Source organism: Salinimonas marina (assembly GCF_015644725.1).
In the GTDB taxonomy this organism is placed as follows: domain Bacteria; phylum Pseudomonadota; class Gammaproteobacteria; order Enterobacterales; family Alteromonadaceae; genus Alteromonas.
Genome location: NZ_CP064795.1, coordinates 893872 through 1124557, shown reverse-complemented (window position 1 = coordinate 1124557; position 230686 = coordinate 893872). Strand labels below are relative to the sequence as shown.

Genomic DNA, 230686 nt, shown 5'->3' with positions numbered 1-230686 from the left:
CAGCATCAAAGGCTAAGCCAGATTGCTGCATCGAGGTCGCCATTTTGTTTTGGTTTAAGCTGCTGGAAACCGCACTCACCCCTAAGATGGTCAGGGACAATAGCACCAGCAATGCCAGTACTAGTACGATGCCTCTTTGCTGCTTCATTTGGCGCTCCTTACAAAATTTTTCATATTTCTTAAGGTCAAAGTCTGGCTGAAAACCTGATAATAACGATTGGCTTCTGTACTTACCGGACTTTCATTTAATACTGCAATCTGACTTACGGGAATCCCGCTGACCTGACCAGTATCACTACGCAACAGTACTCCTACACGCAGTGATACCACCTGTTGAGTATTGGTTCTTGCCAACGCCAGCTCGCTGGCGGTAACAAAGCGAATAACCTGGCCTTGGGAGATATCACGTTCATTGGTAATGCCGTACAGCACCTGAAAGCTTTGTACATTGTCCATCAAATCCTGCGCCGCGCCGTTTACCACACCAGTAGCAACCCCCGCAGCACGCGGCCATCATAGCCGGTACAGGTTAGGCGGCCATTGGTGACCTGATACACATTTACTACATGAAATTCTATGCCATTAGTATGGCCATGGGTGGCCCCTGTACAATCTGCGTCAGCCAGCATGTTAACGACTAGCTGATCATTGCCACCGCTGCCGGTTTGCAGGCTTCCCAAACCGGGCTTGGCCACATAATCGCCAGGCAAACCGATGGGACGATTCTGAATAAATGCTGACTCCACCAGAAGATCGACACTGGGGTCTATGCGTGAGCCAATTTGGTCGTAGCGTCCGGTTTCGTGTAATTCACGGGTAAGTCGGGTCATAATAAAGCGTCCCGCTTCCTGTACCTGACCAACGGCTTGATTCAGCCCGTTAGTAACCCGGCTGCTGACCATTACCTGGATAACTCCGCCAGTAATCACTAATCCCAATACCAGCGATATCATCAATTCAATCAGGGAAAAGCCCCCACTGCGTTTCATAAGGTAATATCCTTAAACACACATTCGTTGCTGTCGCCGTCGGTGGGATTACACCGTGCCATCAAATTGTAGTTACGATTGGCCGACACCGTGACCGGCCAGGACAGAGTGATTTGAATGCGAGAACCAGCGCTGCACACATCGGCGTCAACGATATTATTGTCCTGGCAGCCTACGTTGATGCGTGTTTGTGGGTTGGTTTGAACCGCGGCGCAGGATAATGCCCAGCCCTCGTAACGGGCCATTTGCGATTCAGTACACTCGGTACCTTCACAATTCGGGACACTGGAAGGCTTGCTTAAACAATGACAAAGGTAAGGATCGTTACCGGCGCAGGAAAGGCCGGTAAAATTGTAAGAGGCGTTGCTGAAATAATCGTTGTGGGCTACCATCCCATCACCCGCTGTGGCGGGTCTGGCGGCTGAACGCAGGCTTTCTGCCACTTGCTCTGCAACCAGCTCTGACTGTGTTCGGCTGATGGCGTCGCGGTTTTGGAAAGAGCCTACAAATTGTAACGAGGCGACGCCCAGCAGTCCGACTGCCAGAACAAACAGGGTGACCAGAATCTCGATCATCCCCACACCTTGTTGATAATGTTGCGCCAGCTTGCGCATAGGTTGCATCTGCCTAAATGACTATTAACAACCTTATGCTATATCAACCTGACTGAATATTGCGTATTGGTAATTACGATAGCGTATCGAAACTGATTCGCGTGATGCTACCCGACCTGCTTGATGCGTAATTCTTTAGGTACCGCAAACTCAACATTTTCTTCTCTACCCTGGCGCTCTGAGGCTTTTTCAGCACCCCAGGAGATAAGCCGGTCAATAACGCCCTTGACCAAAACTTCTGGTGCTGAGGCGCCCGCGGTCACCCCTACATGCTCAATGCCCTCCAGCCAGCTTCTTTGGATGCAGTTAGCATCGGCAATCAGGTACGCCTGGGCGCCTACCTTTTCCGCCAGCTCCCGTAACCGATTAGAGTTAGAGCTGTTTTGCGCACCCACGACCAGCAGCACTTCACAGTCGCTGGCAAGCTCGCGCACCGCATCCTGACGATTTTGGGTTGCGTAGCAGATATCATCTTTGCGAGGGCCTTCGATAGCCGGGAAACGTGCGCGCAGCGCATCAATCACATCCGCGGTATCATCGACCGACAAGGTAGTCTGACTGCAATAATACAAGGCATTAGGATCTTTTACCGACAACCGCGCCACATCCGCACTGGACTCCACCAGATAAATGCCGCCTTCCGGGTTGCTGTACTGCCCCATCGTGCCTTCGACTTCGGGATGCCCCGCATGGCCAATCAGAATACATTCTGTCCCCGTCTTGCTGGCACGGGTCACTTCCATATGCACCTTGGTGACCAGCGGACAGGTGGCATCAAATACTTTCAGACCACGCCGCTGCGCTTCGTTTCGAACTTTTTTAGAGACCCCGTGGGCCGAGAAAATAACTATGCTGTTGTCTGGCACTTCGCTGAGTTCATCGACAAAGACCGCGCCGCTTTCACGCAGACCATCAACCACAAATTTATTGTGCACCACTTCATGGCGCACATAAATTGGTGGCTTAAACATCTCAAGTGCGCGCTCCACAATCGTAATGGCACGGTCAACACCGGCACAAAAGCCCCGTGGGTTTGCTAAATGAATTTGCATGCAAAGCTCCTTTAAGCCGACGGCTCACTGACCTCTAAAATTTCAACATCGAAGATAACCGTCTGGCCTGCCAGAGGATGGTTAAAATCTACTGTCACCGAGTCACCCGCAACACTACGAATAATACCGGGAATTTCCTGCCCATTTGGCTGACCAAACCCCATAATCATCCCTTCACTAATGTCCATATCACTGGAAAACCGGTTGCGGTCCATATAATGAATATTCTCAGGTTTTGAGTGGCCAAACGCATCCTCAGGCGCCAGAGTGAACGATTTTTTGTCACCCTGCTGCAGGCCCAACAGGCAGGCTTCAAAATTTTCGGTCAGGCTACCATCGCCCATCACCAGTTTTGCCGGCTTTTTATTAACACGGGTACTGTCGGCGGCCGAACCATCTTCCAGTTTTAAATCGAAATGCATCAGCACTTCGCTGTGTGACCCAATTACAGCATCAGACATATCGCCCCCTTCAGTTACTGCTTTTGCGATGAGGTTGTATTGTCGCCGGCCGATTTATTGGCGGTCAGCATATCAATAATAAGTAAAATGGCGCCTAAAAAGATGGCGCTGTCAGCCAGATTAAATGCCGGCCAGTGCCACTGACCCACATAAAAATCTAGAAAGTCGATGACATAGCCATGGACCAAACGATCATAAACATTGCCAAGCGCGCCGCCCAGCACCAGGGTGTAGGCAACTGGCAATAAGATTTGGTCACGTGGGGTATTTTTCAACCACCATAGTATCAGGGTACTCACCACGGCAGCAATGCCGGTAAAAAACCAGCGTTGCCAACCATCGGCATCATGCAAAAAGCTAAATGCCGCACCGTAATTGTGCACATAGGTGAGATTAAAAAACGAGGTCACCTGCACCGACTGATACAAGTCCATCGACCCGAGTACCGTGTACTTAGTCCACTGGTCCAGTACAAACACCACCACACTGAGCCATAAAAAGCGCAGACCACTGGCTTTTATTGAGTTAAGCATACCGGCGTGTCTCTCCGTCGCCCTCAACATTGGTGACACAGCGCTGACACAATTCCGGATGCGCTTCATTCAGACCCACATCTTCGCGCACATGCCAGCAGCGCACACACTTTTCGCCCGCACTCTTGTGTACTTCTATGCGCAGGCCGTCCAGTGCCGTAGCTGCGGCACTTTCAGGTGCCTGGTCCAATGGGTGCAGATGCACTTTTGAAGTGATCAGCACAAATCGTAATTCGTCATCCAGCTGACGCAACAGAGTTACTAGCTCATCACTGGCATACAACTGAATCTCTGCTTCCAATGAGCCGCCCAGTGTGCCTTCTTTACGAGCCTGCTCCATAGCCTGGTTAACCGCATCCTTCACCTGCATAATTTGCTGCCAGAACTGTGTACCAAACTCACCTTCACCGGTGAAAGGCGCCAGGCCTTCGTACCAGCTTTGGGTGAACACAAACTCTTCGCGCTCACCTGGCAGCGCTTCCCATAACTCCTGAGCGGTAAAGCTGGTAATGGGGGCCATCCAGCGCACCAGCGCTTCAACAATATGGTACAACGCTGTTTGACATGAGCGCCGCGCGTTGCTGTCCGCTTTGGCGGTATACTGGCGGTCTTTGATAATATCCAGATAAAAACTGCCCAGCTCAATCGAGCAGAAGTGCATCAGCTTTTGACTGACCACCAGTAAGTCATACTGCTCGTAGGCTTCGGCCAACTCCTGCTGTAAGGTGTTGGTGCGACTCACAATCCAGCGATCCAATGCCACCATATCTGCAGGCGCCACCGCATCTTCGGCCGGGTCGAAGCCATTTAGGTTGGCCAGCAGAAAACGTGCCGTATTACGCAGACGACGATAGGAATCTGCCGCGCGCTTCAAAATCTCATCAGAGACCGCAATTTCACCACGATAATCGGTAGAGGCTACCCACAGACGCAGAATATCCGCGCCCAGTTTGCCAGTCACTTCCTGCGGCGCTACCACATTGCCCACCGATTTCGACATCTTGCGGCCATGGGCATCCACGGTAAAGCCATGGGTAAGCACCTGCTTATAAGGCGCATGGTTGTGCATGGCGGTAGAGGTCATCAGGGATGACATAAACCAGCCTCGGTGCTGATCCGAGCCTTCCAGGTACAAATCGGCGCCGGCAGGGATATCGTCACGACGATCCACCACAAAATAATGGGTGACCCCCGAGTCAAACCAGACATCCAGGGTATCGGTAACCTTATCGTACTGGTCTGCATCTTCACCGAGTAACTGCGCATCGTTCAGATCCCACCAGGCTTCGATGCCTTTGAATTCGACTTTTTCAGCAACCTGTTCAATCAGCTGACTACTTTGAGGATGAATCTCACCGGTAGTCTTGTGGACATACAGTGGAATGGGAACGCCCCAGGTGCGTTGGCGCGAGATACACCAATCCGGACGGCCTTCTACCATTTTTTGAATCCGGTTTTCACCCCACTCCGGAATCCACTGAGTTTGTTTGATCTGCTCTAATGAGGCGTCCCGCAAGCCTTGCTTGTCCATACTGATGAACCACTGCGGCGTTGCCCGGAAGATGATTGGGGTTTTATGGCGCCAGCAATGCGGATAGCTGTGCTCGTATTTCACATCCAACACCAGATTGCCATTCGCTTTCACGGTTTCAATAATGGCGTCATTGGCTTTAAACACAAACTGGTTAGCAAATAATGGCGTGTTTTCTAAAAATACCCCATTGCTGCCCACCGGGTTGTACACATCAATGCCATACTCTTTGCCCACATTAAAGTCATCGACACCATGCGCCGGGGCGGTATGTACACAGCCGGTACCCGAGTCTGTTGTTACATGCTGACCCAGAATCAATGGGGTTTGCTGGTTTTCAATAAACGGGTGCGCCACGGTGGCATGTTCCAGGGCTTCACCTAGACAGCTGGCTTTTTCCGCATAGGCCTCAATGTCATAGCGCTGCATGCAGCTTTCAATAAGATCATGCGCCAACACCAGCCATTCGCCGGTTTCGGTAACTTCAACCAGCGAGTAGGTCAGCTCAGGGTGCAGCGTAATAGCGCGGTTGGCCGGCAGGGTCCAGGGCGTAGTGGTCCAGATAACCACCCCGGCATTATGCTGTTCAAGATCCGCTTGTGTGACACCAAATGCCTGCGCTATGGGGCCGGTATCGGTGATCGGAAATTTGACATCAATCGCCGGCGAAACTTTGTCTTTATATTCAACTTCGGCCTCTGCCAGTGCCGAACCGCAGTCGGTACACCAGTGGACCGGCTTAAAGCCTTTCTCGAGGTGACCCGAGTCGACAATTTTGCCAAGCGCGCGAATGATGTCGGCTTCTGAAGTAAAGTCCATGGTTTTGTAGGGATTGTCCCATTCACCAAAAATACCCAGCCGGATAAAGTCGGCCTTTTGACCATCAATTTGCTTATCCGCGTATTCGCGGCACTTTTGACGAAACTCAGCGGCGGACACTTTCTTACCGGGTTTTCCGACCTTTTTTTCCACCATTAGCTCGATGGGCAACCCATGGCAATCCCATCCAGGTACATAAGGCGCGTCAAAATCAGCCAGCGTTTTGGATTTAACAATAATATCTTTGAGGATTTTGTTTACAGCATGGCCAATGTGAATATTGCCGTTTGCGTACGGAGGTCCATCATGCAAAACAAACGGTTTTTTGCCTGATTTAGCCTCACGAATTTTTTTATAAATGCCTTTTTCCTGCCAGGTTTTCAGCATTTTGGGTTCACGCTGCGCCAGATTTCCGCGCATTGGAAACGGCGTTTCCGGAAGATTTAGTGTGGCCTTGTAATCACTCATAAAATTGTTTTTTCCATCCACCTGAAGTGTACGTGAAAGCTACGTACCCGAAGTTGTACCGCCGCGAGGCAGCTTACGAATCAGTTGTTTTAAAAAAATGTCGTGCATGCTCAGCATCGACCTGAATTTGTTGTTTGAGTGCATCAAACGACTCAAACTTATGTTCATCACGGAGTTTTTTTCGTGGCACCACCACGATAGGCTGACCATACAGATCGCCGCTAAAGTCAAATAAATGCACTTCCAGTTGCGTGCGCTGCCCATCTAAGGTGGGCCGGCGGCCGACATTCGCGACCCCATTGAACGTGCGCTGGTCCAGGGTAACCGTCACCGCAAAGACCCCTTTGATGGGCGTACGAAATCGCTTTAGCAACACATTGGCGGTGGGAAAACCGATAGTCCGGCCCTTCTTTTCACCATGCACCACCCGGCCCTGAACATCGAATGGCCGACCCAACATCGATTCTGCTTTGGCAAAGTCGCCGGTTTCCAGGGCGGTACGCACGGCGGTGGAGCTAATACGATTATCATCCAGCCGGTAACTTTGGGTGCTTACCACCTCAAACCCATAGTGCTGCCCGGCCTGCTTCAACATTTCAAAGTCGCCCTGGCGGTTCTGTCCAAATCTGAAGTCATCGCCCACCACTAAAAAACGAACACCCAGTTTATTGACCAGTAATTCCTCAATAAAGGTGTCCGGGCTTTGGCTGGCAAAATCGTGGTTAAAGCGTACGCATAACAACCGGTCAATTCCGGCTTCGTTCAGCAACCGGTATTTTTCAGACAGGGTGCTGAGTCGCGCCGGTGCTTTATCGGGCGTGAACACTTCTTCGGGCTGAGGTTCAAACACCATTACGGTAGCCGGTAACGCCAGCTCCCGGGCCTTATTGAGAACATTGGCCAATACGGCCTTATGCCCTTTATGAACCCCGTCAAACTTCCCGATTGTTAATACACAGCCCTGGTGCCGGGGACGCAGGTTATGCAAACCTCTGATCAATTCCACAACTTGCCTGTACCTTTTCCTGCCGCAACAAATACAAAAGCCGCGATTATAAACGACCCACCACGTAATACCAATCGTTGTTCTGCCGCTTTAGCCACCTGATGCTTTAAAATGTGACGGTTTGGTGCCGGTAAGTAATAAAACCGCGACAAATGTCGCCACTGCTGCGGCAATGGTTTTGGTTACATGCAGAATCTGTTCGGACAGGCTCAGCAAGTAAAATGCATCATATAAATCAAACTGCAGAATAACCCAAGCCATAGCGATGCACGCCAGCACCACTTTAGTCAAAAATATTACGGTAAATCGCGAAAGGCTAAACACCCCATCACGATGCAGCTGCTGATACAACAGAATCGCGTTTAAGGCCGCTGATAGACTGGTGGCGATGGCCAGCCCGATATACCCGTATGGAATCGCGAAAATCAGGTTGAACACCATATTGGCTACCATACAGTAGATGCCGAACTTTACCGGGGTTTTGGTGTCCTGGCGCGAATAAAACCCCGGCGCCAGTACTTTGACCAGCATAAAAAACCACAATCCGAATGAATAGGCAGTCAACGAGTAGGAGGCCATTCTGGCGGTTTCGGCGGTGAATTCACCGCGCTGGAAAATAACCGTCAAGATAGGCTCGGCCATAAATGCCAGCCCGACTGCGGCGGGCAACCCTAATACGGACACCATGCGTACCGACCAGTCCATATTGTCAGCAAAGGCTAAGGGATCTTTGCCGACATGATTACGCGATAATGTCGGTAATATTACCGTGGCGATGGCAATACCAAACAGCCCCAGCGGAAACTCCAGCAGGCGGTCTGAATAATACAGCCAGCTGATAGAGCCGGTCACCAGAAAACTGGCAATCAGGGTGTCGAATAACAGATTGAGCTGACCTACCGACACGCCGAACAAGGCGGGAATCATCAGCGTGCGAACTTTGACTACATGAGGATCATGCCAGCCCCATTTAGGTTTTACTAACAAACCGGCCCGGTATAAAAACGGTAGTTGAAACAGCAACTGCACAATACCACCGATAAAAACGCCCCAGGCCAGCCCGTAAGCTGGCTGCTGCATATCAGGCGCCAGCCAGACCGCACAGCTGATAATACACACATTAAGCAGTACCGGCGTAAAGGCCGCCACGGCAAACTTGTTTAGGGTATTTAAAATCGCCCCTGACAGACCGGTTAAAGAGATAAAGGCTAAATAGGGAAAGGTGATTTTAAGCATGGTAGAGGCCAGCGTGAACTTGTCACCGCCGGGCTCATCATTTAGGTATTCAACAAACCAGCCCATACCAAATAATGCGGCTAACACCGGTGATGCCACGACCCCAATAATGGCCACCACAAAGACAATGGCCCCCAGGGTACCCGAGATTCTGGCCACAAAGGCTTTAAGTTTGGCTTCGTCTTCTTCGTGGTGAACTTCGGTAAGCACCGGAATAAAAGCCTGAGCAAATGCACCTTCTGAAAACAGCCGGCGTAAAAAATTGGGAATTTTATTGGCAAAAAAGAATACATCGGCGCCGGCGCCATCGCCCATCAGCCGGGCCACCACTACATCGCGAGCCAAACCCAGAATACGCGACAGCAATGTCATAACACTGACAATAAGCCCTGATCTGATTAATTTTCCTGACACATTGCCTCTTAGATTTTATGTAGTGGCCTTAATGGGACCGACACTATAGCCGAATGGCTATAGTGAGAAAATAACCCGGAGGCTGAATTCCCGCTAAATTTAAGAGAAAAACCTCAATTTCAGCATAAAACCGCTTACATAAGGGTGAATTCTAAATTAGGGCCTGCTATAATCCGCGCCCTAGCTGGGTCGGACCTGGATCACGCCGCGTTTATTGTTATTAAAATAGTTTGACAAATAATCGATTGGTAGGCACAATCCGCACCCTCGTTTTTGACATGAATTTATTTGGGAGTTACACCTTGGCTAACATTAAGTCTGCTAAGAAACGTGCAATTCAAGCCGAAAAGCGTCGTCAGCATAATGCCAGCCGCCGCTCCATGACTCGTACAAGCATCAAGAAAGTTGTAGCCGCTATCGCTAATGGCGATAAAGAAGGTGCTAAATCAGCACTGGCCGCAGCAACTCCTGTTCTTGACAGAATGGCTACCAAAGGTTTGATTCACAAGAATAAAGCTGCTCGTCATAAGAGCCGCCTTGCTGCGCAAATCAAAGCGCTTTAAGGTCCTCTTGGATCGCAGTTAAAAAAGCGCCTTCTGGCGCTTTTTTTGTCTCTGTTTTTTGCTCTTTTTAGTATCGGCTAACGACCTGCCACGCCCCTGAGCGGCCTCCCCCTTGTGATATAACCTCTACCCTTATCTTCGTCCTTCAAGAGACAGCGTCCTTCAAGGGACAGTCACACCTATATCAGCAGGGCTTTAAGTAATGCAGAAGCATGTCGCCCTCTATAGGCAGACAGGGAGACGACAGATCGGACGGTAACAGACCTTTGAGATCACCCCTAACATGCTCTTTTCAAAGCTCTTAAAGATTACCAGACGAGTCTGGTAAGACCGTGGAGAACTATCAAAAACGGCTGTACCCAAATGGTAACAGCCGCGCTATTAGGAGATATAAGAATATTTATTAGAAATGACGTAGCAAGCGCCACCACACGCGTGACACCGCCAGCTATTTAAGGCTGCAGCGCCGCCTTTAAGGTGTATGAACTGGGCGGGGGAATGCCTTACAGGGTGTTAAGTACATCAACAATTTCCCGGGTATCCTCTACCACGCGGATGACCTTGTCATTAAGACGCAGCGCTACCATGCCCTGAGTCACATCGCGATACACCACCTGGCCCTGTTGAAATAACTCATAGTCCAGCACCGTCCCTTTATTCAGGCTGGCCGCCCAGTTCGCGGGACGCTCACTTTCGGTAACCTCAATCTCATCAATATCCTGAGGGTTGTAATAGCCACGGTCGGCAGCAAATGCAGCCGGAATCAAACAACACAAAAGCGCAATTGAAGAAGCAAACTTACGAAAATACATGAAAACACCGTCTTAACTACTACTAATGAGTTAGTAAGAGCAATTCTCATTCCCTTTATCTATACTAAAGTCTAACTTTTTGTATACCTCTGTTTTATAAAGCTTTAAAGGCTTAAGCCTGACCGAGGTAGCATATATATCCAAAATTAGTGGGTTAATTTTTAACAAATACGGGTTACATGTGAGAAAAATGTACCCATTTGCCTACACGCTTATTTATCGAAAAGCGCGCTGGGCTGGACGAACCCCAAAAAATTTCGCATCATTTGTATATGGTCCCTATATAAAAATCGAACCGTGCTGAAAATAATTGTTCTTATTCCACTTTTTCTTAGCGCTTTGTGGGTTGCTTACCTAAAGCTGAACCATTATTCCGTGGCGCAAGGCAAACAAGGGTTTATGTATATTCTGGTCATTTCCCTGGTCATTGCTGCGTTTTATACTTTCATGATGTTTGTGACCCACTGACAACCTAACCAGTGATATCTCGTATCCCTGATAGCCAGCCACAAAAAACCCGGCATTCGCCGGGTTTTTTTAGCTTTTTATTTATCGTTTTATTGTTGCAAAATTTCTACTTCGGCTTCATCACGTAAAGCTTTTACATAGCTTTGGAACAATGCCTGACCATACGCCGAGCCCAGGCGCTGGCGTAAGGAACTGGCCAGTTCAGCATCCGGTGCTTCAGGTTGCTTCACCCCGGTTAGTTCGACCACACCCACATCACCGGTAGCCAGTTTTGTAGCTTCAATCTGTGAGCCTTCTTGTTCAGACAAGGTAAACAGAGTTTCAACCAGCGCACGGGGTAATTCACCCGGGCCTCGATTAACCTCCGTCGCTTCCTGCCAGCTAAGGTCATACTCGGCTAACATTGACTGAACATCTTCACCTGCCTGATATTGTTCAACCAGTTTCTCAGCCCACTGCATGGCGGCCTGCTGTGCTTTCTGACCTTGTAGTTGCTGGGCAATACTATCAGATACATCTTCCAACGGCCGGGTACGCTGAGGTTCATGTTCTTTGACCCGCATTACCATTACCGTTTTCTCGTCCAGTTCAATCACTTCACTGTTCATACGATCTTCAACCAGTTCAGGGCTGAACGCACGGCTCAGTGCATTAGGATTACTCACCGGTTCGGGGGCCTGCTGTTCGGTAAACATTCCGGTTTCTTCAATTGGCTGGTTAGCCACCCCTGCCACATCTTCCAGTGACTCTGGCACTTCGAAGGCCACCTCGTCCATGCGACTACGGATTTGGTAAAAGCGCTCGGTTGCCCGATCGGTTTGCAAGCGCTCACGAATGTCTGCTTCAACCTCGGCCAGCGGCGTCACCTGCTCTGCTTTAATATCGGTCAATTTGATAAGATGAAAGCCAAACTCGGTTTCCACAACCTCAGAGATCTCGCCTTGTTCAAGGTCGAAGGCCACTTCATCAAACGCCGGGTCCATCATATCGCGACTGATAAACTCCAGGTCGCCCCCATTTTCTGCTGAAAAGGTATCATCTGAACGTTCTTCAGCTAACCGGGCAAACTCAGCACCGTCTGATAGCTGGGATTTGATTTTCTCAGCCCGGGTCCGCGCGGCCTCTTTATCATCACCAAATTCAATCAGAATATGCGAAACCCGACGTTCTTCCTCTTCGCGGTAACTATTCTTATTTTCTTCATAATACTGTTCGATGTCTGCGTCGGTGACATCCACTTCGGATGCCAAATCATCGACACTTAATGTGACATACGCAATATTCAGTTTTTCCTGAGTATCGAACCTGGTGATATTCGATTCATAGAAATTTTGAATATCCTGCTCACTCACCTCCACGGTCTCAGCAAACTGAGCAGCAGGTACCACCAAATATCGTCCATCACGGGTTTGGGCCTGTAATTGCCATGCCCGGTCCACTTCACCCGGTAAGGCAAAGGAAGCCGCACCCAGCGCCTGAGCTAACTGTGTGCGGGTCATTTCAGTGCGTAGATAATCTCTGAAACCCGAAGGCTGAAAACCACTTTGACGCAATATGGCCAGATAGCGTTCGTTATCAAATTCGCCGGCAGTCTGGAACTCCTGCATGTCGCGAATGGTGTCACGAATCTGCGTATCCCCTACCCGCAAACCTAATTCCTCAGCCTGTTGCTGAATAAGTTTGTCGTTGATAAGCCGCTGCAACACATTGCGGCGAAAATCTTTAAGATAATTTTCGTTGGCAAACATGCTGGCTGCACTTTCACCATACTCGGACTCCATACGCGCACGCTGGTTCTGATAGGCGCGCTCCAGGGTGCCCTGATCAATCTCTTCGCCATTAACAGTGGCCACCGCAGTGGCGCCTGAAGAGTTCAGGTAACTGCCAACGCCGGCGAAGACGAAACTCAGCACGACAAGGCCGATTACGATCATGGCCCACGGGCCCTGAGAACCTTCTCTGATTCTTTCTAACATGATTGTTCTTTCAACTCCGTTGCTTACTTCAACTTGCCGGCATCTGACACTGCTTACTGCAGACAACAGGTTATCTGGGCGGTGCGCTGGCAAAAAATCAGGCAAGATTATAACGCGATTGTCCAGGCAAACGCGACGCTTTTATGGTCGCCCTGCCACATCAATACACAATGATTCTGGGGGCAGGCACAGGCAGCTGGTCCGGGTAAACTGAAACTCACACAGAAATTAAAGAAAACCGGAAAGGGACTGTGTTGCCAGGTCATGGTCCTGTTTTTCTGGACCCAATAAAAAAGGCGATGGGGTTACCATCGCCTTTTTATAAATTTTTTATTCTTAGTTGCACGCGTCTTTTAAAGCTTTACCTGCTTTGAAAGAAGGTACTTTAGCCGCTGCAATCTGAATAGTCTCACCAGTTTGAGGATTACGGCCGCTGCGAGCAGAGCGCTCACGAACTGCGAAAGTACCAAAGCCTACTAGGGCTACCTGGTCACCTTCTTTAAGCGCTGCGGTTACAGCATCAGTGAATGCGTCTAGAGCTCGGCCTGCAGCCGCTTTAGAGATGTCCGCACCAGCTGCCATTTGGTCGATGAGTTGAGACTTGTTCACAATTATGATCCCCTTCGTTTGTTATTATACTGTTTGTCCGAAACAATTATCGAATTATCGCCGGACTTTATAACAAGCTTGATTAGTAACATCAAGTACTCTGTTACAATAAGTTAACTTTTAATGATTCGCTGCAATCCCTTTAAAGACAAGGCTTCAAGCGATGACACAGTAAAGGTAACACAACTTCTGCGACTTGAAAGCCCTATTTTAAAAAAAGTGGGCAAATCTGCGCTTTAGTGGCTATTTTTTATACTTTTGTCCATAAAAAAAGGCTGCGGCCCACGCATGGCAGGCGTTGCAGCCTTACTTCACTGTTTATTTTGCATCCACGACTTCGAATGATTCAACCGGTTCCTGCAAGGCAATATCCAGGACATCATCAATCCACTTAACCGGGTGAATAGTGAGCGCTTCTTTAACATTATCCGGAATTTCTTCCAAATCCCGCTCGTTCTCTTTCGGAATAACCACGGTTTTGATACCACCACGGTGTGCCGCCAGCAGTTTTTCTTTCAATCCGCCGATGGCCAGTACTTCTCCACGCAAGGTGATTTCACCTGTCATCGCCACATCGCATTTCACGGGGTTACCGGTTAACGATGAAACCAGGGCAGTACACATCGCAATACCGGCACTAGGGCCATCTTTAGGCGTAGCGCCTTCGGGTACATGCACATGAATATCGCGCTTTTCATAAAAGTCACTGTTGATACGCAGTTTGTCTGCACGACTACGCACCACTGTCATCGCCGCTTTGATAGACTCCTGCATCACATCACCTAACGAACCGGTGGTGGTCATCTTGCCTTTGCCCGGCACGGTGCTGGTTTCTATTGTCAAAAGATCGCCGCCGACCTGGGTCCAGGCTAAACCGGTTACCTGGCCAATCTGGTTATCGTTATCGGCCTTACCGTAATCAAACCGCTGCACCCCCAGATAATCTTTCAGATTGTCCTGGGTAACCACAACTTTGTCTTTGCTCTTAGACAACAGCACATCTTTAACGGCTTTACGACATACTTTCGAGATTTCGCGTTCCAGGTTACGCACACCGGCTTCGCGGGTGTAATAGCGAATAATACCTATGATCGCGGAGTCGGTGATTTCCAGCTCATTCTTTTTAAGTCCATTACGTTCCATCTGCTTAGACAGCAAATGGCGCATAGCAATATTCAGCTTTTCATCTTCGGTATAACCGGATAACCGAATCACTTCCATCCGGTCCAGTAAAGGTCCCGGAATATTCATGCTGTTTGAGGTGGCCACAAACATCACATCGGATAAGTCATAATCAACTTCCAGGTAGTGATCACTAAAGCTGTTGTTCTGTTCCGGATCCAACACTTCCAGTAATGCTGAGGCCGGATCACCGCGCATATCCGCCGACATCTTGTCGATTTCATCCAGCAGGAACAACGGGTTCTTTACCCCTACCTTGGTCATGTTTTGAATCAGCTTGCCAGGCAGTGAACCAATGTAGGTACGACGATGCCCCCGAATTTCCGCTTCATCACGCACGCCGCCCAGGGCCATGCGTACGTACTTACGACCCGTGGCTTTAGCGACAGACTGTCCTAACGAGGTTTTACCGACACCCGGAGGGCCTACCAGACAAAGAATCGGGCCTTTTAGTTTTTTCACCCGCTGCTGTACCGCCAGATATTCAACGATGCGTTCTTTGACTTTTTCCAGGCCGTAATGATCGGCATCCAGCACAGTTTCTGCCTTCGCCAAATCTTTTTTGACCGGGCTGCGTTTTTGCCATGGCACCGCCGTTAACCAGTCGATGTAACTACGCACCACCGTCGCTTCTGCTGACATCGGCGACATCATCTTCAGTTTCTGCAGTTCTGCCCGGGCTTTTTCTTCCGCTTCCTTGGGCATCTTGGATTCGGTGATTTTATTGCTCAGCGCTTCAAATTCGTCAGGCGCATCATCCATCTCGCCTAATTCTTTTTGAATGGCCTTCATCTGTTCATTCAGATAATACTCGCGCTGGCTTTTTTCCATTTGCTTTTTAACCCGGGTCCGAATTTTCTTTTCGACCTGGAGCAAATCTATCTCACCTTCCATCAGCGCCATCAGGTATTCCAGACGTTCATTCACGCCTTTCATCTCTAGCACTTTTTGTTTTTCGGTGAGTTTGAGCGGCATATGAGCCGCCATGGTGTCAGCCAAACGCGCGGCATCATCAATGCCATTGAGTGAGGTCAAAACCTCTGGCGGAATTTTTTTGTTAAGCTTTACATAGCCTTCGAACTGCGAGACCGCGGAGCGAATCAACACTTCCTGCTCGTTTTCGGCTATGGCTTCATCGGTAATTTTATCGGTGGTAGCGCAGTAGAAAGGCTCTGACTGGGTGTATTCCGAAATCTCACCACGGACATTACCTTCTACCAGCACCTTGACGGTGCCGTCCGGCAGCTTTAACAGCTGAAGAATTGTGGCAATGGTGCCAACACTGTAAATGTCATCCGTTTCTGGTTCATCGACACTGGCATCTTTCTGGGCAACCAAAAAGATTTGCTTGTCATTTTCCATTGCTGCTTCCAGGCAGCGAATCGATTTTTCACGGCCGACGAACAAGGGTATGACCATATGTGGATAAACAACCACATCCCGAAGGGCTAATACGGGGATCTCTATGCGATTTTCACGCTCTTCTGTCATACTTGCACTCTATTGATTACTGATTTCGATTTATATGGGGATAATCAGGCAAAGTTCAAATAGTTACTTTTTGCTAAGGCTTAATTTTACTTCACCTTATTCACCTGTCGGCCCCGCGAAATATAACGTTGTTTACCATCAGTCATTTACAAAAATAAGGCAACAGATAATTTGCCTAAGAGCAATTTGGCTAAATTTTTATAGCGGCTTCCGTATTTTTCTTACCGACACAAAAAAGACCTCAATTTGAGGCCTTTTTTAAGTCACATCAAAGATTATTCCGATGCTGCTTTTTTATCTTCATTGGCGTAAATCAAAATAGGACTGGATTCGCCGCGAATGACGGTTTCGTCGATGACCACTTTTTTGACATCATCCAGCGAGGGTAAGTCGTACATGGTATCCAACAAGATGCCTTCCACGATAGAACGTAATCCGCGGGCACCGGTCTTACGATGCATGGCCTTTTTCGCAATGGCCTGAAGCGCATCATCCCGGAATTCAAGCTCTACATCTTCAATGGCAAATAATGCCCCGTATTGCTTGGTAATGGCATTTTTTGGTTCACGCAGGATTTGGATCAGGGCATCTTCATTCAGCTCTTCCAGACTGGTTACCACGGGTAACCGGCCGATGAACTCTGGAATCAGACCATATTTAACCAAATCTTCTGGTTCAACCTTTTTAAACAGCTCACTGGACTTGTGCAGGCTATCCTTGGTTTTAACTTTTGCGCCAAAACCAATACCACTACCAGTCTGCGCACGCTGCTCAATAACTTTATCAAGCCCTGAGAATGCGCCCCCACAGATAAACAGAATCTTTGAGGTATCAACCTGCAAAAACTCCTGTTGTGGATGCTTGCGGCCACCCTGAGGCGGAACCGAGGCCACGGTGCCTTCAATCAGCTTCAGCAATGCCTGCTGTACACCCTCACCCGACACATCACGAGTGATGGAAGGATTATCAGACTTACGGGAAATCTTATCAATCTCATCAATGTAGACAATGCCACGCTGGGCTTTTTCCACATCGTAATCGCATTTTTGCAGCAATTTCTGGATGATATTTTCAACGTCTTCGCCGACATACCCTGCTTCGGTCAAGGTGGTGGCATCGGCCATCGTGAAGGGTACATCCAACAACCGCGCTAACGTCTCAGCCAGCAAGGTTTTACCACTACCGGTGGGGCCAATCAGCAGAATATTGCTTTTGCCCAGCTCTACACCTTCGTGCACATCGCCGTGACGAAGTCGCTTATAATGATTGTAAACCGCTACCGACAGCACCTTTTTGGCATGACCCTGACCAATAACATAGTCATCCAGATGAAGATGAATCTCATGTGGCTTGGGCAGTGCGTCCTGCTTTTGCTTGGGTGCGATTTCTTTAATTTCTTCGCGAATAATGTCGTTGCATAACTCGACACATTCATCACAGATAAAAACGGACGGACCAGCAATTAACTTTCTCACTTCATGCTGGCTTTTGCCACAGAAGGAGCAATACAGTAACTTGTTGTCGCCGTCTGAGTTCTGTTTATCACTCATTACGTAATGCCTCTGCCTTAGCCGGACCCAAATTCAATACAGGATGTCCGGTCTGTCTTTATAACTATACTACTTCGTTGCAGCCGCGTCAGATCGATTTGTCAGGACCTGGTCAATTAGACCGTACTCTTTGGCTTCGGTTGCACTTAAAAAGTTATCACGATCAGTATCGTGTGCGACTTTTTCGTAATCCTGGCCAGTATGTTGTGACAATAACCGATTCAGCTTCTCTTTAACGGACAGAATTTCTTTGGCATGGATTTCAAAATCTGATGCCTGCCCCTGGAAACCACCTAGTGGCTGGTGAATCATCACCCGTGAGTTGGGCAAACAATAACGCTTACCTTTGGTGCCACCTGACAACAGGAAGGCCCCCATGCTGGCCGCCTGGCCTACACATACCGTGCTCACATCAGGCTTAATAAAGTTCATGGTATCGTAAATAGCCATACCTGCTGTTACTGAACCGCCTGGCGAATTGATATATAGGTAGATGTCTTTTTCCGGGTTTTCAGCTTCCAGAAACAGCATCTGTGCCACAATCAGGTTCGCCATATGATCTTCAACCTGACCAACCAGAAAAATGACGTTTTCTTTTAGTAAACGTGAGTAAATGTCGTAGGAACGTTCACCCTTGGCTGTCTGTTCGACAACCATAGGCACCAATGCATTTTGCGGTTCTAATGGGTTAATCATATCTACCTTGATTTGTTAGCGTTAAAAACAAAAATGCTCGGAAGGCTCCGAGCATTTAAGCAGTTGCTGACTGGCTAAGTCAAACAAGCAATCAAAAATTATGCTTGTTTGTTCATAACCTCATCAAAAGCTTTGGTCACTTCCTGAGTCTTGGCTTTGTCCAATACCCATTCGATGGCCTGCTCTTCTAATGCAACATTTTTCATTTGTTGCATCAGTTCTTCATTGTTTTTGTAATATTCGATCACTTCTTGCGGATCTTCATAAGCCGACGCTGAAGTTTCGATTAATGCATCAACCTTGCTTTCATCAGCCTGTAGTTCATTTTGCTTGATGATTTCACCCAGCAACAGACCAATTGATACGCGACGCTTGGCATTGTCGGTAAACAGTTCAGCAGGCAGTTCTGGCATATTCTGGCCGCCACCTTGTTGGCTGAAACGTTGTTTTGCCTGTTCACGCAGTGCTTCGATTTCCTGATCTACCAGTGCCTGCGGCACATCCAGTTCATTCTTCTCAAGCAGCTTAGCAATAACATCTTCTTTTACTTTTGCTTTGAGTGTTTGATCCAGCTCGCGTTGCATATTTTTGCGCACTTCGTCTTTCAATGCGTCGATGCCGCCTTCTTCAATGCCAAACAGTTTAGCAAATTCTTCGTTTACTTCCGGTAATTCCTGACCTTCCACTTTTTTCACGTGAACGTCAAATACCGCGTCTTTACCTTTTAAGGCTTCAGCGTGGTAGTCCTCCGGGAAAGTTACTTCAACAGTAACATCCTGACCGGCTTTAGCGCCAATCAGCGGAGTTTCAAAACCTGGAATCATGCGGCCTTTGCCAAGCTCAAGGGTGAAATCTTCGGCTTTACCACCGTCAAACTCTTCACCATCAATCTTGCCGACAAAATCCATTACAACACGATCTTCTTCGGCCGCTTCACGCTCAACTTCTACCCAGCTGGCATGTTGCTTTTGAAGTGTCTCCATCATGTTATCGAGGTCTTCGTCCTTGATTTCAACCTTAGGTTGTTCAATTTCGATTTCTTCAACGCCCTGAACTTCGACTTCTGGGTATACTTCAAACGAAGCAACAAACTCCAGATCCTGACCTTGCTGGTCTTTGGTAAGTTCAAATTTTGGCATACCAGCAGGTGTAATCTCTTCCTGCATTACTGCCTGATAGAAGTTTTGCTGCATGACATCGCCAGCCACTTCCTGACGAACCGCCGCACCATAGCGCTTCTGAATTACGCTCACTGGTACCTTACCTGGGCGGAAGCCATTGATACGCTGAGTTTTAGCTAATTGCTGAAGACGTGACTTTACAGCAGAATCGATAGAATCGGCTGGCACGGTGATCGTAAGACGGCGTTCTAAACCCTGGGTCGTCTCGACTGAAACTTGCATTATGTTACCTCAACTTGACGTCTGGTGACGTGTTGTTTTCATGCCCCCGTCCTGCACACCGTAGCAATTTTTGCTGCTGGATTTACAGGTCGTTGACTAACGATTAATTTAAACCGCTGATTAAACACATTGGTTAAAAAAAGACGCGGTAGTATACAGTCACAGTATTTAAGAGTCGAGAGGCAAACAAGAACAAATGCGCATTATTGCAGACTTTGTCAACAACATTGCAACATCGGGAAAAGAAAAAAGAAAATTTTAAGATAGGATTTTTGCAAAGATGGTCGGTGAGACAGGATTTGAACCTGCGACCCCTTGGACCCAAACCAAGTGCGCTACCAAACTGCGCCACTCACCGAACGATGCATATAGAAATATACTAGATATGGTGCGGAAGGAGAGACTTGAACTCTCACGCCGTGAAGCACTGGAACCTAAATCCAGCGTGTCTACCAATTCCACCACTCCCGCAAAAAAGTGGGGTGGACGATGGGACTTGAACCCACGACAACCGGAATCACAATCCGGGGCTCTACCAACTGAGCTACGCCCACCACTGATGATGCTTTTTTTGCTATCGAAAGCGGCTTGGCAAGTGTACATCAATTTCAACACTATGTCAGTGAAAAAATTAACTTTTTCTTGCTTTACTACCCGACCCGCAATAGATGGCGCGCCCGGCAGGATTCGAACCTGCGACCCACGGCTTAGAAGGCCGTTGCTCTATCCAGCTGAGCTACGGGCGCCTGGCGAATCTTCGCTAGCAAAAGTGGTCGGTGAGACAGGATTTGAACCTGCGACCCCTTGGACCCAAACCAAGTGCGCTACCAAACTGCGCCACTCACCGAACCTGTGTAACAACGTGTTTTGCTTCCTCGTCGTTACGGGAGCGCATATTACTGACTTGCCCCTACCTCGTCAAACACTTTTCCAAAGAAAAACACTGACCGTTCACAAAGCAGCCAACTGTGCATCATTTTTGCACACCCCGTCGATTTTTTGGTCGTTTCAGGGCATCAATACCGTACCTGGCCGGGTTACGGCCAATGAAAAAACACTTAGCAATGCTGCTTATTCCATATTACGGCCCTGTACAGTTATTAAAAGGTGGTTTAATGAATCTCTGGCAGGGTTGTAGGGTTTTGTGGAACAATACCAGCGCCGTTTTTTTCATCTATAAAGAGTTTCGTTATTTATGACCGCGCATCTAATTGATGGCAAATTGATTGCCAAACAAGTTCGTCAGCATGTGGCTTCGTATGTTGAGTCACTGAAATCTTCGGGCAAACGCGCACCGGGGCTTGCGGTAGTATTGGTGGGCAGCGACTCAGCATCGCAGGTGTATGTTGCGAATAAAAGAAAGGCCTGTGATGAGGTCGGCTTTGTTTCCCGCTCGTATGACCTGCCTGCGGATACTGATCAAAGCACGCTGCTGGCGTTAGTCGATGAGCTTAATGAAGACCGTGAAATAGACGGCATCCTGGTGCAATTGCCGTTACCGGCCGGTTTACATGCCGAAGAAGTGTTAGAGCGAATTGACCCGCACAAAGACGTCGATGGTTTTCACCCTTACAACATCGGACGACTGGCCCAGCGCATCCCTGCCCTGCGCCCGTGCACGCCAAAGGGCATCATGACCATGATTGAGTCGACCAAGCGACCGGTCAAAGGGTTAAATGCCGTTATTGTCGGCGCATCTAATATTGTTGGCCGCCCGATGGGCCTGGAGCTGCTGCTGGCAGGTTGTACGGTCACCACCTGCCACAAATTCACCAAAGATTTAAAAGCTCATGTGGGACGCGCCGATTTATTAGTCGTGGCGGTGGGTAAATCAAACTTTATCCCGGGCGACTGGATCAAACCTAATGCCATTGTTATCGATGTGGGCATTAACCGCATGGCAGATGGCTCGCTGGTCGGCGATGTGGAGTTTGACAAAGCTAAAGAGCATGCTGGCTGGATCACCCCGGTGCCAGGTGGTGTCGGCCCGTTAACGGTGGCCAGCCTGATAGAAAATACCCTGGAAGCCTACGTGAAATTTCACTCATGAAATCCTTACAACGTAACACCGAAGAGTATATTCAGGCGACCCGTCAATGGATTGATCAGGTGGTGATAGGCCATAACTTTTGCCCCTTCGCACGCTTTGTACGTTCGCCGGAAACCATCCATTATGCCGTCAATGCTGCTTATCAGGCAGAAGATATCATGCTGGCCCTGCATGCGGAGTGTCAGCGTCTGGATAATACGCCAGACATCGCTACTACCCTGCTGATTTTGCCGGGCCTGAAGCAATTTGATCGTTACCTGGATGTGCTGGAACTGGCGCAGGTGATGTTAGAACAATGGCACTATGAAGGGGTGTATCAGCTCGCCAGTTTTCATCCCCACTATCAGTTTGAAGGCGAAGCAGCCGATGCGCCTTCAAACTATACCAACCGGTCACCCTACCCGGTACTGCATCTGTTACGAGAAACAGACATTACCCGGGTAATGGCAGACTATGAAGATCCGCACAGCATCTTTGAAAACAATATGGCGGAAACAGAAAAGCAGGGGTGTGCTCACTTCGAGCAGCTTTTGCAACAGTGTAAAAAGCCCCGATAACCCTGCTACGTATTATCCGTCAGATCATCCAGGGCCAGGGTAAAGGCACGGCCCTGGTAACCTGACACCTCAAATACCCAGCCGGATAACCAGTGACCCGCATCTGGATAGTCAAACCAGACACGATACTGATTCAATTCCGCGGTAGTGGCCAGATGCGCGGTTACAGTGCGCTCATTGGCCAGGGTAAAGGTCACCTGCCCTACGGGGTCCTGCTGTTGCCATTGGGCCGGAAAATAGGCCCGTACATCCAAATACCTGAACTCGGTTAAGTCTTTCACCGCCTGCTCTATCACGCCCGGATACGCCAGCCGCTCTGGCGCTACTTCAATAGGCCGGTTATCCACCTGCACCACTTCCCATTCGGCGGTCTGTTCTGAACGCATCAGCAACAGCGAGGTATTATTGCCCTTGGTAAATCGAATTCCCTGCAGCTCCTCTGCAGTAAACGGCAATACCTGCCGGGCCAGCCAGTCTGAGCCTGCATGCGGCAGCCGGACCCGATTATCGATTAATAAACTGGCTTGCTTACCGGGTAAGCGCACAAAGGTACCGCGCTGGCTTTTTGCCATATTACCCACCAGCACCTGCCATTCTTTATCCTTACTACTTAAGGTAAGCAAGGTGGAGTCAGCATCATCCTGACCTAAATTTGCCACTCCCAGCAGGTGATAGTTTTCGGCTTTACTGGTTTTATGTTCTATTACTTTTGCATTGAGTATTCTGCTGACCATGGTGGACAGACGTGACTGATTAACCGGAAAGCTTTGTTCCTCATCCAGATGCGTCGCCAGCCATTCCTGGTCCTGACGGTTGGCGCGAAACACCAGCCCCTCAGCGGTTTCTACTTCAATGGTGTCGAGCTGGTCAAGCCCGGTGACAAAGTTGTCGACCAACGGCTCAGGCTCCATGGTTTGGGTATACACACTGGTATCGGTGACATACCAGGCCACTGCGCCGGCGGCTGCTACCAGCACACTTAACAGTACAACTCTTACATTCATAACCTAACCCTTTGTGTAGGCTTTGCCAGGCCGCAAACGCAATGCTCTGGCCAGCAGGAAAAGAAGAAAAATCAATACCAGCGGCGCCAGGGCAATATTGATAAATTTGACCCAGTTACCCAGTCGGTCGATGTCCCGGTCAAGTTCATAGCGCACTTCACGAAGCTGCTTGCGCACCGTGACCCGCTTTTCAATAAATTGATCAATGGTGCGCTGTTGTTCGTCGGTTAATACCACTGCCGCACCCTGGCCCTGCTGGCTGTTTAACTGAGCGAGTTTGGCCTCAGTGCGAGCCAGCTCATCCTGCAGTTTCTGTTCATGCTCGGTAAACCGGGTCTGAGCATCATCCTGCAACGCCTCTACCCGAACAAATGGCCGGCTGCTCTGACCTCTGCTACGAATACTGATAAGGGCATTGCCCCCGGCCAGGTTTTCGGTAGCATTGCTGATAAAATCACCATTATTGGCAAAAGGGGTATACACCACATCGCCAAAGAATGGACTTTGCTGGACCCAGAAGCGATCAGCTAACATGTCAGCATCGGCCACCACCAACACATTCAGATGATCTGTCGTGGCTTTAAAATCACTGGCGCTGGTACCAGGGGGCGGCTGCGAAAAGGCTGAAATCGTAGTGCCTGTCACATGCCCGGCCAGGGTATAGGTTTGAGGGCTTCCCGTTAATCCGCGCTTTAATGCGCCACTGCCGGCCTGGGCAATGTACTCGCTGGTTTCGTACAGATACCCCTGGGCAGAAGACTGTAATAACGGGGTGATATCCAGGGTTGAGGAAGGCAGCAACGATAACGTACCTGCTGACGCCATATTTACCGACTCCAGATTCGCGGTAATAACGTCTTCGGCATTCATCTGCTCGCGTCCCAAACCAACAAACCCCGGATGACTGACGACCTGTCCCTGACCAGGTCGTATTTCCAGCCCCAGCACCCCATCGAGCAGCACTTTGTCACTGGCAACATCTATGCCCCAGGCCTGTAATAAGCTGGTGTCCGAACTGTTTGGCTCGCTACTGCCCATCATCGCCAGCATGTCTGACTCGTAATGTGGATCGGCAAACGCAATCACCCTACCCCGGTTCATGGCAAATTGGTCAACCGCGTATTTAAGGGTTTCGCTCATTTGTTTTGGGTGCGCCAGCATTACCACATCGGTGTTGTCAGGCAGGCTGTCTGCGGACGCCGGAACCCGCCTAACATCAAACAGCTGGGTTAATTGTTCGTAAAACACCATCGAGCGCTCGTAGCGCGCCGACATTGGGTTCTGACCACCGGCTACCGGCAAATCGGTTACCAGAGCCACTACCGGCTTTTGCGCATCACTTAGCTGGTGCAGCAGCTTAGTAAGCTCGTATTCTAAAAAGGGTTCTTTTTGTGGGTCGAAAAAATGCACCGTATGCTGATCATCCAGCATATTGGTCGCCGCCAGGCCAAAATACACCGTATCCTTTGCACCGGAAAGCGTGGCGCCGGTTAAACCAAACTGAGTCGCCGCGTCTTCTTCTTCAGAAAATGGCTCGGGGTCGATAATATTCAGTCGGATTTTACCCTCTGCGGCTTTTTCGTATTCCCGCAACAGGCTTTCTACCCGACTGGCGTAATTGCGCAGCTGCGTCATGCCTTTGGTGGCATCTTCTGAAAAAAAGAAGTGCAGGATTACCGGTTCATCAATATTGTCGATGACCTGATGGCTACCCTCAGACAGGGTGTAAACTTTGGATTCGGTAAGATCCAGTCTGACACTATCAAGTAACTGGTTATTAATAATAACCAGTGCCACAAATAACAATGCCATTAATAGCAGGGTGTACAGGGCCGTAATCCTACGCATCATTCAGGCCGCCTTTTCTTGTTCGATGATGATTTGACAGGCATACAGCCACAAACCAATTGCCAGGGAAAAATAAACCACATCATTGAGGGCAATGACCCCTTTTGCCATTGCTTCAAAACGCTGTAAAAAGCTAAACGAGGCAACGGTATCCACCACCCCGTTGCCGGCCCACTGGGTAAAGGCATCCAGGACTAAATCTGAGCCGGAAGCCACGAACAAAAAACACACCATGATTGCCAGGACAAAGGCGATTACCTGATTTTTGGTCAACGCTGACATACACAAACTAATGGCCAGGAAGGCGCCGGACATCAGCCAGCTCCCCACATACGCAGCCAGTATAATACCGTTATCGGGCTGGCCCAGATAATTCACTGTCAGCCACACCGGAAAGGTAAGCAGCAGCGCCAGCAGCAACACCAGCCAGGCGGCAAAGAATTTGCCCAGTACCGCCTGTGTCACCGTAACCGGGAGGGTCATCAACAATTCGATAGTACCCGAGCGGCGTTCCTCAGCCCACCCGCGCATGGCAATGGCGGGGACGAGAAACAGATACAGCCACGGATGAAAGTTAAAAAATGGCTGCAGGTCTGCCTGCCCGCGTTCATACAAATCGCCCATAAAAAACGTAAAAATACCGCTTAACATCAAAAAAATGGCGATAAACACATACGCGATGGGGGTCGCAAAAAATGCCGCAAACTCCCGACGGGCAATAAGAAAAACTGCATTCATCGGGTACTCTCCTGTGAGGTGATTTGTACAAAAACATCGTCAAGGCGGCCGTCATCAACATGCAGACGGTCAATCGGCAGGCGAAAATGCTGAACATGTTCGGTAATAGGACCCAGAATATGTTTGCCCGGTTCGGGAAACAGCGTCACTTCGCCGGTTTGTTTGTCCACCTGCATATCGGCGACGCCGTCGATTTCTAATAACCCCGTGATGTCAGCTGCATAACTGAGTTTGAGCGTGACCGCCTGGTGATATTTCGACTGTTGCTGCAGCTGCATCGGGGTGCCGTCAAAACGCATCGCCCCGTCAGCAATAATCATTACCCGATTACAGACCGCACTTACCTCTTCCAGAATATGCGTAGAAATGATCACCAGCTTATCTTTCGACAGGTTTTTGATAAGCTTGCGCACATGCTGCTTCTGGTTAGGATCAAGACCATCAGTGGGCTCATCCAGAATCAGAATTTGGGGATTATGCACCATTGCCTGTGCCAGCCCCACCCGGCGTTTGAAACCTTTTGATAAGGTATCAATGGTTTTATCCAGAACCTCCTGAAGCTCTACCTGCTCAATGACTTCTTTAAGCCGGGCGTGTTTCTCCTGTTTACTTAATCCTCTGATATCTGATACAAAATTAAGAAATTGAAAGGTGGTCATGTCAGCATAGGCAGGTGCGCCTTCAGGCAAATAGCCGATATCGCGCTGTAACTGACTGGCATTTTTACTCATGCGGCGTCCATTCACCCGCACGTGGCCCGTAGTTGGCGTAAGAAAACCGGTCAGCATTTTCATGGTGGTCGACTTACCGGCACCGTTTGGCCCTAAAAAGCCAACAATATCCCCCGCTTTCACTTCGAACGACAAATCGTTCACCGCGGTAAAATCACCGAACGATTTACTGAGATTTTTTACTGATATCATCAAATTTCCTGCTACGAACGCATCGCGACTGTCTTTTCCATCAGGCCTTCGTACCTGCCGGCTAATTCTGTTGAAGCGACCTCTTTAATAAGGATTTTACCTCAAATATCAATACACGTATGGATATAGCACAGAAGTTTTATTACTTCTACGCCGCCTTATGGGCACCGTGCCTCGGCCCGCCCTGTCACCGCGCGGCTTGCACAATGCAGAGACTGTTCCGGGATACCTGGCTGGCTCATTCTTTTTTAGCAGCCGCCTGGCAAAACAGTCTGACAATCTGCAGATAATCATTACAATGCATTTTATTGTCTGTCGCCAAAGGGCATTGCCTATGCCATCTCAATCGTATGCCGTGTCACCGGTAGGGCACATTATCAGCCCATTTAAACAAAAATTTGCCATCCCACGCCAGCCAAATCTGGCCGAAGCGGAAGGCGAGATTCATTTAAACGAGGACTTTAAGGACCTTAGCGCATTTAAAGGTATCGAAGGTTTTAGTCATCTGTGGCTGTTATTTGTGTTTCATCAAACCCAGCCACGGGGATGGAAGCCCCTGGTTAAGGCACCAAGGCTTGGGGGCAACGCCACCCTGGGGGTATTTGCCAGCCGCAGCACGCATCGACCTAACAGTATCGGTTTATCGGTGGTCAAAAATGAAGGGGTGGAGTTTCGCAACAAGCGTCCGGTGCTCAAAGTCAGTGGCGTGGATTTGCTATGCGATACCCCCATTATCGACATAAAACCTTACCTGCCCTACGCCGATAGCATCAGTGAAGCCACCGACCCGCTGGCGCAGTACGCCGACATCCCCACCCGTTCAGTGGTCTTTGCCCGTCAGGTTACCGAACAGCTGAGTGCGCCGGACTCCCCGTTTTCGTCTAAACTACCAGCACTAATAGAAAGCGTCCTGCAGCAGGATCCACGACCGGCCTACCGGCAGCAAAATGAGAATGACTCGAAAATCTACAAAGTCAGGCTATACAACGCTGATGTCAGCTGGCAAGTGAGTGCTGGCGCGGTAATTGTCAGTGAACTGGTAAGGTGTGATGAATAACAACTGACATTTTTCTTTTTTGCCTTTTTCTATACTGCTAAACTAGCGCCGATTTTTATTTTCCCAAAGGATGAGACGCGAATAATGCGCACAAGCCAATATCTACTTTCCACCCAAAAAGAGACACCAGCAGATGCAGAAGTGATCAGTCATCAGCTTATGCTACGGGCTGGCATGATTCGAAAGCTGGCCTCCGGACTGTATACCTGGCTTCCTTCGGGACTTCGCGTGTTAAACAAAGTGGCTAATATTGTCCGTGAAGAGATGAATCGTGCCGGCGGTGTGGAAGTCCTGATGCCAGTGGTGCAACCAGCCGATTTGTGGGAAGAGTCTGGACGCTGGGAAGAATATGGCCCGGAATTATTGCGGGTGAAAGATCGCCATCAGCGCGACTTTGTATTGGGTCCGACGCATGAAGAAGTGATCACCGCGCTGGTACGAAATGAAATCAATAGTTATAAGCAGCTGCCTTTGAATCTGTACCAGATTCAGACCAAATTCCGGGATGAAGTACGTCCGCGCTTTGGAATTATGCGCGGCCGGGAATTTACCATGAAAGATGCCTATAGCTTTCATCTGGATGACACCTGTTTAGACGCGACTTACCAGAAAATGTATCAGGCCTATAGCAATATTTTTGAACGTATGGGCTTGAGCTACCGGGCGGTTATTGCTGACTCTGGCTCGATTGGCGGCAGTGTCTCCCACGAGTTTCATGTGCTGGCTGAATCTGGTGAAGATGCCATCGCGTTTTCTAATACCAGCGATTACGCTGCCAATGTGGAAATGGCGCCCGCTCAAAAACCGGGCGTTGTACAGCAACCTTCTGGTGCCGCGGTCGAAGTCGTTGAAAAACCTGAAAATCAGGCCCTGGAAGACTTTTATAGCAAGGTCAGCAGCAGCGCCAGCCAGACGTTACAGGTGGTGGTGGTTAAAGCGGCCGACGCCCAGGACAATACCGCTGGAGCAGAACAGTGGGTAGCACTGGTGCTGCGCGCTGATCATACTTTGAATGCCGTCAAGGCAGAAAAGCTACCCGGCATCGCCACCCCTCTGGTGCTGGCCAGTGAAGAAAAAGCCACCAGCTTGCTAGGCTGCAGTCCCCTATTTGCTGATGCCACCAAATTGGATATTGAAACGGTTGTGGATCACAGCGCCGCGGTGCTGGCTGACTTTATCTGCGGCGCTGGCGCTGCCAACAAAATGCAACTTAACGCTAACTGGTCACAAACACCTGACTCGGCAGACATTCGCAATGTCATGGCCGGCGATACCGCCCCGGACGAACAGGGTCAGATTGAAATAAAACGTGGCATTGAAGTAGGTCATATTTTCCAGCTGGGCGACAAATATTCAAAAGCGATGAATTGTGGGGTGCTAAGCGAAACCGGCAAACACCAGACCCTCACCATGGGCTGTTACGGCATTGGCGTGTCACGCATCGTGGCGGCGGCGATTGAGCAGAATCATGATAAGTTTGGCATTATCTGGCCAGACGCCATTGCCCCATTCAAGGTAGCGCTTATTCCGATGAATATGCACAAATCTCAGCGTATTAAAGAAACCGCCGAAGCCTTGTATGAGAAGCTGACCGAGCTGGGTGTTGAAGTGCTGTTTGACGATCGTAAAGAGCGTCCAGGTGTAATGTTTAATGATATGGAATTAATTGGCATACCTCACAGCATTGTTATTGGTGAAAGAAACCTAGACAATCAGCAGGTTGAATATAAACATCGCCGAACCGGGGAAAAACAACTGCTCGACATTGACGCCATCAGCGACTTTGTCAGCGCGTTGTAGTTTGCCTGAGTGGATAGTCGGTTGAGCCTGCAGGAGGAACCATGCAGCTAACGTTTTACGGTGTACGAGGCTCTATCCCTACCCCAGGGAAAGATTTTGTCCGCTATGGAGGTAATACCGCCTGTGTGCATGTGGCCACAGACGATGGAACGGATGTTATTTTTGATGCCGGCACCGGCATTCGTCAGCTGGGCGGGGTCCTGATCAAAAAAACCACACCCATCCACTTGTTGCTGACGCACAATCACTGGGATCACATCCAGGGCTTTCCGTTTTTTGCCCCCATCTATCAAAAAGATCGGCAAATCAACATTACTCCGGGGCAGACTACCCTGCCTGAGCATGATCAGATTCTGCGTCAGATGCAAGGCTCGGTGTTTCCGGTCCCCTCCAGTGCGCTGTTGTCTAAAATTGAGATTACGCCACTACCTGAAGAGACCGAACAATGGAATATCGGTGCGGCCGCGCTGTCGCGGTTACCGATGAACCATCCGGGCAAAGGCAGCGCCTATGCCATTGTGGCCGACGGCATCAAAGTGGTGTACATGACCGACAATGAGCTGTATCCACCTTACCGTAAAGAAACCGACTTTTTGTCCTTTGTGGACTTTGCCCGCGACGCCGACCTTATCATCCATGATGCGCAGTATATGTTGTCTGACATGCCTGCCAAGTCGGGTTGGGGCCATTCGGTAGCCGAAGAAGCGGTAAAGCTGGCGATGGCCTGCAATGCCAAACGACTGGCATTGTACAGTCATGATCCTGAGCGTACCGATGATGACATCGATGCGGTCGTGGCGCACTGTCACCGGTTTATTGATGCCGCTGAATCGCCGCTGGAAATGATGGCCGCTGCAGAAGGTTTATCCGTCAATTTCGCCTGATAAGGGAGTCACTTGGTGAAACGGTTACTGGTTACATTGCTGGCGCTGGGGTTATGCCCCGGCGCTCCTGTTTTTGCGCAGGAAACGACGCCGCCCCAAAATCAACAGACTAATCAGGAAGCCGACAAAATTAAGCAGGCGCCGAGTATTCTGAGCTCACGCTTCGAGGCTGATCGCAAGGCACTGGATAACCTGTTTGTGATCTCTCAGCACCACCCCAACTTCATTTTGCCCATCTCCTATGTCACCAATCCTAACTCCGTGGGTAACGAAGAGCTCACTCCGAACAATGTGGATAACAAAGAAGCCAAATTTCAGCTGAGTGTGAAGTTGCCGGTGTATCTGCAACATGACACGACCGATGGTCTGTATGTTGGTTTTACCCTGACTTCATTCTGGCAACTATACAACTCTGAGGTGTCCAAGCCATTTCGAGAAACCAACTACGAGCCTGAAATTTTTTATATGAAAGAGGCTGACATCACCCTGTTGGGATACGACTTCAGTGCCTTGCAGGTGGGCTTTAATCATATGTCTAATGGCCAGTCCGGGTTACGCTCACGTAGTTGGAACCGGCTTTTTGCCAGTGTGCTGTTTTCCGATTATGACAACCTTTACTATCTAAAAACCTGGTACCGTATTCCTGAAGATGACAAACGTTCGCCCGCTGATCCCACCGGTGACGACAATCCCAATCTTCAGGATTATTATGGTCGGGTCGAATTGGGTTATGGCACCCGTGTGGGTAATTTTAAATTACTGGCGCGACTACGTAATAACCTCAGTTTTGGCACCAATCGGGGTAGCCTCGAATTAAATCTCAGCTACCCGATGTCGGATCGCTATGAAATACTGCTGCAGTATTTCAACGGCTTTGGTGATTCACTCATAGACTATGACCGCTCTCAGGAACGTATCGGGCTGGGCGTGCAGCTGATGTTTTTATAATCTGAAGCGATGTAGGTCTGCCAGCTTAACCTGGCGAATAAGCGGCTTCGGTGACCCCGGCGGCCCTAAACAATTGCAGATGCACCTTTACCAACGCCTCTATATCACGCTGGTAACCACCACCAATCACACACGCTACCGGTAACTTATGCTTTTTGCACCAGTTCAGTACCATGGTGTCACGCTCAAACACCCCGTCGGTAGTAATGTCCAGCAAGCCTAAATCATCATCGGTATGAATATCCACCCCGGCGTCATAAATCACCGCGTCCGGACTAAAACAGCGTTCAATCAAATGCAGGGTGGTGTCCAGCGTATCCAGATATTCAGCATCGTGGCAGTGTTTAGGCAAGCCCATATCCAGATTTGAATGTTGTTTACGATGGGGAAAATTCTTTTCACCATGCAGTGAAACCGTGAACACAGACGCATCATTTTCTGCCAGGTGGGCGGTACCATCGCCCTGATGCACATCACAGTCAATGATGAGTATATTGTCTATTCCCGGCTGAGTTTGCATTGACCTGGCCGCCAGGTACAAGTCATTAAATAAGCAGTAGCCTGAACCAAAGCTGGCAAACGCATGATGATAGCCGCCGGTCAGGTTTAACGCCAGACCGTGCTCTAGTGCATTATGCGCGGTTAAACATGTGCCGCCCACTGCGGTGAGGGAGCGTTTAATCAGTTGCTCCGACCATTTAAAGCCAATGCGGCGCATGGCTTTGGCATCCAGCAGCCCCTGGGTGAGAGCATGAATGTAGTCATGATCATAATATTCGGTTAGGGCATCAGTGGTCACCGGTATCGGTGATTGAAAAGCACTGGCGGGCACCCCTTCCCGGCACAACGCATCGAAAATCCCCTGATATTTTTGTATCGGAAACCGATGACGGGGAGGCAGGGACAACTGACTGTAGATAGGGTCAAAGGTCAATGGAATCATGAATTATAAATACACCCTGCAGCGAAAGGATCCAAGTCGTCAACCTGACAGAAAGCGATTAGCGGGTCAAGGAGCCCACGACGTTCTCTACATTCGCCGCCATGGCTTTCATCGCCGTCGAGATATCATCCCGTTGCGACAGCTGTTCATAATGCGCAGCCGAGCTTACCACCTGCCCGATAACCTCTTCGACCTCTTTTAAAACCTGCTCCTGTTCGTCTGCGGTGGTATGTAAAGACTGTACTACTGCTGCGGTTTGTTCAATATTTGCTACCACCTGACTAAGGGTGGATAGCGCCGTACTAGCTTCCTGCGCATTACTGTCGGACAGGGCTTTGCCCTGTGTCATCGCCACTACCGCTGAGCGGGCTTCGGCCTCAAACGACGATAAAATATCGTTGATTTCACGGGTTGATTGCTGGGTTTTGGCTGCCAGCGCCCGGACCTCGTCAGCCACTACCGCAAAGCCACGCCCATGCTCGCCCGCCCGAGCGGCTTCAATTGCTGCATTCAGGGCCAGCAAATTGGTTTGGTCGGCAATTTCGTTGATTACATTGACTACTTTCAGAATATTCACACTGCGACTTTGCAACTCATTCACCGTACCGGCGGTGGCATTAACAGTTTGCGCCAGCTGATGAAATCCAGCATTGGCTTTTTCAAAGGTGGCATAGCAACTGGCCACCTGGGTCTGGGAGCTTCCCGTGGCCCGGGCCACCTGCTCAGTAATATGAGTAAGATTATGCACCATGGTGGTCAGCCTAGCAGTGCTATGCTCTAACGACTGACTGGCTTGTTGCTGTTGGGTGGCCCCGCCCTGAATTGACTGACTAACCTGCGCCAGTGAGTCGATGGCGGTAGTCATTTTGTGCTCGGCACTTTGTAACATACCTACCGAGTTAATCAGTTTGCTTTGCAGCGCCCGGGTGGCCTGCGCCAATACGCCCAGTTCATGCGCGCTGGTGTAGCTCAGCTCATCCCGGTAGTCGCTTTTAGACAGGGCATCCAGACAATGTGCTATTTGCCTGACGGGTTGTATCACGCCGGTACGCAAGCGCATCACTACATACAAAAGACCGCCGGCTGACAGTAGCAGCGCCGCGCCCAGTATCAGCCACAAGGTAGTGTGGGTGGTACTACGTAGCTGAGCAAATGCCTGGTGGGAGGTCTGGGCAATATTATCTGCCGCTGAGGCCAGCAACCGGGCTGGCTCGCGGTCGATGCCACGCACCCTTTCATCAGCCACCGCAGGTTCAAAACCCGAATCAATAAATGCCTGATAGCCGTCACGATATTTTTTCGCCATCAGTGCATGGGCGCGGGTAAATTTATCGATATCCCCCGGGTCGCTTCGCTTAAGTACGTGTTTTGCGCTAGCGTACCGATGAGGTCGCCTATCTGTGCTTCGCTTTGTAAAAAACGCTGCCAGTATTTGACGCGGGCGTCCTCGTCTGTTCCCCGTAGCAAGACATTTTTCCACTCCTGAACCTGTGTTTTAAAGGTCGATAACACCACATTGACTTCTCGCTCAGCCTGCAGCTGGTTGCTCTCCAGACGCTCATAATGACTCAGCAAAGAAAATGACTGATACAGGGAGGCTGCATTAAGTGTCACCAGGATTATCAGGGTAATTAAAACGGGCGTCATTACCAGACGGTTGATGCTGGTGTACTTCATAATAGCGGATCCTAAGGTGAACTTTGCGGACGCCATTACACGCAGTCTTTGTTACAGTTTTATGACAAAGCCCACCCCTCGGGTATGCCAGGATAATGCTTCGTTTTCCCGGCGATACCTTTTTCCCGTGGGTCGGTGAATCTTCAGCAGCGGCAGTGGTCAGTCGCTGTCGTAATTTTCTGCGTCGGCATCAAAGCCTTCAAGCACCAGCTTACCGCACGCTTGGTTAGACTCGAGTATCTGGTGAGCCCGGAGAAGATTGTCGGCGGTAATTGTGCCCAGATGCTCACCCAGGGTCGTCCGCAGCGTGTTATTGTCAATCAGCCGGCTGATCTGATTAAGAATATTGTGCTGCTCCTGTAAATCGGGGGTGTTGAACAACGAGCGGGTGTACATAAACTCCCAGTGCAGCGAAATACTTTTACGCTTTAACGCCAATATATCCAACTGCTGCGGATCATCAATCAGACCAAATTTCCCCTGGGCTTTAAGGACATTCACACACGCGTCAAAATGGGTATCGGTGTGGGTCAGACTGGCAATATAATCGACGGTCTCAATACCTGCTTTTTTCAGTTCCTGGTCAAGTGGCTGGCTATGGTCAATAACATGATCAGCTCCCAGATCACGCACCCACTTCTGGCTTTGCGCTCTGGAGGCGGTGGCGATTACAGTAAGTCCGGTAAGCTGTTTAGCTAACTGAATCATAATCGACCCAACGCCGCCCGCGCCGCCCACAATCAGTAGACTTTGTTGCTTTCCGGTTTCATCGGTAGGAACCTGCAAACGCGAAAACAGCAACTCCCAGGCGGTCAGTGAGGTCAGGGGTAAGGCTGCAGCTTCACTAACACTGACAGACTTCGGGGCATGACCCACAATGCGTTCGTCCACCAGCTGATATTGGGCATTACTGCCCTGACGGGAAATATCCCCGCATAAAAGACTTTATCGCCGGGCGTAAACAAGGTGCAGTTACGCCCTACGGCTTCTACCGTACCTACCGCATCCCAGCCCAACACCTTGAACTCATCGGCAGCAGGCGCAACGTTGCGGCGTATTTTTGTATCTACCGGATTCACCGAAATGGCTTCAACGGCAATCAGTAAATCGTGTCCGGCCGGCACCGGCTTGGCCGTATTAAACGCGCTTAATGCGTCTGCATGAGGCGTATCGCTGGTTTGTTTGTATCCAAAAGCAAGCATGAGATCTTTCCTTTAGTTAAAGTTGGTAACGAGTAAATTAAGCCTACCATGGGGTGACGCATAAGGGTAAAGCTATGCTTTTCAAAAACATAGTTTGGGGTAATTCTCCAGGTTCTGAATTGGGGTTAAGCCGTGGGTGCGCAGCAGACATCTACCGCTATCGCGGTAGCTTAAGGTTTGACTTGTGCTTCATGCTATCCCGATATTAACTTACAGACAAATAACTTGCTTTGCATGCGCAGGTAGGCAGACTGGTCTACCTACCCATTGAGACCCACCCAGGATTATTATGACGCTACGGTCTGGCCAGAAACCTGAAAGTGCGCGGGCTCGCTTGCTGGCTGCAGCTGCAATACTGTTTTACAAAAATGGCATCACCGCTACCGGCATCGATTCCATTATAAAGCAGGCAGGCGTTGCGAAAAAAGTCTCTACAATAATTTTACCTCGAAGGCCGATTTAGTTACGGCCTACCTGGAAGCCCGCCATGCTGAATGGCTCTGTCTTTATGAAGCGCAGCTTGGCAAAGCTTCCACCTCGCAGGAACGTGTGATGGCGGTCTTTCTGGCCTACGAGGATCACGCCGAACAAAGCTACAACCGCGGTTTTCGAGGTTGCGGTTTGCTCAATGCCGCAGCTGAATTACCAGCCGAAGCAACAGCTAGAAATGTGGTAAAAGGCCACAAGGAGCAGGTGCAGGCATTGCTGGCCCTGCATCTGGGGCAACTGCTGGAGGACGCCCCCTCTGAAGTGCCTCACCTGGCTTATCATTTCGCTTTTCTGCTGGAAGGTGCAATGGCACGAGCCGGCCTTGAGGGGCGAAGCGATTGCCTTCACCAGGCCCGCAACATCGCTGCAGCCATGTTGGAGGCATTATGAAGCGAGCACTTGATGAAAGTCTGTTGGGATTTATCGCCGTGTTTATTGCCGCGGTGTTGTGGGGAACCACCGGAACGGCCGCTACTTTTGCCCCGGAGGTTAGCGCTGTAGCGATAGGCGCAGTAGCGATGGGGTTTGGCGGCCTGCTGCAGGCCCTGCTTGCTGGCAGACAAATTCGGCAAAATGCGGCTCATTTAAAAGCCCAGTGGAAATACCTGATCACGGGGCGGTAGCCGTAGCTATTTACCCACTAGTGTTTTATGCCTCGATGCGGCTGGCGGGGGTTACGATAGGCACTGTGGTCTCTATAGGTTCAGCGCCTTTGTTATCTGCCCTGATTGAATACTTCCTGGACGGGCTGCGGCTTACCCGTCGCTGGATGCTTGGCGCTGGCCTTGGCTTAGCAGGAATAATAATGCTTTCGATAGCTGACGCAGGTAACGATGGCACCACCGGCGCTGCCGCCAGTGTGCTACCGGGCGTAATGCTCGGGTTGTTGGCCGGCCTGACCTATGCGCTGTACTCATGGACAGCCCGCCGTCTTATGCAGCGGAATATAGCGCCCCGGGCAGCGATGGGCGCAACTTTCGGGCTGGGTGGCATAATATTAATACCGGTGCTTCTGGCCACCGGGGCCCCGCTATTGGCCACATGGGTTAATGCATCAGTAGGACTGTACATGGCTTTGGTTCCCATGTTTCTGGGTTATGTGTGTTATGGGCATGGACTGGCGCGAATTCCTGCCAGCACCGCTACTACGATCACATTATCAGAACCTGTGGTGGCGGCCTGCCTGGCAGTCGTCATTGTCGGAGAACACCTTTCGGCGGCAGGCTGGATGGGCATCGCGCTAATCCTCACCTGTTTAATTTGTATCAGCCTTCCGGTTAAAGCATTTAATCAAAAATCTTAATAAACACTATCCAATGATAGCTGAAAAAACGGATAGACCTTGGCAACTTTATAGCCGGCTTTACCCCCCCAATCTGGCCCACCTATTCTAATTCTTTAGCATAGAACCCCGCTCATGGCATGTCGGAAAATATTTACTGCGTGCTGCGCTCTCAGGGTTCTCGTCGAACCGTCTTCGGTGTCCCCGAATTTCGCCTGCGTCGACACAGCAAACACAAAAAAGTCCGCCATAAGGCGGACTTTTTTAAAGTTTACGATTCGCTAGCACAGCGGTTGTGTTGTGCGAGTGTTATTCCCACTCAATGGTGGCCGGTGGCTTACCTGAGATATCGTATACCACCCGCGAAATCCCATCGATTTCATTGATGATTCGGTTTGAAACCCGACCTAAGAAATCGTAGGGCAAATGCGCCCAGTGCGCGGTCATAAAATCGATGGTTTCGACGGCCCGCAGCGACACCACCCAATCATACTTACGGGCATCACCCATAACGCCGACTGAACGTACCGGTAAGAATACCGTAAATGCCTGGCTGACCTTGTTATACAAATCAGCAGCCCACAATTCTTCGATAAATATGGCGTCGGCTTTACGCAGCAAGTCGCAGTATTCTTTTTTGATTTCGCCCAGTACCCGGACACCCAGGCCCGGTCCGGGGAACGGATGACGATACAACATGTCATAAGGCAGACCCAGTTCAAGACCTATCTTACGTACTTCGTCTTTAAACAATTCACGCAAAGGCTCCACCAGGCCCATTTTCATGTCTTCGGGCAGCCCACCGACATTATGGTGTGACTTGATCACATGGGCTTTACCCGTGGCCGAACCGGCAGACTCAATCACATCCGGATAAATGGTGCCCTGTGCCAGCCACTTGGCATTCGTCAGTTTGGCTGCCTGTTCATCAAACACCCGTACAAACTCGTTGCCAATGATTTTACGCTTGGCTTCTGGCTCGGCTTCCCCTTCCAAAGCTTTTAAAAACCGGTCTTCGGCGTCCACCTTGATAATGTTCAGACCAAAATGATCACCGAACATATCCATTACCTGCTGGCCTTCGTTTAATCGCAGTAAGCCATTATCCACAAACACACAGGTTAGCTGGGTACCAATGGCTCGATGCACCAGCATGGCCACTACCGAGGAGTCCACCCCGCCGGATAAGCCCAGAACCACATGGTCATCGCCCACTTTTTCTTTGATACGAGCAATCGCATCATCGATGATAGCTGCCGGCGTCCACAGTTTTTCACACTTACAGATATCCATAATAAAGTGGGTTAACACTCGCATACCCTGACGCGTGTGTGTGACCTCAGGGTGAAACTGTACCCCGAAGAACTGCTTTTCTAGGTTGTGCATAGCAGCGTGGGGGCATGATGGCGTTTTTGCTGTGGTCACAAATCCTTCAGGAATGCTTTCGACCTTGTCACCATGACTCATCCATACATCCATCAGCGCATTACCGTTTTCGCTGATATGATCTTCAATTTTATCCAGCAGCGGACAGGGCTCACTGACTTCCACCTGAGCATAACCAAACTCGCGCTTATTGGAGCCAAATACACTACCGCCCAGCTGTTCGGCCATGGTCTGCATCCCGTAGCACACCCCTAACACCGGGACCCCGGCCTCGAATACATATTGAGGAGCACGTGGCGAGTTCAGCTTGGTGACCGATTCCGGGCCACCAGATAAAATGATTCCCTGCGGATTAAACTCACGAATCTGGGCTTCGGTGACATCCCAGGCCCAAAGTTCGCAGTACACCCCGATTTCCCTTACCCGACGTGCAATTAGCTGGCTGTACTGTGAACCGAAATCCAGTATCAGAATGCGTTGCTCATGAATATTAGTGGTCATTGTTGTTACCCGTATTTAAAACCAAACAGGCTGGTCGAAACCAGCCTGATGTAAAGCGATGAAGTGGCTTAGCCCATACGATAGTTGGGCGCTTCTTTAGTGATACTGACATCATGCACGTGGGACTCGCCCATGCCGGCCGAGGTCACTTTGACGAATTTTGCTTCGTTGCGCAAAATATCAATAGTGGCACAGCCGGTCAGACCCATGGCAGAACGCAAACCGCCCATCTGCTGATGGATGATATTGGCAATGGGCCCTTTGTACGCCACCCGTCCCTCGATACCTTCTGGTACCAGCTTTTCGGCACTGTTCGGATCCTGGAAATAGCGATCGGATGAGCCATGGCTTTGATCCATCGCCCCTAATGAACCCATGCCCCGGTACGATTTGAAATAACGTCCCTGGTATAATTCCACTTCACCGGGTGCTTCCTCGGTCCCGGCCAGCATGCTGCCTACCATTACACAACTGGCGCCGGCGGCCAGGGCTTTGGCGATGTCACCAGAAAAACGAATACCACCATCGGCAATAATCGGTACTCCTGAACCCTCAATGGCGTCCACCGCGTCGGATACCGCACTGATTTGTGGCACACCACAACCTGTCACAATACGGGTAGTACAAATAGAGCCTGGACCAATACCGACTTTTACCGCATCTACGCCAGCCTCAACCAGCGCTTTGGCCCCGGCCGCTGTCGCCACATTACCGGCAATAATTTCCAGGTCTGGATAAGCCTGGCGTACCTTCGCCACGCGATCGATAACGCCTTGAGAGTGACCATGGGAGGTATCGATAAGCAATACATCAACGCCCGCGTCGACCAGCAACTGGATACGTTCGTCAGTACCCGGACCAACTCCTACCGCAGCACCTACCCGCAGACGGCCCAGCGAGTCTTTACAGGCATTTGGTTTGCTTTCCGCTTTCTGGAAATCTTTTACGGTAATCAGGCCGGTAAGTTTGAAGTTGTCATCTACAACGAGAATTTTTTCGATACGGTTAGCGTGCATCAGTTCCAGTACCTGCTCAGAACTCGCACCTTCTTTCACCGTAACCAGCTTGTCTTTGCCGGTCATGACCTTGTGCACGGGGAGCTCAAGGCGGTTTTCAAAACGCATGTCACGGCCGGTCACAATACCAATCAGGTTATTGTCATCATCGGTTACCGGAAAACCGGAATAGCCGAGCTTTTTGCTCAGAGCCAGCACGTCGCCAAGCGCAGTGTCTTTTGACACGGTAACCGGATCTGAAACCACGCCACTTTCGTACTTTTTCACTTCGCGTACGTGACGGGCCTGTTCTTCAGGCTGCATGTTCTTGTGAATAAACCCTAATCCGCCTTCCTGGGCCAGGGCTATAGCCAGACGCGCTTCGGTCACGGTATCCATGGCCGCAGAGACCATCGGGATATTCAGCGTAATATTGCGCGTAAGCTTGGTCTGCAGGTTTGCAGTATGAGGGAGGACTGATGAGTGGCCGGGAACCAGCAACACATCATCAAAAGTCAGGGCTTCCTGGACGATTCGAAGCATGCAACAACACCTTTTTAGTCGGGGGTTAATTGCGGCGCAATTGTAGTGTTTTTTAAGTTTCAGGTAAACTGTATTTGAATTTTATCAATAAGAAATTTTTTTAATGCTTTTTAATAGTCCCTCTACCAGTCGCCAAATTTTGTCTGTGACCAAGCTAAACCGCCTGGCTCGCACGATTTTGGAAGGCGAAATAGGCCTTATCTGGCTGTCGGCCGAAATTTCGAATTTTGTGTGTGCGGCCTCCGGGCACTGGTACTTTACCCTGAAAGACAATAAAGCCCAGGTAAGGGCGGCCATGTTCAAAAACACCAACCGTGGAGTGCGCCAACGTCCGAAAGAAGGGGATAAGGTGCTGGTGCGGGCGTCAGTGGGTCTGTACGAGCCCCGGGGAGATTATCAGCTGATTGTTGAGCATCTGGAGCCGGATGGTGAAGGCCAGCTTAAGCAGGCCTTTGAGGCATTAAAGACACAGCTTCATCAGGCCGGGTTATTTGCGCCGGAAAAGAAGCAGCCCCTGCCCCAGACAATCCGTCGCATAGGTATTATTACCTCGATTTCGGGGCCGCCTTACATGACGCGCTCACCGTGTTACAGCGGCGCAGTCCTACTACTGAGGTGGTGGTATACCCCACTCTGGTGCAGGGTGAAACCGCCCATATCCAGCTGATAAGCGCGATAGAACGGGCCAATCAACGCGCCGAAGTTGATGTGATCTTGCTTACCCGGGGCGGCGGCTCGCTGGAAGATTTATGGTGTTTTAACCATGAAGCACTGGCTTATGCCATCGCCGAGAGTCAGTTGCCGGTAATCAGCGCCGTGGGGCATGAGGTGGATGTGACCATTGCCGATTTTGTGGCCGACCTGCGCGCCCCGACCCCGTCGGCCGGTGCCGAGTTGCTGAGTCAGGACCAACAGGCGATGCAACAACAGGTGGCACAGGTCACCCGGGCGTTACATAAAGCCTGGGCGCAGCATGCTAAGCAAAGCCAGCACCATCTGTTGTTACTTAACCAGCGCTTAAAAGCCTGTCATCCAGCGAATCAGTTAAAAACCCAGTCACAGCAGGTAGACCGTTTGCAACTGGCGTTAACCCAGGGGTTGAATACCCGCCTTGTCCAGTTGCAGCGCCGGCACGATCAACTATCAAATCGCCTGTTCCAGCAAAACCCCGCAATGCAACTGACCCGGTTAAAAGCCCGCCACGGCGCCTTGGAATACCGTTTAAACGAGGCGGTAAAAAAACAGCTACACCACAGTAAGCAACGGCTTGGTAATTCAGTACAGCTATTGCAGTCGGTGAGCCCGTTAGCCACCCTGGCGCGCGGCTACAGCATTAGTTTTACCGGCACTGATGCAGTGACCTCTGTGGAACAGGTCAGTGAGGGTCAGTCTATTGAAACCCGGGTAGCAGATGGCACGATTGTGAGTACGGTGACTGGCAAGCGTTCGGTGTGAGTAGTTATGCAGGCGTCTGACCGGGGTCGGGCGCCCCTCTGGTTGCCATCGCCCACGCGACAAAGAGGCTAAGGTTTTCTGACACCTTTGCAGGGATGAATTCGCAATATCTATCGTTGTTTTAGAGAAAATCCCTAGGAGCAACAAAGCTTTTCCCACCCCTTCGCCGGACTGCCGGCAGCAGCTTAAGGGGAAGAATTCTTTCTTCCCCTTAAGGATCCCCTATCGACCCCTGTCGTGAAAAGCATTACCCAGCAGCCTCAGATGGTCACCACCGACCGACACGGCGCATCCCTGCACCGAGCCGGCCTGACTCGGAATCCATTCCTCGTCTGGCAACCATTTTTCTGAGTCTCCGGGGTAATTTCACTCCAAAGGGTTATTCTCTTTCTTTGTAGTAAAGCTCTTCACAAATACCAAAATAACCTAGTACTAGCTTTAGCCCATCGAAGCGTATTGATGCGTAGCACAGTCAAGCGACCCGAGAGCCAAGGCAGGACGCCGCAGGCAAGGGGAACCGGGACAGGCAAGAGAACAGAATGTCCCGTTTTTCCTGGTTCGGGTTGCCTGTGTGAAGCAACAATTGCTCACGCTTCGCCAGGGCAAACGAGCCAGAACCCGGGAAAGCTCAGAGGAGCGCCGGGTGCCCCTCTGGTTGCCGTCGCCCACGCGACAAGAAGGTGAGATTGCAGCCAATCTACTCAGGGATAATGACAAACATCAAAGATTCTTTGCTAATGTAATAATTGCCCTACATGCATTACAAAACCTATAGGTTGCTATGAGATTATCCCTGCGGGCACACTAGTTTACCCCACCATCCGCCGGGCTGCCGGCAGCAGCTTAAGGGGAAGAGTTCTTTCTTCGTTGCCGACACCTGGTTTCTGGCTCAAGACAACCTAGTGTGTGTTGTAGCCTATTAGGGCGGCGGGTGTCCCTCTGGTTGCCATCGCCAACGCGACAAGAAGGTGGATACTTTCTGAAGTACTTGCAGGGATGAACTCGAAAAATCTTCAGTTTTATGAAGATGTCCCTGCTGCCAAAGCAAAGCACAATCAAAAAAGGGGCTCTCGCCCCTTAATCAACTTACTTACTTTTCTTGTGAAACGACATCATGCGTTTACGCTTGCGCTCCTGAGCCATCGTCAGCTTGTTCTTTTTACCCTCAAACGGGTTGGCCCCTTCCCGGAATTCTATGCGAATCGGGGTGCCCATGATTTTCAGTGACTTTCTGAAGTAATTCATCAGGAATCGTTTGTACGCGCCGGACAAACGGTCAACCTGATTACCATGTATCACAATAACCGGCGGGTTATAGCCGCCGGCATGAGCGTATTTCATTTTCACCCGACGACCCTGCACCAGGGGCGGCTGGTGCTCGTCCTGTGCCATTTCCATAATCTGGGTCAAAATAGAGGTATTGATACGGCGGGTGGCACTGTCGTAGGCTTCCACTACCGAGTCAAACAAATTGCCTACCCCGGAACCATGCAATGCAGAGATAAAGTGCAACCGGGCAAAATCGATAAAGCCCAGACGACGGTCAATCTCACGTTTAATTTCATCTTTAACATCAGTATCCAGCCCATCCCATTTGTTTACTGCCAGCACCAGTGAACGGCCTGAGTTCAGTACAAACCCCAGCAAGCTCAGATCCTGGTCCGAAAGACCTTCACGGGCATCAATGACCAGCAGCACCACATTGGACTCTTCAATGGCTTGCAAGGTTTTAACAATAGAAAACTTTTCTACCGCTTCGGTGATTTTGCGGCGCTTTCGCACACCCGCGGTATCAATCAGAATGTATTCACGATCATCACGCTCAAGTGGAATGTACACACTGTCGCGAGTGGTCCCCGGCATGTCATACACAATCACCCGATCTTCACCCAGAATACGGTTGGTTAAGGTCGACTTACCGACATTAGGCTTACCTACAATGGCCAGTTTGATCGGCAGATTTTTGAGCCGTTCAAGTTGCTCATCCGAGGTTAATTCTTCGTGCTCGGGCTTGGGCACCACTTCCATTTCCGGAAATTCATCGGCCAGCGGATTCAGCCCTTTATCCAACAGTTGTGAGACACCGCGGCCATGGGCGGCGGCAATCTGATACACATTGCCCAGACCCAGCGCATAAAAATCCGCGCTTTCACTGTCGCCATCAATACCATCAACCTTATTGGCCACCACATAGACTTTCTTACCAACTTTACGCAGATGTTCGGCGATTCCCTGATCAGCAGGCATCAGACCGGCCCGGGCATCCACCAAAAACAGCACCACATCTGCTTCATCAATGGCCAGCAACGACTGCTGGGCCATATGGGCATCAATGCCGGCCTCGTCACCGGTAATCCCGCCGGTATCTACCACAATAAATTGCTTGCGATCAAAGGTGGCCTGTCCGTATTTGCGGTCACGGGTGAGCCCCGGAAAATCCGCTACAAGCGCGTCCCGGGTATTGGTTAGTCGATTAAATAACGTGGATTTTCCGACATTTGGCCGGCCCACCAGTGCAACTACAGGCAACATTAATGTATTCCTACATGAGATATAAACAAAAACGAACAAGCCGCGTTAGCACGCGGCTTGTTCTATATAGCTATATTGTACCGCTAAACGCAAAGTTCGTCAGCCGTCCGGCATAGCTTTGTACACTTGTCGCGAACGACTAGGGAGTGGTCAGCGCCGCCACATTGCCATCACGGGTGATAGCAACAATTTTGTCCTCAACCACAATTGGCGCCACATACACTGATTCGTCTTCATCATCGCCCCCTAAATTGTAGCGAGCCACAACTTTACCGGTTTCCTGATTAAGCCAGTGCAGATAGCCCCACTTGTCACCCACCACGACATTATCACCGACGGGCATCGCTTCCGTTAGGTTACGCTGTTTAAGTGAGCTCTGCGACCATAGCTCCACCCCGTTGCGACGATCCAGCCCATAAACCACTGACTTATTATCGACCACAAACAACGTATTGCCGTTCATGGTCACGTCGCGATATGAACCATACTCACGCTTCCAGATAACCCGGCCACTACGCAATTCAATGGCTGCCAGCGTGCCATTATAAGAAATGGCATAAATAATACCGCCATACATCAATGGGGTGACATCTACATCCACAATCCGCTCAAGTTCGGTGGCACCAGAAGGTTTGGTGATCGCGGTTTCCCAGGCGACCAGGCCAGAATCGATAATATTAACCTGTACCTTGCCGGTGGGGTGCCCACTATGGTACCGCCATTTGCCGCGATGGGCGCGGAAATACCACGTAGTGTCAGCGGCGGTACATCGCTTTCATTCAGCCACAGCTGTTCACCGGTTTCGGTATCAATACCAAACAAGGTTCCGGCGCCGGTGTTTACCACCAGCACATCACCAGAGACCACCGGCGCAGACAAAATTTCACCTTCCACAGAGTGTGACCAACGGGTTTCACCGGTGGCGGTATCCATGGCAATGATAGCGCCATTTTCGGTGCCTACATAAAGGGTTTTAGCCTCGGTAGCCAGGCCGCCGATACGCGCCGATTCACCCGAACGCCATAATCGACTCACGGCGTCCAGCATGCCCTCGTCAGCAAAAATCGCCAGATTTCGTTCCCACAACCTTTCGCCACTTGATGGGTCCAGTGCTGCCACTTCGCCATGGCGGCTGGCAACAAATACTTTGTCATCGCCATAAACCGGACGCAGGCGCGAAAAATAATCTTCAATGCCATCACCGATTTCGGTATCCCATACCACCTGCGCTTCAAACTGAGCATCAATAGGTTTCAGGGTGCGTATTTCAATTTCTTCTTCATCGGCGAACCAATTGGAAACGGTTGTACAACCAGTCAATGACACACTCATTGCCAGTGCCAATCCCATTGCGCGCGAAATTCGGCCTTTCTGGCCACACGTTACTCGTGACAAACTAACTACCTCTTGAGTGTTGTTATGAACCGGTGGCGACCGCCAGGTTATCGAGCTTCATTTTAACCAGTTGATTACTGGCATCATCTTTTAGCGCTTTGGTATAAGCCATACGAGCATCATCCAGCTTGCCCTGCGCGGCCAGTACATCACCCTTGACTTCAGCAATCAGACTGCCGAAGGCGTTGTTGCTCAACCCTTCCAGTGTCGCCAGTGCTTTGTCATTGTCGCTTTGCTCAAGCTGAATACGAGCCAGCTGAATACCGGCCAGGGTCTTCAGGTTGTTGTCATCGGTGCTGCTCATTACCTCTTGTAAGGTACTTGCGGCTTGTTCCAGTTCGTTATTTTCTACCAGTTTGCTGACTTTCATAAAGCGCGCAATGCTGGCATAGCCTGAATCACCGTGATTACTGATAAATTGTTCAACATTGCTCAGACCACCGTCCGACTGTAATGTTTCAACGGCCTGCTGATATTCTACCGATGCCTGCGCTTTTGCCTCAAGTTGCGAGTCGCTGTAATAGCGCCAGCCCCATAAGCCGCCCAAACCTAATACTGCGCCTAAAATGATCGCCGTACCGTTGTCTTTCCAGAATCGCTTAATTGCTTCTACTTGTTGTTCTTCTGTAGCGAACTGTTCCATCACTAACCTCTGTGGTTGTTCATCAAAGCGTCTGCTCCCAGCCGCTTAAAGGGTTTAATCAATAAAAGGTGCTACTGCTGTCTCTAACGAGGCCAACGCCACTGTGCTTTGTTCCTGACCATCTCGCAGAGGCTTTATCGTTACCTGTTGGTTCTGAGCCTCGTCACTGCCTAACAACAACGCCACCCGGGCACCGGTTTTATCGGCGCGCTTCAGTTGCTTTTTCAGATTACCGCCGCCACAGTGCATCATTACCCGCGCTCCGGCTACCGTATCGCGCACCTGCTCGGCTACGGTCACGGCGTAGCTAGCGGCATCCTCGCCCAGGGCGGTTACAAAGATATCTGCACTGCTGGTTCCCTGCTCTTCGGCATTCAGGGTAGTCAGCAACAGTACCAGTCTTTCCATTCCCATGGCAAAACCTACCGCCGGCGTCGATTTTCCGCCCAGTTGCTCTACCAGACCATCGTACCGGCCGCCTGCGCAAACCGTACCTTGTGAGCCTAAGCTGTCGGTAACCCACTCAAATACCGTACGGTTATAATAATCCAGTCCGCGCACCAACCGCGGATTAATCTCATATTCGATTCCCGCCTGGCTTAAACGTTCACACAGCTGAGAAAAATGTTGCTCAGATTCGCTGTCCAGATGATCGATAAGCGACGGAGCACCTTCTAGTGCTGCCTGAACCTCTGGATTTTTGCTGTCTAATACGCGCAGCGGATTGGTTTCCATGCGCCGGCGCGAGTCTTCATCGAGCTGATCTGCACGGGCGGTCAGAAATTCAATCAGTGCCTCGCGGTAAGCCTGGCGGGCTTCATTAGACCCCAATGAATTTATTTGCAGCTTCACATGATCGGCAATACCAAACGCCTTCCATAACCGTGCGCTTAGCAAAATGACTTCTAAGTCAATATCCGGCCCGTCCAGGCCGTAGGCTTCCACCCCAAACTGGTGAAACTGACGATAGCGGCCTTTTTGCGGACGTTCATGGCGAAACATCGGTCCCATATACCATAAGCGCTGGTGCTGATTGTACAAGAGGCCATGTTCGTTACCCGCCCGCACACAGCTGGCCGTACCTTCTGGTCGCAAGGTCAGACTGTCGCCGTTGCGATCTTCAAAGGTGTACATTTCTTTTTCGACAATATCGGTGACTTCACCAATAGAGCGTTTGAATAAATCGGTGCTCTCAACCACAGGAGTACGAATTTCCTGATAACCATAACTGGCTACCACTGATCGTAAGGTTGACTCTACCTGCTGCCAGATACCGGATACTTCCGGCAGGCAGTCGTTCATTCCGCGTATAGCCTGTATTGTTTTAGCCACCTGAATTTCTCATACTGCTGATAAATAAAAACCCCGCATTATAGGGGCTTTATGGGGAAACAACAACGCCTGCCATGGGCAAGCGTGGGTTGTCAGTCTTTTACATTAACCGCAATTTTGCGGCTTTCATCTAACTGGCTGGCTTTTGCCCGGATGCGCTTTTCAAGCTGATCGACCAGTTCATCATTTTTCAGGCGTACTTTCTGACGTTTGCCATCTTCATAGTAGCCGCTCATATTGCGCGCACCGGTAAGCCCCAGATCAGACACCTCGGCTTCACCCGGACCGTTCACCACACAGCCAATAATCGACACATCCATGGGTGTAAGAATATCTTCGACCCGCTGTTCCAACGCATTCACGGTGCCAATCACATCAAATTCCTGTCGTGAACAGCTTGGACAGGCAATAAAGTTAATCCCCCGGGAACGGATGCGCAGTGATTTTAAGATATCAAAACCCACCTTAATCTCTTCTACCGGATCGGCCGCCAGCGATACCCGCAACGTATCGCCGATGCCTTCGGCCAGCAGCATCCCCAGGCCTACCGAGCTTTTCACTGCTCCGGCCCGCAGGCCACCGGCTTCGGTGATCCCAAGATGCAATGGCTGGTCGATGCGTCGTGCCAGTTCACGATACGCGCCTACCGCTAAAAATACATCGGAGGCTTTTACACTTACCTTGAACTGGTCAAAGTTCAGCTTATCCAGAATATCGACATGACGCATGGCTGATTCCACCAGGGCGTCAGGGGTCGGCTCGCCGTATTTCTCCTGCAGATCTTTTTCCAAAGAGCCGCCATTGACGCCGATACGAATAGGAATATTGTTGTCTTTGGCACAGTCCACCACCGAGCGTATACGATCCATATTGCCGATGTTACCGGGATTAATGCGCAGACAATCCACGCCGTATTCTGCTACTTTCAGGGCGATACGGTAATCAAAGTGAATATCCGCCACCAGCGGCACTGTTACCTGCCGACGAATTTCTTTAAAGGCTTCTGCAGCATCCATCGTGGGTACCGAAACCCGCACAATTTCACCGCCTACACCCACGATCCGGTTTATCTGCGCCACTGTTGCGGCCACATCGGTGGTCTGAGTGTTGGTCATCGACTGCACAGCAATTGGCGCACCATCACCAATAGGCACATTGCCTACATTGATGCGAATTGATTTTCTGCGTTTAATCGGACTTTCAGCAAACATGTTTAATCCTGCAAAGGTAATGAAAAGCGCGCGGTTCGGCCATTCTGAAAACCAGAAATATCGACCTTTTCACCGGCATAGACAATGGCTACATCATCTGGCGCGCCTAAAGTAACACTGATAGGAGGCTGACCGGTAATCTCCATCACCCGGCCGGCCCGTTTAATTCCGGTGGCAAGCACTTCGCCACTGGCATCAACAATATTTACCCAGCACTCATCATCAAACGTGAACTGCATAGATTCCGGGGCGCCCGGCGATGAAGCTTCAGAGGCTGGTTCCCTGGCCGCCGCCAATGATGCATCGGTGTCGGCTTGCTCTGCCGGGGCCGACGTTTCTACCGGCTTTTGCGCTTCATCATTGGTTGGCGCAGACATTAAGCTGCTGGTTTCAGCAGACTCTGCCAATGTTTTTTTTTCAGCCGTGGGCCTGGTGTCCGTGGCGGGTTGGCGGTGGCGCTCGCTGACGCCCTTAGATTCGCGCTCGCGGGCAGTCACTGAAGTGGCGGGCGCGCTTACTGAAGCGTTTTGTTGAGTGGTGTTATCGTCCTGCTGATACCACCAGACCACCACCGCGGCAATCAGCAGCAGTAATATGACCCAGGTCACCATCATCCAGCGGTCATCATGAGCCTGTTTCGCAACCCGCTGAGAAAAACTTTGCAATGCGGCGGGCGGCTTGGTGGCAGTATGCAGACGATTGAATTCTTCAATCACTTTTTCATGGTCAATGCCCAGAAATTTTGCATAGTTGCGTACATAGCCTTTGGTAAAGGTGACAGACATCGACTCATCAATTTTGTCTGACTCGATATGTTCAATGGTATGCGCTTTTAAAAACAGTTTAGCAGCGACATCCTGCTGCGACAGCCCCTGTTGAAGACGGGCCTCGCGTAACATTTTGCCGGGGGTCTGCTGGTTTTGCGTCGGGGCCTGGCCGACGTTTTCTTCGGTTGTTTCTTCTGGATTCATTCAACTACCTGGTTTGTTTGTTGCTCAGGGGGGACCAGCCATAATCTGGAGCCTACTTCCAGCACATCCGTTTGTGCCAGATTATTCCAAGAACGTAGGGAAGACATTCTAATATTGTATTTAACCGAAATACGGTACAGGTTCTCATGGAATTGAACAATATGAACCTGCTCTTTTTCAGCGACCGGCAACGAATTCAGGTCCGAGGCGAGCGCCCTGGCTGACGCCGAAAGCGTGGCTTCTGAGTTACCCGGACGCGGGGCGCCCTGACTATTTTTTATGTTTGTATGGTTATTTCTTGCATTTGTTACTGTGGAAAGCTGTTTTTCAAGTTCAGTGTAGCGTTGGTATTGAATGCTCTCAGGATACAATGAGCGCAGCATCTCGCCGTAGCTTCGCACCGATTCGATATCGTCCTGCGCATCCGCCACCTGCACCGCCAGCCACAACGACTGCGCCGTTACGCGAGCCATTTTCTGATAGCGCCGCAGACTGTCCTTGGCCTCTTCGTAACGGCCGGTTTCAAGGTATTCCTGCGTCAGCAGCATCAGGGTTTTGCCCCGGGAGGGCTGATGATTTAACGCCGTTTTGAAATATTCAATGGCCTGTGGGTGCAGGCCCTGGTCCCGGGCGCAAAGCCCCATATTTTCATAAGTCTGGGCGGTATTCGCGTAGCGCTTGTTATTGACCGCTTTAAGAAAGAGTTCCTGGGCTTTGTCAAACTGGCGCTGCTGGCACAAAAACGCGCCATAGCTATTGGCAATATCCGCATTACGGGGGGCCAGGTCCAGCGCATTCTCATAGTACTCCACCGCCCGTGGCACCTCTTCCACAGTTTGATAGTAGTACGCCATGGCATAGTGCACGTCGGCAAGCCGCGGCGCAAACTCAAGCGCTCGGTCCAGATTTTTTTTGGCCTGAGTATAGTCGCCGTTTTTCAGATAAGTTAAGCCAAGCGACATGCGGGTGCGGGCTGCTTCAGACTGATCAAAATTATCGCTGAGCATTCCCGGCTGAGACTGACTTACACATCCTGTTAAAACAAAAACGCAAGCAATTAGGCTTTTGCGCATGGGGCGACTACCTCCTTATGAATTTCGTACCAGTTAGATTACTGCGCCATTTTTACCGAAATCTGCTCACCCTTCATCTGTTTTTTCAACATTCTTTTGGTGCGATCGACCACATCCCCCACTAACTGGCCGCAAGCCGCGTCAATATCATCGCCGCGTGTTTTACGCACCATCACGGTATAGCCATGTTCCATTAATACCTTAGAAAACCGGTCGATTCGCGAATTTGACGAACATGTATACGGGGAGCCCGGATAGGGATTAAATGGGATCAGGTTAATCTTGCAGGGGGTATCCTTCAAAACTTTTGCCAGTTCGTGAGCCTGATCGGTGCTGTCGTTAATATGCGAAAGCATGACATATTCAATGGTGACTTTGCCCTGGTTGGCTTTCGACTTATCCAGGTAACGTCTGACCCCTGCCAGAAATGCTTCGATATTGTATTTTTTATTGATAGGTACAATTTCGTTACGTAATTCATCATTAGGCGCATGTAATGAAATCGCCAGCGCCACATCAATGGTGTCACCTAATTTGTCCAGTGCAGGCACCACGCCCGAGGTACTTAACGTGACCCGACGCTTCGACAAACCAAAACCAAAGTCGTCCATCATCAGATCCATCGCCGGAATCACATGTTTCAGATTAAGCAAAGGTTCGCCCATACCCATCATGACCACATTGGTAACCGGACGCTTGCCGGTATCATTAGACAGCCCTAAAAAGGTGGCGACCCGCCATACCTGACCGATGATTTCACTGACCGACAGATTACGGTTAAAACCTTGCTGGGCAGTAGAACAAAAAGTACATTCCAGAGCACAACCCACCTGCGACGAAACGCACAGTGTGGCGCGATCGGTTTCCGGGATCCAGACACTTTCAACTTCCTGCCCACCTTCTAAGGTTAAGGCAAATTTAATAGTACCGTCACTGGCTTCCTGAAAATAAGCAATTTCCGGGGCTTTAATTTCGCAATGCTCTTCCAGTTTCTGCCGCAGGTTCTTGTTCAGATTCGACATTTCGGCAAAGTCACTGACACCCTGGTGGTATATCCATTTCATCACCTGATCGGCCCGAAATGGTTTTTCGCCAATCTCCTTGAAGAACGCACGCAGGCCTTCGCGATTGAGATTTAACAAATTTGTTTTTGCCATAAGATGACTGACCTTACCTTAAACTATATAAATCAAGAGGTTGCCTAAGTAACAGCAACATATACCGATACGCGCGGGAGAGCCCGCTCGCATCGTACAAAAATTAGGCGCGAATTTTACCATAGCCGCGATGCCGGTAAAAGCACAGGCCTGCGATGAGACAAAGATTCGGCACTAACAAAAAAGGAGAGCCTTAGCTCTCCTTTTATCTGACCCGCCTCGTGCTTAACGAGTGCGTGGGCAGATTTCTTCTTCTGAAAAGAAGTATGCGATTTCGCGTGCTGCAGATTCTGGTGCATCAGAACCGTGAACCGCGTTTTCATCGATAGAAGCCGCATAGTCAGCACGCAGAGTGCCGGCAGCCGCGTCAGCTGGGTTAGTTGCACCCATGATTTCACGGTTTTTAACTACGGCGTTTTCGCCTTCAAGAACCTGAACCATTACCGGACCAGACGTCATGAAATCTACCAGGGCGCCAAAGAAAGGACGCTCTTTATGCTCAGCATAAAAGCCTTCAGCCTGTTCTTTGCTCAGGTGTACCATTTTAGAGGCAACAATGCGCAAACCCGCAGATTCAAAACGGTTGTAAATTGCACCGATAACATTTTTTGCTACTGCATCAGGCTTAATAATCGAAAAAGTACGCTCTAGAGCCATTTTTCTTGTCTCCGAAAAAGTCTATTAATATTTTGGCCGCAAATTATAGGCAATTCTTGGCAACATGACCAGAGCCGATGTTCATTGCTCTGGAGTTAATTCTATATTTGTTTCAGCCAGCCCCGGCATTTCGCCATTAACGAGTGGCTGATTTTGCCAGCGCCTGTATCTGCCCGACAATTGCCCGTAAGCCATTGCCCCGGGTCGGACTGATATGACGCTCAAGATCCAGCTCGGCAAAATAACCGTCAATATCAAACGCCAGAATCTGCGCCGGGGTTTTGTCGTTGTAGGCTGCCAACACCAAAGCCAACAAGCCCTGGACAATCACTGCATCGCTGTCCACGTCAAACTGAATGCGCCCTTCGTGGATGCGCGACGCCATCCATACCGAGCTTTGACAGCCTTTCACCAGCCGATCACTGGTTTTTTGTTCCTCGCTGAGCCCCGGAATCGCTTTGCCTAAATCAATAATGTATTGATAGCGCTGTTCCCAGTCATCGAAAAACGCGATGTCGTCAATAATTTCCTGACTATCTGGCAATTGCATAGTGTTGCTTATCCCAAGTAGTAATTAAAAAAACAAACCAGCTTCAAGCTGAGCTTCTTCACTCATCATTTCACGGGACCAGGGCGGATCAAACACCAGTTCAACCTCCACGTCATTCACATGCGGTACCATGCCAACCCGGTATTCCACATCACCGACTAATACCGGGCCCATACCGCAGCCTGGCGCGGTAAGTGTCATCTGCACACTCACCTTGTGGTTATCCTGGTCAATATCGACTTTATAGATAAGGCCCAGCGACACCAGATTAATTGGGATTTCCGGGTCGTAAATGGTTTCCATCGCATCCCAGACCTGCTGTTCGCTGATGGTGCCGTCTGCGGGTGCTTCAAAATTCAGTACCTGCGGTTTGCGGCCAATAGCATCGGCATCGGTACCATCAATCCGGTACATGTTGCCCTGCCAGGTAATGGTGTAATTGCCACCCAGCTCTTGAGTAATACTGACAAACTCGCCTTCGCGAATAACGGTTTTGTCACCAGCTGGTACCAGCCGGGCGGTGCAGTCACGTTCTGTGACTACCATTTTCTGTGCTGCCATGTTTACTTTCTTAGCCTATGTTAAAGCTTTCGCCACAACCACATTCATCTACTACGTTCGGGTTGTAGTACTTAATCACGCCATTAACTCCTTCCATGACATAATCAATTTCGGTACCACGCAGCAAGCTTACAGCATTACTGGCGATAGCAACTTTAACATTATCGCCGGCATCCAGGGTTTCATCGTCCGCTTCGGGACTATCGGCAAAATCCAGTACATAGGCATAACCGGTACAACCACTGACCCGGGTAGATAGTCGAATCCAGTTTTTGTCGGCCTTGGCCAGCTTAGCTGAAAAATGTTTTTTTGCCGCATCGGTTAGCGACACGACAGTGTTACTTGGTACAAAGGTTTCAACACTCATATCGTCTCCTGTTAAGCCAGCATTTTTCTGGCTTTACGCAGCGCCGAGAACAACGCATCCACTTCATCCATTGTATTGTAAATGGAAAACGATGCCCGGGCCGTGCCGGGAATTCCCAGCTTTTTCATTAGTGGTTGAGCGCAGTTATCGCCGGTACGAATGGCAATGCCCTGACGATCCAGGATAAAGCCGACATCGGCCGGGTGCGCACCGTCGAGCATAAAGCTCATTACGCCAATTTTGTTTTTCGCCGTACCAATAATTTGCAGGCCGTCAAACTCTTCTGCCTGTGCATGGGCACTGGCCAGTAAGGCTTTCTCGTGGGTCTGAATCGCCTTTTGGTCCAGGGCCATAAACCAGTCGAGCGCGGCGGCCAGGCCAATGGCACCGGCAATATCTGGCGTACCGGCTTCCAGACGATTTGGCAGCTCGCCCCATGTGGCATCCTGATAGGTAACTTCCTGAATCATTTCACCACCCACCAGCCACACCGGCCAGTCTGCCAGAACCGAGCGCCTGCCCCACAAAACCCCGATACCGGTAGGCCCATACAGTTTATGACCGGAAAATGCATAAAAGTCGCAGCCAATGGCTTGTACGTCGACATCACCATGAGCAATGCCCTGGGCCCCATCTATTAACACCCAGGCCCCTGCTGCTTTCGCTTTCGCGGTCAGAGTCTGAATCGGGTTTACCGTACCCAGTGCATTCGACACATGGGGCATGGCCACCAGCCGGGTTGCCGGGTTCAACATGCTTTCAAAGGCTGTTTCGTCCAGTTCGCCACGCTCATTGATAGGCACAACCTTAAGCGTGGCGCCCGAATGTTTACAGGCCTGTTGCCATGTAACCAAATTAGCGTGGTGCTCCATTTCGGTCACCATCACTTCATCACCCGCTTGCAGCAGCTGCGCCAGACCGTTGGCCACCAAATTAATCGCTTCGGTGGTGCCGCGCGTCCAGATGACCTCTTCCCGGGCACCCGCATTAATAAACCGGGCCACCGTATCGCGAGCAGACTCGTAACGGCGGGTTGCCTCATCCGATAACTGATGCGCACCGCGATGCACATTCGCATTACACGTTGTGTAATAATCGATAATGGCATCCAATACCGCTTGCGGCTTTTGGGTTGTCGCCGCGTTATCCAGGTAGATCAGCGGCTTACCGTCAATCTCACGAGACAAAATAGGAAATTGTTGACGTAGCGCAGCGACATTCAGGCTCATTTTACCTCCATCCGGGCAAAACGCTCACTCAGCTTAGGCAGCAGCCACTCACGAATAGCTTCATCAGGGACCTGATTTACCAGTTCCTGGATAAAACCAAAGTTAAGGATAACCAGCGCCTTGCTACGGGAAATGCCCCGACTGAGCAGATAATACAGCGCTTCTTCATCAATCTCTGCCACGGTAGCACCATGTGCACATTTAACATCGTCAGCATAAATCTCAAGCTCGGGCTTGGTGTTTATCAGTCCCCGGCGAGATAGCAATAAATTACGGTTGTTCAGCTCGGCCAGAGTTTTTTGCGCATCACGATGAATATGAATTCGACCATTGAAAACCGCGCGGGCATTATCACCAATAATACCCCGTGCATTTTCTTCGGTCGTGCCATTAGGCAGGGTATGTTCAATATTTGAATGCAAATCGAACAGCTCGCCCTGGGCCAGCAAATAAACAGCATTCATCTTAGCGTCAGCATGCTCTCCGCGGTGGATAATATCCACATCCAGTCGCGAGAGCTCACTGCCATAGCCCACCACCGTACTATTTAAGGTAGAGTGATTGCCTAAGGCAAAGTGGCTGCCGCCAATTTGTTTGGCCTGTCCGGCCATAAACGCAAAGCGATAATGTTCCAGGTGGGCATTATCCCCAATGGCATACTCGACAAAGGCCGTGGACATACTGGGCGTATCACCTTCAGCCTGTTCTAGAATACGGGCACTGGCGTTTTCACCAAGGTTTACCGCTACGCGGGTATGGGCATCCACATCCTGGGTGATCACATTGGTAATGCGAATCATTTTGTCCAGTTTCACGCCAGCTGGCACATCAATAAACACGCCCTGCGCGCTGGCAATATCATTGACCAGTCCAAAAACATGGTGGGTAGGCTTCACCTGACCAAATACGCTGGCGGCGCGCTGTTGCTGGGCTTCATCCAGCCGATCGAAGGTAGCGATAACAACGCTTTCGGGTAAATCCAGCTTGCTACAATCGGTGGCCAGCTGCCCATCCACAAATATCAGGTCAAACGCTTCCAACCCGGCAATTTGTGCCACACTATGAGTGGTGTTGGTTTCAACCGGTACTGTATCCGCTGGCTTAACTTCACGTTTGGCTACCGAGGTTAGCGGCGTAAACCGCCAGCTCTCGGCGCGCCTGCCAGGCCAGCCTTGTTGCTTTAAGGTCTCACGCGACTGTTGGCGCACGGTGGCCAGAAAATCTGATGGGGCAGTCGCGTGCTCAATGACCTGATTTAGCCATTGACTCATACTTCTGACTCCTCGTATTTTTTACCTAAAAATGCGTAGCCGCTTTTCTCTACTTCTTTAGCCAGCGAGGCATCGCCACTTTTCACAATTTTGCCGTCAGCCAGAATATGTACGAAATCGGGCTCGATGTAGTCAAGCAGGCGCTGATAGTGCGTCACCACGATAAAGCTGCGTTTGCCATCGCGTTGGCTGTTAACCCCATTGGCCACTACCTGCAACGCATCGACATCCAAACCAGAGTCAGATTCGTCAAGAATCACCAACGAAGGCTCCAGCAAAATCATCTGCATAATTTCATTACGCTTTTTCTCACCGCCGGAAAAGCCTTCGTTAACACCTCGTTTTAAAAATGCTAACGGCAATTGCACCTGCTTGCAGGCTTCTTTCGCGGTTTTCAAAAATTCAGCTGCACTTAATGCCTCTTTGCCCTGTTTTTCGCGAATCGCATTAACTGACTCTTTCATAAATTCCATGTTGCTGACGCCAGGAATTTCGACCGGATACTGAAATGCCAGAAACAGGCCAGCCTGGGCGCGTTCTTCTACTTCCATATCCAGCAAATCTTCATTTTTGAAAGTCGCTGTACCTTCATTCACTTCGTAGCCATCACGGCCTGACAATACATAGCCCAGCGTGGATTTGCCGGCACCGTTCGGGCCCATGATTGCGTGTACTTCGCCTGGGTTTACTTCCAGGTCCAGACCTTTGATGATGGTCTTGTCTTCGACGCTTGCATGTAAATTCTGAATCTTAAGCATTATTACCCCACTGAACCTTCAAGACTAATTTCGAGCAGTTTGCCGGCTTCCACCGCAAACTCCATCGGTAATTCTTTAAATACTTCCTTACAGAAACCGTTCACAATCATCGAAACGGCTTTCTCAGGATCCAAACCACGCTGCTGACACAGGAACAGCTGGTCGTCACTTACCTTAGAGGTAGTGGCTTCATGCTCCACAATCGCAGTAGGATTGCGGCTTTCGATATACGGGAATGTGTGCGCTCCACAGGTATCACCAATCAGCAGCGAGTCACACTCGGTAAAGTTACGCGCACCTTCTGCCTTAGGGCCCATTGATACCAGACCACGATAAGCATTATTGCTTTTACCAGCCGAGATCCCTTTGGAGATAATGGTCGAACGGGTATTTTTACCAATGTGTATCATTTTAGTACCGGTGTCGGCTTGCTGACGACCACGGGTTAATGCGACCGAATAGAATTCACCCACACTGTTGTCGCCCTTCAGGATACAGCTTGGGTATTTCCAGGTTACCGCCGAGCCGGTTTCCACCTGAGTCCAGGAAATTTTGGCATTAGTGTGACAAATGCCACGCTTGGTCACAAAATTGTAAATGCCACCCTTGCCATTCTCATCTCCGGGATACCAGTTTTGTACTGTGGAATACTTGATTTGCGCATCATCCATGGCCACCAGCTCTACCACTGCGGCGTGCAGCTGATTTTCGTCACGTTGCGGTGCAGTACAGCCTTCCAGGTAGCTTACATAGCTGCCTTCTTCAGCCACAATTAAGGTACGCTCGAACTGACCGGTATTTTCCTGGTTGATACGAAAATAGGTCGACAACTCCATCGGGCAACGAACGCCTTTTGGAATATAAACAAACGAACCGTCGGTAAATACCGCGCAGTTGAGAGCGGCGTAGAAATTGTCGCTACGGGGCACCACTGAACCAATATATTTTTTTACCAGTTCCGGGTACTTCTGAATAGCCTCTGAGATAGGACAAAAAATAACCCCAGCTTCTTCCAGCTTTTCCCGGAAGGTCGTCACCACCGAAACCGAATCAAAAACCGCATCCACGGCGACACCGGCCAGCATTTCCTGTTCGTGCAGGGGAATGCCCAGCTTTTCGTAGGTTCGCAGTAACTCAGGATCTACTTCATCCAGTGACTGGGGTTTATCCTTCATGCTTTTGGGGGCCGAATAATACGAAATCGACTGAAAATCAATTTTTGGATAATGGACATGGGCCCATTCCGGCTCGTCCATCTCCAGCCAGGCATGGTAGGCTTTTAAACGCCAGTCCAGCATCCATTCAGGCTCATTTTTCATAGCCGAGATACGGCGGATAACCGACTCGTCCAGACCATTTTCAAATGTTTCAGACTCGATGTCAGAGTAGAAACCGGCATCGTACTTACGTTCCAGCGCCTGATCTATCTGTTCGCTCTGTTCACTCATATTGAAGTCTCACTTGTTTGCCTGCTATAGCGGAGCATTGAATAAAAGGGCCATGACGGTCTTGCCCTACATCACTTTTTCGTGGTGTGTGAAAAGCTGCTCAACGCTTTTAAACTGTGCTGTATTGTATAATACCTGAGTAAAACACTCAAGTATTATGCGGGTGCCGGTGTGGTGTGCCGACGCTTTATATAAATTGCCATGATCCGCCTCGCCGGAGCGCGGCGGATCATGCCCGAATATCAGGTTTTATTCAACGCGAATAAGTCTACAGGTGGATTACTGGCCGTTTGTCTCAAGCATACGGGTAACCACATCGGTAACTTTTTCTACCGCGTGATCAATGTCATCGCTTGAGGTATAGCGACCTACAGAAAAACGCAACCCACTATGAGCGGTTTCGGCATCGCAGCCAATGGCGCGCAGCACATAAGATGGCTCCATGCTGGCAGATGTACAGGCTGAACCCGATGACACCGCAATGCTATTTAATGCCATAATAAGGCTCTCGCCATCCACGCCGGTGAAGCTAACATTCAAGTTTCCCGAAACACGCTGCGTGGGATGGCCATTAAGCTTGCTGTTAGGAAGCGCGCTCAGTCCCTGCCAGAGTCTGTCACGTAGCGCACCGATACGCTCTATTTCTTCATCCAGGTGGGCACTGGCCAGTTGGCAGGCAGCGCCCAGTCCGACGATTTGATGAGTCGCCAGGGTCCCGGAGCGCATTCCACGTTCGTGACCGCCACCATGTATCTGCTGGGCCACCCGAACCTTCGGACGCCGGCGTACAAACAAAGCGCCGCTACCTTTAGGCCCGTAGAACTTGTGAGCTGATAACGAATACAGGTCAACCGGTAAGGTACTTAGATCCACGGGTAACTTGCCGACGCTTTGTGCGCCGTCGACATGAAAGGCAATCTGGCGCTCCTGGCACAATTTACCGATAGCAGCGATATCCTGAATTACACCAATTTCATTGTTTACGTGCATTACCGACACCAAAATGGTGTCATCACGCAACGCCTCTTCAAGCTCTGTCAGGCTGATCAAACCTTGATCATCAACCGGTAGGTAGGTAACTTCATAGCCCTGGGTTTGCAAATAAGCACAGGTATCGAGCACGGCTTTATGTTCCGTAACCACGGTAACAATATGCCGGCCTTTATCCTGGTATTGCTCGGCCACACCTTTAATCGCCAGGTTATTGGCTTCGGTGGCACCAGAGGTAAACACCACTTCACGGGGATCACAATTCAGCAAATCTGCCACCTGACTACGGGCCACATCCACGGCCTCTTCTGCCATCCAGCCGTAACGATAGGTCCGCGACGCAGGATTACCAAAATTGCCGTCCATAGTCAGACATTGCATCATTTGTTCGGCGACCACCGGGTCCACCGGGGTGGTGGCCGCATAGTCCAGATAGACCGGTGGCTGTGCTTGATTACTCACAGTTGTATACTCACCTGAATATCCTGAGATTTCCCCAGAATGTTTTTATCCTGCCGGTCAGCAACTTCCAATACATCCCGCTGGGCCATTAATTCGCCCAGGGTAATGCCATTCAAAAAAACACTGATCCGGTCGCTTAAGTCCTGCCACAGACTATGGGTCAGGCAGCGTTCGCCGCCCTGACAATCTGATTGGCCCTGACAGCGGGTGGCATCTACCGACTCATCCACTGCACGAATAACCTCACCAATGGCAATATCTACGGGCTCGCGACTGAGAAGATACCCTCCGCCAGGCCCGCGTACACTGCTGACCAGTTGCTCTTTACGAAGACGTGAAAAAAGCTGTTCCAGATAAGACAGCGATATTTCCTGCCGTTCAGAGATGTCGGCCAAAGGAACCGGGCCGCGGGTAGAATGAAGCGCCACATCAAGCATGGCGGTCACGGCGTACCGGCCTTTAGATGTTAATTTCATAGAACTCCCCTGCCGTTTTTGATAGCAGAATTGTTCCATACCTGACTAAATTGGTCAACTATTTAACCTGGCGACAAAACCGTGTTCCTATTGGCTTCAATCACACCTGCATACACTGTCAGGACCGCTTAACCGGTTGTTTAATGTTAAAGTTGTCTGGAAGGGAGCTTTATTCTATCTTCAACTATATTCCGTTTATATGATCGGACCATAACGATTGCACTGATAGCATCAACCGTGCAGCGCACCCGCTGGCGTGGTGACTGACAAAGGCAAGAATGCCGGTAGAGAAACTGTTACTATTAGCTACGATTTCTTCGCTGAATGTCTCGGGCTTTCCTCAAAACCCAGCCGGTTTGCGCGAAATGCTACCTTACTCTCAGGTGATGTTTTTCAGACATTACCTAAACATCATCATTTTTATGTGAAAATTATTTATGAAAATTCTAGTCAGAAATTTAGATCGTACCACCACCGAAGCAGAACTTACCAATTTGTTCAGTGCCTATGGCGTGGTGCAGTCCTGTAACCTGGTGATGGACCAGAAGACGGGACAGTCGAAAGGGTTTGCTTTTGTTGAGATGCCGAAGCCAGGTGATGCCAAAGCGGCGATTAAAAATCTGAATAACCAAGGTGTGGGTGAAACAAAAATTCGGGTCAAAAAAGCCGACGACAAAAAAGCTGATGCTGAAAACGCCAGCGACGCCCCCTCCAGCGGTAAAGATTAAAGCATCACCTATCCTCGAAGAATAGGCCGGGTTCTGCACAGCAGGTAGGCGAATAGTATCGTCTGTAGCTGACCCTATCTGGTGCTTGGTGCCTGTTAGAAGTGTATAATTTGTTATCTACAGCCAGGGGGATTGTCTGCTGCCCTCGCTCTCGGCGCGTGGTACCCACTGGTATTAGTCTATTGTCTAGTTGGTAGCAGTTTGGATTGCGGCTAAGATTAATTTAACTTGATCTATGAGATATCCGATGATAGCGCCCGAATTTCCGAAAGACGAAGCGGAACGTTTGAACACGCTCCATGCCTTAAAAATTCTTGATACCGAGCCCGAAGAACGTTTCGACCGAATCACCCGTATGGCCAAACGTATGTTTGGGGTGCCTGTTTCCCTGGTAAGCCTGGTGGACATTGAACGCCAATGGTTTAAGTCGGCGCAGGGCCTGGATGTCACCGAAACCCCCCGGGATATTTCTTTTTGCGGCCATGCTATTTTAAGCGACGATGTGTTTTGTGTGCCTAACGCGCTGGAAGATATTCGTTTTCATGACAATCCACTGGTAACCCAGGGGCCTGAAATTCGCTTCTATGCTGCCAGTCCTCTCAAAGCCGCTAATGGTCACAATATCGGCACTTTGTGTTTAATTGATACCAAACCCCATGAGCTCGAAGACGAAGATATTCAGTTACTGAAAGATCTGGCGGTGATGGTAGAACAGGAAATTGCTGCGATGCAGCTGGCGACCCTGGATGAGCTTACCCTGATTTCTAATCGACGGGGTTTTAATGTGCTCGCAAATTATGCCCTGCACCACTGCCAGCGTTTGCAGATGGATGTAACAGTGTTGATGTTTGACCTGAATCACTTTAAGCCAATTAACGATCAGTTCGGGCACGCTGAAGGCGACCGCGCCCTGGTGACTTTTGCTAATTTACTAAAGCGGGTTTTTCGTGAGTCAGATGTATTTGCGCGTCTGGGGGGCGATGAATTTGTGGTGTTGCTCACCGGTACTGATTCGGCAGGAACCCGCACGGTGATGGCCCGCTTTGCCCAAGAGGTGGAGGAATTTAATCGAACCACTTCGCGCGGCTACGATATTGAATACAGCGTGGGGCTGGCGCACCGTCAAAACAATGAACCCATTGATGCGATGCTCGCCCGTGCCGATGCTGCGATGTATGCAAATAAGAAAGCAACTCGCTCCCCCACTCGCCGCTTCGCTATTTAATTCCTGACCGAGTGACTGCGCGTAGCGCTTTACCTGGAACGCGCAGTCACTCAGTCCTCTATCCGACGCCAATTTCGCCTGCTGAAGCCCTGGCCTTGGTGCGGGCAATCTTCCAACACCACAAAGATGCTCGGTGGCTACTACTTTGTCAAACCGTTCTAACAGCTGTGGGGCTGGCTTTTATCGCCTGGCTTTTATGCCTGGTTTTTGTGACATGGCTGTTACGCTCCGGCCGATGCTACTGTCGCTACCCCCCGAGTTGGCCTGTTTTAAATTTTAGGGTCGAACGACGCATGCTCGTCTTCGTGTTCTTTGACCACAGGATCTATACCGGTTTCTGCAAAATCTTCTTTGCTTAGTGAATGCAGATTGTCCGTACAGACATCGCCGCCCATCGAGCGAATCACTCCGCACATCTCTTCCACTTTATGGTCCATCTGATGCATATGTTCCAGCATGATGCCCATCGCATTAGCCACCGGATCGGGGTTATCTGGCGATATGGCATACGCATCAAACCCATATTTTTGTGCAATACAATTGCGCTTGTCGGTTTTTTGCTCGGCTTCCTGCCGGGTGCCCTGACTCAATACAATGCGCCCGGGAATACCCACCACCGTAGAGCCGGCCGGCGCGCTTTTTACCACCACCGAATTTGAGCCGACTTTGGCGCCTTCGCCGATGGTAATCGGACCCAATACTTTTGCCCCTGCGCCCACCACCACGTTGTTTTCAAGCGTAGGGTGGCGTTTGCCAGCCTGCCATGAAGTTCCGCCTAATGTCACCCCATGGTATAGCGTAACATCATCGCCAATCTCAGCGGTCTCACCAATGACGACCCCCATGCCATGGTCGATAAAAAAGCGTCTTCCCAGTTTTGCGCCGGGATGGATTTCGATGCCTGTCAGCCAGCGACTGAAAGTGGACAAGCTGCGTGCCAGCCACTTAAAGTTCGCGCGCCACAGCCGATGCGCCACACGGTGTATCCAGATAGCATGTAAGCCCGGATAGTTGGTCAATACCTCAAAGGTATTGCGGGCGGCAGGATCCCGATGAAATACGCCACGAATATCGTCTTTTATTCTTGAAAACATGGGGATTAGTCTTTTTTAACTGCCTTATCAATGGAAGAAAGTATACCACGCAAGATATTCAACTCCTGTGACTCAGGACGGGCACGATTAAATAAGCGGCGTAATTTGGTCATTACCAGCCCAGGGTGATTCTTCACCACAAAACCTGTGCCCATTAAACTGCTTTCTAAATGCTGGTAGAAGCGCTCCAGGTCATCGTTAAGCGGGTAGTCATTCGGCTCTTCCGGGATCGTTTCCTGCGCTAACCAGGCCATACGCACTTCATAGCATAAGGTTTGAACTGCCATCGCCAAATTAAGAGAACTGTATTCAGGATTCGCCGGAATGCACACATGATAATGGCACTGTTGCAACTCTTCATTGGTCAGACCGTTATTTTCGCGGCCAAACACCAGTGCCACCGGGTACTTGGGAACTTCGGCAATCATTTTTTCACCACATTGGCGTGGGTCGAGCATAGGCCAGGAGTGGGTCCGCGACCGGGCCGAAGTGCCTACCACCAAACCGCAGCCGGCAACGGCTTCTTCTAAGGTGGTCACGGTGGTCGCATTACCAAGCACATCGCCAGCGCCCGCTGCCATCGCACTTGATTTACCATCTGGTGCCTGCACCGGGTCAACCAGATAAAGATTACTCAATCCCATTGTTTTCATGGCCCGGGCGGCTGAGCCGATGTTGCCTGTGTGAGACGTATTGACAAGGACAACCCTGATATTTTCCAGCATGGTTTTGTTTTTGTTTGAATGGTTTGTAGTAAATTCTAACATAAGTCTGCTTTGGCGGGCTATTGCGGCACGCTGCCAATTTTTAACTGCCTCAAGCGGCATCATACATTGCATATTAGGCGAACAGTCGGTACACTTCGCGCGTTTTTTATCGGCCATGCCGTAACCGGCGTGTCCGAACTTCGATCTTTTACAATTGGTGGTGACTATGCATCCTATGCTGAATATTGCGGTCCGCGCTGCGCGTGTGGCCGGTACGATTATTGTCCGTGGTTTTGAAAATCGTGATGACTTGCAACTGCAGGAAAAGGGCAGTAACGATTATGTGACACATATCGACAAGGAAGCAGAAAAAGCAATTATTTATAAAATTCGTCAGTCTTTTCCTAATCATTGTTTCCTGGGTGAGGAAAGTGGCGAAACCAATGGCGAAGATTCTGATTTTCAGTGGATTATTGACCCGTTAGATGGCACCACCAATTTTATCAAAGGCATTCCTCACTTTGCCGTTTCTATTGCGCTGCTATATAAAGGCCGTCTTGATCAGGCGGTCATCTTCGATCCTATCCGTGGCGAAATTTTTACTGCCAGCCGGGGTAAAGGTGCGCAGCTAAATGGCTATCGTATTCGTGTAACCAAACCGCGGGATCTTACCGACACTGTGCTGGCCACCGGTTTACCGTTCAGAAACAAACAGCAGTATGGCGAATTCGCTTTAAGCCTGAATAAGATTTTCCATGAATGTGGTGATGTACGTCGTGCCGGCAGTGCGGCATTGGATTTGGCGTATGTTGCCGCCGGTCGCCACGATGGCTACTGGGAGCGTGGTATCAAATGCTGGGATATTGCGGCCGGCGAGTTGATGGTACGTGAGTCAGGTGGACTGGTAACGGATTTTGCCGGTAATAACGATCCTTTATACAAAGGCGAAGTGGTTGCCGGAAGCCCGAAAGTAGTACAGGGCCTGGTAAAACACTTAAAATAAATACAATCTAAATATCACGACAATGCCTTAACAACACCACCTCTTCACCACTTACGTGGTTACAGGCTTAATCGTTAGCCCGGTGCCGGTTTACCCGCATCGGGCTTTTTTGTATACCCGGTTATTCGCTATCTTGTTCCGGTAAGCCGGCGTGCAGGTAAGCGCGCTGGTAGTCCATGGTGATCACAAAGTGTTTCAACACTTCATATCCAATTAACCCCTCGACCTTTTTGCCTCTGATGCGGGTGCCTGTGGTTTTGTATTGATTGTTTAAGTCGATATTACTGCCTTCAGCATTAAAAGACACCAGCATATTTTCGAGTGTATAGGGTCCAAAAACCACCTCATCTATTCTGGTAGATTCGAGTTTAACCGTTTTACTAATATCACTGGCCTGGTGCACCTGATTGTCTGAATTTGCTAAACCCAAACCTTCTGCAAGGCTTCGCTCAATCATGATGCCGCCAGCATTACCGGTGTCCAGCACTAACCATGTCCTTTGCCCGTTCAAGGTAACTTCAACCAAAGGCATGCCAGAACCGCGCTGCTCTACCATAGGTATATTTTTTATCTTATGTAAATTTACCACGTCACGGCTGATAAGCCGCAATTTCCGGCCAGGATAATCTATTTGCATAACGTTGCCCTGAAACAACGGAGCGCCCAGTAACAGTCCTATAGAGCTATGACCTAAAGCGGCTTCTACTACATTGTTTATTCCTGTAGTTGTACCAAACATTCCCACCGGGATATTGGATAATTTTTTATGCCTTTTTTCCCGAACGGACCATTGATATAGGTGGTCCCAACTCCGGTATAATTTAATTCGTGTTTATCAATAAATTTTTTATTAATAGCATTCATTTGGGCGCCACTGTCTAAAATGGCATAGGTGGGATGACCACTGACGGTCACGGGGAGGGAAATATGGCCGTCTTGTAATTTAAATTCCAGCCAGGGTGTGACCGTCGCCTGCGCCGACCAAGCGCTGAGAATCAATAATACACAACAAAGTAAACGAGATAGCATAACCAGTCCTTAGTTAAATTCCTGATTCAAGGCTACCAAAAATTGCACAAATAAAAAGCCGCCCTTAGATGGACGGCTTTTTAATTTTTGTAAAATATCGAAGACAACGCCTAAGGATGAGGATCCATATCGGCGCCCTCTTTTTCCACCTGCGGTGGCATCAAATCTTCTTTGCTGATCCCCAGCGCAAGGGCTACTGAACTGGCAATATAAATCGATGAATAAGTACCGATAATCACACCGAACAGCAAGGCGGTGGCAAACCCGTGGATCAAGGCTCCGCCTTTGTAGAACAAGGCGACCAGTACAATAATGGTGGTTAATGAGGTTACCAGGGTCCGGTTCAGGGTTTGCGTCAATGAGATATTGACAATCTCAATCGGCTCACCTTTACGGATTTTTCTGAAGTTTTCCCGGATCCGGTCGCACACCACGATGGTATCGTTAAGAGAGTAACCAATAACTGCCAATACCGCCGCCAACACCGTTAGATCGAATTCAATTTGTAAGATTGAAAACAACCCTAAGGTCAGCAATACATCGTGGGCCAGCGCCGCCACCGAGCCTAATGCAAAGCGCCATTCAAACCGCATGGCGACATACAGCAAGATACAGATCAGCGCCACCAGCATCGCCAGTCCACCCTGCTCGGTCAGCTCTTCACCAACATTCGGGCCAACAAACTCGATACGACGCATTTCTACCGCAGTATCACCGGTCCGCAGAGCCTGCACCACCTGGTTGCCCACCTCGACTGATTTAACCCCGTCGCGCGGAGCAATACGAATCAGCACCGCTTCACTGGAGCCAAAGTTTTGCACGACTGCATCGCCAAAGTCGGCCGCATTTAGTTGCTTTCGGATGTTCGACAAATTAGCGGGTTCTTCGTACCCCACTTCAATCAAGGTGCCGCCGGTAAAATCTAGTCCCCAGTTCAGGCCATTAATGGCTAACGAACCAATGGTACCTGCCAGTAACACAAACGAGAAAATCGTAGTGACCATGCGCAGACGCATGAAATTGACGGTCTCGGATAAATTGATAATACGCATTCGCTTTCTCCTTAAATCGCCAATTTCTTCACTTTACGTCCGCCCCACACCGCATTAACAACAATGCGCGTTAGCAAAATGGCCGTAAACATAGAAGTCGCAATACCAATCATCAGCGTGATCGAAAAGCCTTTAATTGGGCCGGTGCCCACCGCAAATAGAATCAGGCCGGCAATAAAGGTGGTAATGTTGGCATCCAAAATGGTTGAAAAGGCGCTGTCATAACCATGATGTATGGCTTGTTGGATACTGCGCCCCTCCCTCAGCTCTTCACGGATCCGTTCAAAGATAAGCACGTTGGCATCTACCGCCATACCTACCGTCAAAACAATACCCGCCATACCCGGCAGGGTCAGAGTAGCCCCCGGAATCATCGACATAATACCGACAATCATCACCAGGTTAGACACCAGCGCAATATTAGCCACGATGCCAAAGGCTTTGTAGTAAATCAGCATGAAGGCTAAAACCGCCAGCAAACCATACACAATGGCCTGCATACCCAGCTCGATATTTTCCTGCCCCAGGCTTGGCCCAACGGTGCGCTCTTCCACTATTTGAATGGGCGCAATCAATGCGCCTGCACGTAACAGTAGCGCTAAATCACGAGCTTCTTTGGGCGAGTCCAAACCGGTAATTCGAAAGCTGCTGCCCAGTTGCGCCTGAATGGTCGCGACCGAAATCACTTCTTCATGTTTTTCGAAAATCAGCTTACCTTTGTCAGTTTTTTCACCGGTAGCTTTATATTCAATAAAAACCGTGGCCATGGGCTTACCAATATTGCCACGGGTGCCCCGCGACATCTTGTTACCACCTTCGGAGTCCAGTGAGATATTCACCTGCGGGATGCCGTATTCATCCACGCTGTTATTAGCGTCGATAATATGGTTACCCGTCAGCATCACCTGCTTTTCAAGCAGCTGCGGTTGCCCGTTTTTGTCTTCGATTAACTGTGACCCTGGTGGTACCCGACCACTAATGGCATCACGCACATCGTTGTCCTGGTCCAGCAGACGAAATTCCAGCGTGGCCGTGGCATTCAGAATTTCTTTGGCGCGGGCAGTGTCCTGCACTCCTGGCAGCTGTACGACAATCCGATCAGCCCCTTGCTTTTGAATAAGCGGCTCGGCCACACCCAGCTGATTTACCCGGTTGCGCAAAATCGTAATATTCTGTTTTACCGCGTAATCACGAATCTCTTTGAGCTTATCTTCTGAAAATGTAGCACGCAGTACCATGTCGCCGGCTTCGGTGAACTGAAGATCGCGATTACGGTTACGCAGGAAAAATTGCGCCTGTTCCAGGGTTTCTTCACTACGAAATTTGATATCGACATGTTCGTCGCGTTTGGTCACGGTGCGATAACGAATTTTTTCTTCACGCAGCGCGGTACGAAAATCACTTTCCGCATCTTCCAGCGACTTAGCAATGGCTTCGCTCATATCCACTTCCATCAGAAAGTGCACACCACCACGTAAATCCAGACCCAGCTTCATGGGTGTGGCGCCCAGGCTTTCCAGCCATTCCGGCGTATCAGCAGCCAGGTTCATTGCTACGATATAATCATCGCCCAGCGCACGTTCCAGCATTTCCCGGGCTTTTAGCTGATCTTCAGAGCCAGTAAGACGCACCAGAATCTGCTCATTTTCAAATTCTATGCGTTTGGGATCAATGTTGTTTGAGGCCAGGGTTTGCTCGACCTGAGAAATCATTTGTTCGGTGACAACCGCATCACGACCAGCGGATATTTGTACGGCGTTGTCTTCACCGTAAAGATTAGGAAGGGCGTATAATGCACACAGTCCGACAAACAGGACCGCAAGAATCACCTTCCAGACAGAGTTCTTGTTTAACACAGACAAATTCCTTTTTGCCGGGCGCCGGAGACAGCGTGTCCGGCTCCGGCGTAGAACTTATTAGATTGCTTTCATTGTGCCTTTTGGCAGAACGGCGGTAACAGAAGACTTTTGCACCACAATAGTGTTGGTGTCATTCAGGGCAATTTCGATGAAGTCTTTATCTTCGACAACTTTCTCAATACGGCCCACCAGGCCGCCCTGTGTCAGTACTTCGTCATTTTTACTCAGCGACGATACCAGCGCTTTGTGCTCTTTTACACGCTTAGCCTGTGGACGATACAGCAAAAAGTAAAAAATCAGACCAAACACGCCCAGCATGATTAGCATTTCGAAGCCGCCACCTTCCTGGCCACCGGCTGACTGTGCGTAAGCGTTTGAAATGAATAAGCTCATAATATTCCTCTATCTTTCGTTGTTGTTATAGTGCCGGTACCGGCATATTTTTTTGTGCGTAAAATTCGCTGACGAATTCTTCTAATGAGCCTGCATCAATGGCATCCCGTAAACCTTGCATAACCCGTTGGTAATAGCGCAGATTATGAATGGTATTAAGACGCGCACCCAGTATCTCATTACACTTATCTAAGTGATGTAGATAAGACCGAGAATAGTTTTCACAAGTGTAACAGTCACAATTTTCATCCAGCGCCGAGGTATCGTTGCGATGTTTCGCATTACGGATTTTCACTACCCCTTCGGTGACAAACAGGTGACCATTACGGGCATTTCGTGTGGGCATCACACAATCGAACATATCCACCCCACGGCGCACCGCTTCCACAATATCTTCAGGCTTACCCACGCCCATCAGATAACGCGGTTTGTTATCCGGAATCTGGTGAGCGGTGTGTTCAATAATGCGAATCATATCTTCTTTAGGCTCGCCGACCGACAAACCACCAATGGCATAGCCATCAAAACCAATCTCTTCCAGACCGGCCAGCGATACATCACGTAAATCTTCGTACATACCGCCTTGAATAATACCGAACAACGCCGCCGGGTTATCGCCGTGGGCGGTTTTGCTGCGCTCGGCCCAGCGTAAAGACATCTCCATCGACAACCGGGCTTCCTGCTCGGTAGCCGGGAACGGCGTGCATTCATCGAAAATCATGACAATGTCAGAGCCCAAATCGCGCTGTACTTCCATCGACTTTTCGGGGGTAAGCAGAATCTTTTCGCCATTGATGGGCGAACGGAAGGTCACCCCTTCTTCAGTAATTTTGCGCAGGTCACCCAGACTGAACACCTGAAAACCACCAGAGTCGGTCAGAATAGGCTTGTCCCAATGCATAAAGTCATGCAGGTCGCCATGCTGTTTAATAATGCCGGTGCCAGGGCGCAGCATCAAATGAAATGTATTGCCCAGACAAATGTGCGCGCCACTGTCTTTAAGCTCTTCGGGGGTCATTCCTTTTACGGTGCCGTAGGTACCTACCGGCATAAAGGCCGGGGTCTCTACTTCACCACGGTCAAACTTCAGACGCCCGCGTCTGGCTTTACCTTCTGTTTTTAACAACTCAAATTGCATGAATCTGTGGTCCCGTTTGCAGGCGCAAAGGCGCCGGGGTCTAAAATAATTGGCCGCGATTATAGCAGTTCTGTGCTACAGATCATGTCCCGATATACTCAATCGCTATATTTTTGCCTGTGAAAGGCGGTATCAGGCCCGTTCAATGAACATACTGTCACCGTAACTGAAAAACCGGTACTCGGCCGCAATAGCCTGCTGATAGGCATTCATCACGTTGTCACGCCCGGCAAATGCACTGATGAGCATCATCAGGGTGGACTCGGGCAGGTGAAAGTTGGTGAACATGGCATCGATGACTTCAAATTCAAAACCCGGGTAGATAAAGATTTCGGTGTCAGCAAAAAATGGTGCAATCAACTCGGCCTCGCCCGCCGCTTTGGCGGCCGACTCAATTGAACGTACCGAGGTAGTACCCACGGCAATAACCCGCTTACCCGCGGCTTTCGTGCGTTTAATGGCCTCCACCACGGTTTCATCAACTTCGGCGTATTCGGCGTGCATCTTATGTTCAAGAATATTATCGACCCGCACGGGCTGGAAGGTACCGGCGCCCACATGCAGGGTTACAAAGCCTAGCTCAATACCCTTGTCGCGCAGGGTTTGCAGTAATTCATCATCAAAATGCAGGCCGGCAGTGGGCGCGGCCACGGCGCCGGGTTTCTGGTTATAAACGGTTTGGTAACGTTCTTTATCACTGTTTTCATCGGGCCGGTCGATATACGGCGGCAATGGCATGTGGCCGTGCGCTTCTAATAAATTCAGTACACTGTCGTCATTATTAAAGCGAAGGTGAAACAACGCCTCCTGCCGGCCCAGCACCGTGACCTGAATATGCTCTTCCAGAGTCAGCTGCGCACCGGGTTTTGGCGCTTTGCTGGCGCGCACATGAGCCAGCACCGTGTCATCGGGCAAAATACGCTCAACCAGCACCTCAACCTGACCGCCGGTAGCCTTGTTGCCTTTCAGGCGGGCGGGGATGACCCGGGTATTATTGAAAATTAATAAATCGCCCGGCTCTACCAGCTCCAGCATGTCCGCAAACATACGGTGCGTAACCTGACCGGTTTTACCTTCAAGATGCATCAGCCGACTGGCGCTGCGCTGCTCTGTGGGATACTTGGCTATCAGTTTTTCGGGTAAAGAAAAATTAAAATCACTTAGTTTCATTTACGGTACCAGCACCTAACCTGTTGATGGAAAAAGAACTCCTGCAGCGGCAGGTATAACCCTTAATACGTTTATATTTTGTTCAATACGGCGAATAAATATACTTCTCTACTTAATCAGTTAAGATAATTGGTAAATAGAGATGACGTTCTCCGACCGAATTCTATTTTCGGAGCCCGGCATGCTGACCGGGCTCTTTTTTGCCCCGCGTTTGCCGACCTGGCCAGGCTATCATTTTCACTGAACTAACCTGTGTCATCACCGCTATTGTATTCGGCCGCCTAGTTTACCCGTCTTGGTCTTCAAGATCAGCGAGGATTTCCTGTAAATCTGACATAGTCAGCGCACGCACATTTAACACCATAAGTATTTGCAACAGCAAATCTGCCCCATTATACCCTTGTTCACTTTATTGCGCAGGTTGTCGGCACTTTGTGCTATGCCTATCTGGGCCAGGCGCTCGCTAAGCTGCTGGTATTTCATACCACGTACGCTCATTTGCGCTTTTAGCAGGCGTTGTACTAATAAACGCCAGTTTTTCTGTGTAGTCACATAATCACCATTTGTGAGTTATCGTTTACAAAAACACACTTATTTACACATTAGAACATTATTTATTATTGACCATTCAGCTATAGTCTGTCTACACTGAGCGTGTGAATGTTGGCGGTCAACACAATTGTGGGTAAAGTGGCTGTCACGCATTTCGCATCAACATTAAAGGAGAAACCCTATGAGCTGGGATCTGGCACAGCTTGAAGCTTTGTTAAAAGAACACGACGATTATGTAGTGACCAAAGAGGAAGGCTGTTTACTGATAGCCAATCAGGATGGCATCGATGCATGGCTGGCCATTTCGGGCGAGCAAATTCTGGTAGAAAGTTTGTTGTTTTCGGCCAGTCAGGTCAATGACAAAGCAGCACTGGATCATGAAATCCTTTCCACCCATATGGTTTTCCCGCTCACTACCGTGGGCATCTCCACCATCAACGGTGAAGAATACTACACCGCCTTTGGGGCCCTGAGTGCCCAGTCAAAGGCTGAAAGTGTGGTGATAGAAGTTGAGACACTGTTTCAAAATGTCGCATCCTTTTTAGATGCCTACGAAACGCATCTTCACTAACGATTACAGTTACAGGAGCAGCATATGTCTGTTTGGAAAAAACTTATTACCGCAGTAAAAGGCGGTGCCACCGAAGCGGCGCAAAATGTTGCCGATAGTCAGGCGATTCGTATTCTGGAACAGGAAATCCGCGAAGCCAAAGAAGAGTTGCGTAAGTCCGATCATGCCCGCACGCAAATTCTGGCCAAGCGCAAATTGTCTCAGCAAAAAATAGACAGTTTTGATGCCTCAATTGCCGAATACGAAGCTCATGCCCGTAAAGCGGTCGACAACGACCGTCAGCTGGCCCTGGATTGTGCCCAGAAAGTATCTGAGTTGAAAGAAGAGCGCGCTCAGGAACAGTCCTATCTTGATCAGTTTCAACAATCTGAAAAGCAGCTTGCTGGCAATATTCAACAGGCAAAAGCTAACCTGCGTCGCCTGGAGCAACAGGTCGACATGGTGAAAGCCACTGAAAGCGTTCAAAAAGCCCAGGTGGCGGTGTCTTCACGGCACATGGGTGCAAATAGCAAAATGAAAACGGCGACGGAGTCATTATCGCGCATTCAGGACAAGCAAAAGCTACGCAATGCTGAGCTTGAAGCAGCCGAAGAGCTGGCCGGTGAAGAGTCCTCTTCAGACCTGGAAAAGCGTCTGGCTAGTGCCGGTATCAAAGGTGGCACCACCTCTGCTGATGACGAGCTTAGCCGTATTCTGGGTAAGTAATTTGTGAGCAATACTACTAAGGGCGCCTGTTAGCGCCCTTTTTTTGTAAGTCTTTACAATAATTTAGTCTGATGGGGATGACATTATTGTGGGCTTAGGTAAAGTAAGCTTAACCGTTTTCACCCCGGAGCCGGTTTAGCCTGGCTGAAAGGAAAGCCCTCCATGTGTACAGAGACAAACGTGTTTTGAAAAATCAGGATACTACCCGGCCAGTAAGCTCCTGGATCTACATTCGTAAGCTTATGGTGAAATATTTCAGCGAGTCGCGTTGGTACACCATTTTGGTGATGACGCTGATTTACGGGCTTACCAGCTATGCGTTGTTGCTGGCAGCCGGCGAAACCGAGCTGACCGGACAGATTGAATTTGTGTATTGGCTGGCGGTCACCGCGTCAACCGTAGGCTATGGTGATTTGTCGCCGGTCACCAGTGCTGGCAAGGTGATTGTAGCCTTGTATGTGATCCCGGCGGGGTTAAGTATCTTTGCCATGGTTATTGGCCGGATCGCGGCCTGGGTGAGCGACCAATGGCAGAAAGGACTGACAGGAATGAAGAACTTGCAGGTACAAAAACATATTCTGGTCATCGGCTGGAATGAACAAAAAACCTTATTACTGCTCGATTTGTTATTGAAAGAACGTAAAGATCTGACGGACAAACCCGATATTGTCCTGTGTGTTAAAGCCGATATCACCAACCCCTGCCCGGCCAGATTGAGTTTGTGCATGTTGAGTCGTTTAACAAAGATGCTGATATGGATCGGGCGTGCGTGGCTGATGCCGGGGTTATTCTTATCGACAACCCACAGGACGATGTGACCCTGACGACGGCCCTGTACTGTACCAAGCGTAATCCGGATGCCCATCAGGTGGCCTATTTTACCGATGACTCACTGGTGAGTTTGTTGCAAACCCACTGCCCCAACGTAGAATGTACCCCGAGCGTGGCGGTAGAAATGCTGGCGAAGTCGGTTTTTGATCCTGGTTCAAGTATGTTGCACCACGATTTACTGAGTGTGGATGCCGGTCAGGCCCAATTTTCGGTTGCGTTGCCACCCGATTGTGGGGCGTTGACCGTGGGCCAGCTGTTTATTGGGCTAAAGCAGCATCACGATGCGATTTTAATTGGTTACGCGCCAGGCGGGGTGTATCAGAATATGGTCGTTAATCCCGACTTTGATGAACAGCTATCGCCCAACGATACGCTGTTTTATATTGCCAGTTCGCGAATCTACAATATTGACTGGGCCCGGCTGGCACAGTAAATTTTTTCACAGGAGCAACCCATGTTCAGTAAATGGTTTGGTAAAGACAAAACCCCGGACGCCCCTAAAGCGCCGGAAATTATGGGGCTTTATCTGGGAGGGTCGTTTGAACTGGCTGACCTTAAGCTTAAATTGCTCGAGCCTGAACTTACCATCCAAAACTGTGCCCGCTCGCAATTGATTCAGGCCGTAGGCCAGGCCAATCTGGACTCAGGTGGGACCATGTTACGGTTTTATACCGATGACGAGGCTTTTTTGCAGGTGGTCACCGATGGCGGACTGACCGAAAATCATATCACCGACGTAAAACTCTGGCATTTTTATGAAACCCAGACCATCGGCGATGACAAACAATGGCAGCATTGTCTGGATAACCTGATCTCCCAGCCCACTTATACATTAAATGGTCATACCTTTACCCGGGTATGGGATGCTGTGGGCGACACTTCGCCCCCGGTGGCCGTGAGTGAGACCACCTATGAGGAAGATGGCGATACCAGCACCACTGATCAGTTTATGATGCTGTATGAACGCGAACTGGATAACGACCGCTACGAATCTTTATTGGTGGTGGGGGAAGAAAAAATAATAGGGCAGAACAAAGATCGGTGTCTGGTGATCAGTACCGGTTTTGATGTACAGCCCACCGACTTAACAATCAACGGCTAGAGGAATATTGAATGGACACGATTATGGCATCACTGGCAGGGCTGGATAACTTTGCCCTGTATTTCGTGCTTTCGGTGGTATTTTTATTTGTTTTTAAATTTGTGTACGCCCTGGTTACGCCCCACGATGAATGGAAACTGGTAAAAGAAGATAAAAATGTGGCCGCCGCCATCGGTTTTGGCGGGGCTATTGTAGGTTTTGCGCTGGCGCTGTCGGGCGCCGCGGCAAACTCGCTGGGCGTAGTTGATTTTGCTATCTGGGGTATTGTTGCCATTGTCGCCCAGTCCTTAGCTTTTGCCCTGCTTCGGTTCACCTTTATGCCGCGCATTGCCGAGCGTATCGACAATAATGAAGTTTCTGCAGGCACCATGCTGGCCGCCATGTCGATTGCCGTAGGTCTGCTTAATGCGGCCTGCATGACCTACTAAGCAGGAAGGCAAGTATGACCTCATTAAAACGCACCAAACGAATTGACCTGTCGCAAATGCGCAAAGGCTTTGCGGTAAAACCGCTGGCGCTGGGCGTAGCCAGTGTCTTTTTAAGCGCCTGCGCCGACGATCGTCAACCGGCCAAAGTGTACACCTCGGTAGATGACTGTAATCAGGACTATCCTGACGCCCGTCAACAGTGTCAGGCCGCTTATCAGCAGGCCGTTGAAGAAGCGGCGCGCACCAGCCCGAAGTTTTCTACTGAAAATGACTGCGAGTACGAATTTGGCCCGAACCAGTGCCGTCAGGTTGCTAATGATTCGGGTTCATTTTTTATGCCCTTTATGGCTGGCTACATGGTAAGCCAGTTGCTGTCCCCCGTAGTTATTACTCACAACCATTGTTCACTTCGTACTCGCCCTATTCGTCGTTTCGTTCACGCTGGGTGACGGCGGACGGCCATGTGTTTGACGGCGATATCCGTAAGCGCAATTATCGTGTGAGCCCCAAACGCTTTAAACCCAAACCTACAGTAACCCGCACGATGAGCCGGGGAGGTTTTGGTAGTTCGGTCAGGGCAAAATCAAGTTGGGGCAGTAAATCCCGTTCCAGTGGCTGGGGTGGCTGATTGCTGCGGCACACGGTAGCCGAGCGGCCTGACTGGAAACAGCAGGCTGCTCAGTACGGCTTTCATTTTCACACGATGTACAACGAACCCTACTGGGACGAGTCGTTGTATTATCAGTTTTCTCTGGCGCAAATCGAAAACGATTTGGAAACCCCAACCGCCGAGCTGCATCAAATGTGTTTGGCGGTGGTTGATGAAGTCGTTAACAGCGAACAGCTGTTAACCCGCTTTCAGATTCCCCAGGACTGCTGGGACATGGTTCAGCAGTCCTGGCAACACCGTGATCCCTCGTTGTATTCGCGGCTTGATTTGGTTTATGACGGAAACGGTCCCGCCAAACTGCTGGAAAACAACGCCGACACCCCCACCTCTTTATATGAAACCGGATTCTGGCAATGGTTGTGGTTAGAACAACAGGTTGAGCGCGGGGTGCTCTTTCGCGGTGCTGATCAATTTAATTCGCTGCAGGAAAAACTGATTCATCGATTTGCCGATATCGCACGCTGGTACAACATAGGCCAAATGCACTTTGCCTGTTGTCAGGACACCGAGGAAGATCGGGGCACCGTGCAATATCTGCAGGATTGCGCCACCGCCGCGGGCCTGACCACCGACTTTGTGTTTATTGAAGATATAGGCCTGGCGGATACCCAGGTTTTCACCGACCTGAATAACGCACCTATAACCGACTGCTTTAAGCTCTATCCCTGGGAGTTTATGCTGCGTGAAGAATTTGCCGGGGCCTTGCCCCAGGCCGATGTTAACTGGCTTGAACCCATGTGGAAGTCGGTACTGTCAAACAAAGCGCTGCTGCCACAGCTTTGGAAAATGTTTCCGAATCACCCGAACCTGCTGCCCGCCTTTTTTGCCGATGATCGCCGTGCTTCGCTGCCAGGCAAATGGGTAAAAAAACCACTGTACTCCCGCGAGGGTGCGAACATCTCGTTACTGGAAGATAACCATGAACGCCCGCTGTCGGCGGGGCCATACGGTGAAGAAGGATTTATTTTACAGGCGTTTCATCCGCTTCCGTGTTTTTCCCGTAATTATACGCTTATAGGTAGCTGGCTGGTGGACAATCTGCCCGCCGGCATTTCTGTCAGAGAGGATTCCTCTTTGATTACACAAGATCTTTCGCGTTTTGTACCGCATATCATTTTATGACTCAATTGCCCAAACTTAAACAACAAGCCCGGTTTCTGGTTATCATCGGAGTGCTGCTGGTCGTGGTCGAAATTATCAATTTACTGACCATGCGTAGCTTAGGCTCACTGGGTATTATGCCGCGCTTTGTTCCCGGCTGGTGGCACATCTTTACTGCGCCCTTTGTACATGGCTCGCCCACGCACCTGATTACTAATCTGGTGCCGCTAATGCTGTTTATGTGGCTCACCCTACAATGGGGCAAGCGTACCTTCGGCTGGGTTACCCTTACGGTGTTTTTGCTATCGGGTTTGTGTGTCTGGCTATTCGGCCGTTCTGCTTTTCACGTGGGAGCCAGTGGCATTGTATACGGGTACTTTGGGTTTTTATTGCTGGCAGGATTTATGACCCGGCGCATCCCCTACATTATTATCTCAGTACTGGTTGCCATTCTGTACGGTGGCCTGTTAATTGGTATTTTGCCGGGCAAAGATTTTGTCTCTTATGAGTATCACTTGTTTGGTTTCATTTCAGGCTTACTGGCCGCCTGGAAATGGGGCGCCAACCAGACGAGCTAAGTTCTCTCACCCGCCGCTCACTGGTCTTCGTACTTAGCAAGTATACTTAGTTATGTGGCACGGGATGTGCGTAATAAAATGCACTGTTATAATAAGTCTATGGGCTGTCGCTGGCAGCGCATTGTTTTTTTCTAAAAATGCTTTTAATACAAGTTAAGTGAAGTAGTCATGGCCTCGGCAGAGCAAACAAAACAAAAACAGAATCAGGGCTTTTTTGGCAATTTAGCCTTTAATATCATCATTCCAGTGGTAGTAATGAGTTATGGCAGTGCGCCGGAATACCTCGGGCCGGCCTGGAGTATCGTTGCCGCCCTGGCATTTCCTATTGGCTATGGTCTTTGGGATCTAAAACAGTCCGGAAAAATAAATGGTTTTTCGGTATTAGGTATTGTGAGCGTGTTGCTTACCGGTGGTATCAGCCTTTTAAAGCTGCCAGCTGAATACATTGCGATCAAAGAAGCCGCGATACCCGCGTTAATCGGGCTGGCGGTGCTGGCTACGCAATACACCAAAAAGCCATTGGTTCGCATGCTGATTCTCAATGATAATATTATCAACTGGCCGGCATTAAATAACGCCCTGGACAAGAAAAATAAACAGTCTGAATTTCGCCGTAAGGTGGCAAACAGTTCCTACATTGTGGCGACGTCGTTTTTTGTCTCTTCCGCGCTTAACTATATTCTGGCCAAAATGATTTTGGTCAGTGAGCCCGGCACCACCGCCTATACCGAGGAGCTGGGCCGCATGACCGCACTTAGTTATCCAGTCATTGTTATCCCCAGCACCATTTTGCTGATCACCGCGTTGTGGTATTTGTTCAGCCAGATTTCTAAGATTACCGGCGAAGATCTTGATACCTTTTTGAACAACTAACTTCATCGCAACGATAACAAAAAGGCCGGTCTTTGACCGGCCTTTTTTGTGAGTATGCGCTAGTAGCTGGTGTTCAGCTTATAAGCAGCGCCAATCCTCTTTGAAGTCGCAGGGACGTTCAGCATTTTCATCTTCAGGCTGAGTTACCGGCGCTGGCGGTGCTCCTTTAGCTGCGGCGGTGCCATCTACAAACTGCTTAAGTTTTTTTGCAATATCAGTATTATCCAGCTGCCCGGCAAAAGCCTGGCTACCCGCGCCAAAGGCAAAAACTTCAACATCAACGCCGGTGTGACCAGTGGAGGTCCAGCCAGTGTTTGTTTTCATATCCAAAAACTGTTTGAGTCCGGCTTCACGTGCTTTGACGTCTTTGTTCGCGATGACTTTTTCTAAAAATTTATTATCATTTTCATCAAAGGCAAAGCCCAGTTGCTGACTGATATAGGCCAGCGGTTGGTCCACATCCACCAGGTTAAGGGCAATGCGTTCTGCCGACGATTTCATCGAGCGCAGGTATTCGGGAGACCACACATAATCGCCATTCGCACCAATACTAAAACCACCCGTACTGTGATCTGCGGTTAATACCACCAGGGTATCGGGGTGCTCGCTTACATACTGCTTCAACAACTCCATAGTGGCGGCCAGGTCGTGCATCTCTGCCATCGCCGAGCCAATATCATTGGAGTGCCCCGCCCAGTCAACCTGGCTGGCTTCCACCAGCAAGAAATAGCCGTGCTCATTTTCAAGATGCTTAATGGCATGTTCGGTCAGATAAGCCAGTCGTGTTGCCCTGACATCATCCAGTGCAGGAGGTAACCCTTTAGGCGCAAATAATCCTAGAACATTGGAGCCAGTGGGTAAAGTGGCCAGTTTATTGTAGGTATCAACATACTCATAGTCAGCATCAATAAACTCAGCAACCAAATCACGGTCTTCGCGCTCAAAATACTGAACTCCGCCACCTAACATCACATCAGCAACAAGTTTACCGTCCAGTCTTTCATCAAAATAGCTGTTGGCAATCTCATTATAATTATGCCGACTCTCATTATGGGCTACATAAGAAGCTGGGGTGGCGTGGTTAATTTGCGAGGTAACCGCTAAGCCGGTGCGCAGGCCCCGAATTTTAGCCCGATGCATCACCGACTCGACTGGCAGTTTGTTTACATCTACCCCGATAGCGCCATTGTAAGATTTTACTCCCGTAGCCAGGGCCGTGGCTGCGGCCGCCGAGTCGGTCACAAAACCCGATACCGACGCGGGATAGGTAGAAGCATTACCAACCAGAATATTGTCGAACACTACCCGTTCTACCTGCGGCGTAGCCGGGTCATCAGCGAAATTACGATACGCTGTAGTATAAGCGGGGCCCATACCATCAGCCACCACCATAATAATATTTTTAGGGGCCTGGGGCGCGGTGAGCTTTGCATCGTTGCTTGTTTGATTAGAGCCTGATTGGGCACAACCTTGCAAAGCCGCTATCCCAACCATTGAAATAAAGGTGAGTTTTCGTAACATGAAGACATCCGTGAATAATAATCGACATTAGTGTAATGCACCCGGACCGTCAGCACCAACCAAATTAGATAAGCAGTTATAAAACAACGGCTAAATAATTGGCCCCCCGAAGGCGTTAGGTTTTGCGCTCTGAAAGGGCGAAAAAACGCCGGAGTCGTTCAACACGCCGCAAGATCAGCCATTCTGTTACTAACAAGCTTAGTATCGAAAAAAGCACCATGGGCAACAACAATGTCAGGCCAGTCACCAGCGCTACTATCCTCTTGTCATAAAAACGGGATTTTGGTGCGCCCAGCTGGCGGCCCGGTTTGCGTTTATACCACATCACAAACCCTGAAATACTCAGTAACATCAGGCCCAGCGCCGCAAGCAATCCCAGTAACTGATTGGCTAATCCGGATAGCTGGCCTTCGTGGGCCGCGATACCGGTCAGAATCACTTTATCCAGCGCAGGGTTGTCGGCAAATTCGCTGCGTTTGAGGACCGCGGCATTGGCGTCCACCCACACCGAGGCGCGTGCCGGTAAATTCGGGTCCATCGAACTGATTCGCCAGGCCCCGGGTTGCAAGGTTGACGGGCTCAATGCCACCGGTGGCGATAACGCCGCATCTACTGCTACCCGATAAATTGCCGGGCTCAGGTTCAGCTCGGGCTCTGACTTTGTGTTTTTTGCAGGCGCGGTCTTAGTATCGGGGGCGGTGGACCAATCCTGCTCCACCTGCATTTGGGCAAAATAACTTCGCGCCGCCTGAAACCCACTGCCCCATACGGTTGTCCACGGCAGGCCGGATACCAGTAAAAATAACGCCAGTATTGAAATCCACATGCCCGTGACCCGGTGAATATCCAGCCAGAACCGGCGTCCACCGGCCCCAGCCGGGGGTACCATACACCCGCGGCGCCCTGTCCCGACCGCGGCCACCATAAATACAGACCAGTCACAATCAGAATAATGCTCCAACTGGCGGCCAGCTCAATGACCAGTGACCCCTTATCTGCTAAATGCAGCTGACCATGCAGGGTTTTCATCCATTCGGCCAGCGTCTGACTCACCTGCCGGGTGCCAACGATATTGCCGGAATAAGGATTCACATACACATACCAGGCGTGTTGACTGGCTTGTACAGTAATTCGAACCGCTTCGGTGTTGTATTGCGGTAGCCGGTAGCGCACCAGGCGGCTGTCTGGCCAGACCGCCAAGGCACGGTTAATTTGCTGGTTGGCAGAAAGACGGGGCCCGGCTGGCACCGAGTCTGAATGAAACGAACTTTCGGCCAGGCCCTCAAGCTGTGGCTTGAACAAATAAACGGCCCCGGAAACAGCCAGAATTAATACCAATGGGATACAGAAAAGTCCGGCGTAAAAGTGTCAGCGCCATACAGTGGCATAGTAACCACGGGCAGAAATAGACATAAAAAGGCTCTGTGAAAATAGAAACGAAAAAATGTCACTGATGACAACCAGCCAGGCAGATTATTTTACCGGTACGCATGCAGCAGTGCGAGCATTATCCGTCAACGGCGCGTCGTTCGCAGCGCTTACAGCCCTTCCGGGTTTTCCCGCTGTACCTAAAGGCTCGTGTAAGCTCTCTGTATAAGGTCTATTACAAGGGCTCTGACTTCCTATACAAGAATATTTACCTCGGCAGAGGGCATGAGCATGGCGCAGGAATAACAGATATAGACTCAGCCTAAATAGCACCTCCATTCACGAAATATATGAAGAGTATGCGATTTATATATTTTTTTTATCCCAATTCTGGCGCTACAGTTAAATGGACCTTACGAACTAAGCTGTCGGGTAACCCCTCCAGCGACTATATAACAAGACATAGGGAGCACAACATGTCTCAGTTTCAGCAAGATATTGATGCAATCGCTACGCTAAAATCCACCCATAAAGGCACGTGGGAAGGCATTAACCCTGATTTTGCAGCACGCATGAAAGCTCAGAATCGTTTCAAAACCGGACTTGATATTGCTCGCTACACCGCCGCCATCATGCGTAAAGATATGGCGGAATATGACGCTGACCCGGCTCAGTACACCCAGTCATTAGGCTGCTGGCATGGTTTTGTAGGACAACAGAAAATGCTGGCGGTTAAAAAGCATCAGGGTACCACCAGCAAGAGCTATCTGTATCTTTCAGGTTGGATGGTAGCGGCCTTGCGCTCTGAGTTCGGCCCCCTGCCCGACCAGTCCATGCACGAAAAAACATCGGTCGCGAGTCTGATTGAAGAACTGTATACCTTTTTACGTCAGGCCGATGCCCAGGAGCTGGGCAAGTTGTTCAAACAGCTTGATGAGGCCCGGGCCCAAGGGCAGGACACCACGGCGATTGAGCAGCAAATTGACAACTTTGAAACTCACGTGGTTCCGATTATTGCCGATATCGATGCCGGATTTGGCAACGAAGAAGCCACCTATTTGCTGGCCAAAAAAATGATCGAAGCCGGGGCCTGTTGTATTCAGATAGAGAACCAGGTGTCTGATGCCAAACAATGTGGCCACCAGGACGGTAAAGTTACAGTGCCCCACGAAGACTTTCTGGCAAAAATCAACGCCGTGCGTTATGCCTTTTTAGAGCTGGGTGTAGATGATGGGGTGATTGTCGCACGTACCGATTCACTGGGTGCAGGGCTGACCCAAAAGATCCCCGTATCGACTCAGCCTGGCGATCTGGCCGCAAAATACAATGCGTTTTTAGATACGCAGGAAGTTACCAGCATCGACGAGTTAGAAGAAGGTGACCTGACCCTTAAGCAAAACAATAAGCTGGTTAAGCCGGTGCGTCTGCCTAATGGCCTGTTTCGCTTTAAAGCCGATACCGGGGTGGACCGGGTGGTGCTTGACTGTATTACCTCACTGCAGCATGGCGCCGATTTGCTATGGATAGAAACTGAAAAACCCCATGTCGGGCAAATAGCCGAAATGGTGAATGCCATTCGTGAAGTGGTTCCCGATGCAAAGCTGGTCTACAACAACTCACCATCGTTTAACTGGACGCTGAACTTCCGCCAGCAGGTATTTGATGCATGGCAGCAGCAAGGCCAGGATGTCAGTCACTACGACCGGGCAAAATTAATGTCAGCGCAATACGACGAAACCGAGCTGGCATTGGAAGCGGACCAGAGAATTCAGAGCTTCCAGCAGGATGCAGCTCGTGAAGCCGGAATCTTTCACCATTTGATTACGCTGCCGACTTATCACACCACGGCGTTGTCCACAGACAATCTGGCCAAAGGCTATTTTGGTGAAGAGGGTATGCTGGCTTACGTAAAAGGTGTTCAGCGCAAAGAAATCCGTGAAGGTCTGGCCTGTGTTAAACATCAGGCGATGGCCGGCTCAGATTTAGGTGACACCCACAAAGAGTATTTCTCAGGCGAGGCGGCACTCAAAGCATCAGGTGATGACAACACCATGAACCAGTTTGATGTCTGATTGACTCTTGTGATACCTCCACATTACGCCAACTCATAACAAGGCCCCGTTAAGGGGCTTTGTTATTGGGTAGGTCAGCCCAGCGCCTGCGCCAGATTGCGAAGTAATTTTTCCATATGTTACAAGCACAAACACTTCTGACACAGACTCGTATTGTATTTATACTGCTGTTATCCCATCACCCCGAACAAGATGTTGTTACTATGAATATAGCCAAAGTCGATTTAAATTTGCTGGTGTATCTGGATGTATTGCTACGCGAAGGAAGCGTAACCCGGGCAGCCAATCAGCTGAGCATTACTCAGCCAGCAATGAGCAACGGTTTGAAACGACTTCGCGATTTATTTAAAGATCCGTTGCTGGTGCGCACCAGTGATGGCATGACTCCCACCAAACGGGCGTTAGAGCTGCAGCCGGTGATTCGTGATGTACTTAGCCGGCTGGAAAGCTCAATTCAGCCAGAGACGGATTTTGACCCCGCCTCCAGTCGCCGTACCTTTCGAATTATGACCAGTGATTATGCAGAAAGCACACTGCTGTTAGGCTTGTTAAGCGAACTGGCGGTACAGGCGCCCAATATCACCCTGGATCTTATCACCCCCAGTGATGTGACCTTTCACGATGTTGAACAGGGCAAGGTGGACATGGCCATCAATCGGTTTGAAGAGTTGCCGCTGTCTTTTCATCAAAAGGTCATCTGGTACGACACCTTTAGCTGTGTGCTGAGCGCGGATCATCCTTTAGCCACCAACTGGGACTTAGCCGGCTATCTGGAGTCGCGCCATATCTGGGTGAGTAAAACCGGTTTTGGCGTGGGCGTCGGTATTGACCCCAATGAGGTGCAAAAGCTTGGCTGGGTAGATGCCGAACTCACCAAGTTAGGAAAGCAGCGGGATATCCGGGTATTTACCCGGCATTACCATGCAGCTCTGCAGATGGCTAAAACCCAAAATCTTATCGCGACGTTACCCACCAAAGCCGCGCGTTTGTTCAATGAGGATCCTCAGGTGGTCCTGAAAGCCCCCCTTTTGACATTCCGCCGATTGCGTTGAAGATGGCCTGGAGCGCATTGCTACATCATGATGCAGGACATATCTGGTTGCGCAGGCTAATCAGTGAAGTAGCAGAACAAATGAACCAGCAAGACCCATTCACAGGATAAATGACAAACATAGCAGCCATAAATTAATAAAACATTAAATTAGGCTCTACACTGAAACAAATAGGCTGATTTTATCGCCTTGGAAAACAAAGATGTGGAGAGAGTTATGCAAAACTATATTGCCCAGGGACGTCTTAATATTGCCTCGGTGCTACATGATTTTATTAATAAGCAGGTGCTGCCAGGCACCCATCTTGATGCTGAACAGTTCTGGTCTGCGTTTGAAGCCATGCTGGTTAAACTGACTCCGCAGAATCAATCGTTGCTCCACACCCGAGAAGAATTACAGCAGCGTCTTGATACCTGGTATCGGCAGGAAGGCGCAAGTTCGGCAGATCCTGCCCGCCATCAGGCATTCTTAGAAGATATCGGCTATCTGGTTCCCGCCCCGATGACGTCAGCATAACGACGGACAAAGTCGATGAAGAAATTGCCAGAAAAGCGGGCCCGCAACTGGTGGTGCCTATTAATAATGCCCGTTACGCCTTAAATGCCGTGAATGCCCGCTGGGGTAGTCTGTATGACGCCTGCTACGGCACCGATGTCATTGACACGGACGGCGACCTGGCACCTGGCAAGAACTATAACCCTCAGCGCGGCCAGGCGGTGATTGGAAAAACCAAACGCTGGCTGAACGATACCCTGCCTTTAGTCTCAGGCTCTCACGCTGATGTTTGTGCTTACACCGTGAATGCCGGGCAGTTACAGGTTGAGCTTCGTGAAAATCGCACCACCACATTGCAGGCGCCTGCGGCTTTTAAAGGGTATCAGGGGTCAGCTGACGCGCCCACAGCAGTGCTACTCGAACATCATGGGCTACATGTTGAGCTGCAGATTGACCGTGAAGCGCCTATAGGCAAAGCTGATCGGGCCGGCCTTAACGACATCCTGGTTGAATCAGCGCTGACCACAATCATGGATTGTGAAGACTCGGTGGCCGCGGTGGATGCACAGGACAAAACCCTGGTGTATCAAAACTGGCTGGGACTAATGCGCGGTGATTTACGTGTGGAGGTTAAAAAACAGGGTAAGACCCATATCCGCCGCATGAATCCCGACCGTGAGTATAAGAGCGCCGCCACAGATTCGGCAATAACCATCCCAGGCCGCAGCCTGATGTTTATCAGAAATGTGGGTCACCTGATGCAAAACGATGCCATGTTGCTGGACAACAAACCGGTTTATGAAGGTTTAATGGATGCAATGATCACCGCCACCATCGCCCTGCATGACATCTACAGCACCCGACCCCAACGTAATTCCCGCCATGGCAGTGTGTATATTGTCAAACCCAAAATGCACGGGCCTGACGAGGTCGCGTTCACGAATACCCTATTTAGTGAGGTGGAGCGTGCCATCGGCTTACCGGCTGATACTTTAAAAATGGGCATTATGGATGAAGAACGACGCACCAGCCTGAACCTGAAAGCCTGTATTGCTGAGGCTTCCAGCCGTGTTGTATTTATTAATACTGGTTTTTTAGATCGTACCGGGGATGAAATTCATACCTCCATGTACGCTGGGCCTTTTGCGCCTAAAGGGGAACTAAAAAATCGCCCCTGGATCGCCGCTTATGAAAAAGCCAATGTTGCTACCGGGCTTGCGTGCGGGCTTTCCGGAAAAGCCCAGATAGGTAAAGGCATGTGGCCAGTACCCGATAATATGCAGGCGATGATGCAAACCAAAATTGCCCATCTGCAGGCAGGCGCCAATACCGCGTGGGTCCCCTCACCAACAGCGGCGACGCTACATGCTTTGCATTATCATCAGGTGGACGTGCTGGCATTACACCCTGCCCTACGCCAACATCATCAGAATTATTTACCTGATATGCTCACCCTGCCTTTATTAAAGCCTGGAGAAACGCTTTCTGAGCCGGAAGTGCAGCGGGAGCTGGACAATAATGTGCAGGGTATTCTGGGTTATGTGGTGCGGTGGGTGCATCAGGGCATTGGCTGCTCGAAAGTACCGGATATTGATAATACCGGGCTGATGGAAGATCGCGCGACACTGCGTATCTCTTCTCAGCATATTGCTAACTGGCTGGTACACAAGGTGGTGAGCCCGCAACAGGTTGAGCAAAGCTTACAACGCATGGCCGAACTTGTGGATGAACAGAATAAAGATGACCCGCAGTACATTCCTATGACCACCGACGATGGGGTTACCTTAGGATACGACACTGCCCGGGATCTCATATTTGAAGGCACAACCCAGCCCAGCGGGTACACCGAACCGTTACTTCATGCCCGGCGCCGGCAAATGAAGCAGGAGCTGCAACAACACCCCCGGTAAACCAGCAATAGCTGCTGATTAACACAAGGCTGATGATTTTTACTCAGCCTTTTTTAGGTGTTTGTCTGAAAACCTATTAAATGCTCACAAATAACATCTCGATACTCATTTGGACCCTGGCTGGCTGTAAACAGCATCTTTTATTATAGTATCAACACCCTGCGTACCACATCACTTCGACACTGGTATGAATATGAATACGTATAATAGCCTATAGTGTAATGAAGTCTGCTTGGAATTTGAGCATACTGGGTCCAGACTTAAATACGTACCTGCTGGGTACGGCAAAAGTCTGAGAGGTGCCATGCAAGGAATGCATGGGTGTGGTAGAAATCAACTTCAGTAGCTGTGGTTATGACTAATAAAAAAACAATGATGAGTAACCTTACCCGGCGGGTAAGCAAATCTAAGCTGGGTAAGCTATTTAAAGGTTATCAGCAACTGCGAGAAGCACACTATATTTCGTCACACTTCAGTACTTATTTAACTCCCGAACTGGCCAGCTCACATGAACTACGTGATGAAGTTTTCAGAATTCGTCACAAAGTATATTGTGAGGAGCTCAAATTTGAGCCAATAGCTGCTGATGGTCTCGAAATTGATGAGTTTGATCAGTTTTCCCGTCACTGCTTAATTCGCCATCTGAATAGCAACGAATTAGCCGGCACCGTCAGAATTGTTCGCCCGTTGCAGGACCACGAGCAACTCCCAATAGAAAAGTATTGTCTTAATTCTATTACCCGGCAGGATCTGAACCCGCGCAATTTTGACCGCAAGGAAATCTGCGAAATTTCACGCTTAGCCGTCCCCGCCCAGTTTCGGCGCCGACAAATGGATAGGTTTGCAGGTGCGGCCACCGGTGTGATTAACCAGCAAGCGTATTCCGAAACCGAGTTACGCTGCTTTCCATTTATCGCCATAGGCTTATATTTTGCTGCCGCGGCGACGGCCATTGAGGCCAATATATCGCATGCTTTTGTGATGATGGAACCCAGGCTGGCGCGCAGTATGAGCTTTGTAGGCATTAAGTTTGAGCAAATAGGCCCGGTGGTGGATTATCATGGCAAGCGCGCGCCATATTATATCAATCGCGAATTGCTAATCAGCAGTATGAAGCCGGGCTTTGCCGTTATGCTGGATGCCATAAGAGACAACATTCGCGACCAGCTGCCCGCCACCGAAGCATTCTATGAGCGGGAATTGAAGCATCTGTGTGAGCCTTTAAAGCAGGTGGCGCCTTAGCGCCACATTACCGCTACCCTATATATTTCCCCACAGCAATCCTGTCAAAAACTGACAAAACAGAACGATGCTGCTTTTAACCTGTTCGAATGCAGCCTACCTCCCGAGATGCCTACCCGGGTTTACCACCCGCCTTGTTAAAACCGCTTTATGTGCGCTGAGAAAACCCTCGCGGGTTGCCTACAAAGGCTATCCTGCCGATAGCAGTAATGAGCGCTTGATGGTTAACAAGCCAGTGGGGCCCACAGGTGCAGAAAATGCCTCCTGATGTAGGAGTCTCCAAAAAGATGTCGACACTAACAGCCTGGTATCACGTTCGGTGATGGGACCCGCTTCTTTTAAAGCTTTTTAATTCACTGCAATTTACTGTGAGCTGGACCCGGAAGTAGCCACCCCAAGGTTGGCATTCTCACAAAACAAGGGCGCATAAAAAAACGCACCGAAGTGCGCTTTTAAATATCAGTAATGCCTATTTAGCTTTACACCTTGTAATAATCTTTATACCAGGCCACAAAGTTACTGATACCGGTTTCAATAGTGGTGGTCGGACGATAGCCGGTATCGTTGACCAGCGCTTCTACATCTGCGTAGGTATCCGGCACATCGCCAGGCTGCAATGGCAGTAATTCTTTTTCGGCCTTTTTGCCCAGCGCGTTTTCCAATGTTTCGATGTAGGTCATCAGATGCACCGGCGTTTGCGCGCCAATGTTGTACACTTTCCACGGCACCTTGCTAGAGCCTGGGTTCGGGTTTTCACCGGTCCAGTTGGGGTCAATTGCCGCAGTGGTATCCAGGGTGCGGATAATACCTTCCACAATGTCGTCGATATAGGTGAAATCCCGACGATGGTTGCCATGGTTGAACACCTTGATAGGCTCGTCTTCCAATATCGCTTTGGTGAACAGGAACAACGCCATATCAGGCCGTCCCACGGACCATACACAGTAAAAAAGCGTAAACCGGTAGTAGGCAGGTTATACAGATTGCTGTAAGTGTGAGCCATAAGCTCATTCGCTTTCTTGCTGGCGGCATACAGGGACATCGGATGATCGACATTGTCTTCCACCGCAAACGGCATGCTTTCGTTAGCGCCATACACCGAACTTGATGATGCATACACCAGGTGTTTAACCTTATTATGACGACATCCTTCCAGAATGTTCATAAAGCCAACGATGTTGGAGTCAATATAAGCATGGGGGTTTTCGATAGAATAACGAACCCCTGCCTGCGCCGCGAGGTGAACCACCTTGTCGAACTTTTCTTCGGCAAACAGGGTTTCCATACCATCCCGATCTTCCACGGCCATTTTAACAAAGCGGAATTTGTCGGCGCTGGGCAACGCTTTAATACGCTCCAGACGCGCTTCTTTCAGTGTCGGGTCGTAATAGTCATTCAGGTTGTCCAGGCCTACCACTTCATCGCCACGCTCAAGCAAATACATTGAGACATGCGAGCCGATAAAACCTGCCGCTCCGGTAACAAGCACTTTCATTTTACAAATTCCTTATAAGCGTATATCTACGCTTGATTTATCAAACATGTATTTCAGATCGAAGATCACGCTGTTGTCTTTGCACAGGGCGCGTAAATCTTCTTTCGACAGCGATTTGAACTGCTGGTGACCCACGGCGGCGATCACCGCATCGTATTTACCTTGAACAGGAGCATCAACCAGTTCCAGACCATACTCGCTGCGTACTTCCTCTGGGCTTGCCCATGGGTCGTAAATGTCCAGATTCACATTGTACTCATTAAGCTCCGAGGCAATATCCACCACTTTAGTATTGCGTATGTCCGGACAATTTTCCTTAAATGTGATCCCTAACAGCAAAATATTGCCACCATTCACCATAATTTGCTTTTTAAGCATGGTTTTTACTAAGCGGGAGACCACATACTCACCCATTTTATCGTTGATGCGGCGCCCAGCCAGAATAACGTCTGGGTGGTGGCCTAACTCTTCGGCTTTATGGGTAAGATAATACGGGTCGACACCAATACAGTGTCCGCCCACCAGCCCGGGTCGAAATGGCAGGAAGTTCCACTTGCTGCCCGCCGCTTCTAATACTTCTTCAGTATCAATGCCGGCTTTTTCAAAAATCATGGCTAATTCATTGATCAGTGCAATGTTCAAATCCCGTTGGGTATTTTCAATAACCTTGGCCGCTTCGGCCACTTTGATGGACGAGGCTTTATGTGTACCCGCCTTGATAATTTCCTGATACAGCGCGTCCACTTTATCGGCAATCTCAGGGGTGCTGCCTGAGGTTACTTTAACAATCGACTCCAACCGGTGGGTTTTGTCCCCGGGGTTAATGCGCTCAGGGCTATAGCCGGCATAAAAATCCTGGTTGTAGGTCAGGCCTGACATCTTCTCGATAAGCGGAATACAATATTCTTCAGTAGCGCCTGGGTATACCGTAGACTCATATATCACCACACTGTTAGCGCTTATGACCTCGCCAATCATCTCGCTGGCTTTATGCAGCGGCGTCATATCCGGCTGTTTATTGCGATCAATGGGGTGGGCACGGTTACAATAATAACGTCACAGTCGGACAATGCATGTTTGTCGGCAGTGAAAGACAGTTGGCTGGCCAGCTGCAATTCCTGCGAGGAAACTTCCAGGGTGTGATCAGAGCCATTTTGAAGCTCTTCTACCCGGCGGGTGTTAATATCAAAACCCACCGTGGGTCGGTATTTTCCAAAAGCCACAGCAAGGGGTAAGCCCACATAGCCTAAGCCTATGACTCCAATCTTTTTAAATTCTACTGACATACAAATACTACGCTCATTTTTTAATGATGTTTGCATACTTTATTATGCAAGGAAACGATATTATCAAGCTAAAGAGTATAGGATTTACCCTAAAGGAATATTATGTTTTTTGGCTAACGCATAAACGTGTTCAACCGGTATAGCATAAGTAATGCCACTTGGGTTGCTAATAGCCGACTCCTTGGTTTGCTTAACAAAGACTTTGTTGATAACGGCAAAAACTTCGCCGGTTTCTGCCAGATACACCGGACTACCACTGTTACCCGGGTAAGCAACAATATCCAGCTGATATACCATGAAGCGATTACGCAATCCTTGCAAGAATCGTTCAGAAATTTGCTGACTATTTTTTGCTGCAGTGATGCTGGGGGTAAACGCCGCAATAATACCCTGATGGGTAGCTGCATATAATCCCAGTATCCCGCCCATGGGATACCCGGTTGTCGCCACCGTTTTGCCATCATCTATTTGCGTGGTCGCGGCCAATGTCACCGCCGGTAATTTTTCAGCAATCTTCAGAATGGCCAAGTCATGCTCAGGATCTTCGTAAACCTCGAGGACTTCTATAATTTTGCCACGGCGCCCCTGTCCATAAAAAATCGCCCGGCGATATTTCAAATCCTTAGGCACTTTGGCATTCGCGACATGGTCGTTAGTGACCACATACTGCCCGTCACCAATCACAAAACCGGTGCCGGTTAGCTGGTGACTGACGGTGGCCAGTGGCGCAACCCGCCCTACCCCTACAATGGCGGGTTTTATTTTTTTAACCTGTTCCGGCAAATCAGCCGCGAAAACAGGCGGCCTCATCAGTAACAGGCTGACCGCCAGTACTGATAGCACTTTAAAAAACATCGCCAACACTCCTTGTTTATTTTGCTCATCCCGACATATTTAAAGATGCGCAAGATTAAGTTGCTATCTGGTACTATAGTATGCATGAATGACAGCTAATTACATACCTAACCGTGAAAACGAAACTCGCTAAAAGGGGGTATCCCCTTTATAATATCGCAAACGGTTTTAAACAAAGAGATTCAGACGTGTTTGATTACGATGTAGCATTCTCACGCAATATTGGCTGGGTCACAGAGCAGGAACAGGCAGAGTTACGCAGCAAGCGAGTGGCCATTGCCGGATGTGGTGGCGTAGGCAGCTTACATGCCCTGACCCTGGCGCGCCTTGGTATTGGAAAAGTGAATTTATCCGATTTTGATGAGTACGATGTGCACAACTTTAATCGGCAGGCCGGTGCGTTTTTATCCACAGTAGGCAAAAACAAAATGGAAGTAATGTCGTCGATGCTGCACGACATTAACCCGGAAATGGCTTTACGGGAATTTGGCGACGGCGTACACCACGACAATGTGGACGAGTTTCTGGAAGACGTCGACTTATACGTCGACAGTCTTGATTTTTTTGCCTTAAAAGCAAGAAAGCTGGTGTTTCAAAAATGCTATGACAAGGGCATTCCGGTAGTCACTGCTGCCCCGCTGGGCATGGGTAGCGCCCTGTTATGCTTTATGCCGGGTCAGATGACTTTTGAAGAGTATTTTCGGTTTGAAGACAAACAAACAGAAGAAGAACAGCTGATTCAGTTTTTAATCGGCTTGTCGCCCGCTATGTTACAGCGTAATTATCTGGTGGATGAAACCGCGGTGAGCTTTAAAGATCAACGTGGCCCTTCGACACCGATGGCGGTAAATCTGTGTGCCGGCATGGCCCAGACTTACGCGCTTAAAATATTGCTTAACCGGGGCAAGGTAGAGTGTGCTCCTCATGGTCTGCATTTTGATGCGTACCGCAACAAGCTAACCCGTACTCACTGCCCCAAAGGCAATCGGGGATTGGTACAGCGCTTAAAATTCAAAATGGCAAAGCGTATTGTCAGCGACGACTAACAAAAAAGTGTCAGGTTAATTTACAAACTAATTCTTATTTTGCACAAGGAAACAACAAAAAGAGCGAAAAACAACCACTTGTAAAGGTGGCGCGATTTATGCTGAGCTTTTGTCCGCAATTATGCACACTTTCTTCAAGTTCTTTGAACAAGGAAACAGCACGATGAAACTGACTGCTCTGGTAAAACCTTTTGCCCTTTCCACCGCTCTGGTTGCTTCTTTTGCATGCCATGCCGGATTTATGGATTTTAACATTGACGAAACACGCTTCGACGGTGGACAGGTAGTCACTGCCGATAAGTTAAATGGTGGCTATACAGAAACTCTGATGTTTGATGGTGAAGGTAATTTTTCGGCCCAGGCGGCGGTGACCTTTGCGCAGCTATTTGGAAGCGACGGTACACAAAATTCGTCACAAATTGGCTCGGTCATCGGCTCTGAGTATAAGCTATATGCATTATTTTCTGCCACAGGTACAGTGTCAGTGCCAGGGGAACAAGGCTCAAACTCCTCACTCACCGGTGCTGAGGGTTCATTTTCATTATTCCTCGATCAAGACAACAATTTCGGCGTAAACATCGCTGATGATGATCCCATCAACTTTACCACTGTAGGTACCGCAGGCGATCTTTTGCTAGGAACAAGCAACATGCTGATGGAAAACTACGGTCTGCAATATGAGTGGGGGGGTGTTTTCGACTTCACCTGGGGTGATTTTACTCTGACCGCCGATGGACAAAGCTTTTTTGTTGCGCCGAATCCTTTTTACAATTTTGTTATTGCCGATGGCGATTTTGATACGTTTGCGGTAACCGGTTCACAACGTGTCACTGGTGATGTTAGCGCGGTATTTGTTCCTGAGCCGTCAACGCTGGCTGTTCTGGCTTTAGGGCTACTAGGACTGGGCGCTACCAGCCGTCGTAAATCCTGATTTAAGCCAAAAATACGCTTTTATAAAAAACGGCCCTCGGGCCGTTTTTTTTTGCATTAGTTTACACCGCCTGCCGTCAGCAACATCCTGCCCAACAAGTAACACTAAAGTGCTATAGAGCAATAAACAAACTAATTAGTGTCAGAGTGCTTTACACCTTCGTGCACCCCTCATAAAATATTCGTTATAAAACAGAGCCTTAAAAAATGGCACTCTTTGTGCTTAAGACGTAACTCAATTTAGAAGTACTTCAAATGGACTGTGGAGATAACTATGAAACTAACAACAATAATAAAATCATTGACGCTAGCTGCTGGAATCACAACGTCATGGGCAAGCCACGCCGACTTTCTGGATTTTCAGCTTGATGAAACCCCTTACGGTGGTGAAGTAATTACTGCCGATAAGCTAAATGGTGGTTACACTGAAATCATTAACTTTGATAGCGCAGGTAATTTTACGACCACAGCGTTTGCTTCTATGAACCAATTATTTGGTAACAATGGCACGGCTAACGGTTCTCAGATTGGTTCTGTGCTTGGGGCAAACTACAGCCTTTATGCCACATTCAGTGCAAACGGAACCGTGAGGTCTCTGGGCAATAGCGATGCTGGCTTATCATTATCAGCTAAATCGGGTTCTTTTTCTTTGTATCTTGATGAAAATCAGGATACCCACGCTAACGATGTTGCAACACTAGATCTGGCGAATACCTCCGACGACAAATTGTTAGGTTCAAGCGACAACCTGGCTCAGAATTTTGCGCTACATTTTGGCTTTATTGGGTTGTTCGATTTTATGTTCCGTGACTTTGAGCTGGTTGAAGATGGTGATACCTATTTTGTATCACCAACGCCTTTTTACATGAATATTCGTGTGGATGGTTCAATTGGGGAGTTTGAGCCTGCACTAGGTCCTGTAAAGGTAACTGGCTCTGTCAGCGCAGTTTTTGAGGTCCCAGAGCCTTCAACTATTGCGATACTTTCTTTAGGCCTGTTAGGGCTTGGCGCTACCAGTCGCCGTAAATCTTAATTTTACGCCAGCCATATAAATGAAAAAAGGCGACCTTTGGGTCGTCTTTTTTGTCTGTATACAACGCAGTCTCTGCGACTATTCTATTTAATACAACCCACCTTTGTGCCCGCTGACTCTATCCTTCGATAGCCTGCGTTGTCAGGTCTGTGAAATCCCCCGTGGCGGTATTTGTCAGTTCTCGACCCTATCCATTCTGCCTTTTTTAAACCTGGCCTATGTGCTTTTCACGACCCATTTAGACTGTTAATACCACGGGGCAGGAAGTACTCACTATCATTTAACGCTATTAAATACAGGATTTTACTTATTTAAATAACTTTGACCCTGAATCTGTCGACAAACTTTACACGGCATTTAGATCACATCTCAATTTTACCAGATATCAGTGACTTACATTTTGGCACGCTTGCTGCAATGTCTTAGGTCAGAGGCTTACTGAAGCTTCACTCTTAATTGGAATATGGAGTACGGAATATGAAACTTAAAACATTAGTAAAATCTTTAGCACTTACCGCGGGTATCGCAGCTTCTTTTTCTAGCCACGCTGATTTTCTGGATTTTCAGATTGATGAAACTCCTTATGGTGGTGAAGTAATTACTGCTGATAAACTGAATGGCGGTTACACTGAAATCATTAACTTTGACGATGCCGGTAACTTCACTGCTACTGCATTTGCGTCAATGAACCAGCTTTTTGGTAACGACGGCACAGCCAACAGCTCACAGATTGGTTCTGTTATCGGTGCTAACTACAACCTGTATGCCACATTCTCTGCTACCGGTACCGTAATGACGCCGGGCGCAATGGGTTCTAACTCATCATTGTCAGCAGAGTCTGGTTCGTTCTCTTTGTTCCTTGATGCCAATCAGGACACCACGGCGAACGACGTAGCCACATTAGACCTGGCTAACACCTCAGACGACATGCTGTTAGGTTCAAGTGACAACCTTGCACAAAATGTCGGTCTGTTGTATGGCTTCGGTGGGGTGTTTGATTTCATGTTCCGTGACTTCGAACTGACAGAAGATGGCGATACCTACTTTGTATCACCTACGCCTTTCTACATGAGTGTTCGTGTAGACGGTGATTTTGACACCATTCCTCTGGAAGGTGAGCAAACAGTAACGGGTGATGTCAGTGCGGTATTTGATGTACCAGAGCCATCAACCATTGCGGTACTGTCTTTAGGCCTGTTAGGTCTTGGCGCTACCAGCCGTCGTAAATCTTAACTTTACGCCCGCTATAAATAAAAAAGGCGACCTTCGGGTCGTCTTTTTTTATTACCTTTTGTATCACCTTGCCCCCCACTTTATCTCCGCTATCAGCAACACTATTTTATAAACAGAAAGCACTGAATTTCTTGCTATGCAATACCAACCGCTTTAAAAGCCTGGTCCGCAAAAACAAAGTGTGTTTGAAGTATTGGCCTTTCTTCAGCAAAAGTAACCTTGAAACTGTCATGTTTCTTTACACTTGTTATGGCCTCAATATTGCGTCGAGCTATATCAGCTCAAAATTCAACAGGTTAAATTTTGGCATATAAAGTGCTAATAACTTGAGCGGCTTATGGAAGCCCCTTACCTTAATTGGAAAAATACCCTTTATGAAAATTAAATCGTTAGTAAAATCTTTAGCGCTTACTGCTGGTCTTGCTGCTTCTTTTGCTAGCCACGCTGACTTTTTAGATTTTTCAGTTGACGAAACCCCGTACGGTGGTGAAGTCGTGACTGCGGATAAACTAAATGGCGGCTATACCGAAATTCTTACTTTTGATGATGCAGGTAATTTCACTGCTTCAGCATTTGCCTCGATGAACCAATTGTTTGGCAACGATGGTACCGCCAACGGCTCTCAGATTGGTTCTTTGCTTGGCGCTCAGTATAATCTGTACGCAACATTCACGGCGACAGGGACGGTAATGACCCCTGGTGTCATGGGCTCAAACGCTTCGTTGTCTGCTGATAGTGGTTCTTTCTCACTCTATCTTGATCAGAACCGCGATACCGTGGCTACTGATGTCGCGTCGTTGACCTTAGCAAATACTGCAGATGATAGAATGCTGGGTTTCAGCACCTCTTTGGCTGAAAATGTAGGCTTGTTGTACGGTTTTGGTGGTGTGTTTGATTTCATTTTTAATGACTTCACACTAACCGCTGACGGCGATACTTATTTTGTATCTCCAACGCCTTTTTATATGACCGTTAATATCGATGGTGATTTCGACACCATCCCTCTGGCTGGCCAGCAACAGGTAACCGGTGACCTTAGCGCCGTATTTGTTGCCGATGTACCAGAGCCCTCAACTATCGCAGTACTGGCGTTAGGTCTTCTTGGCCTTGGCGCGACCAGCCGTCGTAAAGCATAATTTTACACGCGCACAATTGAAAAAGGCGACCATCGGGTCGCCTTTTTTTGCAGAGACAAAAGACGAGCAAATACGACCGTCCAGATAGATTTTTGTTCAAACCTTCCTAAGTAGATAGTGCTTAAACCAGCCTGGCCAGCTACAGATTTACACTCGCCTACTGTTGTTTCCCCGCAGCTCCCTTTTACCCAACATCACCCAGCATCGTTCTTACGCTTTAACGTAATCCTTGTTCAATTCTTTTTGCAAGGTTATTGCACGCCAAAGATGTCAGCCCCCACGACTTATCCACTCATCTCCACGCATTAAAGTGTATAAATACAGGGTTTTACATAACCAAATAACTTTGACCCTGAATCTGTCGACAAATTTAACACGGCATTTAGATCAGATCTTAATTTAACCGTATATCAATGATTTATATGTTGGCACGCTTGCTGCAATATCTTAGGTCAGAGGCTTACTGAAGCTTCACTCTTAATTGGAATATGGAGTACGGAATATGAAACTTAAAACATTAGTAAAATCTTTAGCACTGACCGCGGGTATCGCAGCATCTTTTTCTAGCCACGCTGATTTTCTGGATTTTCAGATTGATGAAACTCCTTATGGTGGTGAAGTGATCACTGCTGATAAACTGAATGGCGGTTACACTGAAATCATTAACTTTGACGATGCCGGTAACTTCACTGCTACTGCATTTGCGTCAATGAACCAACTTTTTGGTAACGACGGCACAGCCAACAGCTCACAGATTGGTTCTGTTATCGGTGCTAACTACAACCTGTATGCCACATTCTCTGCTACCGGTACCGTAATGACTCCGGGCGCAATGGGTTCTAACTCATCATTGTCAGCAGAGTCTGGTTCGTTCTCTTTGTTCCTTGATGCCAATCAGGACACCACGGCGAACGACGTAGCCACATTAGATTTGGCTAACACCTCAGATGACATGCTGTTAGGTTCAAGTGACAACCTGGCACAAAATGTCGGTCTGTTGTATGGCTTCGGTGGGGTGTTTGATTTCATGTTCCGTGACTTCGAACTGACTGCACAGGGCGATACCTACTTTGTATCTCCTACGCCTTTCTACATGAGTGTTCGTGTAGACGGTGATTTTGACACCATTCCTCTGGAAGGCCAGCAACAAGTAACGGGTGATGTCAGTGCGGTATTTGATGTACCAGAGCCATCAACTATTGCGGTACTGTCTTTAGGCCTGTTAGGTCTTGGCGCTACCAGCCGTCGTAAATCTTAATTTTACGCCCGCTATAAATAAAAAAGGCGACCTTCGGGTCGTCTTTTTTGTATATCACAAATTAGTTTCTTAAACAGAATTAGCAAGCGAAAAACGATTCTTTTCCGCTTAGCAGTAACAAAGTCACCATCGTACGACCGCTAAATACTTAATAATATTAAGAAGCGATGTTCCTTTCTATTTCGCTACAAGTAATCCCCATATCCGGAAAGCCAAAAATTTGCAGGGCCGGTTTACTGACAATCAGAGTACCTTCCTGTGGTTTATAACAACGCGTACACCCACTACTAAAGTGTCAACAAAATTTACACACCACCTAAACCTTACGTTGATTTTTAACAAATTCAAGAAGTTGCAATATGGCTCGCCAATTGCAATGTCATGCCAGAGGCTTACTGAAGCTTCATACTTATTCGAAATTGGGGTACGGAACTTGAAACTTAAAACATTAGTAAAATCTTTAGCATTAACTGCTGGTATCGCAGCATCTTTTTCTAGCCAAGCCGACTTTCTGGACTTCCAGATCGATGAAACCCCATACGGTGGCGAAGTGATCACTGCTGATAAACTAAACGGCGGTTATTTCGAATTGTTAAGTTTTGATGGCGCTGGTAACTTTACCGCCACTGCGTTCGCGTCTATGAATCAGCTTTTTGGTAACGACGGCTCTGCTAATAGCTCTCAGATTGGTTCTGTAATCGGTGCAAACTACAACCTTTATGCCACATTCTCAGCAACTGGATCTGTGATGACGCCTGGAGAGCAAGGTGCTAATTCGTCGTTGTCGGCAGACTCGGGTTCATTCTCTTTGTATCTGGACGAAAACCAGGATACCACTGCTGATGTTGGTGCGCCGTCAGTTTTGTCCAATACTTCAGATGATAAACTGTTGGGTTCAAGTGATAACCTGGCGCAAAACGTAGGCTTGTTGTATGGCTTCGGTGGTGTGTTTGACTTTTTGTTCCGTGACTTTGAACTGACAGCAGACGGCGATACTTATTTTGTTTCTCCAACGCCTTTCTACATGAACGTTCGTGTAGACGGCGATTTTGATAATATTCCACTGCAAGGTGATCAGCTGGTTACTGGTGACGTAAGTGCAGTATTTGAGGTACCAGAGCCTTCAACCATAGCGGTTTTGGCTTTAGGCCTATTAGGTCTTGGTGCCAGCAGCCGTCGTAAAGCATAATTTTACGTCAGCAAATGAATATTAAGGCGACCTTCGGGTCGCCTTTTTTGTACAAGCTACAAATAAAGCTTTTAACCTGCAGTTGTTGTCAAAGCGCTCAACAACAAGAGGTCCCATAGGGTGAGCTATTCACATCGGCTGGTGATGTTGCCCCTGTCTTGGTTATGCATGGCGCTATAAACAAGCATTATCTTTATTAACCAGACTCACTTTTTAATCCAGGCTCACGTTGCACTCTCCTGTATCTGTTGTTATTACCCTCGGGCAGCAAACCTTTCGCCAAATATCATCTAACGCGGTTTCTTATTCAGCATCAATTCAATTTTTGCGGTTTGTCGAAGCCTGCGGATGTTCCAGGACGCTAATAATTGACTTTAGCCTTTAGTCTATTTTTCTAATAAAAAAACGGGGTCAGACGTCTGCTTTTTTTACACAAATACCTGGTTGATTTTTAAACAGACTATAAATCATTCACTTACAGGTTGGCACTTCTAATGCAATAGTATTAGTGAGCACATATCTAATGCTCCCCACACTGGAATACGGAGATGGTCATGAAATTTAATACGCTTATAAAATCTTTAGCTCTATCCGCAGGCATTGCAGCTGCATTTGCCAGTCACGCCAGTTTTATGGACTTTGAGGTTGATGAAACGCCTTATGATGGTGATGTTGTTACCGCCGATAAATTGAACGGTGGCTACGTTGAATATATCGAATTTGATGATGAAGGCAACTTTACCGTTGCTGCATTTGCCTCAATGAACCAGCTATTTGGTAATGATGGTACCGCCAACAGCTCTCAAATTGGTTCGGTTATTGGTGCTAACTATAATCTTTATGCAACCTTCACCGCTAGCGGTACCGTAACGAGTCCGGGTGTAATGGGATCAATTGCTTCACTGTCAGCCGACTCAGGCTCTTTTACCCTTTATCTTGATGATGACCAGGATACGACCTACACAGACCTGGCTTCTTTGACCTTAAGTGGTACAGGTGATGATATAGAACTGGGCGGCAGTAGCTCAATTGCTCAGAATATTGGTCTGCTGTATCCATTTGGCGGGGTGTTCGACTTTATGTTCAATGAATTCGAATTAACCGAGGATGGCGAAGAGTACTTTGTGTCACCTACTCCATTTTATATGATGGTAACCGTAGATGGTGATTTTGATGAGCTTGATTTAGAAGGCAATCAGATATTGACCGGTGATGTAAGTGCAGTATTTGTTCCAGAGCCAGCCACATTAGCAGTACTTTCGCTCGGCTTACTAGGGTTAGGCGCTACCAAACGCCGTAAATCTTAATCGGCTCTGCTTTTGGTAAACTATAGCAACATAGGTGACAGGGAAGTCACCTTGCTTTTGTCATAAACAAAACAGACAAAACTAAGAAGATACATCCATACAGCATTTATCCAGGCCATCCAATCTATAACACGAGATAAAAATATAGCCTGAAACTTTTCTTACCTACTCCTCAGACGCTTGATAACGCCGTACTGACGCTGTGTTACAGAGCTTGCCAATGGGCTCCTTCCTCTCAAAGTGTCAAATTTCTTTACACTCGTGAATTTCTCAAAAATAAAGCGGTTAAAATTTAACCACTTAAATAATGGCACCGCTAATGCAACATCTTTAATACGGCTTCTTGGAAGTCGACTTAAATAGATATATGGAGATGGCGATGAAAATCACTTCTATAGTAAAAACTCTAGCTTTAACGGCGGGTCTTGCTGCTTCTTTTGCCAGCCATGCTGATTTCCTGGATTTCCAGGTCGATGAAACCCCTTACGGTGGTGAAGTTATCACCGCTGATAAACTGAACGGCGGTTATACTGAAATCATCAACTTTGATGGCGAAGGTGGCTTCACTGTTTCCGCATTTGCTTCTATGAATCAACTATTTGGCAATGACGGTTCGGCCAATAGCTCCCAGATTGGTTCCGTCATCGGGGCCAATTATAACCTATACGCGACCTTTACCGCTGCAGGTACCGTAATGACTCCTGGAGAGCAGGGTTCCGACTCTTCGCTATCGGCAAACTCTGGTTCTTTCACCCTATGGCTCGATGCGAATCAGGATACCACCCCAAATGATGTGGCCACGCTGGATCTAGCCAATACCGGGGATGACCTGGAACTAGGCTCAAGCACTTCTATCGGTTCCAATGTAGGCCTACTGTTTGGCTTTGGTGGGGTATTTGACTTTATTTTCAAAGACTTTGAATTAACCGGCGATGGCGATACCTATTTTGTTTCGCCCACCCCATTTTACATGTACGTAAATGTTGATGGAGACTTTGATACTATCCCACTGGAAGGTGAGCAAACTATCACCGGTGATGTGAGTGCGGTATTCATTCCTGAGCCTTCTACCATTGCAATTTTGTCTTTGGGTTTGTTAGGGCTCGGTGCCACCAGTCGTCGTAAATCATAAAGATCAGTTAGAATCAGCAATTTTAAAAGCGGCCCTCTGGGTCGCTTTTCTATTCTAAGTGCCTGACAATCAGGTACCCTCCCGACATTCTACCCATTCTAACTCAGGAAAATTCTTTCCTCTGGCAGCTTCAAGCTCGGTTAAAGCCGACTCAAATGGTATTTTTTACAATACCTTTTATGATTCTGCATACCAAACAGTACGAATTGCTCAGAAAAAAGTGCCACAACATCCGCCACTCAGCCCATTTAGTCAGAAGCAAACTAAAACCAGCAAATGCCGGCGGGGACAAAAAGCGGCCAGATACACCTTTTAGGTCATTTATTAAACAAATTAGTGTCAGAGTAATTTACACATTCGGGGACAGTTTTTTTTGAGTTTCGTGAAAATCGGAATGATTCAACCACCTATAAAGTTGGTATTGCAAGTGCATAGTGACGAGCAGAGTTTACGTCAAACTCTTCCAATTGGAATATGGAGAAAGTATGAAAATTAAAACATTGGTAAAATCTATCGCGCTAACGGTTGGCCTTTCGGCTTCTTTTGCCAGCCACGCTGACTTCCTTGACTTCGAGATCGATGAAACTCCATATGGCGGTGAAATCGTTCAGGCAGACAAACTGAATGGCGGTTACACTGAAATCATCAACTTTGATGATAACGATGGCTTCACAGTTTCAGCGTTTGCTTCTATGAATCAGTTATTCGGTAGCGACGGTACTGCGAACAGCTCTCAAATCGGTTCGGTAATCGGCTCTAACTACAACTTGTATGCAACTTTCACTGCTGCCGGCGATGTAACTATCCCAGGACCAGGTGGTGCACAGGCTTCTTTGTCTGCCGAAACAGGTTCATTCATGCTGTATCTTGACAAAAATCAAGACACCATCGCGAATGATGTGGGTACGTTAGATTTGGCAAACACTTCAGATGATATGCTGTTAGGTGCTAGCGAAACTATTGCACAGAATGTTGGTCTGCTATACGGCTTCGGCGGTGTGTTTGACTTTATGTTCCGTGACTTTGAACTGACTGAAGATGGCGATACTTATTTTGTATCTCCTACTCCGTTCTACATGAATGTTCGTGTAGATGGTGATTTCGATAACATTCCTCTTGAAGGTGAGCAACAAGTAACTGGCGATGTAAGCGCAGTATTTGATGTTCCAGAACCTTCAACTATTGCGGTATTGTCTCTGGGTCTGTTGGGCCTTGGCGCAAGCAGCCGTCGTAAGTCGTAATAATACGCAGCTTATAGTTTTAAAAAAAGCGACCTCCGGGTCGCTTTTTTTATGTCTGTGTCTCATCCTAAATAGCGTTGACACTTTTCAAACTTATTGTGGAGAGTGTAATGAAAATAGATACAAAGAGATCTCAACGCGATTATTCCCTCGCTTTTAAATTAGCCGTTGTCGACCAGATGGAAAAGGAGAATTCACTATAAGCAGGCGCAGGAACACTATGGGGTCCAAGGCCGTTCTACGGTTTTAGTTTAGCTTCGTAAGCATGGTCGGTTAGATTGAAAAAATCGGTCTCCCCTGTTACTTAATTGAGGCTATACGATGGATAATCCCAAACCAGAACTCACTCCTGAACAGCGAATCACAGTATTAAAAAAAGAATTGGCAGAGAGCAAAATGGAGGCTGATTCCTTCGAAGCTGTGATTAATGTACTCGAAAGTGACTAGGCGTCAGCGTGGTAAAAAAGCGATAAAGGGAATGTTTGTCGCGCGAGCCTGTCGCTTCCTGAGCGTCTCTCGTCAAGCCTACTATCAACATAGTGCTCGTGTATCAAGCCCGAAGCGCATGAATATATTGTTGTCAGGTTCGTCGGCCAGGAGCGGATGCTGCAGCTACGTATCAGCGTACGAAAACTTCACTATTTGCTAGCGTGCGGCCAGATTGATATTGGTGGAGACCATCTCTTTAATTTACTATTTTTAAAAACGAGCACTTGCTTAGCAGGTCGAGTGATTTAGAGGATGCAAGAAAGATAGTTACGGTGTCAGTGGCAAGCTTTAATGAAAGGCGGCCCCATCTGGCCCTCAAATACCAAACGCCCGATGAAACACATCGGGCGTTTTAAGCGAAATATGAGCTAACTTATCCCAAGACCAGTCGCCGAACGTAACGCTGTAGTCTGCTTCAACTCGGTTTAAGCAAGAAACCTGTGTACATCAAATTGCACCAAGTTTACGTTTGTAGTGGGCGCTTTTAGGAATTACGCCATTAAACAGCAAACGCGCAAAGCTGAAGTTATTCACGATATATGTATGAATAACATACGGTAGAAATAGGCTTACACTAACTAACACAGCATACTCGGTATATATATACAGGTTAATATTCATATACATAAGCCAGCTATAAAGCAATACTATTATAGGCTGATGTAGCAAATAGATGGTATAGCTGGCGTCAGACATCGATTTAATGGCTTTATTGCTTTTATTCATAAAGACCATAAAAATACCCAACACTATATATATTAAGAAAGGCTTACTGAACTCATCAAACAGTGAAGTGATATTATACTCAACCCCGGAAAGCGCCAGTTCACGTTTTACCAACTTGATGGCAAGTACAGCTAAAACTGCTATACCAATGCCTTTCTTCGAAAATAAAGAAAGAAAAATTTCTTTGTTTCGATACATAATCATACCCATAAAAAAGTATGGGGCATGTAAAGCCAGTTTGGCTACAGTAATGAAAAGTAATTGTTTAGGGTAAAAATCCGATACTGGCGATGCCAGAAGCAATGAGACTATAGGGGTAACAAGAAAAAAACTAACTATGATTAGTTTCTTTTCAATATTGTTCGGTATCGAGAATGCTTTAAGAAAAGCATAGAATACAACGAAATAGACCGAAAGATTACCTAAAAACCACAAATGTCCTAGCCAGTGTCCTGTTAAGAAATAGCTGACAACATTCCAGTCTATGTTTATGTTTTCACTGAAATAGTTCATCAAAACATTAAGAGTCAGCCCAAAAGCGATCAAGGGAATCACGACTCGTTGAAGTCTTTCTCCAAGAAATCCTCTTTGCATCTTGTCGAATAAGAGCACAAAGAAAAAACCTGATACCAGGAAAAAAGCTTCCATTCTGAATTCATGTATTGTCGTGGCAATGAACTTTAACAGGCCAGAATTTTCTGAAGATGCTACCCGCCAAGCTCTGTTTTCACTATAGATTAGCGCAGCGTGATAAAAGGCGCCTAGAGCCATTAGAAAAGCTCTCGCTGTATCCAGGCCGTGTATTCTAGTGGGTGTAGAAGCTTGCAAAAACTTCGCTCCTTAATGAAAAAAGACAATATACAATAGGTGCGCCCAACGAAGCACGTTAATTAACTAATTGAACGACTTCACTCTGCAGGACAAAGCCATAGACCTTCAATGGCAATACCTTCCATACCGTTTTCATCGCAACTAATGGTAAGCTACGAAGCTTTTATACTGATCAATACTTCAAAGTGAGCGTATAGCCTTTGACTTTACCTTCAGATTGCTTACTGTGAACATACCAACTAGTTTGAACTGCAAAATTATGAAACGAATATTTACCAAGAAATTGCTTATTGCTGCCCTGCCTCTGGCCATTATGACAGGCTGTGCCGAACAGTCTATTGAAGAACAGTTGTCGCAGGCGCGCACTTCTATTGAAAACAATGAATATCAGCAAGCGTTAATTGAGCTCAAACAGACCATTCAGGCGTCGCCTGACAATGCAGAAGCCCGGTTGTTGTTAGCTCAGGCTTATTACAAGATGGGGAGCATGGAAAATGCTGTGAGCTCCTTTGATAAGGCGATGGAGGCGGGGGCGGAACCTGTAAAATTTGCTGACAGTTATATCAGCGCCACCTATGCCTACGCCAATAATGACGCCACGTTGCAAACCATTGAGCAACTGGAAAGTCGTGAAGGTTTTCAGCCTTCCGCTTTTGTGCAGATTATTGAAGCATTGGTATTGGGTCGCCAGGCCGACAAACAAGAAGCTCAGACAATTATCGATGGGCTGGAAAAGTCTCAGTTGAGTGAGCGGGATGCAAACTTGCTAAGCCTGGTCGATCAATTTGTCGTAAACCCGGATACCGCCGACGAAGCCGCCTTGGCTGAGGTTGAAAATAAGCAGTCTACCGACTGGGTGACCCGCACGTTAATTGCAGAAATTCAGTATGGTATGGGAGCAACGGAATCTGCTCTGACGAATTTTCAACAGCTGCTGGAAGATAAGCCTGCTTTTTTGCGGCTGAACTTCAATATCGCTGAATCTCTTATTCGACTGAAACGCTTCGATGAAGCCACCCAGTATATCAATGAGATTTTGGGGCGTTTTCCGAATCAGGCCATGGCTAATCAACTGGCCGCCATTGTCGCCTTAGCTAAAGAAGACTTTGAAAAAGCCTCAAACCATATCGAGAAAGCGCAAAACGCCGGTATGCAAAGCCCCCTTACCTCGTATATAGCCGGCATGGCGCACTTCAAATTACAAAACTACGAGCAGGCGATTGCGAATCTGGAACACATTGTCACCCGGGTTCCCGCCAATCACCCGGCCAAGCAACTGTACATAGCGGCCAAGCTGGAAACCGGTGCCAGCAGCGATGCGCTGGAAATTTTCAATCGCAGCCCTGAAATGGTAAACGACAATGCCGAGCTGTCGGTGATTACCAGCATGAGCCTGATTCGTGACGGTTTTTCCAAAGGCGCCAACCAAATATTGTCGCAGTTGGATGGCAATAATATCAAAACCGAACAACAGCGCCAGGAAGTCGGCTTATTTAAGCTGATTTCAGGTGACCAGTCGGGTCTGGAGATGGTTCGTGAATCTTCCAACCGCATTTTGACCCAGGAAGCAGAAGGCAACACCAAACAGGCCAAGCTGATCTTGCTGACCCTTAAAGCCAACGAAGAAGGTGAAGAAGCGGCCAGGGCTCAATTACAGCAATGGCAGTCTGAAGAGCCTGACAATGTTGCTAATTATTTGATTGCTGCCGAGTTTGAAAAATACCAGGGCAATTATGACGCCCTTGACGAGATCTATCAAAAGGTCAGACAGCTCGATAAAGACAATATTGCTGCGTTAAACCATGAAGCAGTGCGCACCATGGAACAGCAACAGTTTGACCAGGCCTATACCCTGTTTGCTGATGTACTTCAAAAGGCGCCCAACGATGAACAGGCATTAAAAGGCGCATTTCTGGCAGCACAGAATAGTGAAGATCCCCAAGGTAAAACCGACGACCTGGTACAACAGGTAACCACTGCTGAAGACGTCCAGCAATACACTAAAATGTATACATATGTACTTACCGGGGATTTTGAAGAAGCCATTGAGATTGGTAAAAATGCAAACTTTCCGCCTCAAACCAAGCCAAAGGCTGAGTTTTTACTGGCGCGCTCATTTTTACAAACCCAGCAATATGAAAAAGCGGAATATCGGTTAAATAAACTGATTGAAAGTGAAATGTCGACCCCGGCAGTCCATTACATGCTGGCGCGGACCCAGACAATGCAAGGCGCTAACGATACGGCGCTTCGCACCCTACAGCCGCTTTTAAATAATGACACTCCGGTAAGCGACCGTGCCATATTACTGGCCGCCGATATTTACCTGACTAAAAAGCAGCCTGGTCAAGCGCAAACGCTACTGGATAAGTTAAGCGACCAGCAGGCACAAACGCCCGCCGCCCAGTTAATAAAAGGCAAGGTCGCGCTGGCGAATAACGACACCGGTAATGCCACTGCAAGTTTACGTAGTGCTTATGAAGCTTCACCCAATAGTCGCACTGTACAGGCCCTCTATCAGGGGCTTAAAAAGCAAGGTCAGCAGCAGCAAGGGTTTGACCTGCTGGAAGAGTATTTAGCTGAAAACTCTGATTCCGGAAGCACCCGTGAAATGTATGCAAGCGAACTGGCTCGGGCAGATAAACAAGCTGAATCTATCAAGCAATATCGTATGGTGGTAGAGGCAAACCCTAAAAACTGGCAAGCGATGAATAACCTCTCCTGGTTATTAAATCAACAAGGCCAGCAAGACGATGCGTACACCTGGATTAAGAAGGCGCTGGAGCTTAAGCCCAATCAGAAAGCGCTATTGAATACTAAGAAAGAGATAGAAGCGAAGATGTAGCTTTACTAAGCCGTGACCAGATTTTTGGTTACGGCCCCCTAAATTTTATTGCAAATTTTCTAATACCACTTAATCAAAGTATGAGAAATGATAAAAAGGAAATCGGGATCCCCGCGGATACCTTAAGAAATATCGCCATAACTTTCGTTCTTTTTGATAATATTCTTTAAATCGATCTCGACTTGCCCCCAAAACTATAAAATCGAATTTATTGATTGATATAGACAAAAAAATGTCTAAAACCTACATTTTCTTCAAGTTTTATTCACTCGAACGCCTTTTTTTGATATAACTTAATTTCAATCGTCAAAAAGGGATATTCGATGATTCCTACTATGCTATTATCCAACTGGTATTCTGGCGCTACACTTTTCGCCTTTTTTTTAGATTCTCATCCAGAGATTATATGTAACGGCGAAACTTTTCCACTACGTGATAAAGACAAACGGCGTAATATTTGCTCTTGCGGAGCATATATTGACACTTGTGACTTCTACAAAAACACTATATATATAAAAGAAGATGAAACGTTTCCTAGAAATTGGGACTATAACAATGCGGTGGTGAAACCTAGACTACATAATAATATATTAGTAAATCGTTATCTTTCCTCTCCATTGCTGGAATCATTTCTACGTCGTAAAATTATTACTCACACAAACATCAAAAATAGATTAAATAGTTACATAAATTATCAATTTAATTTCATGGAAAATGCCTTAAACTACAGTGACGCTAACGTATATGTTGATGGAACAAAATCAATAAGAAGGACTCAAATCTTCGCTAACCATTTCAGAAATGAAAAATTAAATTTAATCCACCTAGTAAGAGATGGAAGAGCTTTTTGCAATTCCTATAAGAAAAACAGAAAACTGACCGAAAAAGATCTAAATTTTGCAGCGCAGGAATGGAATGATTACATTCAACTTGTAGACAATCTCGCCAATAAATTTAGTAATGTTAATACCCTAACCATACGGTATGAGGATTTGTGCAACAATAAACACCGTGTCGGTTTAGAAATTTCAAAATTCTTAAAACTATCTTCCTCAAAAAAATTCGAGGAAGACAACTCAACTTCTCATATACTAGGAAATCGTATGAGAAAAGACTTTAACTTTGATATTGTTGAAGATCTCTCGTGGAAACAGGAACTCTCTGAAAATACAATATCCGCCATTAGTAAAGTTATGAAAAAAAATCTGCATAGATTTAATTATTTATAAAGCAAAAAGATTCCTTACTTTATAAATCTATCGATATTGCATCTTGAATTCAGATAATAAGTGCACCACTCATGGTTAAACGGTGAGAAGAGATGAACAGCCTGTTGGGGGCACTCTGTAATCGCCAGTAAAGAAGAGTATTACCATTAGTTACAAGCAGTTGCTCGAAGCCAACTTACGCGAGGGTTTCAACTATCGGGCGGTTGGAAAGAGGCTGAAGGTTAGTCACAGCGACATTAGCCGAGAAGTCCAGCGTAATAGAATAAATGACAATCACTATCTGCCTAAAGCCTCTCACGCTTAGACAGCTAAACGACGATGTCGGGCAGCAAAAAATTGTGTATCAGTGCTGACTAGCGCGTTCGTTAAATTCGGGTTGAGCCAAGGGAGTTCTGAGGAAAATGCTGGTGTAGTTAAACCCATAAGGCATTGCGTCAACCAAGAATGGATTTATGGCTATATACAGGGCGATAAGTTGTGTGGTGGCAAGGTGCATAAACAGTTGCGACATAGTCGTCGAAAATACCGCAAAGGCAGCTGTGCGAAGCGCATCATTTTTCCGATCCGAGTTGGAATTTAACGCAGCCCAGCCATTATTAATGAGAAAAAGCGGTTTGGTGGCGGGGAAGCCGATAGCATATTAGGCAAGAACGGTACGGCTGCCATCGTTAGTCTAGATGAGCGCAAAATAAACTTTTAAACTTTATCTGACACGAAAAATGCCTGCTAAAAATGCCGAAGATGTTGTGCAGGCGATGGTTGGGATGTTATGGCGCCACCGCGGTCATGCCCGCACAATAAAGGCGGATAACTGAAACCATTTCTGTGGCCACGACGTGGTTGCGAAAAAGCTGAAAGCGGATGTGTATTGCGCTAAACCATATTCCGCTTGGGCGCGAGGGTTAAACGAAACTTCACGGGCTGCTGAGGCAGTGCATCCGAAAAGTATAGACTTACGAACGGTGCCCGCCAAGCAGATTGCTGAGGCTGAGCATGTCCTGAATTCAAGCCCTTGGAAAAGCCTCGGGTTTAAATAGCCAGAGACATGGGTAAATTTAGTGAATGGTGCACTTCCAGGTTGAATCCGCACCTAACTATTTTCGTGTATAAATCTAAAACAACTTTTGTTAGCCTGTGTACTATTCCCTCTCATTCACTTAGGTACGCTCTGGTCGATATTAAAGCTACAGGCCCTAGCAAATAAAGAAAAATCCTTATAACGTACCGACTAACAAACTCAGAGATAAGTAAGTATGTCGCAATCTCACCGACTTCCAGGCCTGGACCTAGTTCGAGTACTTGCCGTTTATTTCATAATTCTTAGCCATTCTGGGTTAGAGCTATTTAGAGGCGTTGGGGTCCCTTTTTTGTTAGCTTTGTCAGGGTTTTTGATCACACAAACTTTGATACGCGAATATAAAGGCACCAATAATTTAGACTTAAAGCGCTTCTGGCGGAGTCGTTTCCTCAGAATCGCTCCAGCTTACTATGCCTTTATAGCATTAGCGTACACTTTAGACGTTATTATCCTTGGTGAACGCTGGGAAAGTAACCTTCTAATATTTACACTTTTTCACTCGGTAAATTACTATAACGCGTTATTTGGTCATGGCTCTGGAATGGTTGCACACCTCTGGACGTTGTCAACCATGGAACAGTTCTACCTGGTCTATCCAGTTTTTATATACCTTGCATTCAAAATTCGAAAACCGATACCTATCATTCTGCTAATTATTGCACTCTGTATGTTCTGGAGATTTCTGATTTTCTCAGAATTAATAAATATAGAACACAAGACTTCCTGGCTCTACAATGCTTTGGACACAAGACTAGACTCATTATTGATAGGCTCCTTGGCCGCCTTTTATATACAAAAACTTCCTTACAATAAGCTCACCGCCCCCGTATACATTTGGCCGCTACTTCTAGTGGTATCAGTATATGCGTCAAATAGCATGCAGGACATTCCTGAATTACGCTATACTATAGGTTATAGCCTTGAAGGCATACTGGCTGTTGTCTCCATGCTCTCAATAATGAAAATCTCAGAATATAGAATATTCAATTTTGTAAACGGCCACCTTATAACTAGTTTGGCAAAAATATCTTACCCGATGTATTTATACCACCCTATCGGGCTTGGAGTGGGATTTAAATTTTTTGATAATTATTTATTTAGTTTAACAGCCGGGTCTATTACTACGTTAATCTTGGCGTTTTTGTCTTATAAGGTTATTGAAAAACCTTTCATGATTTATAGAGCTCGAATAACCATGAGAGAAAAAATTTAAAAACTTGTATTTTTAAGCTACTGGAAAGTTTATGGAAGATAAGAAGGAATTTCAACCCGTATTCATCGTCGGCTCTGCAAGGTCAGGTACCACTATGATTGGTAAATTATTATTTACTAATCAGGATTTCTATGACTACCGAGCTGAAACACTAATTATGACTGTTTGCCGTAAGAAGTATGGAGATATATTCAACTCAAAAAAAAATAAAGACTTATTTTTAAAAGACTGGTTTGAGTCTCGGCAATTTAAAAGATCAAATCTAAATGAAAAGGAATTTAAGAAACTGCTTGATAGAGTAAAAAGCTATGCTAATTTACTTATCGAATACCTACGGGAAATGGCTTATAAAGCTGATAAAAAGTTTATTGTAGATAGCACTCCCGCTAACGTAAAACATATACATTCAATACTAAGTGAGCATCCAAACGCAAAGTTTATATGGATGATAAGGGATGGAAGAGATGTCACGATTTCTCAGGAAAAACTTGGCTGGGTAAACCCACCTCCACCTTTCAATTCAAAAGCAGACAAGATGCACTATGCTTTGTTGAGTTGGAAGCTAACGAATAAAACTAGTATAAAAAACAAAAAGAACGTATTCATTTTACGCTATGAGGACTTTCTACAAAAACCGAATATATACGTTGAGCGAATCTCTGATTTTTTAGATACCCGAAAAGAATATTTTGACATTGAAAAAGCATTAGACCCAAAGCAATCCAACAGTGCTTTTGGGCGGATAGGTAAAGAATCTAATACAACTCCAATTGAGCGCTGGAGAGAATTGGAGGAAGACTTTCTTGAAAACTTTACTTTTGGCTGTGGTAACTTTATATCCAGACTAAACTATCCTAAAAACAGACAGAAATACAACCTTAAGAACTTTATCAGATATATTGTATTTCGTTGCCACATAACTCTAAAAAATAACGTAACAAAAATATATTTCTTTTCTAAAAGAACCTCCGAAGAACTTGAGAAGTGAAATTAGGATAAGCTGAAAAAGATAAAAACAATCATTTTCAGCTTAAAACATTAGAAAACTTACCTCTGATAGCCTACTTGTCCTTTAGATTCCCTCGCAAATCCTGTCAAATCACCATTCTTATCCACAATATAGTCAGACTGCGTTCCGGTCATATTGTTTTGATAAGTTTTCATGAGCCTGGTATCCCAATGACGGGGATTATTATTTACGACAACATTACCATCGACAAAATATTTATTTTTCCCTTCGAATCGAACCCAAGCGGATCCATTAATAAAGGTATTTCTATAGATGTATGAGTTGTAGTGCTTTCCGTCCCAAGATTTTTGACCTGAGAATCTTAACGCGGTACCACGCTTATTACCTTCTTTTATGACAATTCTATTCCAGGCAATTTCATGGTCATGGGGGATTTCAGGGGATTCTCTTCCATAACCTACACAGATGCCGCCGCTGCCTATATTGTCATAAGCATGATTGTCTCTGATAGTTACAAAGCTGGTTGTCCCCTTGGCCCAGAACCCGCAGGCATTATCACTATTTGATGCATAATTACCTTCGATTAAAACATAGCTAGAGTAGTAGATATCTACATATGAACCATTTCCACGTCCATTCATAAAGCCATCATGCTTATTGTCTTTATACAAAATGTTTTTCTTATGATGACTTCGGTCTGAAATAAAGACACCGGCAGGGTTGTCGTTGCCTTTCTTGCCCATTCCATGATTGGAAAAGCTGTTATTCCACCAAGTAGCTCGGGTTACATTACCCACTGCCCAGAAGAAGTGAGCATTATTCACATCCTGTCTGGAATCTTTCCAATGAAGATCGGCTATAAACAAATCTGTCATCCGGTCATTCTCAGTTAAGACCTTAGCTTTAGAGGCATCTATAACAGCTTTTTCTCCAGGGAACCCAATTAAGCTTGGTGTCTTGGTATCAGCATTGAGTCTGACATTGAATTTCGTATCTTCACCGCCAATTAATTGATAATTTCCATCGCGAAAGACCACAATCCTGTTGTGATAATCTGCGTTATCTCTATCACCTTTGTACCAATCAGCGATATCTTCTAAAGGTTGGTTGATGCTTCCGACCTTTGGCCCGTCGTAACCATCCTGGATAAATAAGAACTTGTCGTTATCTACCCTCACTGACCAGGTGATATCGGTATTGTTGCCTACTTTGTCTTTCACCCTGACGCGAAATGTCACCTCAGAAGGCGATGCTGTTCCCGGATCCCATGAGACAATACCATAGTTATCTTCCGTTTCAGTTTGCCCAATAACTGCACCCTCTGGCCCTTCAATCAACTTATAGGTAAACGGCCAGGCCCCTCCCTGCACACCAATAGGGATACGGTATGTCATATCCGTATGCGCCCAACGGTGCCTCGCGACTTCCCGGGTTTCGCAATCTGGACGAGGATATACCACATGCATTGGCATCTTTGCTTCGTAGGTCCATCCATTTTTACTGCTTTCAGCCGCAAAGGAGGGATGAAAAATCAGTATGGCCAGGACTGTGGCTATTATTCTGTTAATGTATTGCATAACTGCACCTTACGAATATGCATAAATTCGGCTATATATGAGTTTAAAGTGTGGCGAACACATTTTGTTTTGCATTGACCTGAGTTGCATTATAGTCCGATTTAAATTGTTTGATATGCGCATCAATATCGGTACGCAAGGCTGTGTCGATCGCCATATTCAGATCGGTACTATTGTTTTTAGTATAGAATGCTGCGTCACCAAACAGGTCTTTATTGACCTTAGTATCGGAAAGAATAACTTTTTTGTTGGCTGATATTGCTTCATAAGCGCCACATACCAGGCAGTCATCGCGTGTAGTCAGGTCTAAAACGACCTTTGCATCAACAACTAAACCTGCATATTCATCTTCAGCAACGAACCCCGGCAACTTGATGTTCTCAGGTAAAGAAGCAAGTTCAGTGTCACTGAAATATTTTTTGTAGTTTCCGGAAAACACAAAATTTAGATCGTCTCGCTGTTTCGCGACTTGTATATACTCGCGAATAGGCTCATCTTCTGACCATGAACATATAACAAAAACAAAGTTATTCAGTCCAAGAGACTTTGGTTTAGCAAGGCTGGGTAAAGGATCGGTGAATACCACAGCATTTACATTATGATTTTCAAGGTAACACTTTAGCTGCTCATTGGTGACGATAACTGCATCAGCTCGTTTCAGAAGAAAAAGGTTTACTTTATTTAGCGCTACGCTACGTCCCTCTTTGGGTCGAACCCCAGCATTATGGGCATCAATAATGAGCTTGAAACCAAAAAATAATTTAAGAAACACTGCCACAGCAACTAAAATTAAGGAGGGATTTTGTGCAAAAACGACATCGTAATGCCCATTACGTAAAACTTTAAAGGTGCGTTTGATACATTCCACATATCGTGAGAAACCTTTTTTAGTCGTACTCAACTCGATATAATCGGCCTCAAGTAGTGCCGCCATAGAGCGATTTCTTGGTTGCCGTTCCCAGGTGATCCAGGCTTTCTTAGAATCTACTGCTTGTGAGTTCATATGAGTGGTTATGCTTTCCTGTTGAGATTTTCCTGAATGGCAAATTTAAGTGCCGTTTGGAGTGCTATTGAAATCCAAAGAAAGGGATAATAGCCGATGGTTACAAATTGCCCTGCTATGACAAACCCTATAACGCCAATCTTGAGCCCTTGCCATGCGGCTAAATAGTAGGGTTCGATTTCTCTGGTAGAACCTAATTTCACCGGAAGTCGTCGGGTTAACGCCATTACGATAATAAGCATATAGGTACCCAACCCGAGAAATCCCGCATCAGTTCCTACCTGAATAAAAATGTTGTGCGGCAGCTGCGCATACTCATAGAGGACATCTTCAGGGTAGTGGTCCTGAAAATAGGGCCTGAAGTTGAAATAGCCGACCCCCAAGACCGGGTGATCTTTCATCATTTCCCAACCATTTTCCCAGTATAACGTACGCTGAATAGAGGATTTATCTTCCCCTATTTCGGTAAACCTGAGCTTTTGTTCAGCAGGTAGAACCTGCCACCCTAACCAGGCTAATACCGCTATTGATACAAAGACTTTTGGCTTAAAGACCTGTCGCCAAAACATCACCAGTAACTGGGCTACCAACGCGATCTGTGCACCTCGGCTACTGCTGCCTAAAATGGTTAGTATAGGACAGATTACGGCAGCGATAAGAATGTACTTTTCCCAAACACGGACATCTTTTTTATAACTTCGATAAAAGTAATAACTTATAGGAAACAGAATCAGCATCAGCACTGCCAACTCGCCTGAATTTTCAAAGTATCCGGACGGCCCCTTTAACCCCCAACTAGTAAAGCCAAAGCCTCGAAAAGCAAAGTTTCTGGCGGTTCCAAAGGCAATTTTCAAACTACAGACAAAAAAGACAAGGAAAAATATATAAAACCTTTCCTTAGTGGTAATAATTGAAGCAATTAGAAAAAATATTATTACCCACTGAATGAATATAACATAGTACTCCATACCCCATTTCGGTTCGTATGCGCCTGCAATAGACAGGTGAATGACCAGGGTAAACAGTAAAAGTAAAAAATGCATTCCCGAGAATTTCATTCTGGCCTTTTTATCAGCAAAAAGACCTAGAAAGCTCAGGCCAAGAAAAACCTGCGCCCAGGGCAGAATATCAATAATAGGGAATATTTCTTGAGGCCGGGCATACTCAATAAATAGATACGCACAAATACTTTTAAACGCCAAAGACTCGGATATAAAATACGTCCATAGATTTTTGACTTTAAAAAAGACAAAGTCGGTGTCCTTAAGCTCCGCTGCCTGGGTTTTCATATTCTTCTACTTCTTTATTGTATTTATTAAAGACAATGTTGCTTCTTCGATTTGCTGCATGCATCTGTCGAAGAATATTTGATTGGTGTTAAAGGGGTCGTGCAGATACACCGTGGGATTGTCTGCAAACCGGCCAATCAGTATCTTGTCCTGTGCCGGGTATAATCTGTTCAACTCATCTAAGTGGGCTGGCTCCATGACAATCAACAAATCATCAGGCTGAGGCTGATAATCGGCCATACGGGCTGAACGATGGCGCTCAAGGTTGTAACCATGGCGCTGGGCATAATCGAGCGTTTTTGCAAATGCCGGATCCCCCCCCGACAATGCAGTCCGAATGAGATAGCGGGAAAGCCTGCTTTCATACTTACGGCTTCTCCAAAGGGGCTGCGGCATATGTTGCCGCTGCAAATAAATATAAGCCGTTTTATATGGCTTACTTTCTTATGATCAGCCGCGCGATAAGCCCCCAAAAGTCGTTTGGTGTTGAATTTTATATACCGCGCCAGACCGCGTTTTGAGCCGTAGGTATCAGCTATAAATTTATTGTAGTTCAAACGCTGGGCTCCATATCTGCTTCATATCCAGGGTATTGGCGGTCTGCCGATTTGTATAGCTTGGCGTAAGCTGCAACCATCGCGTGTTGGGAAAATGCCCGACTAACCCGGTCAATCGCGTCAGTGTTCACAAAGCCGGGTTTATTGTTCATTACGTTATTTTCAATCGCTTCGGCAAGAGCGGTGGCGTCTATGTCCACCAGCGTGGCCTGGTTCCGATTTTCAATAATTTCTTCCGGGCCGCCACAACGGGTGGCGATAACCGGCAGCCCGCTGGCCATAGCTTCTATGGTACTGATAGAAAATCCTTCGGCATCCGAGGATAAAATAAATCCGTCCAGATTTTGTAAATATTCGGCAGTATCGTCAATAAAGCCAATAAAATGAATGTTATTAACACCGGCGGTCTGCATTTGCTCATCCAGCTTTGCTTTTAACGAGGCCTTGGGATCGCCGGCGATGACTACTGCAAAATTTAAGCCTTTTTTGTTAGCTTTTGCTACGGCGTCAACCAGTAGATCGTACCGTTTTGATTTGCGGATATTGCCTAACGCCCCCAATAAATACGTATCAGCAGGCAAAGCCAACTTTTGTTTCAGGCGAGTGCTTCGATTTGGTGTGTACAGCGCAACATCAATGCCATTGTAAATAACCTGTGTACGTTCAGGTACCAGCAACTGGTGTTCCTGAATTTTTTCCTGCAATGAACGGCTAACTGCCACGAATCGGGCTATTCCATTTCGCATAAACCACAGTTTGAGCTTTTTAAAGCGTTCATTAGGCGACACATCAACCATGCCGTGATAGGTTGCTATTACCGGGGTTCGGGTAATTAATCCAACAATACTGGCATACACATTTGAGCCTAAAAGGTGTGATTGTATCAACCCGATGTTATGCTTTTTTATTAGCTGACAAAGCTGCCGGATAAAACCAACATTAAAACTGCCTTTTGAGTCTATTATGATCGGTTCGATACCGCGTTTACGTAAAGTGTTGGCAACATAGCCTTCACCTCGTATCACTGCAATAGAGTCGGTATGTGGACTGCGAATTTTATCGGCTAATGTAATAAACACATCTTCCGCCCCACCCGGGCCGGTTGTGTCGATTAGATGTAATATTTTATAAGTCATAATGGAGTGTAAGGCGTTAGCCGACAAACTTCCTAATGTTTTACTACTAAGACAAGGATAACAAGCAATATCCTTGCTGCATACTGGACAATGTTGTAACGCCATGGAAAAAACAGCCGTTCTTATTTTTGATGCCGCTCAGCGCAGTGCGCTGGCTGCCACCCGTGCCCTGGGTAAGCGCAAAGATATTATTGTTTACACAACTGATAGCACCGAAAGCGCCCTGGCGGGGTGTTCCAGATACACCACCAAATATCTGCAGGGGCCGGATCCGAGTGCTGATACGGCTGAATTCTTAAAGTGGGTTAACTCTACCGTAAGAAAGTATGAGATAGACTTTTTGTTGCCGGTGACAGAGGTCACCAGCCGCACTCTGGTAGAGCATCGCGATAGCTTACCGCCCTGCAAGTTGCCATTCAGCGATTTCAAAACCCTGTTGGATCTGAGCAACAAAACCGCGCTTACCCAACTGGCCCAGCGTTTAAATGTGCCTGTGCCCTTTTCACAGTATTGCGAATCACCGGCAGATATAGACTGGCAGCAGGTCACGTTTCCCTGTGTACTAAAACCTGCGCTGTCGAAAGTGCTGGTGAATAATCAGTGGCTGGAAACCCAGGTTCATATTGTTGATACTCAGCAGCAAATGGAGGAGCTGCTTAACCACAAAGAGTACCTGCTTCATTATCCGTTTATGGTGCAGCAATATATTGATGGTCAGGGCGCGGGGATTTTTTGCTATTACCAAAATGGTGAAGCCAAAGCCTTCTTTGCCCACAAACGCTTACGTGAAAAACCCCCTTCTGGTGGCGTCAGTGTGCTGAGCGAAAGCGCCCCGGTGAATCCGCTGATGAAACAGCACGCCAAAGCATTACTGGACAATGTCAACTGGCATGGCGCCGCAATGGTAGAGTTTAAGGTAGCCAGCGATGGCACACCTTATCTGATGGAAATTAACACCCGCTTATGGGGCTCTTTGCAATTATCGATTGATGCGGGGGTTAATTTCCCTGCCCTGTTGTTTGACGGCGAATATCAGCAGGTAACACCGCTTGCCGGCTTTACCGAAGGGGTGCAGTTGCGCTGGCTACTGGGCGATCTGGATAATCTGTATCTGCAGCTTAAAGATTCGAAATCATCCTGGGGCCAAAAACTGGCCGCCATAGGGCAGTTTTTAAAACCTAATTTCAGCAACCGCAAGCATGAGGTTAACCGGCTCGATGATATGGGGCCGTTCTGGTTCGAACTGAAGCATTATCGGTAGGAACACGTTGTGATCAAACAATTAATTAAAAACATCATTGCGGCTACCGCGGGCACCCTGGGTTGGTCGCTGGTAAAGCGTGGCGACAAAAAGCTGATTGTACTGATGTACCATCGCGTGCTGCCGGTCACCGATGCCCGCTACCAGCGTGAAGAGCCCGGCATGGTGGTTTCCGAAACCACCTTTGCCATGCATATGCAAACCCTGAAAGACGAAAATTTACCCGTGATGACAGTGTCAGACTGGCTGGCCCAACCTGAAAGCGCAAAAGCACCACTGACTATAGCCATTACCTTTGATGATGGCTGGCTGGATAACTATGAATATGCATTTCCGGTGCTAAAGCAATTCGGCTTTCCCAGTACCTTATATGTGGTGACCGATTTTTTAGGCCAGCCCGCCCCCTTCTGGCCAAATAAAGTATTAACCCTGCTGCTCAGCCCGGAGGCGACTATTACCCCCGAATGGCAGGCGTTGTTAAAGCTCACAGGTGAAGATATTAAGGTACCGATGAGTCGCGATGCGGCTGCTGAGGTTATCGATAAACTCAAACAGCATTCCGATCACGAGATCTACCAGGCCTTAAAGCCGATACCGGCAGCCACCAATGTGCCGGTAGAAATGATTTCTTTAGAACAATTGTTAGATGCCAAGCATAACATGCAGGTGGAAGTGGGCTGCCATACCCGCCGGCATTACCGCTTAAAAGAAAGCTTGTCTGGTGCCCAGTTAGTTGAAGAAGTGGTGGAAGCCAAAGACATTCTTGAACAAAAAACAGGTACAAAGGTAACCACCTTTTGTTTCCCCAATGGTGACTTTTCAAAAGAGGCGCATCAGCTGGTAAGCCAGCATTACGATGCTGCAGTGACCACCATGCGTGGTATCAACACACTAAAAAATCTTTCGCCTCACTCCTTGCTACGTATTGGAGTGCATAATGATATCAGTGACACGCCTTTGAAGTTCAAAGCAAAACTCAGCAATTTCGGGCGTAGTTAGTTGCTGGGTTATCTCTGCTACAGTTTTGCTTGTGAAGGCACTAATAACCGTGTCTTTATAAACTTTTTAGAGACAACTGATGCTTTCCACTTTTTTTGATCAAGATGCGATTCGTCTATCCCCACCCCAATCAGAATGTTTCGTCTATCGTTGGGCACGGTTTGATTGATAACATGACCTGCATCAAAAATAGAAACCGATAACAGACAAGATGTGTCAGTTGAATCTACCCGAGGGGCATTTGAATAACGCATACCTTCAGGATTAGCCACCCAATAGGACAGAGAGACTATTTTTTGTGATCTAAATCATTGTTTTACTAAGTACAACTTCCAGTCTACAACGAATGTATTACCTGCTATTTTGCGCAGATAAATATAATTACCCGGGCTGCATTTCTCCGTCTGACTACGTTAGCGGAGGCCGGGTCCACGGCAGCTTCACTTACCTGGGCTGCGATTGAATGCAAGCATTCGTGGCGACGCTACAAGGTGCAAAATCAGGCGCTATTAGTTGTAAAACATCAATGGAAGATATTTGAAGTAATACCCTTTATTCATGCGTCTTGCAGATAAATGAGCGCTTACCTGTAATACTTATCTATTTCAAAAGACTCCTTTTTGTCACACGCTCGTCTCAAGTACGAAAGTTAATACCGCTTCGGTATAATTGATTAAAGAGAACAATAGATGTTGCCCGTTAACCATATTCGACAGCTACTTAATCGAACGCAAAAAATTAAGTTTCTTATTCTTCAGGTTTGTTTTATTTTTTCCGCTGCGCTGCAAATGGGAAGTATTGGCTTTCTGGCACCTTACATTACTCTCCTTTCTGACCCTAACTACTTAGAAACCAATAAGTATTTTAGTATGGCTTACGACTTTACCGGGGCCGACAGTTACCTGCAGTTTTTACTGATTTATTCCATTTGTGTCTGCGCAATCATATTCATATCCAACGCGGTGGCATCAGCCGTCCTGTGGTTATCAATCAAGTTTACCATCGATATTGGTAGCGGCTTGCAACGTAAGCTTTATTCCGCATATATGAAAAATCAGTATATTTTCTTTTTAGAAAAGAATTCCAGTTACCTCATCACCACGATTTCTAATCAGGTTCCCCGCATGGTGTATATGGTGTTTCAGCCGTTTATGCAGGCTGTTTCACAAGTGATGCTCACGCTATTTATCGTCATTGGTCTGATTGTGGTGGATCCTTTACTGGCACTGATTGCTGCGCTAATTGTCACCTCGGTTTATGTGATTATTTATTTCGCCATTAGGCGACGTGCGGTTGAATCGGGTAAGGCAGTGTCTGAAGTTGCCCGTAATAAGCTTAAAATGCTCAAAGAATCAATCCGAGGTATTCGGGAAATAAAGCTGCTGGGCGCAGAACCCTGGTATGAACGCGAAGTTGATAAAAACACCCGTCGGGGCCTGGCGGCGCAGGCTTTTATTCGGCTTTCGGGTGAACTGCCCCGCTACATTGTCGAAACCGTAGTATTTAGCGCCATAATTGTTTTGGGTGTTTATCTGATTACATCCGGGACCCCGCAACAGCAGATTGTAACCACCCTGAGCTTCTATGCCATGGCCGGATACAAACTGCTCCCTGCAGCTCAAACAATTTATAAGGCCATTACATCCATTAAAGGGAATGCCAGCGTGGTAGATGAGGTGTGGACCTCTTTTAACACTGCTTCAGAGCGTGCCCGACATATTACGCAAAAACAGGATACCTCTGTAACGTTTAATAATTTCCAGCGCATGCATTTGCAGTCAGTAAACTATCGTTATCCCAATAGCGATAATGACGTAATCTCTGGCCTCAATATGACCCTGGAAGTAAACACGCTAATTGCTTTTGTCGGCGGGTCAGGTGCCGGAAAGACCACCGTGGCGAATCTGGTTGCCGGGCTCATTACTCCTACTACAGGCACAATAGAGATTGATGGTACCCCACTGACTCACAGTCGGTTGCGAGCCTGGCAAAATAAGATTGGGTACGTGCCTCAGTCGGTTTTTATTGTAGATGATACTGTTACCAGCAATATCTGTTTTGGCATACCCAAAAATGAAATTGATCAGGAACGCGTAGTGGCAGTGGCAAAGAAAGCCAATCTGCATGAGTTCATACAAACCCTTGCTGATGGCTATGAGACTAATGTGGGCGAAGATGGAGAAATTCTCAGCGGAGGCCAACGCCAGCGTTTGGCTATTGCCCGAGCGCTGTATAAACAACCTTCCATACTCATTCTTGATGAAGCCACCAGTGCCCTGGACAATATCACCGAACGTAAGATTTTATCAGAGATCAATAACCTAACAGATGAAATGTTAGTAATTATGATTGCCCATCGACTTAGTACGGTCGAAAAATGTGACAGAATCTATCTGTTCGCAAATGGCCAGATTGAGCATCAGGGTAATTATCAGCAGTTGCTTGTAGAGTCCGATTACTTCAAAGAGCTGGTAGATGGTTCACAAGAGACCGTTTAATTAATAGGTAGCTGACAAAAGCGTAAGAGTCACTTGTTTACCCCGGATCATTGATACTTCGTATGGGCCTATCAGCGACCGGCGGTAGATAAAAAAAACTTAAGAAAAGACATTATTACACACATGAGTGATACAGCTAACAAATCATCAGAGCAACATCAGAATTCAAAAGTCTGTTTTGTCTTATTTTCACGTGCTATTGATAAGAATGCCAAAAATTTAGCCCGTCAGTTTGATGGTAATGGCGATTTTTGTGTACTCACCTATGATGATACGGGTGAAGCCAACGATGAAATAGATGATGGCATCAGACATGTAGTCTACAACAGACGCTCTTTAAACACCGTTTTTACAGGTTGTGCGCCTAAATTTGCAATGGAAAACTGGGCGATTATGCCTGGCAATCTTGATCTTGCGCACCTGCTGTTTGTTAACCAGAACCAGGACTATGATTATTTCTGGTTTTGTGAAGATGACGTACGCTACACGGGTGACATGTCATCGCTTATCAGGAAATTCGAACATCATAACGATGCGTTACTGGCGACCAATTATCGAGGCTATGGTCCTGAGTGGTGGCCACAAAACAGTTATGTTTCACCGGTAGAAGCTAGCATGTCCGATAAATCAGTTTTTTTACCTTTCTTCAGAATATCAAAAAAGGCAGCACATATACTTATTAAGGCTTACGCTAACGGGTGGAGCGGTCATCATGAAATCAGTTGGCCGTCAGTATTACGCTATAACAAGTTGGCAATAACTGACCTAAACAGCATTACGAAGTGTTATACCAGCTCGCCAGAGGTCATGGGCATGGGTCCGGGCACGTTTATCTATATGCCACCTAAACTGTTTGCCGGTTTCGAAAAAAACATGCTTTATCATCCTGTAAAACCTTTTCAGGAATACAAAAAGCGTAAGTGGTTCAGAATGAAAAAAAATATCAAAAAGGCAATTGGAAGAAACTGATGCCTTCTTGAAATACTTGGTAGTCCCTAAATCTTGTAGGGCAGTAGATACCATTTTGTACATGTAGGAACCACTGAAACCATACACCCGATAAGATTATAGATATTTTTGCGTATGGGATAAACCTACTAATTCGATTTACGTATAGTATATTGGCATTATACTGAAAAAGCTTTATGCCCTGTCTAAATCACGCTGTAAGGATAAATCTTAATTACTGTATTTCCCGGTACAATAGTTCAAGTATTGAAGCCTATAGCCATAATGCTTTGCCATAGGATGGCGAGGTCTGCTGGAGTTATTTTGTCTGTCAAAAACAAGATATTGTTGATTAACCCTTACTATGGAAAGTGGCCTGTCTGGCTTCCTGCCTTTTTACTATCGTGTAAAGCCAACCCTGATATAACATGGCTTATCCCTACAGATTGTGATATTCCTCGTGAAGCACCTGATAATGTTATTTTTGTAAAAAGCACTTTGCAGGCATTGAGTAAGACGGCCAGCGATGTCACAGGTCTGAACATAGATATGCAACGTCCTTACAAGCTAAATGACATCCGGCCATTATTTGGTAAAATTTTCGGCGAAGAACTTAAAGACTATGACTTTTGGGGACACTGCGACATCGACGTAATTTTCGGCGATATTCGTAGCTTTATCACCGACGACATATTAAACAATCATGATGTAATTTCTGCCCGTAAAGGTGCTATCTCAGGTCACTTTACGCTGTATAGAAACGTTGAGAAAATCAACAAGCTATACCTGTCTCATCCCATATACCAAAAAGCCTTTTTAAGTCCCACCAGCTTCTATTTTGATGAAGTCGGGATGACAGAAGTGATAAAAAAAGACCAGGCAGACGGGGCAGGCCTTCGTGTTTACTGGCCTGACTATTTGCTGAATTTTAAAGAAACTCGTAAGAAGAAACCATCTTATGTTCCAAAAGTCTTGAATCATTGGCGTTGGCATGATGGCAAATTATTTGAGGAAGGCGATAAAGGCGGGGAGATTATGTATTTGCACTTTATGACCTGGAAAAAAACATTACAGCACTGTTTTGTTGATTATAAAAAGAATCCCAGGCAGTTTTATATATCTTACACCCATATTAGTGAGAGGAAGACGCCCTTGCCTGCCGATTTTGCAAAAATCCCTGTTTCAAGAATTGTTCCTTCGATGTTCAGGTGAATGGTTATGGTGATGTTTAATACACTTGGTTTAGCTTCTTACCGCTTGTGTGGTTCTGACTGCTACTGCCTTTCAAATTATACGAACGCTTTGGGTAAAAACCGCAAATTCCACTTGGCAGCACCAAGTGGCAAAACGGACTCAGCCATTCTACTTGTTCCATAGCCTCAAACCGAGAAGACTTCGCCCAATGATAGACCCTGAAGGCATCCCCCGTACAACCCCAATAGAGAAATGGCGCCATCGCCGCTTTGTCGGTCAGCAACATCGACGCGATAAAGCTAATCAGCGCAAGCTTGGACTGGATACATTTTCTGACGACTGGTCGCAGTTGCGGTCAGACTCTACCACTGGATGGCCGCCACGGAGACTCTGGATATTATGGCTACAGAGCGAGTCGCAGGCTCCCCCACTTGTCACCCGATGCATCAATAGTTGGCGTGACCTGAATCCAGGCTGGCAGGTGGAGGTGCTGGATGAACGCAGCCTGTCTAGATGGATTGAGTTACCGAAGTTTCCTCCTGGGACCAGTCTTAATCATATGGCCAACATCATACGGTTACGTCTACTGGTCCGCTACGGCGGCATTTGGACCGATGCCACAACGCTTTGCCTGCGTCCCCTTGATGACTGGATTGGTTGTGCATATGCCAGCGGCATGTTCGCTTTCGCTCGTCCTCAACCTGTGCGATCACTGGCAAACTGGTTCATCGCCTCCGCGCCTGAGGCCACGCTAACGAAGGCGTGGCAACGCTGGAGCGAAAGTTATGTGCTATCGGGTAAACGGCCTCAGTCCTATTTTTGGTCACACCACACCTTCGACTGGCTGCTTCAACGCAGTCCTTATTTGCACGGTTTGTGGAGTCAGACCCCACAGGTTTCAGCCCGCGGCCCCCATGTATTCCAACGATTGCTAGATGGCCATCTCGATGGTGCTGAGCTCCCAGATATGGCGGAGTTGGCGCAGGTGCCATTGGCCAAGCTTAATCATAAAAAAGGCTATACTGTGGAAGCCGTCGATGGATTGTTGAATAAGTACGGGCTTATTCCCAATGGCTAAATGCAAGATTTGTCTACTTTGGGCGAAAGCGTCAAGCTGTGTTTTAAATAGCTCACAAAATCAAAGCTTTTTGAATACTCGGATCATTTGGCAAGGTAATTAGTGAATTCGGCGATAAAGTAACCTCCCCTGCTCTTGTAAAAACAGCACAAAGACGTTGCAGCTAACTGCGACGTCTATTTTGCATCGTTCGGGAAATCTTAGATGTTTGCCCAGATGCTCCTAATCCGAACTTTTTCTTTTTGGATTATCATCAGTCACGTTTTCTTAGCAAGTAGATCTGTCGGCCGCCATCATCCAAGGAAGTAACCACTATACTTTTGCCGTCAGGGCCGGGGCACGGATGCAGGTCGCACCGGAACTCGCCTTGTTTTGGTTTGTGGTTATGAAATGTCGCAATTTTCACACTATCGGCATCCGCTTCGTTATAGGTAAACAGATCGATGGTTTCTCTATACGGTGTATCAAAAATGAACTGTTCGGGATTGTCAGGAAAGTGGCGCATATGAACATTATGATTAATCAGATCAGGCGCAATTTGCTTTAATCGTTTTCCACCTTCTTGTGCATCTTCGTAAAGATACAGTCCGCCTTTTTTCCAAAAATATAACCTTTTTTCATCCAGCCAAATCACATGTGATGTGGCATGTTCCAGTAACCTCAGGTCACTTCCGTCAGTACCGCATGTCAGGCTGCAACCCATACTATCATTCCAGTTTCTCGACAAGTCTTTTGAGCGAAACCGAAGTTTTATGGTAAACCGTTTGCCATCCGGACTGATTTTTACGTGATTGAACCAGAAGACATAGCGCCTTATAAAATTACTGAGGCGGAGTCGTAACGGCAGGCGCTTGAGAAGAAAATTCGCCGCGTCGTGTAGCGACAACAAAAGCTTTTCCTGACCTGTATTTGCATCAATTTTCCAGACGCCATCTTGCTTAGGTTTTAACGAATCCATCTGGTGACCTGTTCCGCCGGCGTAACCATAACCGGGGCGCACATAGTTAAGTCTGGACATATTTAAAGACAGAAAAAATTTACCGTCGGGCGCTACGGCGTATACCGGATGGGGGAAGGTTTTTGTTTCACCACTGTCCACAGAATAGTGTCTTGAAACAAATTTATCATTTTCCCGGTCGTTCCAAATCAGGATTCTGGTTTGTGGAAGCCATTGACTCATGGCCCCTTGCTGCCAACTCCATGCTGTGCTCTCACCCACTTTGATCCAGGATCTATCTCCCTGTAGATCCATATATCCTATATCAATCTTGTCTTCAGGAGCTGGGCTTCGCTCTTGAAACGAAACGCGGTGCCCGGCAAGTAGCCGGCTTTGCGAATCAAAGACCGGTATATCATAATAGGCATGGGAATGATAATTTCCTGTATCACTACCCCGGGTTAATTGAATTCTTTCCCAGCTGTTATTTTTATCGTCCATTGTCATTATCATGCCTGTTTGTTTAGCGCGTTATTGATTGTTAGATAAACAAGACTCATTGCTCATCAATAGTCCTTGTTTTCCTTTGATAGCATTTTCTAAAAGCCAATGGCAACGTCACTTCAGGTTGAACGCCTGTTTACTTAGTGACACAGTCATACACTGCTTTTCTACTCCCCATAGCCCTCTTAATGTGCACTTGAGCCAGTAAGCAGCCCCAATGTCTGCAGCATGTCTCTATGATTCGACGAAGAGGATTCATTCTCACACCTTATTGCTTGCTCACGATTTTTTTTAGTTTATTGGAAATACGAATCCTGAGAAGACGTTGTGAAAAGGCATTAAGTTGGTATTTCCAGGGTAGCCGTTCAAAAAAACCAGGCGTTCTTACAGGCATTTTTTCCACCAGAATCCGGCCTGGTCCATCAATGTGATTGAGCAAAGCTTCCCCGTACATTTTCCCCCTTTCACTGACGCCGGGTGTAGATAGTCTTTTTTTCAGGCTGGCAGTGAGTCTGTCGGTCCATTTGAAATGGTGAACGCGCAGCGGGACGGCAAAACGCACCTGAGCTCTGCCAATACCTGGTAATTTTCCCAGATGCCTTCCAAAAAGATAGTTAACCGGCGTCTCGCCGGCTAAGGCGCTATGCCCCCCTAATGAAGGAAGCACACTGCCTTTACACGCCATCACATTTACCGTGCCCGCCGCCCAATTGCCTTGTTCGTATTGTCTGATGGTACACATTACATCAGCCTGGATAGGATACTGCTCCCAAATTGGGGTATCTGGCGCTACCGGCGTAAGTTTTCCATCATGGGCAAGACGATCAACAAAAACACCCTGAATACAGTTAAGCTTTTTTTTGTCGCAATAGACCAGAAATTCCTTTAAATCGACCGGAAACTCATGAAACTCGTCCACGTCTGCGCTAATGATCCAGTCATCTGCTTTTGCTACTTTTTTTTGAATTTCGCGCCGTTTGTCCCACATCGATTTGCTGGTATAGGGCGCAATCCACCTCTCCTGCGGTCTGATACCATAATCACTCAGCAGTGCAACTGCCTTGTCCATTTCAGCGGTATTATCTTCAGATGCGTGAAGCACAGCATGTATATTTCCGGCTGAAATTCCCAGCCCCTGGTAATACTGTAAAAAATGCGGAAGAAGGGCTAAATCGTGTTCAACACCCACACATGTTATCAGTTTGATTTCAGTCATTTGATGTCCATATCGTTTAGATAACAATTAAGAAATTCATGGTTTTGGGCGATATCCCTGACCTCATCCACCTGGGTTTGTGACCACTCTACGCGTTGCCGGCTTTTGTGCAGGCTCTTAGTGATTTTTGCCGAGCAATTTCGAAGATAGTCGGCCGACGGTTCAATATTCAGAAAATCACAAAGTCTGCTCAACCCTTTGTCGGGATCTGCACAAAAATCTTCATAAATAACATGTAGCACTTCTTCGTCTGCCAACTGGTGTTGCATGTTCGAAATGGTATTACAAAGAAGACGGTAATCGGCAATCATATCGTCCCGGACACTGGCAGCGATGGTTCCGGATTCCTGCTTATTTTTTAGTTCAGCGGCAAAGGTATCGCCAGACTTATGTTGGATGCGAACTTCATCATAGGTTCGGTTTTTACGAAGCGATAATGTGGCAATGTTATCCAGCGGATTGCGCGTCACCAGTATCCACCGGATTTTATCGTCTGTGGTCTGGCGTAATTTTGTTATTAATTGGGGATCTTTATCAAACCACCGAACCGCCCAGTCGCCCTTTTTATCCCCTATCACAGTCAGGCAATCCGAGTCGCCATGCAGCTGATTTTTCACCTCATAAGAAAAGCCATTCCAAAAACGTCCGTGCCGGGTAAATGCGTTAGAATTATTCTCAATGAGCCCATAAATAATGTTTTTGGATAGCCCTTTGTGAATCAGCCCCATGGCATCTAATTCATGAGACACGATTGCATTGGGATGAGCATCGAGCAGCGAGCCGATAAGTGAGTGCCCTGAACGGGGAAAACTTAAAAATTGAACAAAACTATTTACCCGCTTGAAGGCCTTCGGCCTGAGGATCGAGTGAGACTTTCCCTTAATGGCTAGCTTCCATATGGGCACCTGAATATGTTTTCGTGACTGCTCTTTTTGAAATAAGGGAACACTGTGCGTTTTAGAAAACCAGCTCTTAAACTGACTCATAAATCAGTAGCTTTATTAAACAGCGGTGTTTCTTCTAACCAGGATTTTACTTCAAGTTTCTTTGTCTTCATAAAATTACCCGTTGAATACATTTTGATAGCCGCATCAACCCAAACAGCTACCATTAGTCGTTTATTTATACGATTACCATTGAGGGTAGCATGCATTTGCGCCAAAGAAGGGTGATTATTTACATGCTCACTTACACTCACCAGTCTTCATTTCTGATCGGCCTCTACTCTACTCGCACCAGGCGGTTTAGGTTCAGTCTTTCACAGGCAAAATCGGAATTACCACTTTTATTGAATGAGCCCATCTGAAAAAATACCGCAGAAAAGGTTTGAAAAACTATTTGATTCTTCCGGATCTTACTTTAGCTTACTTGTCATATGACTTTCTATCATGAAAAACATTTTTAAATGCCTGAACAAGGAACTTAACCTAAATACTAAGGCTATTAATGGATTTCTCAGGAGGATACCCGATACCTTTACAGTAAAACTACCCCAGGGGGTCTACCCATATTTTACGGAAACATCCATAAAAAGAAATACTGTGTCTAAAAAGAATGTTTATGACCAAACGAAGAAAGTATTTATTCGAGTTTAAACGCGAAGCCGTATTACTGACCCAGTAACCGGGTGTGAGTTGTCGCCAGATAGCATTGGATATTGAAGTTCATCCAAACAATTTAAATAGCTGGAAGCGTGATGCCGAACAAGCCAGACGCGAGACGTTTCAAGGCCAGGGTACCCCTCGCGATTAAGAGTTTGCCACGCTCAAGCGCGAACTTGCCAAGGTAAGAAAGGAGCGCTATTTTTTGCGAGAAGCGGCAACGTTCTTCGCCAAAGAATTACCGCAAGGTATCAGGCCATATCGCGTTGTAGAATAAGCTTTGCTGTTCGCAGTATGTGTCGATGCTTGTTCGTCAACCCCGCGCGGTTATCATGCGTGGAAGAAGCGTAAGCCTAGTGTGCGCGACATCATCAATACACAAGCACTCGAGCGAATGCGTAAAATTCACGCAGACAGCGGCGGTATCATCGGCGCACCAAGAAGATATGAAGATCTGCACAGTGAAGGTATTAAAGCCAGCTTGAATTGTATTGCTCGATTAATGCTAGAAAATCGGCTTTATGGCGGGCCGCGCAGAAAACACTGAGGCGCAAAACGAAAGACAATGCGTCCTGTTGGGCTCGCCAACCATTTTGAACGCGACTTTATGGCACTGCAGCCGGAGACCAAGTGGGTCGCTGCCATAATCGAGATCATGGGACGCAATGTACCGGCGGCGTTTATCAGAAACTACTCAAACGCAAAAAATTTAACAAGTAGCATGAGTGCTGTAGGCCACTGTGCAGACAATATCACCTGTTAAGGCTTCCTCGATAGACCAAAACGTGAACGCATTAACGATCAATAATACCGAACACAGGATGTAGCAAGGACTGACGTAGTCTGGCAATTTAGACAGCAATTTTACGTCTATACTAATCCGTCCGTGAAAACGGGGTGGAACCCATCACATTAACTAAGAAGCTAAGAGAATGGGCACAAGGCTGATATTTATAGCTGCGCTGTTTAAAAACTGTTTGAATGACCTATTAATCTGCAAACAGATTTTATGATTTTTTACGAGCTTTACTTTCCTACCCAACCAGAATAATGAAGAACTTTAATTGTCATCGGCTAATAAGCTATTACTTTCAACCAGTTGCTCCGCTACTGATTGATTGTAATTTTGAATGGCCAGCCTGTAATACTGGTTCATTTTCTGGCCAATTTTATCTGCACAGTAGTAAGTTTCAACCCATTTTCTAGCTTTCGCCTGAATAAGGGGCCACTCTGACTTTCTAGAGAAAAGGTGAGTTACCATTTCAGCGATCGCATAAGCATTTTTGTCAGGCACGACGAACCCAGACGTTCCATTATCCAAACATTCTGGAATACCACCTGTATTCGTGCCAATTACCAAAACACCACTAGCCTGAGCTTCCTGAATTACTACTCCCTGTGTTTCTTCTGCTTTTCCATTGCCTTTAATACTGGGCAATATAAAAATGTGTGACTGTACGTAGCGTTGACGCAATTCTTCGCCTTTAAGAATTCCATGAAATACTACATTTTTTTCTAGTCCCAATTCCTTCACTTGTTTTTCTAGCCTAGCGCCTTCAGGACCTCTTCCAACGATATGATACTGCACATTTACACCATATTTTGAGAGCAAGCACAGCGCATTAATAACATACTTATGGCCTTTTTCCTCAGACAGACGACCAACAGTAAGAAGCTGAAGTGGCTCAGTTGAGGTTGGAGGCGAAACGGGCTGATAGTGCCATTGCGTTAGATCTACTCCCTGGGGCACCACCTGGACTTTGTCTTCAGGACCGCCTAAAGATATGTAATGCTGCTTAGCAAATTCTGTATTTACAAACACAAGATCGACTGTGTTTGCAAATTGTTGCCTTCCCTTAATTGTCAGTTGAGTCACATCCGCGGGAGGTAACCCATGAAACGTAACAACATGGGGCACTCCTAATGCTCTAATCAAATTATTTAGTTTGTCAGCGGCTTTTTCGGCATGTGAATGAACCAAATCCGGTTTGACGCAGAATGCAGGAGAGGACATCAGCTCAAATAACAGCTTTTTAGGTCTACAAAAACGTCCAGAAACAATATAATATTTTGTAAGAGTTGCCACACTACGTAGACTACTCAGCCTAAACACGTTCTTGGAAAAAAAATTCAACAGCGATGGCCGGTCGTTACCTACGCAACAATATTTTTGCTCCAGGCCACTTAAGTTGACGAGAGTTTTCGGAAGCTCCTCTTCTCGAAATGAAATTATTCGATTGTCTCCACCCTGCTTTTCTATTTGTACAAGTTGATTAACTAACCAGGGCTGCACTAAATTTGGAAAAGCTTCTGTTACGGTGAGCACATTGAGCGCTGTCTCGCCTCTCTTCTCTTTGAACGGAGAAAAATAGTAACTGTCCATGTAATATTCATCCATTGAGCCATACCTGAAGTACGATAGTAGCTTGTGAAGCACAGATCGTCACCTTTTAATTACCTGATAGTTGGTGAACTCTCTTTCTTATTTCTATGTAAACCACAGAGCGAAGCTGATACAGCTTCAACTTTTACTGTTTTATTGCAATTTCTGTTAACATTCCGTTTTAATGTGAAGTGATGTTAAGCCACATCTGCCCTAGCCAACTTTTTCTCAATTAGGCCATTTATACTAACTTCCGGAAATGTCTGACTATGTACTTCGCCACAAATCTCCTCAAAACTATCTTCAAGGTAGTGTTTATCAATTCGATTGATAATATGAAATTTTTCTTTTGCTTTGAACTGATGAGCTTTTTCTAGTTGTAACGTGCCAGGCTGAATCCCCAAAAAGGAAGCGAGCAACGAAGCCTGTTTGCTTATCTGATTTGTTTGCAATATTAACAGCTGAGACGGGGCGATAGTATTTAATACTCCGGCGTTTCGATTAGCCCAATAGGTAAGGTAAGCTTTTAAAGGGTACAACCCGAGCTCTTCTAAAAATCTGTCATGGCGGCTATAGCTAAGCCCCATATCGTAATAATTAGCTCTTCCGATACTGAAGATTGAATCTTCGGGTAGACGCTTACGGGCTAGCTGATGATTGAACCATGAGTCAACCCATGACACACAGTCACGGACCGTCAGAATGTATTGGGCTTTGGGAAATGCTTCATACAAGGGTTCAATAATTTCTCCGCAATAATGGGAAGACTCCATCTCAAGCCAATGGTGATAGTCCCGTTTTTTGAGAATGTCGATGGCGTCCTGAGTACTGACCTGGCCATTTTTGAGCTGGCTTATAAAACTAATCATAAACTTTTCGTCCGGCTCATGCCGGCTTCGATAGGCACTGCACAAAGTATCTACCGAATGCGTACCCGATTTGGGCGTACCGATGCAAAACGCCTGGAATTGACGCTTTTGAAATAGCTTACGGGGTAAAATTTTATACTGACTCTTGTTAAAACGAGCTACGGCGTCAGAATAAGCGGTACTCATTTCCTGATTCTGCATTTGCACTCCGATTTTGTCAGTCTTCTCCAGACTAATTGTTAGTGTAACGGCCTGTCCGGCAGCAAATTAAATTGGCTACTTGCTGGATATGACTTCAATTATTTCAGTGGTTGAAACCGAAGGTGTACGTTCAAGATAAACTACTTCACAGACTTCTTTAAGATGATCAAATTTACCCTTCCAGTCGTCGCCCATGACTAACACATCAGCTTCGTAATACCTTAAATAATCAGCTTTTTTCTCTAGTGACTCTTCCGCAAAGCACAAATTTACATAGCGCAGGCTACTGATAATTTTTACCCGATCTTCATAGCTATAAAGAGGTTTACGACCTTTCTTGTTCAGGTTCAGCTCGTCGGTCGAGACCCCTACCAGTAAAATGTCGCCCAGCGCTGCGGCACGTTGCAAAAGATTGGCATGGCCCACGTGAAATAAATCAAATGTGCCAAAAGTTACAATTCGTTTCACTCGTTGCACTCCCTGATATTAAGTATATTTTTTATCGCTTTTTCCATTACCAGCCCCGCCCTGCCGTTGTTGTATAGATAGTTCTGGATGAAGCAGTTTGGTTGGGGGTAATTCTTTGCCGCTGTTAACTGAGTATCTAAAGGTTCATCCCAATTTACGGTAGGCACTTCAGGCAACATTTGCTCAAGAATCTGCCCGGCATCACTGAATTCATAAATTTCCCGATTGCCATCAAACAGTACTATTTTACCCAATGCCATAGATTCAAACAGCACAGAGCTTATGTCACTTACTACGTATTCTGCTGCTTTGCACAAATCAAAAGTATTGAATGCTCCACCAGGTCGGTTCACGGGCAGGCTGGTTTTTACAAATAAATTATATTGAGAGTAGCGTTTAGGATTCAGTAAATTCGGGTGTGGGCTAACCACAATATTCATCTTTTCACTGAGCAATTCAAGCTTTTTAAGGATGGTGGGAATATCTGAAATAACCTTCGAAGTACCACTCCAACTAGGCGCGTATACCAGCAGGGGTAAATCTGTGGGTAAACCAAAACTTGTCAAAAGCGGCTGAATAGCAGGCGGCGTCGGATTATCCAGAATAGGCAGACCGATTTTATAACATTGTAAACCGGCCTGTTTGTGTACCTGATAAAATGCAGAACAAGGACAAAAACTGTAGGTAAAATCCCTAATCGGCTCCCGACCCTGATAATTAACCTTTGGACCTATGCCGTGCCCAAAAAAAGCTTTCGGAGCTGCTATCCAGTAAGGCACTACACTAAAATCGGTGGAAACCACCAAATCATAAGCGGTAACAAAAGCCATTTCATGTTGCTTGGTAAAATGTCGGTGCCCCGATACGTCCGAAAAAGGCCCAAGGGTGTGCACTTCAAACATGGTATTCTGTTTGAGCTGATTTATGACTGGCTCAAGGTGAGGTACATGAAACTCTACCGGCGCCACAAAAAGTATTCTCTTTTTACTATTGAGAACTTTTCGAGCACACGAAAAGAGATGATTTACTTGTTTTTTTTTGCCCATCTTTGAGATGTCACCTTTCCCTTAAAAGATACTAACTATGAAGTAATTTATCTTTAATTGCTGAAAGTCGGTTCGCACTTGGTTCAATTTTAAAAGGGTACTTACAGAAAGACTTGAGCAAATACTTAGCCGCCAACCATTTTTCTTTGCCCCACAATCGATTAAACATAACAAAATACGTAAAAGCGATAGCTTTGCGACGCAGATTTGAGTCTTCAATTTCATTGTCTACTGCTAACCGATTACATACCACTACGGTTTCGTCCACATTAACCCTGGCGTTGTTGTGAATCCGAATAACCGCAGTAATGTCAGGAACATAAACTACGCTATAGCGTTTTAATAGCTTTAGCCACAGCTGCTTGTCTTCAGCCCGTTGCAAATCCTCCCGAAAGCCGCCTACCTCATCAAACGCCGCTTTCAGAATTAAATTATTGGAACCTGAGCCCGGCATTTTTATGCGGCAAATAAAGTCTTCGTAACCCGCCGACGCCGGTGGGAAAGAAGGTCGCAGCGTAGGTTTGCCATCGCTGGTCATATACCTGCACGCTCCTCCTGCTAACGCCGCGCCTTCAGCACTATGTTGCTCCAGCAGCGCGACTTGTTTTTCAAGTTTATCCGGAAGCCATAAATCATCAGAATCAAGGAATGCGAGATATTTTCCCTGTGCTAATGCTGCGCCTCTATTGCGAGCTGAACCAGGGCTGGTAGTCACTTCATTGCGAGCAAATAAAAAAGAATTGTTTGGAAAACGTTTATTAATATTTCCCCGTATGTCTTCGGTAGAGCCATCATCAACCACGATCAACTCTATGTCGGTGTATGTTTGCGCAAGCACGCTTTCTATGGCGTCACACAGCCATTCACTTCGATTGTGGGTAGGGATTATTGTAGATACAAGACACATATTGCCACCTTTTCAAAAGCTGCCAATTGCCAGAAACTTTGAGTATAGGTGTCCTTACCTGCTTTGGTACACTGTCAGGCTAATTGCAGAGATATTGAAAGGATTAAGCATTTTTCTTGCCACATGTGAATGTGAGTTATTCAGGCTTTACCGGTGATAAATTTAAACACCCTCAAACCATGGCGAGTCAGCCCGAACAGCACTACAGCAAGCGCCGCTACAAAAAAGACGGTGGCGATTACGTTGTAGCCGTTGCGTATCCAGAACGACAGAGACGGCTCAACAAAGTGTCTGGTGAGTATGATACTGGCGACAGTGACACCCACTACCAGTAAAAATGTTTTGACCGGAATTCCCTGATCATACAGTTTTTGTCCAAAAATATAGAGCGCCGCCAATTCAAGCAGCTGACAGGTGAGAATGGCAAATACCGCCCCTGCAATTGCCACTGTGAGGTAAACCACCACATTAAGATGGTAAGCAAAAATGCCCGGGCAAACTTGAATTTGGGAAAGTAGCCGGTTTTTGATGTCTTCAAAAACGGGAAATTAAAAAAGAGGCCAAGCTGGGAGCCCATTACGGTAAAGCACAGAATCGGTATTACACTGGCTGCCGCCAGATAAGACGGGTCGGCCATAAGCTCGATAACACTGCCGGAAAAAATGCTGATTCCATACACCCCAACACACATAATGCATAAAATCAGAATAAAGGCACTACCAAAAGTTTCTTGGGGATTATCCGAATGTTTGGCGACCTTGAACCTTTCAGTTTGCCACCACTGATTAAACGGCCGCCATAGAAGCAGCGCAATTAACGTGGCGAATTTTTGGCCAAAATGAAATAAACCGACTTCTTCTAAACTAGCAAAATGCTTCAGCATAAAGTTAGTCATAAAGCTGATATAGACCGCTGCAATCCCACTTAGCCACATAGGCCAGGTATACATAATCAGCGCCTTAACCTGCGCCCGGTCGAAATGCCACCCACAGATACCATAAGTATATGCGCCAGAAATAACTGCCATAATCATGGAGGCGACCACGTTACCGTAAATAACACCGGCTACGCCTAATTCCTGCACAATTAAAAAGTACAGATTCAGACCAACCTGCAAGGTCAGCTTCATGATAGACATTACAAAGAAAAAGAAAGGCTTATCGCGCAGACGCAAAAACACCAGGGTATATTCTTCAATTGAGCTGGTGAGCAAGGTGATGCCGTAGGCGGCTAACGCAAGCGTAAGATCAGAGCGTTCAAAAAAGTGCGTTGCCAGAGGCCCTGACGATAATGCAAAAGCCACTGCCCCTAGAATACTTGCCCCGGCGGTTGCCAGCAATGCCGAACTGACCAGCCGGTGACGCTCTTCACCGGTGTCTTTGTCATAGAAAAATTTTGGCAAGGCCATGCCAAACCGCGCACCTAAAAATAATTCGTAAATGCCCAGAATAACAGCCAAAAAGCCCACAATGCCGTACTCTGCCGGCGACAAATACTGAGTGTAGACCGGGAGCATAATGAACGCGGTTAGCTGGCGTAAAATAGTACCGGTGGAATACCAGGCCACAGGATTCTTATTAAGCCTGCTAAGGTTCATACAACTGCCTATGTGTAAATTGAAGTGTTAGAAAAAGAAGCCTGTGAATACAGGCCTCGCTGAGACGTTATAGTATACGCAGAATAACCCGGTCGAACACCCAGGTAACTTTAGGGCACTTTTTAAGTATCTTGTATAACAAAGGCGTGTTCATTACATAGTTATCAACTTTGATGCGGGTTAAACGGTTGCCCTTAAGCCCGGCATAATGAATAAAATACTGTGAGAAGCGTTTTTCAAAACACCCAAAAACACGGGTAAAGTTAAAACCTCTATCAACAAATGTTGTGGGAATATCGTGTTTATTGACTCGGTAGTTAAAAATACTTTGATCGTTTCTGCCGTCCATCCCTTTTGCCTGCGCGGCCCGCCACTTGTCTATTAAACCATCGTCAGTGTTAAGAACGTGCTGATACTTAGACGTGTAAAGCATTACCCCGGCATTGAAATAGTCTTTTTTCCAGTCAACTTCGCCCAGTACTTTTTGCAAATTCTTTTTTTCGCGCTCTGCGACGGGATAATACTTATCTACACTTACCATGCCCATATTATCGCCTTCGCAAGCATCAAAAAAATCGGCCGCGTCTGGAGTCACCAGAATATCTGCATCAATAAACAATACCTTGTCATATTTATCAAAAAATTTTCGAATCTGATTTTTTTCATATGGTTCAAGATACTTATCTGAAATCTCGGTTTTACCAAGCTGTTTAAAGTCGGCGCCAACCTTCTTCGCATAAGCTTCCATAGTCGGCACTGTATACTTAGCTAAAGAACCAATCTCTTCGCCAATCACAATGGTAACCACAAGACGCTTTTCGTTATCCATAATCTAAATCCTAAAACAATCTTCAATTTTAATTAGCGTGATCACGCTGAGCTTTTTTATACTTTATAAATTTTTATACACATCATAGACCCGGGCTCCCACGACTTTCAGATCGTAATGACTCTGGGTCCAGTTTCTCCCTGCCTGTTGCCAGGCTTGCCATTTCTCTGGTGCATTGACGATATCTATTATTTTGTGCACCAGCGCGTTAGGTTCTCTATCGGGCACAATAAAGCCATTTTCGCCATCTACAATAGATTCAGGAATACCGCCGGAGTCTGCGCCAATCACCAGCCTGCCGCTGGCCTGAGCTTCCTGAACCACCACCCCCTGGGTTTCTTCCCAAAGCTGGCCATCCCCTTTTAAGCTGGGCAACACAAAAATGTGCGATTGCGCATACTGTTGTTTTAACGCCTGCCCGGTTAGCACTCCATGAAAAATTACCTTGTTGGTAAGCCCCAGTGCTTTGGTCTGCTGTTGCAAATTGCTCAACTCCGGGCCCCGGCCCACAATATGGTAACAGGCATTCACACCCTTCTCGGTCAACAGTTTGAGGGCCTCTATCACATATTTATGGCCCTTTTCTTCTACAATGCGCCCTACTGTCAGAATATGCAGCGGCTCGCCTTTCACTGGCGGTGGCAGGGGCGCAAAGTCCCACTGAGACAGGTCAATACCCTGCGGAATTATGACAAAATTACTATTTTTTGCGCCTAACGCTTCATATTGACGTTTGGCAAATTGCGTATTAACCAGGATTGCTCGGGCAGCCTGTGAATAACGCAGTCTGGCTTCGGTGCTGATGGAAGGTACGCCCACCGGGGTCTGGCCATGAAAGGTATGCACCAGCGGGGCACCGTTTGCTTCAATAAGGCTCAAAAACCGAGAGCCTGCAATTTCGCTGTGGCTATGAATAACATCTGGCTTTAAGGTAAAGCTGTATGCATTGAGACCATGCCTGACTTTTTTCTTTATGGAATCAGGCCAGCTACTTTGACTTAATAGCTTACAGGTGTTTTTCAGTATTTGCGGTTCACGCAATTGTTTGACTGCGTTTACCAGCTGCTCCTTGCGCTCGCTGCCCATATGCCAGTAATAATTGGCAAAATCGAAGTCAGCCAATGCCTCATCAAAGGTGTAGTCTTCGGTTTCAACGGAAATAATCCGGTTCTGCCCGCCGTTTTGTTCAATCTGGTAAAGGTGATTGATCATCCAGGGCTGAACTTTGCTGGGATACATGGCTGCCAGCGTTAATACTTTAAGTTGCTGATGGTCACCGTTTTTATCAAATGCTTTAAAACTGGGGCCGGGCATTAAATTAGCGTCCTACTACTGACGTAAAAGCATGGGCCAGCGCATTATGCGTGGCGTGTAATGTGTATTGCTGCTCAACGGTTTGCTTGGCGGCAGCACCCTGGCGTTGCTGGCTTGCCGGGTTGTCCAGATAACCGGCAATAGCATCGGCGGCCAGCTTAACATTTCCCTGCGGGTAAATGGTGCCGGTTTTGTTATTCGCGGTTGCTTCACACACTGATTTGTTATCTGGTACCACCACCGGCAAACCGGCATACATATACTCTAAGATAGACAAGGAATAGCCCACCTCACCCTGCGCTGGCTGAAATCCTAAATAGCAATACCCCAGCAGCTGACTGGCATTATCCACCCGACCAGGAAAGCGGCAATATGACTCAATGCCTAACGATGCTGCCTGTTCGCGGAAAGCCTCTAAATCAGGGCCGTCACCACATAATAAATAAATAATATCGGTTTGCTTATGAGTGTGTACAAGCTCTGCCACCACCTGAAGGGCAAAATCTATCCCCTTGTACCGGTTTGCTCTGGCAGCAGTAACTATGACTCTGGCCCCCGTATTACCCACCAGCTGTTGCCAGCGATTTTCCGGGGTCGCGGTAGGATTAAAAGGCAAGATGCCATTTTGCACCGTATAACAGCGAGAAGCGTCAAAGCAGGCGGTATCGGTTAGCCGCCGGGTGACAAAGCCAGTAGCGCCAAAGGCGGCATCAGCTCGCATCAGGGGCAGATTAGCCTTCACCTTTTTCAAAAGCTTTTTGATACCTGAGGCCTTGGTTCGAAGACCCGGGGTGTGATCATGCACAATAATTTTTTCTACTCCGGCCGTGCGGTAAAGGGCATAGTCCGGTGCTGACACACCATAATCCGACAAGTACAGTACTTTGATATTGTGCTTTTTAATCAAAGCCATATTGCGCCTGATATCGCCAACAGACGAGGCTCTAAAGCTATGCTGAAAATAGTGAATATCACTATTTTCAATGGCTTCGGGAACCGCATTGATTTCAGGATAGGCCAGTAATGTGGTGTACTTATCAGCGTACAATTCGCTGATTTTTACCCAGTAACTTTCCATCAGCCACCAGGCATAGCCCACATCCGATTTCCAGTTAGCCACGCACAAAATTGCCGGCTTAGCAGAATTATGCATCAACAAACGCCTGATTCTTAATCTGTTTTCTTTTATAGCCGTCGAAAGTGTAGCCAAAATTGTTGATATCGCGGGCATACAACAAGGCCACTTTATGCCGGGCCTCCTGAGTGTAAACGTCCTGATAACCTTGACGTTTTGAAGCGTTGGTATGCTGTAAGGATTCGGTACAGCCTATACGGCTGGCAATATAATCAAAGTCTTCGCCGATGGTTTCAAAGTAAGCCAGATAATCAATCATTGCCCGGTTTTTACTGTCACAAATAAAGTCAGACTGGGGCCAAAAGTGAATATAGGAATGCAGACGATCTGGGGTAAGCCAGTTAATTACAAAGTCGTTAAAATCATTGATGCCCGCAAGGTTTTCTTCAGCCCACTGCTTATCTTTGTTATCCCAGCCGCCGCCTTTTAAAAACGAAAAAGCAGAATACAGACGATCCCACGGGTTTCTGACATACGCGAATTTAAAATACTCGTTAAAGTCTTTGCGGCCAAAAATTACGCGGTATTCCCAGGCACGATAATGATACGGCAAAGCCCCGAATAAAGTCAGGGCAACAGAGGTACCTGCAGTTTTTGTGATATGCACAAAAATGGTTTTCTTTTGCTGGTAAGGAGCCAAAGAAAAGTCGCCTTTTGAAGACGGATTTACCGTCTGACGTAACTCAGCAATTGCATCTTTGTTTCGCTGTTTGTAAAGCCAGAAACGCCACTCAGCGGGAACCACTTTATAGTAAATACTTCTAATCACAGGCTACATCAAAATTTAGTAAATTAGGGTTATGGTACAACAGAGTTTTTGTATATGCTATGCGGCAAATGCTTTCGAAATCTCTGTTATGTTTGTCTCTGAAAATCTTGTTTTTACTGAATTACACAAAACGGCGGGTAGCCATTTATTGAAGCTGCTTTCTACCTATATCGGCGGAGAGCAAATTGGTAAACACAACAAAATCCCGAAGTATCTTCGTAAAAACTTCGTATTAGGATCAATTCGTAATCCATGGGACTGGTATGTGAGCCTGTGGGGTTATGGCTGCGACAATAAAGGTAGCGTCTACCTCCAATCTACCCGGCAGACCAGCTTTCGCTATTGCTGGCGCCAGCTGCACCGGGAGATGGGGTCTGCGCATGTGCAACCAGGCTATTTGCTTAAACAAATGCGCCACGATGCCAAAAAGAATGTTGGTGACTGGCAGTCAGTGTATACCGATGCCAACGATGTAGAAGGCTTCAGACGTTGGGTCCAGCTGATGTTTGATGCTGACCGGGCCCTGGATATTGGCGAAGGGTATGGCTTTAGTCCTTTTAGTCAGTCTGCCGGTGTGTTGAGTTACCGCTTTTTCAAACTTTTTACGGGGCTGGATGAAAAACTGTACGACGAAGCTCTTAATACTAATCCGGAAGCATTAAAAGAGATCTGGAATACGCAAGGATTCGTAGATGCATTCGTTCGCCAGGAGCGCCTTGAAGAGGACTTTCTGGCAGCATTGAAAAAAGCCGGCATTTCAGTTTCAGAGTCTGATCGCGAAGCCATAATGGCGGGCAAAAACAAAAAAACCAATACATCTTCGCGTAAAGATGTTTCTCACTATTATGATGAGCAAACCGCTAATATTATAGGTACCAGAGAACAGTTTATCGTGGACCGGTTTGGTTATGACATTAATGCAGTATTGAGGTAAACATGGCTGGAACCAGATTTAAAGCCGTCGCGCGTGAAGCGCTGGGCAATATTTTTCGCGAAGTGAAAATTGCCGCTAAGCCTATCCCTAAGCCAAAAAAGTGGGTCTTTATTGTTGGATGTTATAACTCCGGCACCACACTGCTCTCTGAGCTTATGGGCCGCCATCCGGATATGTCTGCCCTGCCCACCGAAGGGCATTTTATTACCGACCAGTTTCAAAAAGACTATGATCTGGGCATTCCCAGAATGTGGGTCGACCGTGAAGACATTTTCCGCCTTAATGAAAATGACGAAGGCCCGGATGTGGTGCGGATTAAAAAAGAATGGGGTATGCGCCTGGACCTCAGTAAGCCGGTGCTGGTAGAAAAATCCCCGCCCAATGCGGCCCGTACCCGCTGGCTTCAGAAACATTTTGAAAACGCGCACTTTATTGGCATTGTCCGAAATGGCTATGCGGTAGCCGAAGGCATTTCCCGCAAAGGGGATCCGAAATCGATCAAAGATGGCTGGCCGATGGATAAATCGGCCTGGCAGTGGGCCCGTAGCAACGAAGTTATGCTTGATGATGCAAAACATCTTAACAATTTTCATTTGCTGCGTTACGAAGACCTGGCCAGCTCGCCCCAGCAGGAGCTGGATAACATCGCCAGCTTTTTAGGCCTACCCGCCTTTCCGGATGTTGCGTCGCAAAACTTCGCGATTCACGAGCGCAATGACAGCGTAAAAGATATGAATGCCAGTAGCATTAAAAAGCTATCGGCTGAAGATATCGAAACCTTCAATCGTAAAGCCGCCTTTATGCTGGAACGCTTAGGCTACGACAAACTGTAGTTGATAAACCCAGGCACTGCCTGAATGGCAGGGTTCACGGGTAAAACTTCTGATAAGCGTGGTTAGTGCGCTGTATCACCCCTGATACAGCGCTAAAATACTCTGGGCATTATGCGCCGCTTCATATTCAGCAGGTAAGCTCACATTAGCCGGGGAAGCCAGCATGGTTGCCACTTTGCTGGCATAAGCTGAGGCAGTGTGTTGCTCTACCAGCCCGTCACATTCTGCCGCTTTTAGCAAAGGCACAAGGCCACCGGTGGCATGCGCCACCATCGGCGTGCCAAGCGCCAGGCTTTCCAGCGCGGTCATCGGTAAGCCTTCGTGATCGGAAGGCATAAGCAGTACATCCATGTGCTGTATCCAGCCGCGAATGACATCGGTGTGCCCATGAAAGGTGATATGCTGTTCAAGCTGCCCTGCCCTGACCCACTGCACATAGTCATCTTTTAAACGGCCATCGCCAAAAATATGAAAATGAAGCGATTGCGGGTCGGTTTGCAGTAGCGCTTTGGCCGCTTCTAAAAACAAATCCACTCGTTTTACCGGCTCTATGCGCCCCACAAAACCGATATGTTTTACCCTGTTATTCGGTGCCGGTACTTGCTGTGAAGTAGCATCCTGTTGCACAGAGTCGGCGCTGATTCCATTAGCAATGGTATGTATATGCGAGGGTGCAAATATACCAGTCAGCTTTTGGGTTAACTCGTCCGCCACACTGATCACACCGTGCTGCAGATATCGTCCGCAATACCGGTCCAGACCTATCTGAACCCGTTGTTTTGCACTGGGCGCAAACTCAGGTGCCCCATGTACGGTGCGAAAGCATTTGGCCCGAATAGTCAGCCGATTTGCTACCGACCCAGAATATTTTCTTTTTGCCGGTGAGTATGTACCACCTCAGGCTGGGTACGGCGTAGCTCCAGCCTGATTTTTTGCAGCAATTTGCCAAAACTGAAGCGGGTTTCATCCAGCACCGTCACGGTAACGCCCGCCTGCATGAGTTGCTCTGCCAGGCGCCCCGGATTAAGAATAATCGCACTCACCGCGTGGCCCTGCTTCACCAGTTCGGCACACAGGGTCCACACCTGAACTTCAGCCCCGGCCCATTTATCACCCGAGGCAATATGCATAATCTTCATTATTGCACCTCAACCGTGACCAGCGCCTCCAGCTGAGGCTGTAACGTTTGCATAAGACTGGTATTATCCGGACATTGGCGCTGACAGTTAACCTGCAGCGCCACCACGCTGACCACCGGCGTATCAAGAATATGCGTTAATTGCGCCAGTTTGGTCTGCATGTCGGTCAGGGTTACACTATTGCCTACCTTATAAAGCCAGAATACCCGTTGAGTCGCCGCTGGTGTGGCGGCATTTAAACTTTTCTCACCCACTTTAATGGTGGTTCTCTGGCTTAATTGATTCGCCGGTTTATTGGCATAGTAAATCAGCTCTTTGCCTTGTTTTTGGGTGCGGTAGGCCGCCACCAGCACATTCAGTCGGTAACCCTCGACCCGGCCGCTATATACCGCAGAGGCATCGTTACCTTCGTAATTGGCGCCAACACGACTTAATGGCAGGCTGGTTTTGTTCAGCATTTGCAATGACTCGGGCAGCGTAATTTGCACCGTATTGGCGCTAACCTGACTATTGAGCATCTGCCAACTTGCCGGCACCGCCCAAAATGCCGCCAGGGTGGTACCAATAGCAGCAATCATCTTTGGTGAAAGCGGAAGTGAGGGCTCACGTCCGGTGCTTTCAAATTCACCATCTTTGGCTTCCAGACGTTTGGCATAAAAGAAGAAAAATACTGCCAGTACCGCAAAGATCACCCAGCCAAAGAAGCCATGATCATACACCAATTCGCTTTGCATTTTGCTTTCATAGCCAATCATGATCAGCGCAAAAACCCGGATCCAGTTGCCAACCAATGACAGCAGCAAAATGACCACGACGGCTCGTATCTGCAGCGACAAACGTTGCAGATTAAGATAAGCATAAAAAATACCCAGACACATGCCGGCCAGCAAATAGTTCAGGCCGGCACACCCGTGAGCAATACGCATAATGCCGTAGGGCATATGAATATTGTAGGTTTCAATATACGCGGTGATACCGACCGCCTGAATCAGCCGGGTATTTACCCAGGTGGTCAGGTTTTGTAGCGGCACCACCAGAATATCCATAATAGGTAAGGCTAAATACAGTGATAATACCGGCACCAGGGTTTTCAGGCTGTTCTTAAAGCCCACCATGGATGCCAGCAGACACCACAAGACCCCGGGCAGCACCAGCGTTTGAATCAGCATTACCTGAACCGCTTCTGCTGCCAGCCACACCAGACCCGCGCCCAGCGCTAATGGTGCATATAAAAATGAAGGGGAAAACTGTTGCCAGCGAAAGTCGGTCACCAGAACATAAATTGCAAAACCCAGCAGGATATAACCGTGGGAGTAGGTTTCGTTATTCTTGGTCCATAATTCATGCAGGGTGTGGTAGGTATCGGGGATAATAAGCCCGGTGATTACCAGTGCGGCGACGATAACAGCCAGCACTTTCCAGCTGACTGACGATACTAAACCTGATTTGTCCATATTGTGCTTTGGATTCCTGTTACTTCAGTGGCGCTATCATCAATTCACCGGCAGGGCACTGTTCTCATGCGCAGGCATGATAAGTGCAGGCGAATAATCATAAAAAATTATCACGATTTTGATGAGCCTTATCTTACTCTTTACGTATATTAGTGCAACTCAAGCATCCCGGGTAGCATAGGCAATAGTGTCGCCTGTACCGATAGGGATGTTTGTACTTCGGCAGAAATTCTCTGTAAAGTAACAACAACATGGGCAGTCACTAAACAATGGATATGACGTTTTTATTCTGGTTACTCGTACTACTTTCCGTATTTAGTTATTTTATTTATCCTTTTACCCTGCTTTTGCTGAACAAGTTCAAAGCACGCAATCATTCTCCTGCGCCGGACGCTGAGCCTCAGTCTGAGTCTCATGAGTACCCTGAGATTACGCTGATAGTGACTGCTTACAATGAAGAAAAGCGGATTAAAGATAAAATCGAAAACTCGCTGGAGCTTGAATACCCCGAAGGCAAACTTAGCCTGGTGATAGCCTCCGATAGTTCCACCGATGAGACCGATGCGATTGTGCAGTCTTATGCTGATCGTAATGTACGCCTGGTGCGTGCTCAGGAACGTTTAGGTAAAGAAAACGCCCAACTGGCGGCCATCAATACCGTTGAGCATGGCATTATTGTGTTTTCCGATGTCGCCACCCGTATCGAGCCTGACGGCATCATGAAACTGGCAAGATATTTTGATGATCCGGACGTGGGCGCTATTTCCAGTGAAGATCGCTTTGTCAGCAAAGAGGGCAGTGTGGCCGGTGAAGGGGCGTACGTAAAATATGAAATGTGGCTTCGCAACCAGGAATCTAAACTGGCGGGGCTGGTAGGCCTGAGCGGGTCCTTTTTTGCAGCCCGGGTTGAGGTGTGCGAGCAATGGGACATTCACACGCCCAGTGACTTCAACACCGCCTTAAATTGTGTCCAGGCCGGCTATAAAGCGGTTACCGCCCCTGATGTGCTGGGCTTTTATACCGACCTTGCCGACCCCAGCAAAGAATATGCTCGTAAAATTCGCACGGTTATCCGGGGTATGACGGCGCTGGAACGCCACACCGAGGTGCTAAACCCAGGCAAATTCGGGTTATTCGCCTATCAGGTGTTTGCCCATAAGTTGATGCGCTGGACGGTGCCATGGACGCTGGCGGCTCTGTTTATTGTGACGCCCTTTTGTATGATGGAAGAAGGCGGGTTTTATGTACTGGCCTATTTAGCCCAGTTGGCTTTTTATGGCATTGCCATTGCCGCCCACTGGTCTGAATCATTGCGAAATAAATCCTGGGCCAAGATTATTTACTTCTTCACTCAGGTGAATATTGCGCTGCTGGATGCGGGCATACAGTTTCTGTCGGGCAAACGGATGACGGTCTGGCAGCCTTCCGCACGATGAGCTGGCAGCAACTTCCGCCGGTAGGCACCAAGGCACTTTCCTGGTCGGCCGACTATGCCGTTAGCCCACTGAGCTTTGTAGGCTTTGACTATACCTTAGTCAACTCAGGCACTGCTGCGCTGGGCGCGATATTACGCTGGGCCACCCAGCAGCGTTCTACCGACGAGCCTTACCGGGTGGTCATCCCCGGTTATGCCTGTCCCGATCTGGTGGCCGCCTGTGTGTACGCGGGTGCCACGCCGGTCATTGTTGATATACAGCAGGACTGCTACAACTTTGATGCTGGTCAACTCGCCGAGCTAGGCGACAGTATTGATGCGGTGATTTGCCCGGCCTTGTTTGGTATCAGCATGCCGGTTAAACAGCTACGCAATACGCTGGGTGAGCAGGTATTAATCATTGAAGACAATGCCCAGTGGTTTCCTGAATGCAGTATTGATCGCAAGCGCTTTACGCTCGAAAACTATGAGTTGCCGGAAGACACTCTGTCTGCGGATTTTTTTATTACCTCCTTCGGTCGTGGCAAACCAGTCAATTTGCTAGGCGGCGGTATGCTGGCCTGGAATCACCAACGCATCAGTGATTTCAAGCTACACCTTAATGCGACTCAGGAAAGTAGCAGCCGGCTCAAGCTTAAGGCTCAGGCCTTCAACTGGTTATGTCATCCGATTTTTTATGGCGCGCTAACCCGGGCGCCGGGTCTGAATCTGGGCGCAACTGAATATCATCCGCTGACCACCGTTGAGGCGCTTTCACAGCCACGCCAGCAAAGAATGCCGTCGGCAGTGATGGCTTACTTACGAGGCCATTGCCGGGTTCAGCAGCAATTGTTACAGGCAATGCCGGTACTGTGGCCACAGCAAGCTCAGGAAAAACGTCTGCTCAGATTTCCGCTAATTACTCAGTCACGGGAAAGCCGTGATGCACTGTTAGCAAAACTGAATGGAGCAGGCCTTGGTGCTTCTGCCATGTATGTCCGGCCCCTAGCCAGTATTGATGGTATCGACGAGTTAGCCAATACCCCGTTTAGCACCCCGGTTTGTCAACAGCTGGCCGACGGGCTGCTCACCCTTCCTTTGCATAAGGGGGTTAAACCCAAACATGTGCACCAGATGATTCATATCATCGATGAGCACCGCCAATGGCTGTCTGACAAGCCTGCGGCCTGATTTATGAGTAGTTTAGAAATCATGGAACCAGAAACGGTAAAAGCTGAATTAAAAAAGTTAAAAGCCAGCAAGGGTAAGATTGCCCGGCAATTCAAAAGTGTAGAAAATGGCAGCTCAGAACATGCCGCACTTATCGAACAAATGCAGCAAATCAGTGCCGAGGTAAAAGCGCTGGAGGCTGAACAAAAAAAACTGCTTAAAGCGCAAAACGACGACACCTCCGACAAGCCATCGCGCAAGCTGCCGGGGCAATTTGCCGCCATCGCCGACGCTTTTGATAAAGACTTCACCATTAGTCGGGTGCCTGATTCTGCTGACCTGTCAGATTGGTGGAAGTTTGTTGAGCAGCATCCAGCTGCCTCGGCCTATCATAGTCGCGCCGTGTGGGAGTTTATATGTGCCCAACCCCACGTAAGCGCCGAAATGCTTATCGCTAAAGATAATTCAGGCCGCGTTATCGGTGGCATGCCGCTGATTTTTATGACCACGCCGTTGTTAGGCAGCTTCGCGGTTTCAATGCCGTTTTTTAACTATGGCGGTCCGGTCACCCGCTTTAAAAATGTTTTTGAGGCGTTGCTGGCAATAGCGAAACAAGAAGGCGAACAGGGGCAGCTGAAGTATGTAGAGGTGCGCACTTTACAGCAGACAGACTACCCGGCCTCCACCAAGAAAGTATCGATGCTTCGCGCCCTGCCTGATACCGCCGAAGCATTCGAAGACGAGATTGGCGCAAAAGTACGGGCACAGGTTAAAAAAGCCGACCCCTACCGCCCTCGTTTTAGAATAGGTGGCAGGGAGCTGCTGGACGACTTTTATACGGTGTTCGCCCGCAATATGCGCGACCTGGGCACCCCGGTTAACAGCCGGGCGTTCTTTGAATTGCTGATGGACAAGCTGCCGGAGCATACTTACATCGCCATGGCTTATGTTGATAATCAACCGGTGGCCACCGGCTTTTTGTTAAGACACCGCAATATGATGGAAATACCCTGGGCCTCGACGGTAAGAGAAGCCAACAAGATGAACATGAACATGTGGTTGTACGACAACATGCTTAAGTTTGCTATTTCAAAAGGCATGCACTGGTTTGACTTTGGCCGCTCCACGCAGGATGCCGGCACGTACCGTTTCAAAAAACAATGGGGCGCCGAACCGTATCAGCACTATTGGTATCAGTTCAGTCAGGATCCCGCTGGTGAGTCGTTAAACCCGGATAACCCAAAGTTCAAGCTCGCTATTGGAGTGTGGCAGCGTTTACCGGTATGGGTCACCCGCAAAATCGGGCCATTTGTTTCTAGCCAACTGCCCTGATGCAGATTCAGTTACAGTTAGCGACCGGCTTGTCGCAAATGCAGGCGTTAAAACCACACTGGCAGGCACTGGAAAACAATACCGGGGCCTCGGTGTTTATCCGCTTTGAGTGGTGTTGGCAGCAAGCGCAGCACCAAAAACCGGATAATATCTTTGTGCTAAGTGCATGGCATGAAGGCCAGTGTGTGGCTATTTTGCCACTAACTACCACGCACCTGTCCCATCGGGTAAACACCCGTGTGGTGACTCACCTGTGCCAGCGCTTCACCGATTATCAGCATCTTCTAGGTGAAGACCACCCTCAGGCAGCCGAAATCTTTGCTCACATGGTGCAGTATCTGGCCACGGCTAACAGCCCTGTTAAACGCTTTTCCTGGTATCTGCCCTACCCGTCGCCCCCCTTAAACAGTTACTTCATGAAACAGGCGCGGTCGCCTGTCAGGGTTGGCAACAGACTTTTTATCGCGAGTCAGGCGCGCCGGTAAAAGCCAAGGTGGCGCGTGAAGCCCGGCGACGGAAACGAAAGCTGGAACAAACCGGCGACATAGAGATACAAACAGATGCCGCCTTTGACGAAACACTGATAAGCTGGATCCTCGACAAAAGTGCCCAGCGTCATGGCGCCAACAGCCTTACCAGTGAGAAGCAACGAAGCTCAGTCCTTGCACTGTTCAATCAGTATCGTTCGTCTTTGCACCTGGCGTTTATCAAAAAAGACGGCGCCTACCTGGCCGCGCATTTAGGTTTCAAATACCAGCAGACCTTATATTACTATGTCCCGGTAACTACCGATGAACAGCGCTCGCTGTCGCCAGGGATAATCCTGTTACACGAAATTATTCAGCAACTTCCCACTATGCAGCTTGATACCATCGATTTTTTACGCGGAGAAGAAAGCTATAAGCAGGACTGGGGAAATACTCATCTCACAAACTCTGCAATGCTGCTTAAAGGTCAGTTTGGTTCAAATTTAAAGGACCGCTTATTTACTGAGTTGTGGCTGAAGCGAAACTCCGGGTAAACGGTGATTTAGACTGCCTTGCGGCTGTCTTGTGGCTGCCTCCCCGACATCCTAGATTGCGTTTAAAATATCTCGGCTGCCAAAGTAGACTTGCCTCATTTCGACGGTTGGCCCTCTGGTTGCTGTCGCCAACGCGACAAGAAGGTTTATATTTGCAGGGATAGCTTTGAATTATCTTCGGTGTTTTTGGAAGAATCCCTACCGGCTACATAGCCTTCCTACCATTCGCCGGGCTGCCGGCAGCAGCTTAAGGGGAAGAATTCTTTCTTCCCCTTAAGAATCCCCTATCGACCCCTGTCGTGAAAAACACTATCCCTACGACTCAGATGGCTGCCACCGACCGCGACGGCGCATCCCTGCACCGACCCGGCCTGACTCGGAATCCATTCCTCGTCTGGCAACCATTGTTTCTGAGTCTCCGGGCTAACCTCACTCCAAAGGGTAAATGTTCTTTCTTCGTATCTAGCAATAGTCGCTGGCCCAAATAATTTTGAAATACCAAAATCGACACGAGAAAATTCACATCGAATGAGAAGCTTCTTCTCCAATCAAACATCCTTATGCTTTTCAGCGTTCATAGAAGGTAAGCCTGCCTTAGAACAGTGCTTATCCTTCAAATGCATCTATGATGTATGCAAAACAACCTTGCGCTTTTCACCGCCCATCGAAGCGTATTGGTGTGCAGCACAGATGAGCCTGCCAGAAGCCAGGGCAGGAAGCCGCAGGCAAGGGGGTGCGGGACAGGATGTCACGTCGCCCCTGGTCTGGCAGGTCTGGGCGCAGCAACAATGGCTTACCCTTTGCAAGGGCAGCCGAGCCAGCATCCAGGGGAGCCCAGAGGGGCGCCGGGTGGCCCTCTGGTTGCTGTCGCCAACGCGACAAGAAGGTTTATATTTGCAGGGATAGCTTTGAATTATCTTCGGTGTTTTTGGAAGAATCCCTACCGGCTACATAGCCTTCCTACCATTCGCCGGGCTGCCGGCAGCAGCTTAAGGGGAAGAATTCTTTTTTCCTCTTAAGAATCCCCTATCGACCCCTGTCGTGAAAAACACTATCCCTACGACTCAGATGGCTGCCACCGACCGCGACGGCGCATCCCTGCACCGACCCGGCCTGACTCGGAATCCATTCCTCGTCTGGCAACCATTGTTTCTGAGACACCGGGCTAATTTCACTCCAAAGGGTTATTTTCTTTCTTTGTTGTCGAGACCGGGGTCTGGCTTCAGACATCCTGGTTTGTGTTTTAGCCCATCGAAGCGTATTGATGCGTAGCTTAGAACAAAATGCCAAGAGCCAAGGCAGGAGGCCAAAGCCAAGGGGAACAGGACAGGATGTCACGTCGCCCCTGGTCTGGCAGGTCTGTGCGCAGCAACAATGGCTTACCCTTCGCAAGGGCAGCCGAGCCAGAATTCGGAGCAGCCCAGAGGGGCGCCGGCTGCCCCTCTGGTTGCTGTCGCCAACGCGACAGGAAGGTTTGTATTTCCTGGAATATTGGCAGGGATAAATTCATAAAAACAAGCGAGACTATTGAATTTCTCCCTGTCGGCAGCAACTCCAGAAGGCGGAAGCCGGAAAAACCCAATCAAAAAAACTACCCTACCTGCAGCCACAAAAAAGGGAGCTCATGCTCCCTTTGAATCTGTTGGATTACACCGCCGAGGCCATATATTGTCCGCTGGCTACAGTCGGCCAGTCGCCCAGGACCGGGTGTTCCTTACCCAGGTAGGCTTGTTCCATACTGGTCCAGTTATAGCTGGCGCATAGTTTGGAAAGTTTTTTCATGGCAGATTTCTGGTTAACATGATGGCGAAAGCGCGATTTCATGTTGCTGTCAATACGCGGCTGTTCTGGGTCAAATTCCCAGGGATGCGTATAAAAGTTGCCTATGCGACCTTGCTGGCCCTTATTAAACAGATAATTAAACATCCAGAATGGCAGTAACCGGAAATAGCCACCACCGCCTGCAGGGAAAACCTTGTTCCCCATTACCGCAGTGGTAACCGGAATCTCTAACAAACCGTTAGACAACCGATACGCATCGCGAGGCGCATTAGGCACTCCATAGAGGTCGTGGTTAATAGGGTAGCTACTGGAGCTATATTTATAGCCTGCTTTGGCGATTAAGTCGTGGGCCCAATCGTTATCTGCGCTAATCGAAAAACACGGTGCCCGATAGCCTTTAACCTCAGTGCCGATGATATCTTCAATCAGTTTTTTGGCCTTGGTGATGTCTTCATAGAACACATCGGCATTTTGCTTGGACAAATGCTGATGCATAAAACCATGACTGGCAACTTCGTGACCTTCACGCACCAACTTTCTCAATAGCTCAGGATGCGCCTCAGCTATCCAGCCCAACGTAAAAAAAGTGGCTTTTACATTATTATCGGCAAAGGTCGAAAGTAACTTATCCATCTGAATTTGCAGACGGGACTCATAACTGGACCACTCATTTACCGAAATATCCTGGGCGAAGGCTTCGACCTGAAAGTATTCTTCCACATCGACAGTCATCGCATTTACATCTGTCATACAAACTTCAAACCTGTTTAAGCACACCGGGGGTGCGCACATTACACCTGATATTTATAGTGTCGATTTCAAAAATGAGATCTACTTCTATGTATTTTGCACCAAATCATAGCGCTTTTCGGCTAACTTTTACCTGCGAAGGAAAAGTGGGCTTACTGTGACTATTATGGTAGCTTATTTGGTAGTAATAAACGATGCGTGTGCTGATATAAATAAGTCTGGATGTCCTTTCTTATTAACCGAAAAGCAAACACTACTCAGCTGCATGGATGCAATCAACAGCCTGAAAATATTAGCAAAATGGTATGTTCAAGCTAATCTGAATAGGCACTGCGTCCAATTTATGAATTAGATTAAAGTAAAGTGCAGCTTTTTTTGTAGTTTTACGTATAGAGTTTGCGCCAGTCGTTTTAGGCGGTGTTGTCATTGAGGACAACAGGATGTTAATTAAGAAGTTGGAAGATTAACTTGATACACTCGCTTTATCTTAATCATGGACTGAACTGGATGCTGAATAAAGCATTGAGTCAGCATGTCTGTATTTTTACATTGCACCGCCCCGCAGGCCCTCATGGCCTGAACGGGGTTGATCTGGAAATGTTGGAAGCGCTGCTACAACTGCTTACCCGCCATGGGTGTCAGTTTATTAGTATTGATGAGCTGCTGACGTCTGGAAACTCTCTTAACCCGGCCAAAAACTATATCTGTTTTACCGTGGATGACGGCTACGAAGACCAGACTGAATTGCTCATCCCGCTACTGCTTAAATATCACGCTAAACCGACATTGTTTGTTATCACGGATCTGATTGAAGGTGAGAGCCTGCCCTGGGATGCGCAGATTACCACCACGGTCCTTTCAACCCGCCACAACTCCCTGGATGCGGCTCAGCTTGGCGTACCTGGGGAAAAGTGGTTATCACTTACCGATCGTCGCTATATTCGTCGCTACCTGTCGCTGCATGCAAAACGTCTGGAAAAGAACGCTCGCCAGACCTTTGTAGCGGCGCTGAAGGAAACCCTGTGCGCAGACACCCCGATTAATAGTCAGCATTTCACCCCCACCAACTGGGAGCGATTGCGAGAGCTGGAGCAACAGGGATTAACCGTAGGCTCGCATACCTGTTCGCACAGCCCGTTGGCAACGCTGACCCGTGAAGATATAGGTGAAGAACTGGAACGCAGTAAACGTATTTTGCATGCGCAACTGTCCCGGCCTTCCCGGGTATTCTGTTATCCGGTAGGAATGAACGAAGACTTTGACTTACGCGGTATCGAGGCCGTGAAAGACGCCGGATTCATCGGCGCACTTACCTCTGAACCGGGTTATTTTATTAGTGAAACCGCTGCTAAAAAGCCTTTCACCATACCCCGCCTGAGTTTGCCGGCCAGCCTGAATACGGCGGTTCGCTATACGTCCTGGCTGGAAAAGCTGCGAAGCCATCAATAACCGCCGGTTTTGCCACAGCAGCCCGACAATGAGATTCATCAAGCTGCTAAACTGCTTTGAATCAACCACAAAAAAGCCAGCAAATTGCTGGCTTTTTAATAGTTAAATCACAATACCCGGACCAGTCTAATACTGATAAACCACCCCTAACGTGATGCGCTGGTCAGTATAATTACTGCCAAACACACCGGTCTGGATATCGCCGGTGCTATCAATATACGAATAACCAATATTCAGATTAAAGTAACGCGAAAACTGGCGGTTCAGCCCCATCGAAAATCGAGTGTTTTCGCCATCGCCGGAACGGCCGTCTTCGGTAGTACGATCAATATTGGCAAAGCTTAATGATGTATTAAAGTTGGTAAATGCCCCTACCCGGTAATCTGCGTTCAACCCTACTGTTTTAGTGGTTCTTACCCGATCCTGCGCCAGATAATCATCATCACTGTATTGGGCAAACACCCCTACACGAAGTTTGCGAGATTGATAGGAAACTTGAAACTTACCATTTTTGCGCAAGATAACATCGTCTTCCAAAGCGTTGTTGTCTTCACCTAACTGAACCAGCTGCTCGCCGGCCTGAAGATCGTAGCCGGAGCCTGAAGGCTGAAAGCACAGGGCCGATAAAAAGCTGCCCGGGCAAACAAAGACCGCGGCATTAGACTCGCTGGACAACAACTGCGAAAAATTGCTGACGTCTTCGTTGTAAACCAGTGAGGTGCGGATCCGCTTAGCAGCATGCTCGAAGCGCACGGTGGCGGCATCGCCGTAAAAGCGTTTGCCATAACGAGCGAACAAACTGGTACGGGAAGTAAACGCCCAATCGACTTCAACACCCGGATAAACATCGCCATCATTGTCTTCGTTCGAAGAACTGGCTTTATTGGCCGTTATGGCCACATACCGAGAGCCGCTTTGCCGATAGGCAATACCCGCGCCCACACTGTCAAATTCACGCTCTTGCGCAAATTCATCATTTACTGAGCCAAAACTATGTGACTCGCTTTGCCCTGAAACCCGAAACGCCCAGTCGCCATAAACCTGCTTGTCGACAAAGCCATTCACATTATAACTTTCAAAGTCACGCTGAGCTGACGAGGTACGATCGGTATCACTGTAGTCGCCGGTAACATCCCAGGCAAATGTTCGTGCAGCATCGCCGTTAAACAAGTGACCATTTACCGAAATAGTGTCATTGTTCAGACGGCTATTGTTGGCGCCGGCAAATTCATTTTCTTCAGTACGAACTTTTGAATAGGCCACGGTACCAGTGCCAGCAATCCAGGCCCCCCGACTCAAATCAGTACTGGCACTAACGGTATTAGATTCAGTACGGGTTAAGTCGTTGGAGTTAACCAAAAAGTCTGACAGTAAGAAGTTGTTGGTATTGGCATTTCTGTAGGTTGAACTGCCCCTGGCCTGTAAGGTCAGCAAGCGCTCTATCGCTCGAAACTCAGCGTCGTAACGATATTCCAGATAACTGTCTTTATCGGAGCCGGCCTGAGCTTCCCGATCAAGGTAGGTGCCGGTGCCTGTTACTGAGACTGTGGCCTTACGGCTGTTGTACAGCGCCCGTAACGACGGCTCAATTTGCAGCGTGGTCAAATCCCGATCACCTCGGGTATCGGAATCAAGCTGCTGAAAAATAGCCTGTGAGGTTACTTTCGGCTGTAAGGTCAGATCGCCCGCGTGAGCACCTGCAGTGCTCAGCGACAGCGTTGTAAAAGCAGCTAACTTTGAAATAGCAAACTTATGCTTCATTAGCCTTTTCTTCGTCTTCTGCATAGTAATATCCATAGTAGCCCGGGTCGTTAGCGTCCTTATTCACTACTTTGTTTACCACAAACCCGATAGCCATGTTCGGGTTAAGACGCTCTGTGCTTAAGCGGATATCAGAAAGCTTGGAGCGGCCTTCTTCAACCACCACCACAGCCTGACCAGCAAAGTTTGCCAACACCGCGCTCTCGGTGATACCAATTAGCGGAGGTGTATCTATAATCACTATCCGGTCAGGATAACGGTTAGCGAACTCGTCCACAGTTTCGTGCATCTTCTGGCTAGCCAGCAATTCTGTACTCAGGTGGTGGGTACGCCCGGCCGGAATAATCTTTAATTTATCAATGTTCGTGGGATACAACACCTCGGCGATATCATCGACTTCGCCGGTCAGGTATTCCATGATACCGCGACGTCTTTCCAGCCCCAGGGTATTAAGAACATTGGGTTTAAGTACATCGGCATCGACCAGCAACACCGTCTTGTCCTGTTCGGCCGCAATACTGAGCGCCAGGTTTGTCGCCGTAAAAGTTTTACCTTCTGAAGCACGACCACTGGTTACCATGATGATATTGCTATTTTTAAGCGTAGAAGCCAAAGGACCAAAGGCATTAGCCAATAGCTTACGCTTAATTTCCCGATATTCTTCGTTAATACCGCGACGTTGCCCAGTAACCGAAACATGGCCATTGGCTTCAAGCCGTTCGATATTAATATCAAACGGGGTAACCTGGGTTTCCGGTCCCCGCGCAGGAGCCGTTCTTCGGCGTTTCGTCGTGGCGGCACCAGGCGTAGGTTGCTTCTCATTTTTGGCGTTTTCTGCAGCGGCCGCTTCGCGGCGACGCTGCAGTGCTTTTTCAATGGTATTACTCATTACAACATACTCTGGAAATTAACATTTAATAATTCGGCGGTCATCAGTGCTCCGTAAATCACCACTATCGCCAGTGAACTTAAGGTAAAGGCGACAATTCTGCCTTTGTTCACTTTGGAAATACGTTCGACCTCCAGGTGCGTAACGGTTCCCCAAATTGGATAGTCGGCCAGTTCTTTGAGTTGCCGCGCTCTGACCAGTATCGGTGCTACCTGGTTAAGCAGGAATGCAATACCAATACCGACACCAAAACCTACTAACAGAACCAGTGTATACAGCATCAGACGCTGAGGACCAGCCGGGCTGACTGGAACCATAGGCGGCTCGATAATGCGGAACTGAAATTCCTCAGCCGAGATTTCTGCCCGACGGGAAAGGTCGGAAGACTCACGTCTGGACAACAATTCTTCGTAGCGCTTTTTGGTAATGCCGTAATCGCGGTTCAGTGAAGCTTGTTCAGCTTCAATCTGAGGCACCAGGTCAATTTTCGATTCAACATCAGCAATTTTCTTTTGCAGATCTTCTTCTTTAACCTGTAACGAAGCGATGTTGCTTTGCAGACGGCTGACATCAAGTGACAACTGGCTGTTGTACTCACCAACAGGTTGACCGGAGTCATCACCCTGCTCATTGAAAAACTGCTCAATTTCTTCCTGGCGAGCTTCTTCAAGGTTAGCCAGCAGAGCTTTTGTTTCTACAACATCAGGATGCTGATCGGTGTAGCGCAAAGTCAGGGTGTCGAGTTGATCCTCAAGCGACTTAATACGGTCGTCGTAACGCGTCTGCAACGAGCTTTCGCCTTCGTTTCTGACCCCAAAACTGTCGGACATTTTGCCACTGGAGATCTGCGCCTTCATGGCGTCGATCTGCTGCTGAGTCTGACGAATCTCTAAGCGGGTAGCTTCCAGGTCATTTTTCATCGCCTGCAAAGAACCATAATAGGTTCCAGACAATGGCAAAATTTCGCTGTACTTGCGCTTAAAAGCAGCCAGACGCTGTTCCGCTTCGGCCAGACGATTTTCATAATCAGCGATTTGCTCATCCAGAAATCGGCCGGCGGTATCGGTGTCGCGTCGGTTGTTGCCTAACGACCCCTCCACAAACAATTCCAGTGTTTCCTGTACCACCCGTTGCGCTGCATTGGGCTCTTCATTGGTATAGGCAATGTCATAGATATTGTCTTCGCCAGTATAGATCAGCTCAATATCATCACTTAACTGCGAGATGAGTTCATTGAACTCAGCATCGCTGGTGGTGGTGATATCAAGATCGCTCTCCCTGGCGATGGTTTCCAGATTTGACCGGCTCAACAACGTTCTGGCCATCATCTTGATCTCTTGTTTGGGATCAGACTGAATAGCAATGTCTTTGAGCACAGGTTGCAATGGAGAACCAGTATCTACGTACACCTTCGCCGAAGATTCATACTGGTTAGGCAATGTTGCTACATAGAAGAATCCGATAGGACAGATTATCCATGAACAAATAATTATGATGCGCTTTTTTATCCATATTCCTTTGAGAAAATCAAAGAACTGCGCAATCGATGGCTGTAAATCCTGCATTTATTTTGTTCCGCTACTACTAGAACCAAGCCTCTGGGATGATAATAATATCACCTGGAAGGATATCGACATTTTCTGATATATCGCCGTCGCGAATAAGGTCGTCAATATTGATGTTATGAGTATGCTGTTCGCCATTTTTAACCCGAACCAACTTCGCGCTATTGCCATCAGCAAATTCTGTCAGTCCGCCTACTGCGATCATCAGATCCAGCAACGTCATGTTTTGCTTATAGCTAATCGCCTGCGGGTTCGCAGCTTCACCAATGACCCGGACCTGTTCGGCCAGTGGTCCCTGGAAGTTGTTAACGCTTACCGTAACCCGCGGGTTGTTAATAAACGTAGACAGCTTTTCTTCAATTTCACGAGCCAGAGTTGATGGGGTACGCCCAGCAACTTCGATATCCTCGACTAAAGAAGTGGTTACTTTGCCATCAGGTCGCACAGTATACTGACCTGAGATTTCGGGGTTACGCCAAACAAAAATATTGAGGGCATCACCAGGACCAATCAGGTACTGGTAATTATCAACATTTGAAGTTTGTGATGCGCGAGTCTTCGCCTGTGGCAAGTCGGAAGTACTGCTGCACCCGTATAATAAGGTTACTGCCGCCCCAAGAACAACAGGAATAATGCTTTTAGAGTTAGACATAAGAGATCTTCCCAAACTCGTTATGGTGAAATTTTTTTTAATAAGATAATTTACCCTACGGTAAATAACACTATAATGCCAACATCATTTGTAGTCTATTACAATAATTAGCTTTATGATGTACTTCGACGTTGCAGTATCAGGGGGCCATAAGTGGCTTTAAATAAGCACAATCAAAGTAAGCGTTCCAACATATTAGTTGTTACTGAAGCATTACTTATAGCGTATATGGGTTACATTACTCATTTCATTTTGGTTCAGTTGGAACTAACAAAATCAGCACATATCGAAAAATTAGCAGTTAATGTAGGTTTATTAACCGTTGCTATTTTATTGTGCTCTTTGTCAGTCGGCCTATACGAAGCCAAACTCAGAGAAACCTTTCGCGGTATCATCCGCCGTATTTTTGTCAGTGTTGGCTTAAGTTATTTTCTGGTTGAAATTATCAGTCGCGCCTTTTTTGATAATTTAGCTATGCACCCCTATTTTTTGCCGGCCGCCGTAGCCAGCATTATTATTACTTTAGTGGTGTTTCGTTATTTTACCAATCGTTTGGGTCTTTTAGGTCTGGGCAAAGTGCGGATTGTCGTGTTAGGTGCTGGTGAACGGGCCTCGATCATCGAAAAACGTATGCGCCGGGATGTGGACCGTATCGCGTTTGACCTGGTCGGCTTTATTCCTATTCCCGGTGATAACCGCGAAGAAGGTATCAAGCACGAAGAAATCATCCATGTGAAAGTAGATGAGAACTTCCAGCAGTTTATTGCTGACAATGACATCGAAGAGATTGTTATTGCCTGTGATCAACGCCGCGGGACGCTGCCTATCGAAGTCCTGTTTGAAAGCCGTCTGCGGGGCATTGAAGTGACTGATCTGCTCGACTTTATGGAACGGGAAACCGGACAGATCGTAGTGAATCTGATGTACCCAAGCTGGGTCATTTATTCAAATGGCTTTCATAGCCAGAACTACCTTCGTGATGCGCTGGACTATACGATTAATGCCGTACTGGCCGCGTTTATCTTCCTGTTTACCTGGCCGTTTATGTTACTTACCGCCTCCATTATCTGGCTTGATGATGGTCGTCGTACAGGCACCTCGGTATTCTATAAGCAGGAACGCGTAGGCCTTAATGGCAAGCTATTCAAGATCATCAAGTTTCGCAGTATGCGCCCTGATGCCGAAAAAGATGGCGCGAAGTGGGCCAGCAAAGATGATGACCGGGTAACGCGGATTGGTCATTTCATTCGTAAATACCGCATTGATGAGCTTCCGCAGCTGTTTAATGTATTCAAAGGTGAGATGTCGTTTATAGGCCCTCGTCCTGAACGTCCGGAGTTTGTAGAAAAGCTGGTACGTGAAGTGCCCTATTACAATCAGCGCCATAATGTGAAACCCGGTCTGGCAGGCTGGGCGCAGCTTAACTACCCCTACGGGGCAAGCGTTGAAGACTCTATGGAAAAGCTCAAATTTGATTTGTATTACGTTAAGCACCAAAGCATGTTACTCGACACTCTTATTCTGATTCGTACTGTCGAAATCGTGTTGTTTGGTAAAGGCCGGTAACCACCGGCTAAGCGTAATAAAACGCTGTGGCTAAAACCAGACTAAACACTGAAGGCTTCCTTAACCGGAAGCCTTTTTTTTGGTGCTTATTTTTATTGCTTATTTTTTAGCCGATCAAATGACTATCTTAAATACCGGTTTAGTACCATTTTATGAATTTTTGTCATCTGAAAGTCAGCTGAGGGTCATCTGGCCGCTATCTGTTCGATAGCTTGGGGCAGTCCCTTAGTACGTGTATTAACGGCTTAAACAGAGATTTATCGGTAATTGCGCGGGCGTATGCTCCTAAACCCGCTAATAATTAAAGACTAGCCAAATAGATTTATCTATACATAATCTACGACTTTGTAATTATTACAAGGTGGATATGAAAATACTGCTCGTGCATCTTCGGTTCAAAATATAAAAGCATCAGTACGGCAGTGTGCTCTTTCAACAGTTTGCGGTAAATTTGTTCAACACGTGACCTCTATCTGGCTCATACTCATGTATTACCATGGAATTGGGCTAACCCAAAAAAATGGCACACGGGTTGCTTTATCTATGGTAAGTAGAAGCCAAACAGGATGTTTGCGCTTTTATTCAATGTGTATGTGTGGAATTGTGTTTGGAATGGGATACACCTGTTTGGAGACGAAGAGGTGTATTTCTTTCAAAAAAAAGCGAGCCAAAAGGCTCGCCGATGTGTGGAATATGGTATTGTTATTATTATAAGCGCTCATCCGATGAGCTTCTTTAGCGTTTTCATTATGCCATCAATCAAAACAAAATATCCAGTATAAATACGCATTTACAACTATTGTTTAATATTGACCTATTTTTTAACAAAAAGGTCCCGTATTACCTACCTGCTTAATTCGAATATCCTGTTTGTCTTTGTCCCTATTTATACCTTTGTATACTTTTCATTGCTAAATACTAAGGCTATAAATTAAAAAACCAGCCTGAATAGTGAATTACATAAACAAGCTGGCTTTTAAAAAACAAAACGCTTTAACTAATCATCTTCTTTTAGACGAACATAAGTTCGATATTTTTTCTTCAATAGTTTATCGATGTATTGTGTAAGTTTGATTTTATGACTAATGGCATCATCCAGCGCATCTACTAACTCGCTTAGCATGGCTTTATAGTATTCGGCATCCTGAATTTCGTTGCCATTTGGCGTCATTAATTTTTTCTTGGGACGATGTTCAGCATTGGCCCCCACCGCTGGCTCATACTCTTCATCGTCTTCAGCGCCCTGCTCTACCCCGTTTTGTTCGGGTAGGAACATCTCTTCGCTGACTTCACTAATGACCGTGTCTACCGAATTTTCATCCAGCGTTTCCAGTTCTTCTAAATATCCGTATAACAAAATACGGTCCATTAGCGTATTGATTTTGCGTGGTACACCCCGGGTAAAGTGGTGAATGCGGGCGAATGCTTCTTCTGAAAACAGCGCAGAGCCTCTCCAGCCAGCGTGATGCAAGCGAAATTCAATATACTCCCGGGTTTCTTCCAGGGTCAGCGGTGCCAGGTGACAGGACGCCACAATACGCTGGCGGAACTGTTCCATATTGGGCGCCCGCAGAATCGGCTGCAGCTCTTCCTGGCCCAGCAAAAAGCTTTGTAAAAGCGGTTTACCGAACTCCTGAAAGTTAGACAGCATACGCAGCTCTTCAATAGTCTCCAATGGCAGGTTTTGCGCTTCGTCAACCAGTAATAAAGCCCGCCGCCCGGTGGCGCTGAGATCATACAGATAAACTTCCAGCACTTTTAATATGTCGGCCTTAGTTTTTCCTGCCACCTCAAGTCCGAACTTCGAGGCCACCATCTTTACCAGCTCATCAGGGCTGAGTTTAGGCGTCACAATGTGCGCCACCATAATGTCATCTTCTATATCAGCTACCAGGCTGTTGGCAATGGTGGTTTTACCGGTCCCGATATCGCCGGTGATGACAATAAATCCTTCGGCCTGCGACAGCCCGTACTGTAAGTAGGACATCGCGCGTTTGTGCCAGCGACTGGCGAAGAAAAAATCTGGATCTGGCGTTAGCTGGAATGGTTTAGAATCCAGCCCATAATAACTTTCATACATGAAATTACCGCTTCAACATCTGACAAACTGCCTAAAAGATACACTAGCTTAGCCTAAACCCTCGTGCTGCGCTATGTACTTAGTACAGTGATATTTTAACTCGTTTATGATGACGACGACTGCGAACCCTTGTTGACAATTTGTTCAATGATTGCAGTGGTCGACACCCCCTGTTCAAAATGCAGCACCTTTACCTGACCGCCGTTAGCAATAACTTCCTGGCCACCCGCAATATCCTGGATTTCATAATCTCCGCCCTTGACCAGAATATCAGGCAGCAATTTTGCAATAAGCCGCTGCGGGGTGTCTTCGGTGAAAGGAACAACCCAGTCCACCGCACCCAATCCCGCCAGCACCGCCATGCGCCGCTGCACATTATTCACCGGCCGACCCGGACCTTTTAACCGGCTTACTGAGGCATCATCATTAACCGCGACAATCAGCCTGTCGCCCAATTCAGCAGCAGCCTGAAGATACGACACATGCCCGGCGTGCAGAATGTCAAAGCAGCCATTGGTCATGACCACGGTTTCATTGCGGGCCTTTGCCTGGCTCAGTGCCAGCGCCAGCTTATCTTCGCTTAGCACACCAGAGTCTTTGTGGCCGTGTTGTTCAGACAATGCCATGGCCAGTTCGGTGGCCGTTACCGTCGAGGTGCCCAGCTTACCCACCACGATACTGGCCGCAATATTCGCCAGTACACAGGCATCTTCTAAGGAACAGCCGGCCCCATACGCAAGAGCCAGGGTGGATACCACGGTATCGCCCGCGCCGGTAACATCAAATACCTCTTTGGCTTTGGCCGGCAAATGGAAGCTCCCCTGGGAGCTTTGATAAAGCGTCATCCCCTCTTCTGAGCGGGTTAAGAGCAATGCTTCTAAACTCAGCTCATGTTTTAATGCCTGAGCCTGGCGGGTGAGCTCCTCTTCATTTTTTGCACTGCCGGCCACGGCCGTAAATTCTGCCATATTAGGCGTAATCAGTGATGCGCCACGATACTTCGCAAAATCCGTGCCTTTTGGATCAACTATGACAACTTTTTGATGGGCCCGGGCCAAAGCGATAAATTGTTGCGGCTGACTCAGACAGCCTTTGGCGTAGTCAGACAGGATCACGACATCAGTATGCTGTAGTTTTGCTTCAAAACGTGCCAGCATTTGTGACTTATCGGCTTCAGCAAAAGATTGTTCAAAATCCAGCCGCAACAATTGTTGATTACGACTCATAACCCGTAGCTTGGTAATGGTATCTTTACCAGCAATAGCACTAAACTGGCAGTCCACATCAAATGAGCTTAACCGTTGCTCTAGCAAGGTGGCGTTTTCGTCTTCGCCCACCAGCCCCAGTAAGCTTACCTGTGCGCCAAGCATGGCCGCATTGATCGCGACATTAGCGGCGCCGCCGGGTCGGTCTTCACTGCTGTTTACATTGACTACCGGCACCGGTGCTTCTGGCGAGATGCGTTGTGTACTGCCGCCCCAATAGCGGTCAAGCATCAGGTCGCCCACAATCAATACCCGGGTTTTGCTGAAATCTGGTAATATCATGGCGTTTCTTTTTTGATGTAGATAAGTAAAGTTGCCCGTGAGTATATCAGCCTCAGCGCAAAATGAGGACAATCCAGAACCGGTCTGGTTTGTATATATAATTGAGAACCGGCTGGGTCAGCTGTATACCGGGGTGAGTGTGGATCCGGCCCGGCGCATGCGCCAGCATCTGGGTGAGCTTGCAGGAGGGGCCAGGGCGCTTAAGGGTAAAGCGCCCCTTAGGTTTAAATTGATGCTTGAGCTGCCCGATAAGCAAAGTGCGATGCAACTGGAATATGGCATCAAGCAGCTCACAAAAGCGCAGAAACTACGTTTAATTGCAGGCGACCCTGCGACCCTACCATCCCATTTGCGAGCCCACCTGAAAACCTAGGATAAAAATTCAAAAATGCCGTTTACAATCAAGGCTATCCCTACCGCCAGACACAGTTCCAGACACGCCACTCCAACATTATGTTGCTTGTCCACTTCCTGGCGATAATCCAGTCCCCACAAAATCACTTTTTTACTCAGGTTGACCAAAATATACAGTGCAAGAGACAGCACCACACTCACAATCAACCAGCCGGTGACATTGCTGACATAGCCATCGGGGTGATAATTGAGCAGATGCCGGGCCGAGGCTACAATCAGCGCGGTCCCCAGCAAGTTACCCGCGTGTTCTACCGCCAGCGCCAGCTGACCTTTTTGCAAGGCCCCCTGAAAAGAGTCGTTTTGGTTATCGTGGGCATAGCGCACTTCATAGATACGGGTCATGAATAGCAGAATAATCAACACCACGGTAAAACCGGTGGTGATCGCAATCATCGCATTCACATCACTGCCATCTACCCACAGCACCATACTGCGCAAAATAATGGCACTGGCAATAAGGCTGGCCGCATCCACCAGCGCGATACTCACGCTGCGCTCGCCGATAAGCGCCCGGGTATCTACCCGGTTTAAGACAAGCTTATCGTGGGCAAAACGGCCGAACTGAACCAGTACAATCCCGGCCAGGCCAAAGGTGATCATGCCGGTGGCGGCCGATTCAAAGCCTTCACCCACATGACGACCAACTACCGACGCGAGCACAATACACAAGGACAACATTCCGCCGGCGATACTGATACCAAACGCAAAATTATCTTTTACCCCCAGTTCATCCGCCACTGAGCTTTTTCTAAACGCTCCGGCCAGCCACTTCATTACCACCAACAGTGCTAACGCCAGCAGCAGATCGATGGTCAGGTAAACCCATAAATCCCGCGGCAGCGGCACCAGTTTGACCAAAGTTTCCATGAATTCTCCCTAATTGCGTCTGGTATTGTTATAACAGGCTGGAGCCTGTCAGGTGATTATGCCAGACTCGCCATTTACCTTACTCTTCTTATCGGTGACAACCGACCACAAAAAGGTGTGTATTATGCCTACGCAAATACAGATGAACAGGATTATCGACGAACAGGGGGCTGCACACTGGCAGCGCTTTTGTGAGCAGCACGATACATCCCGGCTGGCTGAGCATGAATCAGCGATTATCAGTATATTCGGGCGCAGCGAGTTTATTGCTCGTCAGTGCCAGGCCCATCCAGAGTGGTTGCACGAACTTATCGATGAGCCCACTGCCGCTGTTGATCATGCCACTCAACTGGCTGAGCTACTGGAAGATATCACTAGCGAAGCGGCGATGCACAAAGCGATAAGACAATATCGCAACCGCCACATGCTGCACCTGGCGTGGCTCGATCTGCACAATGAACAATCTATCGAAACCTCACTGCGCGCCACCTCAGAGCTGGCCGATGCGCTTATCTATTACACCTACTTATGGATATACAACCAGCTTACTGCGCGTTATGGCACGCCGCAGGGACCCTATGGGCCCCAACCCATGCTAATGCTGGCCATGGGTAAACTGGGCGGGATGGAGCTGAACTTTTCATCCGACATCGATCTAATTTTTTGTTATCCCTACAAAGGCGAGACGCAGGGGGCGAAAAAATCTCTTGAGCATCAGCAATTTTTTAACAAGGTCGCACAAAAACTGATTGCGGCGCTGGATAAGGTTACCGTCGACGGTCAGGTGTTCCGGGTCGACATGCGTTTGCGTCCATTTGGCGATAGTGGTCCGCTGGTCAGTCACTTTTCAGCCTTCGAAGATTATTATCAGGAGCAGGGACGCAGCTGGGAGCGTTTTGCCATGATAAAAGCGCGGCCCGTTAATCCTCGGGGCGACTATAATGATGAGCTTTTGCAGATCCTGCGCCCTTTTACCTTTCGCCGTTATCTTGATTTCACCACCATTGATGCCTTACGTCACATGAAAGGCCTGATAAATCGTGAAATACGCCGCCGGGGCTTGCGTAACAATATCAAGCTGGGGCCAGGCGGGATCCGGGAAGTGGAGTTCTTTGCCCAAAGTTTTCAGCTTATCCACGGTGGCCGCGAGCCGCTACTGCGCCAGCGTGGGCTTAAAGACACTCTGGATGCACTGAGCGAGCTTCATATTGTCGAGGCTGACACCATATCGATGATCTACCAAAACTACCTGTTTTTGCGCAAACTTGAACATACCCTGCAACAACTTAACGATGAACAGACCCAGACCCTGCCCGACGATGAGCACGGACGCGCGGTGCTGGCGGCGGTCATGGACTATGCAGACTATGACACGCTGGGAACCGCCCTGAATGCCAAAATGGCGGATATCCATGCCCAGTTTAATGATCTGGTAGAAGAACATCATCAGGCTCATGATGAAACCGACACCCTGTTTTCGATATGTAAGGATGCCTGGCAGGTAGACCTGGGCCTTGAAGAGTTTGTTGCCCTGTTTGATGACTACCTTGAAGGCGACGAGTGTGAGCAAGTCTACCGCCGGCTGGAAGATTTTCGGGCGAATCTGCGTAACTTCAGGCTGGGTGAGCGTGGTGGCAGCACCCTTGATGAGTTAATGCCGGAGCTATTGCACACCCTGGTAGAGGCGCATCCTGATCGCATTGAACAGGTTATGCGCCGCGTCCTTAGCGTGATCAAGGCCATTACCGGGCGCACCACCTACCTGAATTTGCTTCTGGAAAACCTCAGCGTGCTTAAACAGTTGGTAAAACTGTGCGAGCGCAGCGAATGGATTGCGGTACAGATAAAGCGGTTTCCCCTGCTGCTGGATGAACTGCTCACGCCCTTGTATCTGGAGCAACAAAATACCGGCGCCGCCGACAGTCTGCGCGAATATCAGGACGAGTTACGGCAACTGTTGTTGCGGGTAGAGCCTGAAGATGTCGAACTAACAATGGATATTTGCCGTCAGTTCAAGCTTAGTCAGCAGCTGCGAATTGCCGCGTCTGATATTAATGGTTCGCTGCCCATTAACAAGGTCAGTGACAAATTGACCATGCTTGCCGAAGCAATATTGAATTCCGTTATTCGCTATGCCTGGCAGCAGGTTTCACTTCGTTATGGGCAACCAGCGCATCTGAATGATAATAATCTGGGCTTTGCGGTGATTGGCTATGGCAAGCTGGGCGGGTTCGAGCTTGGTTACGGCTCAGATCTGGACCTGGTATTTTTGCATAATGCCCCGAAGGACTCACAAACCAATGGCAAACGCAGTGTCAGTGCCCAGCAGTTTTATATAAAACTGGCTCAGCGGATAATGCATTTTTTAAATACCACCACCCTGTTTGGTCAGTTGTACGAAACGGATTTACGCCTGCGCCCTTCGGGATCGGCCGGCCTGTTGTGTTGTCATATTGACGGCTTTGAAACTTATCAGCGTGACGAAGCCTGGACCTGGGAGCATCAGGCACTGGTGCGCGCCCGGGGCGTAGCCGGCGATGCCAGCCTGTTGTCTCAGTTTGATGTGGTGCGCAGACAGATTCTGACCCGCCAGCGTGCGCTGCCCTCGTTGATAAGCGACGTTACCTCCATGCGTGAAAAAATGCGCACGCACCTGGAACATCAACGCGAAGAGGGCGTTGATTTAAAACAGTGTGCCGGGGCATTACCGATATTGAGTTTGTCACCCAATATCTGGTGCTAGGCTACAGCCACCGGTTTGAAACCCTGATTCGACATACTGACAATCTAAGTATTCTGGATACTGCCAAAAACCACGATGTCATCGACCAGCAAGTGTGTATACAGCTGCAAGAAGCTTATCTGAAGCTGCGCGATCATTATCATCAGCTTACCCTGGCAGATGATAAGTATGCCCAAAGCTCAGATACTCTGGATGAGCTCAGACACTGGGTTCGCAATGCCTGGCATCAGATTTTAGCGGTTTAATTTGCCTTAGCGCACTGTTCTAACAAAAATTCAGTGGCCCTGGCAGTGACGACCAGCGAGCGCTGGTCGGCACATACATAGGCGTGTACATCACCGGAAAAGTTGCTGTCCACCGCACTGGCGATTTGAGTTAACGAGCCCACCAGGGTGTCATCCACCTGGAAGTGATGTTTGATGACAAAGTCCTGTTCCAAATCCCAGACTACCTGCATACCTTCTTTTTCCGCGTAGTCCGAGATGACTTCGCGCAAGGTATTGCCGGCCTTAAAGCTACGAAACTTATGCTCGCCCACCCAGGCGTCGGTGACCGGTCGGTGTTTACTGGCCCGGCTTTTCAGTTGCTCATCCAGCCCGTCTTCGTTTCTTTCTACGTCGACCACAAACTCTGAGGAGGCGCTGTTGCCGGCACTTGAAGACTGGCGAAACTCCCGGTAAAAATCACTCAGCCCTTTGGACACTGATTTTTCAGCCGCATCGTCGGGTTTGTCTGAACCGCCCTCCAGATAAATTAACCCCGCCGCCACCATAATTAACACTAGCGCCAGCCCGATTTGCTTGGCCCAGAATGATGTTCCTGAATAACCCTTAGATGCCATTTGTCTTTATTTTTGGTCCGTTAAAACTATTAGCATAGTACAGTCAAACCCAGAATTCAGGCAATTAACAAAACGACTAATCGTATAACGAGGCATCCGTATCATTCGGACGCGTCTTGAAACGCTTATGCATCCATAAATAGCTTTCGGGTTGTTCTGCCACAACAGTTGCCACCTGTTGGTTAAGGTGGGTCAATGCGGCATGGGTCTCCATTTCAGCCAGCTCGGGCATGGGCGGATAGATTTTCACTTTGTAGCCTTTGGAGGTGTATTGGGAGGTGAAAATCATGGGTATGCAGTCGGCACGACGGGCAAACATCAAGGTTGCCGTGGAGGTGGCGGTTTCTTTCACCCCACCAAAAGGCACAAACACACTCTGACTTTTGCCATAGTCCTGATCCGGCAGGTACAGGCACAATTCCTGGTTATCCAGTGCGCTGATCAATGCCTTCGCATTGCGCTTATGAATCATATATTTATTGGAGCGTGCCCGGCCATGGTATTGCAAATAATCCACCAGGGGGTTGTTGTGCTTGCGGTAAAAAGCAATCGCTGGATGGGTGTACCCTAGCCCTCGACAAGCAAACTCCAGATTCATATTGTGCAGCGCCAGCCCAAACACGCCTTTGCCCTGGGCGATGGCCGCTTCCACATGCTCGTAGCCTTCGAGTTCAAAACACCGTCTGATACGCCAGCCTGGCCACCACCATCCCATCGCGGTCTCAAACAGAGCCATGCCGGCACGCCGCAAATTTTCACGGGCCAGCGCCTCTACTGACTGCGGGTCAAGTTCAGGATAGGTTAAGGCGATATTACGTTTTGCCACTTTCACCCGTTTAGGCACAATAAGCCCAACCACACGGCCGGTACCGGCGCCAATTCGGCGAATCAGTGGTAATGGCAGCCAGGTAATGGCATACAACACCACAACCCCAACCCAGGTTAGCCAGTATTTTGGTCCTAAAAAAGACCATTTAAATGAAGGAGGTGTAATAGCAGACAAAAGATAGATCCGATAACTGTTTAGGCGCTATTGTAACGGCAGTTGCGGCGGATACCAATTGCTGGCACGGCAGAAATCACATTTTGGTGGCCCTGGGGGCTTTGACGGCATAGATCAAAAAACCCCGCGGTGCGGGGCTTAGGTAAAACTTAGTATTCTTTATCTATCTGTTTAAGTTTTTTCTCAAAACTTTCTACATCATCTTTAGACTCATAGTCGTAATGGTATTGATTATGAAAGCCGTACTGCAGTTTCACCTTCGGGTCTTCTACATACAATGTGTAGCCATCCATATCGGTAAACGCAGTGATCCCGTTTAACAGGTAACGGTCATCTTTTTTTTCCCCAAACTGGCGAATTTTATCAAATACCTGTAACAAAAATTTGTTGTCCAACTCGTTTCTCATAAATATCCGCATCCCTTGTCTGCTTTATCTATTAGTACCTTATTTGAGGCCGGTTGGTTTACTTATCAATGGGTCAGGTGTCCGCTTCAATTGAAGTTGTAACGAAAGCCCAGTGTGGCGGTATTCACCGACAAATCATGTTCTCCGCGAATATGTTCGTATTCAAAACGCAGCATGGTGTTTAGTCCCAGATAGTAATCAAAACCAAATCCCACCAGCCCGGCGAACACGCCTTCATCGTAACGGCACTGCCCGAATGAGACCTGACCATAATCACAGCCACTGACCTCCCCGGCCACCGTATAACCGCCGCTGACATCCGCGCGCATTACACCCAGCTTGTAGTACAGTTCACCTTCTCGACCACTGGCTTTACCCAATAATGCCAGATAGAGCGCATCGGCTTTGGCCCCGGCGTCGTCGTCAATATCATCAAACAACCGCTTGAAACCGCCCTCCACATACCACTGCGGTGCAAACTGGTGCCCCAGCCCTACATAATAAGCGGCGCCGCTGGCATCACTTTCAATAAATTCTGCATCATTGTAGCCGGCGCCAATCACGCCATACATCTTCTCCGTTGCCTGTGCACCCGGGCACAGGCAGGCGGCCGCAAGCACGCCTGTCCATAGCTGTTTCATGTAAATTGTATCGCTTTAAGGTTTAGAAAAAATATTCCAGGGTTACCTGAAGATGATCATCGCGACGTAAGTGGTTTAGCGTACCGGGTACATCAGATGAAAAGAAATAGGCGTCAAGCTTCCAGCGCCAGTTGTCGGTCATACGGCTTGAGGCTTCCACAAAGCCACTGTAGGTACCTGAATTATCCAAATCCTGGATATAGCCTGCTAATAGCTCGGTGCCATCAATATCATTGAAGGTCCAGCGCGCGCCAACCATTAGATCGTTCTGGCCGATGGCAAAAAAGTTATTTTCACGCTCATCGTACTGATATTCCATCAGCAAACCAAGATCGTAGTTGGTACCAAAAACCCCCACGGTGGTTCGTTCAAATCCGGTCACCGCGGCGGCAAAGTCCTCTGACTGACCAGTGCGGTAGATACCTTCAAATTTAAGTAGCCAGGCACCCTGCACTTTGAGCAGATCTACCCCCACCTGCTGAATCTGGGCATAGTAAGGAAAAATATGCGCATTCTGCTGGTCTTCGATACTGGCACGAAGTTCAGGTTCGCGGGTGGTCCCATCAAAATAAGACAAGCCGACTTCCCACTCCCCTAAGCTGTTCTGGTAGCGTAAGGCATAATCAAGGTGTTGCTGCTCAGCACCCGACTCGTACACCGCCCGGTCATTGTCGATGGGTAGCCCGGGGCGCAAGCGACCATCCAGACCATTGAAGGTTCGTTCACGAAAATAAGGCAGTACAAAGGCAGAAACGGTGCCCCAGTCGCCATAGGTGGTGAAATTTACCATGGGCTGGCCCAGTTTCTCTTCACCATCAAACTGATCTACCGTATCGGTCTGGTTGATAATATCGACCAGATGTAAGGATTCAGTCTGGCCCCAGAAAACCTTGCCAACGCCTACACGAGTTTCCCATTCGTCGGCCACATGCAGCCATTGAAATTCACGCATATCCACATGGGTCCGTTCACTGTCACGCTGATCAATACGCGCAAACGGCTTGACCAGTAAGCTGTCCTGCCCATCATTCCACTGGGTATAAAACTCCGGTTCAATGGCAACCGACGTCTGGCTTCGGGGCTGGCCCGGATACAGCGCATCCTGCAAAAAGTAGCGCCCTTCCACTGAGGCACTACCACCAATCTCTATTTCTGCCTGGGCAGAAAAAGCAGCCGATGCCATTACCGCTGCTGTCATAATGTGGGATTTGCTCATGAGGTTATCGTGCTCTGCGTAAACTGTTTTTATCAAAATCAGACTCATCCAGTCCTTGTCCAAATTCTAAAGAATTGGTGCTCAGCTCAGTGGATTTGCCGGTTTGCAGATTGTACATGTAGCTGCGATAGGGGCGCCAGAACTCTTTTCCATTAACCTTATGGGCCTGATAATCTTCAAACTCCAGCGTTTTTACGGCTGCGCCTTTACGGTCAAAGAACTCAACTTTGCGAACCCGGTAATGTTCCTGGTCAATCCAAACAATCTGTTTTGAATAGCCGGAGAACTCATCCTGCGGGGTTTGTTCAATAACAAACACTTTTTCGCCGTTGTATTTATCTTCACGCAAAAACTCATAGGTGAACTTTTCTACTTCAAAGGAAGTCATGTCCTCGAAAGCAAACTCACTGCTCATAAAAGGCCCCGACTTATTGCGTGATGCAATCCGTTTGACCCGCTTGATGGCAGGCAAATAAATCCACTGTTCATCAGGTTCCATGGCATGGGAAAAACTTAAAAAAGCAGTGCCGGCCACATCCCGGGGTGAGTCGAACACGGTCAGTGCTTTATCACCATCGGTCTGCATCTCCAGGCTACTGACCCGCATTTCGCGCGTAGCTTCCTGCCCCTGCGCATTACGCAGAATCATGGTCATGTTAGCCACGCTGTTGTCCCAGCCGGTATCTCTTGCTTTGCGTTCCTTGGCAATTTCAAGGCCTTTGGTCGCCGCGTCATCAGACGCCTGCTCTGTATCATCAGCCGCCTGTACCGCGGCACTGCAAACCATTACGGCCCATAGCCATAGCAGACTAAGTTTTTTCACGTAATTCATCTTCGTTACCTCTGGAGTTACGTTTGTCTTTGTCCAGCCACATCAAAAATGCCGGTAAAAACAGCATATCGACAATTAATGCAGCTACGATAATAATGACGGTCAACGCCCCCATATCAGAGTTAAGTCTGAAATCGGAGAGCATCAGTATACCAAAACCAGCGGCTAAAACGGCGGTGGTGGTCACCAGCGCCTGTCCCACCGTGGTAAAGGTATAGATAATAGCATCATTCACATTCTTGCCCATTTTCCGGGCAAGCTGGTATTTCGATAAAAAGTGTACCGTATCGTCAACAATTATGCCCATGGTCATACTTAATACAACCGAAAGGGCCATATTGATCTGGCCTGACAGCATGCCCCAAACACCAAAACCGATGCCCGCCGGAATCAGGTTTGTCAGTAAGCTCACCAGTCCCAGACGCCAGGAGCGCAGGGCAATAATGATAAGCCCGGAAATCAGGATCAGAGCCAAAATGGTGCCCCACACCATACTTTGCATATTTCTGGCGCCGATATGGGCAAACATCAGGGGCGGACTTGCTGCTTCCAGTCGCAAGTTTGGTGCCAAATCGGCAAACCAGCTACGAGCACGTTGTTCAAACTCGGTAAATTCATTACTGCCCAGATTATCCAGTACCGCGACGATCCGCACCGCCGACTTATTGATATCAATCTGATTGTTTAAATCAAGGCCATAAGGCAGTGACATTTCGTACAATAACAAATATTGCGAGGCGGTTTCTTTATCTTCCGGCAACCTGTAATACGCCGGATCGTCATTATTCATATTCATGTTCAGCCGCTTCATGGTATCGGCGAAGCTGGTAACATGATGCACTTCAGGCTGTTCATTCAGCCACTTGGTCAATGCCGCGACTTTTTGCAGGACCTGGGGATCATTGACACCGTATTCTTCGTCGGTATAAATCACAAAGTCGATATTTGACATGCCGCCCATGGTTTCTTCCTGCACATCCACCGCCTGACGGAAGGTACTGGCCTGACCAAAATACTTCACCGCAATATCGTTGAGCTCATTGTTGGCAGAAAAGGCCAGCGATACCACGACCACCAGTAATGATACCGGCAGGATACGTTTGTGCCGGGCGCAAACCCAGTCTCCGGCACGCTCAAAACGTCCGGTAGCGGCTTTTTTAGCTGTGGGTACCCGCAGGGGCGCCAGATTCAAAATCGCCGGCAGGATGGTGAGCGAAAACAAACACGCCAGCATCACGCCCACTGCCGTCATATTACCCAGGTCGGCTAAGATTGGCACTGCGGAAAAGTTTAGCATTAAAAAGCCGATAGCCGTGGTTACACTGGTAATCACAATCGGCTTGGTATTCACTTTCAGGCTTTCAATTAAAGCCTCATGCTTAGCCATCCCCTGACGGGCAAACTGCCTGAAACTTACGATGATGTGGATACAATCGGCTACCGCCAGGGTCATAACCATGGTAGGTACATTGACGGTTGCGGTACTTAAGAACAGACCCGCCCAGCCGGCCAGCCCCATCGTGACGGCAATGCATGAGCCGACAATAACCAATGTTGCCAGCGCCGACACAATCGACCGGGTTAACAGGGCAATCATCAGGGTAATCACCACAAACATGGCCGGAATTAATGTTTGTGCATCATCCTGAGCGGCCACCGCAAACGCATCATTCATGATCACCATGCCGGTGAGGTAGATGTCATGCTGCGGATATTGTTGTTCGTATTTTTGTTCCAGACTACGGGCGTAGTCTGCAATTTCTATAACCTCTTTGGTCTGATCCCCATCCGGTAGCTGAATAGTGGCATTTATAATCGCCACTTCGCCCTGGCGTGACACCAGACGGCCGTCGACTTCGGGGTACTTTGCACCACTTCGCGCACCCATTGGATGTGCTGCGAAGAATATTGCCCTTCATTTATAAGGTCCGTGACCACCAGATCATCGTCCTGAGCGTAGGTATGCTGATAGTTCGCTACCGACTCAATGCGGGTCGACAAGGGCAACTGCCACGCATCTTCGGTAAGTCCGCGAATAAGCTTAAAGGTATCCTGCTGATAGACGGTCTGATTTTTAGGCACCACTAAAAATGAAACATTCTCACTTTTATTGAAAATGTTCTGCATGTCCTCAAATGCTTTTCGCTGAGGATTGTCAGGCTCAAAGAACACCTTGTAATCGCCCCGGAAATAAAGTTGCGAGGCTCCGGTGGCCGTTACCGCACAAAACGCTACAAACAATAACAGCGCAAATTTTGGTGAATGCAGACACCACTTCATCCAGCCAGGAAGCTTTTGCATTGAATATCCATACCTTTTGTTTGATTCAAAACCTTGCTTAGTGTATCGACAATTACCCCTGCTATGTAAGCCATCCGGCGGTTTTTCTTCTTATTCCTCCGTATTATTCATAGATAATGGCCAGCAATTGCTGATACCGACCACCCAACTGCAGGTTAAATTTGTTTTAGACAATTAACAAATTACTAACTGTAGATTTGATCTTTGTGGTGATTGATGTACTATTACTTTCAGCAACTGGTCAGATGAGCGGATGAGTAAAAGATGAGTATCAGAAAAAGCCTTAAGAAAGTTCTACCCCCAATTTCAGTCACCGAACAAGAAGCGCTGGACGCCGGTGATATCTGGATTGAATCGTCCATTTATCAGGGTCAGCCAGATATGGCAGCGCTGCGTGCAGTTCCAAAAGCACAACTAAGTGCCGATGAGCAGGCCTTTATGGACGGCCCGGTGCAGCAATTGCTGGAGATGATTGACGACTTTGAGCTTGCAAATGGCAATCATATACCGCAAGACGTACTCGACTTTCTGGGTAAAAACCGGTTCTTCTCGATGATTATTCCTAAAAAATTCGGCGGTCTGGAATTCAGTCCTTATGCCAACTCAACGGTGGTTGCCACAATTGCAGCCAAGAGCGGCGCCATTGCTGTAACCGTGATGGTGCCTAATTCATTAGGCCCGGGTGAACTGCTGATGCACTATGGTACGACCGCGCAGCAAGATTACTGGCTGCCGCGTCTGGCCGTGGGCACAGATATCCCCTGTTTTGCGCTGACCAGTCCGGAAGCCGGTTCCGATGCCGGCGGCATCCCGGATGCCGCAATTGTGACCAGGGGTGAATTTAATGGCGAAGAAGTCATTGGTTTATCGGTTAGCTGGGACAAACGTTACATTACCCTGGCCCCTATCGCGACGGTGCTAGGTTTAGCATTTAAGGTATATGATCCTGAAGGCTTGCTAGGCGGCAAAACTGAGCTGGGTATTACCTGTGCGCTGTTACCGAAAGATCATCCTGGTGTGGAACTGGGCAATCGCCATGACCCAATGGGACAACGTTTTTATAACGGTACAACCCGTGGTCAGGATGTATTCATTCCTATGGACTTTATCATTGGCGGCCAGAAAAATATCGGACGTGGCTGGCAGATGCTGGTGAGCTGTCTGGGCGCTGGCCGGGGTATCTCCTTGCCGGCCATGGGCGTGGCCACTGCGCAATCTTCTTTCAAAGGCGCCAGCGAGTACAGCTTTGTGCGTGAGCAGTTCGGTTTACCTATTGGTCGCTTTGAAGGCATTCAGGAAAAACTGGCAGATATTGCCGGTAAAACCTTTTTGCTGGAGTCGATGCGGGTATTGACCACCGAAGGGCTGAATATGGGTATCAAACCTTCGGTAGTAACGGCCATTGCCAAGTACCACATGACCGAGCTGGGTCGCGATGTCTTGAACTCAGCGATGGATATTCAGGCCGGTAAAGCCATTCAGCGCGGTCCTCAAAACACGCTGGCGGGTGCCTATGGTGCAATGCCCATTGCGATCACCGTAGAAGGCGCGAATATCCTGACCCGCAACCTGATGATTTTTGGTCAGGGCGCAATGCGGTGTCATCCTCACCTGAAAGAGATGGTCGATCTTATTCATAGTGATGATAGCAGCGCTGATAGTGAATTTAATGCGGTCTTGCGTAAAACGGTCAAGTTTAGCGTGAAAAATGGTGTGCGTAGTGTTTCTAAAAGCTACCTGCCCTTTACCCGTGGTGCCGAGTCGGCCCTGCCGGAAGTCCGTCCGTATGAAAAGCGTTTAAATGCCTTGTCGGCAAAACTGGCACCATTGGCAGATTTATCGCTGGCCGTACTGGGCGGCGACCTGAAAAAAGCTGAGTTGCTGTCTGCCCGTCTGGGTGATGTGATGAGTTACCTGTATGCCGGCATGGCAGCGATTCGCTTTTACGAACAACGCATTGAAGATCGTCAGCAGGCGCGCCCCTATTTTGACTATGCAATTCAATGGGCATTGATGCAGGCTGAACAGGCCATTGTTGATTTTATTAATAACTTCCCGAACACCCCGACACGCGGCCTGATGCGGGTAATGACGAATACTTATAGCAACAGTGTGAGCAGTATCTCTGATAAACTGGTGACCGCGCTGGCGCAGGCGTCCATGCAGGACAACAGTGTGAAGGCACAGCTAACTCATCTGGTACGGCCGGTTAAAGGTGACGGCAATGATATCAATGAGCAAGCGTTTAAAGCCAAACATGCGGTGTCGCATCTGTTAGGTAAAGTGCAAAAAGCCTTACGCAAAGAACCAGTGGTGCCATTTATCTCATTTGAAAATGCACTGAATAAGTTGCAGGAAAAAGGCGTGATAAATGCCAAAGAAGCCGACTTGTTGCACGACTACAATGAAAAACGTAAGCTGGCAGTACGGGTGGATGAATTCACCTTCGATCTTGAGCTGCTAAGCCCTGAAGAAACCATGCCAGGTGCTCGGTTTCAGGGGGAAACCCCCACCGGGGATAAAAACGCCGCTTAGGCTACGTTTTTCCAATATATTGAAAGCGGCTCTTTAGCCGCTTTTTTGTTGTCTGTCTCTGTCCTTGCCGTTTCCTCGCAAATCCCCTGTTCAGCTTGTTTTTCCAGCAATTTCTACTATTACTTAAGTCACCCTGTGGGCATGTTAATTATACTGTGCTGCAGTCTCGAACCAGGTCGGCGAGTGTTCTGGTTGTAGATATGATAGCCACACCCGGTATTAAAGGTTCTTATATTGGAATGCTGTTGTAACCCCATTCAAGGCCTGCTTTTCTAGAAAAGGTTTAAGCATGACTTTGTTGTCTAAGATTTTGCCTGTTCACTCCGCTCCACCTACCATAAGCCGCGATGCAGTAAATATGCTGTATCAGAATGTCTATCGTGGCGCGGTCATGACGGTTATTGCGTTTTCATGTCTGGTATTTGGGTTTGGTAGTGAACCTGCTATGTCAGCCAAACCTGTGCTGTGGGCGTTGATGGTGGTGGTATCTGTGATGCGCATGGTCGATGGCTTACGCTGGCGATTTTGTCATCCCGAAAAACGCAGTGTCAGCATCGGGTTTATGCGTTTTGCTGCCGGCAACCTGATGACCAGTATGCTGTGGTGCGCCTATGCAGTCTTAAGCTACCAGCATATGGGGCTGCTTGAATTGGCATCAACCATCGTGGTGCTGTCGGCCATGGCCGGAGGGGCTGCGACTGTGCTGGCCCCCAGTAAAGCGTTGTCTTTTTCTTACTCTACCTTTTTATTGCTTCCTATTGCCATGTTGGCACTGATAGATCCTGAGCAGCAATTTCAACTATTGGGTATTCTGGGTGTGGGATTCTGGCTAGTAATGCTTTCTACCACGGCGCAGTCAAATGCTTTCTTTTTACAGGTAGTGGGGTTAAAAGAGCACAATTCGAAATTATTAGACGATATGCAACGTAAGCGCGCCGAAGTGGTGCATATTAATGAAGCCCTGCGCACCGCGAACGAACAACTTGACCAAAACAACATGACCCTTGAGCAACAGGTGAACGAGCGTACCCGGGAATTGTTTGACCTTTCTAACCAGGATGGGTTAACCGGCTTATTAAACCGCACCGGCTTGAAAGCCTACCTGGAAGGCGCCCTTGATGTTGCTCACCATGAAGATACTACCCTGGCCGTGCTGTTTATCGATCTGGATGGGTTTAAAAAGGTCAATGATACCTTGGGGCACGCCATGGGCGATCAGGTCCTGGTAACCACCGCCCAGCGGCTTGCTGCCCACTGCCCGGCTGCAGGAGTTGGGCGCTGGGGCGGCGATGAGTTTATTCTGGTGATACAAAACCTTATTCAACAGCAGGCGGTAGCTTTAGCCGAAACAATGCGGGTAGCGGTTTGTAAGCCCATAAAAAACCAGCATAATCATATTACACTGGATGCGACAATCGGTATCGCGCTGTACCCTCACCACGGAAATAAGGTTCATACTTTGATTGAAAAGGCAGATTTTGCTATGTATCAGCAAAAGCGTGCGCAACGTGGTGCGGTGTGCGTCTTTAATAAAAATCTGTTTGAGCAGGTGCGACTTGAAGAAGCACGCTTAGCCGGATTGACCAAAGCCATTGAACATAATGAGCTCACCGTAGCTTATCAACCTATTGTGGCGGCAGAAACCCATCAAATCATCAGTGTCGAAGCATTGTTACGCTGGGAATTTGATGGTGAAATAATTTCGCCGGTGGTGTTTATCCCGCTGGCTGAAAAATGCGGTCTGATTAATACGCTGGGATTATGGGTGCTGGAACGGGCCTGTACCGAAATGCAGCAGCTGGACCCCACCCCTGCGCCCGCGCTGTCAGTTAATGTATCGGTATTGCAGTTATTGGAAGAAGACTTTATTGCCAATATTGATCGGGTACTGCACACCACCGGCTTTGCCCCCGAACGTTTGCACTTAGAAATCACCGAGTCGGCTTTAGCTCAGAATCGGTTGGTGCTGGATGAAAAGGTGGGCGCGTTAAAAGCACGGCAAATACAAATTTCAATAGACGACTTTGGGACCGGATTTTCTTCATTAAGTCAGTTACAATTGCTCAGCTTTGATCGTATCAAAATTGATAAGTCCTTTGTCATGAACTTTACTTCTTCCAATCAGGCGATTGTGCGGGCGACGCTGATGATTGCCAAAGAATTTGGCTGCCAGACGGTGGCCGAAGGTGTGGAAACGCGGTGGCAGGCCCAGCAACTCCAGAGTATGGGAGTAAGTCATTTACAGGGGTATTATTTTGCCCGGCCGATGCCTTTGAACCCATTGGCAGACTGGCTTACACAACAAGAAAATTAACTATGGCCCAGCTTTATTTTTACTACTCGGCGATGAACGCCGGCAAATCCACCTCATTATTACAATCTGCTTATAACTACCGGGAACGCGGCATGAATGCGGTTATTTTTACTGCTGCATTGGACGACCGGTATGGCGTGGGGAAAGTGGCCTCAAGGATTGGCCTGCAGGCTGAAGCCGAGCTGTACAACAACGATGACAATATGTATCAGCAAATTTTTAATAAGCACCGGTTGCAGCCGCTGGACTCCGTGTTTATTGATGAAGCCCAGTTTTTAACCAAAACTCAGGTTCGTCAGCTGGTTGAAGTGGTAGATGAGCTGGATATTCCGGTGCTGGCCTACGGTCTGCGCACCGACTTTCTTGGTGAAACCTTTGAAGGCAGCCACTATCTACTGGCCTGGGCTGACAAACTTGCTGAGCTCAAAACGGTGTGCCACTGTGGTCGCAAGGCCAGCTTTGTGGTTCGTCTTGACGACGAAGGCAAAGCGGTTACCTGTGGGGATCAGGTACAAATCGGCGGTAACGATCGCTATGAATCTATGTGCCGAAAGCACTTTAAACAACTTGTCTGGGACTAATTAATGCCAATGCGACGCAATATACTTATAACCGGCGCCAGTTCTGGATTAGGCCGGGGCATGGCCCTGGAATTCGCCAAAAATGGCCACAACCTGGCCCTGTGTGCCCGTCGTGAAGAGCACCTTATATCGTTAAAGCAGGAATGCCTGGCCATTGACCGCACGTTGAAAATCAGTATCCGCACCCTGGATGTAAACGACCACGATGCGGTTTTTGAAACCTTTAAGGCCTTTGCCAGCCAGTTCAATGCCCTGGATCGAATTATCGTAAACGCGGGCATGGGGAAAGGTGCCTCTATTGGCACCGGTCATTTTGAAGCAAACAAAGAAACCGCTACCACCAACTTTCTGGCGGCGCTGGCCCAATGCGAAGCTGCGATGGAGATCTTTCGTAAGCAAAACCACGGGCACCTGGTTACCATTTCCTCTATCAGTAGCTTGCGGGGATTTCGTCGGGCGTTAACCGTTTATGCTGCAACCAAAGCAGCCCTATCGTCACTGTCCGAAGGTATTCGTATTGATGTTATGGACACCCCCATTAAAGTGACCACCGTCCATCCCGGTTTTATTCGTTCGGCTATCAACGAAAAAGTAAAAAAAGCACCGTTTATGGTGGATACGCAGACCGGGTGTAAAGCCTTGGTCAGAGCGATTCAACGGGAGCCGGCTAATGCGTTTGTGCCAGTGTGGCCCTGGGCAGTGATGCGCTATGTACTCAGAGTCGCGCCGTTATCCTGGCTGGCCAGAATGAGCTAACCCTCGCATACTAGGTGGCGCACTGCTCGGCGATGAAAGGTATACAAATGGTCTTTAAGCCGGAGTGCCTGTCACGTGTAGCCTGGGAAATCCGTTCACCCAGTTCGCCATTAACTGTGAACTTATGTTTGTGCTTATGCCTGTACTTGTGCCAGTGCTTAGCAAACAAAAGGCTGATGGTAAGACTAGGCGGTCTTACCTGTGTCGTGCTGCTCGGTGTTACCCATAAAATACTGATAAGTTAGCGGTTTAGGTAGCCACATCGCACCATTATATAATCCACGTCACAGTCAGCCACTTCAATACTTGTTTTGTCAAAAAATTAGACTAATTGATAACGTCATTTTATGCCCGTTTCTGCTAGGCTGAGATGAATAACGACCACATGTTTTTGTCAATTCTGACAACTAAGAATAGGGTCAATTGCTGGCGTCTACATATGTTGCTCACAGAAAGTACCGTTGATCCATTTACTACGCTTACTCTGGCTTTGAGCCGGAATACGTTATCCAATAACGATAAACACGTGGCTATTTGTCGCTGTGTTAAGTCGGTGATCCCTAATGCCAGCCGGGTAAGTTTGTGGAAGTTTAATCAGGACAGAACCGCCCTGGATTGTTTGATTCTGCAAGATGACACCGACGTGATTATTCCTGACAATGTGGTATTGAATGCGACCAGTTTTCCGGATTATTTTGAGGCTATTTTACAAAACCAGTGGGTCGTAGCATCAGATGCACGAAACCATGCGGTTACTCAATGCTTTAATGAGCTGTATTTTGAACCCAACCAAATATATTCATTGTTGGACTATATTTTCCAGGATTTTTTCAAAGCTGTAGGCGTGATCTGCTGTGAAGCGACCGGCCAGCCGGTCGAATGGACCAATCAGGATATCGCCGCCTTAAAGCGCATTGCCGGCATTACCTCGATGTTTTTCAAAGAGTAGTTTCACACAGTTTCGCCGGCCAATATATCAAACGGTAACTGGGTGGATTCTTGTGAGCCGCTGATCAAACGCTCCGCTGCCATCTCCCCTTTGGTCAGACTCGACTGACATATCGTGGTCAGATTCGGACGGGTACGCGCGGCTTCTTCTATGCCGTCGAAACCGGTAATCCGCAGAGCTCCCGGCACCGCAATATTCTGGCTACCGGCATACTGCAGTAATTCGAGGGCGATAATATCACTCATACACAACACCACATCGGGTCGGGGATGGCTGTTTAACACCTCACGGGCCGCCTGACGGGCATACGAGCCTTCGCTCTCAGGAATGTGCCACACCCACTCATTATCGGTATCGATGCCCTGTTCCTGCATAGCGCGCTGATAACCTTTCAGGCGACGGTGCGAAATGGAGCTGTCAGCACAATGCAAAGGCGAGTCATATATACGACATGTGTTGGCTGAAGCAATAAGTTTGAGACCTAAAATAGCCACTCGATCCCCAGGCCGAATAGCACGTTTGGCAATCTCGTAGGCAGCCTGTTCATTATCAATATCAATCGCGGGTCTCCCGGGAATATTAAAATCCACGGTGACCACTGGCTTGGATGATGCGGTTAGCTGATGAGTTAACTCAGTATTCTCCGGGGCGCCGTAACAAATAAACCCATCCACAAAATCAATCACATCTCGAATGGATTCAACATTACCACTGTAGAGCAGCAGATGTTTGTTATGGGTGTGCAATACCTTCGACACGCCTTTTATAAACGTACTTGCCACGGGGTCACTGACCATGTATGCAATGTTATCGGCCAGCACCAGCGCCACAATATTTGACTGACCCTTACGTAAAATTTGGGCCGCTTTATTGGGGCCATGATAACCAATACGCTGACACGCTTTAAGGATATCCTCCCGGCGTGCTGCCGAAAGCTGATCAGGTCGATTGAAGGCATTGGAAATGGTGGCGGTGGAAACCTCCAGCATTTGCGCCACATCTTTGAGCGTTAATTTTTGTTTATTCATAGGGTTGATAAAAGCTACCGCACGATAACCACACAGCTATCGTCTGAGTTTATTATTATTGTATGCCGCGGGTATAAGTGGATACCTTTATACAAGGGCAATGATCATTTAAGCGTATCACAGTTTTATCTTAATCGATTAACAATTAATAAACATGTTTACACCTGAAATCAGTTACAAATGTGGCCGCCCCACAGTGAGTAACGCTCTCGAGTCGCCCTTTTTTACTGGCTTAGGCAGTATCAGCGGGTGCCAAAAATACGGTCACCGGCATCGCCCAGTCCAGGCAATATATAACCTTTATCGTTAAGCTTTTCGTCTACCGAGGCAGTGAAGATCTCAATGTCAGGATGTATTTTGGTTACCGCTGCAATGCCTTCGGGCGCAGCCACCAGGAACAATCCCATAATTTTGGTGCAGCCTTTTTGTTTAAGCAGATCGATAGTAGCAATCAGCGTCCCGCCGGTCGCCAGCATAGGATCCACAATAAGGGCGGTACGTTCATCGATGTGTTTCACAACTTTATCAAAGTAGGCCACCGGCTCCAGACTCTCTTCATCACGATACAAGCCGACCACCGAGATTTTGGCATTGGGAATAAGCTCCATAACGCCGTCCAACATTCCTAAACCCGCGCGCAAAATAGGCACTACCGTGATTTTTTTGCCAGCAATACGCTCAACATTTATGGTGTCGCCTGACCAGGCAGTGATCGACGTATCTTCGGTAGCCAAATCCCGGGTGGCCTCGTAGGTGAGTAAGTTGCCTACTTCGCTGGCCAGTTCGCGAAATCCCTTGCTGCTTAACCCGGCTTCGCGCATCAGTCCAAGTTTGTGCTGAATAAGAGGATGTTTAATTTCATGAACTGCCATGATGTGCTCCGTAAATAACCAAAATAAAAAATAATAGCAGGAAAATGCAAATCGCCCGCCAGGCTTTAAACCGGATAGGATTATCCCCGTAAGTGGGCTAAATTTCGACTCTTTTACCGCTTTTTATAAGGTCAGTCTGAATTTTCTCTATTTTTTTCAATTATGTAGATAAGATCATTATAATGCCAGGCCAGCCGCCCGAATGAAAACAAGCTCATAAGCTGAACAAAAATACGAATCACCCGATCCCGGAATGACCGTTTACGCAAATAATTATTTTTACCAAATATGGCCTTGACCGCTAACCCGTTGTGTCTACAAAAACGGCGTAAAGCCTGCTGTCCAAGCGCGGGGTCATAAACCGTAGGGTATGGCAGATAACCCGGCTTACCGGCATTTTTATTGCCCTTTATCAGACGGTAGTACCAAATATGGACCCAGTGCGGGGTCATCCGGGCCATAAATCCATACACCGTATCACGGTCCGGCACCTTTATTATTAGCAGACCTCCCGGTTTAAGCCAGGTCTGAAAGTTATCCAGCACTCTTTCAATATTTCCCACATGCTCAAGCACATAGGCGGTATAAATTACGTCGTAAGACTGAGCTGGCATTTCAACCGTGCGCAGGTCGCCGATAATCACCTCATGCAAATCATTATGCTGGCGTTGACGCAAATCAACCGCTTCTTTGTCGACATCCACGCCGGTCAGCGTATAGTTGATATCACTAAGTTTCAGTTGCCACTTATTGCCACAGCCAGCCTCCAGTATTTGTAATGGCCGGCCGATGGGCGCTTTACTGGCGATACAGCGTGTCAAAATGGCCTTTTCTTCGGTGGTGTCACTAACAATTTCAGGACTCACATTTTCAATCCATAGTTACAGCTAAGTGTGAATAGACTGAACGCCCGCTCACTTGCCTTTTTATACTTTGGGTACGAAAGGAAAAGCCGGCCTGTGGGCCGGCATTGTCTTTATTTCGCGATTAGTACTGGGCAACAATTTTTCCGAAATGCTGACCCGACTCTTCATATCGAAACGCCTCGGCCAGCTCCTCCAGCTTAAAGGATTTATCAATAACCGGTTCAAACTGCATGGTTTCCAGCGCCCTCACAAACTCTTGCTGATGCTGGTGTGAACCCACAATGATCCCGGTCAGTTTTATTTGTTTTTTCATCAACAGCGCGGTGGGAACTTCTCCGCCCATGCCGGTGAGCACGCCAATTAAGACAATGTTACCGCCTACACGGCACGCCGTGATTGAATGCGACAAAGTAGCCGGCCCGCCTACTTCAACCACATGGTCTACGCCGCCATCACTCCAGGATTCAACGGTTTCGCCCCAGTTTTCATCGCTTTTGTAGTTAACCGTAAAATCAGCGCCCAGTTGTTTTGCCTTTTCAAGCTTTTCGTCACTGGAAGAAGTGATGGCCACCTGAGCCCCCATGGCTTTGGCAATTTGCAGTGCATAAATCGAAACACCGCCGGTGCCCAGCAACAGTACTTTATCGCCGGCTTTTAACTGGCTCTCCACCACCAGTGCCCGCCAGGCTGTTAAACCCGCGGTAGTGATGGTGGCCGACTGTGCATGGCTCCAGCCCTGAGGCGCTTTCGTAAACCAGCTTGCCGGTAGCGTGACATATTCGCGGGCGTAGCCATCAATTCCGTCGCCAGGGGTACGTGAAAAATCGCTTAACCTGGGCGGGCCCGACTGCCAGTCAGGAAAAAACAATGAAACCACATGATCGCCTTTAGCAAATTCGGTTACGCCCTCGCCAACCGCACTGACCACACCAGCACCGTCAGACATTAAAATACGACCCGCATCTGGGGCCATAACGCCAGAAGCTACACCGTAGTCATGAAAATTCAGCGACGTGGCTTTAACATTAACCATAATTTCACCTGCTGCTGGCTCAGGCGGTGGCGCCACATCATTGACTTTCAGTCCATCCAGTCCCTTATCCGGACTTGCCATTTCAACTTGTTTCATTCGAACCTCCTTCTATAGGTAGTACCAACTAATACTCTTTGCGAATGCAGAGTGTTTACTTTGGCTGCTGACTTTATCGCGCGCCACCCTCTTCTGAGCCATAAAACTTTGCTATTCACTAAGCGACAAAGGTAAGGTAAATCGTATTATCGAATAAAAATCTCGGGGTAAATTGTGAAAAAGCTTTCAGTGTTGGGTCTTCTGACCCTGGCCTGCACCCAGGTCTTAGGCAGTGTATCGCCTGGCGAACAACAAGCGCTCAGGTATGTTGATGAGCATCATCATGAAGCCCTGTCATTGCTCGAAAAATCGGTCAACATCAACAGCGGTACCATGAACTTTGAGGGTGTGCGCAAAACCGGTGAAATGCTGGTACCTGAATTTGAAGCACTGGGTTTTACCGCCACCATGACCGATGGCAGCCAGTATGATCGCGCCGGACATCTGGTCGCGAAAAAAACCGGCACGGGCCCCAAAATCTTGCTCATTGGTCACCTGGATACGGTATTTGAACCTGACAGCCCGTTTCAAACCTACGAAATTACCCGCGAGGGCTGGGCCAAAGGTCCGGGGATCGCAGATATGAAGGGCGGCAACATTATTATTTTGCAGTCTCTAAAGGCGCTTGCTGCGGCCGGTGAACTGCAGGATATGAATATTCAGGTAATAATGACCGGCGATGAAGAGTCCAGCGGTCGACCCCTGGCCTTGTCAAAAGCGGATCTGATTGATGCGGCTAAATGGGCCGATGTCGCCCTGGGTTTTGAAAATGGCGATGGCGATCCTGCCACTGCCAATACCTCCCGCCGCGGCGCCATGGGCTGGACATTAACGGTAAAAGGCACGCCGGCGCACTCTTCTCAGGTGTTTCAGCCTGAAGTAGGCGCCGGGGCGATTTATGAAGCCTCACGAATTTTGCAGGCATTTTATAACCAGCTACGCGATGAAAAGCTGCTGACCTTTAACCCCGGCAAAATTGCCGGTGGCACCGAAGTCAGCCATCAGGATAAACAAAACAGGGCCAGCGCATTTGGTAAAGACAATGTGGTGGCAGAGTCAGCACTGGTGACCGGAGATATTCGTGCGCTTTCGGCAGCGCAGGTAGAGCGGGTAAAGCAGAAAATGCAGAAAATTGTGCGCCAGAACCTGCCAAAAACCTCAGCCACCATTGAGTTTGATGAGGGCTACCCACCACTGGCCCCCACCGACGCCAACGCCCGGCTACTGAACATGTATTCGCAGATTAGCGAAACACTGGATCTGGGCAAGGTAACCGCCATCGATCCACGCAATGCCGGTGCCGCAGATGTAGCCTTTACTGCCGCGCATGTGCAAATGGCGCTGGATGGCTTAGGTATGGGTGGTACCGCCGGGCACACCGTGAATGAAGAAGGCGACCTGAACACGCTCAGAACACAGACCAAGCGCGCGGCGCTGTTAATCTACCGTCTGCATCACCAGGGCCTGCCATCGACCGACTCCTGAGTAAACCCGACCAGTGGTATGTTGTTCGTCCAGAACAGTGTTAACCTATTGTTAACCGGCGCCATTTTGGCGCCTTATTGTGTGACCATAAGAATAAACAAAGAGGCATTATGAGCTGGAAAGGATATTTACTGGCCGCTGCACTAACCAGCAGCCCCCTGGCCTGGGCGGAGACTCAACCGTCAGATCATGCGCGTAAGATAAAAGCTGAACAAGCCATTACCACCGAGCATAAAACAGAAATTGGCGGACAGCGGGTTAATTATACCGCGACAGCCGGCATGCAACCGGTGTGGAATGAACAAGGCGAGGCCATTGCCAGTCTGCAATACACATTTTATCAACGCACTGATATAAAAAACCAGGCCACCCGACCCTTGCTGATTAGCTTTAACGGCGGGCCAGGTTCGGCGTCAGTATGGATGCATCTTGCCTATACCGGCCCCAAGGTGCTGAATGTGGATGATGAAGGCTACCCACTGCAGCCCTATGGCACCAAAACCAATCCTCATTCAGTTTTAGATGTGGCGGATATCGTCTATGTAAACCCGGTTAATACAGGCTATTCACGGGTCCTGGAAAACGCAGAAGGCGAATTACCGTCTAAAGAAGAACAACAAAAACAATTTTTCGGCGTCAACGCCGATGTGGAATACCTGGCAGAATGGATAAATACCTTTGTAACCCGACACGATAAATGGCGCGCGCCTAAATATCTGATTGGTGAAAGCTATGGTACTACCCGGGTTTCGGGACTGGCCCTGGCACTACAAAATGCCCAGTGGATGTACCTGAACGGGGTAATTCTGGTCTCTCCGACTGAATTGGGCATTCCCCGTGAGGGTGCGGTAGAAGCGGCCAACCGACTTCCTTATTTTGCGGCTACCGCCTGGTATCATAATAAGCTTGCAAGCAAATATCAGCAGATGAAGTTAGAAGAATTTCTGGCCGAGGTAGAAACGTTCACCCTGGATAAGCTGATCCCAGCGCTGGCCCGTGGTGGCTTTATTGAGCCGGAGCGCCAACAGCAGCTGGTTGCGCAGATGGCGGCCTATTCCGGGTTGTCGGAAGAAGATATCACCCGTAGTAATCTGGATGTAAGCACCCGCTACTTTTGGAAAAGCCTGCTGCGCGATGAAGGCAAAACCTTAGGCCGGCTCGACAGCCGTTATCTGGGTATTGATAAACAGGATGTGGGAAGTCGCCCTGATTACAATGCAGAGCTTAGCTCGTGGTTACATGCGTTCACGCCAGCTATCAATACCTACCTGACTAACGAGCTAAACTTTAAAACCGACATCAAATACAACATGTTCGGGCCCGTGCATCCCTGGGATCGCACCAATAATAATACCGGCGAAAACTTGCGGCTGGCAATGGCGGCGAATCCGTTTTTGCATGTCATGGTGCAGTCAGGATATTTTGATGGGGCCACCAATTATTTTGATGCCAAGTACACCATGTGGCAGCTGGATCCCAGCGGCAAAATGCGCGATCGGCTAAGCTTTAAAGGCTATCACAGCGGTCATATGATGTACCTGCGTAAAGACGATTTGAAAACCGCTAATGACGATGTGCGTGAGTTTATTCTGTCTACCCTGCCGGCGGAAGATCAACCGGCCAAATACGAACGCAAAGTCAATTAAACCATCACCGGGCTTAGGTTTGCAGCGCATGGGCCCTGGTCTGTGTGCCGTGACCACTGTTTTGCCACCAGCGCACCGTGTCTTGTACCAATAATAAAAAGCCCCTGAGCGCGCAACGCTCAGGGGCTTTGTGTTTCAGCCGGAACACTTTTTAGTTCCTAGGCTGGTCTCTCACCTCGGCCTATTCAGGCAGGGTAATATTCAGCTCCAGCACACTGCAGTCATCGCTGTCTTCAAGTTGTACCGACACCTGATCGTCAGCAATCTGTACATACTTTCTGATTACTTCCAGGATTTCCTGCTGCATCATCGGCAGGTAATCGGGTTCGGTCCGTTTACGCCGCTCATGCGCAACAATTATTTGTAGCCGCTCTTTGGCTACAGCAGCTGAATTGGGCTTGCCCTTTTTCAGCAGGTAATCAAATATGCCCATTATTTTCCTCCGAGCAGGCGCTTAAAGAACCCTTTTTTCTGTGCTTCTAAGAAGCGGTGTTCTACCTTTTCCCCAAGCAATCTGCGTACCGCATCGCCGTAAGCCTGGCCAGCATTTGACTCCTGGTCCAGAATCACCGGGGCTCCCTGATTCGATGCTTTTAGTACCGCCTCAGACTCTGGGATCACTCCCAGTAGTGGTACGGCCAGAATCTCTTCGACATCGGCCACACTCAGCATCTCTGCAGTCTCAACCCGATGCGGGTTGTAGCGAGTAAGCAACAAATGTTCTTTGACATTTTTGCCCTGCTCGGCGCGCATCGATTTGCTTTGCAAGATCCCTAAAATACGATCAGAGTCTCGAACCGACGACACTTCGGGATTTGTGACCACAATGGCTTCGTCAGCAAAGTACAGGGCCATCTGTGCCCCTGTTCAATACCGGCTGGCGAGTCACAAATGATAAACTCAAACTCTTTACTCAAATCATTGAGCACGGTCTGCACGCCTTCCATAGTCAGCGCATCTTTATCCCGGGTTTGTGAGGCCGGCAAAATAAACAAGTCTTTGGTGCGTTTATCTTTTATAAGCGCCTGATTAAGCGTGGCTTCTTTATTGATCACGTTTACGAAATCGTACACAACCCGACGCTCACATCCCATGATGAGATCAAGATTTCGCAGACCCACATCAAAGTCAACGACGACGGTCTTGTGTCCCTGCAATGCAAGTCCGGTTGCTATTGCTGCGCTGGATGTAGTTTTGCCTACACCCCCTTTACCCGAGGTTACAACGATGATCTTAGCCATTTACCTTTCCTCAACAGACACCGGAGACATCAGACTAATGCTGATACAACCAGGGTGTCGTCTTCCAAATATGCCTGTGCTGGTTGTTTCCAGCACTGTGATTGTATTGTGTCTTGCATCACAAAGCGCCCGGCGATAGACAGCAATTCTGCTTCTACCTGTTGGCAAAATATTCTTGCCTGGGTATTCCCCTGGACCCCTGCAAGGGCCCTGCCACGCATGGTGCCGTAAACATGGATATTGCCATCAGCCAGAATTTCAGCGCCTTCACTGACCGGGGCCACGATAATCAAATCACCGCCTTGTGCATAAACCTGTTGGCCAGAACGTACCGGCCGATCGATAATTTTTGGTGCGCCCTGAACGGCACCGGCTTCGCTCTTACTATCAGTAGAAGCAGGGGTTTCAGTGGGTGAAATGTCTGAATCAGTGGATTTGCTCTGGCTAATATCAGACAACCCCAGATCATTGATCGTGGTTTTTAACTCGCCCACATTGCCTTTTACTGCCATAGGTTGCAGCTGATGCTTTTTACATAAGGCTACCAGCAATTCAAACTCAGTAGCACTGATTGCTGCGTTTAATTGTATAATTAACGAAGAACGTGTGAAAAACTGTGGTGCACTGGCAATTTTGGTCGCCAGCTGTTGGTCAAATTCGTCGGGTTCAAACTGTAATACATCAAGTACAATACTGGTAAGTGTTGTACCTTTCATCCGAAAGCACTGCTCTGCCATTCGTATTCCCTGGACCTTCGGCCAGCCTGGAGCCAGCTGTGAATAATAAGTTACTATGCGTAAAATTGCACTCTATCAAATTCCAGGCCTACAGCAATAGCCAGGCCATAATAGCGGGCACTTTTTTTACAATTTCTTCATTTTTTCGCAAATTACCGCACAATTCCTTACGCTAGCCGCTTAGGTTAGCAAAAATGTTTAACTTCGCTGGCGCTTACTTACCTCCTAAAGGCTGTTTTGGTTCACTGTCCCGATCATCATCCGGCGTATGGTCAGCCACGAAGGCGCCCCGCTCTCCTTTGGGCTTTTCTTCGCCTACCGTGCTGTCTTTGCTGGTTTGCAATTCTATGGCCGAATTGGTTTCGGCGCCCAATAAAATAATGTAAGCACTCAGATACAACCACATCAGTAAAATGATAATTCCGCCTACTGAACCATAGGTTTTATTGTAAGTGGCAAACTCGCTCAGATAGAGAGAGAAGCCATAGGAGGCCGCTATCCATAGCACCGTGGCCATAATCGAGCCTGGGGTCACCCATCGCCATTGCGCCGGTTCCCGGTGGGGCCCATAACGGTATAACGCGGATAAGCTGGCATTGAACAATAGCAGCATAATCGGCCAGGTTATCCACCCTGCCTGCCTGGTGCTGAGTAAGTCACCGGTGGCCCAGCTTATCCACTTCGGCACCACGGTGATAAATGCCAGCGCCACAATGATGGTGACAATAATACTGATGGTGCAGGTAAAACGGGCCAGCAACCCGCGCAGAAATCCCCGGCCGTGAGACTCGCTGTAGGTGATATTACAGGCAGTTATAAGCGCATTCGCGCCTTTGCTGCTACTCCACAAGGACAGCACCAGCGAAAGCGCGAATCCCCAGCTTAGGGTGGAGCTGGACTTCTGGGTAAGATTTTCCAATTGCTCTTCAATAATATAGCGGCTTTGGGAGGGCACCACATCAATCAATAATTGCATATGATCCTGCAGTTCAGCAGGGGAAACCATCAGACCATAAAGTGAAATCAGCGCCCCGAGTAACGGAAAAATAGCCAATAATAGATAAAAAGCAACGCCCGCAGCAATGAGCGGCAGGTTGTGTCGCTGCATATTGACCGAAATGCGTTTGATAATATGCCACCAGCTTTTAATGGGCATATCGATAATAGAGTGGGCATCAACACTACGTTTAGAAGTCATAAACAGCCTGTATCGATTAACAATATAAAGGTTTGATAACAGGTTTGTACTGCGTTAAATCACTTCAAGTTTATTTCGGGGGTGCAAAACTTCTCGCCGTTAAGCGGCCAGGTAGTTTTGAAGTTCGGTGATCAGTTCTTTGTAGGCATGCTCAATAACTTCAACTTGTTTTCCATAAACAGGCTTGTTGCCTTTTTTGGCTATCGCTTCGAGCTCATAAAGCTTGCGGTGTAAATCGATGGCACCTATGTCGCCGGCCTGCCCTTTTAAGGCGTGACTTGCCTGACGTACGCTTTCATAATCCTGCGAATTGACCGCCTCACTTAGCTGCTGTAATTTTTCAGACGAATCATCAATAAAAAGCCCGACCAGTTTTTTCAGCAATGTTTCGTTATTCATCAGCCGCGATAAAGCACCGGGTTTATCAAAACAAATCATTCGGGCGCCCATTTCGGTTGATTCTGTAACGGGCGACGGGGCGGCAGCGCTTACCAGGTTAACCGAGCCGGCAGTGGTTCCCGGCTCACACCATTTAATCAGCTTTTCCATGAGCGCTGTCATCGCCAGGGGTTCGCTAATGTAGTCGTTCATACCCGCCTGCAAACATTTTTCTTTTTCGCCACGCATGGCATTAGCGGTCATCGCAATCACCGGCGTATCCTGAATTCGCTTACCGGCATGCCCGGCCCGAATTGCAGTGGTGGTCTCATAGCCATCAAGACAGGGCATATTACAATCCATCAATATTGCTGCCACGGGCTTATACTGATCGTTTAAACGCTTCAGCACCTCTATAGCCTCTTTGCCATCGCGGGCTTTTTCTACCACGATGTAAAACGCCCGCAGCATGCTGGCCGCCACTTCCAGATTAATTTCGTTGTCATCAACCACCACCAGTCGTTGCCCCGACAACTTTTTTCGCGCCTGTGTTTCACTCAACCCGAACTGATCTATGTCACGACGCCGCTCTGTGGTAGCGGAGTTGGTTTGTGTACGCTGGTCGCACACCTGGGCAAAAAATTCCGAACGAAGCAACGGACGGGTGAGCCGACTGGTGTTGGATAAACTGTGTTTGGCCACGGGCCGGGTGGTTTGCTGTAATAAGACAATTTTGGTTGTTTGGGTAAGACCTTCGTCCGGACAACTTTGTAAATGCAGTAGTAGCTCTCTGAATTCCATCGCGTGGGCATCAATAATTATGACCTCAGGCAGAGCATCGCCTTGTAAGGGGATTTCGGTCACATCCGCGTATTCCATCAGTTGTCCACCGTAGCCGGTCACCATATTAACCAGCATCTCGTGTTCCTGCTGATTGTTGGTAAAAATAGCGACACGCTTATCATGCAATCTTTGTGTGGCGTCAACCGGTTCGTTTTGCCAGGTTGAAGAGGAAATATAAAAGCTGACGGTGGTCCCTTTGCCATAGTCAGACTGTAAGGAAATCTCACCGTCCATAAGTTTACATAGCTGCTTACAGATAGACAGTCCCAGCCCTGTGCCGCCATATTTCGAGGCAATGGTTTTATCTGCCTGACTGAACGAATTAAACAGCTTAGGCTGATCCTGCTGATTGATGCCCACCCCGGTATCGGCCACTTCAATTTGTAGCCGGCCCTGCTGTCCATTCTCGGTAGTGCTGGCCACCCGTATTGTCACCGCGCCTTCATTGGTAAATTTAATCGCATTGCTAAGCAAATTATTGATGATTTGTGTGAGCCGATGAGGATCCTGGGTAAATGACACAAAGTGCAGTGCGCTGGTATCCAGAAATAATTGAAGGCCTTTCTCCTGGGCCTTGATTGACATGGACGTTACCAAGCCTTCAATCAGGCTCAGGGGACTAAATGCCTTTGCTTCGATTTCTAACTTTCCGGCTTCAATTTTCGACAGATCGAGCACATCATTGATTAACGCGTTTAAGTTTTTGGCACTGGTTTGGGCCATGGCTAAAAAGCGCAGTGCTTCTTCATCTTTGACCAACTTGCTCATCAAACTTAAAGACCCGACGACACCATTTAATGGCGTTCGCATTTCGTGGCTTATGTTAGAAATAAATTTACTTTTAAATTCACTGGCCCGCACCGCTTCCTCATGAGCCAGGCCTAGTTGCTGTGTACGCCTCGCAATTTTTTCTTCAAGCTGATTATTGGCTTGTTCTATTTCAAAGCGCACCCGCAATTCTTCAGTAATATCCTGAAAGATAAGCGCGACCGCATTCACCACTCCGTTAACTTCAATAAAACTGGTATGGCACCGATAGGTCAGTGCAGATTTTCCCTTTTGCTGCCATTCGATAAGAAAGTTGTCTTTGAGCTCGTTCTGCTCAAAAGCCAGTAACTCGGTCAGTGTCGATTGCGGAACCCGACCATCGAGTATGTCTTGCAACTGACTACCAATGATTTTGCTTTGCGACAGATGGCATTGCTCGATAAACTGCTGATTACAGTTGGTGATCACATCGCCCTTTTTAATAATAACAATTCCGTTTTGCGAATTGTCGAACAGCACCTGGGCCTCTGCCTGGGTTTCTGCAAGGGTGTGACGTCCCCGTGCGGTGCGCAGCCTTAACAGCGCCACCGCCACCAACACCAGACAGACCCCAAACAAGACGCTGTATAGCGTCATACGTTGCTCGTTGAGAGTCTCCATAAAATGCTTTTCATCGATTAGCACCCAGCTCAGTAACTTATACTCAGTGCGTCCTGCCCCTAACTTTACCGGGCGCGAAGAGCCGATGAACGCCTGGCCAGCCGGGCTTTGGTACTGATTCAGTCCTACCCCTTTATCGATTTCACCGGTATTGATGTACTGCTGCGCAAACGCGATGTTGAAATCATCGTTGGTATCGAAAAAGTTGGGCTGAGAACTGATATAAAATACGCTGTTATCGGCATTGGCCAATACAATTTTGTGGTAATCACGAACCACATACTGCAGAGAACTTAACAAATCAGTCAGGTCTATGGTACTGCTTAGATATCCCAGCAAGAGGCCATTATCCTGATAAACCGGCAGGCTGATATCCAGCACCGGGATCACCGGGTAAACCACCACCTCGTTTAACTGCGCCGGCCGAATAGGGGTAATTCGTATCTGATTTTCTTCCAGCTGTAGAAGATCATCAAAAAATTCACTACCACCCAGTTGACGAAGCTGACGCTCAGCCAGACTATTTATGCCCCCATTAGAGCGCAGGGTTCTGATTTGCTCTTCGCCATCAGCGCGGATGAACCTGAGTTCTCGGTAGGAAAGGTTGTGGCGCATAAAAGCTTCAAAAATTGTTTGTAACCGCATACGCCATTGCGTGTAGCTGACGCCATCAATATTTTTCTGCCCGGCGTTGGCAGTAGTGTGCTCCATACCTTCAATAGGCGGGGTTTCGTAGACAAACTGGATATCATTAAGATAGCCGCCAATGCGCTTCTGCAGGCTTATATTGACCTCATCCAGAGTTGTTTTCTGCTCGGCCGCCGCCAGCTCGTGAACTTTATTGCGCAGCTGATGTTCACCAAAGGCGATGACCACCACCAACACGGTACACAGGCATATTACTATGAGAACCAAATTAATAGACGCATTTCCTGAAGGCGCTGATTTCACGTAAAATCCTTGTTTTTTGACTTTTTTTCTGTGTAAACCTTCGACGGTGAAGCATTCTCTTTAGCTATTTCGAACGTTGCCGGTTTGAGCATTTTCCGAATTGGGGGCGTCAGCCATATCTCCCCTTTTTTACCTGGAAAAAGCCCCTGTCATGCCCCGCTCGCCCGCCACCGGGGCTTTGGTTTAGAGAACATCGCAGGCGCTATTATCCCAGGCAGAGCCCCAAGCTAAAGATAAGAGTAGTCCTTATCCAGCAGATAATAAGAAATTGGTAGCAAAATAAACTAAAGTCTAAGTCAATCGCCCGGTGAAATTTTTAATATGAAGTACACTAAAGTCTAAGTTGATCGCGCTGTGAAACTTCTAAAAAATTGCATGTTGGAGCCTTTGATGCAGAAAATTGTTATGGGAAGTTCTAATCTTGCTATCCCCAGACAAACAATCCTGATTGTAGACGATCAACCTGAAAACCTGGTGTTACTTGAAGCCGGTCTTCAGGATATGGCCGAGGTTATCACTTGTGCTAAGTCAAACCAGGCTATGGAAATTGCCATAGCCTGCGACCCCGATATCATTTTGCTGGATATCGAGATGCCCGAGGTCAATGGTTTTGCATTATGCGAAATGCTGAAGTCTCACGCCCTTACCCGTACCAGTACCATTATTTTTATTACCAGCCATGATGACTTTGAAAATGAATCCAAAGCACTGGCATTAGGTGCTATGGACTTTATCGGCCGTCCCATCAACCTTAATGTTTGCCGAATGAGGATTAACAATCATTTGCGGTTGCAAGCCCAGGAACGCCAGCTCCACGAAGCCTACCAGGCATTGCAAAAAGAAAAGGAGCATTTCCACGTAACACTCAAGTGTATCGGCGATGGCGTCATTGCCACCGATAGCCATCAGCGTGTCACATTTTTAAACCCGGTGGCACAACGACTGACTGGCTGGAGTGGTAGCTCGGCCATTGGTCAGTGTATTTCTAAAGTCATGACGCTGCGCGATGCCACCAGTAACGAAACGCTGATTAACCCGATCTCGGTCGCGTTAAGCGAAAACCGCACTGTAGCGATGGCGCTGAATGCAAAAATAATCAGTCTGCAGGGCCGCGAGTATCGGGTCGAAGACAGCGCGGCGCCAATTCGGGACGCAGAGGGCAATATTACCGGGGCGGTGTTGGTTTTTCAGGATGTGACTGAGTCTATCGCGATGGCCACGCAAATGAGTCATATGACCAATCATGATCAGCTAACCGGCTTACCCAACCGCTTGCTTCTTCATGACCGGCTGTTACAGGCGATCCCAAGAAATAAACGAGATGGTACTAAACTGGCGGTGTTGTTAATCGATATCGATAACTTCAAGTATCTGAATGATACGTTAGGCCACCAGACCGGCGACAAGGTCATATTTCAGTTATCTCAACGTCTTGAAGAGTTATGTGATGCCCACACCTCGCTGTCTCGTATTGGGGGCGATGAGTTTGTGCTGATGTCCTCAGATATTAGTTCAGCGAATCATGTCGAGATGGTGGCCAGCCAGGTGTTAAGACTAAGTAGTGCCCCGGTAACGATCAACGACGAAGAATACAAGCTGAGTGTGAGCATTGGTATTAGTGTGTTTCCTGATGATGCCAACAGCGAAAAAGAATTGGTAAGGCATGCCGATACCGCTATGTATCGGGCCAAAGCCTTAGGCCGGAATCGTTATTGTTATTTTTCCGACGAGTTGCAAAGCGAAGTTGACCAACGATTTCTGATTGAGCGTCTGCTAAAGCGGGCGATAGAAGAACAAACTCTCGAGGTGTTTTTTCAACCCAAACACAATCTGATAACGGGCAAGCTGGTGGGCGCAGAAGGCCTGGTGCGTCTGCGCGATGAGAACAATCGCATTATTCCACCTGATGCTTTTATTCCATTGGCTGAAGAAACCGGACTGATTCATGCGTTGGGCGAGCAGGTGCTTCACCAATGTTGTTCAGCGGCGCGTCGTTGGCTGCTGCAGGGGACTCCCGTAAAAGTGGGCGCTAACATCGCCGCCCTGCAGTTTAGCAATGACCAATTTTATTTAAATATTAAGCAGGCCCTGCATACCCATCAGTTACCGGCGCAATGGTTGGAACTGGAGTTGACTGAATCCGCCCTGATGCACAACTTTGACGAAACCCGTGGCATTTTACAAAAGCTTAGCGACATCGGCGTGTCTATTTCGCTGGATGATTTTGGCACCGGTTACTCAAGTCTGTCCTATTTAAGATTCTTTCCCCTGGATGTACTGAAAGTCGATCGTTCCTTTATCAAGGATATGCTGGATGACCCCCAGGCAAAAAATATTGTTAATGCCATTATTCACCTTGCTCATTCATTGAATTTGCAGTTGGTGGCTGAAGGAATTGAAACCAAAGCACAGCTGGAAAGCCTTAGAAATTTAGGATGTCAGGAAGGTCAGGGATATTTCTATAGTAAACCATTGCCACTACAGGAATTTGAGGCTCGCTATTTATTAATCCAGCCTGTCCCTGATACCAAAGCGTTGTGAGTTAACCGCCTTCGCCGGCGGCTTAAAAAGAACTTACTTCATAAACCGCCGCCCGGTTTAACACCGCGTTAATTTCCTCTAACTTGACCGGCTTAGTCAAAAAGGCATCCATACCCGCTTTCAGACAGGCTTTACGGTTGTCGTCTGAAGTATCGGCGGTCATCGCCACAATAAAGATTTTACCGGTTTGCTTAAACTTTTCACGAATGGCGATAGTGGCATCAATACCGCCCATTACCGGCATTTCACAGTCCATAAAAATAAGGCTATATGGCTTATTGCGTGTTCTTTGTACTGCCTCCAGAGCCTCTTTGCCATTGACCGCATAATCTGCCTGAGCATCGACCTGCGATAACAACGACTCCATTACTAACCGGTTTATTTCGTTATCATCAACGACCAAAATTCTGAGCTGCTCATAATTGATACTTTGGGGCCCAACGTAGGCCATTGCCACACTGGCACGTGAGTCTTCACTTAATGTTAGCGGAATTTTCACACAGGCCTGGGTTCCCACGCCTTTAGAGCTTTTGAAGGTCAGCGATCCCCCCAGCTTGTCGCAAAGCTCTTTCACAATTGCAACCCCCAGCCCCGAGCCACCGTATTTGGCGGAAACCTCTGCACTACCCTGTTTAAATGGCGTAAACAGATCATTCATGGCGGCGCGGTCCATCCCAATGCCCGAGTCAATGATAGTCACCTGCAGCATCGCTTTATCATCTTCTGGCTCAAGCTTTGCCGTGAGTTTGATACCGCCCACTTCGGTGAATTTTAGGGAATTATTGATAAGGTTTGAAAATATCTGAGTCAGGCGACCCGGATCCCCCATGGTATACTGAGTGGCGGCCACGTCGACACGAAAATCCAGCTCGATTTTTTTGGTCTGACATTGTGGTTGATATAGCGCATACAGATCGTCAAAAATATGCTTTGGAGCAAACCGAACATTTTTTAGCTCCAGATCACCATGCTGAACCTTTGAGTAATCAAGAACATCGTTAATCAGCCGAACCAACAGATCAGCGCTACGTAATGCAATGGCCACCCGGCTTTCAATGATATCAGGGTTGGTCTCTCCTACTAAGGTTTGCAACATGCCCGTAATGCCATTTATGGGCGTGCGCAGTTCGTGGCTGATTTTACCAATCATGGTGCTGCGGGCTTTAAGCAATCGCTGAGCTTCATTTTTCTTATCGATTAAGGCCTGCCGGGTTTGAAGCTGATCATTGATATCCTGAAACGCACCAAAAATACGAACACACTTACCTTCTTTAAACTCAGCTTTGCCCCGGGTTGCCACCCATTTGATATTACCGTTGTAGGTTTTTAGGCGTACTTCACGGCTCCATGGCTCCCCAAACTCAATGGCGCGCTGCACTACCCCAGCAATTTCCTCCCGATCAGCGCCTTCATGATAAAAATTGATGGCCGTTTCCAGCTCTGGTTCATAGTCGGGGGGCACTTCATGGATTTTTTTGGTTTGCGCGCTCCAGTATAATGTATCGGTTTCTAAATTTACTTCCCAGGCGCCAATGTTCGCCAGCTCTTCCATCTCAAGCTGCAGTGCCAAACGCTGATCCAATTGCTCACGTTCCTGCTTTCGCGAGATCTCCACGCCGACCCATTGAGCGAACAAATGAATAAAATCAATATCTTCTGGAGTGAACGGCGTTTCACGTGGATGTGCTGAAGTAAAATTCAGGGTGCCATAGGGCTGGCCGTTTACCACCACCTGCATACCAATATAACTTTCCAGCTGGAATAGCTCATAGCAAGGATGGGAAGCTATGTCACTATTGGCCACATTGGACAACGCCAGTGCTTCACCAGCATCAAGGGTATGAACACAGTAAGTCTCCCCCAAATCGAAGGTAAGCCCGGGACACAGCTCCGGGTTTTCAGAAACAGCGAACTTAACGGTGTAAATATCATTTTGAATCTGGCTCACAATGGCGTGTTCCAGGCCGAAATAAGACAGTCCCAGCCGCAATAAGGCAGTGACTTTCTCTTCAAAAGACAGGGACTCATCGGAGGTTAATTCATGCAGCGCCTTTAACATTTATGCACTCTTTTCCAGGCGTTAAAATCAATCAATTTTTTCTATCTAAAGTTTAGAATATTGCGCAAATGATTGCTTAAGCAATTAGTCGAATTTTTTCCAATTTTCATTGCAAAATACTGAGCGAGCTCAGCAAAAATTCAATCTACAACAACCCCGTTTTAGAATCATTACTTTTTTCTTATATAACTAACTCTTCTGAGCAGCAATTTTTTAGCCCTATAAGTTCCTACACATTTTGCCGATTACGGGTATATATTGTTAAAAAGATGTAAAGAAACACGCTGATTTCCCTTACCTGCAAGGAGACGCCTATGAGTAACCACCTTTGGGGGCTATTACATCACCCTGACCGCGAGTGGCGCAGTATTAATGAAGAACATGAAACGGTCTCGCACCTATATATGCACCATGTGCTGTGGATGGCGGCAATCCCGGTAGTCTGTTCATTTATCGGCACTACCCAGTTTGGCTGGTCGTTTGGAGGCGACAAAGACATTCTGCAAGTTTCTATTCCTACCGGTATTATGTTGGGGGCTGCTTTTTACGCAATGATCCTGACCGCGGTAGCGGCCGTGGGGAGCTTTATTCACTGGATGGCCCGAAAGTACTCGTCGCGACCCAGTCGTCACGAATGTATTGTGTTTGCCGGCTATGTTGCCACGCCTATGTTCCTGAGCGGGATCTTTTCGATATACCCAATCTTGTGGGTATGCGCCCTGGCTGGTATTGCAGGGGTGTGTTACACCGCCTATCTACTTTATCAGGGGACACCTAATTTTCTGGGAATCAGTCACAAAGAAGGCTTCATTATCTCCAGTACTATGCTGGCGGTAGGTGTGTTGGTGCTTGAAGTTCTGCTTATGGGTGTGGTGCTGCTATGGAGCATGCATACAGAACACAGCATTGTGTGGCGCTTCTTCAACTAACTTCTTATTTTCATCCTTCCATCCGCCCGGTCTGCGAGTTTCGCACGCCGGGCTGGCTTTCAAATAGCCCTTGGCAAACTAAATAATTCTTAATTTCATTTTTGACGATTTTCACTTCTCAGACTGAGCTTTTGATTTAGGTGCACGTAACAATCAGCACGTACATCAGGCTAAGTGCCTGAGGTGTCGCGCCTGATAACAAAGGTTGAATACATTCAGCTGGTATATCAGGTACTTTTAATAACGACGAGGAGACGCAATGACTACAAATGCATCTTATGGCAAGAAGCTGTCCGCCGGTACTGATTTTCCGGTGATGAAGGTCACCAATCTTGACGATCATACGGTTGAGCTGGGTAAACCTCGTGAAGGTACCGACTGGCAGATGATAGTGGTTTATCGTGGCAAGCACTGCCCAATCTGTACCAAGTTTCTTAACAACCTTGAGAAAAAACGGGCCCGTCTGATTGATATGGGTGTCGATTTGATTGCGGTCAGTGCTGACAGTAAACAGCAATTACAAGAACATATCGAAGATCTGGATGTGAACTTTTCGCTGGGCTATGGCCTGACTACCGAACAATTAGGTCAGCTGGGTGTGTATGTTTCAGATCCCCGCTCGCCAGAAGAAACTGACCATCCATTTGCCGAACCCGGGTTGTTTGTCGTAACCAAAGAAGGCAAAATTCTGGCGGTAGATGTGGCCAACAATCCATTTTGCCGACCCGATATCGATACCCTGGTAGATGGTCTGCAATTTGTTAAAAATCCGGATAACAACTATCCCATCCGGGGCACGCGCGACAACTCATAAGAAGTCGCTCGATCAGCACTAGCACCAGCACTATGACCTGCGGGTCATAGTGCTGGTATCTTTCCTCTATTTCTTTCCTGTCTTTCTTCCTTCTCCTTTTTCCCGCTCCTTCTTCCATGTATTTCTTCCATGAATTGCGAACCTCTTAGCGACTTTTTTTTCAGTATCAGTGTCACCCTACCGTCATTGCTTTTTGATATGCTGACTATAGGATGCTTTTTCTGCCGTAGTAAATTTCAAAAATGAATACACAACTAACACAAAGTGTAGGCTTGCCAGGCGCGTTGATCATCGGGCTGGGCTCAATTCTGGGTACCGGGGTTTATGTCAGCGTGGGTCTGAGCTATCAGCTTGCCGGAGGGGCTTTACTCAGTGCTATTGTACTGGCGGCGCTGGTGGCTATCTTTAACGGCCTTAGCGCAGCTCAGCTTGCTGTCAGTCATCCTGTGAGTGGCGGCACCTATGAATATGGTTATCATTTTTTATCGCCCCAGTTGGGCTTTATCGCCGGAACGTTATTTGTGGTGGCCAAATCAGCCTCTGCGGCGACAGCGGCGCTGGCGGTGAGCTGGGCGGTGTCCGGCTGGCTTGACCTTGGGGCCTGGTCAGCAAAGTTAATCGCCTGTGGACTGCTGGTGGCTATCGCCGGTCTTGTTCTGCAGGGGGTCAAACGTTCAAACTGGTTAAACACCTTGTTGGTTGCGCTAAGCCTTGCCGGCTTAGCGGTATTCGTATGGGCGGGGTTTACTGCGCCTTCCAGGGCCAGTTTAGCCACCGCTTTACCATCCCTTTCGTTAACTTCTGCAGGCCTGGCTGAAGGCGCGGCGTTGATGTTTGTGGCCTTTACCGGCTATGGCCGAATTGCCACCATGGGTGAAGAAGTTAAAGATCCTGCCCGTACCATTCCCCGAGCAATTATCATCACGCTCGGCACCACCGCATTACTGTATATACTGGTGGGAGCGGCGCTGCTGCAACTTGCCCCGCCAGGGGCTATTGAGGCCGGTAGCTTTAACTTATCGCAGGTGGTAAGCGGCTCGCCGGCCCCACAGATTATTGCGTTGTGTGCGGTCGGCGCAATGACCGGCGTAGTACTGAATCTGGTACTGGGCGTCTCCCGGGTGGTGCTGGCCATGGGCCGCCGGGGCGACTTACCGGCTCTTGCCGGTCAATTAAACTCCAGTCATAACAGTGCTCCGCCCGCCACCTGGCTTACCTGCATTATCATGGTGCTTATTGTATTGCTGGCAGATATCGAAAAAGCCTGGACCTTAAGTGCCTTTACCGTGCTGGTGTACTATGGCATCACCAACCTCGCCGCATTAAAGGTGCCTGCCGGGCAGCGGTTTATTCCTCACTGGATAAGTATTGCGGGGCTCATCAGCTGTCTGGGCCTGAGCCTGTTTGTGCCCACCTTGCTATTGGCTGCGGGCCTTGCGGCTATCCTGGTATTGTATATCGGCCATAAACTGGCTAACCACCGACGATAAGATAAATCATCCAGTGGCTCTGCCCGGGATATCAGATCCCGGCCAGAGTCACTTTTGAGCCCTGTCGGGACGGAATAACCTCGATACGCTGCGCCATTTGTTCCTTAAGTTCGCTGACATGGGAGATGACGCCGATGGTCCGGCCGCTTTGCTGTAAGTCCACCAGAGTCTGGATGGCTAAATCCAGGGATTCAGGATCCAGGCTACCAAACCCCTCATCAATAAACAGGGTTTCCAGACGAATCCCGCCACTATAGGACTGCACCACATCCGACAACCCCAGCGCCAGAGCCAGCGCGGCCATAAAGGACTCGCCGCCGGACAATGTCGCCACATCCCGCGAACGGCTGGTATAACTGTCTTCCACCTCCAGGTCCAGACCACGGCCTGCTGCGCCTTTAAACCCCGCCAGCTTGCGAATAAGCCGATAGCGGCCTTTACTCATCAGCGCCAGCCGCTGGGAAGCCTGTATCAACACATCATCCAGTAACACCCCAAGTACAAACCGGTGCAAGCTCACGCGACTGCCGGTTTTGCCACTGGTGACATCATACAGGGTGCCGTAAATACGATACTGTGTTTCCAGCTCACTGTTGTGCTCGCGCAGCCGGGTGATGTTTTTCTGCACCTGTTCTAACTGCTGGTGTTGGCTACGCGCCTCATTGAGACGCTCGGTCGCCTGGCTGGCCGCTTTTTCGGCTTGCTCAAAAGTAGCCTTTGAGGCCGCAATATCCGGCTCATCTTTTCCTGCCAGTGCAGTGTCCAAATCAGATAAGGTTTGCTCAAGCTTCAGCTGCTTTTCAGTGTATCCGGTAATCTGCTGCTGTAATTCATTGATGGCGTCTTCCGACAACCGGGCTTGTTCGAAGTCGGCATCATCGTTAAAAGAACTCGCTTTCAGGGTCTGCTGCCAGTCCGTCATCGCCTTCGTCAGCTGTTGGCGGGCGTGTTCAAGGTACTGTTGGTTGGCCTTGTAGGTACTGTGGTTAGCAGAGGTCTCCACCGCGGTTTGTTGCTGGTTACGACCGGCCTGTTCCAGCGCCTTATTAAGCTCAGCAATATTAGCCTTGATTTGCTCAATTTTATGGTCAACGTCTGCAACCGTCGAATAACCCGGGTCAATATTCTGGCTCAGAGTCTCGTACTGTTTGCGATACCCCTTAAGATTGGCCTCATTGGTGGCCTTTTGCTCATTGACCTCGCCAATACTTTGCTCGCCTTTGATACAGCGCTGCTTGAGCGTCTCAAAGGCCTCTTCCTGGGCTTTGATATCAATATTCTGTAACGCCTCAAGCCGCTGCTGTTGCTGTTCCAGGGCAGCCTGCTGGGTGGGGATGTCGGCCTCGGCATTTTCTTCCAGCTCGGTCACCAGCTGTTGTTGCAACTCCTCATTGTGCATCAGTTGCTGCTGATACTGTTGGTGCTCAGCCCGGGCGCGGTTGGTGTGCTCCTGCGCCTGGGTAGCACGCTGTCGGGCCTGCTGGACCTCCGCTTTGCTAAACTGCTGGCCGGAAAAAACCGCGGGTTGTGGATGGTCTTTACTGCCGCATACCGGGCACGGCATTTGATCCTGTAGCTTTTGCGCCAGCGCCGCTGCCTGCCCGCTATGCCAGTGCATTTCCGCTGTATCAGCGTCAGTCTGTGCTTGCTGCTGAGTCTGCACCGCGCGTCCTACCTGATCATCAGCCTTTTTCGTCTGCCTGCGTATTTGCCCCGCCTGCGCACGCAGTTCGGACAGCCGTGTCAGATCTTTGATAAGCCGGGTCAAATGCTGAATTTTAACTTCTACTGCGGGACGTTGCTGGTGCTGCTCGACAGCCGATTTTAATTGAGTTTCCGCCTCGCAGGTTTGCTGTTCAAGTTTGGCTTTAAACGCTTCATATTTGGTAAGATTGGCGCTCAGCTGCGCGGCGGTCTGTTTAGCCTGCTCGAGTTGGCCCGCCAGCGCCTGTTTTTCCTGTAAGGCTGTTTTCACATTAGCCAGCCGATACTGCTCATCGGTCAGCGCAGTGACTTGTTGCGCCGCTTCCCGGGCCTGCTCCAGCTCGGCTTCTGCCCGCGTGTGTTGTTGTTTGCTGTGTTCCAGCTTTTTAGCCGCATCGTCAACCGCGACCTGCATCGACTGGCGCTGCTCCTGATACTGCACCAGGCTTTGATAGTTAGCCTCTATTTGGCGGGCCTGAAGCGCACGCTGTAACTGTTGCTGTTGCTGCTGATGGTCATTTTGATTTTGAAGATGTACGGTCAGGGCCGCACGGGCCTGTTGCCGCCGGCCAAACTGCTCGCTTAACGCCGTGCCCTGCTGAAGATGTTGTTCAGCCAGTTGCCTGGCCGCCATGGCCTTATCCGATTCAGCCTGCTGTGCGCTATAGCGGCTCTGAGCCTGGCTCAAGGCTGCAGTGAGCTCTTCTGCAGAAGCCACCTGCGCTACCTGCAGCGCCCCGCGAATCTGGTTATCAAATTCGTTTTTAGCCCGGGTAATATCGCCGGCTTTTTCTTTTAGCGCATATTCGATGCGTTTGTATATGTCGGTTTGAAACAGTTGCCCAAAAATATCCTCCCGCTCTTTTGAGCTGGCCAGTAACAGTTCCCGGAATTTGCCCTGGGGCAAAACCATCACCTGCCGAAACTGTGTTTCAGTAAGACCGATAAGTTGCACCACTTCCTGTTTAACCTGACTGGTTTTGTTGGTCAGCAATTCTTCAGGCTCGCCCAGCCGGGTCAGTACAGCCTTGTGCTTACTCACCGTAAAGCCGTCACCGCGGGCTTTTGGGGTTTGCTGCTCCGGCGACCGGCTAATCCGATAAACACGCTGATGTAACTTAAAATCTAAGGTCACCGTGGTCGGGAGGTTGGCAGCGGCCAGGTCGCAGCGCATCTGTACCCCTTCGCGCTCATTACCGGTGGTTTCGCCATACAGCGCATAGCACAGCGCATCTAAAATAGATGTCTTCCCCGCCCCGGTAGGACCATTGATTAAAAACAACGGATTGTGGCCCAGACGACTGAAATCGATAGACTGACTATCAGCAAATGGCCCAAAAGCCTGCATGGTTAATACGAGTGGTTTCATAAGTGCGGCTTCCTGAGGTTACTGTTCGCTGTGGCTGGCATTCAGCTGACGAATAATCTGTTTAATCGCGTCGCCCTGGGCATCGGTCAGTGCGCTGCCCTGGACTTCTCGATAAAAGTCGCAGAACATATCATGTTCACCGCGCGCCAACCGGGCTTTAGCCATATCCTGCTCTACGCCTACCAACATTCCGGGTTTCTCCAGATGCAGCACATTGGGGTACACCTCGCGCAATTTTTCCATTGGATTCAGGATTGCGTGGGTATCGGTCAGCCTTATTAGAAGATAATCCTGATGGTGGGGATCAGTGCGACCCTGTTCGACAATAGCCTCCAGCTCCCCTTCAATAATACGCAAATCGTGCGGCGCGTTTAGCGGCTCATGGGTGGCACTGACAAAGCCGGTGTCATCCAGCGTGACTACCGTGAAGCCTTTTTTCTGATGCTGCTCTGAAAAGCTGTATTTCATCAGGGAGCCACTATAGCGGATAAACTCCTCGCCTTTTTTCTGGGGCTGATGCAAATGCCCCAGGGCAACATAATCAAAGTGGGTGAAGTGCGCATGACTGACACGGTCGGAACCACCGATGGATAAAGGTCGCTCAGAATCTGACTCCATCGCCCCATCCACAAAACAGTGACTGATAAGTACGCGTCTGGTGCAGGGGTCTTTTATCTCATCGATTTTTTGCACCAGCACTTGATGCGCCTGATCAAAATCATCCACGGTGGTTTCAAAATGATAGCGCACTTGTTCCGGGTCGCTGTAGGGCATGCCGTAAAATGCCACCGGGCCAGCGGTCTGGCTTTCAATAATCACGGGCTTGAGCATGTCAGTGTAATTACTGATGATATGTAACCCTGCGTTTTTCATCTGCGCGGCCCCAAACCCTAACCGCTGTGCGCCATCATGATTTCCGGAGATAAAAATCATGGGTGTGTGAAGCTCTTCGCAAATTTGCGTAACCACACGGTTTAGCAAATCGATAGCGGCGGTGGGCGGCACCGACCGATCATACACATCCCCCGCCACAATAACCGCATCCACCGGGTTTTGGCGTACAAAATCCACCAGCTGAGCCAGTACCGCCGCCTGATCGGCCAGCAGTGAAACATTGTGAAACTGCCGACCCAGATGCCAGTCGGAGGTATGGATAAACATCATGATGAATTCTTTTTCTTGTAAGTGGTGGATAAAAACACAGGATCGCGAATACCATACCGGTACCTGGCTGGCGGTTCAATATGTGATGTTATTTCAGGGGCTTTAAATATACACAGAAGATTCTGCATCACCGTCAGTGATGCAGACTTAAAAGAAGAATATGGGCCGACAGAAGATCCTGCCCGACAGTTGGTTAACCGGTGCGACGGGCACCTTGCTGCGCCAGCTGCATGTCAATCTCGGCGGTAATACGTTTCATTTCGATAGACATGGTTTCACTAATGTATCCGGCCTTTTCAGGTCGATGAAAACAGTGTTGCTGGCGTTCAGCGGCCTGACACCGATGGGCAATTTCCAGATACTGCTTTAGCCTTTCAGGTTTAGTACTGTCGCGTTGTAACGCCTTTTTTAATCGCTCCTGAAAACGACGAACCCCACCCTCATCGTCCTGGGCATAAAGCTCCTGATATAGCACCCGGGCCAGTTTATTTTGCGACCAGCCTACCGAGGCACACAGGTCTTTAAGTTGACGCTGTAGCTCCTGGGCTTCAAATTTTGTCCCCATTTGTTTTTTCCCTATCCCTATTACCCACTTTGTATCCTGGTAACGGATATAAAAAGATAAAAAAGTGTGACTGCTTCAAACTGCAGGCTATGCGAAGTACCCAATTGATAACCGGTGAAACAGCATAAAGGAGCCATCAGCCTTACTGACTGACATATTGATGTAACACTCCCGACTTCAGTTCAGGAGTATTACCCATTCCCTATTTTTGTTCGGTTTGTTTTCAGATACCCGCGTATTCACGTTACACAAGGAAGGACAAACTTTTTCATTAGCGGGGTTAGTTATTGTTTTTGTGGTCAAAATAATATCGATGCATAGGCAGCACAAAATATTGAAGCGCAATATCCTCACTACAAAAATATTACTATACAAAAATCAGGTAATTACTCAACACCATACGCGACTTTGATAGTAAAAAGAGCCGGTCCCGATTGTGCGAAATACCCTCAATAAATGAAGGTTTTAGTGTTGTTTTGGACAAAGATCTTGTTCAGTTGCTATCAGGTTAGATAGAGTGCAACAATACTTTTACATAGGACAAACAAATCCCTCATGCTAAATTCTGCCGCCAAACCTTTTGTCAAACTGGTCGAACGCTACCTGCCCGACCCCTATATTTTTGTATTATTGTTAACGCTGCTTGTGTTTGGTGCAGCAATGCTGGTAGAGCAGCAAACCCCGATGATGGTAATGACCCAATGGGGTGAAGGTTTTTGGGGGTTGTTATCCTTTTCGATGCAGATGCTGCTGGTTCTGGTCAGTGGCTTTATGCTGGCCAGTACGCCGCTGGTAAAGGGAATGCTCGATAAACTGGCGGCCCTGGCCCACAGCCCCGGCAAGGCTATTATTCTGGTCACCGTGGTTTCGTTGTTTGCCAGCTGGATAAACTGGGGATTCGGGCTGGTAGTCGGCGCCTTATTTGCAAAGGCGCTGGCGCGCCAGATAAAAGTAGATTACCGGTTACTGGTTGCCAGTGCTTACTCGGGGTTTGTAGTATGGCATGGTGGGCTGGCCGGTTCGGTGCCATTAACTATTGCCACCCCGGGCCATTTTACCGAACAGCAAATTGGTGTAATTCCTACCAGCGACACCATTTTCTCCGTTTTTAACCTGCTGTTACTGGCTATCTTATTTATTGTCATCCCGTTGGTAAACCGCTTAATGCTGCCAAAGGATAACGACAGCGTGTTCGTAGAAGCCAGCAAATTACAGGAGCCCGCCATGCCCGAGTCTGACAATACCCGGCCGGCCGATAAGCTTGAAAACAGCCCGGTACTTGCGCAGTTGGTGGGTTTTGCCGGTCTGGCTTATCTCATTCAGTATTTTGTGGCTGGTGGCGGCTTAAATCTGAATATTGTGAATTTTTTATTTTTGTTTCTTGCCATTATTTTACACGGAACCCCAAAGCGCTTGCTGCATTGTCTGCAACAAGCCATTCAGGGTGGCGCTGGCATTGTGATCCAGTTTCCATTTTATGCCGGGATCATGGCGGTGATGGTGCAATCAGGTTTGGCGCAAACCATGTCTCAGTGGCTAATCAGCTTTTCCACTGCCGATACGCTGGCGGTGTATAGTTTTATCAGCGCCGGCATAGTCAATATTTTTGTGCCTTCGGGCGGGGGCCAATGGGCGGTACAGGCACCGGTAATTCTGCCGGCTGCTTTTGAGCTTGGTGCTGATGTGAAAAAAGTGGCGATGGCGGTGGCCTGGGGAGATGCCTGGACCAATCTGATTCAGCCCTTCTGGGCCCTGCCGGTGTTGGCAATCGCCGGTCTCAAAGCCAAGGATATTATGGGTTTTTGTCTGGTACAGCTGATTATCACCGGCACCATTATTGCCAGCGTGTTATGGCTGGCCTAGGCAACGCGATAGTCACAGGCTACAACAAAAAAGCCCCGGTCAATACCGGGGCTGTTGACTAATGCCTTAGCGGCGCTCTAGTTTTTCATTAGCGGTAAAACCACACCACCACTGGTGCTTATATCCAAACTGGCCGGTTCAATGTCCCGGGTCTGTGGCACGTTATCCGCTTGTGCGCGACGAAGTATACTGCTGTCCATGGCCATACCATCACCTTCCAGTACTGCTGCCAGCGCATATTTGGGCTTTACCTGGGTGATCACAACCCGCCCCACGGGCTTTTCCAGGTAACCTAAAGACTCTTTGTTATAAGGATCTCGAAGCTTTTTGCCTTTTTGATACACCGTATACTCATCTCCTTGCTGTAAGAACCCCTGCCCCGCGTTAACGGTAATTTGATCAGGTGCGGTGTGCACAACCTGGAGTGGATAGATCGCATCCACGATTTCCTGGGCGATATATTCGCCAGCTGTGGCCATATCATCTGGTCCGTATAACGCAACTTCGGCTTCTTTCATAATCTGCCGGGTGGCCAGCAAAATGATCTGATAGTGAGCCACCCCTGTCGGTGCCGCTGCCACCGCTTCACCGGTCAGACTGTGAGATGCTTCGCCAGAACCAGAATGACTGAACTCGATATTTCCGGCTATCAGATAATCTAAACCTAGCACCTGACCCAGCCGTATGCGCTCCTGCGCCGGAACCTGTTTGCTTAACAACAAGTCGGCTTCACGGGCATATTCATCGTTGTGCTGCCGGTCCAGCACCGCAAAGCGCCGGCTAGACACCAACGTGCGTTGCAGTGCCTTAGACAGGGAGTTGTTAGGGTCCTGTTCGAACGGCGCCACCACAATCCGTCGTCGATTCTGGTTATTGCCAGGAGCCTCATACACATCAAAATAAACATCGAGTGAGGCGATACAACGGTTTTCGCAGCTCATATTGGTAACCGCGTAACTTTTTACATGGCCTTTTGCTTTGACTTCTGTTGCGCCAGACAAATTCTGCAGGGTAGTTAATTCACCGTTTTGACGGCCTTGCATCATTTTACGGGCTTGCTGGTGATCAATATCCACCCCGTGGAACTGACCCACAGCAATACTCAAAGCATCCTCCAGCGCCTGATGTTCAGTCTGCCCATAACCCTGCACTTCAACTTTCATGGTCCCGGCTGCGGCGGTGCAATTAAAACTGACTAAAAGTGCCGCAATACCGGCAAGTTTAAAAATCCTCATCGTCACTCCCTAAACCTTCATGGCCACCAGCTTGATAATGTTCAGGCGCGGTGTGAGTGGAAGCCTTCTTCTTGGGTTTATTTTGTTTAAAGGTACGTGTAGAGGCTTCACTTTGAGGATGCCATAACATGACTACACCATTTACTTCGCGTTGAGTGACGGGGTGCTTAGCGGTCCACTGCATTGCAGTCTGAATGCCTACCAAGCCTTTTACCGACGAGGTCATCTGCGACATCTGCTCGGTTTCACGCAAGATTTTGGTAACCAGCTCTTCAGAAGTCTCGGTGCGATTGCCTTCCACTTTAGTGGTGGTTGCAGTACGGCTGCGATCTTTACCTTTAGTTTCATTTGACGCTACTGTTCCCTGCAGGTTGTAGGCTTCTGCAATATTTGCCAGGGCACTGTTGCGCGCTGAAATAAAGGCAAATTCACGGTTATCTACACAGGATTCATAATCGCTGGGATTACACTCATTGCCCGCCATACCAAACGAGGCCAGTACCGGGTAACCCTGCTCATCCCACAATATTTTGGTGCCGACCGTAAACATCAGATCTGCTTTATTTTGCTGTAAAAATTGGCGCACCGGTTGCTTTGCCCGTGCCGGAACGGGCGCAATCTGTCCTTTACTTTGATGAAAATCCGCCAGCATGTTTTTCATCTTATTGGAGGTAGCAATAACCACCGATACCGCGGTATTCCCGTTTTTATCGGTTGCTTCAAAAGACTTCATCGTCATGGTGCCACTAATATTACCCCGGGCCCGGGTAGTAATGGTCTGGGTCAGGGCATTTTGCATCATTTGCTTACGCTTGCTTGGCGGCGCTGCAGCATATTGAGCCGGATCGACACCCAGCTCTTCCAGCTCTTTGTCTATAACCGCGTCACTCAGGGCTACCAGCTTGTCCAGTACCGCGCCCATCATGCTTTGCTCTAACTCTTTGGCAGTAAACTCGGGCAGCTGATTCGTTTTAAAACTACGACGAAGCGTTTGCGAAGACACATCCAGATACAGCTGACGTAATAATGCTTCGCGGGCTTTTTGCAATGCTTCCTGGTAAGCCATGGCACGGGCATCGCCCCAGTTTGGATGGGTCGGGCGTACAGGTATCAGCGCACTACCGGCATAAATAAAGACCTGTTTGCCCTGTTGACGGTATTTATCGCGTTTGTGTTCTACAAAACCCAACGCCTGTTCTGATACATGCTGATAAGCATCATCGATACCCTGATTTTGCTTAACTTCAGCCACCGTCGCTGCCGGCGCTGGCGCCTCTTCAACTGCAGGGTCGGCTTCGGGTAAACTGGCTTCTTCCGGCGCCGTAATGGTTGGCTGCTCGACCACGTCGTCAGCCGGTTGCTGGCCCAAGACCGACCCCGTAAACAAAAGCGATATGGCCACTGCCATCGTTGTTTTTTTAATCATGTTCTTTTTCATCCGTATAAAAAGAAAGGCAGTCGTTTAAATGACTGCCATGAATGTTGTGTGCTAAAGAGGGTTACCAGGTGACCGAGTCATTACTGACCTTTTTAGATACCGGATATTCACCTTCCCAGTAGGCCAGGCCTGATTCCAGTTCGGTCAACGTTAGCTGAAAATAATAATCAACCAGCTGGCTGGAACGATCTAAGCGGTTTGTGCGTTGGATGATTTTGCCACTTAGGCTAAAGTCAGGGGCAATCACGCTACCGTTTTTCTTAACGGTTTTCTGATTCACCAGCTTTGAGCCTGACAACTCTCTGACCTGAGCGGTCATCTGATCTTCAGGTCCGTTCAAGCCAATTGCCGTGGTGGTCAGAAACTTACCCGTCTGCAATAAGCCTACCCGGATTTTTTTGGTCAGCTGATCAGTATCAATTCGTTGCGCGGTATCATTCACAATGTTTGACACGGCCATGATATAGCGACCGCCGCTTTCGGCCTGCGGATGGACTAAAAGAGGACTATTCGTAATATCTTCCAGTGCATTGTTCGCGGCACCGTGAAAATCAGAGGATGACAGTCCGGCCGTCACATATTCACCGCTGGTCGTATCGACATTCTCGGTACTTTGACAACCTCCCAGCATCGCCAAAAGTGCGGTGGTAGCCAGAGTTTTGGCAGTAAAATAACGTGTATTCATAAATAACATCCTTGAGGAAAAAGAAATCACATGACGTGATAAGTCGGGCTAACCTGAGCGTTGACTGCTTTAAGATAAACAACATCGCCAGGCGTGGTATTCAGGTCCAGTTTGACCGGCGAGGCCAGACGTTCAGCGGTAATTAATAGCTGGCCATCTTCAGGCCGGGGAAGCATCACGGCCTGGAAGTTCTTAGGTAACAGGCTCCAGGTGCGGGTGTCGGCTTCGGTGGTAAGACGTTGGGCCATACCGGCGGCCCAGCCCAGCAGAATATGATTATCCTGAAGCTGCTTTTGCGCTACGGTTTTGATGGTGGCTCGGGTAATTTCGCGTGTCAGAATCAGTGGAAACTTTTCTTTAAAGTCAGCCTGTATGATTCGGTCCATGTCCGCGATAGCGCTGGCAGAAATATCGTTTACCGCAAACGGCCCCAGCGCATCAGGGCGTTCTTTCAGTTTGGGCAGGGCGATGCCGGTGTAGTTCACATTACTTGAAACCAGAAACAGCGGCAGATTGATTTCAAACGCTTCTTTTTGGGTGGCTTCCCCGTTTTCGATAATGACCCAGACAAAGTCTTCTTTGGCCATGTGGTTGGTACGTAAGCTTTTCGCATATTCTAATGACTGCTGCGCTGCCGGCGAACCGGTCAGTGAAACTACCCGCTCAAAGCTGTCGATGGCTTTTTCCAGGTCAGCCCCATCTGCGCCATGACGCAAGAAAAACAAACCATGCATATAGGTTGAAAAGGGATTGATATAGCCATCGTATGCTTGCCAGGCCGACATATCGACGCCCTGTTCAACCAAAATCTTATTCGCGCTGTTTAACGACTTATCAACACTTTCATCCCTGGCCTCTTCTTCTTCCTGTTTTTTAGCCAGTTCTTCTTTTGTTTCATTGATCTGGCTAGCAAAGAATTCGGCTGCACGGCGTTGTCTATCATCAGCACGGTTCCACTCCACCCGCGCATTTGCAATATCACCCATGGCTTCAAAATTAATGGCTTTATAGGTATTCACCATGACAGCATCATACAAAGTCTGTTCGTAATCCAAAAAGGTATCATTGGTCAGTATTGAACCGATTTGCTCGCCGCCTTTTTCGAAAAGGTTTTCGGTATCTTCGGTATACATAACATCTTCAATCATATCGAAGTATGTCGTGCTGGCGTCAAAATCACCCTTCATTCGGTACAGCAAGCCTGTCTGCATGGCCCATAACTGGTCATCTACGGTGTTATCTTCAGCATCAAAGCCAGATTCTTTCTGGGCTTCAAGAAGCGCTCCGTCTAGGTTATTCTGAGCCAGATTGGTCGCAAATGAAGAGGCGTTATTGCCGGTTAGATCAGAGGTGGATACGCAGCCAGTAAGTAGTAGCGCAGGTATTATTGACGCGGCTAGGCGTTTCATCTTCACATCCTTATGAATAATAAAAAATTATTAGTTATTTGTGGGATAGTCCATATATCTGGTTATTAGTGTTCCTGATTTGCGACGTGCAGGCAAACAAAAAGATCATTTTGATTCTGTGAAAAACAGAGATTTTTTAAAATTGCGGTAAAACCGCGCCGGGTTGATATTAAAAAAATATACGCACAGAGTGGCAGCTACCGCCAGAAATAAATCCGTAAATCATTTCAATTTTCACCATACCTAAAGCAACAAAGCCAAAGTAAGTGCTTACATTTTTTTGATTGTTAGACTGTGTAATTGTGCGTTAAGGTATATTTTAGAGGCGGTAAAAGAGCCAAAACGTATTAATACTTAAGTATAATTTTGAATAAACTAAGGGTGTCAATTTTTTTAGGGGTGACAACGCCGCACAGTTTGTTAATCCATATTGAGCCCCTGTGCGGCCAGCAGCTTATGTGATCATAATGACCCGAAAGTCATTCACATTGGTGCGGGTAGGCCCCACATCAATATGGTCTTCTAATGTTGCAAAAAAGGGATAGCTGTCGTGATTTGTCAGCAATGCGTCCAGATCCAGATTCTGCTGCCGGGCCCGCGTCAGTGAGGTCGCATCAATAAAGCCCCTGCCACATCCTTACTACCATCTACCCCGTCAGTATCGGCCGCAAGAGCACTGATGCCGGTGGCGCCCTCCAGCGCCTGACACAAATTCATCAGATATTCCTGATTGGGGCCGCCCTGCCCATCGCTCTCACCTAAGGTCACGGTCAATTCGCCGCCAGAAAATAACAATATCGCTTCGCCCTGCTGCTTATACTTGAGCGCCAGCTCGGCATGACGACGGGCAACTTCCTTAGCTTCACCGGTTTCTTCAATATTTATGATCTGGGTTTTCCAGCCGTCGGCCTGGGCGATCTCTACCGCTGCATCGATTGAACGCTGGGCATTGGCCACTATTTCGTATATTCCTTCCACCTGCGGCAGGGGCCGGGCCTGCTGAAGATGACGGGTTACGGCGTTATCCTCCGGCCACTGATACTGTTTTAAAATGGCCAGCGCCTGAGCCGGCGTCGAGTGGTCAGCTACGGTGGGGCCCGAGGCGATAATCTGAGCATCATCACCGGTGACATCAGAGATGGCCAATGTGGTCAACTGACCATTACAGGCCGCCGCCAGTCGCCCACCTTTAAAGGCAGAAACATGTTTACGCACGGTATTCATCTGCTCAATCGTAGCGCCACTGCGTAGCAAAAACCGGTGCAGGGTGAGCTTTTCCTCCAGGGTGATATCCCCTGCCGGTAAGCACGCCAACGCCGAGCCGCCCCGGAAATTAAGAAAATCACCTGCTCGTCTGCCGGTACCTGACTGGCAATATCCAACAGCCGACGGGCAGCCTGCTGACTATTTTCATCAGGAACCGGGTGCGCGGCCAGCATCACTTCGATATCACCTGTGGGCTGAGTGGTTTGATAGCCATAACGGGTCACCACTGCTCCATAGGCGTTGTCTTTAAAGTATGCATAAGCCTGGGCGGCCATATCTGCCGCCGCTTTACCGGCGCCCAGAATACAGACGCGCTGGTCCGGAGAAAAGCGTTTGAACGCCTCAGGCAAACAATACTGGGGGCGACACGCATCAACCGCAGTTTGATACAGCGAACTTAAGTATTCTTTAGACATAAAGGCTCCTTTCCAACAGTGTTAGGTACGATGCTATAAAAGCGAATTATGGTGAATGTGCGTGATTATGCTTATCACAGCGCGATGATGTGGTAGTTAATACCCGGATAAATTCTATGTGGATTGCCGACAAGGCTACCGGCGATTAATCCTGGTAACGGTCAGACGGATAAAATCAGCATCAAAAGCCCGGAAGGCCTTTGATGCTGGGTAGCTGGTAGCAACAAGGTCTGAATCAGGGAAGCCTGAAACCCAAAGCCATTACTCCTTCTTATCGGTTTGTTCATCAGAATGGAACAAGTCCACGCTGGCACCAGGCTGTACACGTTGCGCATGCAAAAAGTGCATATGCCGCTCAAAGTGGTCCAGCATGTCATCTATCACCTGGCGCTTAGAATAGCCCATTAGATCATAGCCTTGCCCACCTTCTGACAATAATGCTTCGACCCGATAATAATGCCCACTACTCTTGGCCGAACGAGTGGCAAAAGCCGGCATCAAATGCTTGCGTGGACGAAGCTCGTAATAAAAGTCCTGAGCATTGTCTAAATTGACCTTCAGCGCCATGAAGTCGCCGTCGTCATCACTGCCTTCAGAAATATCCACTTCCAGTTTGCGCTCTTCCAGCGCTTGCTGAACTTCTTCCATAGCGGGCCAGGCCACGCCACTTAAAAATTCATCGCATTGTTTTTTGTCCGGAAAACTAACAAACCGATGCAATCTGTGGGTCCAGCTTTGACCGCTGTCATCATGGGGCAGACGCGTGGGCAGGTTCAGATCGCTGGTTTGCTGCTTAAGCCCTTCTACCCTTAATGCCTTGAACAGCCCCACCATCATCAAACACAACACAATAGCAAACGGCAGCCCCGTCACCACCACCGCACTTTGTAAGGCCGTCAGACCATCGGCCAGTAGCAATGCAATGGTCAGTAACCCAATGATCGCCGCCCACATAATGCGCATCCACGATGGTGCGTCACTATAGGGGTCTTTAAGTATGGAGGTCAGGTTAGACAGTACCAGCGAACCAGAGTCGCCAGAAGTAATAAAAAAGACAAAGGCCAGTATGCTCACTACAATCGTAGTAAATCCGGCCCAGGGCAGCCGTTCCATAAACATATAGATAGCTGATCCTGGGTTGTTCATCGCCTGCTCGCCAAATTCCGTTGCCCCCGCCATCACCATATCCAGCGCACTATTGCCCATTACCGACATCCACACAATCATAAAGGTTAGCGGTAAAATCAGGGTGCCCGCCACAAATTCGGCAATGGTGCGGCCCCGTGAAATACGTGCCAGGAAGAGTCCTACAAACGGACCCCAGGCTATCCACCAGGCCCAGAAAAAGACCGTCCATGCATTCAGCCAGTCGGTGGGAGGATTAAACGCATAGGTATTCAGTGACATGCTGATAAAGTCAGAAAAATAGTCCCCAATATTAAGCACCAGGGCATTAAGTAAGAACCGGGTTTCGCCGACGAATAACACAAACAGCATCAGCAATACCGCCAGGGCCATGTTAAATTCCGACAGTCGCCGGATGCCTCGTTCTACCCCGGTGACCGCTGAAATAGCCGCAAATACAATGACCACCACCGCCAGCGCGACCTGAGTGGCCAATCCCTCCGGCACCCCGAAAACATGATTCAAACCATAATTTAGCTGAATGAGTCCGATCCCCAGACTGGTGGCCAGCCCGAAGACGGTCCCTAATACGGCCGCGACATCGACGGTATGACCAATTGGGCCATAGATTTTTTGGCCAAAGAGAGGATATAGCGAGGAGCGGATGGCTAACGGCAGCCCATGGCGGTAGGCAAAAAAGGCCAGCGACATTCCCACCAGGGTATACACCCCCAGCCTGATAAGCCCCAGTGAAACAGCGTGAGTTTAATCGCATTGCGGGCGGCTTCAGGATCGCCCCCCATCTCGACTGGCGGCGCCAGAAATTGCGTCACGGGCTCGACAATACAAAAGAACAGCAAATCAATGCCGATGCCGGCGGCAAACAACATGGCAGCCCAGGTCAGAACATGAAATTCGGGCCGTGTATGCTCCTGGCCCAGCCGTATCTTGCCCCATGGGGAAAGGGCGACCACCACCACAAACACCAGATAAGCAAAAATAGCCAGAAAGTAAAACCAGCTAAATGATGAGGAAATCCAGCCCAGGGCCTGGCCGATATAAGAACTGGCGGCTTCGGTGAAAAATATTGCCCAAAAGGCAAAGGCGGTTATTCCTATCACCGAGCCGTAAAACGGTATTGGATTGACCCGAACCCGGGTATCAGGGCCAGCGTTTTCTGCTTTTGTTTTGTCCTGAACCATGACGTTAAACCTCACTTAATTTTAAAGTGTCTGGCTAGACGCGACACGCCTTAGGGGTGTCGGTAATGGCAAAGAAAACTACAATCCGAAAGGCTACAGCAGCTAAGGCTCCGGTGTCGGATTACAGCATAGTAGGGCGTCGGGAGCGACGCACCTGTCTGACTTATACGTAAGAGTTTAGAATCAGATGAAAACTTTGTCATTTTTGTTTATGAAAAACCATTAATTAACCTCTATTTATCAAGGTCGCCAGGTTCAGCACTCTCTTTCCCACCGGCCTGTGATCAGCAGGCATATACCGTCAATAGGCTTTATCACCATCCGGTTCATTTGTCTGCGGGAACAAAAAAAAGCCGGCAATTGCCGGCTTTCGAACGGAGATACAGCGCAGGGTAACTAGCTATCGCTCACGTCACTCATACGAATCACATTGTTGGCGACAATCGTGGCCTCGTTGAAGAAGGCACTTTCGATTGAGGCATCGACCTTGATGCGATCACCATTTTGAATATGTTGCTTACCATCCTCCTTAAGGGGCTGACCATTCAGTTCACTAATGTCCACCTGAACGGTTGTACCCGAGGTGGAAAGCTCAACAATATTATCCTGAATCTCAGATACGGTGCCGATCAATGTCATACTATCTAAATCATCGGGCACGACTGCCGAGGCGATATAACGGTCATAGACCGGCTCATCGTTTGGGTTTGAAACATAGGTGGTGTTCCACTCATGCACAAAAACGCTTGATGCATCTAAGGCAGCTTCAGTAAATAAGCCTTTGTCTACTTTGCCCGATACTGTGACTTTGTCGCCACGGTTAAAGACGCTGGCGTCACCATCGCGGTCACCATCATCGAACTCAACATTCACTTCGTTAGCGCCGGTGTTGATGACGAAGCTGTCGGAGCTGGTTTTTGTGATCTCGCCACTAAGAGTTAACCAGGTATTTTCAATCGCGCTTGCTGGTTGCGGGGTGTAAGAAGTCTGATCATCTGTGGTCGCCACAGCCTGGGCAGAAAATAAGGCACCCGCAATTGCAGTAGAAAGTAATGTATTGGTAAGTTTCATTAATCTCTCCTTTCGCTATGAATTCAACTAAGGCCACGCAACTGCAATGCCACCCTTTAGAATCAATTAGTTACAGCCAATATGCCATTACCCGGCTACAGACACTGTAAAAAGTTTATAGACTATTTAGAGTGATTTACAGCCCTGTCTGGATTACTGGTTATTGCAGATACGCCAATCCGGCGAACACAATTACCCCGCCCATAAAAGGTAAAAACCGGCTTTTTCGCTCATCTGGCAACTCTTCTTTGAGCACATTTAAGATAATACTGCCGGCTAAAAATGCAAACAAACCATGAATCAAAAGCTCATGGATGGCTGTCATCAGGCCGATAAGCCAGCCCACCACAATACTGCAAGCCAGTATCCAGCGGCCATAATGGTGGTAGCGCTGCTGATGATGTTTTCGCAGCCCAAAATCATTGACCAGAAAATGCAGACCGATGGCCAGCGCATAAAATAGCAATCCGGTTAAATCAGGCTCTTCCCGGTGTACCAGCAAATAGCCAATCAGGCCGTTATAAATCGCAAAAGACGCCAGATGCACGCCAAAAGCCGTAAGTCGTTTATGTTCTGCCTGTTGCTCGTTCTGCCGCGCCGATTTAATAAGTTTCTCTAAGCCGTAGAACAAACACAGCCCGATTAATGCAATCAGATAAGCCTGATGTTCCAGTGCAATCAATAACCCGTCATGGTCGCTAAAGGCTTCCTGTACCTCAGCCATTTCCGGAAAAACCTGAATAAACACATAGGCCACCGATACACCTCCCGCAAATGACAGCCACCGACTGCGGGGTATGGCATCCAAAAACCTCAGGCGACCAGCCTGGGTATGAATAAGACAAAACACTAGGATGGTAAAAAACTGTAATAGCAGCATCGCCTTCCCCTTTTGCGCGATTAAACCGGTAAAGTATTGCTTGGTACTGAGCAACTGAAGGTTTTGGTCATTGCCCATCCATAGCCGGCGATGGCTTTAGAGGTGCCCAGAGGGATAGTAAGGCATAGTAAGAGGCAGTAATGGATAGGAAGCGGTAGACTTTGTCGGTGCTGCGGGGAACAGCCACCACCCGTGCAGGTCGATGTCAGGCCAAAGAACAAAGGGGCTGGCGCCCCTTAACGATTAGTTTTTCGCCGAAGTTGTATCGTCTGTTAGTTTAAAGTCCAGCTGGACCAGCAGCCCGGTCTGGCGTTGAGCCTGACCATTCTGGATACGAGGCTTATACTGCCAGTGAGAGAAGGCTTTTTTTGCATTTTCATCAAATACACCGGCCGGTTCTGACTCAATGACTCTGATATTGTCGGTGTTGCCTTGCTCGGTTATATCAAACTTTAACACCACAAAACCTTCCTGACCCTGCGCTTCTGCTGATTCCGGGTAAGCCGGATTCACAGTTTTGACCGGGGTGGCATGGCTGGCTTTGGCTTTACTGACTTTGTGTTCTGGCTGAGTCGCAAGCGCCGTATTGGCGGTCACCACCGACACCAGAAATAACGCCGCAATGCCACATAATTTACTCGCGGACGCCGGTTGTTTTATTGCATTTAATCGTTTGAACATAGTGCTTTTTTCTCCAAATGTAGGGTAAACAGAGGGGGTTGTGAAGTATGCTCAGCACACTGCAAAAGCGCTTTGGCATAAAGAAATTTTTGAGTTTCGGTTTTTGCACTCAGTACCCGAGAGTCGCAGGCAAGCTCCTGATTGATTCTGAACGAGCGCATTCCAAGCCACACCAGCGGGTTAAACCAGAAAGTCACCACGATGAATAAGGCCAGGGCATTCCAGAGCGGATCTTGCTGACGTATGTGGGTTTGTTCATGCTCTAAAATCAGTTGCTGCTGTTGTGGACAAAACAGCGCCTTAAAGTTATCTGGCAACAGGATTTTGGGCGCAAAAAAACCAAACAGCACCGGTGTGGTGGTCCGCTCGGAATAGCAGACACCTGCGTGGCTGTCACCGCCATCCTCAACAGCGCGTTTGAACTGCCAGTACTGGAGCACAAAAAACAAGCTCAATACGATGGTGCCTGCAGCCCATATCATCAACAGCACCTGGCTTTCAGTAAGCTCTGTCGAGGGCGAGCCACCTACTACATACCGATTGAAACTGTTTGAGGGCACCGCGATAATTTGTCGGGGCAAATTATTGAGCAGTACCGTGAACGGCACCAGTAACCACAAGCCATAGGTAAAACGCGCTCCCAGTCTGGGGGTAAAAAAATGCTCCAGTCCTATCATCAACAACAACGCCAGACATAAGGGTCCCTGCTGTTGCACCAGCCATTCAATCATTGTCTTGCTCCCATTGCTCTATCAGCTCCTTGAGCTCATCAATATCTTCTTTGGACAATGAGTTATGGTTGGCAAATCCTGCCACCATTGGCGCAATTTTGCCGTTAAACAAGCGTGATACAAAACTTGTGGTTTCTTTTTTGTTGTAGTCCTCGCGGGCAATCAGCGGATGATAAAGGTATTGCCGTTGCTGTTTTTCAAAACCCAGGGCCTGCTTTTTGACCAGACGTCCCAACAGGGTTTTTACTGTTTTGTCGTGCCATTCCTTATGTTGATTAAGCCGTTTTACCACCTCACTGGAGGTAACCGGATAGTCATGCCAGATAACATCCAGCACTTCATATTCTGTTTCCGTGATATCCGGCTTCGAAAGCTTGTTGTTCATCAATACCCCTGCGATTACATTTGTAGTCAGTTATTTCAGATTACACCTGTAATCAGTAATAGCAAGCTATTTTTTGAACAATTTGGTGGTCAGTGTAATGAGTGTGATACGACCGGGTAAACCAAATCGCTGCAGGCAGCGTATGGGACCGCTATCGATTCAAAGCTGCCTCTTTAATTGAAACTAAAACGCCTAATGCGGCGTAAATTGTTAGATCACACCTACTGCATATCGCTCGACTTAGTGGTCACAGGTGCACGTTTCTGGCAACGAGCCGTGGCAGTTAACTTTAATATTGGTCTGTTGTCCGCTCATTTTATTGGGCAGCAGAACATCGCAGCGAAACGCACCACACGTGCAGTTGCGTCATTTATTATCATGTCTTTATTATGAAAATACTTTTCAGTGTGAACCGGTCGGTGTTTATTTCCTCGGTATTAGTGGCGGTGGCTATCAGTGTGCTGGCCGGCCTCGCTCCCGAGGCTGTCAGCGCCAGGCTGGATGCTACCCAGGGCTGGCTGGTAGGTAAGTTCAGCTGGCTGTACATCCTCGCGGTAGCCATCTTTTTGCTGTTTTGTCTTTATGTGATGGTCAGCAAGTTAGGGGATATCAAACTGGGACCTGACCACGCCGAACCCCAATATGGCTACGGCTCATGGCTGGCGATGCTGTTTTCTGCCGGGATGGGGATTGGCCTGATGTTCTGGGGCGTCTCAGAACCCGTAATGCACTTTTTAACGCCCCCCACGGCGGAGGCGGGCACCGTCGATTCTGCCCGCCAGGCTGTGCGTATTACCCTGTTTCACTGGGGCATTCATGCCTGGGCAATTTATGCGGTGCTGGCGCTGGCGCTGGCCTATTTTTCATTTCGCCACCGCTTACCATTACTTCCCAGAAGCATACTTTACCCCATAATTGGCGAACGAATTTATGGTCCGCTCGGGCACATTACCGATACTTTTGCTGCCGTAGGCACTCTGTTTGGTGTCGCTACCGGCCTGGGCTTCGGCGTTGAGCAAATCAGTGCCGGATTATCGTATGTATTTGATGCCCCGGGCACCCGGGACCAACAGGTGCTGCTGATTGCGGTGGTCACCGGGGCGGCGATGATTTCAGTAGGTCTTGGTCTGGATGCGGGCATTAAGCGCCTATCCAACGTCAATATGGTGCTATCGGTTACGCTGATGATTGGCGTACTGGTGCTTGGTTCGTCGGCCTACTTGCTGACAACCTTTGTGCAAAATACCGGTAATTATGTCAGCGAGCTGCTGCACAGTACCTTTAATTTGTATGCCTATGATAAAAAAGAGGATTGGCTGGGCGGCTGGACCGTATTTTACTGGGGCTTCTGGATCGCCTGGTCACCCTTTGTGGGCACCTTTATTGCGCGCATTTCCAGAGGCCGCACCATTCGTGAATTTTTAGTGGGGGTGCTGTTTGTGCCCACTGTTATCAATATCCTGTGGATCACCCTGTTTGGTAACACGGCTTTAGATATTATTGGCGAGCAAACGGATCATCCGCTGGCCGAAGCCATCAACAACGATATTGCTATTTCGTTGTATGCATTATTCGATTATTTACCCCTTACCGGCATCCTGTCGATAATTGCGCTGGTGTTGGGTTGCACCTTTTTTATCACCTCTGCCGACTCTGGCGCCCTGGTGGTCGATACTCTTACCTCCGGTGGTCAGGTTAATACACCCGTTACCCAGCGTTTATTCTGGACCGGTCTTATCGGTGTTATTGCTGCCAGCCAGTTGTATGCCGGGGGCTTACCCGCATTGCAAACTCTGGTCATTGTGTCGGCATTTCCATTGGTGTTTATCTTACTGTTGGCTTGCTACACGCTATTTACCGCGCTGCGCAACGATCAGCATCTACAGCGCAATGTGCAGCAACACACCGGCACCATGCAGTACTTACAGGCAGGGAGTGATTGGGAGCAACGGCTTGATACCCTGCTCGCCACGCCGGCACAAACCCAGGCCCGTGACTTTATTAAAGAAGTTGCTGAGCCAGCATTACAACAACTATGCGATAAACTCAGCAGCCGCGGGGTAACAGCACAAATACGCTCAGACGAACAGCGCGTTCGCCTGTCAGTAGACAAGCAGCCGGCAGAAAACTTTGCCTATGAAATCAGATTGCTTGAATATACGGTCCCGCACTACAGTTTCGAGCAGGACAGCCAGCATTATTATCGCGCAGAAGTATTTGTGTTACAGGGTGGCCAACAATACGATGTATTAGGCTTTAGCCGCGAGCAGGTTATCGCCGATGCGATTAGCCAATATGAACGTCATCTGCACTTTTTACATATTGCTAATGGCGAAGCGGCCGGCTCTCCCCAGAAAAGTGTCTGATTAGTTCCAGGTACCTATAAAAGGGGTTCACATCAGCAGATGGTGAACCCTTTTTGGCGTTTTAGACGGAGCTTATTAAACAACGGGCACACCTTGTTATAACGCCAACATGAGAAGCCGCACTAAACCTGGTGGTCTCGCGCCATCCTTTCTTTGTACAACTTAACTCAGCTTTTCCAGATACTCCCGGAGCACCTGAGCATGGTTGTGCTTTTCATCTTTGGCGCCATACAACAGGACCAAAGTTTGCTGGTCAACCTTCTGCAGTTTGTCTTTTACGATCGTTTTTATGTCACCTAATTCAGAAAGGTACCTGTTTCTGAATTCGCCCCACTTTTCACTATCATGATTAAACCATTTTCTCAGCTCATCACTTGGCGCTAACTCCTTCCAGTGGTCGTCCAGCCGGGCGTCCTCTTTTGAGATTCCTCTAGGCCAGATGCCATCCACCAGCACATGAAAGCCCTGTGGACGATTATCCTCATAAATTCGGTGAAGCTTAATAATCATATCTTCTCCTATATATTTACACAGGCGAGAAATAACCAAAGTATTACTGTGATGCATAAAAGTCAGATATTCAACCGCGAGGCCTAAAGCCCGAACGATTTTATTACAAATAAAAATCGATAGTATCTTTAAATCTAAAAAAACAATAACTTATAGATAAGAGCGGGAGTGCTTAAATGATGCCAGGTGCGTTTGGCAAAGCAACTTCTTTTCCTCAAGCGTTAAAGATCCTCAGGTACTGAAGACTGATGACATGGTACTTGTAGATACAGGATATAAGGAGCATGGTTATCTTTTAGATATCACTCGTATTTATTGTTTTGGCAGCCCCGATGCTAAGCAAAAAGCGATGTGGGAAAGTGAGAAGCGCGCCCAGTTAGCCACATTTCAAAAAGCAGCGTCGGGCGTAACGTGTGGGGATGTGGATGCCGCCGCACGTACCAGTTTAGAACATGACCAGTTGGGCCCTGATTCCAACTTACCTGGTCTGCCACATCGCACCGGTCATGGAATCGGCATGGACATTCATGAGTGGCCTTATCTGGTAAAGGACAACCCTCATAAATTAGCGCCGGGGATGTGCCTGAGTAACGAACCCATGATAGTAGTCCCCAATGAATTCGGTATTCGGCTGGAAGGACATTTTTATATAACCGAAGACGGTCCGCGCGGGTTGAAGCTTATTGCCGAACAAAACCAGATAAAGAATATTGTTTAGAAATCGGGGTAGTTATCCTCCATTTTCAGCTCCAGATTCGGGTTCATGGGGCACTGGAACTGGACTTACACCAGGTGGCCTCCCCATTTATCCTAATGCATCTAGTGGATCGGGAGGGGGTGGTGCTGATGGTGGCTTCCTTTGTCCAGGCTGGGAAGGAGTTTGTACTTCAGGAGGGTGTGACCATTGGATAGAATGGGAACCTTGTTGAGCTTTTGAAAGTTATTTCATTAATCAAAGATCAGCTTTTTTTTTAACAAGCATCCTAACGTCCACTTTCATTAATACGCTATATCAATTGACTCAGACAAAGGCAGATTTTTCTGGCGTATTGACATTAATAATTGTCAATTTCATGCTGGCTATTTTATTTTCCTTTTTGACATTAGTGGCTATCAAACCAAAAAAAGGGGACGACAAGCGTTAACCAGAAATTAGCTTTTTCTTTTTTTGTTCATCAATGTAAACCTAGTAGAAATATAATAATTTAACATCGATCCTTTAAAACCATTAACTATCGCAACCTGTCTCGATACTACCCAACGGTAATAGAGTCACTATGGGCATGGCTTCGCTTACCCGCTGATTGCTGCCGTTATTCCAGATTAGATTCTCTAGAAAAAAGTTTAATAGTGCTGCAAAATCTAGACTGTCACAAACGTTAACCCGGTACTGGTCTGCAAACTTTGCATTGTCCCCCTCAACTGAACATTGCGCGACGACAACATCTAAGCGGAGCAGCTACTGTAGTTATAAATAATAAAAAACCCGCTACGAGAGCGGGCTCTTACAATGACTTACTACGCTGTATTAATTCGCCGTAACAATTGTACTGTCAATTTCAAACGGCGTTACCGCACTAATATAGCCTGTTACACGTAATTGATAAGTGCCGGGCTCGTCTGTCATATACTGAATAACTTCCGGATTTTCCAAGGTCGCGCTTGAGGCGACCTCAACTCCATTCGGGTCCACCAGGAAGAAG

General features: G+C 48.2%; 189 protein-coding genes, 5 tRNA genes and 17 pseudogenes (2 of these 211 running past the window's edge). 80 read left to right on the top strand and 131 right to left on the bottom strand.

The window, feature by feature from the left end; translation table 11 throughout:
* The 10 genes from IT774_RS04825 to murJ all read right to left on the bottom strand — a co-directional run.
* Positions 1 to 148: the start of a PilX N-terminal domain-containing pilus assembly protein gene (locus tag IT774_RS04825; RefSeq protein ID WP_195811576.1), read on the bottom strand. It extends 419 nt beyond the left edge of the window; 148 of the gene's 567 nt are visible here — the first part of the coding sequence; the start codon lies at positions 146 to 148; its stop codon lies beyond the left edge, outside the window.
* Entirely contained in the window at positions 145 to 456 is a 312-nt protein-coding gene (locus IT774_RS17310; protein ID WP_232365126.1) for a PilW family protein, read from the bottom strand. The genes IT774_RS04825 and IT774_RS17310 overlap by 4 nt, the downstream gene beginning before the upstream one ends.
* Positions 457 to 476: 20 nt before the next feature.
* On the bottom strand, positions 477 to 989 hold the full coding sequence (locus tag IT774_RS17305) for a PilW family protein (protein ID WP_232365125.1): 513 nt from the start codon (positions 987 to 989) through the stop codon (positions 477 to 479).
* A complete protein-coding gene (locus IT774_RS04815; RefSeq protein ID WP_195811575.1) occupies positions 986 to 1603 on the bottom strand; it encodes a prepilin-type N-terminal cleavage/methylation domain-containing protein in 618 nt (205 codons plus the stop codon). Before IT774_RS04815 ends, IT774_RS17305 begins: the two co-directional genes overlap by 4 nt.
* 107 nt (positions 1604 to 1710) lie before the next feature.
* Positions 1711 to 2655: a 4-hydroxy-3-methylbut-2-enyl diphosphate reductase gene (gene ispH / locus IT774_RS04810; protein ID WP_195811574.1), complete on the bottom strand. Its 945-nt coding sequence runs from the start codon at positions 2653 to 2655 to the stop codon at positions 1711 to 1713.
* A gap of 11 nt (positions 2656 to 2666) precedes the next feature.
* The gene (fkpB, locus tag IT774_RS04805) at positions 2667 to 3116 is read right to left on the bottom strand and encodes an FKBP-type peptidyl-prolyl cis-trans isomerase (protein WP_195811573.1); all 450 of its coding nucleotides are present in this window, start codon (positions 3114 to 3116) and stop codon (positions 2667 to 2669) included.
* Positions 3117 to 3130: 14 nt separating this feature from the next.
* The gene (gene lspA, locus IT774_RS04800) at positions 3131 to 3649 is read right to left on the bottom strand and encodes a signal peptidase II (RefSeq protein WP_195811572.1); all 519 of its coding nucleotides are present in this window, start codon (positions 3647 to 3649) and stop codon (positions 3131 to 3133) included.
* Complete coding sequence (gene ileS, locus IT774_RS04795) at positions 3642 to 6467, bottom strand: isoleucine--tRNA ligase (protein WP_195811571.1); 2826 nt, start codon at positions 6465 to 6467, stop codon at positions 3642 to 3644. The genes lspA and ileS overlap by 8 nt, the downstream gene beginning before the upstream one ends.
* Positions 6468 to 6540: 73 nt before the next feature.
* Positions 6541 to 7473, bottom strand: coding sequence for a bifunctional riboflavin kinase/FAD synthetase (gene ribF, locus IT774_RS04790; RefSeq protein ID WP_195811570.1), 933 nt, complete (start codon positions 7471 to 7473; stop codon positions 6541 to 6543).
* A 90-nt stretch (positions 7474 to 7563) separates the two neighbouring features.
* Positions 7564 to 9123 carry a murein biosynthesis integral membrane protein MurJ gene (gene murJ, locus IT774_RS04785; protein WP_195811569.1) on the bottom strand — a complete coding sequence of 520 codons (1560 nt, stop codon included), beginning with the start codon at positions 9121 to 9123 and terminating at the stop codon, positions 7564 to 7566.
* Positions 9124 to 9425: 302 nt separating this feature from the next.
* Between murJ and rpsT the strand changes: the two genes are divergently transcribed.
* The gene (gene rpsT, locus IT774_RS04780) at positions 9426 to 9686 is read left to right on the top strand and encodes a 30S ribosomal protein S20 (RefSeq protein ID WP_195811568.1); all 261 of its coding nucleotides are present in this window, start codon (positions 9426 to 9428) and stop codon (positions 9684 to 9686) included.
* Between the two features lie 503 nt (positions 9687 to 10189).
* On the opposite strand, the gene IT774_RS04775 is transcribed toward rpsT, so the two are convergent.
* From IT774_RS04775 to IT774_RS04720, 12 genes are all read right to left on the bottom strand, one after another.
* Positions 10190 to 10498 carry a hypothetical protein gene (locus IT774_RS04775; RefSeq protein ID WP_195811567.1) on the bottom strand — a complete coding sequence of 103 codons (309 nt, stop codon included), beginning with the start codon at positions 10496 to 10498 and terminating at the stop codon, positions 10190 to 10192.
* 557 nt (positions 10499 to 11055) lie between these two features.
* On the bottom strand, positions 11056 to 12942 hold the full coding sequence (locus tag IT774_RS04770) for a SurA N-terminal domain-containing protein (protein ID WP_195811566.1): 1887 nt from the start codon (positions 12940 to 12942) through the stop codon (positions 11056 to 11058).
* Positions 12943 to 13278: 336 nt separating this feature from the next.
* Positions 13279 to 13551, bottom strand: a complete 273-nt coding sequence (gene hupB / locus IT774_RS04765) for a nucleoid-associated protein HU-beta (protein WP_195811565.1) — start codon at positions 13549 to 13551, stop codon at positions 13279 to 13281.
* A gap of 318 nt (positions 13552 to 13869) precedes the next feature.
* Positions 13870 to 16224: an endopeptidase La gene (gene lon / locus IT774_RS04760; protein ID WP_195811564.1), complete on the bottom strand. Its 2355-nt coding sequence runs from the start codon at positions 16222 to 16224 to the stop codon at positions 13870 to 13872.
* 275 nt (positions 16225 to 16499) lie between these two features.
* Positions 16500 to 17774: an ATP-dependent protease ATP-binding subunit ClpX gene (clpX, locus tag IT774_RS04755; RefSeq protein ID WP_195811563.1), complete on the bottom strand. Its 1275-nt coding sequence runs from the start codon at positions 17772 to 17774 to the stop codon at positions 16500 to 16502.
* A 69-nt stretch (positions 17775 to 17843) separates the two neighbouring features.
* Complete coding sequence (gene clpP, locus IT774_RS04750) at positions 17844 to 18470, bottom strand: ATP-dependent Clp endopeptidase proteolytic subunit ClpP (protein ID WP_195811562.1); 627 nt, start codon at positions 18468 to 18470, stop codon at positions 17844 to 17846.
* 98 nt (positions 18471 to 18568) lie between these two features.
* Positions 18569 to 19873 (bottom strand): trigger factor, encoded by a 1305-nt coding sequence (tig, locus tag IT774_RS04745; RefSeq protein ID WP_195811561.1) that lies wholly within the window; start codon positions 19871 to 19873, stop codon positions 18569 to 18571.
* Positions 19874 to 20154: 281 nt separating this feature from the next.
* Positions 20155 to 20231, bottom strand: a tRNA-Pro gene (locus tag IT774_RS04740).
* A 28-nt stretch (positions 20232 to 20259) separates the two neighbouring features.
* Positions 20260 to 20344: transfer RNA gene (locus IT774_RS04735), tRNA-Leu, on the bottom strand.
* Positions 20345 to 20351: 7 nt separating this feature from the next.
* Positions 20352 to 20427 (bottom strand) — tRNA-His (locus tag IT774_RS04730).
* Between the two features lie 115 nt (positions 20428 to 20542).
* A tRNA-Arg gene (locus IT774_RS04725) sits at positions 20543 to 20619 on the bottom strand.
* A 24-nt stretch (positions 20620 to 20643) separates the two neighbouring features.
* Positions 20644 to 20720: transfer RNA gene (locus IT774_RS04720), tRNA-Pro, on the bottom strand.
* A gap of 348 nt (positions 20721 to 21068) precedes the next feature.
* Here IT774_RS04720 and folD point away from each other — a divergent pair.
* Both folD and IT774_RS04710 read left to right on the top strand, forming a co-directional pair.
* Positions 21069 to 21923, top strand: a complete 855-nt coding sequence (gene folD, locus IT774_RS04715) for a bifunctional methylenetetrahydrofolate dehydrogenase/methenyltetrahydrofolate cyclohydrolase FolD (RefSeq protein WP_195811560.1) — start codon at positions 21069 to 21071, stop codon at positions 21921 to 21923.
* Positions 21920 to 22480, top strand: coding sequence for a DUF1415 domain-containing protein (locus tag IT774_RS04710; protein WP_195811559.1), 561 nt, complete (start codon positions 21920 to 21922; stop codon positions 22478 to 22480). The genes folD and IT774_RS04710 overlap by 4 nt, the downstream gene beginning before the upstream one ends.
* A 5-nt stretch (positions 22481 to 22485) precedes the next feature.
* Here the strand turns inward: IT774_RS04710 and IT774_RS04705 are convergent, their stop codons facing one another.
* Genes IT774_RS04705 through IT774_RS04690 form a run of 4 tightly spaced genes read right to left on the bottom strand, consistent with a single transcriptional unit; the run spans position 22486 to position 26993 of the window.
* Positions 22486 to 23484, bottom strand: coding sequence for a DUF4340 domain-containing protein (locus IT774_RS04705; protein WP_195811558.1), 999 nt, complete (start codon positions 23482 to 23484; stop codon positions 22486 to 22488).
* A gap of 3 nt (positions 23485 to 23487) precedes the next feature.
* Positions 23488 to 25335, bottom strand: coding sequence for a GldG family protein (locus IT774_RS04700; RefSeq protein ID WP_232365124.1), 1848 nt, complete (start codon positions 25333 to 25335; stop codon positions 23488 to 23490).
* Positions 25336 to 26070, bottom strand: coding sequence for an ABC transporter permease subunit (locus tag IT774_RS04695; RefSeq protein ID WP_195811557.1), 735 nt, complete (start codon positions 26068 to 26070; stop codon positions 25336 to 25338).
* On the bottom strand, positions 26067 to 26993 hold the full coding sequence (locus IT774_RS04690; RefSeq protein ID WP_195811556.1) for an ABC transporter ATP-binding protein: 927 nt from the start codon (positions 26991 to 26993) through the stop codon (positions 26067 to 26069). The genes IT774_RS04695 and IT774_RS04690 overlap by 4 nt, the downstream gene beginning before the upstream one ends.
* 334 nt (positions 26994 to 27327) lie before the next feature.
* Here IT774_RS04690 and tsaA point away from each other — a divergent pair, with 334 nt between their 5' ends.
* From tsaA to IT774_RS04670, 4 genes are all read left to right on the top strand, one after another.
* Positions 27328 to 28050 carry a tRNA (N6-threonylcarbamoyladenosine(37)-N6)-methyltransferase TrmO gene (gene tsaA, locus IT774_RS04685; protein ID WP_195811555.1) on the top strand — a complete coding sequence of 241 codons (723 nt, stop codon included), beginning with the start codon at positions 27328 to 27330 and terminating at the stop codon, positions 28048 to 28050.
* Between the two features lie 84 nt (positions 28051 to 28134).
* Positions 28135 to 29850 (top strand): proline--tRNA ligase, encoded by a 1716-nt coding sequence (locus IT774_RS04680; protein ID WP_195811554.1) that lies wholly within the window; start codon positions 28135 to 28137, stop codon positions 29848 to 29850.
* A 41-nt stretch (positions 29851 to 29891) separates the two neighbouring features.
* Positions 29892 to 30734: an MBL fold metallo-hydrolase gene (locus tag IT774_RS04675; protein ID WP_195811553.1), complete on the top strand. Its 843-nt coding sequence runs from the start codon at positions 29892 to 29894 to the stop codon at positions 30732 to 30734.
* Positions 30735 to 30749: 15 nt separating this feature from the next.
* A complete protein-coding gene (locus IT774_RS04670) occupies positions 30750 to 31682 on the top strand; it encodes a phospholipase A (protein WP_232365123.1) in 933 nt (310 codons plus the stop codon).
* Between the two features lie 25 nt (positions 31683 to 31707).
* On the opposite strand, the gene IT774_RS04665 is transcribed toward IT774_RS04670, so the two are convergent.
* The 4 genes and pseudogenes from IT774_RS04665 to IT774_RS04655 form a co-directional block, all read right to left on the bottom strand.
* Positions 31708 to 32625: a histone deacetylase family protein gene (locus IT774_RS04665; protein WP_195811552.1), complete on the bottom strand. Its 918-nt coding sequence runs from the start codon at positions 32623 to 32625 to the stop codon at positions 31708 to 31710.
* A gap of 58 nt (positions 32626 to 32683) precedes the next feature.
* Positions 32684 to 33931, bottom strand: coding sequence for a methyl-accepting chemotaxis protein (locus IT774_RS04660; RefSeq protein WP_232365122.1), 1248 nt, complete (start codon positions 33929 to 33931; stop codon positions 32684 to 32686).
* The gene (locus tag IT774_RS17300; RefSeq protein WP_232365121.1) at positions 33931 to 34302 is read right to left on the bottom strand and encodes a hypothetical protein; all 372 of its coding nucleotides are present in this window, start codon (positions 34300 to 34302) and stop codon (positions 33931 to 33933) included. Before IT774_RS17300 ends, IT774_RS04660 begins: the two co-directional genes overlap by 1 nt.
* Before the next feature lie 159 nt (positions 34303 to 34461).
* Positions 34462 to 35504 (bottom strand): annotated as a pseudogene (locus IT774_RS04655) (zinc-binding alcohol dehydrogenase family protein).
* Between the two features lie 289 nt (positions 35505 to 35793).
* On the opposite strand from IT774_RS04655, the gene IT774_RS17990 reads away from it, so the two are divergent.
* The 4 genes from IT774_RS17990 (at position 35794) to IT774_RS17290 (ending at position 37296) form a co-directional block, all read left to right on the top strand.
* Positions 35794 to 35967, top strand: a complete 174-nt coding sequence (locus IT774_RS17990; protein WP_218958948.1) for a TetR family transcriptional regulator — start codon at positions 35794 to 35796, stop codon at positions 35965 to 35967.
* Positions 35968 to 36056: 89 nt separating this feature from the next.
* The gene (locus IT774_RS17005) at positions 36057 to 36383 is read left to right on the top strand and encodes a hypothetical protein (protein ID WP_218958947.1); all 327 of its coding nucleotides are present in this window, start codon (positions 36057 to 36059) and stop codon (positions 36381 to 36383) included.
* Positions 36380 to 36616: a hypothetical protein gene (locus IT774_RS17295; protein WP_232365120.1), complete on the top strand. Its 237-nt coding sequence runs from the start codon at positions 36380 to 36382 to the stop codon at positions 36614 to 36616. Before IT774_RS17005 ends, IT774_RS17295 begins: the two co-directional genes overlap by 4 nt.
* A gap of 182 nt (positions 36617 to 36798) precedes the next feature.
* Positions 36799 to 37296, top strand: coding sequence for a DMT family transporter (locus IT774_RS17290; RefSeq protein ID WP_232365119.1), 498 nt, complete (start codon positions 36799 to 36801; stop codon positions 37294 to 37296).
* A 288-nt stretch (positions 37297 to 37584) separates the two neighbouring features.
* Here the strand turns inward: IT774_RS17290 and guaA are convergent, their stop codons facing one another.
* Positions 37585 to 39162: a glutamine-hydrolyzing GMP synthase gene (gene guaA, locus IT774_RS04640; protein WP_195811551.1), complete on the bottom strand. Its 1578-nt coding sequence runs from the start codon at positions 39160 to 39162 to the stop codon at positions 37585 to 37587.
* Positions 39163 to 39230: 68 nt separating this feature from the next.
* Positions 39231 to 40700, bottom strand: coding sequence for an IMP dehydrogenase (gene guaB / locus IT774_RS04635; RefSeq protein WP_195811550.1), 1470 nt, complete (start codon positions 40698 to 40700; stop codon positions 39231 to 39233).
* Between the two features lie 103 nt (positions 40701 to 40803).
* On the opposite strand from guaB, the pseudogene xseA reads away from it, so the two are divergent.
* Positions 40804 to 42155: pseudogene (gene xseA, locus IT774_RS04630) on the top strand (exodeoxyribonuclease VII large subunit).
* 1086 nt (positions 42156 to 43241) lie between these two features.
* Here xseA and der read toward each other — a convergent pair.
* From der to iscR, 18 genes and pseudogenes are all read right to left on the bottom strand, one after another.
* Positions 43242 to 44687, bottom strand: a complete 1446-nt coding sequence (der, locus tag IT774_RS04625) for a ribosome biogenesis GTPase Der (RefSeq protein ID WP_195811549.1) — start codon at positions 44685 to 44687, stop codon at positions 43242 to 43244.
* A 139-nt stretch (positions 44688 to 44826) separates the two neighbouring features.
* Positions 44827 to 46037: pseudogene (bamB, locus tag IT774_RS04620) on the bottom strand (outer membrane protein assembly factor BamB).
* 67 nt (positions 46038 to 46104) lie between these two features.
* Positions 46105 to 46725, bottom strand: a complete 621-nt coding sequence (locus IT774_RS04615; RefSeq protein ID WP_195811548.1) for a YfgM family protein — start codon at positions 46723 to 46725, stop codon at positions 46105 to 46107.
* 54 nt (positions 46726 to 46779) lie between these two features.
* Positions 46780 to 48057, bottom strand: coding sequence for a histidine--tRNA ligase (gene hisS, locus IT774_RS04610; RefSeq protein ID WP_195811547.1), 1278 nt, complete (start codon positions 48055 to 48057; stop codon positions 46780 to 46782).
* A gap of 92 nt (positions 48058 to 48149) precedes the next feature.
* Positions 48150 to 49268, bottom strand: coding sequence for a flavodoxin-dependent (E)-4-hydroxy-3-methylbut-2-enyl-diphosphate synthase (ispG, locus tag IT774_RS04605; RefSeq protein ID WP_195811546.1), 1119 nt, complete (start codon positions 49266 to 49268; stop codon positions 48150 to 48152).
* 2 nt (positions 49269 to 49270) lie between these two features.
* Positions 49271 to 50239: a RodZ domain-containing protein gene (locus tag IT774_RS04600; RefSeq protein WP_195811545.1), complete on the bottom strand. Its 969-nt coding sequence runs from the start codon at positions 50237 to 50239 to the stop codon at positions 49271 to 49273.
* Complete coding sequence (gene pilW / locus IT774_RS04595; protein ID WP_195811544.1) at positions 50236 to 51312, bottom strand: type IV pilus biogenesis/stability protein PilW; 1077 nt, start codon at positions 51310 to 51312, stop codon at positions 50236 to 50238. The genes IT774_RS04600 and pilW overlap by 4 nt, the downstream gene beginning before the upstream one ends.
* Before the next feature lie 38 nt (positions 51313 to 51350).
* Positions 51351 to 52469, bottom strand: a complete 1119-nt coding sequence (locus IT774_RS04590) for a bifunctional tRNA (adenosine(37)-C2)-methyltransferase TrmG/ribosomal RNA large subunit methyltransferase RlmN (protein ID WP_195811543.1) — start codon at positions 52467 to 52469, stop codon at positions 51351 to 51353.
* Positions 52470 to 52694: 225 nt separating this feature from the next.
* On the bottom strand, positions 52695 to 53126 hold the full coding sequence (gene ndk, locus IT774_RS04585) for a nucleoside-diphosphate kinase (RefSeq protein ID WP_195811542.1): 432 nt from the start codon (positions 53124 to 53126) through the stop codon (positions 52695 to 52697).
* A 136-nt stretch (positions 53127 to 53262) separates the two neighbouring features.
* Positions 53263 to 53676, bottom strand: coding sequence for a SufE family protein (locus IT774_RS04580; protein ID WP_195811541.1), 414 nt, complete (start codon positions 53674 to 53676; stop codon positions 53263 to 53265).
* A gap of 24 nt (positions 53677 to 53700) precedes the next feature.
* Positions 53701 to 54237 carry a putative Fe-S cluster assembly protein SufT gene (gene sufT / locus IT774_RS04575; protein ID WP_195811540.1) on the bottom strand — a complete coding sequence of 179 codons (537 nt, stop codon included), beginning with the start codon at positions 54235 to 54237 and terminating at the stop codon, positions 53701 to 53703.
* A 10-nt stretch (positions 54238 to 54247) separates the two neighbouring features.
* The gene (locus IT774_RS04570; RefSeq protein ID WP_195811539.1) at positions 54248 to 54604 is read right to left on the bottom strand and encodes a HesB/IscA family protein; all 357 of its coding nucleotides are present in this window, start codon (positions 54602 to 54604) and stop codon (positions 54248 to 54250) included.
* Between the two features lie 11 nt (positions 54605 to 54615).
* Positions 54616 to 55833 carry an aminotransferase class V-fold PLP-dependent enzyme gene (locus IT774_RS04565; RefSeq protein ID WP_195811538.1) on the bottom strand — a complete coding sequence of 406 codons (1218 nt, stop codon included), beginning with the start codon at positions 55831 to 55833 and terminating at the stop codon, positions 54616 to 54618.
* Entirely contained in the window at positions 55830 to 57104 is a 1275-nt protein-coding gene (sufD, locus tag IT774_RS04560) for a Fe-S cluster assembly protein SufD (protein WP_195811537.1), read from the bottom strand. Before sufD ends, IT774_RS04565 begins: the two co-directional genes overlap by 4 nt.
* Positions 57101 to 57862, bottom strand: a complete 762-nt coding sequence (sufC, locus tag IT774_RS04555; protein WP_195811536.1) for a Fe-S cluster assembly ATPase SufC — start codon at positions 57860 to 57862, stop codon at positions 57101 to 57103. The genes sufD and sufC overlap by 4 nt, the downstream gene beginning before the upstream one ends.
* A gap of 2 nt (positions 57863 to 57864) precedes the next feature.
* A complete protein-coding gene (gene sufB / locus IT774_RS04550) occupies positions 57865 to 59310 on the bottom strand; it encodes a Fe-S cluster assembly protein SufB (RefSeq protein WP_195811535.1) in 1446 nt (481 codons plus the stop codon).
* 279 nt (positions 59311 to 59589) lie between these two features.
* Positions 59590 to 60762 carry an IscS subfamily cysteine desulfurase gene (locus IT774_RS04545; RefSeq protein WP_195811534.1) on the bottom strand — a complete coding sequence of 391 codons (1173 nt, stop codon included), beginning with the start codon at positions 60760 to 60762 and terminating at the stop codon, positions 59590 to 59592.
* Complete coding sequence (iscR, locus tag IT774_RS04540) at positions 60759 to 61238, bottom strand: Fe-S cluster assembly transcriptional regulator IscR (RefSeq protein WP_195811533.1); 480 nt, start codon at positions 61236 to 61238, stop codon at positions 60759 to 60761. The genes IT774_RS04545 and iscR overlap by 4 nt, the downstream gene beginning before the upstream one ends.
* Before the next feature lie 437 nt (positions 61239 to 61675).
* Between iscR and IT774_RS04535 the strand changes: the two genes are divergently transcribed.
* Together IT774_RS04535 and IT774_RS04530 are read left to right on the top strand one after the other, a co-directional pair.
* Positions 61676 to 61966, top strand: coding sequence for an RNA recognition motif domain-containing protein (locus IT774_RS04535; RefSeq protein ID WP_195811532.1), 291 nt, complete (start codon positions 61676 to 61678; stop codon positions 61964 to 61966).
* Between the two features lie 247 nt (positions 61967 to 62213).
* A complete protein-coding gene (locus tag IT774_RS04530; RefSeq protein ID WP_195811531.1) occupies positions 62214 to 63191 on the top strand; it encodes a sensor domain-containing diguanylate cyclase in 978 nt (325 codons plus the stop codon).
* A 269-nt stretch (positions 63192 to 63460) separates the two neighbouring features.
* Here the strand turns inward: IT774_RS04530 and cysE are convergent, their stop codons facing one another.
* Together cysE and trmJ are read right to left on the bottom strand one after the other, a co-directional pair.
* Positions 63461 to 64285: a serine O-acetyltransferase gene (gene cysE, locus IT774_RS04525; RefSeq protein ID WP_195811530.1), complete on the bottom strand. Its 825-nt coding sequence runs from the start codon at positions 64283 to 64285 to the stop codon at positions 63461 to 63463.
* A 5-nt stretch (positions 64286 to 64290) separates the two neighbouring features.
* Entirely contained in the window at positions 64291 to 65010 is a 720-nt protein-coding gene (trmJ, locus tag IT774_RS04520; protein WP_195812205.1) for a tRNA (cytosine(32)/uridine(32)-2'-O)-methyltransferase TrmJ, read from the bottom strand.
* A gap of 208 nt (positions 65011 to 65218) precedes the next feature.
* On the opposite strand from trmJ, the gene suhB reads away from it, so the two are divergent.
* Complete coding sequence (gene suhB / locus IT774_RS04515) at positions 65219 to 65995, top strand: inositol-1-monophosphatase (protein ID WP_195811529.1); 777 nt, start codon at positions 65219 to 65221, stop codon at positions 65993 to 65995.
* A 121-nt stretch (positions 65996 to 66116) separates the two neighbouring features.
* Here suhB and IT774_RS04510 read toward each other — a convergent pair whose 3' ends face one another.
* The 8 genes and pseudogenes from IT774_RS04510 to IT774_RS04475 all read right to left on the bottom strand — a co-directional run bounded on the left by IT774_RS04510 (position 66117) and on the right by IT774_RS04475 (position 73134).
* The gene (locus IT774_RS04510; protein ID WP_195811528.1) at positions 66117 to 66734 is read right to left on the bottom strand and encodes a retropepsin-like aspartic protease; all 618 of its coding nucleotides are present in this window, start codon (positions 66732 to 66734) and stop codon (positions 66117 to 66119) included.
* On the bottom strand, positions 66710 to 67024 hold the full coding sequence (locus tag IT774_RS04505; RefSeq protein WP_195811527.1) for an aspartyl protease family protein: 315 nt from the start codon (positions 67022 to 67024) through the stop codon (positions 66710 to 66712). Before IT774_RS04505 ends, IT774_RS04510 begins: the two co-directional genes overlap by 25 nt.
* Before the next feature lie 110 nt (positions 67025 to 67134).
* Positions 67135 to 68076, bottom strand: a complete 942-nt coding sequence (secF, locus tag IT774_RS04500) for a protein translocase subunit SecF (RefSeq protein ID WP_195811526.1) — start codon at positions 68074 to 68076, stop codon at positions 67135 to 67137.
* A gap of 11 nt (positions 68077 to 68087) precedes the next feature.
* A complete protein-coding gene (gene secD / locus IT774_RS04495; RefSeq protein WP_195811525.1) occupies positions 68088 to 69932 on the bottom strand; it encodes a protein translocase subunit SecD in 1845 nt (614 codons plus the stop codon).
* A gap of 60 nt (positions 69933 to 69992) precedes the next feature.
* Positions 69993 to 70328: a preprotein translocase subunit YajC gene (yajC, locus tag IT774_RS04490; RefSeq protein ID WP_195811524.1), complete on the bottom strand. Its 336-nt coding sequence runs from the start codon at positions 70326 to 70328 to the stop codon at positions 69993 to 69995.
* 25 nt (positions 70329 to 70353) lie between these two features.
* Positions 70354 to 71466 (bottom strand): tRNA guanosine(34) transglycosylase Tgt, encoded by a 1113-nt coding sequence (gene tgt, locus IT774_RS04485; RefSeq protein ID WP_195811523.1) that lies wholly within the window; start codon positions 71464 to 71466, stop codon positions 70354 to 70356.
* 132 nt (positions 71467 to 71598) lie between these two features.
* Entirely contained in the window at positions 71599 to 72636 is a 1038-nt protein-coding gene (gene queA, locus IT774_RS04480; protein WP_195811522.1) for a tRNA preQ1(34) S-adenosylmethionine ribosyltransferase-isomerase QueA, read from the bottom strand.
* Positions 72637 to 72922: 286 nt separating this feature from the next.
* Positions 72923 to 73134: pseudogene (locus IT774_RS04475) on the bottom strand (DUF6471 domain-containing protein).
* Between the two features lie 235 nt (positions 73135 to 73369).
* Between IT774_RS04475 and IT774_RS04470 the strand changes: the two are divergent.
* From IT774_RS04470 to IT774_RS04430, 9 genes and pseudogenes are all read left to right on the top strand, one after another.
* Entirely contained in the window at positions 73370 to 73759 is a 390-nt protein-coding gene (locus tag IT774_RS04470) for a DUF2170 family protein (RefSeq protein ID WP_195811521.1), read from the top strand.
* A gap of 24 nt (positions 73760 to 73783) precedes the next feature.
* A complete protein-coding gene (locus IT774_RS04465; RefSeq protein ID WP_195811520.1) occupies positions 73784 to 74464 on the top strand; it encodes a PspA/IM30 family protein in 681 nt (226 codons plus the stop codon).
* Positions 74465 to 74706: 242 nt separating this feature from the next.
* A pseudogene (locus IT774_RS04460) lies at positions 74707 to 75728 on the top strand (potassium channel family protein).
* A 21-nt stretch (positions 75729 to 75749) separates the two neighbouring features.
* Entirely contained in the window at positions 75750 to 76397 is a 648-nt protein-coding gene (locus IT774_RS04455) for a YjfK family protein (RefSeq protein ID WP_195811519.1), read from the top strand.
* 11 nt (positions 76398 to 76408) lie between these two features.
* Positions 76409 to 76825 (top strand): DUF350 domain-containing protein, encoded by a 417-nt coding sequence (locus IT774_RS04450; protein WP_195811518.1) that lies wholly within the window; start codon positions 76409 to 76411, stop codon positions 76823 to 76825.
* A 14-nt stretch (positions 76826 to 76839) separates the two neighbouring features.
* Positions 76840 to 77453: pseudogene (locus tag IT774_RS04445) on the top strand (DUF1190 family protein).
* Complete coding sequence (locus IT774_RS04440; protein WP_195811517.1) at positions 77454 to 78617, top strand: glutathionylspermidine synthase family protein; 1164 nt, start codon at positions 77454 to 77456, stop codon at positions 78615 to 78617. It begins immediately after the preceding pseudogene.
* Positions 78614 to 79174, top strand: a complete 561-nt coding sequence (locus tag IT774_RS04435) for a rhomboid family intramembrane serine protease (RefSeq protein WP_195811516.1) — start codon at positions 78614 to 78616, stop codon at positions 79172 to 79174. Before IT774_RS04440 ends, IT774_RS04435 begins: the two co-directional genes overlap by 4 nt.
* 168 nt (positions 79175 to 79342) lie before the next feature.
* On the top strand, positions 79343 to 80047 hold the full coding sequence (locus IT774_RS04430; protein WP_195811515.1) for a VC0807 family protein: 705 nt from the start codon (positions 79343 to 79345) through the stop codon (positions 80045 to 80047).
* A gap of 78 nt (positions 80048 to 80125) precedes the next feature.
* On the opposite strand, the gene IT774_RS04425 is transcribed toward IT774_RS04430, so the two are convergent.
* The 3 genes and pseudogenes from IT774_RS04425 to IT774_RS17985 form a co-directional block, all read right to left on the bottom strand.
* Positions 80126 to 81568: an alkaline phosphatase gene (locus IT774_RS04425; RefSeq protein WP_195811514.1), complete on the bottom strand. Its 1443-nt coding sequence runs from the start codon at positions 81566 to 81568 to the stop codon at positions 80126 to 80128.
* A gap of 115 nt (positions 81569 to 81683) precedes the next feature.
* Complete coding sequence (locus IT774_RS04420; RefSeq protein ID WP_195811513.1) at positions 81684 to 82457, bottom strand: PepSY domain-containing protein; 774 nt, start codon at positions 82455 to 82457, stop codon at positions 81684 to 81686.
* A 23-nt stretch (positions 82458 to 82480) separates the two neighbouring features.
* Positions 82481 to 82924: pseudogene (locus IT774_RS17985) on the bottom strand (PepSY-associated TM helix domain-containing protein); the annotation flags it as partial.
* A gap of 488 nt (positions 82925 to 83412) precedes the next feature.
* Here IT774_RS17985 and IT774_RS04415 point away from each other — a divergent pair.
* From IT774_RS04415 to IT774_RS04400, 4 genes and pseudogenes are all read left to right on the top strand, one after another.
* Positions 83413 to 85008, top strand: coding sequence for an isocitrate lyase (locus IT774_RS04415; protein WP_195811512.1), 1596 nt, complete (start codon positions 83413 to 83415; stop codon positions 85006 to 85008).
* Positions 85009 to 85211: 203 nt separating this feature from the next.
* Positions 85212 to 86170, top strand: a pseudogene (locus tag IT774_RS04410) (LysR family transcriptional regulator).
* A 106-nt stretch (positions 86171 to 86276) separates the two neighbouring features.
* Positions 86277 to 88465 (top strand): annotated as a pseudogene (locus IT774_RS04405) (malate synthase G).
* A gap of 354 nt (positions 88466 to 88819) precedes the next feature.
* Positions 88820 to 89707 carry a PEP-CTERM/exosortase system-associated acyltransferase gene (locus tag IT774_RS04400; protein WP_232365117.1) on the top strand — a complete coding sequence of 296 codons (888 nt, stop codon included), beginning with the start codon at positions 88820 to 88822 and terminating at the stop codon, positions 89705 to 89707.
* Positions 89708 to 90186: 479 nt separating this feature from the next.
* Here the strand turns inward: IT774_RS04400 and IT774_RS04395 are convergent.
* The 3 genes and pseudogenes from IT774_RS04395 to IT774_RS04385 form a co-directional block, all read right to left on the bottom strand.
* A pseudogene (locus tag IT774_RS04395) lies at positions 90187 to 91202 on the bottom strand (NAD-dependent epimerase).
* Between the two features lie 12 nt (positions 91203 to 91214).
* Positions 91215 to 92488, bottom strand: a pseudogene (gene tviB, locus IT774_RS04390) (Vi polysaccharide biosynthesis UDP-N-acetylglucosamine C-6 dehydrogenase TviB).
* A gap of 84 nt (positions 92489 to 92572) precedes the next feature.
* Positions 92573 to 93343: a S1 family peptidase gene (locus tag IT774_RS04385; RefSeq protein ID WP_195811511.1), complete on the bottom strand. Its 771-nt coding sequence runs from the start codon at positions 93341 to 93343 to the stop codon at positions 92573 to 92575.
* A gap of 188 nt (positions 93344 to 93531) precedes the next feature.
* On the opposite strand from IT774_RS04385, the gene IT774_RS04380 reads away from it, so the two are divergent.
* The 13 genes and pseudogenes from IT774_RS04380 (at position 93532) to IT774_RS17280 (ending at position 105693) form a co-directional block, all read left to right on the top strand.
* The gene (locus IT774_RS04380) at positions 93532 to 94389 is read left to right on the top strand and encodes a ThiF family adenylyltransferase (RefSeq protein WP_195811510.1); all 858 of its coding nucleotides are present in this window, start codon (positions 93532 to 93534) and stop codon (positions 94387 to 94389) included.
* A 163-nt stretch (positions 94390 to 94552) separates the two neighbouring features.
* A complete protein-coding gene (gene pepA / locus IT774_RS04375; protein ID WP_195811509.1) occupies positions 94553 to 95320 on the top strand; it encodes a flocculation-associated PEP-CTERM protein PepA in 768 nt (255 codons plus the stop codon).
* A gap of 273 nt (positions 95321 to 95593) precedes the next feature.
* Positions 95594 to 96352 (top strand): flocculation-associated PEP-CTERM protein PepA, encoded by a 759-nt coding sequence (pepA, locus tag IT774_RS04370; RefSeq protein ID WP_195811508.1) that lies wholly within the window; start codon positions 95594 to 95596, stop codon positions 96350 to 96352.
* Positions 96353 to 96829: 477 nt separating this feature from the next.
* The gene (gene pepA / locus IT774_RS04365; RefSeq protein WP_195811507.1) at positions 96830 to 97585 is read left to right on the top strand and encodes a flocculation-associated PEP-CTERM protein PepA; all 756 of its coding nucleotides are present in this window, start codon (positions 96830 to 96832) and stop codon (positions 97583 to 97585) included.
* 374 nt (positions 97586 to 97959) lie between these two features.
* Positions 97960 to 98721, top strand: coding sequence for a flocculation-associated PEP-CTERM protein PepA (gene pepA, locus IT774_RS04360; RefSeq protein ID WP_195811506.1), 762 nt, complete (start codon positions 97960 to 97962; stop codon positions 98719 to 98721).
* A 502-nt stretch (positions 98722 to 99223) separates the two neighbouring features.
* Positions 99224 to 99979, top strand: a complete 756-nt coding sequence (gene pepA / locus IT774_RS04355; RefSeq protein ID WP_195811505.1) for a flocculation-associated PEP-CTERM protein PepA — start codon at positions 99224 to 99226, stop codon at positions 99977 to 99979.
* 433 nt (positions 99980 to 100412) lie between these two features.
* Positions 100413 to 101168 (top strand): flocculation-associated PEP-CTERM protein PepA, encoded by a 756-nt coding sequence (gene pepA / locus IT774_RS04350; RefSeq protein WP_195811504.1) that lies wholly within the window; start codon positions 100413 to 100415, stop codon positions 101166 to 101168.
* Between the two features lie 554 nt (positions 101169 to 101722).
* Positions 101723 to 102475 (top strand): flocculation-associated PEP-CTERM protein PepA, encoded by a 753-nt coding sequence (gene pepA / locus IT774_RS04345; RefSeq protein WP_195811503.1) that lies wholly within the window; start codon positions 101723 to 101725, stop codon positions 102473 to 102475.
* A 379-nt stretch (positions 102476 to 102854) separates the two neighbouring features.
* On the top strand, positions 102855 to 103607 hold the full coding sequence (gene pepA, locus IT774_RS04340; protein ID WP_195811502.1) for a flocculation-associated PEP-CTERM protein PepA: 753 nt from the start codon (positions 102855 to 102857) through the stop codon (positions 103605 to 103607).
* Positions 103608 to 104092: 485 nt separating this feature from the next.
* Positions 104093 to 104848, top strand: coding sequence for a flocculation-associated PEP-CTERM protein PepA (gene pepA, locus IT774_RS04335; protein WP_195811501.1), 756 nt, complete (start codon positions 104093 to 104095; stop codon positions 104846 to 104848).
* 110 nt (positions 104849 to 104958) lie between these two features.
* A pseudogene (locus IT774_RS17285) lies at positions 104959 to 105100 on the top strand (IS3 family transposase); the annotation flags it as partial.
* A 69-nt stretch (positions 105101 to 105169) separates the two neighbouring features.
* On the top strand, positions 105170 to 105295 hold the full coding sequence (locus IT774_RS17695; protein ID WP_269749789.1) for a hypothetical protein: 126 nt from the start codon (positions 105170 to 105172) through the stop codon (positions 105293 to 105295).
* A gap of 248 nt (positions 105296 to 105543) precedes the next feature.
* Complete coding sequence (locus IT774_RS17280) at positions 105544 to 105693, top strand: integrase core domain-containing protein (RefSeq protein ID WP_269749798.1); 150 nt, start codon at positions 105544 to 105546, stop codon at positions 105691 to 105693.
* Between the two features lie 91 nt (positions 105694 to 105784).
* Here the strand turns inward: IT774_RS17280 and IT774_RS04325 are convergent, their stop codons facing one another.
* Positions 105785 to 106891, bottom strand: coding sequence for an acyltransferase family protein (locus IT774_RS04325; protein WP_195811500.1), 1107 nt, complete (start codon positions 106889 to 106891; stop codon positions 105785 to 105787).
* Positions 106892 to 107153: 262 nt separating this feature from the next.
* Here IT774_RS04325 and prsT point away from each other — a divergent pair, with 262 nt between their 5' ends.
* From prsT to IT774_RS04300, 5 genes and pseudogenes are all read left to right on the top strand, one after another.
* Positions 107154 to 109739, top strand: a complete 2586-nt coding sequence (prsT, locus tag IT774_RS04320) for an XrtA/PEP-CTERM system TPR-repeat protein PrsT (protein ID WP_195811499.1) — start codon at positions 107154 to 107156, stop codon at positions 109737 to 109739.
* A gap of 323 nt (positions 109740 to 110062) precedes the next feature.
* Positions 110063 to 110968 (top strand): sulfotransferase domain-containing protein, encoded by a 906-nt coding sequence (locus IT774_RS04315; RefSeq protein WP_195811498.1) that lies wholly within the window; start codon positions 110063 to 110065, stop codon positions 110966 to 110968.
* Positions 110969 to 111113: 145 nt separating this feature from the next.
* Positions 111114 to 112005, top strand: a pseudogene (locus IT774_RS18130) (IS30 family transposase).
* A 216-nt stretch (positions 112006 to 112221) separates the two neighbouring features.
* Positions 112222 to 113259 (top strand): acyltransferase family protein, encoded by a 1038-nt coding sequence (locus tag IT774_RS04305; RefSeq protein WP_195811497.1) that lies wholly within the window; start codon positions 112222 to 112224, stop codon positions 113257 to 113259.
* A 31-nt stretch (positions 113260 to 113290) separates the two neighbouring features.
* Positions 113291 to 114247 carry a sulfotransferase family protein gene (locus IT774_RS04300; protein WP_195811496.1) on the top strand — a complete coding sequence of 319 codons (957 nt, stop codon included), beginning with the start codon at positions 113291 to 113293 and terminating at the stop codon, positions 114245 to 114247.
* 59 nt (positions 114248 to 114306) lie between these two features.
* Here IT774_RS04300 and IT774_RS04295 read toward each other — a convergent pair whose 3' ends face one another.
* From IT774_RS04295 to IT774_RS04275, 5 genes are all read right to left on the bottom strand, one after another.
* The gene (locus IT774_RS04295; RefSeq protein WP_195811495.1) at positions 114307 to 115806 is read right to left on the bottom strand and encodes a hypothetical protein; all 1500 of its coding nucleotides are present in this window, start codon (positions 115804 to 115806) and stop codon (positions 114307 to 114309) included.
* A gap of 43 nt (positions 115807 to 115849) precedes the next feature.
* Positions 115850 to 116809: a glycosyltransferase family protein gene (locus IT774_RS04290; RefSeq protein ID WP_218958946.1), complete on the bottom strand. Its 960-nt coding sequence runs from the start codon at positions 116807 to 116809 to the stop codon at positions 115850 to 115852.
* A gap of 8 nt (positions 116810 to 116817) precedes the next feature.
* The gene (locus IT774_RS04285) at positions 116818 to 118098 is read right to left on the bottom strand and encodes an O-antigen ligase family protein (RefSeq protein WP_195811493.1); all 1281 of its coding nucleotides are present in this window, start codon (positions 118096 to 118098) and stop codon (positions 116818 to 116820) included.
* Between the two features lie 6 nt (positions 118099 to 118104).
* Entirely contained in the window at positions 118105 to 118425 is a 321-nt protein-coding gene (locus IT774_RS04280; protein WP_195811492.1) for an arsenate-mycothiol transferase ArsC, read from the bottom strand.
* Between the two features lie 226 nt (positions 118426 to 118651).
* Positions 118652 to 119791: a glycosyltransferase gene (locus IT774_RS04275; protein ID WP_332308880.1), complete on the bottom strand. Its 1140-nt coding sequence runs from the start codon at positions 119789 to 119791 to the stop codon at positions 118652 to 118654.
* A 103-nt stretch (positions 119792 to 119894) separates the two neighbouring features.
* Here IT774_RS04275 and IT774_RS04270 point away from each other — a divergent pair, with 103 nt between their 5' ends.
* From IT774_RS04270 to IT774_RS04245, 6 genes are all read left to right on the top strand, one after another.
* Positions 119895 to 121052 (top strand): carboxylate--amine ligase, encoded by a 1158-nt coding sequence (locus IT774_RS04270; RefSeq protein ID WP_195811490.1) that lies wholly within the window; start codon positions 119895 to 119897, stop codon positions 121050 to 121052.
* Positions 121053 to 121061: 9 nt separating this feature from the next.
* Complete coding sequence (locus tag IT774_RS04265) at positions 121062 to 122051, top strand: polysaccharide deacetylase family protein (protein ID WP_195811489.1); 990 nt, start codon at positions 121062 to 121064, stop codon at positions 122049 to 122051.
* 689 nt (positions 122052 to 122740) lie between these two features.
* Positions 122741 to 124549, top strand: a complete 1809-nt coding sequence (locus tag IT774_RS04260) for an ABC transporter ATP-binding protein (protein WP_195811488.1) — start codon at positions 122741 to 122743, stop codon at positions 124547 to 124549.
* Between the two features lie 123 nt (positions 124550 to 124672).
* Positions 124673 to 125518, top strand: a complete 846-nt coding sequence (locus IT774_RS04255; RefSeq protein WP_195811487.1) for a hypothetical protein — start codon at positions 124673 to 124675, stop codon at positions 125516 to 125518.
* Between the two features lie 303 nt (positions 125519 to 125821).
* On the top strand, positions 125822 to 126709 hold the full coding sequence (locus IT774_RS04250) for a DUF6625 family protein (protein ID WP_195811486.1): 888 nt from the start codon (positions 125822 to 125824) through the stop codon (positions 126707 to 126709).
* Between the two features lie 190 nt (positions 126710 to 126899).
* A complete protein-coding gene (locus IT774_RS04245) occupies positions 126900 to 127769 on the top strand; it encodes a capsular polysaccharide synthesis protein (RefSeq protein ID WP_195811485.1) in 870 nt (289 codons plus the stop codon).
* A 253-nt stretch (positions 127770 to 128022) separates the two neighbouring features.
* Here the strand turns inward: IT774_RS04245 and IT774_RS04240 are convergent, their stop codons facing one another.
* The 4 genes from IT774_RS04240 to IT774_RS04225 form a co-directional block, all read right to left on the bottom strand.
* On the bottom strand, positions 128023 to 129213 hold the full coding sequence (locus tag IT774_RS04240; protein ID WP_195811484.1) for a hypothetical protein: 1191 nt from the start codon (positions 129211 to 129213) through the stop codon (positions 128023 to 128025).
* A gap of 265 nt (positions 129214 to 129478) precedes the next feature.
* On the bottom strand, positions 129479 to 130426 hold the full coding sequence (locus IT774_RS04235) for a glycosyltransferase family 2 protein (protein WP_195811483.1): 948 nt from the start codon (positions 130424 to 130426) through the stop codon (positions 129479 to 129481).
* A complete protein-coding gene (locus IT774_RS04230) occupies positions 130423 to 131412 on the bottom strand; it encodes a sulfotransferase (protein WP_195811482.1) in 990 nt (329 codons plus the stop codon). The genes IT774_RS04235 and IT774_RS04230 overlap by 4 nt, the downstream gene beginning before the upstream one ends.
* Entirely contained in the window at positions 131409 to 131624 is a 216-nt protein-coding gene (locus tag IT774_RS04225) for a hypothetical protein (protein WP_195811481.1), read from the bottom strand. Before IT774_RS04225 ends, IT774_RS04230 begins: the two co-directional genes overlap by 4 nt.
* A gap of 761 nt (positions 131625 to 132385) precedes the next feature.
* Between IT774_RS04225 and IT774_RS04220 the strand changes: the two genes are divergently transcribed.
* The gene (locus IT774_RS04220) at positions 132386 to 132574 is read left to right on the top strand and encodes an IS3 family transposase (RefSeq protein WP_195811480.1); all 189 of its coding nucleotides are present in this window, start codon (positions 132386 to 132388) and stop codon (positions 132572 to 132574) included.
* 513 nt (positions 132575 to 133087) lie between these two features.
* On the opposite strand, the gene IT774_RS04215 is transcribed toward IT774_RS04220, so the two are convergent.
* From IT774_RS04215 to IT774_RS04195, 5 genes are all read right to left on the bottom strand, one after another.
* Positions 133088 to 134425, bottom strand: a complete 1338-nt coding sequence (locus IT774_RS04215; protein ID WP_195811479.1) for a glycosyltransferase family 4 protein — start codon at positions 134423 to 134425, stop codon at positions 133088 to 133090.
* Positions 134426 to 134607: 182 nt separating this feature from the next.
* Complete coding sequence (locus tag IT774_RS04210) at positions 134608 to 135480, bottom strand: sulfotransferase (RefSeq protein WP_195811478.1); 873 nt, start codon at positions 135478 to 135480, stop codon at positions 134608 to 134610.
* A gap of 75 nt (positions 135481 to 135555) precedes the next feature.
* Positions 135556 to 135948, bottom strand: coding sequence for an adenylyltransferase/cytidyltransferase family protein (locus tag IT774_RS04205; protein WP_195811477.1), 393 nt, complete (start codon positions 135946 to 135948; stop codon positions 135556 to 135558).
* Positions 135945 to 136994: a CDP-glycerol glycerophosphotransferase family protein gene (locus IT774_RS04200; protein ID WP_195811476.1), complete on the bottom strand. Its 1050-nt coding sequence runs from the start codon at positions 136992 to 136994 to the stop codon at positions 135945 to 135947. Before IT774_RS04200 ends, IT774_RS04205 begins: the two co-directional genes overlap by 4 nt.
* 31 nt (positions 136995 to 137025) lie before the next feature.
* Entirely contained in the window at positions 137026 to 137901 is an 876-nt protein-coding gene (locus IT774_RS04195) for a glycosyltransferase family 2 protein (RefSeq protein WP_195811475.1), read from the bottom strand.
* Positions 137902 to 138017: 116 nt separating this feature from the next.
* Between IT774_RS04195 and IT774_RS04190 the strand changes: the two genes are divergently transcribed.
* A complete protein-coding gene (locus tag IT774_RS04190) occupies positions 138018 to 138236 on the top strand; it encodes a hypothetical protein (protein ID WP_195811474.1) in 219 nt (72 codons plus the stop codon).
* Here IT774_RS04190 and IT774_RS04185 read toward each other — a convergent pair.
* The 5 genes from IT774_RS04185 to IT774_RS04165 form a co-directional block, all read right to left on the bottom strand.
* Positions 138227 to 139498, bottom strand: coding sequence for a lipopolysaccharide biosynthesis protein (locus tag IT774_RS04185; RefSeq protein WP_195811473.1), 1272 nt, complete (start codon positions 139496 to 139498; stop codon positions 138227 to 138229). The genes IT774_RS04190 and IT774_RS04185 overlap by 10 nt on opposite strands.
* Positions 139499 to 139565: 67 nt before the next feature.
* Positions 139566 to 140327 carry a glycosyltransferase gene (locus IT774_RS04180; RefSeq protein WP_195811472.1) on the bottom strand — a complete coding sequence of 254 codons (762 nt, stop codon included), beginning with the start codon at positions 140325 to 140327 and terminating at the stop codon, positions 139566 to 139568.
* A gap of 63 nt (positions 140328 to 140390) precedes the next feature.
* Positions 140391 to 141641: a glycosyltransferase family 4 protein gene (locus tag IT774_RS04175; protein ID WP_195811471.1), complete on the bottom strand. Its 1251-nt coding sequence runs from the start codon at positions 141639 to 141641 to the stop codon at positions 140391 to 140393.
* 4 nt (positions 141642 to 141645) lie between these two features.
* Positions 141646 to 142794 carry a glycosyltransferase family 4 protein gene (locus IT774_RS04170; RefSeq protein WP_195811470.1) on the bottom strand — a complete coding sequence of 383 codons (1149 nt, stop codon included), beginning with the start codon at positions 142792 to 142794 and terminating at the stop codon, positions 141646 to 141648.
* Positions 142787 to 143545 (bottom strand): sulfotransferase family 2 domain-containing protein, encoded by a 759-nt coding sequence (locus IT774_RS04165; RefSeq protein ID WP_195811469.1) that lies wholly within the window; start codon positions 143543 to 143545, stop codon positions 142787 to 142789. Before IT774_RS04165 ends, IT774_RS04170 begins: the two co-directional genes overlap by 8 nt.
* A 148-nt stretch (positions 143546 to 143693) precedes the next feature.
* Between IT774_RS04165 and IT774_RS04160 the strand changes: the two genes are divergently transcribed.
* Positions 143694 to 144479: a hypothetical protein gene (locus tag IT774_RS04160; RefSeq protein ID WP_218958945.1), complete on the top strand. Its 786-nt coding sequence runs from the start codon at positions 143694 to 143696 to the stop codon at positions 144477 to 144479.
* 2 nt (positions 144480 to 144481) lie between these two features.
* Positions 144482 to 145312, top strand: a complete 831-nt coding sequence (locus IT774_RS04155; protein ID WP_195811467.1) for a sulfotransferase family protein — start codon at positions 144482 to 144484, stop codon at positions 145310 to 145312.
* A gap of 75 nt (positions 145313 to 145387) precedes the next feature.
* On the opposite strand, the gene IT774_RS04150 is transcribed toward IT774_RS04155, so the two are convergent.
* From IT774_RS04150 to xrt, 3 genes are all read right to left on the bottom strand, one after another.
* Positions 145388 to 146026, bottom strand: a complete 639-nt coding sequence (locus IT774_RS04150; protein WP_195811466.1) for a glycosyltransferase — start codon at positions 146024 to 146026, stop codon at positions 145388 to 145390.
* 137 nt (positions 146027 to 146163) lie between these two features.
* The gene (locus IT774_RS04145; RefSeq protein WP_195811465.1) at positions 146164 to 146451 is read right to left on the bottom strand and encodes a glycosyltransferase; all 288 of its coding nucleotides are present in this window, start codon (positions 146449 to 146451) and stop codon (positions 146164 to 146166) included.
* Positions 146451 to 147905, bottom strand: coding sequence for an exosortase (gene xrt, locus IT774_RS04140; protein WP_195811464.1), 1455 nt, complete (start codon positions 147903 to 147905; stop codon positions 146451 to 146453). Before xrt ends, IT774_RS04145 begins: the two co-directional genes overlap by 1 nt.
* 269 nt (positions 147906 to 148174) lie before the next feature.
* On the opposite strand from xrt, the gene IT774_RS04135 reads away from it, so the two are divergent.
* From IT774_RS04135 to IT774_RS04115, 5 genes are read left to right on the top strand one after another with little or no spacing between them, the layout of a single operon-like run.
* Positions 148175 to 149341: a glycosyltransferase family 2 protein gene (locus IT774_RS04135; protein ID WP_195811463.1), complete on the top strand. Its 1167-nt coding sequence runs from the start codon at positions 148175 to 148177 to the stop codon at positions 149339 to 149341.
* Positions 149338 to 150510, top strand: a complete 1173-nt coding sequence (locus IT774_RS04130) for a DegT/DnrJ/EryC1/StrS family aminotransferase (protein WP_195811462.1) — start codon at positions 149338 to 149340, stop codon at positions 150508 to 150510. Before IT774_RS04135 ends, IT774_RS04130 begins: the two co-directional genes overlap by 4 nt.
* Positions 150511 to 150513: 3 nt before the next feature.
* Entirely contained in the window at positions 150514 to 151821 is a 1308-nt protein-coding gene (locus IT774_RS04125; RefSeq protein WP_218958944.1) for a FemAB family XrtA/PEP-CTERM system-associated protein, read from the top strand.
* A complete protein-coding gene (locus IT774_RS04120; RefSeq protein ID WP_195811461.1) occupies positions 151821 to 152306 on the top strand; it encodes a GNAT family N-acetyltransferase in 486 nt (161 codons plus the stop codon). The genes IT774_RS04125 and IT774_RS04120 overlap by 1 nt, the downstream gene beginning before the upstream one ends.
* A gap of 8 nt (positions 152307 to 152314) precedes the next feature.
* Positions 152315 to 152842: a GNAT family N-acetyltransferase gene (locus IT774_RS04115; protein WP_195811460.1), complete on the top strand. Its 528-nt coding sequence runs from the start codon at positions 152315 to 152317 to the stop codon at positions 152840 to 152842.
* 1647 nt (positions 152843 to 154489) lie between these two features.
* On the opposite strand, the gene IT774_RS04110 is transcribed toward IT774_RS04115, so the two are convergent.
* On the bottom strand, positions 154490 to 155374 hold the full coding sequence (locus tag IT774_RS04110; protein ID WP_195811459.1) for an XrtA system polysaccharide deacetylase: 885 nt from the start codon (positions 155372 to 155374) through the stop codon (positions 154490 to 154492).
* A 468-nt stretch (positions 155375 to 155842) separates the two neighbouring features.
* Between IT774_RS04110 and IT774_RS04105 the strand changes: the two genes are divergently transcribed.
* Positions 155843 to 156823, top strand: a complete 981-nt coding sequence (locus tag IT774_RS04105) for a polysaccharide deacetylase family protein (RefSeq protein ID WP_195811458.1) — start codon at positions 155843 to 155845, stop codon at positions 156821 to 156823.
* A 126-nt stretch (positions 156824 to 156949) separates the two neighbouring features.
* Here the strand turns inward: IT774_RS04105 and IT774_RS04100 are convergent, their stop codons facing one another.
* The 4 genes from IT774_RS04100 to IT774_RS04085 are packed head-to-tail and all read right to left on the bottom strand — an operon-like array spanning position 156950 to position 161690.
* Complete coding sequence (locus IT774_RS04100; protein ID WP_195811457.1) at positions 156950 to 158584, bottom strand: porin family protein; 1635 nt, start codon at positions 158582 to 158584, stop codon at positions 156950 to 156952.
* On the bottom strand, positions 158574 to 159473 hold the full coding sequence (locus tag IT774_RS04095; protein WP_195811456.1) for an XrtA-associated tyrosine autokinase: 900 nt from the start codon (positions 159471 to 159473) through the stop codon (positions 158574 to 158576). Before IT774_RS04095 ends, IT774_RS04100 begins: the two co-directional genes overlap by 11 nt.
* Positions 159473 to 161038, bottom strand: coding sequence for an XrtA system polysaccharide chain length determinant (locus IT774_RS04090; protein ID WP_195811455.1), 1566 nt, complete (start codon positions 161036 to 161038; stop codon positions 159473 to 159475). The genes IT774_RS04095 and IT774_RS04090 overlap by 1 nt, the downstream gene beginning before the upstream one ends.
* A gap of 19 nt (positions 161039 to 161057) precedes the next feature.
* Positions 161058 to 161690, bottom strand: a complete 633-nt coding sequence (locus IT774_RS04085; RefSeq protein ID WP_195811454.1) for an XrtA/PEP-CTERM system exopolysaccharide export protein — start codon at positions 161688 to 161690, stop codon at positions 161058 to 161060.
* 153 nt (positions 161691 to 161843) lie between these two features.
* On the opposite strand from IT774_RS04085, the gene IT774_RS04080 reads away from it, so the two are divergent.
* Positions 161844 to 163256 (top strand): TIGR03013 family XrtA/PEP-CTERM system glycosyltransferase, encoded by a 1413-nt coding sequence (locus IT774_RS04080; protein WP_195811453.1) that lies wholly within the window; start codon positions 161844 to 161846, stop codon positions 163254 to 163256.
* Positions 163257 to 164253: 997 nt separating this feature from the next.
* On the opposite strand, the gene IT774_RS04075 is transcribed toward IT774_RS04080, so the two are convergent.
* A complete protein-coding gene (locus IT774_RS04075) occupies positions 164254 to 165336 on the bottom strand; it encodes an XrtA/PEP-CTERM system-associated ATPase (RefSeq protein ID WP_195811452.1) in 1083 nt (360 codons plus the stop codon).
* Positions 165337 to 165440: 104 nt separating this feature from the next.
* Positions 165441 to 166883, bottom strand: coding sequence for a bifunctional D-glycero-beta-D-manno-heptose-7-phosphate kinase/D-glycero-beta-D-manno-heptose 1-phosphate adenylyltransferase HldE (hldE, locus tag IT774_RS04070; RefSeq protein ID WP_195811451.1), 1443 nt, complete (start codon positions 166881 to 166883; stop codon positions 165441 to 165443).
* Positions 166884 to 166920: 37 nt separating this feature from the next.
* On the opposite strand from hldE, the gene IT774_RS04065 reads away from it, so the two are divergent.
* Positions 166921 to 167256 (top strand): GIY-YIG nuclease family protein, encoded by a 336-nt coding sequence (locus tag IT774_RS04065; RefSeq protein WP_232365115.1) that lies wholly within the window; start codon positions 166921 to 166923, stop codon positions 167254 to 167256.
* Here IT774_RS04065 and IT774_RS04060 read toward each other — a convergent pair.
* The gene (locus IT774_RS04060; RefSeq protein WP_195811449.1) at positions 167253 to 168164 is read right to left on the bottom strand and encodes a DUF350 domain-containing protein; all 912 of its coding nucleotides are present in this window, start codon (positions 168162 to 168164) and stop codon (positions 167253 to 167255) included. The two genes, IT774_RS04065 and IT774_RS04060, sit on opposite strands and share 4 nt — an antisense overlap.
* A gap of 124 nt (positions 168165 to 168288) precedes the next feature.
* Between IT774_RS04060 and glnE the strand changes: the two genes are divergently transcribed.
* Both glnE and IT774_RS17275 read left to right on the top strand, forming a co-directional pair.
* On the top strand, positions 168289 to 170907 hold the full coding sequence (gene glnE, locus IT774_RS04055) for a bifunctional [glutamate--ammonia ligase]-adenylyl-L-tyrosine phosphorylase/[glutamate--ammonia-ligase] adenylyltransferase (protein ID WP_232365114.1): 2619 nt from the start codon (positions 168289 to 168291) through the stop codon (positions 170905 to 170907).
* Positions 170856 to 171152, top strand: coding sequence for a hypothetical protein (locus tag IT774_RS17275; protein WP_232365113.1), 297 nt, complete (start codon positions 170856 to 170858; stop codon positions 171150 to 171152). The genes glnE and IT774_RS17275 overlap by 52 nt, the downstream gene beginning before the upstream one ends.
* On the opposite strand, the gene IT774_RS04050 is transcribed toward IT774_RS17275, so the two are convergent.
* The 8 genes from IT774_RS04050 to IT774_RS17270 form a co-directional block, all read right to left on the bottom strand.
* Positions 171149 to 171748, bottom strand: a complete 600-nt coding sequence (locus IT774_RS04050; protein ID WP_195811448.1) for a TcpQ domain-containing protein — start codon at positions 171746 to 171748, stop codon at positions 171149 to 171151. The two genes, IT774_RS17275 and IT774_RS04050, sit on opposite strands and share 4 nt — an antisense overlap.
* Before the next feature lie 76 nt (positions 171749 to 171824).
* Positions 171825 to 172751, bottom strand: a complete 927-nt coding sequence (gene lpxL, locus IT774_RS04045) for an LpxL/LpxP family Kdo(2)-lipid IV(A) lauroyl/palmitoleoyl acyltransferase (protein WP_195811447.1) — start codon at positions 172749 to 172751, stop codon at positions 171825 to 171827.
* Positions 172752 to 172900: 149 nt separating this feature from the next.
* Positions 172901 to 173158, bottom strand: a complete 258-nt coding sequence (locus IT774_RS04040) for a DUF3081 family protein (protein WP_195811446.1) — start codon at positions 173156 to 173158, stop codon at positions 172901 to 172903.
* Positions 173159 to 173244: 86 nt separating this feature from the next.
* Positions 173245 to 173799 (bottom strand): outer membrane beta-barrel protein, encoded by a 555-nt coding sequence (locus tag IT774_RS04035; RefSeq protein ID WP_195811445.1) that lies wholly within the window; start codon positions 173797 to 173799, stop codon positions 173245 to 173247.
* Positions 173800 to 173821: 22 nt separating this feature from the next.
* Positions 173822 to 174982 carry a hypothetical protein gene (locus tag IT774_RS04030; protein WP_232365112.1) on the bottom strand — a complete coding sequence of 387 codons (1161 nt, stop codon included), beginning with the start codon at positions 174980 to 174982 and terminating at the stop codon, positions 173822 to 173824.
* A 37-nt stretch (positions 174983 to 175019) separates the two neighbouring features.
* The gene (locus tag IT774_RS04025; RefSeq protein WP_195811444.1) at positions 175020 to 175847 is read right to left on the bottom strand and encodes an outer membrane lipoprotein-sorting protein; all 828 of its coding nucleotides are present in this window, start codon (positions 175845 to 175847) and stop codon (positions 175020 to 175022) included.
* A complete protein-coding gene (locus tag IT774_RS04020; protein WP_232365111.1) occupies positions 175825 to 177735 on the bottom strand; it encodes an efflux RND transporter permease subunit in 1911 nt (636 codons plus the stop codon). The genes IT774_RS04025 and IT774_RS04020 overlap by 23 nt, the downstream gene beginning before the upstream one ends.
* Positions 177657 to 178148 carry a hypothetical protein gene (locus IT774_RS17270; RefSeq protein WP_232365110.1) on the bottom strand — a complete coding sequence of 164 codons (492 nt, stop codon included), beginning with the start codon at positions 178146 to 178148 and terminating at the stop codon, positions 177657 to 177659. Before IT774_RS17270 ends, IT774_RS04020 begins: the two co-directional genes overlap by 79 nt.
* 264 nt (positions 178149 to 178412) lie before the next feature.
* Here IT774_RS17270 and IT774_RS04015 point away from each other — a divergent pair, with 264 nt between their 5' ends.
* The 5 genes from IT774_RS04015 to IT774_RS03995 all read left to right on the top strand — a co-directional run bounded on the left by IT774_RS04015 (position 178413) and on the right by IT774_RS03995 (position 185283).
* Positions 178413 to 180683, top strand: a complete 2271-nt coding sequence (locus IT774_RS04015; protein WP_195811443.1) for an acyl-CoA dehydrogenase — start codon at positions 178413 to 178415, stop codon at positions 180681 to 180683.
* A 289-nt stretch (positions 180684 to 180972) separates the two neighbouring features.
* Positions 180973 to 182997 (top strand): putative bifunctional diguanylate cyclase/phosphodiesterase, encoded by a 2025-nt coding sequence (locus IT774_RS04010; RefSeq protein WP_195811442.1) that lies wholly within the window; start codon positions 180973 to 180975, stop codon positions 182995 to 182997.
* A 2-nt stretch (positions 182998 to 182999) separates the two neighbouring features.
* Positions 183000 to 183578, top strand: coding sequence for a thymidine kinase (locus IT774_RS04005; protein ID WP_195811441.1), 579 nt, complete (start codon positions 183000 to 183002; stop codon positions 183576 to 183578).
* Between the two features lie 9 nt (positions 183579 to 183587).
* Complete coding sequence (locus IT774_RS04000) at positions 183588 to 184334, top strand: SDR family oxidoreductase (RefSeq protein WP_195812201.1); 747 nt, start codon at positions 183588 to 183590, stop codon at positions 184332 to 184334.
* A gap of 439 nt (positions 184335 to 184773) precedes the next feature.
* Positions 184774 to 185283 (top strand): GAF domain-containing protein, encoded by a 510-nt coding sequence (locus IT774_RS03995; RefSeq protein ID WP_195811440.1) that lies wholly within the window; start codon positions 184774 to 184776, stop codon positions 185281 to 185283.
* A 2-nt stretch (positions 185284 to 185285) separates the two neighbouring features.
* On the opposite strand, the gene IT774_RS03990 is transcribed toward IT774_RS03995, so the two are convergent.
* The 4 genes from IT774_RS03990 to IT774_RS03975 all read right to left on the bottom strand — a co-directional run bounded on the left by IT774_RS03990 (position 185286) and on the right by IT774_RS03975 (position 189178).
* Complete coding sequence (locus IT774_RS03990) at positions 185286 to 186311, bottom strand: LacI family DNA-binding transcriptional regulator (RefSeq protein ID WP_195811439.1); 1026 nt, start codon at positions 186309 to 186311, stop codon at positions 185286 to 185288.
* A 242-nt stretch (positions 186312 to 186553) separates the two neighbouring features.
* Positions 186554 to 187183 carry a uracil phosphoribosyltransferase gene (upp, locus tag IT774_RS03985; protein ID WP_195811438.1) on the bottom strand — a complete coding sequence of 210 codons (630 nt, stop codon included), beginning with the start codon at positions 187181 to 187183 and terminating at the stop codon, positions 186554 to 186556.
* 131 nt (positions 187184 to 187314) lie between these two features.
* Positions 187315 to 188049 (bottom strand): class I SAM-dependent methyltransferase, encoded by a 735-nt coding sequence (locus IT774_RS03980; protein WP_195811437.1) that lies wholly within the window; start codon positions 188047 to 188049, stop codon positions 187315 to 187317.
* A gap of 121 nt (positions 188050 to 188170) precedes the next feature.
* Positions 188171 to 189178, bottom strand: coding sequence for a zinc-dependent alcohol dehydrogenase family protein (locus tag IT774_RS03975; RefSeq protein WP_195811436.1), 1008 nt, complete (start codon positions 189176 to 189178; stop codon positions 188171 to 188173).
* Between the two features lie 171 nt (positions 189179 to 189349).
* Here IT774_RS03975 and IT774_RS03970 point away from each other — a divergent pair, with 171 nt between their 5' ends.
* Both IT774_RS03970 and IT774_RS03965 read left to right on the top strand, forming a co-directional pair.
* Positions 189350 to 190663 carry a M20/M25/M40 family metallo-hydrolase gene (locus IT774_RS03970; RefSeq protein ID WP_195812200.1) on the top strand — a complete coding sequence of 438 codons (1314 nt, stop codon included), beginning with the start codon at positions 189350 to 189352 and terminating at the stop codon, positions 190661 to 190663.
* Positions 190664 to 190773: 110 nt separating this feature from the next.
* Positions 190774 to 192309 carry a S10 family peptidase gene (locus tag IT774_RS03965; RefSeq protein ID WP_195811435.1) on the top strand — a complete coding sequence of 512 codons (1536 nt, stop codon included), beginning with the start codon at positions 190774 to 190776 and terminating at the stop codon, positions 192307 to 192309.
* A 181-nt stretch (positions 192310 to 192490) separates the two neighbouring features.
* Here IT774_RS03965 and minE read toward each other — a convergent pair whose 3' ends face one another.
* The 5 genes and pseudogenes from minE to IT774_RS03940 form a co-directional block, all read right to left on the bottom strand.
* Entirely contained in the window at positions 192491 to 192742 is a 252-nt protein-coding gene (minE, locus tag IT774_RS03960; RefSeq protein ID WP_108565879.1) for a cell division topological specificity factor MinE, read from the bottom strand.
* Positions 192742 to 193550: pseudogene (gene minD / locus IT774_RS03955) on the bottom strand (septum site-determining protein MinD). Before minD ends, minE begins: the two are co-directional and overlap by 1 nt.
* A gap of 29 nt (positions 193551 to 193579) precedes the next feature.
* The gene (gene minC / locus IT774_RS03950; RefSeq protein WP_195811434.1) at positions 193580 to 194287 is read right to left on the bottom strand and encodes a septum site-determining protein MinC; all 708 of its coding nucleotides are present in this window, start codon (positions 194285 to 194287) and stop codon (positions 193580 to 193582) included.
* Positions 194288 to 194501: 214 nt separating this feature from the next.
* Entirely contained in the window at positions 194502 to 195485 is a 984-nt protein-coding gene (locus IT774_RS03945) for a YihY/virulence factor BrkB family protein (protein ID WP_195811433.1), read from the bottom strand.
* A gap of 99 nt (positions 195486 to 195584) precedes the next feature.
* The gene (locus tag IT774_RS03940) at positions 195585 to 199085 is read right to left on the bottom strand and encodes an ATP-binding protein (protein ID WP_195811432.1); all 3501 of its coding nucleotides are present in this window, start codon (positions 199083 to 199085) and stop codon (positions 195585 to 195587) included.
* Between the two features lie 390 nt (positions 199086 to 199475).
* Between IT774_RS03940 and IT774_RS03935 the strand changes: the two genes are divergently transcribed.
* Positions 199476 to 201626 (top strand): two-component system response regulator, encoded by a 2151-nt coding sequence (locus IT774_RS03935; RefSeq protein ID WP_232365108.1) that lies wholly within the window; start codon positions 199476 to 199478, stop codon positions 201624 to 201626.
* Positions 201627 to 201648: 22 nt separating this feature from the next.
* On the opposite strand, the gene IT774_RS03930 is transcribed toward IT774_RS03935, so the two are convergent.
* Positions 201649 to 203685 carry a hybrid sensor histidine kinase/response regulator gene (locus IT774_RS03930; RefSeq protein ID WP_195811431.1) on the bottom strand — a complete coding sequence of 679 codons (2037 nt, stop codon included), beginning with the start codon at positions 203683 to 203685 and terminating at the stop codon, positions 201649 to 201651.
* 314 nt (positions 203686 to 203999) lie between these two features.
* Between IT774_RS03930 and IT774_RS03925 the strand changes: the two genes are divergently transcribed.
* The 3 genes from IT774_RS03925 to IT774_RS03915 all read left to right on the top strand — a co-directional run bounded on the left by IT774_RS03925 (position 204000) and on the right by IT774_RS03915 (position 206918).
* On the top strand, positions 204000 to 204614 hold the full coding sequence (locus tag IT774_RS03925) for a Yip1 family protein (protein ID WP_195811430.1): 615 nt from the start codon (positions 204000 to 204002) through the stop codon (positions 204612 to 204614).
* Between the two features lie 259 nt (positions 204615 to 204873).
* A complete protein-coding gene (locus IT774_RS03920; protein ID WP_195811429.1) occupies positions 204874 to 205428 on the top strand; it encodes a redoxin domain-containing protein in 555 nt (184 codons plus the stop codon).
* A 242-nt stretch (positions 205429 to 205670) separates the two neighbouring features.
* Entirely contained in the window at positions 205671 to 206918 is a 1248-nt protein-coding gene (locus tag IT774_RS03915) for an APC family permease (RefSeq protein WP_195811428.1), read from the top strand.
* A gap of 31 nt (positions 206919 to 206949) precedes the next feature.
* Here IT774_RS03915 and IT774_RS03910 read toward each other — a convergent pair whose 3' ends face one another.
* From IT774_RS03910 to IT774_RS03900, 3 genes are all read right to left on the bottom strand, one after another.
* Entirely contained in the window at positions 206950 to 209991 is a 3042-nt protein-coding gene (locus IT774_RS03910; RefSeq protein ID WP_195811427.1) for an AAA family ATPase, read from the bottom strand.
* A gap of 18 nt (positions 209992 to 210009) precedes the next feature.
* Positions 210010 to 211155: an exonuclease SbcCD subunit D gene (locus IT774_RS03905; protein ID WP_195811426.1), complete on the bottom strand. Its 1146-nt coding sequence runs from the start codon at positions 211153 to 211155 to the stop codon at positions 210010 to 210012.
* A 193-nt stretch (positions 211156 to 211348) separates the two neighbouring features.
* The gene (locus IT774_RS03900; protein WP_195811425.1) at positions 211349 to 211720 is read right to left on the bottom strand and encodes a hypothetical protein; all 372 of its coding nucleotides are present in this window, start codon (positions 211718 to 211720) and stop codon (positions 211349 to 211351) included.
* A gap of 555 nt (positions 211721 to 212275) precedes the next feature.
* Between IT774_RS03900 and IT774_RS03895 the strand changes: the two genes are divergently transcribed.
* The gene (locus IT774_RS03895) at positions 212276 to 213583 is read left to right on the top strand and encodes a short-chain fatty acid transporter (RefSeq protein WP_195811424.1); all 1308 of its coding nucleotides are present in this window, start codon (positions 212276 to 212278) and stop codon (positions 213581 to 213583) included.
* Between the two features lie 77 nt (positions 213584 to 213660).
* On the opposite strand, the gene IT774_RS03890 is transcribed toward IT774_RS03895, so the two are convergent.
* The 11 genes and pseudogenes from IT774_RS03890 to IT774_RS03845 form a co-directional block, all read right to left on the bottom strand.
* Positions 213661 to 214818, bottom strand: coding sequence for a CsgG/HfaB family protein (locus IT774_RS03890; RefSeq protein ID WP_195811423.1), 1158 nt, complete (start codon positions 214816 to 214818; stop codon positions 213661 to 213663).
* Complete coding sequence (locus tag IT774_RS03885) at positions 214805 to 216244, bottom strand: DUF6844 domain-containing protein (protein WP_195811422.1); 1440 nt, start codon at positions 216242 to 216244, stop codon at positions 214805 to 214807. Before IT774_RS03885 ends, IT774_RS03890 begins: the two co-directional genes overlap by 14 nt.
* Before the next feature lie 73 nt (positions 216245 to 216317).
* Positions 216318 to 216941, bottom strand: a complete 624-nt coding sequence (lpoB, locus tag IT774_RS03880; protein WP_195811421.1) for a penicillin-binding protein activator LpoB — start codon at positions 216939 to 216941, stop codon at positions 216318 to 216320.
* A gap of 26 nt (positions 216942 to 216967) precedes the next feature.
* Entirely contained in the window at positions 216968 to 218350 is a 1383-nt protein-coding gene (locus tag IT774_RS03875) for a COG3014 family protein (protein ID WP_195811420.1), read from the bottom strand.
* Positions 218351 to 218804: 454 nt separating this feature from the next.
* Positions 218805 to 220032: pseudogene (locus tag IT774_RS03870) on the bottom strand (glycerate kinase type-2 family protein).
* Between the two features lie 261 nt (positions 220033 to 220293).
* Positions 220294 to 222359, bottom strand: a pseudogene (betT, locus tag IT774_RS03865) (choline BCCT transporter BetT).
* Positions 222360 to 222755: 396 nt separating this feature from the next.
* A complete protein-coding gene (locus tag IT774_RS03860) occupies positions 222756 to 223430 on the bottom strand; it encodes a hypothetical protein (protein WP_195811419.1) in 675 nt (224 codons plus the stop codon).
* Between the two features lie 160 nt (positions 223431 to 223590).
* The gene (locus IT774_RS03855; RefSeq protein WP_218958943.1) at positions 223591 to 224187 is read right to left on the bottom strand and encodes a hypothetical protein; all 597 of its coding nucleotides are present in this window, start codon (positions 224185 to 224187) and stop codon (positions 223591 to 223593) included.
* A 366-nt stretch (positions 224188 to 224553) separates the two neighbouring features.
* Positions 224554 to 224991: an energy transducer TonB gene (locus IT774_RS17265; RefSeq protein ID WP_232365107.1), complete on the bottom strand. Its 438-nt coding sequence runs from the start codon at positions 224989 to 224991 to the stop codon at positions 224554 to 224556.
* Entirely contained in the window at positions 224976 to 225722 is a 747-nt protein-coding gene (locus IT774_RS17260) for a M56 family metallopeptidase (RefSeq protein WP_232365106.1), read from the bottom strand. Before IT774_RS17260 ends, IT774_RS17265 begins: the two co-directional genes overlap by 16 nt.
* A complete protein-coding gene (locus tag IT774_RS03845; RefSeq protein WP_195811417.1) occupies positions 225715 to 226107 on the bottom strand; it encodes a BlaI/MecI/CopY family transcriptional regulator in 393 nt (130 codons plus the stop codon). The genes IT774_RS17260 and IT774_RS03845 overlap by 8 nt, the downstream gene beginning before the upstream one ends.
* A 389-nt stretch (positions 226108 to 226496) precedes the next feature.
* Here IT774_RS03845 and IT774_RS03840 point away from each other — a divergent pair, with 389 nt between their 5' ends.
* On the top strand, positions 226497 to 228473 hold the full coding sequence (locus IT774_RS03840) for a BCCT family transporter (protein WP_195811416.1): 1977 nt from the start codon (positions 226497 to 226499) through the stop codon (positions 228471 to 228473).
* Positions 228474 to 228635: 162 nt separating this feature from the next.
* On the opposite strand, the gene IT774_RS03835 is transcribed toward IT774_RS03840, so the two are convergent.
* Complete coding sequence (locus IT774_RS03835; RefSeq protein WP_195811415.1) at positions 228636 to 228983, bottom strand: DUF488 domain-containing protein; 348 nt, start codon at positions 228981 to 228983, stop codon at positions 228636 to 228638.
* 191 nt (positions 228984 to 229174) lie between these two features.
* On the opposite strand from IT774_RS03835, the pseudogene IT774_RS03830 reads away from it, so the two are divergent.
* Positions 229175 to 229701: pseudogene (locus tag IT774_RS03830) on the top strand (M24 family metallopeptidase); the annotation flags it as partial.
* A gap of 810 nt (positions 229702 to 230511) precedes the next feature.
* On the opposite strand, the gene IT774_RS17000 reads toward IT774_RS03830, so the two are convergent.
* A protein-coding gene (locus IT774_RS17000) for a hypothetical protein (RefSeq protein ID WP_218958942.1) crosses the window boundary here: on the bottom strand, positions 230512 to 230686 show its 3' portion. The gene runs 446 nt beyond the window's last position; 175 of the gene's 621 nt are visible here — the last part of the coding sequence; its start codon lies beyond the right edge, outside the window; it ends in the stop codon at positions 230512 to 230514.

Bases quoted from the DNA above. Each gene is read 5' to 3' on its own strand.
- ndk (WP_195811542.1), bottom strand. From the start codon at position 53,126: ATGGCTCTAGAGCGTACTTTTTCGATTATTAAGCCTGATGCAGTAGCA.
- trmJ (WP_195812205.1), bottom strand. From the start codon at position 65,010: ATGCTGGAAAATATCAGGGTTGTCCTTGTCAATACGTCTCACACAGGC.
- IT774_RS04025 (WP_195811444.1), bottom strand. From the start codon at position 175,847: ATGAATTACGTGAAAAAACTTAGTCTGCTATGGCTATGGGCCGTAATG.
- IT774_RS17265 (WP_232365107.1), bottom strand. From the start codon at position 224,991: ATGTTCAAACGATTAAATGCAATAAAACAACCGGCGTCCGCGAGTAAA.
- IT774_RS04110 (WP_195811459.1), bottom strand. From the start codon at position 155,374: ATGACAGATGTAAATGCGATGACTGTCGATGTGGAAGAATACTTTCAG.
- IT774_RS04450 (WP_195811518.1), top strand. From the start codon at position 76,409: ATGGACACGATTATGGCATCACTGGCAGGGCTGGATAACTTTGCCCTG.
- IT774_RS04000 (WP_195812201.1), top strand. From the start codon at position 183,588: ATGCGACGCAATATACTTATAACCGGCGCCAGTTCTGGATTAGGCCGG.
- folD (WP_195811560.1), top strand. From the start codon at position 21,069: ATGACCGCGCATCTAATTGATGGCAAATTGATTGCCAAACAAGTTCGT.
- IT774_RS04415 (WP_195811512.1), top strand. From the start codon at position 83,413: ATGTCTCAGTTTCAGCAAGATATTGATGCAATCGCTACGCTAAAATCC.
- IT774_RS03845 (WP_195811417.1), bottom strand. From the start codon at position 226,107: ATGAACAACAAGCTTTCGAAGCCGGATATCACGGAAACAGAATATGAA.
- IT774_RS04300 (WP_195811496.1), top strand. From the start codon at position 113,291: ATGGAAGATAAGAAGGAATTTCAACCCGTATTCATCGTCGGCTCTGCA.
- IT774_RS04470 (WP_195811521.1), top strand. From the start codon at position 73,370: ATGAGCTGGGATCTGGCACAGCTTGAAGCTTTGTTAAAAGAACACGAC.
- IT774_RS04005 (WP_195811441.1), top strand. From the start codon at position 183,000: ATGGCCCAGCTTTATTTTTACTACTCGGCGATGAACGCCGGCAAATCC.
- IT774_RS17305 (WP_232365125.1), bottom strand. From the start codon at position 989: ATGAAACGCAGTGGGGGCTTTTCCCTGATTGAATTGATGATATCGCTG.
- IT774_RS04420 (WP_195811513.1), bottom strand. From the start codon at position 82,457: ATGGTACCCCCGGCTGGGGCCGGTGGACGCCGGTTCTGGCTGGATATT.
- IT774_RS04255 (WP_195811487.1), top strand. From the start codon at position 124,673: ATGAGTGATACAGCTAACAAATCATCAGAGCAACATCAGAATTCAAAA.
- IT774_RS03835 (WP_195811415.1), bottom strand. From the start codon at position 228,983: ATGATTATTAAGCTTCACCGAATTTATGAGGATAATCGTCCACAGGGC.
- pepA (WP_195811505.1), top strand. From the start codon at position 99,224: ATGAAACTTAAAACATTAGTAAAATCTTTAGCACTGACCGCGGGTATC.
- tsaA (WP_195811555.1), top strand. From the start codon at position 27,328: ATGCCATCTCAATCGTATGCCGTGTCACCGGTAGGGCACATTATCAGC.
- IT774_RS17270 (WP_232365110.1), bottom strand. From the start codon at position 178,148: ATGCAAAAGCTTCCTGGCTGGATGAAGTGGTGTCTGCATTCACCAAAA.
- IT774_RS04530 (WP_195811531.1), top strand. From the start codon at position 62,214: ATGATAGCGCCCGAATTTCCGAAAGACGAAGCGGAACGTTTGAACACG.
- guaA (WP_195811551.1), bottom strand. From the start codon at position 39,162: ATGACCACTAATATTCATGAGCAACGCATTCTGATACTGGATTTCGGT.
- IT774_RS17005 (WP_218958947.1), top strand. From the start codon at position 36,057: ATGGCGGTCTTTCTGGCCTACGAGGATCACGCCGAACAAAGCTACAAC.
- pepA (WP_195811506.1), top strand. From the start codon at position 97,960: ATGAAAATTAAATCGTTAGTAAAATCTTTAGCGCTTACTGCTGGTCTT.
- IT774_RS04700 (WP_232365124.1), bottom strand. From the start codon at position 25,335: ATGATGCGTAGGATTACGGCCCTGTACACCCTGCTATTAATGGCATTG.
- IT774_RS04430 (WP_195811515.1), top strand. From the start codon at position 79,343: ATGGCCTCGGCAGAGCAAACAAAACAAAAACAGAATCAGGGCTTTTTT.
- IT774_RS04085 (WP_195811454.1), bottom strand. From the start codon at position 161,690: ATGTCTAACTCTAAAAGCATTATTCCTGTTGTTCTTGGGGCGGCAGTA.
- tgt (WP_195811523.1), bottom strand. From the start codon at position 71,466: ATGCAATTTGAGTTGTTAAAAACAGAAGGTAAAGCCAGACGCGGGCGT.
- IT774_RS03925 (WP_195811430.1), top strand. From the start codon at position 204,000: ATGAGTAACCACCTTTGGGGGCTATTACATCACCCTGACCGCGAGTGG.
- IT774_RS04435 (WP_195811516.1), top strand. From the start codon at position 78,614: ATGACTCAATTGCCCAAACTTAAACAACAAGCCCGGTTTCTGGTTATC.
- IT774_RS04245 (WP_195811485.1), top strand. From the start codon at position 126,900: ATGATAGACCCTGAAGGCATCCCCCGTACAACCCCAATAGAGAAATGG.
- glnE (WP_232365114.1), top strand. From the start codon at position 168,289: ATGCCTACGCAAATACAGATGAACAGGATTATCGACGAACAGGGGGCT.
- IT774_RS17300 (WP_232365121.1), bottom strand. From the start codon at position 34,302: ATGAAGTACACCAGCATCAACCGTCTGGTAATGACGCCCGTTTTAATT.
- IT774_RS04060 (WP_195811449.1), bottom strand. From the start codon at position 168,164: ATGGAAACTTTGGTCAAACTGGTGCCGCTGCCGCGGGATTTATGGGTT.
- tig (WP_195811561.1), bottom strand. From the start codon at position 19,873: ATGCAAGTTTCAGTCGAGACGACCCAGGGTTTAGAACGCCGTCTTACG.
- IT774_RS17990 (WP_218958948.1), top strand. From the start codon at position 35,794: ATGACGCTACGGTCTGGCCAGAAACCTGAAAGTGCGCGGGCTCGCTTG.
- IT774_RS04030 (WP_232365112.1), bottom strand. From the start codon at position 174,982: ATGGCATCGGCTGCTTTTTCTGCCCAGGCAGAAATAGAGATTGGTGGT.
- guaB (WP_195811550.1), bottom strand. From the start codon at position 40,700: ATGCTTCGAATCGTCCAGGAAGCCCTGACTTTTGATGATGTGTTGCTG.
- IT774_RS04580 (WP_195811541.1), bottom strand. From the start codon at position 53,676: ATGCAATTGCCAGATAGTCAGGAAATTATTGACGACATCGCGTTTTTC.
- lspA (WP_195811572.1), bottom strand. From the start codon at position 3,649: ATGCTTAACTCAATAAAAGCCAGTGGTCTGCGCTTTTTATGGCTCAGT.
- IT774_RS04455 (WP_195811519.1), top strand. From the start codon at position 75,750: ATGTTCAGTAAATGGTTTGGTAAAGACAAAACCCCGGACGCCCCTAAA.
- IT774_RS04690 (WP_195811556.1), bottom strand. From the start codon at position 26,993: ATGATATCAGTAAAAAATCTCAGTAAATCGTTCGGTGATTTTACCGCG.
- iscR (WP_195811533.1), bottom strand. From the start codon at position 61,238: ATGAAATTAACATCTAAAGGCCGGTACGCCGTGACCGCCATGCTTGAT.
- IT774_RS03840 (WP_195811416.1), top strand. From the start codon at position 226,497: ATGAAAATACTTTTCAGTGTGAACCGGTCGGTGTTTATTTCCTCGGTA.
- suhB (WP_195811529.1), top strand. From the start codon at position 65,219: ATGCATCCTATGCTGAATATTGCGGTCCGCGCTGCGCGTGTGGCCGGT.
- IT774_RS04425 (WP_195811514.1), bottom strand. From the start codon at position 81,568: ATGTTACGAAAACTCACCTTTATTTCAATGGTTGGGATAGCGGCTTTG.
- fkpB (WP_195811573.1), bottom strand. From the start codon at position 3,116: ATGTCTGATGCTGTAATTGGGTCACACAGCGAAGTGCTGATGCATTTC.
- clpP (WP_195811562.1), bottom strand. From the start codon at position 18,470: ATGATTAACCCATTAGAACCGCAAAATGCATTGGTGCCTATGGTTGTC.
- IT774_RS04210 (WP_195811478.1), bottom strand. From the start codon at position 135,480: ATGCAGAATCAGGAAATGAGTACCGCTTATTCTGACGCCGTAGCTCGT.
- pepA (WP_195811508.1), top strand. From the start codon at position 95,594: ATGAAACTAACAACAATAATAAAATCATTGACGCTAGCTGCTGGAATC.
- pilW (WP_195811544.1), bottom strand. From the start codon at position 51,312: ATGCGCAAAAGCCTAATTGCTTGCGTTTTTGTTTTAACAGGATGTGTA.
- IT774_RS04240 (WP_195811484.1), bottom strand. From the start codon at position 129,213: ATGACAATGGACGATAAAAATAACAGCTGGGAAAGAATTCAATTAACC.
- IT774_RS04590 (WP_195811543.1), bottom strand. From the start codon at position 52,469: ATGGCAAAAACAAATTTGTTAAATCTCAATCGCGAAGGCCTGCGTGCG.
- IT774_RS04145 (WP_195811465.1), bottom strand. From the start codon at position 146,451: ATGAAGATTATGCATATTGCCTCGGGTGATAAATGGGCCGGGGCTGAA.
- IT774_RS03945 (WP_195811433.1), bottom strand. From the start codon at position 195,485: ATGACTTCTAAACGTAGTGTTGATGCCCACTCTATTATCGATATGCCC.
- IT774_RS03875 (WP_195811420.1), bottom strand. From the start codon at position 218,350: ATGAAACGCCTAGCCGCGTCAATAATACCTGCGCTACTACTTACTGGC.
- IT774_RS03930 (WP_195811431.1), bottom strand. From the start codon at position 203,685: ATGTTAAAGGCGCTGCATGAATTAACCTCCGATGAGTCCCTGTCTTTT.
- IT774_RS04235 (WP_195811483.1), bottom strand. From the start codon at position 130,426: ATGACTGAAATCAAACTGATAACATGTGTGGGTGTTGAACACGATTTA.
- IT774_RS04570 (WP_195811539.1), bottom strand. From the start codon at position 54,604: ATGAGTGTTGAAACCTTTGTACCAAGTAACACTGTCGTGTCGCTAACC.
- sufB (WP_195811535.1), bottom strand. From the start codon at position 59,310: ATGAGTGAACAGAGCGAACAGATAGATCAGGCGCTGGAACGTAAGTAC.
- sufT (WP_195811540.1), bottom strand. From the start codon at position 54,237: ATGGCAGCACAGAAAATGGTAGTCACAGAACGTGACTGCACCGCCCGG.
- IT774_RS04010 (WP_195811442.1), top strand. From the start codon at position 180,973: ATGACTTTGTTGTCTAAGATTTTGCCTGTTCACTCCGCTCCACCTACC.
- ileS (WP_195811571.1), bottom strand. From the start codon at position 6,467: ATGAGTGATTACAAGGCCACACTAAATCTTCCGGAAACGCCGTTTCCA.
- IT774_RS17290 (WP_232365119.1), top strand. From the start codon at position 36,799: ATGCTTTCGATAGCTGACGCAGGTAACGATGGCACCACCGGCGCTGCC.
- IT774_RS04135 (WP_195811463.1), top strand. From the start codon at position 148,175: ATGGATATGACGTTTTTATTCTGGTTACTCGTACTACTTTCCGTATTT.
- IT774_RS03915 (WP_195811428.1), top strand. From the start codon at position 205,671: ATGAATACACAACTAACACAAAGTGTAGGCTTGCCAGGCGCGTTGATC.
- IT774_RS04050 (WP_195811448.1), bottom strand. From the start codon at position 171,748: ATGGCATCTAAGGGTTATTCAGGAACATCATTCTGGGCCAAGCAAATC.
- IT774_RS04200 (WP_195811476.1), bottom strand. From the start codon at position 136,994: ATGGGCAAAAAAAAACAAGTAAATCATCTCTTTTCGTGTGCTCGAAAA.
- IT774_RS04195 (WP_195811475.1), bottom strand. From the start codon at position 137,901: ATGTGTCTTGTATCTACAATAATCCCTACCCACAATCGAAGTGAATGG.
- IT774_RS04130 (WP_195811462.1), top strand. From the start codon at position 149,338: ATGAGCTGGCAGCAACTTCCGCCGGTAGGCACCAAGGCACTTTCCTGG.
- IT774_RS04565 (WP_195811538.1), bottom strand. From the start codon at position 55,833: ATGAGCCTGAATGTCGCTGCGCTACGTCAACAATTTCCTATTTTGTCT.
- IT774_RS04400 (WP_232365117.1), top strand. From the start codon at position 88,820: ATGACTAATAAAAAAACAATGATGAGTAACCTTACCCGGCGGGTAAGC.
- IT774_RS04305 (WP_195811497.1), top strand. From the start codon at position 112,222: ATGTCGCAATCTCACCGACTTCCAGGCCTGGACCTAGTTCGAGTACTT.
- IT774_RS04260 (WP_195811488.1), top strand. From the start codon at position 122,741: ATGTTGCCCGTTAACCATATTCGACAGCTACTTAATCGAACGCAAAAA.
- lpoB (WP_195811421.1), bottom strand. From the start codon at position 216,941: ATGAATACACGTTATTTTACTGCCAAAACTCTGGCTACCACCGCACTT.
- IT774_RS17695 (WP_269749789.1), top strand. From the start codon at position 105,170: ATGGATAATCCCAAACCAGAACTCACTCCTGAACAGCGAATCACAGTA.
- IT774_RS04315 (WP_195811498.1), top strand. From the start codon at position 110,063: ATGATTCCTACTATGCTATTATCCAACTGGTATTCTGGCGCTACACTT.
- IT774_RS04180 (WP_195811472.1), bottom strand. From the start codon at position 140,327: ATGGATAACGAAAAGCGTCTTGTGGTTACCATTGTGATTGGCGAAGAG.
- pepA (WP_195811501.1), top strand. From the start codon at position 104,093: ATGAAAATTAAAACATTGGTAAAATCTATCGCGCTAACGGTTGGCCTT.
- pepA (WP_195811509.1), top strand. From the start codon at position 94,553: ATGAAACTGACTGCTCTGGTAAAACCTTTTGCCCTTTCCACCGCTCTG.
- IT774_RS17295 (WP_232365120.1), top strand. From the start codon at position 36,380: ATGAAGCGAGCACTTGATGAAAGTCTGTTGGGATTTATCGCCGTGTTT.
- IT774_RS03860 (WP_195811419.1), bottom strand. From the start codon at position 223,430: ATGAAACTTACCAATACATTACTTTCTACTGCAATTGCGGGTGCCTTA.
- IT774_RS17260 (WP_232365106.1), bottom strand. From the start codon at position 225,722: ATGATTGAATGGCTGGTGCAACAGCAGGGACCCTTATGTCTGGCGTTG.
- IT774_RS04600 (WP_195811545.1), bottom strand. From the start codon at position 50,239: ATGAATCCAGAAGAAACAACCGAAGAAAACGTCGGCCAGGCCCCGACG.
- pepA (WP_195811507.1), top strand. From the start codon at position 96,830: ATGAAACTTAAAACATTAGTAAAATCTTTAGCACTTACCGCGGGTATC.
- IT774_RS04775 (WP_195811567.1), bottom strand. From the start codon at position 10,498: ATGTATTTTCGTAAGTTTGCTTCTTCAATTGCGCTTTTGTGTTGTTTG.
- queA (WP_195811522.1), bottom strand. From the start codon at position 72,636: ATGAAACTAAGTGATTTTAATTTTTCTTTACCCGAAAAACTGATAGCC.
- ispH (WP_195811574.1), bottom strand. From the start codon at position 2,655: ATGCAAATTCATTTAGCAAACCCACGGGGCTTTTGTGCCGGTGTTGAC.
- IT774_RS04275 (WP_332308880.1), bottom strand. From the start codon at position 119,791: ATGACTTATAAAATATTACATCTAATCGACACAACCGGCCCGGGTGGG.
- IT774_RS04505 (WP_195811527.1), bottom strand. From the start codon at position 67,024: ATGCTATCTCGTTTACTTTGTTGTGTATTATTGATTCTCAGCGCTTGG.
- IT774_RS03890 (WP_195811423.1), bottom strand. From the start codon at position 214,818: ATGAGGATTTTTAAACTTGCCGGTATTGCGGCACTTTTAGTCAGTTTT.
- secF (WP_195811526.1), bottom strand. From the start codon at position 68,076: ATGCGTATTATCAATTTATCCGAGACCGTCAATTTCATGCGTCTGCGC.
- lon (WP_195811564.1), bottom strand. From the start codon at position 16,224: ATGACAGAAGAGCGTGAAAATCGCATAGAGATCCCCGTATTAGCCCTT.
- IT774_RS04695 (WP_195811557.1), bottom strand. From the start codon at position 26,070: ATGAATGCAGTTTTTCTTATTGCCCGTCGGGAGTTTGCGGCATTTTTT.
- IT774_RS04035 (WP_195811445.1), bottom strand. From the start codon at position 173,799: ATGAAACAGCTATGGACAGGCGTGCTTGCGGCCGCCTGCCTGTGCCCG.
- IT774_RS04295 (WP_195811495.1), bottom strand. From the start codon at position 115,806: ATGCAATACATTAACAGAATAATAGCCACAGTCCTGGCCATACTGATT.
- IT774_RS04270 (WP_195811490.1), top strand. From the start codon at position 119,895: ATGGAAAAAACAGCCGTTCTTATTTTTGATGCCGCTCAGCGCAGTGCG.
- IT774_RS04185 (WP_195811473.1), bottom strand. From the start codon at position 139,498: ATGAACCTTAGCAGGCTTAATAAGAATCCTGTGGCCTGGTATTCCACC.
- IT774_RS04660 (WP_232365122.1), bottom strand. From the start codon at position 33,931: ATGGCGAAAAAATATCGTGACGGCTATCAGGCATTTATTGATTCGGGT.
- IT774_RS03990 (WP_195811439.1), bottom strand. From the start codon at position 186,311: ATGAATAAACAAAAATTAACGCTCAAAGATGTGGCGCAAATGCTGGAG.
- pepA (WP_195811503.1), top strand. From the start codon at position 101,723: ATGAAATTTAATACGCTTATAAAATCTTTAGCTCTATCCGCAGGCATT.
- yajC (WP_195811524.1), bottom strand. From the start codon at position 70,328: ATGAGCTTATTCATTTCAAACGCTTACGCACAGTCAGCCGGTGGCCAG.
- clpX (WP_195811563.1), bottom strand. From the start codon at position 17,774: ATGAGTGATAAACAGAACTCAGACGGCGACAACAAGTTACTGTATTGC.
- IT774_RS04040 (WP_195811446.1), bottom strand. From the start codon at position 173,158: ATGAGAAACGAGTTGGACAACAAATTTTTGTTACAGGTATTTGATAAA.
- IT774_RS03965 (WP_195811435.1), top strand. From the start codon at position 190,774: ATGAGCTGGAAAGGATATTTACTGGCCGCTGCACTAACCAGCAGCCCC.
- IT774_RS04385 (WP_195811511.1), bottom strand. From the start codon at position 93,343: ATGTTTTTTAAAGTGCTATCAGTACTGGCGGTCAGCCTGTTACTGATG.
- IT774_RS03935 (WP_232365108.1), top strand. From the start codon at position 199,476: ATGCAGAAAATTGTTATGGGAAGTTCTAATCTTGCTATCCCCAGACAA.
- IT774_RS03995 (WP_195811440.1), top strand. From the start codon at position 184,774: ATGTTGCTCACAGAAAGTACCGTTGATCCATTTACTACGCTTACTCTG.
- IT774_RS03900 (WP_195811425.1), bottom strand. From the start codon at position 211,720: ATGGGGACAAAATTTGAAGCCCAGGAGCTACAGCGTCAACTTAAAGAC.
- xrt (WP_195811464.1), bottom strand. From the start codon at position 147,905: ATGGACAAATCAGGTTTAGTATCGTCAGTCAGCTGGAAAGTGCTGGCT.
- prsT (WP_195811499.1), top strand. From the start codon at position 107,154: ATGAAACGAATATTTACCAAGAAATTGCTTATTGCTGCCCTGCCTCTG.
- IT774_RS03920 (WP_195811429.1), top strand. From the start codon at position 204,874: ATGACTACAAATGCATCTTATGGCAAGAAGCTGTCCGCCGGTACTGAT.
- IT774_RS04680 (WP_195811554.1), top strand. From the start codon at position 28,135: ATGCGCACAAGCCAATATCTACTTTCCACCCAAAAAGAGACACCAGCA.
- IT774_RS04675 (WP_195811553.1), top strand. From the start codon at position 29,892: ATGCAGCTAACGTTTTACGGTGTACGAGGCTCTATCCCTACCCCAGGG.
- IT774_RS03895 (WP_195811424.1), top strand. From the start codon at position 212,276: ATGCTAAATTCTGCCGCCAAACCTTTTGTCAAACTGGTCGAACGCTAC.
- sufC (WP_195811536.1), bottom strand. From the start codon at position 57,862: ATGCTTAAGATTCAGAATTTACATGCAAGCGTCGAAGACAAGACCATC.
- IT774_RS04705 (WP_195811558.1), bottom strand. From the start codon at position 23,484: ATGAATGTAAGAGTTGTACTGTTAAGTGTGCTGGTAGCAGCCGCCGGC.
- IT774_RS04100 (WP_195811457.1), bottom strand. From the start codon at position 158,584: ATGAAGCATAAGTTTGCTATTTCAAAGTTAGCTGCTTTTACAACGCTG.
- IT774_RS04125 (WP_218958944.1), top strand. From the start codon at position 150,514: ATGAGTAGTTTAGAAATCATGGAACCAGAAACGGTAAAAGCTGAATTA.
- hldE (WP_195811451.1), bottom strand. From the start codon at position 166,883: ATGATATTACCAGATTTCAGCAAAACCCGGGTATTGATTGTGGGCGAC.
- cysE (WP_195811530.1), bottom strand. From the start codon at position 64,285: ATGTTTTCAAGAATAAAAGACGATATTCGTGGCGTATTTCATCGGGAT.
- IT774_RS03910 (WP_195811427.1), bottom strand. From the start codon at position 209,991: ATGAAACCACTCGTATTAACCATGCAGGCTTTTGGGCCATTTGCTGAT.
- pepA (WP_195811502.1), top strand. From the start codon at position 102,855: ATGAAAATCACTTCTATAGTAAAAACTCTAGCTTTAACGGCGGGTCTT.
- sufD (WP_195811537.1), bottom strand. From the start codon at position 57,104: ATGAGTCAATGGCTAAATCAGGTCATTGAGCACGCGACTGCCCCATCA.
- IT774_RS04615 (WP_195811548.1), bottom strand. From the start codon at position 46,725: ATGGAACAGTTCGCTACAGAAGAACAACAAGTAGAAGCAATTAAGCGA.
- IT774_RS04535 (WP_195811532.1), top strand. From the start codon at position 61,676: ATGAAAATTCTAGTCAGAAATTTAGATCGTACCACCACCGAAGCAGAA.
- IT774_RS04290 (WP_218958946.1), bottom strand. From the start codon at position 116,809: ATGAACTCACAAGCAGTAGATTCTAAGAAAGCCTGGATCACCTGGGAA.
- IT774_RS04770 (WP_195811566.1), bottom strand. From the start codon at position 12,942: ATGTTAGAAAGAATCAGAGAAGGTTCTCAGGGCCCGTGGGCCATGATC.
- ispG (WP_195811546.1), bottom strand. From the start codon at position 49,268: ATGTTTGCTGAAAGTCCGATTAAACGCAGAAAATCAATTCGCATCAAT.
- IT774_RS04170 (WP_195811470.1), bottom strand. From the start codon at position 142,794: ATGCATAATTCTGCTAAGCCGGCAATTTTGTGCGTGGCTAACTGGAAA.
- IT774_RS04815 (WP_195811575.1), bottom strand. From the start codon at position 1,603: ATGCGCAAGCTGGCGCAACATTATCAACAAGGTGTGGGGATGATCGAG.
- IT774_RS04175 (WP_195811471.1), bottom strand. From the start codon at position 141,641: ATGCCCGGCCCCAGTTTTAAAGCATTTGATAAAAACGGTGACCATCAG.
- IT774_RS04020 (WP_232365111.1), bottom strand. From the start codon at position 177,735: ATGGGTGCGCGAAGTGGTGCAAAGTACCCCGAAGTCGACGGCCGTCTG.
- IT774_RS04090 (WP_195811455.1), bottom strand. From the start codon at position 161,038: ATGCAGGATTTACAGCCATCGATTGCGCAGTTCTTTGATTTTCTCAAA.
- IT774_RS04155 (WP_195811467.1), top strand. From the start codon at position 144,482: ATGGCTGGAACCAGATTTAAAGCCGTCGCGCGTGAAGCGCTGGGCAAT.
- IT774_RS03905 (WP_195811426.1), bottom strand. From the start codon at position 211,155: ATGATGTTTATCCATACCTCCGACTGGCATCTGGGTCGGCAGTTTCAC.
- IT774_RS04230 (WP_195811482.1), bottom strand. From the start codon at position 131,412: ATGAGTCAGTTTAAGAGCTGGTTTTCTAAAACGCACAGTGTTCCCTTA.
- IT774_RS04095 (WP_195811456.1), bottom strand. From the start codon at position 159,473: ATGAGTAATACCATTGAAAAAGCACTGCAGCGTCGCCGCGAAGCGGCC.
- IT774_RS04510 (WP_195811528.1), bottom strand. From the start codon at position 66,734: ATGTTTGGTACAACTACAGGAATAAACAATGTAGTAGAAGCCGCTTTA.
- IT774_RS04710 (WP_195811559.1), top strand. From the start codon at position 21,920: ATGAAATCCTTACAACGTAACACCGAAGAGTATATTCAGGCGACCCGT.
- IT774_RS04215 (WP_195811479.1), bottom strand. From the start codon at position 134,425: ATGGATGAATATTACATGGACAGTTACTATTTTTCTCCGTTCAAAGAG.
- IT774_RS17310 (WP_232365126.1), bottom strand. From the start codon at position 456: ATGGACAATGTACAAAGCTTTCAGGTGCTGTACGGCATTACCAATGAA.
- IT774_RS04120 (WP_195811461.1), top strand. From the start codon at position 151,821: ATGCAGATTCAGTTACAGTTAGCGACCGGCTTGTCGCAAATGCAGGCG.
- minC (WP_195811434.1), bottom strand. From the start codon at position 194,287: ATGGCAGAGCAGTGCTTTCGGATGAAAGGTACAACACTTACCAGTATT.
- der (WP_195811549.1), bottom strand. From the start codon at position 44,687: ATGTTGCCTGTAGTTGCACTGGTGGGCCGGCCAAATGTCGGAAAATCC.
- IT774_RS03975 (WP_195811436.1), bottom strand. From the start codon at position 189,178: ATGAAACAAGTTGAAATGGCAAGTCCGGATAAGGGACTGGATGGACTG.
- minE (WP_108565879.1), bottom strand. From the start codon at position 192,742: ATGGGCATATTTGATTACCTGCTGAAAAAGGGCAAGCCCAATTCAGCT.
- IT774_RS04015 (WP_195811443.1), top strand. From the start codon at position 178,413: ATGAGTATCAGAAAAAGCCTTAAGAAAGTTCTACCCCCAATTTCAGTC.
- IT774_RS04465 (WP_195811520.1), top strand. From the start codon at position 73,784: ATGTCTGTTTGGAAAAAACTTATTACCGCAGTAAAAGGCGGTGCCACC.
- IT774_RS04075 (WP_195811452.1), bottom strand. From the start codon at position 165,336: ATGTATGAAAGTTATTATGGGCTGGATTCTAAACCATTCCAGCTAACG.
- IT774_RS04665 (WP_195811552.1), bottom strand. From the start codon at position 32,625: ATGATTCCATTGACCTTTGACCCTATCTACAGTCAGTTGTCCCTGCCT.
- upp (WP_195811438.1), bottom strand. From the start codon at position 187,183: ATGGCAGTTCATGAAATTAAACATCCTCTTATTCAGCACAAACTTGGA.
- IT774_RS03885 (WP_195811422.1), bottom strand. From the start codon at position 216,244: ATGATTAAAAAAACAACGATGGCAGTGGCCATATCGCTTTTGTTTACG.
- IT774_RS04285 (WP_195811493.1), bottom strand. From the start codon at position 118,098: ATGAAAACCCAGGCAGCGGAGCTTAAGGACACCGACTTTGTCTTTTTT.